At 63.1% G+C, this 228051-nt stretch carries 213 protein-coding genes and 2 pseudogenes (2 of these 215 cut by a window edge); 122 read left to right on the top strand and 93 right to left on the bottom strand.

The annotated features are described in order from the left end of the window. Positions 1-1169: the 5' portion of an ATP-binding protein gene (locus tag M1D44_RS18945; protein ID WP_024977682.1), read on the bottom strand. 319 nt of this gene lie to the left of the window's left edge; 1169 of the gene's 1488 nt are visible here — the first part of the coding sequence; it begins with the start codon at positions 1167-1169; its stop codon lies off the left edge, out of view. Further along, positions 1166-1843, bottom strand: coding sequence for a response regulator (locus M1D44_RS18940; protein ID WP_004631528.1), 678 nt, complete (start codon positions 1841-1843; stop codon positions 1166-1168). The genes M1D44_RS18945 and M1D44_RS18940 overlap by 4 nt, the downstream gene beginning before the upstream one ends. Before the next feature lie 232 nt (positions 1844-2075). On the opposite strand from M1D44_RS18940, the gene M1D44_RS18935 reads away from it, so the two are divergent. From M1D44_RS18935 to M1D44_RS18925, 3 genes are all read left to right on the top strand, one after another. Next, positions 2076-3395: an Nramp family divalent metal transporter gene (locus tag M1D44_RS18935; RefSeq protein WP_024977681.1), complete on the top strand. Its 1320-nt coding sequence runs from the start codon at positions 2076-2078 to the stop codon at positions 3393-3395. 142 nt (positions 3396-3537) lie between these two features. Continuing rightward, complete coding sequence (locus M1D44_RS18930; protein WP_316853621.1) at positions 3538-4638, top strand: GGDEF domain-containing protein; 1101 nt, start codon at positions 3538-3540, stop codon at positions 4636-4638. Positions 4639-4692: 54 nt separating this feature from the next. Beyond that, positions 4693-5826 carry a mechanosensitive ion channel family protein gene (locus M1D44_RS18925; protein WP_316853620.1) on the top strand — a complete coding sequence of 378 codons (1134 nt, stop codon included), beginning with the start codon at positions 4693-4695 and terminating at the stop codon, positions 5824-5826. Here the strand turns inward: M1D44_RS18925 and M1D44_RS18920 are convergent. The 8 genes from M1D44_RS18920 to M1D44_RS18885 all read right to left on the bottom strand — a co-directional run bounded on the left by M1D44_RS18920 (position 5816) and on the right by M1D44_RS18885 (position 17636). After that, entirely contained in the window at positions 5816-6703 is an 888-nt protein-coding gene (locus M1D44_RS18920; protein ID WP_024977678.1) for a hypothetical protein, read from the bottom strand. The two genes, M1D44_RS18925 and M1D44_RS18920, sit on opposite strands and share 11 nt — an antisense overlap. A gap of 2 nt (positions 6704-6705) precedes the next feature. Continuing rightward, positions 6706-8418, bottom strand: coding sequence for a DUF2334 domain-containing protein (locus tag M1D44_RS18915; protein WP_316853619.1), 1713 nt, complete (start codon positions 8416-8418; stop codon positions 6706-6708). A 23-nt stretch (positions 8419-8441) separates the two neighbouring features. Next, positions 8442-8894 (bottom strand): hypothetical protein, encoded by a 453-nt coding sequence (locus M1D44_RS18910; RefSeq protein WP_316853618.1) that lies wholly within the window; start codon positions 8892-8894, stop codon positions 8442-8444. A 9-nt stretch (positions 8895-8903) separates the two neighbouring features. Further along, positions 8904-10163 (bottom strand): non-hydrolyzing UDP-N-acetylglucosamine 2-epimerase, encoded by a 1260-nt coding sequence (wecB, locus tag M1D44_RS18905; RefSeq protein ID WP_024977675.1) that lies wholly within the window; start codon positions 10161-10163, stop codon positions 8904-8906. Between the two features lie 248 nt (positions 10164-10411). Continuing rightward, positions 10412-12145 carry an NfrA family protein gene (locus M1D44_RS18900; RefSeq protein WP_316853617.1) on the bottom strand — a complete coding sequence of 578 codons (1734 nt, stop codon included), beginning with the start codon at positions 12143-12145 and terminating at the stop codon, positions 10412-10414. Continuing rightward, positions 12142-14253, bottom strand: a complete 2112-nt coding sequence (locus M1D44_RS18895; protein ID WP_316853616.1) for a glycosyl transferase family protein — start codon at positions 14251-14253, stop codon at positions 12142-12144. Before M1D44_RS18895 ends, M1D44_RS18900 begins: the two co-directional genes overlap by 4 nt. A 742-nt stretch (positions 14254-14995) precedes the next feature. Continuing rightward, the gene (locus M1D44_RS18890) at positions 14996-16834 is read right to left on the bottom strand and encodes a methyl-accepting chemotaxis protein (protein ID WP_316853615.1); all 1839 of its coding nucleotides are present in this window, start codon (positions 16832-16834) and stop codon (positions 14996-14998) included. 88 nt (positions 16835-16922) lie between these two features. After that, positions 16923-17636 (bottom strand): glycine zipper 2TM domain-containing protein, encoded by a 714-nt coding sequence (locus tag M1D44_RS18885; protein ID WP_024977671.1) that lies wholly within the window; start codon positions 17634-17636, stop codon positions 16923-16925. A 272-nt stretch (positions 17637-17908) separates the two neighbouring features. Here M1D44_RS18885 and M1D44_RS18880 point away from each other — a divergent pair, with 272 nt between their 5' ends. Next, positions 17909-18841, top strand: a complete 933-nt coding sequence (locus tag M1D44_RS18880; RefSeq protein ID WP_024977670.1) for a 2-hydroxyacid dehydrogenase — start codon at positions 17909-17911, stop codon at positions 18839-18841. A gap of 24 nt (positions 18842-18865) precedes the next feature. Here the strand turns inward: M1D44_RS18880 and M1D44_RS18875 are convergent, their stop codons facing one another. Continuing rightward, positions 18866-20122 (bottom strand): branched-chain amino acid ABC transporter substrate-binding protein, encoded by a 1257-nt coding sequence (locus M1D44_RS18875; protein WP_024977669.1) that lies wholly within the window; start codon positions 20120-20122, stop codon positions 18866-18868. Positions 20123-20351: 229 nt separating this feature from the next. Here M1D44_RS18875 and M1D44_RS18870 point away from each other — a divergent pair, with 229 nt between their 5' ends. The 3 genes from M1D44_RS18870 (at position 20352) to M1D44_RS18860 (ending at position 23034) form a co-directional block, all read left to right on the top strand. Then, entirely contained in the window at positions 20352-21017 is a 666-nt protein-coding gene (locus M1D44_RS18870; RefSeq protein WP_316853614.1) for a TetR/AcrR family transcriptional regulator, read from the top strand. Positions 21018-21058: 41 nt separating this feature from the next. Then, positions 21059-22504 carry an MFS transporter gene (locus M1D44_RS18865; RefSeq protein WP_024977667.1) on the top strand — a complete coding sequence of 482 codons (1446 nt, stop codon included), beginning with the start codon at positions 21059-21061 and terminating at the stop codon, positions 22502-22504. 95 nt (positions 22505-22599) lie between these two features. Further along, a complete protein-coding gene (locus M1D44_RS18860; RefSeq protein WP_316853613.1) occupies positions 22600-23034 on the top strand; it encodes an HIT family protein in 435 nt (144 codons plus the stop codon). A gap of 9 nt (positions 23035-23043) precedes the next feature. On the opposite strand, the gene M1D44_RS18855 is transcribed toward M1D44_RS18860, so the two are convergent. Genes M1D44_RS18855 through M1D44_RS18840 form a run of 4 tightly spaced genes read right to left on the bottom strand, consistent with a single transcriptional unit; the run spans position 23044 to position 29074 of the window. After that, complete coding sequence (locus M1D44_RS18855; protein ID WP_316853612.1) at positions 23044-26223, bottom strand: efflux RND transporter permease subunit; 3180 nt, start codon at positions 26221-26223, stop codon at positions 23044-23046. Between the two features lie 11 nt (positions 26224-26234). Next, a complete protein-coding gene (locus tag M1D44_RS18850; RefSeq protein WP_316853611.1) occupies positions 26235-27425 on the bottom strand; it encodes an efflux RND transporter periplasmic adaptor subunit in 1191 nt (396 codons plus the stop codon). A gap of 24 nt (positions 27426-27449) precedes the next feature. Beyond that, positions 27450-28721, bottom strand: coding sequence for a TolC family protein (locus tag M1D44_RS18845; protein ID WP_428984661.1), 1272 nt, complete (start codon positions 28719-28721; stop codon positions 27450-27452). Continuing rightward, on the bottom strand, positions 28721-29074 hold the full coding sequence (locus M1D44_RS18840) for a hypothetical protein (RefSeq protein WP_024977662.1): 354 nt from the start codon (positions 29072-29074) through the stop codon (positions 28721-28723). Before M1D44_RS18840 ends, M1D44_RS18845 begins: the two co-directional genes overlap by 1 nt. 193 nt (positions 29075-29267) lie before the next feature. On the opposite strand from M1D44_RS18840, the gene M1D44_RS18835 reads away from it, so the two are divergent. Then, entirely contained in the window at positions 29268-29942 is a 675-nt protein-coding gene (locus M1D44_RS18835; protein WP_024977661.1) for a heavy metal response regulator transcription factor, read from the top strand. Positions 29943-29950: 8 nt separating this feature from the next. Further along, positions 29951-31360, top strand: a complete 1410-nt coding sequence (locus tag M1D44_RS18830; protein WP_439004689.1) for a heavy metal sensor histidine kinase — start codon at positions 29951-29953, stop codon at positions 31358-31360. Positions 31361-31368: 8 nt separating this feature from the next. Here the strand turns inward: M1D44_RS18830 and M1D44_RS18825 are convergent, their stop codons facing one another. After that, the gene (locus tag M1D44_RS18825; protein ID WP_024977659.1) at positions 31369-31731 is read right to left on the bottom strand and encodes a DUF2917 domain-containing protein; all 363 of its coding nucleotides are present in this window, start codon (positions 31729-31731) and stop codon (positions 31369-31371) included. A 252-nt stretch (positions 31732-31983) separates the two neighbouring features. Between M1D44_RS18825 and M1D44_RS18820 the strand changes: the two genes are divergently transcribed. Next, positions 31984-32940 carry a TauD/TfdA dioxygenase family protein gene (locus tag M1D44_RS18820; RefSeq protein ID WP_316853609.1) on the top strand — a complete coding sequence of 319 codons (957 nt, stop codon included), beginning with the start codon at positions 31984-31986 and terminating at the stop codon, positions 32938-32940. 2 nt (positions 32941-32942) lie between these two features. On the opposite strand, the gene M1D44_RS18815 is transcribed toward M1D44_RS18820, so the two are convergent. Continuing rightward, positions 32943-34457: a M20 family peptidase gene (locus tag M1D44_RS18815; protein WP_024977657.1), complete on the bottom strand. Its 1515-nt coding sequence runs from the start codon at positions 34455-34457 to the stop codon at positions 32943-32945. 302 nt (positions 34458-34759) lie between these two features. On the opposite strand from M1D44_RS18815, the gene M1D44_RS18810 reads away from it, so the two are divergent. After that, on the top strand, positions 34760-36178 hold the full coding sequence (locus M1D44_RS18810; RefSeq protein WP_316853608.1) for an aminotransferase-like domain-containing protein: 1419 nt from the start codon (positions 34760-34762) through the stop codon (positions 36176-36178). Positions 36179-36252: 74 nt separating this feature from the next. Then, positions 36253-36690: a DUF3005 domain-containing protein gene (locus tag M1D44_RS18805; protein ID WP_316853607.1), complete on the top strand. Its 438-nt coding sequence runs from the start codon at positions 36253-36255 to the stop codon at positions 36688-36690. Positions 36691-36732: 42 nt separating this feature from the next. Here M1D44_RS18805 and M1D44_RS18800 read toward each other — a convergent pair whose 3' ends face one another. After that, complete coding sequence (locus M1D44_RS18800; protein ID WP_316853606.1) at positions 36733-37467, bottom strand: NUDIX hydrolase; 735 nt, start codon at positions 37465-37467, stop codon at positions 36733-36735. A gap of 96 nt (positions 37468-37563) precedes the next feature. Between M1D44_RS18800 and M1D44_RS18795 the strand changes: the two genes are divergently transcribed. Next, a complete protein-coding gene (locus M1D44_RS18795; protein ID WP_024977653.1) occupies positions 37564-38613 on the top strand; it encodes an SPFH domain-containing protein in 1050 nt (349 codons plus the stop codon). Further along, positions 38610-39542 (top strand): diacylglycerol kinase catalytic domain-containing protein, encoded by a 933-nt coding sequence (locus tag M1D44_RS18790; protein ID WP_024977652.1) that lies wholly within the window; start codon positions 38610-38612, stop codon positions 39540-39542. Before M1D44_RS18795 ends, M1D44_RS18790 begins: the two co-directional genes overlap by 4 nt. A gap of 49 nt (positions 39543-39591) precedes the next feature. Here the strand turns inward: M1D44_RS18790 and M1D44_RS18785 are convergent, their stop codons facing one another. Genes M1D44_RS18785 through M1D44_RS18775 form a run of 3 tightly spaced genes read right to left on the bottom strand, consistent with a single transcriptional unit; the run spans position 39592 to position 41686 of the window. Continuing rightward, positions 39592-40371: an enoyl-CoA hydratase gene (locus M1D44_RS18785; protein WP_316853605.1), complete on the bottom strand. Its 780-nt coding sequence runs from the start codon at positions 40369-40371 to the stop codon at positions 39592-39594. Then, positions 40368-40802 carry a MarR family winged helix-turn-helix transcriptional regulator gene (locus M1D44_RS18780; protein WP_112187384.1) on the bottom strand — a complete coding sequence of 145 codons (435 nt, stop codon included), beginning with the start codon at positions 40800-40802 and terminating at the stop codon, positions 40368-40370. Before M1D44_RS18780 ends, M1D44_RS18785 begins: the two co-directional genes overlap by 4 nt. After that, positions 40799-41686: an alpha/beta hydrolase family protein gene (locus tag M1D44_RS18775; RefSeq protein WP_024977649.1), complete on the bottom strand. Its 888-nt coding sequence runs from the start codon at positions 41684-41686 to the stop codon at positions 40799-40801. The genes M1D44_RS18780 and M1D44_RS18775 overlap by 4 nt, the downstream gene beginning before the upstream one ends. A 128-nt stretch (positions 41687-41814) precedes the next feature. Between M1D44_RS18775 and M1D44_RS18770 the strand changes: the two genes are divergently transcribed. Together M1D44_RS18770 and M1D44_RS18765 are read left to right on the top strand one after the other, a co-directional pair. Then, on the top strand, positions 41815-42171 hold the full coding sequence (locus M1D44_RS18770) for an ArsR/SmtB family transcription factor (RefSeq protein WP_316853604.1): 357 nt from the start codon (positions 41815-41817) through the stop codon (positions 42169-42171). Further along, entirely contained in the window at positions 42155-43114 is a 960-nt protein-coding gene (locus tag M1D44_RS18765) for an SRPBCC family protein (protein ID WP_024977647.1), read from the top strand. The genes M1D44_RS18770 and M1D44_RS18765 overlap by 17 nt, the downstream gene beginning before the upstream one ends. Before the next feature lie 111 nt (positions 43115-43225). On the opposite strand, the gene M1D44_RS18760 is transcribed toward M1D44_RS18765, so the two are convergent. Further along, entirely contained in the window at positions 43226-43609 is a 384-nt protein-coding gene (locus tag M1D44_RS18760; RefSeq protein WP_024977646.1) for a tautomerase family protein, read from the bottom strand. Positions 43610-43712: 103 nt separating this feature from the next. Between M1D44_RS18760 and M1D44_RS18755 the strand changes: the two genes are divergently transcribed. From M1D44_RS18755 to M1D44_RS18745, 3 genes are all read left to right on the top strand, one after another. After that, on the top strand, positions 43713-44567 hold the full coding sequence (locus M1D44_RS18755) for a LysR family transcriptional regulator (RefSeq protein ID WP_024977645.1): 855 nt from the start codon (positions 43713-43715) through the stop codon (positions 44565-44567). A gap of 66 nt (positions 44568-44633) precedes the next feature. Then, positions 44634-45473 carry an AraC family transcriptional regulator gene (locus tag M1D44_RS18750; RefSeq protein WP_316853603.1) on the top strand — a complete coding sequence of 280 codons (840 nt, stop codon included), beginning with the start codon at positions 44634-44636 and terminating at the stop codon, positions 45471-45473. A 2-nt stretch (positions 45474-45475) separates the two neighbouring features. Continuing rightward, complete coding sequence (locus M1D44_RS18745; RefSeq protein WP_316853602.1) at positions 45476-46588, top strand: alpha/beta hydrolase family protein; 1113 nt, start codon at positions 45476-45478, stop codon at positions 46586-46588. Positions 46589-46622: 34 nt separating this feature from the next. Here M1D44_RS18745 and M1D44_RS18740 read toward each other — a convergent pair whose 3' ends face one another. Then, the gene (locus tag M1D44_RS18740; protein WP_024977642.1) at positions 46623-47744 is read right to left on the bottom strand and encodes a beta-ketoacyl-ACP synthase III; all 1122 of its coding nucleotides are present in this window, start codon (positions 47742-47744) and stop codon (positions 46623-46625) included. A 225-nt stretch (positions 47745-47969) separates the two neighbouring features. Then, positions 47970-49193, bottom strand: coding sequence for a M20/M25/M40 family metallo-hydrolase (locus M1D44_RS18735; RefSeq protein WP_316853601.1), 1224 nt, complete (start codon positions 49191-49193; stop codon positions 47970-47972). 257 nt (positions 49194-49450) lie between these two features. Between M1D44_RS18735 and M1D44_RS18730 the strand changes: the two genes are divergently transcribed. The 4 genes from M1D44_RS18730 (at position 49451) to M1D44_RS18715 (ending at position 52255) form a co-directional block, all read left to right on the top strand. After that, positions 49451-50125: a histidine phosphatase family protein gene (locus M1D44_RS18730; RefSeq protein ID WP_316853600.1), complete on the top strand. Its 675-nt coding sequence runs from the start codon at positions 49451-49453 to the stop codon at positions 50123-50125. A gap of 47 nt (positions 50126-50172) precedes the next feature. Continuing rightward, positions 50173-50937: an SDR family oxidoreductase gene (locus tag M1D44_RS18725; RefSeq protein ID WP_024977639.1), complete on the top strand. Its 765-nt coding sequence runs from the start codon at positions 50173-50175 to the stop codon at positions 50935-50937. A gap of 29 nt (positions 50938-50966) precedes the next feature. Then, positions 50967-51881: an MBL fold metallo-hydrolase gene (locus tag M1D44_RS18720; protein ID WP_316853599.1), complete on the top strand. Its 915-nt coding sequence runs from the start codon at positions 50967-50969 to the stop codon at positions 51879-51881. A 101-nt stretch (positions 51882-51982) separates the two neighbouring features. Further along, positions 51983-52255, top strand: coding sequence for a hypothetical protein (locus tag M1D44_RS18715; protein WP_024977637.1), 273 nt, complete (start codon positions 51983-51985; stop codon positions 52253-52255). 11 nt (positions 52256-52266) lie between these two features. Here the strand turns inward: M1D44_RS18715 and M1D44_RS18710 are convergent, their stop codons facing one another. After that, complete coding sequence (locus M1D44_RS18710) at positions 52267-53133, bottom strand: LysR family transcriptional regulator (RefSeq protein ID WP_316853598.1); 867 nt, start codon at positions 53131-53133, stop codon at positions 52267-52269. 103 nt (positions 53134-53236) lie between these two features. Between M1D44_RS18710 and M1D44_RS18705 the strand changes: the two genes are divergently transcribed. Next, on the top strand, positions 53237-53863 hold the full coding sequence (locus tag M1D44_RS18705; RefSeq protein ID WP_024977635.1) for a LysE family translocator: 627 nt from the start codon (positions 53237-53239) through the stop codon (positions 53861-53863). A gap of 183 nt (positions 53864-54046) precedes the next feature. After that, a complete protein-coding gene (locus M1D44_RS18700) occupies positions 54047-55102 on the top strand; it encodes a hypothetical protein (protein WP_112187364.1) in 1056 nt (351 codons plus the stop codon). A gap of 74 nt (positions 55103-55176) precedes the next feature. Here the strand turns inward: M1D44_RS18700 and M1D44_RS18695 are convergent, their stop codons facing one another. The 5 genes from M1D44_RS18695 to M1D44_RS18675 form a co-directional block, all read right to left on the bottom strand. Continuing rightward, positions 55177-56418, bottom strand: a complete 1242-nt coding sequence (locus tag M1D44_RS18695) for an MFS transporter (RefSeq protein ID WP_316853597.1) — start codon at positions 56416-56418, stop codon at positions 55177-55179. Positions 56419-57160: 742 nt separating this feature from the next. Then, positions 57161-58198: an AI-2E family transporter gene (locus M1D44_RS18690; protein WP_024977632.1), complete on the bottom strand. Its 1038-nt coding sequence runs from the start codon at positions 58196-58198 to the stop codon at positions 57161-57163. Further along, complete coding sequence (locus M1D44_RS18685) at positions 58195-58866, bottom strand: DUF1345 domain-containing protein (protein ID WP_316853689.1); 672 nt, start codon at positions 58864-58866, stop codon at positions 58195-58197. Before M1D44_RS18685 ends, M1D44_RS18690 begins: the two co-directional genes overlap by 4 nt. A gap of 87 nt (positions 58867-58953) precedes the next feature. Further along, positions 58954-59256: a hypothetical protein gene (locus tag M1D44_RS18680; protein ID WP_024977630.1), complete on the bottom strand. Its 303-nt coding sequence runs from the start codon at positions 59254-59256 to the stop codon at positions 58954-58956. A gap of 127 nt (positions 59257-59383) precedes the next feature. Next, a complete protein-coding gene (locus M1D44_RS18675; RefSeq protein ID WP_461241626.1) occupies positions 59384-59851 on the bottom strand; it encodes a hypothetical protein in 468 nt (155 codons plus the stop codon). Positions 59852-60271: 420 nt separating this feature from the next. Between M1D44_RS18675 and M1D44_RS18670 the strand changes: the two genes are divergently transcribed. Then, positions 60272-60439 carry a DUF6726 family protein gene (locus M1D44_RS18670; RefSeq protein WP_200869051.1) on the top strand — a complete coding sequence of 56 codons (168 nt, stop codon included), beginning with the start codon at positions 60272-60274 and terminating at the stop codon, positions 60437-60439. A 129-nt stretch (positions 60440-60568) separates the two neighbouring features. On the opposite strand, the gene M1D44_RS18665 is transcribed toward M1D44_RS18670, so the two are convergent. Then, positions 60569-61117, bottom strand: coding sequence for a GNAT family N-acetyltransferase (locus M1D44_RS18665; RefSeq protein WP_239498044.1), 549 nt, complete (start codon positions 61115-61117; stop codon positions 60569-60571). A gap of 158 nt (positions 61118-61275) precedes the next feature. Here M1D44_RS18665 and M1D44_RS18660 point away from each other — a divergent pair, with 158 nt between their 5' ends. Continuing rightward, complete coding sequence (locus M1D44_RS18660) at positions 61276-62253, top strand: DedA family protein/thiosulfate sulfurtransferase GlpE (RefSeq protein ID WP_316853595.1); 978 nt, start codon at positions 61276-61278, stop codon at positions 62251-62253. Positions 62254-62626: 373 nt separating this feature from the next. Here the strand turns inward: M1D44_RS18660 and M1D44_RS18655 are convergent, their stop codons facing one another. From M1D44_RS18655 to fliF, 6 genes are all read right to left on the bottom strand, one after another. After that, positions 62627-64201 (bottom strand): flagellar hook-length control protein FliK, encoded by a 1575-nt coding sequence (locus M1D44_RS18655; RefSeq protein ID WP_316853688.1) that lies wholly within the window; start codon positions 64199-64201, stop codon positions 62627-62629. 38 nt (positions 64202-64239) lie between these two features. Beyond that, the gene (gene fliJ, locus M1D44_RS18650; RefSeq protein ID WP_024977626.1) at positions 64240-64704 is read right to left on the bottom strand and encodes a flagellar export protein FliJ; all 465 of its coding nucleotides are present in this window, start codon (positions 64702-64704) and stop codon (positions 64240-64242) included. Positions 64705-64812: 108 nt separating this feature from the next. Further along, complete coding sequence (fliI, locus tag M1D44_RS18645) at positions 64813-66261, bottom strand: flagellar protein export ATPase FliI (protein ID WP_316853594.1); 1449 nt, start codon at positions 66259-66261, stop codon at positions 64813-64815. Beyond that, positions 66251-66988, bottom strand: coding sequence for a flagellar assembly protein FliH (gene fliH / locus M1D44_RS18640; protein WP_024977624.1), 738 nt, complete (start codon positions 66986-66988; stop codon positions 66251-66253). The genes fliI and fliH overlap by 11 nt, the downstream gene beginning before the upstream one ends. A 35-nt stretch (positions 66989-67023) precedes the next feature. Beyond that, positions 67024-68016, bottom strand: coding sequence for a flagellar motor switch protein FliG (fliG, locus tag M1D44_RS18635; protein ID WP_024977623.1), 993 nt, complete (start codon positions 68014-68016; stop codon positions 67024-67026). Then, positions 68013-69848, bottom strand: a complete 1836-nt coding sequence (gene fliF, locus M1D44_RS18630) for a flagellar basal-body MS-ring/collar protein FliF (protein ID WP_112187354.1) — start codon at positions 69846-69848, stop codon at positions 68013-68015. Before fliF ends, fliG begins: the two co-directional genes overlap by 4 nt. Positions 69849-70130: 282 nt before the next feature. Here fliF and fliE (M1D44_RS18625) point away from each other — a divergent pair, with 282 nt between their 5' ends. The 15 genes from fliE (M1D44_RS18625) to M1D44_RS18555 all read left to right on the top strand — a co-directional run bounded on the left by fliE (M1D44_RS18625) (position 70131) and on the right by M1D44_RS18555 (position 82252). Beyond that, a complete protein-coding gene (gene fliE, locus M1D44_RS18625; RefSeq protein ID WP_024977621.1) occupies positions 70131-70472 on the top strand; it encodes a flagellar hook-basal body complex protein FliE in 342 nt (113 codons plus the stop codon). 36 nt (positions 70473-70508) lie between these two features. Beyond that, positions 70509-71618, top strand: a complete 1110-nt coding sequence (locus M1D44_RS18620; RefSeq protein WP_316853593.1) for a glycosyltransferase — start codon at positions 70509-70511, stop codon at positions 71616-71618. 10 nt (positions 71619-71628) lie between these two features. Beyond that, positions 71629-72402 carry a glucose-1-phosphate cytidylyltransferase gene (gene rfbF / locus M1D44_RS18615; protein WP_024977619.1) on the top strand — a complete coding sequence of 258 codons (774 nt, stop codon included), beginning with the start codon at positions 71629-71631 and terminating at the stop codon, positions 72400-72402. After that, entirely contained in the window at positions 72387-73493 is a 1107-nt protein-coding gene (rfbG, locus tag M1D44_RS18610; protein ID WP_316853592.1) for a CDP-glucose 4,6-dehydratase, read from the top strand. Before rfbF ends, rfbG begins: the two co-directional genes overlap by 16 nt. Then, positions 73490-74083 carry a dTDP-4-dehydrorhamnose 3,5-epimerase gene (gene rfbC, locus M1D44_RS18605; RefSeq protein ID WP_112187347.1) on the top strand — a complete coding sequence of 198 codons (594 nt, stop codon included), beginning with the start codon at positions 73490-73492 and terminating at the stop codon, positions 74081-74083. Before rfbG ends, rfbC begins: the two co-directional genes overlap by 4 nt. Further along, a complete protein-coding gene (locus M1D44_RS18600) occupies positions 74080-75231 on the top strand; it encodes a DegT/DnrJ/EryC1/StrS family aminotransferase (protein ID WP_316853591.1) in 1152 nt (383 codons plus the stop codon). The genes rfbC and M1D44_RS18600 overlap by 4 nt, the downstream gene beginning before the upstream one ends. Continuing rightward, on the top strand, positions 75216-76058 hold the full coding sequence (locus M1D44_RS18595) for a phytanoyl-CoA dioxygenase family protein (protein WP_316853590.1): 843 nt from the start codon (positions 75216-75218) through the stop codon (positions 76056-76058). The genes M1D44_RS18600 and M1D44_RS18595 overlap by 16 nt, the downstream gene beginning before the upstream one ends. A 2-nt stretch (positions 76059-76060) precedes the next feature. Then, the gene (locus M1D44_RS18590) at positions 76061-77236 is read left to right on the top strand and encodes a class I SAM-dependent methyltransferase (RefSeq protein ID WP_316853589.1); all 1176 of its coding nucleotides are present in this window, start codon (positions 76061-76063) and stop codon (positions 77234-77236) included. After that, the gene (locus tag M1D44_RS18585) at positions 77233-77748 is read left to right on the top strand and encodes a GNAT family N-acetyltransferase (RefSeq protein WP_024977613.1); all 516 of its coding nucleotides are present in this window, start codon (positions 77233-77235) and stop codon (positions 77746-77748) included. Before M1D44_RS18590 ends, M1D44_RS18585 begins: the two co-directional genes overlap by 4 nt. Next, positions 77745-78461 (top strand): WbqC family protein, encoded by a 717-nt coding sequence (locus M1D44_RS18580; protein ID WP_316853588.1) that lies wholly within the window; start codon positions 77745-77747, stop codon positions 78459-78461. Before M1D44_RS18585 ends, M1D44_RS18580 begins: the two co-directional genes overlap by 4 nt. Continuing rightward, positions 78454-79728, top strand: coding sequence for a glycosyltransferase family 2 protein (locus tag M1D44_RS18575; protein WP_024977611.1), 1275 nt, complete (start codon positions 78454-78456; stop codon positions 79726-79728). Before M1D44_RS18580 ends, M1D44_RS18575 begins: the two co-directional genes overlap by 8 nt. An 18-nt stretch (positions 79729-79746) precedes the next feature. Further along, positions 79747-80076 carry a flagellar hook-basal body complex protein FliE gene (gene fliE, locus M1D44_RS18570; RefSeq protein ID WP_316853587.1) on the top strand — a complete coding sequence of 110 codons (330 nt, stop codon included), beginning with the start codon at positions 79747-79749 and terminating at the stop codon, positions 80074-80076. Positions 80077-80232: 156 nt separating this feature from the next. Beyond that, entirely contained in the window at positions 80233-80655 is a 423-nt protein-coding gene (locus tag M1D44_RS18565) for an organic hydroperoxide resistance protein (RefSeq protein ID WP_024977609.1), read from the top strand. Positions 80656-80729: 74 nt separating this feature from the next. Next, positions 80730-81173, top strand: coding sequence for a MarR family winged helix-turn-helix transcriptional regulator (locus M1D44_RS18560; RefSeq protein WP_024977608.1), 444 nt, complete (start codon positions 80730-80732; stop codon positions 81171-81173). Continuing rightward, a complete protein-coding gene (locus tag M1D44_RS18555; protein ID WP_316853586.1) occupies positions 81170-82252 on the top strand; it encodes a glycosyltransferase family 2 protein in 1083 nt (360 codons plus the stop codon). Before M1D44_RS18560 ends, M1D44_RS18555 begins: the two co-directional genes overlap by 4 nt. Here the strand turns inward: M1D44_RS18555 and M1D44_RS18550 are convergent. The 4 genes from M1D44_RS18550 to M1D44_RS18535 form a co-directional block, all read right to left on the bottom strand. Then, on the bottom strand, positions 82246-82602 hold the full coding sequence (locus M1D44_RS18550; protein WP_024977606.1) for a flagellar protein FliT: 357 nt from the start codon (positions 82600-82602) through the stop codon (positions 82246-82248). The two genes, M1D44_RS18555 and M1D44_RS18550, sit on opposite strands and share 7 nt — an antisense overlap. Positions 82603-82660: 58 nt before the next feature. After that, the gene (gene fliS / locus M1D44_RS18545; RefSeq protein WP_024977605.1) at positions 82661-83098 is read right to left on the bottom strand and encodes a flagellar export chaperone FliS; all 438 of its coding nucleotides are present in this window, start codon (positions 83096-83098) and stop codon (positions 82661-82663) included. Positions 83099-83157: 59 nt separating this feature from the next. After that, a complete protein-coding gene (gene fliD / locus M1D44_RS18540) occupies positions 83158-85206 on the bottom strand; it encodes a flagellar filament capping protein FliD (RefSeq protein ID WP_316853585.1) in 2049 nt (682 codons plus the stop codon). 197 nt (positions 85207-85403) lie between these two features. Continuing rightward, a complete protein-coding gene (locus M1D44_RS18535; RefSeq protein ID WP_024977603.1) occupies positions 85404-86225 on the bottom strand; it encodes a flagellin N-terminal helical domain-containing protein in 822 nt (273 codons plus the stop codon). 411 nt (positions 86226-86636) lie between these two features. On the opposite strand from M1D44_RS18535, the gene M1D44_RS18530 reads away from it, so the two are divergent. After that, positions 86637-87272 carry a LuxR C-terminal-related transcriptional regulator gene (locus M1D44_RS18530; protein WP_024977602.1) on the top strand — a complete coding sequence of 212 codons (636 nt, stop codon included), beginning with the start codon at positions 86637-86639 and terminating at the stop codon, positions 87270-87272. Positions 87273-87406: 134 nt separating this feature from the next. Here M1D44_RS18530 and M1D44_RS18525 read toward each other — a convergent pair whose 3' ends face one another. Next, positions 87407-89143: a sensor domain-containing protein gene (locus M1D44_RS18525; RefSeq protein ID WP_316853687.1), complete on the bottom strand. Its 1737-nt coding sequence runs from the start codon at positions 89141-89143 to the stop codon at positions 87407-87409. Between the two features lie 514 nt (positions 89144-89657). Here M1D44_RS18525 and fliL point away from each other — a divergent pair. From fliL to M1D44_RS18400, 25 genes are all read left to right on the top strand, one after another. Beyond that, positions 89658-90155 carry a flagellar basal body-associated protein FliL gene (gene fliL, locus M1D44_RS18520; protein WP_024977600.1) on the top strand — a complete coding sequence of 166 codons (498 nt, stop codon included), beginning with the start codon at positions 89658-89660 and terminating at the stop codon, positions 90153-90155. Position 90156: 1 nt separating this feature from the next. Next, entirely contained in the window at positions 90157-91167 is a 1011-nt protein-coding gene (gene fliM / locus M1D44_RS18515; RefSeq protein WP_112187319.1) for a flagellar motor switch protein FliM, read from the top strand. Beyond that, a complete protein-coding gene (fliN, locus tag M1D44_RS18510; RefSeq protein WP_112187316.1) occupies positions 91157-91609 on the top strand; it encodes a flagellar motor switch protein FliN in 453 nt (150 codons plus the stop codon). The genes fliM and fliN overlap by 11 nt, the downstream gene beginning before the upstream one ends. A 68-nt stretch (positions 91610-91677) precedes the next feature. Beyond that, on the top strand, positions 91678-92079 hold the full coding sequence (fliO, locus tag M1D44_RS18505; protein WP_024977597.1) for a flagellar biosynthetic protein FliO: 402 nt from the start codon (positions 91678-91680) through the stop codon (positions 92077-92079). After that, positions 92076-92825, top strand: coding sequence for a flagellar type III secretion system pore protein FliP (gene fliP, locus M1D44_RS18500; protein ID WP_024977596.1), 750 nt, complete (start codon positions 92076-92078; stop codon positions 92823-92825). Before fliO ends, fliP begins: the two co-directional genes overlap by 4 nt. 19 nt (positions 92826-92844) lie before the next feature. Continuing rightward, entirely contained in the window at positions 92845-93114 is a 270-nt protein-coding gene (gene fliQ, locus M1D44_RS18495) for a flagellar biosynthesis protein FliQ (protein WP_004631435.1), read from the top strand. Positions 93115-93147: 33 nt separating this feature from the next. Then, on the top strand, positions 93148-93960 hold the full coding sequence (gene fliR / locus M1D44_RS18490) for a flagellar biosynthetic protein FliR (protein WP_316853584.1): 813 nt from the start codon (positions 93148-93150) through the stop codon (positions 93958-93960). Between the two features lie 394 nt (positions 93961-94354). Continuing rightward, positions 94355-95065, top strand: a complete 711-nt coding sequence (locus M1D44_RS18485; protein WP_316853583.1) for a beta-ketoacyl synthase chain length factor — start codon at positions 94355-94357, stop codon at positions 95063-95065. After that, on the top strand, positions 95050-95856 hold the full coding sequence (locus M1D44_RS18480; RefSeq protein WP_316853582.1) for a lysophospholipid acyltransferase family protein: 807 nt from the start codon (positions 95050-95052) through the stop codon (positions 95854-95856). The genes M1D44_RS18485 and M1D44_RS18480 overlap by 16 nt, the downstream gene beginning before the upstream one ends. Beyond that, positions 95831-96088, top strand: a complete 258-nt coding sequence (locus tag M1D44_RS18475) for a phosphopantetheine-binding protein (protein WP_004631431.1) — start codon at positions 95831-95833, stop codon at positions 96086-96088. Before M1D44_RS18480 ends, M1D44_RS18475 begins: the two co-directional genes overlap by 26 nt. 44 nt (positions 96089-96132) lie before the next feature. After that, the gene (locus M1D44_RS18470) at positions 96133-96378 is read left to right on the top strand and encodes an acyl carrier protein (protein ID WP_024977592.1); all 246 of its coding nucleotides are present in this window, start codon (positions 96133-96135) and stop codon (positions 96376-96378) included. Between the two features lie 4 nt (positions 96379-96382). Then, positions 96383-97012 (top strand): COG4648 family protein, encoded by a 630-nt coding sequence (locus M1D44_RS18465; RefSeq protein WP_316853581.1) that lies wholly within the window; start codon positions 96383-96385, stop codon positions 97010-97012. Next, positions 97009-98685: an AMP-binding protein gene (locus M1D44_RS18460; protein ID WP_316853580.1), complete on the top strand. Its 1677-nt coding sequence runs from the start codon at positions 97009-97011 to the stop codon at positions 98683-98685. The genes M1D44_RS18465 and M1D44_RS18460 overlap by 4 nt, the downstream gene beginning before the upstream one ends. Further along, entirely contained in the window at positions 98682-100403 is a 1722-nt protein-coding gene (locus tag M1D44_RS18455; RefSeq protein WP_316853579.1) for a glycosyltransferase family 2 protein, read from the top strand. The genes M1D44_RS18460 and M1D44_RS18455 overlap by 4 nt, the downstream gene beginning before the upstream one ends. Next, positions 100396-101994 (top strand): HAL/PAL/TAL family ammonia-lyase, encoded by a 1599-nt coding sequence (locus M1D44_RS18450; protein ID WP_316853578.1) that lies wholly within the window; start codon positions 100396-100398, stop codon positions 101992-101994. Before M1D44_RS18455 ends, M1D44_RS18450 begins: the two co-directional genes overlap by 8 nt. Next, positions 101991-102425, top strand: a complete 435-nt coding sequence (locus tag M1D44_RS18445) for an acyl-CoA thioesterase (RefSeq protein ID WP_316853577.1) — start codon at positions 101991-101993, stop codon at positions 102423-102425. The genes M1D44_RS18450 and M1D44_RS18445 overlap by 4 nt, the downstream gene beginning before the upstream one ends. After that, positions 102413-103060: a LolA family protein gene (locus M1D44_RS18440; protein ID WP_112187301.1), complete on the top strand. Its 648-nt coding sequence runs from the start codon at positions 102413-102415 to the stop codon at positions 103058-103060. The genes M1D44_RS18445 and M1D44_RS18440 overlap by 13 nt, the downstream gene beginning before the upstream one ends. Continuing rightward, positions 103060-105477 carry an MMPL family transporter gene (locus tag M1D44_RS18435; RefSeq protein WP_316853576.1) on the top strand — a complete coding sequence of 806 codons (2418 nt, stop codon included), beginning with the start codon at positions 103060-103062 and terminating at the stop codon, positions 105475-105477. Before M1D44_RS18440 ends, M1D44_RS18435 begins: the two co-directional genes overlap by 1 nt. After that, positions 105474-106655, top strand: coding sequence for a beta-ketoacyl-[acyl-carrier-protein] synthase family protein (locus tag M1D44_RS18430; RefSeq protein ID WP_316853575.1), 1182 nt, complete (start codon positions 105474-105476; stop codon positions 106653-106655). Before M1D44_RS18435 ends, M1D44_RS18430 begins: the two co-directional genes overlap by 4 nt. 2 nt (positions 106656-106657) lie before the next feature. Then, positions 106658-107143 carry a hotdog family protein gene (locus tag M1D44_RS18425; RefSeq protein ID WP_316853574.1) on the top strand — a complete coding sequence of 162 codons (486 nt, stop codon included), beginning with the start codon at positions 106658-106660 and terminating at the stop codon, positions 107141-107143. Continuing rightward, a complete protein-coding gene (locus M1D44_RS18420; RefSeq protein WP_316853573.1) occupies positions 107140-107877 on the top strand; it encodes a 3-ketoacyl-ACP reductase FabG2 in 738 nt (245 codons plus the stop codon). Before M1D44_RS18425 ends, M1D44_RS18420 begins: the two co-directional genes overlap by 4 nt. Then, positions 107877-109103, top strand: a complete 1227-nt coding sequence (locus M1D44_RS18415; protein WP_316853572.1) for a beta-ketoacyl-ACP synthase — start codon at positions 107877-107879, stop codon at positions 109101-109103. Before M1D44_RS18420 ends, M1D44_RS18415 begins: the two co-directional genes overlap by 1 nt. Beyond that, positions 109103-110347, top strand: a complete 1245-nt coding sequence (locus M1D44_RS18410; RefSeq protein ID WP_316853571.1) for a beta-ketoacyl synthase N-terminal-like domain-containing protein — start codon at positions 109103-109105, stop codon at positions 110345-110347. Before M1D44_RS18415 ends, M1D44_RS18410 begins: the two co-directional genes overlap by 1 nt. Positions 110348-110398: 51 nt before the next feature. Continuing rightward, a complete protein-coding gene (locus M1D44_RS18405) occupies positions 110399-110833 on the top strand; it encodes a hypothetical protein (RefSeq protein WP_024977579.1) in 435 nt (144 codons plus the stop codon). A 48-nt stretch (positions 110834-110881) separates the two neighbouring features. Then, positions 110882-111319, top strand: coding sequence for a hypothetical protein (locus tag M1D44_RS18400; RefSeq protein WP_024977578.1), 438 nt, complete (start codon positions 110882-110884; stop codon positions 111317-111319). Positions 111320-111363: 44 nt separating this feature from the next. On the opposite strand, the gene M1D44_RS18395 is transcribed toward M1D44_RS18400, so the two are convergent. Continuing rightward, the gene (locus M1D44_RS18395; protein ID WP_316853570.1) at positions 111364-112092 is read right to left on the bottom strand and encodes a class I SAM-dependent methyltransferase; all 729 of its coding nucleotides are present in this window, start codon (positions 112090-112092) and stop codon (positions 111364-111366) included. A 153-nt stretch (positions 112093-112245) separates the two neighbouring features. Here M1D44_RS18395 and M1D44_RS18390 point away from each other — a divergent pair, with 153 nt between their 5' ends. Next, positions 112246-113505, top strand: a complete 1260-nt coding sequence (locus M1D44_RS18390; protein ID WP_316853569.1) for an NAD(P)/FAD-dependent oxidoreductase — start codon at positions 112246-112248, stop codon at positions 113503-113505. A gap of 46 nt (positions 113506-113551) precedes the next feature. Here M1D44_RS18390 and M1D44_RS18385 read toward each other — a convergent pair whose 3' ends face one another. The 12 genes from M1D44_RS18385 to flgB all read right to left on the bottom strand — a co-directional run bounded on the left by M1D44_RS18385 (position 113552) and on the right by flgB (position 125090). Beyond that, positions 113552-114295: a YoaK family protein gene (locus M1D44_RS18385; protein WP_024977575.1), complete on the bottom strand. Its 744-nt coding sequence runs from the start codon at positions 114293-114295 to the stop codon at positions 113552-113554. 67 nt (positions 114296-114362) lie between these two features. Then, positions 114363-115322, bottom strand: coding sequence for a flagellar hook-associated protein FlgL (gene flgL / locus M1D44_RS18380; protein WP_024977574.1), 960 nt, complete (start codon positions 115320-115322; stop codon positions 114363-114365). Positions 115323-115389: 67 nt separating this feature from the next. Then, positions 115390-117327 (bottom strand): flagellar hook-associated protein FlgK, encoded by a 1938-nt coding sequence (gene flgK / locus M1D44_RS18375; RefSeq protein WP_316853568.1) that lies wholly within the window; start codon positions 117325-117327, stop codon positions 115390-115392. A 115-nt stretch (positions 117328-117442) separates the two neighbouring features. Beyond that, positions 117443-118528 carry a flagellar assembly peptidoglycan hydrolase FlgJ gene (flgJ, locus tag M1D44_RS18370; protein ID WP_316853567.1) on the bottom strand — a complete coding sequence of 362 codons (1086 nt, stop codon included), beginning with the start codon at positions 118526-118528 and terminating at the stop codon, positions 117443-117445. Positions 118529-118544: 16 nt separating this feature from the next. Then, on the bottom strand, positions 118545-119678 hold the full coding sequence (locus M1D44_RS18365) for a flagellar basal body P-ring protein FlgI (RefSeq protein ID WP_024977571.1): 1134 nt from the start codon (positions 119676-119678) through the stop codon (positions 118545-118547). Positions 119679-119688: 10 nt separating this feature from the next. Continuing rightward, on the bottom strand, positions 119689-120441 hold the full coding sequence (locus M1D44_RS18360) for a flagellar basal body L-ring protein FlgH (RefSeq protein WP_024977570.1): 753 nt from the start codon (positions 120439-120441) through the stop codon (positions 119689-119691). A gap of 32 nt (positions 120442-120473) precedes the next feature. Then, the gene (gene flgG, locus M1D44_RS18355) at positions 120474-121256 is read right to left on the bottom strand and encodes a flagellar basal-body rod protein FlgG (protein ID WP_112187279.1); all 783 of its coding nucleotides are present in this window, start codon (positions 121254-121256) and stop codon (positions 120474-120476) included. Positions 121257-121296: 40 nt separating this feature from the next. After that, on the bottom strand, positions 121297-122034 hold the full coding sequence (flgF, locus tag M1D44_RS18350; RefSeq protein ID WP_024977569.1) for a flagellar basal-body rod protein FlgF: 738 nt from the start codon (positions 122032-122034) through the stop codon (positions 121297-121299). 45 nt (positions 122035-122079) lie between these two features. Next, positions 122080-123288, bottom strand: coding sequence for a flagellar hook protein FlgE (flgE, locus tag M1D44_RS18345; RefSeq protein ID WP_024977568.1), 1209 nt, complete (start codon positions 123286-123288; stop codon positions 122080-122082). A 54-nt stretch (positions 123289-123342) separates the two neighbouring features. Then, on the bottom strand, positions 123343-123999 hold the full coding sequence (locus M1D44_RS18340) for a flagellar hook assembly protein FlgD (RefSeq protein ID WP_024977567.1): 657 nt from the start codon (positions 123997-123999) through the stop codon (positions 123343-123345). 28 nt (positions 124000-124027) lie between these two features. Further along, on the bottom strand, positions 124028-124435 hold the full coding sequence (flgC, locus tag M1D44_RS18335; protein ID WP_024977566.1) for a flagellar basal body rod protein FlgC: 408 nt from the start codon (positions 124433-124435) through the stop codon (positions 124028-124030). Between the two features lie 199 nt (positions 124436-124634). Beyond that, entirely contained in the window at positions 124635-125090 is a 456-nt protein-coding gene (flgB, locus tag M1D44_RS18330) for a flagellar basal body rod protein FlgB (RefSeq protein ID WP_024977565.1), read from the bottom strand. Between the two features lie 421 nt (positions 125091-125511). On the opposite strand from flgB, the gene flgA reads away from it, so the two are divergent. From flgA to M1D44_RS18310, 4 genes are all read left to right on the top strand, one after another. Continuing rightward, positions 125512-126369 (top strand): flagellar basal body P-ring formation chaperone FlgA, encoded by an 858-nt coding sequence (flgA, locus tag M1D44_RS18325; RefSeq protein WP_316853566.1) that lies wholly within the window; start codon positions 125512-125514, stop codon positions 126367-126369. A 121-nt stretch (positions 126370-126490) separates the two neighbouring features. Then, the gene (flgM, locus tag M1D44_RS18320) at positions 126491-126811 is read left to right on the top strand and encodes a flagellar biosynthesis anti-sigma factor FlgM (protein ID WP_024977563.1); all 321 of its coding nucleotides are present in this window, start codon (positions 126491-126493) and stop codon (positions 126809-126811) included. Between the two features lie 400 nt (positions 126812-127211). Further along, positions 127212-127673 (top strand): flagella synthesis protein FlgN, encoded by a 462-nt coding sequence (locus M1D44_RS18315; RefSeq protein ID WP_004631399.1) that lies wholly within the window; start codon positions 127212-127214, stop codon positions 127671-127673. A gap of 458 nt (positions 127674-128131) precedes the next feature. Beyond that, positions 128132-128848 (top strand): response regulator transcription factor, encoded by a 717-nt coding sequence (locus M1D44_RS18310; RefSeq protein ID WP_316853565.1) that lies wholly within the window; start codon positions 128132-128134, stop codon positions 128846-128848. A 125-nt stretch (positions 128849-128973) separates the two neighbouring features. On the opposite strand, the gene M1D44_RS18305 is transcribed toward M1D44_RS18310, so the two are convergent. From M1D44_RS18305 to M1D44_RS18295, 3 genes are all read right to left on the bottom strand, one after another. Further along, on the bottom strand, positions 128974-130035 hold the full coding sequence (locus tag M1D44_RS18305; RefSeq protein WP_316853564.1) for a porin: 1062 nt from the start codon (positions 130033-130035) through the stop codon (positions 128974-128976). A gap of 258 nt (positions 130036-130293) precedes the next feature. After that, the gene (locus tag M1D44_RS18300; RefSeq protein ID WP_024977560.1) at positions 130294-131022 is read right to left on the bottom strand and encodes a GntR family transcriptional regulator; all 729 of its coding nucleotides are present in this window, start codon (positions 131020-131022) and stop codon (positions 130294-130296) included. 110 nt (positions 131023-131132) lie between these two features. Next, a complete protein-coding gene (locus M1D44_RS18295) occupies positions 131133-131423 on the bottom strand; it encodes an H-NS histone family protein (RefSeq protein WP_024977559.1) in 291 nt (96 codons plus the stop codon). A 471-nt stretch (positions 131424-131894) separates the two neighbouring features. Between M1D44_RS18295 and M1D44_RS18290 the strand changes: the two genes are divergently transcribed. Continuing rightward, positions 131895-132020, top strand: a complete 126-nt coding sequence (locus tag M1D44_RS18290) for a hypothetical protein (RefSeq protein ID WP_268747346.1) — start codon at positions 131895-131897, stop codon at positions 132018-132020. A 369-nt stretch (positions 132021-132389) separates the two neighbouring features. Next, a complete protein-coding gene (locus M1D44_RS18285; RefSeq protein ID WP_316853563.1) occupies positions 132390-135059 on the top strand; it encodes a putative bifunctional diguanylate cyclase/phosphodiesterase in 2670 nt (889 codons plus the stop codon). 67 nt (positions 135060-135126) lie between these two features. On the opposite strand, the gene M1D44_RS18280 is transcribed toward M1D44_RS18285, so the two are convergent. The 5 genes from M1D44_RS18280 to M1D44_RS18260 form a co-directional block, all read right to left on the bottom strand. Further along, on the bottom strand, positions 135127-135330 hold the full coding sequence (locus M1D44_RS18280; RefSeq protein WP_009277078.1) for a hypothetical protein: 204 nt from the start codon (positions 135328-135330) through the stop codon (positions 135127-135129). 937 nt (positions 135331-136267) lie between these two features. Beyond that, entirely contained in the window at positions 136268-136972 is a 705-nt protein-coding gene (locus M1D44_RS18275; RefSeq protein WP_439004672.1) for a helix-turn-helix transcriptional regulator, read from the bottom strand. Between the two features lie 2 nt (positions 136973-136974). Further along, a complete protein-coding gene (locus M1D44_RS18270; RefSeq protein WP_439013823.1) occupies positions 136975-137865 on the bottom strand; it encodes an NAD(P)-dependent alcohol dehydrogenase in 891 nt (296 codons plus the stop codon). A 62-nt stretch (positions 137866-137927) separates the two neighbouring features. Next, positions 137928-138296 (bottom strand): antibiotic biosynthesis monooxygenase family protein, encoded by a 369-nt coding sequence (locus M1D44_RS18265; protein WP_439004674.1) that lies wholly within the window; start codon positions 138294-138296, stop codon positions 137928-137930. Between the two features lie 148 nt (positions 138297-138444). Beyond that, positions 138445-139455, bottom strand: coding sequence for a LysR family transcriptional regulator (locus M1D44_RS18260; RefSeq protein WP_439004675.1), 1011 nt, complete (start codon positions 139453-139455; stop codon positions 138445-138447). A 217-nt stretch (positions 139456-139672) separates the two neighbouring features. On the opposite strand from M1D44_RS18260, the gene M1D44_RS18255 reads away from it, so the two are divergent. The 9 genes from M1D44_RS18255 to M1D44_RS18215 all read left to right on the top strand — a co-directional run bounded on the left by M1D44_RS18255 (position 139673) and on the right by M1D44_RS18215 (position 145957). Next, complete coding sequence (locus M1D44_RS18255) at positions 139673-140242, top strand: flavodoxin family protein (protein ID WP_439004676.1); 570 nt, start codon at positions 139673-139675, stop codon at positions 140240-140242. A gap of 33 nt (positions 140243-140275) precedes the next feature. Next, complete coding sequence (locus M1D44_RS18250) at positions 140276-140575, top strand: YciI family protein (RefSeq protein WP_439004677.1); 300 nt, start codon at positions 140276-140278, stop codon at positions 140573-140575. Positions 140576-140595: 20 nt separating this feature from the next. Next, a complete protein-coding gene (locus M1D44_RS18245) occupies positions 140596-141660 on the top strand; it encodes an NAD(P)-dependent alcohol dehydrogenase (RefSeq protein WP_439004678.1) in 1065 nt (354 codons plus the stop codon). Further along, entirely contained in the window at positions 141657-142346 is a 690-nt protein-coding gene (locus M1D44_RS18240; RefSeq protein WP_439004679.1) for a type 1 glutamine amidotransferase domain-containing protein, read from the top strand. The genes M1D44_RS18245 and M1D44_RS18240 overlap by 4 nt, the downstream gene beginning before the upstream one ends. Before the next feature lies 1 nt (position 142347). Then, complete coding sequence (locus tag M1D44_RS18235; RefSeq protein WP_439004680.1) at positions 142348-143328, top strand: amidohydrolase family protein; 981 nt, start codon at positions 142348-142350, stop codon at positions 143326-143328. Further along, positions 143325-143822, top strand: a complete 498-nt coding sequence (locus tag M1D44_RS18230) for a putative quinol monooxygenase (RefSeq protein ID WP_439004681.1) — start codon at positions 143325-143327, stop codon at positions 143820-143822. The genes M1D44_RS18235 and M1D44_RS18230 overlap by 4 nt, the downstream gene beginning before the upstream one ends. A 55-nt stretch (positions 143823-143877) precedes the next feature. Next, positions 143878-144579, top strand: coding sequence for a carboxymuconolactone decarboxylase family protein (locus tag M1D44_RS18225; protein WP_439004690.1), 702 nt, complete (start codon positions 143878-143880; stop codon positions 144577-144579). Between the two features lie 51 nt (positions 144580-144630). Beyond that, positions 144631-145038, top strand: coding sequence for a DUF1330 domain-containing protein (locus M1D44_RS18220; RefSeq protein WP_439004682.1), 408 nt, complete (start codon positions 144631-144633; stop codon positions 145036-145038). Positions 145039-145540: 502 nt separating this feature from the next. Next, entirely contained in the window at positions 145541-145957 is a 417-nt protein-coding gene (locus tag M1D44_RS18215) for an isochorismatase family protein (RefSeq protein WP_461241625.1), read from the top strand. Positions 145958-145964: 7 nt separating this feature from the next. Here M1D44_RS18215 and M1D44_RS18210 read toward each other — a convergent pair whose 3' ends face one another. The 3 genes from M1D44_RS18210 to M1D44_RS18200 form a co-directional block, all read right to left on the bottom strand. After that, positions 145965-146861, bottom strand: coding sequence for a LysR family transcriptional regulator (locus tag M1D44_RS18210; protein ID WP_439004684.1), 897 nt, complete (start codon positions 146859-146861; stop codon positions 145965-145967). Positions 146862-147147: 286 nt separating this feature from the next. Next, positions 147148-147777, bottom strand: coding sequence for an MBL fold metallo-hydrolase (locus M1D44_RS18205; protein ID WP_439004685.1), 630 nt, complete (start codon positions 147775-147777; stop codon positions 147148-147150). A gap of 3 nt (positions 147778-147780) precedes the next feature. Continuing rightward, entirely contained in the window at positions 147781-148779 is a 999-nt protein-coding gene (locus M1D44_RS18200; RefSeq protein ID WP_439004686.1) for a zinc-binding dehydrogenase, read from the bottom strand. Positions 148780-148963: 184 nt separating this feature from the next. Here M1D44_RS18200 and M1D44_RS18195 point away from each other — a divergent pair, with 184 nt between their 5' ends. Beyond that, positions 148964-149881 carry an AraC family transcriptional regulator gene (locus M1D44_RS18195; RefSeq protein ID WP_439004687.1) on the top strand — a complete coding sequence of 306 codons (918 nt, stop codon included), beginning with the start codon at positions 148964-148966 and terminating at the stop codon, positions 149879-149881. 377 nt (positions 149882-150258) lie between these two features. Here the strand turns inward: M1D44_RS18195 and M1D44_RS18190 are convergent, their stop codons facing one another. The 5 genes from M1D44_RS18190 to M1D44_RS18170 all read right to left on the bottom strand — a co-directional run bounded on the left by M1D44_RS18190 (position 150259) and on the right by M1D44_RS18170 (position 155356). Beyond that, positions 150259-151260, bottom strand: a complete 1002-nt coding sequence (locus M1D44_RS18190) for a transketolase family protein (RefSeq protein ID WP_461241624.1) — start codon at positions 151258-151260, stop codon at positions 150259-150261. Next, complete coding sequence (locus tag M1D44_RS18185; RefSeq protein ID WP_439004482.1) at positions 151257-152108, bottom strand: transketolase; 852 nt, start codon at positions 152106-152108, stop codon at positions 151257-151259. Before M1D44_RS18185 ends, M1D44_RS18190 begins: the two co-directional genes overlap by 4 nt. Positions 152109-152158: 50 nt before the next feature. Further along, the gene (locus M1D44_RS18180; protein WP_439004483.1) at positions 152159-153469 is read right to left on the bottom strand and encodes an MFS transporter; all 1311 of its coding nucleotides are present in this window, start codon (positions 153467-153469) and stop codon (positions 152159-152161) included. Positions 153470-153563: 94 nt separating this feature from the next. Beyond that, entirely contained in the window at positions 153564-154313 is a 750-nt protein-coding gene (locus M1D44_RS18175) for an SDR family NAD(P)-dependent oxidoreductase (RefSeq protein ID WP_461241623.1), read from the bottom strand. A 149-nt stretch (positions 154314-154462) separates the two neighbouring features. Beyond that, positions 154463-155356: a LysR substrate-binding domain-containing protein gene (locus M1D44_RS18170; RefSeq protein ID WP_461241622.1), complete on the bottom strand. Its 894-nt coding sequence runs from the start codon at positions 155354-155356 to the stop codon at positions 154463-154465. A gap of 600 nt (positions 155357-155956) precedes the next feature. Between M1D44_RS18170 and M1D44_RS18165 the strand changes: the two genes are divergently transcribed. Together M1D44_RS18165 and M1D44_RS18160 are read left to right on the top strand one after the other, a co-directional pair. Next, positions 155957-156739: a COG4705 family protein gene (locus tag M1D44_RS18165; RefSeq protein WP_439004669.1), complete on the top strand. Its 783-nt coding sequence runs from the start codon at positions 155957-155959 to the stop codon at positions 156737-156739. A 29-nt stretch (positions 156740-156768) separates the two neighbouring features. Next, positions 156769-157191, top strand: coding sequence for a hypothetical protein (locus tag M1D44_RS18160; RefSeq protein ID WP_439004666.1), 423 nt, complete (start codon positions 156769-156771; stop codon positions 157189-157191). A 130-nt stretch (positions 157192-157321) separates the two neighbouring features. Here M1D44_RS18160 and M1D44_RS18155 read toward each other — a convergent pair. The 7 genes and pseudogenes from M1D44_RS18155 to M1D44_RS18125 all read right to left on the bottom strand — a co-directional run. Further along, a pseudogene (locus M1D44_RS18155) lies at positions 157322-157666 on the bottom strand (transposase); the annotation flags it as partial. A gap of 26 nt (positions 157667-157692) precedes the next feature. Next, on the bottom strand, positions 157693-158442 hold the full coding sequence (locus M1D44_RS18150; RefSeq protein WP_439004665.1) for a hypothetical protein: 750 nt from the start codon (positions 158440-158442) through the stop codon (positions 157693-157695). A 76-nt stretch (positions 158443-158518) separates the two neighbouring features. Then, on the bottom strand, positions 158519-161599 hold the full coding sequence (locus M1D44_RS18145; protein WP_439004664.1) for an efflux RND transporter permease subunit: 3081 nt from the start codon (positions 161597-161599) through the stop codon (positions 158519-158521). Continuing rightward, positions 161599-162738: an efflux RND transporter periplasmic adaptor subunit gene (locus M1D44_RS18140; protein ID WP_439004663.1), complete on the bottom strand. Its 1140-nt coding sequence runs from the start codon at positions 162736-162738 to the stop codon at positions 161599-161601. The genes M1D44_RS18145 and M1D44_RS18140 overlap by 1 nt, the downstream gene beginning before the upstream one ends. Positions 162739-162748: 10 nt before the next feature. Beyond that, positions 162749-164107 (bottom strand): TolC family outer membrane protein, encoded by a 1359-nt coding sequence (locus M1D44_RS18135; protein WP_439004662.1) that lies wholly within the window; start codon positions 164105-164107, stop codon positions 162749-162751. 95 nt (positions 164108-164202) lie between these two features. After that, positions 164203-165243: a YncE family protein gene (locus tag M1D44_RS18130; RefSeq protein WP_439004661.1), complete on the bottom strand. Its 1041-nt coding sequence runs from the start codon at positions 165241-165243 to the stop codon at positions 164203-164205. 36 nt (positions 165244-165279) lie between these two features. Further along, positions 165280-165810 carry a hypothetical protein gene (locus M1D44_RS18125; protein WP_439004660.1) on the bottom strand — a complete coding sequence of 177 codons (531 nt, stop codon included), beginning with the start codon at positions 165808-165810 and terminating at the stop codon, positions 165280-165282. A 189-nt stretch (positions 165811-165999) separates the two neighbouring features. Between M1D44_RS18125 and M1D44_RS18120 the strand changes: the two genes are divergently transcribed. The 13 genes from M1D44_RS18120 to M1D44_RS18060 all read left to right on the top strand — a co-directional run bounded on the left by M1D44_RS18120 (position 166000) and on the right by M1D44_RS18060 (position 184793). Beyond that, a complete protein-coding gene (locus tag M1D44_RS18120; protein WP_439004659.1) occupies positions 166000-167364 on the top strand; it encodes a sensor histidine kinase in 1365 nt (454 codons plus the stop codon). A gap of 376 nt (positions 167365-167740) precedes the next feature. Then, a complete protein-coding gene (locus tag M1D44_RS18115; protein WP_439004658.1) occupies positions 167741-168745 on the top strand; it encodes an ABC transporter substrate-binding protein in 1005 nt (334 codons plus the stop codon). A 14-nt stretch (positions 168746-168759) separates the two neighbouring features. Further along, positions 168760-169590: an ABC transporter ATP-binding protein gene (locus tag M1D44_RS18110; protein ID WP_439004657.1), complete on the top strand. Its 831-nt coding sequence runs from the start codon at positions 168760-168762 to the stop codon at positions 169588-169590. Further along, entirely contained in the window at positions 169587-170462 is an 876-nt protein-coding gene (locus tag M1D44_RS18105; protein ID WP_439004656.1) for an ABC transporter permease, read from the top strand. Before M1D44_RS18110 ends, M1D44_RS18105 begins: the two co-directional genes overlap by 4 nt. 76 nt (positions 170463-170538) lie before the next feature. Further along, positions 170539-171459, top strand: a complete 921-nt coding sequence (locus tag M1D44_RS18100) for a hypothetical protein (RefSeq protein WP_439004655.1) — start codon at positions 170539-170541, stop codon at positions 171457-171459. After that, the gene (locus tag M1D44_RS18095; RefSeq protein ID WP_439004654.1) at positions 171456-172937 is read left to right on the top strand and encodes a substrate-binding domain-containing protein; all 1482 of its coding nucleotides are present in this window, start codon (positions 171456-171458) and stop codon (positions 172935-172937) included. The genes M1D44_RS18100 and M1D44_RS18095 overlap by 4 nt, the downstream gene beginning before the upstream one ends. 56 nt (positions 172938-172993) lie before the next feature. Then, positions 172994-174166, top strand: coding sequence for a PstS family phosphate ABC transporter substrate-binding protein (locus tag M1D44_RS18090; RefSeq protein WP_439004653.1), 1173 nt, complete (start codon positions 172994-172996; stop codon positions 174164-174166). Positions 174167-174278: 112 nt separating this feature from the next. Next, a complete protein-coding gene (locus tag M1D44_RS18085) occupies positions 174279-177188 on the top strand; it encodes a TonB-dependent receptor (protein ID WP_439004652.1) in 2910 nt (969 codons plus the stop codon). Between the two features lie 156 nt (positions 177189-177344). Beyond that, the gene (locus M1D44_RS18080; protein ID WP_439004651.1) at positions 177345-178403 is read left to right on the top strand and encodes a PstS family phosphate ABC transporter substrate-binding protein; all 1059 of its coding nucleotides are present in this window, start codon (positions 177345-177347) and stop codon (positions 178401-178403) included. Positions 178404-178486: 83 nt separating this feature from the next. Further along, positions 178487-179779 (top strand): ATP citrate lyase citrate-binding domain-containing protein, encoded by a 1293-nt coding sequence (locus tag M1D44_RS18075; RefSeq protein WP_439004650.1) that lies wholly within the window; start codon positions 178487-178489, stop codon positions 179777-179779. Between the two features lie 12 nt (positions 179780-179791). Continuing rightward, positions 179792-182515 carry a CoA-binding protein gene (locus M1D44_RS18070; RefSeq protein WP_439004649.1) on the top strand — a complete coding sequence of 908 codons (2724 nt, stop codon included), beginning with the start codon at positions 179792-179794 and terminating at the stop codon, positions 182513-182515. Between the two features lie 53 nt (positions 182516-182568). Beyond that, positions 182569-183639 (top strand): PstS family phosphate ABC transporter substrate-binding protein, encoded by a 1071-nt coding sequence (locus M1D44_RS18065; protein WP_439004648.1) that lies wholly within the window; start codon positions 182569-182571, stop codon positions 183637-183639. A 5-nt stretch (positions 183640-183644) separates the two neighbouring features. Then, positions 183645-184793 carry a PstS family phosphate ABC transporter substrate-binding protein gene (locus tag M1D44_RS18060; protein WP_439004647.1) on the top strand — a complete coding sequence of 383 codons (1149 nt, stop codon included), beginning with the start codon at positions 183645-183647 and terminating at the stop codon, positions 184791-184793. Positions 184794-184834: 41 nt separating this feature from the next. Here M1D44_RS18060 and M1D44_RS18055 read toward each other — a convergent pair whose 3' ends face one another. Next, a complete protein-coding gene (locus M1D44_RS18055) occupies positions 184835-185497 on the bottom strand; it encodes a winged helix-turn-helix domain-containing protein (protein WP_439004646.1) in 663 nt (220 codons plus the stop codon). A 260-nt stretch (positions 185498-185757) separates the two neighbouring features. Between M1D44_RS18055 and M1D44_RS18050 the strand changes: the two genes are divergently transcribed. From M1D44_RS18050 to M1D44_RS18040, 3 genes are read left to right on the top strand one after another with little or no spacing between them, the layout of a single operon-like run. After that, positions 185758-186531: a COG4705 family protein gene (locus M1D44_RS18050; RefSeq protein WP_439004645.1), complete on the top strand. Its 774-nt coding sequence runs from the start codon at positions 185758-185760 to the stop codon at positions 186529-186531. Positions 186532-186558: 27 nt separating this feature from the next. Beyond that, entirely contained in the window at positions 186559-187224 is a 666-nt protein-coding gene (locus tag M1D44_RS18045) for a response regulator transcription factor (RefSeq protein ID WP_439004644.1), read from the top strand. After that, the gene (locus M1D44_RS18040) at positions 187200-188591 is read left to right on the top strand and encodes a sensor histidine kinase (protein WP_439004643.1); all 1392 of its coding nucleotides are present in this window, start codon (positions 187200-187202) and stop codon (positions 188589-188591) included. Before M1D44_RS18045 ends, M1D44_RS18040 begins: the two co-directional genes overlap by 25 nt. On the opposite strand, the gene M1D44_RS18035 is transcribed toward M1D44_RS18040, so the two are convergent. The 4 genes from M1D44_RS18035 to M1D44_RS18020 all read right to left on the bottom strand — a co-directional run bounded on the left by M1D44_RS18035 (position 188584) and on the right by M1D44_RS18020 (position 193406). Further along, complete coding sequence (locus M1D44_RS18035; RefSeq protein ID WP_439004642.1) at positions 188584-189369, bottom strand: hypothetical protein; 786 nt, start codon at positions 189367-189369, stop codon at positions 188584-188586. The two genes, M1D44_RS18040 and M1D44_RS18035, sit on opposite strands and share 8 nt — an antisense overlap. Before the next feature lie 39 nt (positions 189370-189408). Further along, positions 189409-190452, bottom strand: coding sequence for an ABC transporter substrate-binding protein (locus M1D44_RS18030; protein WP_439004641.1), 1044 nt, complete (start codon positions 190450-190452; stop codon positions 189409-189411). 30 nt (positions 190453-190482) lie between these two features. Continuing rightward, positions 190483-191277, bottom strand: coding sequence for a hypothetical protein (locus tag M1D44_RS18025; protein WP_439004640.1), 795 nt, complete (start codon positions 191275-191277; stop codon positions 190483-190485). Positions 191278-191345: 68 nt separating this feature from the next. After that, on the bottom strand, positions 191346-193406 hold the full coding sequence (locus M1D44_RS18020) for a PepSY domain-containing protein (protein WP_439004638.1): 2061 nt from the start codon (positions 193404-193406) through the stop codon (positions 191346-191348). A 396-nt stretch (positions 193407-193802) separates the two neighbouring features. Between M1D44_RS18020 and M1D44_RS18015 the strand changes: the two genes are divergently transcribed. Both M1D44_RS18015 and M1D44_RS18010 read left to right on the top strand, forming a co-directional pair. Continuing rightward, a complete protein-coding gene (locus M1D44_RS18015; protein WP_461241621.1) occupies positions 193803-194042 on the top strand; it encodes an oxidoreductase in 240 nt (79 codons plus the stop codon). Positions 194043-194284: 242 nt separating this feature from the next. Continuing rightward, positions 194285-194458, top strand: a pseudogene (locus M1D44_RS18010) (transposase); the annotation flags it as partial. Between the two features lie 279 nt (positions 194459-194737). Here the strand turns inward: M1D44_RS18010 and M1D44_RS18005 are convergent. After that, the gene (locus M1D44_RS18005; protein WP_439004637.1) at positions 194738-195685 is read right to left on the bottom strand and encodes a LysR family transcriptional regulator; all 948 of its coding nucleotides are present in this window, start codon (positions 195683-195685) and stop codon (positions 194738-194740) included. A 146-nt stretch (positions 195686-195831) separates the two neighbouring features. Between M1D44_RS18005 and M1D44_RS18000 the strand changes: the two genes are divergently transcribed. The 8 genes from M1D44_RS18000 (at position 195832) to M1D44_RS17965 (ending at position 206338) form a co-directional block, all read left to right on the top strand. Next, entirely contained in the window at positions 195832-196803 is a 972-nt protein-coding gene (locus M1D44_RS18000) for an ABC transporter permease (protein ID WP_439004636.1), read from the top strand. After that, positions 196800-197726 carry an ABC transporter permease gene (locus M1D44_RS17995; protein WP_439004635.1) on the top strand — a complete coding sequence of 309 codons (927 nt, stop codon included), beginning with the start codon at positions 196800-196802 and terminating at the stop codon, positions 197724-197726. Before M1D44_RS18000 ends, M1D44_RS17995 begins: the two co-directional genes overlap by 4 nt. 8 nt (positions 197727-197734) lie before the next feature. After that, positions 197735-198736, top strand: a complete 1002-nt coding sequence (locus M1D44_RS17990) for an ABC transporter ATP-binding protein (protein ID WP_439004634.1) — start codon at positions 197735-197737, stop codon at positions 198734-198736. After that, positions 198733-199773, top strand: a complete 1041-nt coding sequence (locus M1D44_RS17985) for an ABC transporter ATP-binding protein (RefSeq protein ID WP_439004633.1) — start codon at positions 198733-198735, stop codon at positions 199771-199773. Before M1D44_RS17990 ends, M1D44_RS17985 begins: the two co-directional genes overlap by 4 nt. Continuing rightward, positions 199770-201350 (top strand): ABC transporter substrate-binding protein, encoded by a 1581-nt coding sequence (locus M1D44_RS17980; RefSeq protein WP_439004632.1) that lies wholly within the window; start codon positions 199770-199772, stop codon positions 201348-201350. The genes M1D44_RS17985 and M1D44_RS17980 overlap by 4 nt, the downstream gene beginning before the upstream one ends. Further along, on the top strand, positions 201347-203290 hold the full coding sequence (locus M1D44_RS17975; protein WP_439004631.1) for a CocE/NonD family hydrolase: 1944 nt from the start codon (positions 201347-201349) through the stop codon (positions 203288-203290). Before M1D44_RS17980 ends, M1D44_RS17975 begins: the two co-directional genes overlap by 4 nt. 149 nt (positions 203291-203439) lie before the next feature. Further along, on the top strand, positions 203440-204651 hold the full coding sequence (locus M1D44_RS17970) for a porin (protein WP_439004630.1): 1212 nt from the start codon (positions 203440-203442) through the stop codon (positions 204649-204651). 148 nt (positions 204652-204799) lie between these two features. Continuing rightward, a complete protein-coding gene (locus M1D44_RS17965) occupies positions 204800-206338 on the top strand; it encodes a methyl-accepting chemotaxis protein (protein ID WP_439004629.1) in 1539 nt (512 codons plus the stop codon). Between the two features lie 448 nt (positions 206339-206786). Here the strand turns inward: M1D44_RS17965 and M1D44_RS17960 are convergent, their stop codons facing one another. After that, a complete protein-coding gene (locus M1D44_RS17960; RefSeq protein ID WP_439004628.1) occupies positions 206787-207077 on the bottom strand; it encodes an H-NS histone family protein in 291 nt (96 codons plus the stop codon). 1010 nt (positions 207078-208087) lie between these two features. Between M1D44_RS17960 and M1D44_RS17955 the strand changes: the two genes are divergently transcribed. From M1D44_RS17955 to M1D44_RS17920, 8 genes are all read left to right on the top strand, one after another. Next, on the top strand, positions 208088-209389 hold the full coding sequence (locus M1D44_RS17955; RefSeq protein WP_439004627.1) for a hypothetical protein: 1302 nt from the start codon (positions 208088-208090) through the stop codon (positions 209387-209389). Positions 209390-211293: 1904 nt separating this feature from the next. Continuing rightward, positions 211294-211653 carry a hypothetical protein gene (locus M1D44_RS17950; RefSeq protein WP_439004626.1) on the top strand — a complete coding sequence of 120 codons (360 nt, stop codon included), beginning with the start codon at positions 211294-211296 and terminating at the stop codon, positions 211651-211653. Between the two features lie 11 nt (positions 211654-211664). Beyond that, positions 211665-212669, top strand: coding sequence for an SMODS domain-containing nucleotidyltransferase (locus M1D44_RS17945; protein WP_439004625.1), 1005 nt, complete (start codon positions 211665-211667; stop codon positions 212667-212669). 29 nt (positions 212670-212698) lie between these two features. Then, positions 212699-214411: a ThiF family adenylyltransferase gene (locus M1D44_RS17940; protein WP_461241620.1), complete on the top strand. Its 1713-nt coding sequence runs from the start codon at positions 212699-212701 to the stop codon at positions 214409-214411. A 25-nt stretch (positions 214412-214436) separates the two neighbouring features. Beyond that, positions 214437-214853 (top strand): Mov34/MPN/PAD-1 family protein, encoded by a 417-nt coding sequence (locus tag M1D44_RS17935; protein WP_461241619.1) that lies wholly within the window; start codon positions 214437-214439, stop codon positions 214851-214853. Further along, positions 214850-216247, top strand: coding sequence for a CD-NTase-associated endodeoxyribonuclease Cap4 (gene cap4 / locus M1D44_RS17930; protein ID WP_439004622.1), 1398 nt, complete (start codon positions 214850-214852; stop codon positions 216245-216247). The genes M1D44_RS17935 and cap4 overlap by 4 nt, the downstream gene beginning before the upstream one ends. Before the next feature lie 81 nt (positions 216248-216328). Continuing rightward, on the top strand, positions 216329-216856 hold the full coding sequence (locus M1D44_RS17925) for a hypothetical protein (RefSeq protein ID WP_439004621.1): 528 nt from the start codon (positions 216329-216331) through the stop codon (positions 216854-216856). A 98-nt stretch (positions 216857-216954) separates the two neighbouring features. After that, positions 216955-217947: a hypothetical protein gene (locus tag M1D44_RS17920; protein WP_439004620.1), complete on the top strand. Its 993-nt coding sequence runs from the start codon at positions 216955-216957 to the stop codon at positions 217945-217947. A gap of 344 nt (positions 217948-218291) precedes the next feature. Here M1D44_RS17920 and M1D44_RS17915 read toward each other — a convergent pair whose 3' ends face one another. The 4 genes from M1D44_RS17915 to M1D44_RS17900 all read right to left on the bottom strand — a co-directional run bounded on the left by M1D44_RS17915 (position 218292) and on the right by M1D44_RS17900 (position 223954). Beyond that, a complete protein-coding gene (locus M1D44_RS17915; RefSeq protein ID WP_439004619.1) occupies positions 218292-218681 on the bottom strand; it encodes an AbrB/MazE/SpoVT family DNA-binding domain-containing protein in 390 nt (129 codons plus the stop codon). Positions 218682-219078: 397 nt separating this feature from the next. Next, on the bottom strand, positions 219079-219795 hold the full coding sequence (locus M1D44_RS17910) for a TetR/AcrR family transcriptional regulator (RefSeq protein WP_316853562.1): 717 nt from the start codon (positions 219793-219795) through the stop codon (positions 219079-219081). Positions 219796-219801: 6 nt separating this feature from the next. Then, positions 219802-222285, bottom strand: coding sequence for a flavin-containing monooxygenase (locus M1D44_RS17905; RefSeq protein ID WP_316853561.1), 2484 nt, complete (start codon positions 222283-222285; stop codon positions 219802-219804). Then, complete coding sequence (locus M1D44_RS17900) at positions 222272-223954, bottom strand: GMC family oxidoreductase (RefSeq protein ID WP_316853560.1); 1683 nt, start codon at positions 223952-223954, stop codon at positions 222272-222274. Before M1D44_RS17900 ends, M1D44_RS17905 begins: the two co-directional genes overlap by 14 nt. 250 nt (positions 223955-224204) lie before the next feature. Here M1D44_RS17900 and M1D44_RS17895 point away from each other — a divergent pair, with 250 nt between their 5' ends. After that, positions 224205-225257: an AraC family transcriptional regulator gene (locus M1D44_RS17895; protein WP_024977554.1), complete on the top strand. Its 1053-nt coding sequence runs from the start codon at positions 224205-224207 to the stop codon at positions 225255-225257. 62 nt (positions 225258-225319) lie between these two features. Here M1D44_RS17895 and cysC read toward each other — a convergent pair whose 3' ends face one another. The 4 genes in view from cysC to M1D44_RS17875 are tightly spaced (at most 38 nt apart) and all read right to left on the bottom strand, a layout consistent with a single transcriptional unit that may run on beyond the window. Further along, on the bottom strand, positions 225320-225877 hold the full coding sequence (gene cysC / locus M1D44_RS17890) for an adenylyl-sulfate kinase (protein WP_316853559.1): 558 nt from the start codon (positions 225875-225877) through the stop codon (positions 225320-225322). 10 nt (positions 225878-225887) lie between these two features. Then, on the bottom strand, positions 225888-226712 hold the full coding sequence (locus M1D44_RS17885; RefSeq protein WP_316853558.1) for an alpha/beta hydrolase: 825 nt from the start codon (positions 226710-226712) through the stop codon (positions 225888-225890). A gap of 38 nt (positions 226713-226750) precedes the next feature. Continuing rightward, complete coding sequence (locus tag M1D44_RS17880) at positions 226751-227914, bottom strand: glycosyltransferase family 9 protein (RefSeq protein ID WP_316853557.1); 1164 nt, start codon at positions 227912-227914, stop codon at positions 226751-226753. Further along, a protein-coding gene (locus M1D44_RS17875; protein WP_316853556.1) for a tetratricopeptide repeat-containing sulfotransferase family protein crosses the window boundary here: on the bottom strand, positions 227911-228051 show its 3' end. The gene runs 1947 nt beyond the window's last position; the window shows 141 of its 2088 coding nt (coding positions 1948-2088); its start codon lies beyond the right edge, outside the window; its stop codon occupies positions 227911-227913. Before M1D44_RS17875 ends, M1D44_RS17880 begins: the two co-directional genes overlap by 4 nt.

The raw sequence follows: 228051 nt of genomic DNA, 5'->3' as shown, positions 1-228051 counted from the left end.
ATGCGCTTGACGGCCAAGCGCACCTCGCCGCCGTTGGGCGTTTCGCGCACGGCGTTGTCGAGTACGTTTTCCACCAGCGTCGCAGCGTCTTCATGCGAAACCGACACCCACGCCTGGTTGGCGCCGTCGTACGACAGCGTGATGTTGCGACGCTCTGCGCGCGAGGCCTGCTGGATCACGCCGCTGCGTGCACAGCCCGCCAGGTCCGACAACGCGCCCTGGGCAAGCTGCGCCTCCACGCGGCGCGCATCCAGCCGCGCAATGGCAAGCAGCTTGGCGAGTGACTGCGTTGCGCGTGAAATGCCGCGGTCGAACTCACGCAGCGCGGTAGAACGATCGTCTTCGCTATCGGAATGCGACACGACATACGCCTGCGCCTGAATGGCGGCTAGCGGCGTGCGCAGTTCGTGCGCGGCATCGGCAAAGAAACGGCGGTCCGCCTCGATGCCGCGACGCACACGCGCGAACAGTCCGTTCAAGGCATCGACCAGCGGTTTCAGCTCGGCGTGCTCGACGCTCTGCACGGGGTCGAGGTCGGCAGAGTCACGCGCCTCAACCTGGCGCGTGAGCGTGCGCAGCGGCTTGAGACCCTGGTGCGCTGCCCAACCAACCATCACCATCAACGCGCTCGCCAGAATGGCCAGCGCCACCGCCACCTCCTCGAACAGGTCGCGAATGGCACGTTCGTAGGCGGTCAGGGGCTGCGCCACGGTGGCCGAGATCTTGCCGTCGACGCTGTCGACCGTATAGCTGCGCCACGGCTTGCCCTCCAGCATGATCTCGACGACGGTGTCGTGCGCCTTGCCGCACGGCATGGTGGGGGCACCGGGGAAGGCGGTGATGACGTGGCCGGCACGATCGCACAGCACGTAGCGGAATTCGCCCGGCAGGATGTTGGGCAGCGACAGGCCCAGCTTGATGTCGGTGAGCCGGCGCAGGAATTCTTCGCGGCGCGGCACGTCGTCCATGTTGAGCGTGGTGAGGTCCGCATAGGCCTGCGCCGACATGCGCAGGTCGCTCACCACCTGGCGGCTGTTGGTGCGCGAGATTTCCAGATGCGCGATGACGAGCTGCACCAGCAGCATCAACACCAGCGCGAGCAGGATCAGCACATACAGGCGGAACGACAGCGAGCGAACCCGCAGGATGGCTGGAACCGCCAGCTTCATTGGGCGGCCCCGCGGTTGCCGCCGATCATGTAGCCGACACCGCGAATGGTCTGGATGGTTTCGTTGCCGAGCTTGCGGCGCAGGTGGTGGATGACGACTTCCAGCGCGTTGGCGCTCACGCTGTCGCCCTCACGGTAGAGCGCGTCCATGAGCGTTTCGCGCGGCACCCAGCGGTGCGCGCGGCGCACAAGTTCAAGCAGCAGTTGGTATTCGCGCGGGGTCAGTTCGATGACCTGGCCCTCTTGCGTCACGCGCTTCTGCGAGGGCTCCACCACCAGGTTGCCGACGTTCCACTGGTTGGTGCTCTGCCCCGCATGCCGACGCAGCACGGCGCGCAGGCGGGCGATGAGCTCATCCACGGGGAACGGCTTGACGAGAAAGTCATCCGCGCCGGAATCCAGCCCCTTGAGACGTTCGGACAGCGCATCGCGCGCGCTGGCAATGATGACAGGCACGTCGCTGTGCGCGGCCCGCAGTTCTTCCAGGAAGGTATGGCCCTCACCATCGGGCAACCCGAGATCGAGCACGATGGCTTCGAAGGTGTTGGTGGTGATCCATTTCTGCGCGTCGACCAGGCGGCGCACCCAGGTCGCGTTGTAGCCGGCCTGACGCAGCGCGCGGGCCAGCGCCGTGCCCAACGGCAAATCGTCTTCGATAAGGAGGATGGCGTTCATGCGCGGGAGTCTCGGCGGCGGTAATGACGGTAAACGGACAACCGGCGCGTGGAAACAGGCGCCGGCGAAGCTCGAAATCTACCGCAACGGACTGAGCTTTGCCTTAAATGTGTGGAGACACGTGACGAGAAAGTCGCCCCACCAACACATATCGGGCGCGGTTCCAGGCGTGCAGCGTGGCGTTTAGCTATCATTCCGGAATTCCGATTGCGTTTTCCTTAGTCACACGCGCATGTTCCGCCTGCCCACGACCGCCACCGCGCCGTTCTGTCCATCCGAGGTGCGCGGCACCGTCGCCGTGCCGCCCGGCCTGCCGCTGTGGAAGAAGCTGCTGCGCTTTGCGGGGCCGGGGCTGCTGGTGTCGGTCGGCTATATGGACCCGGGCAACTGGGCGACCGACATTGAAGCCGGTTCACGTTACGGCTATGCGTTGCTGTTCGTGGTCGTGCTCTCCAGCCTGGCGGCCATGGTGCTGCAGTGCCTGTCGGCACGACTGGGCATCGTCACCGGCATGGACCTGGCGCGCGCCTCTCGCAACCGCTATCAGCCTGGCGCATTGCGCGTGCAATGGCTGCTGGCAGAGCTGTCCATCATTGCGTGCGACCTGGCTGAGGTACTGGGCTGCGCGCTGGCCTTCCACCTGCTGCTGGGCGTGCCGATCCTTTGGGGCGTGGCGCTCACCGCGCTGGACACGCTGATCGTGCTGGGCCTGAAGGGTAAAAACTTTCGCCAACTGGAAGCCATCGTGCTGGGGCTCATTCTCACGATTGGGCTGTGCTACTTCGTTGAACTCGTGCTCATCAAGCCGCACTGGCCTTCGGTAGCGGCCGGGTTGATGCCCTCGTGGCAGGCCGTGAGCCAGCGCGAGCCGCTGTATCTGGCCATCGGCATCCTCGGCGCCACGGTGATGCCGCACAACCTGTACCTGCACTCGTCCATCGTGCAGACGCGCATGACGGCGAACACCGAGGATGCCAAGCGCGAGGCAATCGGCCTGTCGCGGCTGGACACCATCGCGTCGCTGAGCCTCGCGCTGCTCGTGAACGGCGCGATCCTGATCCTGGCGGCAGCGGCATTCAACGCGCACGGCCATCAGAACGTGGCCGACATCGAAGACGCCTACCACCTGCTGGAGCCCATCGTCGGAACGGCGCTGGCCGGGCTGCTGTTTGGCATCGCGTTGCTGGCGGCGGGGCAAAGCTCGACCTTTACCGGCACCATCGCGGGGCAGGTCCTGATGGAGGGGTTCCTCGACTTGCGCATCCCCTGCTGGCAGCGGCGGTTGATCACGCGGGCACTGGCGCTGATCCCCGCGTTCATCGGCGTGGCGATGCTGGGCGACCACGCCATCGGCAAACTGCTTGTCATCAGCCAGGTGGTGCTCGGCCTGCAACTGCCGTTTGCGATGCTTCCGCTGATCCGCATGACGGGCGATCGCACGCTGATGGGGGTATTTGTTAACAGTCGGTTAACGTCTTGGCTGGCGTGGGGGCTATTCATCGTCATCAGCGTCGCCAATGTGTGGCTGGTGTGGCAAGTGCTGGCAGGCTGAGACACACATTGCGGGATTCCCCCCACTAAAAATCCGCGCACGGGGTTGCCTGCCGCCATTAGAATGCGCGCTTTGTTGCGCAATTCGGCCCCGCCCGCGCCCGCATCATCCCGTCGCGCCAGAGGGTCTCTCTTGCCCTGCCTTGAGCGCGAACCTGCCTACCGCCTCCGACCTGCCCGACGCACGCACACCCTCGCGTGACTATCAGGCGCGCCATTTTGTGCCGATGATCATCGCGCTGAGCAAATGCGGCGTGCTCGGTTACGCCTTCGCAATCGTGCTGGGCTGGTCAGTCGGGCTGCTGCATCGGCCGGGGCCGCTGCTCGCGCTGCTCCTGCTGCTGATGGCGATCGTGGTGGTCGCACAGCGGTATCGGCACACCGGCATGTGGGGGCTGCTGGCGCTAACGCACCTGCTGGCAGAGGAAGTGGCCATCATCGCGTTCGGTCATCAGGCGGGGCTCCAATGGGTCCTGCCGGCGTTCTATCTGATGCCGCTTGCCACCAGCCCCGCGTGGCTCAACCGGCGCGATTTCTGCATTGCCATGGCGCTGTGCACGGCCGGGCCTATCGTTGCCCTGCTGATCGCGCCAGAACCCGCCACAGCAATCCACCACGGCTGGCTGGGGCTGGTGCTCTATCTGCCAATCTGCATTGCTGCGGCCGCCGTCATTCACCACTACCTGCTGCGCGCCATGGCGCGGCACTTTGCGGCCGAACGCAGCCTGGCCGATCGCGCCAACACCGACCACCTGACCGGTATGCTCGCGCGGCAACGCTTCTTCGAACTGGGCACCTTTGCGGTCGAACGTGCGCAGCATCATGCCGAGCCGCTGTGCGCGCTCTACCTCGACGTCGATCACTTCAAATCCATCAACGATACGTGGGGACATGCCGCCGGCGACGAGGCACTCGTCGCGCTGTCTGATGCCTTGGCGGGCGTGCTGCGCCCGGCCGACCTGTTCGGCCGTCTGGGTGGGGATGAGTTTGCCGTGCTGCTGCCGGGCTGCGGGCTGACTGGCGCGCTTGCCGTGGTCGAGCGGCTCAAGACGGCGGTGGCCGGCACGCAAACGCCCGTGGGGCCGCTGACAGTGAGCGTAGGCGCCGCACCGCTGCGCCCCGGGCAAGACCTGGCACGCCTTTTGGCCGATGCCGATCTCGGCCTGATGGAAGCCAAGCGACAGGGTCGCAACCGCGTGTGCGTGCCGACCGACGCCGAGCCGAAGGCAACGCTGCGGCAATAAGGGCAGGCACGCTATGTGCGGCGCAGCATCCGTGTTATCTGCACGGAGATGTCCATGGAGTGGCTCAACGCCCACACCTTCCTGCGCGTGCCGGCCCGCGATTGGGCCGCCGCCGCATTGACAGTAATCGCTGCATATGTGGTGCTGTCCAGCGTCTTGCACCTGATCTGCAACCGGTTTGACGCGCGTGCCCGCCGGACGGGCTACCGCTTCGACATTCTCGTCACGGCGGTGCTACGCGATACGCATCCGGTGTTCATTGCGCTGGCCGCATTGCTCGCAGGTTCGTACTTCATCGATCTGCCAACGCGCATTGCCAACAAGCTCGACCACATCTGGTTCGTCATCATCGGTTTCCAGATTGCCCTGTGGCTCAATCGCGGCGTGAAGCTATGGGCGCGTGATCGGCTGTCGACGCAGACCCACGCCACGCGCAACCCCGTGATCACATCAATGACGGCGTGGGTGCTGCGGTTTACGCTGTGGTCAATGCTGCTGCTGGCCATTCTGGCCAACGTGGGCGTCAACATCACGGCCTTCGTTGCCAGCCTGGGTGTGGGCGGCGTGGCGGTGGCGCTGGCGGTGCAAAGCATCCTGAGTGACCTGTTTGCCTCGCTCGCCATCGGGCTGGATAAGCCGTTCGAGATCGGAGACTTCATCGTCTTCGAATCGATTGCCGGCACGGTGCAGCACGTGGGCCTCAAGACCACACGCATCCGCAGCCTGTCGGGCGAAGAGATCATCGCTTCCAACACGGCGCTGCTCAAGAGCACGATTCACAATTACAAACGGATGTCGGAACGACGCATCGTCTTCACCTTCGGGGTGACCTACGATGCGCGCGCCGCGCAGCTGCAGAAAATTCCGGACATCGTGCGCCGTGCGGTGGAAGCCGCCGGCAACACGCGGTTTGATCGCGCGCACTTCAAGGAGTTTGGCGAGAACGCTCTGAACTTCGAGGTCGTGTATTTCGTGACCGATCCGGACTTCAACCTGTACATGGACATCCAGCAGCGCATCAACCTGACGATCCTGGAAGGGCTGGAGAATCTCGGTACCTCGTTCGCGCTGCCCACGCGCACGATCCAGCTGGTGCGTCGTGACGGCGAGCCGGTTGAACCCGAAGACCTGGCAGACCGCAAATCAACGGCTAACACCCAACGCGTCAGCGCGCGAGCTAGCGGCTGACCGCCACGGGCATGCTCAGGAACGCCGCATCGAGGCTGCGCCATAGCGGCCTTGAGCGCGGCACCATGTCTTGCCGGAAGTACCACCAGAAGTAGCCGCCGACAAAGCGAGGATGCGTGACCGCGAGCCCGTAGTAGTGCGCGACGAGCGCCGGCTTGCGTACGGCATGCCGCGTCCCGACTTCTCCAAACCCCAAAGCGGCGTGCGGAAACAGTCCGCCTAGCCTGGTGAACACTGCGTTCCAATCGGGCGGTGCGATCTTGCAATCGTCTTCATAGAAGCTGATGAAGACGTAGTCGAGCCCATCGCGCAAGCGCAGCGGCACATTACGTTGCACCCACTCGAACATCGCGCGTGACGGCTGCTCGGCGCAGCCCTCGTTGTAGTACAGCGTGAGCGCCGTGCGGCCGCCGCCGGCTCTGATGACTTCATAGGCCGCCATGGTCTTGTCGATCACGTCGCGTGTGGGGCCGGTCCACTCGCCGTTGATCTCGTTGCCGATTTCCCAGACGTCGACATTGCTGCCGAGCGTGTGCAGGTAAGCGGCGGCACGCTCGCGCAGTTGCGGTGTGGTGTATTGCTTGAGTGTGGAGGAATCCACCAGTTCGCCCATCACATACGCGACGTCCCGGATGGCCGCCACCGCCCCAACGTAATGCGGCGCGTCCATGCCTTCATCAAAGACGACGCGCACCGTGGGCGTGCGCGAGAGGTGCGACAGCGCGTCCACCACGGCAGGCACGTTGTCCACAGCGTCAACCGTCACGCCATACAACGGCACAGGGCCGGCGGGCATGGCGCCCACCGACCCTGCGGCCTCAGAGGATGCGCTCAATGCCAGCATGACAGTCGCCAGTAACAAGCGCATCCGGCACATCGTCACTTCACCGTGCTAGCGTCAACCCAGGTGTACCCCATGCTGGTGATACCTGTGATGATGGTCTGGAAGTCGGTATAGCCCGGCGTGCCAAGATCGGGCTCCAGCCAGAACGGATGGAAGAAGAACGAGGCAAAGCCGTCGCGTACCACCTGTGCATACGTCGCGTTGGTCAGGATGTCCTGTGCGGTGTACGTCAGGCATGACGACGGATCGATATTGCAGATGTTGTATTCCACGTTGCCCAGGTTTTCCGGAATGATGCGCTGGTTGTAGTAGTCCTTCTGAATGATGTAGGGGAAGAACTGGCCAACCGAAAAATCATGTCCTGCGGTGGTCGAGTTCAAGGTCTGCGGGTTATCCGACGTGTAATACACCACGCGCTGATAGGTGTTCTTGAAGTACTGCGGCACCGCCTTGATCGACAGCGGAGACGATTGATAGTGCGGCGCCTCCCAGGCGAACGGCGCGTAGCCATTGAGCTGGAACTCCAGCAGCCCGGAAGACAATCGCCCTGCTGCCCATTGCGTTGAATCTTCGTTCACAGGCCGGTTCTGCGTAGCGAGCCAGAACTCGAAGTCGTTCGCGCTGACCGCGTTGATAAGGTTCGGGATGTTGCTGTACTGGTGCGTGTAGCCGTGCATCAGGATCTTCCCCCCACGTGGCAACGCATGGTTGAGCGCTGATTTGAGCCCCGTCGCGTTGACCAGGTGGATCGTCTGCGACACGCCGCCGTTGTAGACGCCGTTCGGGTCCGTGTACAGCGGGATGGTGGCGATCGAGAACGGAATCTTCAAGCTGTACAGATAGTCCGTCAGCGTGTTGATGGACTTCACGGTATTGGTGGCGTTGACATCTTCCAGGCGCACCAGCGCGCGGTGCAGGGTGGGCGCATTGGTACCCAGGATGTCATGCAGCATGTCGCACATCGCCAGGTAGCGGTCGCGTGGGCCGATATACGAGAACGGCATGTCGGCCACGTACCAGAAGTTGCCCGAGTGCATGATGTACGGGGCGGTCTCCTGCGTAACGGAATTGGTGATCGTCACCACACTGCTCGCCTTGGTGGGATCAGCCACCGAGGTCACGCCAATGTCCGGATCAGCGCTGATGGCGCCGGTCGTGGCATTGAAGGCGTAGTACTTGGTCATGGTCTGGCTCTTGTACGACACCGTATCGAAGAACCCCGGATTTGGTGTAGTGGCCGACGGTGCCGAGTTCATGCCGCGCAGACCGACAAAATTGATGCCGTAACGCGAGGTGAACGGATACGCCGTGTTCCAGGCAAGTTCCCACAGGTTGTACTTGAACCAGACCACGGTCTTCTGCGTGGTGGTCACATCCGACAGGAACGCCGCCGGTATGGGGTTGTTGTAGTAACTCCCCATGTAGAAGATGGCGGTGTACTGCTCGGTCATGCCAGCCGTGTAGTTCTGCACGGGCAGCATCGTGATGGTGGTGTTGAAGTGCGCGAGCAGGTTGTACAGCATGATCGCGTACGCCTTGCCCAGGTTGGTGTACTGGTCGTTTGGCGGGGCGTCGTACAGCACCAGCATCGGGGCTGGCGTACTGGTTGTCGTTCCCGCCACCGTCACGCAGATGGACCCGAGCCCGATCGTGCAGGTGGCAGCCTGCGCTGGCGCTGTCAGCGAGATGCCGAGCAGGCCGCCCGCAAAGACGAGCGCGCACAGGAACTTACGTAGCAATGTCTTCATGATGACTCTCCGACTCATGGCAATCATGGGCGATAGAACGAGCCGTCCGCTTGGCGGTAGAGCCCGAGGTTGAAGTTGGGGCCACGATCGTGGCCACGGTCTGTACCTGCCGTCTCGTTTTCCGGCGTGCCGGGGCGGACTTCGGTCATCACTGCCGGGCGTGGCGGTGGAATGACCTGTCCGTTCTCATCCATGACGCCGTAGCCGTAGGCGCGCGCGCCTCCAGTCACGGGCCTGGGTGTGACTGCTGCCACAACGGTGGGCTGCATGGGTGGCGCAGCCGTGGCGGTCGCCCTGGACGACGCGGGCGCTGGGGCTTTCTTGTCTGTGTCGATACTGGGGCTGCCCTGGCCCGTCGCGCCGGTCACGATGGCGGGTACGCCGCCATCACCAGCCCACGGCGGCGTCACGATCAGCCACCCGGCAACAAGTGCGGAGGCAACCAACACGCCGCCCCCGATTTGCTTCGCTTTCATCAAAGCCTCCTAACCGTTCAGGCGGTGCTGCGTTGACGACCCTTGCGCGGTGGCACGCGCCGCTTCCAGATCGATGATTTCGGCCTCGGTGGCCGGTTTGCGAATGAGTTGCGGACCGCGCGCCACCTTCTGCGGCTGCGTGGCAAAGGCCTTCTTCAGCGCATCGACAATGCGCCGGCAGGCCTGGCCGTCGCCATAAGGGTTGTGGGCTTGCGCCATGCGCTCGTATTCGGCGGCGTTGTTGAGCAGCGTTTCTGCTTCATCGACGATGCGTTGCGTATCGGTGCCGACCAGCCGCGCGGTGCCCGATGCCACGGCCTCAGGCCGCTCGGTGGTGTCGCGCGTCACCAGCACCGGTTTGCCCAGCGCGGGCGCCTCTTCCTGAATGCCGCCGGAATCGGTAACGATCAGGTACGCCCGATCCATCAGGTAGACGAACGGCAGGTAGTCCTGCGGCGCAATCAGGTGAACGTTGTCGTGGCCGGAAAGGATGGCGTTGACCGGCTGCTGCACGTTCGGGTTCAGGTGCACCGGATACACAACCTGCACATCCGGATGACGCGCCGCCAGCAGGCGCAGCGCAACGCAGAAGTTCTCGAACGGCTCGCCGAAGTTCTCGCGGCGATGGCCCGTCACCAGGATCATCCGACGCCCGGCCTCCAGGAACGGATAGCGCGCCGCCATCTGGGCTGACAGCGTGGCGTCGTCGTCCAGCCGCTGCTTCACGGCCAGCAGCGCATCGATGACGGTGTTGCCGGTCAGCGTGACCTGCTCCGGGTCGATGCCCTCGTCCAGCAGGTTCTGGCGCGATTCGGCCGTGGGCGCGAAGTGCCAGGTCGTCACGGAATCGGTGACGCGCCGGTTCAGCTCTTCCGGCCATGGCGACCAGATGTTGCCGGTACGCAAGCCTGCTTCCACATGCCCGACCGGAATGCGCCGGTAGAACGCCGCGAGGCTTGCCGCCAGCGTGGTCGTCGTGTCGCCGTGGACGAGCACGGCATCGGGCTTGTAGGCATCGAGCACGCCGTCGATGCCGCCCAACACGTTGGACGTGATGTCGGATAACGTCTGCCCAGGCCGCATCAGGTTGAGGTCAAACTCCGGCACGATGCCGAAGAGTTCCAGCACTTGATCCAGCATCTGCCGGTGCTGCGCGCTCACGCACACCGCCGAGGTAAAGCCTGCCTCGGCCTGCAATGCCTGCACCAGCGGCGCCATCTTGATGGCCTCCGGGCGCGTGCCGAACACGGTCAAAATTTTCCCTGTCATGATTCCCCCCAGTCGTCTGCATCGGCGCATGCAAAAGCGCGACGACGAACGTGTCGCTTCTGACGTCGGCGCAGACTTCGCCATTGAGCGAAGGCCGTGCCAACTGTCCCGCTTTGACTCGCCATGGCGCTGCGACGCCATCCTTCGGATGCCGCTGCAACTCCTCTTTGTTACCCGTTTCCCTCGGCGGTCAAAAACGTTTCATCTGCGACACCTCTGACTGGGGTCTGCTTGAATCCAGGACTGACTTAGAACCAAAGAATGGCTCGCGCGACCACCCCCTTTGCTCGATCCGCGTGCGTCAATGGCAAGCGGTATTGCACGGTCAAATCCAGCCAACTGGCCGGCGCTGCGTAGTGCGACTCGCGAAACCAGTAGCGGAAGTTGATGCCTGGGCCGACACCCAGTGCGAGCCGCTGATCGATCGCCTTGTTGTCGTGATCGCCCGCCAGCACGATATGCGGATAGACCGTCAGGCGATCGCTGATCGAGTTAAGTAACCACGTGTGTCCGTAGCGCATTTCCGTGCTGACGATCATGCGGCCCTGGTTGAGGAAGTACGCGCCCTCGCCAAACACCTGCCACGTCTGCCAGCGCGGCTTGGTGACCTGCAGGTCGAGCCCCTGGTCGGTCGAGAAGCCGATGCGCAGCAAAGTATCGTTGGTGGTCAGTTGCCCGATGCGGAAGAGACGCTCGGCGGTGAACACCAGGTTGATGTCCTTGATCGGCTTGTAGCGTGCGCCCACCGAGCCCTGCGCGGTCGGCAGACCCGTGTTGCCGTTGCGGTCGTACACGCTGTCGTAGCCGCGTACGAAGAGCTGGAAGATGCTGCCGTCGCGGTAGCCGATACCGGGCGGTTGCCAGTACACCTCTGCGCCAGCCTGCCCCGCGCTGACCGTGTTGGGCAAACCGAATGCAGACGTTTGATACGCGCCAGAGAGAACCATGCCGAACGTGCGCTGCATCTGCTCGACTTCACGCCGGTAGCCGAAGCGGCGATCCGGTGGAAGGCGGTCGTCTCCATTGCCACCGCGGTCGCTCTTGGCATCGGCGTCGGCATGGTCGAGGCTCTCTCGGAAGAGCTTGATGGCAGTCGGGTTGTCGCCCAGCCGCTTTGCTGCGTAGGCGGCATCGGCGTAGTGGGTCCAGTTACCCTCGCCCGTGGCGAAGCCGCGCTGGAACGCTGCCAATGCAGCGCGGTCGTCACGCGCACGCAGATGGCTGTAAGCCTCGTTCAACTCACGCTGGCCGATCACGCGCGGATCATTGGCGGACGTGGCGTCGCCCTGCGCTTCGGGCGCCATTGCCTGGGCGAGCAGCGCCTTGGCGTAGCGCTGGCGCGCCGGGTCCGTAGCGTGTTCGGCGGCCAGCGTGGCAGCCTGGGTTGCGCCATCCCGGTCGCCCAATTGCAGGCGTGACTGCGCGAGACGCACTTGCACGTCGGCATCGGGGACGTCCTTCATGCCGCTGAGCGCATCGAGGGCAGCCTGCGGATGCTTGGCGGAATACGCGCTGTCCGACCAGGCCAGATGCAGGTTGCGCTGCTCCTGCGCGGTCCAGTCGGTGCCTTGCACGGCGCGCGCAAAGTCTCGTTCAGCGACGGCGGGGTCGTTGGCCTTCTGCGCCAGGAACCCGTGCTGGGCGTACACGCGTGGCTCGTCGGGATACTTCTGCAGCAACGCATCGGCCTGCGCGCGTGCCGCATCCAACTGGCCCTTGCGGGTGAGCACATCCAGCAGCAGCAGGTTCAGTTGCAGGCTGTCAGGCTGCACGGCCAATGCCGCACGCGTGGCGGCTTCGGCATCGTCGAGCTTGTTGCCATCGATGGCGTGATAAGCGCGATCGGCGCGAAAGTAGGCATCGGGCTGCAACGGCGCAGGTTGCTCTGCCAGTGATACGCCATGACACAACGCCCACACTGCCGCAGCAATCGGCCAGCGCAGATGGCGCACGGTTAAACGGTTGACTCTCTCGTGTGTCATGCCACACCTCCCGCAACAGATGGGTTCGGCCGCGGGTCTGGCCCAGGGGGCAGGTCCGGCGGCACAGGAATCGGGGGGATGGTGGAAGCCTCGGGTGCGGGTGCCGTGCCGGCTGCAACACCTGGGCCGGCGCCCGTCATGGATTCGACGGCCAGCATGGCCGAATGCGCCGCCGGGCCAAACACGACCGTGGTACGGCGGTTGGGGTCGGCCATCTGCGCCAGCTCGGCCGACATTTCGTGATCGCACGCCATGAAGCACGCGACCTTGCGGCCGGCCGCATGGGCCAGCTCTTCCAGCACTGCGCCGTCGGGCAACTCCGACACGGCGATGTTGAGCGAGCCGTCTTCGCCAATCGAGAACGGCACCACGTGATGCCGTACTGCCAAGTCACGCGGCAGGCAATCGGCAAGCGCACCGAGCACGACGTTGGTCAGGCTCACGCGCGGCAGGTCGACCTGCTCGGCCAGTGCATCGGCCAGCGTGTCGGGCGTCACCAGGCCCTGCTCGATCAGCACTTGCCCAAGCCGGCGTCCGGTTTGGCGCTGGATGGCGAGTGCGGCATCCAACTGCTCCTGCGTGAGCACTTCCCACTTGATGAGCGTCTCGCCCAGCTTGCAGCGCGTACGGCCCAGTGCGTCGTTCGACAGATAGGTGTGCTGCGTCTTGTCCCAGGCGATAGGCTTGCCGGTCAGGCAGTAGATCAGGAAGATCTTCCACGCGCGGCATACCGAGAAAAAGTTGATGAAGTTGTTCACCACCAGCCTGGGCAAACACAGCACGCCTTGCAGCGCGCCGTTGAGCCGCCCGACAAAGTACACGCGCTGCGCCAGCCGATTGACGAGCAGCGCTGCATTCACAGCCAGCAGATCCTGCATCCAGATGCTGCCGACCACGAAAGTGCCGTCCGGAATGGTGACCAAGCCTTTTGACATCAACGCTGCCAGCGCCAGATAGTTCAGCGACAGCACGTAGGCCAGGATCGAGAACAGCGCCGTCAGCACGCCCTTGCGGTCCCGGAAGAACATGTAGCGGGTGATGAGGTTGCCGTTCCAGCCCATCTGCAACCAACCCTGAAACGCAATGCCGAGCACCCAGCGCGCGCGCTGGCGGTACGCCGTGCGGAACGTGCTCGGAAAGTACTCGCGCGTGGCCAGCAGTTGCGGGCGTGCGCCCTTGCGCCGCCCAAAGCGCCAGCGTGTGCGCGTCTTGCCCTGGGCGTCTTCAGCCGGTTCTGCGTTCTCGCAGATCGGGAAATGCACGAATGCTTCACGCATGCCGAGTTCCCGCAGTCGGAAACTGAAGTCGTAGTCTTCGGTGAGCGTGCTGGTGTTGAACGGAGAATCGCCGCGCACCTTCATCACCGCTTCGATCGCGCGGCGGCTGTAGCACAGCGCAACACCGGCCCCAGGCACCGTGCCGGTCAGTGCCTGGCGCGCCACCAGGTCTTTCTGGTGCGTCTCGGAAAAGTCATCCATGTACGTACCGGCCACCCACTCGTACCACTTGCGCTCAAGCGATAGCACCGGCAACTGCACGAGATCCTGATCGCGGATGAAGTAGTTGAAGTACTTCAGCTCCAGCGGGTGGATCACGTCTTCACAGTCATGCATGATCACGCCCGCAAAGCGGATGCCGTGGCCTGCCTCGTGCCGGATGATGGTCTGGATGATGGTGTTCAGGCAGTCGGCCTTGCACGTCGGGCCATCGTGCGTGACGGCTGCGCGCACCACGCGGCCGGGATAGCGGCGCACCATGCGCTCGACTTCGGTGGTGGTCTCCGCATCGTTGCGGTACGCGCCGGCAAAGATGATGAAGCGCGTGTACTCCATCGTCGCCAGAGTGTTCTCGACCATCTTGGCGATGACGTCGTACTCCTTCCACGCCGGCACCATGATGGCGAGCCACTGCTCTTCGCGCTCGCGCAGCGATTGCGCCGAGATCGTGACCGGCGTGCGCCCGCGCTGCGGCCAGAGCCACAGCTCCCGCACCCAGTAGAAGGCATCCAGGAAGAAATCGTCGGCGGTGCTGATGAAGATGACGAGCGTGGTCGCCACCGTCAAGGTATTGAGCAATGCCAGGTAAAGCTCCCATGGCAGATCGCTCATGGCTGCTCCCCTGCTCCCACCCTACGGGCGCGTCGCCAGTGTCCGGCGTACCCCCCGCCTTGCGCTGTGGCACTCATGCTTCCCCCAAAGGTCTTCTTCGACGTCCGGCGCAACCGCGTTGCGCCGTGGCATCCGTCCCGCTTACCTGCTGTCGATCGGGTGGATGCGTCGCCCTCTAGCCTGCTTCCCGCGAGGAGGAACGCGAGGACCATACCAACGCCCGCCGAGGCGCGCGGTTATGCGGTGCAACGCACCACATACGCCTTCAGACACGTGCCGGGTGCGCCGGGTTGTTGCATGGGTGAACGCAAGACGCGGGCGGTGGGGGGAGCAATATCAACGCCACGGCATGCAACGCCATCCGATGGGGTGGGACAGTCGTCCGGGCAGCGTACAAGGCCTCCCTACGAATGACGGAGGCGTTGAACGGTCAAGTGCAGGGTGTTTGGGTTAGGCGAGCAGGCAGCCCGTCTGACAGGCACGGTGGGATGTTGCCCCATGCGCGGCGGTGCGCAACATGGGGCGGGTCGCGAAGCCTTATGCGCAAAGGATCGGCATGACGAACGGCAGGCCGCAGGCGTACCGGCCGGGTTGTCTTGCCACGCGCGCGCGACGTTGCTGCGCGAATCGCAGCCCGGGCTGACAACATCGGCCCAAGCAATCCAGCAAATCGGTTACAGCGCTGAAACACAAAGCCGCGCTCAGGGCGCGGCTTGTTGGGAGGAGTGTGTCGGCTTGTGCGTCAGAACTGTTCCCAGTCGTCGGCATCGCTGGAGGCCGCAGCCAAGGCAAGCTTGCCAGGTTTGGGCTCGGCTGCCACGGCAGGCGCTACCTTCGCGCTTTGAACTGGCACAGCGGCCGACTTGACCGGCGCAGCGGGGCGCTTGCCGGCCGCACGCGCCGTCGCCACGGCAGGTCTGCGTGCAACCGGTTTAGCGACCGGGCTGGAAACGGTCAATGCGGCCGATGTAGCCGACGCAGCGGGCGCCGCCTTTGCGGCCACGGGCGCCATCACGGGCTCAGCGTGAGCACCGGCCGCCGGCAAGCGGAACGACGCCACCGCTTCACGCAGCACGCCGGCCTGCTCTTCCAGCGATTGCGCAGCAGCCGCTGCCTCTTCCACCAGCGCGGCGTTCTGCTGGGTCACTTCGTCCATCTGTGTGACGGCCTGGTTGACTTGCTCGATACCGGCGCTTTGTTCGTCCGATGCGGAACTGATTTCGCCCATGATGTCGGTCACGCGCTTGACTGCCACAACCACTTCGTCAATCACCGCGCCAGCTTCGGTCACCAGCGTCGAGCCGTTCTCAACGCGGCCAACCGAATCGCTGATCAACTCCTTGATCTCCTTGGCCGCCGTGGCCGAGCGCTGCGCCAGGCTGCGCACCTCACCCGCCACCACCGCAAAACCGCGCCCCTGTTCGCCTGCGCGAGCGGCTTCCACCGCCGCATTCAACGCGAGGATGTTGGTCTGAAACGCAATGCCTTCAATCACGCCGATGATGTCGGCGATCTTCTTGCTGCTGTCGTTGATGCCCGACATCGTCTCGATCACGCGGCCCACCACCTCACCGCCCTTGACGGCGATGTCCGACGCGTTGCCCGCAAGCTGGCTGGCCTGTCGTGCGTTATCGGCGTTCTGGCGCACGATGCTGGTCAGCTCTTCCATGCTCGACGCGGTTTCTTCCAGCGACGAGGCCTGTTCTTCCGTGCGTTGCGACAGATCCATGTTGCCGGCCGCAATCTGCTTGGTGGCGCTGGCGATGGATTCGCTGCCGCCGCGCATCGTCACGATGGTACGGATCAGCCCGTGCTGCATGTCGATGAGACCTTGCGTGAGCGCGCCCATTTCGTCCTTACTGCTGACGGTAATGCGCTCGGTCAGGTTGCCGTTCGAGATCGCGCTGAAGTGGCCCAGCATCTTCGACAGCGGCACCGAAATCGCGCGGTGCAGACCGAATGCGCAGCCCAGTGCCGCAGCAATGCCCACCACGATGGCGCCAACGATCAGCATCAGAAACGCGTGCGAGCGGGCGACCGCGCCTTCGTAGGCGGTCTTGGCCTGCTCGGCCTGGCTGCGATCCAGTGCGTCCACCGCAGCAGACAGTGCCACGAACTGCGGCGGGATGATGGTCATGACCACTTTATCTGCGGCGGCGGTATCGTGCGCGCGCAGGGCGCTCATCAGCGGTTCGACGCCATCGCGGAACAACGCTGTGCGCTTGGCTTCAACGTCGGCGGCCAGGCGTGCTTCCTCCGCGTTCATGGGCAGCGCCTTGTATTGCTTCCACGCCCCCTCAGACTTGGCGCGGTAAGCGTTGGCCTTTTCGATGATGGCCGGCACGTCGGCCGCATCCGGATGGAAGACCGCCCGATCAAGCGTCGTACGCACGATCGCTGCATTCAGCTGCGCCTTGCCCATCAGCGACGCCGAAGCGAGCTGATTGGTGTAGACCTCATTGATATTCGCGTCGGAGGCGCGCATCCCGATCACGCCAATGGTGCCGGTAATCGCCAGCAGCAAAGCGAGCAGCGCCAGCGCTGCGTTGAGTCGGAAACGGATGGAAAGTCGATTGAGCATGGCAGTCACGGCGGGTTATTGCCTCCGCTATATCGGCCGACCCGCTCCGTTTCTGAAGCCCACGCGGGCGGCCCCATGCAGGATGTGGCTAGTAAGGCACTGCCATGTTGTTTTCGATGCGGGCGCGATCACCCACGCGCAATCCGTTCGGGTTGTTTTGCGTGAGCGTCACGCGCGAGTTGTCGTTCAGCCGCATGGTCACGCGATAAGTCTGGCCGACCACCGTATTGCCTTCCACGGCGTTGCCCGCCATGGCGCCCGCCACCGCGCCGCCGATGGTGGCCACGGTGTTGCCGCGGCCGCCACCAACCTGGTGACCAAGCAAGCCGCCCACCACACCGCCGAGTACCGCACCTACGCCGCTCGACTGGCCGCGCACGGGCACCGCTTCGACGTATTCAACAACGCCGTAACGGTTATCCGCGGGCGCTTGATAAGACTGATCGCCGTTGTTCGGATACGGCGAATAGTTCGGTTGCGAGTAAGTCGGCTGTGGCTGCGAATAGGTCGGCGCCGGCTGCTGCGGATAGGGCTGCGGCGCGTTCGGATCATAGCTGCCGTAGCCGTTGTTATACGTGTTGTCGTACCCGCTGGCATAGCCGCTGCTGTAGGTGGTCGGGCCGGTGCTGTTGCCGTAAGCATTGCTGCCCGCGGCATAACCCGCGCCATAGCCCGCGCCATAACCGGGGTACGCCGGCGCCGTCACGCAGCCTGTCAGCCCCGCTGCCACGGCAGCCAATGTGGCCACTGTCACCCAACGCGCTACGCGCCCTGCACGGTCCGACTTGTTCGTTGCTTGCATGATCAATCCCGTCTTGTGAACAAGGCGTCTGGGCCGGACCAGCAGTCTGCTCTGCGGCCTGCGGCCATGCGCCTCTTGCCGCAAAGTCTATGCCGCAGCCCTACAAACCCGTGCAACCAAACCCGCTCATCGGTAACGGGGTGTAACCGCATGACGGCCGTGGCTTTCAGCAAGGCGGCGGGGCGCACGTTATCATCGTCAAGCGCCGTGCGACGCACCTCCTTGCCGACGGGGCCTTGCCCCATTCATGCGGCCCGCCTCCTCTCCTGACCATGCAACCGACCCTGCTGCTCCTCATTGCGATGACGCCCGATAACGTGGCGCAGATCGCTGAACATTTTCACGTCATCCATGCACCGACCCGCGCCGAACGCGATGCCGCCATCGCGCGCGACGGGCAAGCAGTTCGCATCGTGCTGACCAATGGCTCGACGGGCCTGACCGGAGCGGAAATTGCCGCGATGCCCAAGCTGGAACTGGCCTGCGCGCTGGGCGCTGGCTACGAGAACATCGATGTGGAGGCCGCCCGCGCCCGTGGCGTAGCGGTTGCCAACGGCGCCGGCACCAACGACGCCTGCGTGGCCGACCACGCCTTTGGCTTGCTGCTGGCCACCGTGCGAGGGATTCCCAAGCTGGATCGATCCACACGCAACGGCGTCTGGCGCGACGACATTCCGCTGCAACCGGGTGTTTGCGGCAAGCGCCTGGGCATCGTTGGTCTGGGCACCATCGGGCTGCAGATCGCACGCCGTGCTGCGGGCTTCGACATGCAGATCGGTTATCACAACCGCAAGCCACGCGACGGGGTGTCGTACCGCTACTTCGACGCGCTCAAGGACATGGCCGAGTGGGCCGACTTTCTGATCGTTGCCACGCCGGGCGGCGCGCAGACCAAGCACCTCGTCAACCAGACGATCCTGGAAGCGCTGGGCCCGAACGGCTACGTGGTCAACATCGCGCGCGGCAGCGTGGTGGATACGGCGGCGCTGGAAGCGGCCATCCGCTCAGGCAAGCTGGGGGGCGCGGGGCTGGATGTGTATGAGAGCGAGCCCAAGCCGCCGGCCGGGCTGCTGGATCTAGAGCAGGTCGTGCTGACGCCGCACATTGCCGGCTGGTCGCCGGAATCGGTGCAGGCCACGGTGGATCGCTTTCTAGAGAACGCCCGTGGGCACCTGGCGGGCACGGGGGTGGTGTCCCCGGTCTAGGCCGGGAACACCACCATCACGCGGTTACGACGCCGGACGCTTCATCTGGCACGACGTCGGCTGGGCCGCAAGGTGCGGCTCCAGCGTGACGTCGGTACGCCAGCCATAGCCGGTGTTTTCCTGGTCGTACTTGATCTTTTTGCCGTCGGCCTTCACCCAGGTGGTCACGTACAGCGTCTGCTGCGCCTGGTGGTCGGTCTTGCGCATTTCGATCGGGCCATTGAGGCCATCGACCGTCATGCCTTCCATCACCTTGGCCACCTTGGCAGGCTCGGCTGAACCGCTGGTCTTGATGGCCTTGGCCAGGAAGGCGATGCCGGTGTAGACATCGGCGTTGAAGAAGTCGTCGTTGTACTTCTTCTTGAAGCCGTCGAGCACGGCGCTCGTCTTCGGGTTGCCGTCGTTCGGCGCGAAGTAGCTGATGACCTTCACGCGGTCTGCGCCGGAGGCCCCCATCGCCGTGGGCACACCGGTGGTGCCTGCATAGTACGTATAGAAATTGGTGGTCAGCCCCGCATCCTTCGATGCGCGGATCAGCAGTGCCAGATCGCTCCCCCAGTTGCCGGTGATGACCGTATCGGCGCCGGAAGCACGAATCTTCGCGACATACGGCGAGAAGTCCTTCACCTGCGCGAGCGGGTGCAGATCTTCACCCACCACCTGGATATCCGGACGCTTGCGCTTGAGATATTCCTTGGCCGCGCGCGCCACCTGGTGGCCGAACGAGTAGTTCTGGTTCAGAAGATAGACCTTCTTGATGTTCTGGTCCTTGGCGAGATAGCTCGTCAGGGCCTCCATCTTCATGTCGGAGTTGGCGTCCAGACGGAAGTGCCAGTAGTTGCACTTGTTGTTCGTCATGTCCGGATCGACCGCAGCGTAGTTGAGATAGATGATCTCTTTGCCCGGGTTGCGGTCGTTGTACTTGGCGATGGCGTCCTGCAGCGCCATGCCCACGCTGGAGCCGTCGCCCTGCGCGACGTAGCGGATGCCCTGGTCGGTGATCTGCTTGAGGATCGTCAGGCTTTCTTGCGGCGACACCTTGTTGTCAAAGCCGACGACTTCAAACTTGGTGCCGTTGCCGCTCCAGTTCTGCTGGTTGGCCAGATCGGCCGCGTATTGCCAGCTGCGCAGCTGGTTCTGGCCAAGCGCCCCCATCAGCCCGGATAGCGGATCGATCCACGCGATCTTGACGGTCTCGGCGTGGACGGTGCTCGGGCAAAATGCGCCCGCGAATGTGCCAACTGCTGCCGCCGCGCACAGCGCGAGTCGGAATGCCTTCATGCAAATGTCTCCTGATGTCTTATCGTTTGACGCCGTGCAGAAGGCATCGTCGAGCATGGTTCTTGCACTAAACCGCAAACCAAGGCTTACGGTAGCTCGATCCTTCCATACACAAACGTATGTGCATGGTAGGAGTGCGTTTGTTGCCGTGTCAACCCGCGCAAACCTGGGGGCCTCAGCACGATTTAAGCGCTGGACAGCCTCGTCAGCGGGGCTAGAATCCGCCTTCATGCCAAAGTCATCCCCGCAGATCGACGAACACGACGAAGCCGTCGCAGTCGATGCCGATTCCGCCTCCCCCGCCGCGCCGCGTGCACAGCTCACGCCTGACGACTGGGTGCGCGCCGCCACCGATCTGCTCGTGACAAAGAGCATTGATGCCGTGCGCGTGGACGTGCTCGCCAAGCAGTTGGACGTTACGCGCGGCAGCTTCTACTGGCACTTCAAGAACCGCGACGACCTGCTGCACCAGGTATTGCAGGACTGGAGCGAGCGCACGCGCGTGGGTCCCAAGCTGGAGCGGCAAAATCCGTCGGTGCAGGGGCTCGTGCGCGATCTGCTCGCGCTGCCGTTTCGCGGACGCAGCGCCCGCCGCACGGCCATGATCGAATTTGCTATCCGTGCCTGGGCGAGGCGCGACCCGATGGCGCAAGAAGCCGTCGAAGCCGTCGACGAGCATCGTATGGACTATTACGTCCAGCATTTCCAGGCGATCGGCTTTGCGCGCAAGGATGCCAAGACGCGCGCCTTCATGCTGTACGCCTACCAGCTATCGGAGGCCACGCTCTGGCACCAGGGCAGCAAACCCGACAAGGACGCGCGCCGCCGCTTCTTTGAAGACACACTGCTCGCGGGCGCACCGTCTGAAGGTTCGGCGGCGCCGTCGCGGGAATAATTCGTGCTGCATCGAGCGCATTCGACTTTGAGTGCGCCGCGATGCCCGAATCGCCAGCCTTTCATACATCCGACCTGCCCGGCCGGCTCGATCGCCTGCCGTGGAGCCGCTTTCACACGCGCGTGGTCATTGCGCTGGGCATTACATGGTTGCTCGACGGCCTGGAGGTGACGCTGGCCGGCGCCGTGGCCGGCGCGCTCAAGCAAAGCCCCACGCTGCATCTCACCAACGCGCAGGTAGGCATTGCCAGCAGCGCCTACCTGGTCGGTGCGGTGTTCGGCGCACTGCTGTTCGGCTGGATGACGGATCGACTGGGCCGCCGCAAGCTGTTCTTCATCACGTTGGGCGTCTACATCCTGGCCACGCTGGCCACGGCATTTTCGTGGAGCTTCGCCAGCCTCGTCGTGTTTCGCGTGCTCACAGGTGCAGGCATCGGTGGCGAATACGCGGCCATCAACTCGACCATTCAGGAACTGACGCCGGCACGCGTGCGCGGCTGGACCGACCTCGCCATCAACGGCACGTTCTGGATCGGTGCCGCGTTGGGCGCAGGTGCATCGTTGTGGCTGCTGGACCCAGCGCACATGAGCATCGATACCGGCTGGCGGCTGTGCTTCTTCATCGGCGCCCTGCTGGGGCTCATCATTCTGGTGATGCGTTTCTGGATTCCGGAAAGCCCACGCTGGCTCATCACGCGCGGCCGGCACGAAGAAGCGCAGACCATCGTGCAGAACATCGAAAGCGAAATCGCCACACGCGGCCATCGCTTCGATACCGCTCCGCTGCCCGCATTGCGCATGCGCCGCCGCGGCCATCCACGTTTGATGGAAGTCGCACGCGTGCTGTTCGTGCAGCACCGGCAACGCGCGCTGGTGGGCCTCGCGCTGATGGCGGCGCAGGCGTTTTTCTACAACGCGATTTTCTTCACCTACGCGCTGGTGCTGACGGATTTCTATGACGTGCCCGCAACGAAGGTCGGCACATACCTGCTGCCGTTCGCGCTGGGCAATTTTCTTGGGCCGCTGCTGCTTGGGCGGCTGTTTGACGTGGTCGGCCGGCGCACGATGATTGCCGCGACCTACGCCATCAGCGGGGTGCTCTTGCTAGTCAGTGGCGCGCTGTTCAAGGCGGGTGTGCTGGATGGCACTACACAGACCATCGCGTGGACCGTGGTGTTCTTCTTTGCGTCGGCCGCCGCCAGCTCGGCGTACCTGACGGTGAGCGAAACCTTTCCGCTGGAGGTGCGCGCGCTGGCCATCGCGCTGTTCTATGCCGTGGGCACGGGGCTTGGCGGCGTGGCCGGGCCTGCGCTGTTCGGCTGGCTGATCGATACGCACTCGCGCGGTGCCGTGTTCGGTGGCTACGCGTTCGGCGCGGTGCTGATGCTGCTTGCGGCCGCTGTGCAGGCTTGCTGGGGGACGGCTGCCGAACGCAAGCCGCTAGAACACGTGGCTGCGCCGCTGTCGGTTGACGACAGGCCGGCTTGATCTGTGCCAAACCTGCGCCACGCGCGTCGCCGCCGGTCGCCTATATACTTTCGCGCAGCGCTTTCCCGTGCATTTCCCGCTTACTGGAGACACCCATGCCTGACGCGACTTACGACGACCAGAACATCTTCGCCAAGATCCTGCGCGGCGAACTGCCTTGCATCAAGGTGTACGAAGACGACCACACCATCGCTTTCATGGACATCATGCCGCAAGCCGACGGTCACGTGCTCGTGCTGCCCAAGGAAGGCGCGGCCGAGCTGTTCGACCTGTCGGACGATGCCGCGTCGGCCGCCATCCGCACCACGCGCAAGCTGGCGCGCGCCGTGCGTGCTGCGTTTACGCCGCCGGGTATCGCGGTCTTCCAGCTCAATGGCAGCGCTGCCGGGCAGACGGTGCCGCACGTGCACTTTCACGTGCTGCCGCGCTACAGCGATACCCCGCTGCAACCGCACGCCCGCGTGCAGGCCGAGAGCGACAAGCTCAAGGCCCACGCCGAAAAGATCATCGCCGCACTGCAAGCGGAATAAGCGCCGCCGTCACGGCGCAGCGGACGGCACTGCCGAATCTGCCTGCGCCGTGGCGCCTTCTCGCCCATCCTCCCGCCGATAGGCCAGCCGGTACAGCACCGGCAGCACCAGCAGCGTCAGCGCCGTCGACGACAGAATCCCCCCGATCACCACCGTCGCCAGCGGACGCTGCACCTCCGCGCCCGTGCCGGTTGCCAGCGCCATCGGCACGAAACCGAGCGACGCCACCAGCGCCGTCATCAGCACGGGGCGCAAGCGTGTGAGCGCACCCTCACGCACCGCCTCGTCGACCGACTGGCCACTCTCGCGCAGGCTGCGGATAAAGCTCAGCATCACCAGCCCGTTGAGCACCGCCACGCCCGACAGCGCAATGAAACCCACCGCCGCTGAAATCGACAGCGGAATGCCGCGCAGCGCCAGCGCCAGAATCCCGCCCGACAGTGCGAACGGAATGCCCGAGAACACGAGCAAACCATCCTTCAGGTTGCCGAACATCATGAACAGCAGCGTGAGCACCATGGCCAGCGCCAGCGGCACCACGATCTGCAGACGCTCGGTAGCCGACTGCAACTGCTCGAACTGCCCGCCCCACGCCATCCAGTAACCGGCCGGCAGACGCACCTGCGCATCGAGCACTGCCTGCGCTTCTTCAACGAAGGAGGCAATGTCGCGCCCGCGCACATTGGCACTGACGACGATGCGGCGCTTGCCATCTTCGCGGCTGACCTGGTTGGGGCCCGTGACTTCATTGAGCGTAGCGACATCCGACAGCGGCACGTAGCCCTGACCGTTCGGCAACGCCAACGGCAAGCGGCCCAGCGCAGCGGGGTCGCTGCGTGAGGTTTCCGGCAGGCGCACGACAATGCCGAAACGACGGTCGCCCTGGAATACCGTGCCCGCATCCTTGCCGCCGATGGCCGCGGACACCGTGTCCTGAATCGCCCCGATGGAGAGGCCGTAGCGTGCAGCCTTGTCACGATCGATGTCGACGTTCAGGAAAGGCAGTCCGCCGGTCTGTTCGATCTTCACCTCCGTTGCGCCTGTCAGCTTGCCGAGCTGCGCTGCAATCATCCTGGCCTGCGCTTCCAGCACGCCCATGTCGTCGCCGAAGAGCTTGACCGCCACATCGCTGCGAACGCCGGAGATCAGTTCGTTGAAGCGCAACTGAATCGGCTGCGAGAACTCGTATGCATTGCCGGGCAGTGCTTCCACCGTGGCACGAATGTCGGCCAGCAATTGGTCACGGTTGCGGCGTTTGCCATCGGGGCCGGCGGGCCAGTCACGCTCGGGCTTGAGCATGATGTAGCCGTCGGAGATGCTGGGCGGCATCACGTCGGTCGCGACTTCCGCCGTTCCGGTGCGCGCGAAGACACGCTCGATCTCGGGAAACTTCGCCTTGAGCGCGCGCTCGATCTGCATCTGCATGTCCAGCGATTGCGCGAGGCCCGTGCCCGGCACGCGCATCGCCTGAATGGAAAAATCGCCCTCGTTCAGGTTGGGGACGAACTCCGCGCCCAGGCGGGTGGCAGCCACCAGCGAGACCGATACGGCCACCGCTGCAAACGTCAAAACCACGGCCGGCGCGGCCAAGACGCGTTCGAGCAACGGCGCGTACATGCGGCGCGCCCAGCCCATCAGGCGGTTCTCTTTCTCGGCCACGCGCTCGCCAATGAACAAGGCCACGGCCGCCGGCACAAACGTGATGGAGAGGATCATGGCCGCCGCCAAGGCCAGCACCACCGTGATCGCCATCGGGTGGAACATCTTGCCCTCTACACCCGAGAGCGCAAAGATCGGCAGGTAAACCACCATGATGATGAGCTGGCCATACAGCAGTGGGCGGCGTGCCTCGCGGGCCGCTTCAAACACCTCTTCGAAACGCTCGGCGCGCGTGAGCGGCCGACCGCGCGATTCCTGCGCATGCGCAAGGCGCCGCACGCAGTTCTCGACGATCACCACGGCGCCGTCAACGATGATGCCGAAGTCCAGCGCGCCAAGACTCATCAGGTTGGCGCTCACCTTGGCCGACACCATGCCGCTGAACGTCATCAGCATCGACAGCGGAATCACCAACGCCGTCAACACGGCTGCACGCAGGTTGCCTAGGAAGAGGAACAGCACCGCCATCACCAAAATGGCGCCTTCCAGCAGGTTTTTCTTGACCGTGGCGATGGCCTTGTCGACGAGCACCGTACGGTCGTACACAGACTCCACGCGAACGCCCGCCGGCAGCGTCTTGCGAATTTCCAGCATGCGCTTGTCCACGGCCTGCGAAACGGTGCGGCTGTTCTCACCCATCAACAGAAACGCCGTGCCAAGCACCACCTCGCGCCCGTTGCTGGTGGCGGCGCCCGTGCGCAGCTCACTGCCGCTTTCGATGGTGGCGACGTCACGCAAGCGCACCGGCGTGCCGTTGGGGCTGGCGAGCACCACGTTGCCGATGTCGGCCGCATCGCGCAACTGCCCGGGCGCGCGCACAAGGTATTGCTCACCCTTGCGTTCGATATAACCGGCGCCGATGTTTGCATTGTTGCGCTCAAGCGCGGCCACCACATCGGCCAAGGTGAGCTTGTACGAAGCCAGGCGTTCCGGGCTTGTTGCCACCAGGAATTCCTTTGCGAAGCCACCGATGGTGTTCACTTCCGTCACGCCCGGCACGTTGCGGATCTGCGGACGAATCACCCAGTCCTGCAACTCGCGCAAATCTGCGGGGGTGTAGACAGTGCCGTCGGGCTTGCGTGCGTTGGCATCGGCCTCCACCGTCCACAGGTAGATTTCGCCCAGGCCAGTGGAGACGGGCCCCATGCTGGGCGAGATGCCATCGGGCAACTGCTCCTTCGCAGCCTGCAGGCGCTCGCTCACCAGTTGGCGCGCGAAGTAGATGTCGGTGCCTTCCTTGAAGATCACCGTCACCTGCGACAGGCCGTAGCGCGAGAGCGAGCGCGTCTGCTCCAGCTTCGGCAAGCCGGCCATGGCGGTTTCCAGCGCATAGGTGATGCGCTGCTCGGTCTCCAACGGCGAGTAACCGGGCGCCGGGGTGTTGATCTGCACCTGCACGTTGGTGATGTCAGGCACCGCATCGATGGACAGGCGCGTGTAGCTGTACGCGCCGAACGCGGCGGCGGCCAGCACGGCCAGCAGCACCAGCCAGCGCTGAGCGATGACGGTGCGCAAGAGGCGTTCAAACATGGCGCCTCCTTTTAGTGGCCGTGGTCGGCGGACTTGCCGGCTTCGGCCTTCAGCACGTAGCTGTTGGCTGCGGCGTAGTGCGTGCCGGCGGGCAGGCCCTCCAGGATTTCCGTCCAGGTACCGTCAGTGCGGCCTGTCTTGACGGGACGCACTTCAAAGCCGGTCGGCACGGGCACGAATACCGATGGCTTGTCATCCACAGTCTGCACGGCATCGGCGCGCACCGCCACGGGCACCTGCACACGTCCCGATTCAACCGACACGTTGACGAACATGCCCGGGCGCCATGCCAGCTTGGGGTTGTCGAGCGTCACGCGGGCGGGCGCGGTGCGCGTCTGCTCGCCCAGCAATGCGCCAACGTACGAGACCTTGCCTTGCACGGCGGTGCTGGTGGCCGTGGCGCGCACGGTGGCCAACGCGTTGGCGGTGACCGCCTCCAGATCCTTGGCAGTAACGGAGAAATCCGCCCACACGGTGCGCAGATCAGCCACGGTAAAGACGGCCGTTTCTGCCTGCACCGCTTCGCCCTGCGACAAATGCTTGGCGACCACCACGCCATCAAACGGCGCACGCAGCTCGAAGCGATTCAACGCTGAACCCGCCGGTGCGGCACCAATGGCCGTCAGCTTCTGGCGGGCGTTGTCCGCCGCAATGCGGGCTTCCTGTAGCGATGTACGCGCCTGCTGGTAATCCTGTTCGGCGGCAATGCCTTGCTCCCACAAGCGCTTTTCGCGCGCGTGCGTTTCCTGCGCGAGTGCAAGGCGTTGCTGGGCCGCCTGTAGTTCGCTGCGTTGATCCGACAGCGCGGGGCTGGACAGCACGGCCAGCAGTTGGCCGCGTGCCACCGGTTGGCCCAGCTCCACCGCTACCTTCTCGGCGACGCCCGCCACGCGCGGCACCACGTGCGCGGTGCGATCTTCGTTCAGGCGAATTTCGCCGGGCAGGACAACCTCTGTTCGCAGCTCGGCGGCACCTGCGGTTTCCACGCCGATCTTTGCATTGGCGATGGCGTCGGCCGTCATGGCAAGCGTTTCGGCGTGGGACGCCTCGGCCTGCTCGGTGGCGGCCGGTGCAGGTGCCGCCTCGGCCTCAGACGTCGCAGCCTGGCGCGCACCCATGCCGAACCACAGCCCGGCAGCGGCCAGCGCCCCAAGCACGACGATGAGCGCGATGGCGCGCCGTTGTTGCGGTGGAAGTGTCATGTCAGCAGAAAGAAAGAGGCCGCACTACCGGCCGAGGATGCGATCGATACCGGCGGCCGCCTGATGCGCGCGGGACAGCGCGGCCAGGTATTGCGCGCGCGCCTGGAACAGCGTGCGCTGGGCGTCCAGCACATCGAGGAAATTGAATTTGCCGGCATCAAAGCCAATGCGTGCGGCGTCATACGCGCGCTGCGCACCGGGCAACACGTCTTGCCGCAGCGACTGCACGGCGGCGCGGGCCGCGTCGAGCCGCGCCACGTCCTGCGCGAGCGTGGCGTTCTGCTCAAGCTGCAGGGCGCGATAGTCTTCAAACGCCTTGTCGGCCAAACGCTGTGCTTCGAGCTGGCTGCCCTGGTTGCGGTCGAACAGCGGCAAAGGCACGGCAATGCCGAGCACCGCCATGTTGTTGTTCGCGGCGCTGTCGCGCTTGGCGCCCACCGTGAGCGTCACGTCGGGCACGCGCTTGCTGCGCTCCAAGTTGGCGAGCGCCTGGCGGCGGTCGATCTCCAGACGGGCGCGGATGGCGCGGGGCGTGTTTTCCAGGGTGCCAGTGGCTTGCCGCGCTTCGGGCGGCACGACGGGCAACGTCTCCGCACTACCGTCGGCTTCGGGCGCGATGGAAGCGATGCCCCAGAAGGCCGCCAATGCGCGCTGGGCGACCAGCAACTCAGCTTTCGCGTCACGCAGTTCGATGGCAGCACTGGCACGTGCCACGCCAGCCTTGGTCTGCTCCACCGGCGACACCTTGCCCGCCTGCACGCGCCGCGCGGCTGCGGATTCAGCCTGAGCGGCCAACGCATCCGACGCCTGCGCGAGCGCCAGGCGCTCCTGCGCAATCACCAGGTCGAAAAAGGCCCGCGTAACATCCGCACGCAACTCGGCCTGCAGCACGGCGGCATCTTGCGCCGTGGCGTCTCGGGCGATTTCTGCAGCGCGCGTGCGTGCACCACGCTTGCCCCCCAGTTCCAATGGGATATTCAGTTGTGCCGTCATCGTGGCGCGGTCGCGGCGAACGTCTTCTGTCGTGAAGGCGGCTTCGGGATTGCGCAGCCGGCGGGCCTGATCGAGCGCCCCTTCACTGGCGGCCACTTCATAGCCCGCTGCGGCCAGCGCCGGATGCGACTGCACCGCGCGTTCAACGGCTTGCTGCAGCGTCACGCGTTCGGACGACGCAGCCGCAGGCCCGCCGGGCATAGAAAGCGCCACCGGAGCGACGGGGTCAGTCACCGCTGCGGTGGCCAACGGGGCAGCCAAAAGGCAGATGAGAGCCGCCCCGGCGCGCTGGAAGCGAGGCATTACGCAATCGCGCCGTCGGTGTACGGATCCGGGCTGCGCGGGCTGCTCAGGCTCCCATCGGTGTAAGGGTCGCGAGCGCCGACGCGGGCATCGAGCACCGTTTGCGCTGCACCGTCCGTGTAAGGATCGCGGGCGCCGGTTTTGCCGCCATCGGTGTAGGGGTCACGCGTACCGGACTTGGCGCCATCGGTGTACGGGTCACGCGCGCCGGCCTTGGCCAGCGGTGCGGACATCGATTTGATCTGCGGAGCGCAGCAGGCATCGTGATTGTCTTGCGCGGCCACGGCCGTGCCGGTTGCCAGCATCGCGGCCAGTGCAGCCAGGGGAAGCACACGTTGGAATCGAATCGCCATGAGAATCTCCTTCAAAAGGCCTGACATCAGCAAACAGGAAAGGGGGCGATGTCAGTGGGGCCAGTCTAGGGAGCGGTGCACCACGCGGGCATGACTCGAAGATGACAAACTTGTCATCTTTGTGCCGCCATCTGGGGTTTTGGCATATCGTGGCGGCACTGGCGGATGCATCAAGCGCACGCCACTTTTCATCATGCGACTGCTGATTGTTGAAGACGAGCCCAAAGCGGGCGACTACCTGCTCAAGGGCCTGACGGAATCCGGCTTTGTGGCTGACCTTGCCCGCACGGGCCCCGATGGTCTGTTCCAGGCCATGGAGCATGACTACGACCTGATCGTGCTGGACGTCATGCTGCCGGGCATGGACGGCTGGCAGGTGCTGCAGGAACTGCGCCGCCGCAAGAGCACGCCGGTGCTGTGCCTGACCGCACGCGACGAACTGGCCGACCGCCTGAAAGGCCTCGAACTGGGCGCAGACGATTACCTCGTCAAACCCTTCGCCTTTGCCGAGCTGGTGGCGCGCGTGCGCACCATCCTGCGGCGCGGCCCGCTGCGCGAAAGCGAGATCCTCGAAATTGCCGACCTGACGATCGACACGATCAAGCGCCGCGTGACGCGTGCAGGACAACGCATCGACCTGACCGCCAAGGAATACGCGCTGCTGCATCTGCTGGCGCGCCGCACGGGGGAGGTGCTATCGCGATCGCTGATCGCCTCTCAGGTGTGGGATGTGAATTTCGACAGCAACACCAACGTGGTGGATGTGTCGATCCGGCGGCTGCGCGCCAAGGTGGACGACCCATTCGAGCACAAGCTGATCCACACGTTGCGCGGCATGGGCTACGTGCTGGACGCGGTGGATCGCTGATGAGGCCGCTGATGCGCTGGCCCGCGTCGCTTGCCAGCAGGCTCGTGCTGGCGTTTGTGGTGGTGACATCGGTCACGCTCACGGCAGCCGGCACGTATCTGTACTTCGCGCTCAACGCGCAACTGCGCGTGGCTGACGATGCGATGCTGCTCGGCAAGATCACGCAACTGCGCCACCTGGCCAGCGAGGCGCTCAACGCCGACGATCTGGCGCGCACCGCGCACCGCTACACCGATGTGGTGTCGGGCCACGATGGGTTGATCCTGCGCATTGCCACGCCCGAAGGCCGCACGCTGGTTGAGGTGAACCCCGAGGGCGAACAGGTGACGATGCCGCCCGTGGTTGGGGCTGCGGTATCGCCATCGGAGTCTGCCGTACACACATGGACGTCGATGACGGGCATGGCATCGCGCGCCGTAGCCGCGGAGGCATGGCTGGGGCAGAACTCTGCAAAAGTCATCGTGCTGGTGGCGCAGGATGGCGACAGCCGTGCAGCACTGCTCACCAAGTACCAGCGCCACATCGTGTTTGCAGTGCTTGGCGGTGTGGCTGCGGTGGCGCTGCTGAGCCTGCTGCTCGTGCGCGGCACGCTGCGCGGGTTGGCACGCATCGGCAATCAGGCAGCGGCCGTGGTGCCGAGCCAGCTCGATACGCGTCTCACGCTGCAGGGGGCGCCGCGTGAGTTGGCCGACTTGCTGGCTTCACTCAACGCCATGCTCACGCGCCTGCAGGATGGCTTTGCGCGGCTCTCGCAGTTCTCGGCAGACCTGGCGCATGATTTCCGCACGCCGCTGGCCAACCTGGTAGGCCAGACAGAAGTCACGCTCGCCCACCCGCGCACGGTCGAGGAATACCGCAGCGTGCTCGAATCCAACCTGGAGGAATACGCGCGCCTGTCGCACATGATCGAAGACATGCTGTTCCTGGCACGCGCCGACCATGCCCGTGTGGCGCTGTCCATCGCGCCGCTGGATGCGCGCCACGAGGTGCAAGTGCTGGTCGACTACTTCGAGGCGGTGGCGGCTGATCGTGACATCACCATCGACGTGCGCGGCGATGCGCAACTGCGCGCGGACGCCACGTTGCTGCGCCGGGCGATCAACAACCTGCTCGACAACGCGCTACGTCACACGCCCGCCGGAGCGCGCATCGACGTAGCAATCGAGTTGATGCCGCAGGGCATCGCAATTACCGTGGGCAACCCCGGGGCAGGCATTCCGGCCCCCGCCCTGCCGCTTCTGTTCGAGCGGTTCTATCGGGGCGACCCCTCGCGGGCGCAGTCTGGTGCGCAATCAAGCCAGTCCACTGGCCTGGGATTGGCTATCGTCAAGACCATCATGGACCTGCACGGCGGTAGCGTGCAGGCCAGCAGCCCGCCGGGTGGGCGGACCGAGTTCCGGCTCGTGTTTCCGGCTTGACGCACGGCTTAGGTGCCAATCCGCTGTGCCGACGGCGTACGCGCAGCATCCTGCCCGTCGTCACGCAGAATCTGCCGATACGCAGCCACCACCAGCAGACCGATGAAGCGCAGCAGGCGGCGCGGGGCGTTGATGTCTTCGGTCACGGCAAAGCGCGCCGGCGTACCTTCGACCGGTTCACCGGAGAGCCAGAAGCGCACGCCCGCCGGTACGTCGATCGACTGGCCTGGCTTGAGCCAGATGTCCTGCCGCTGATGCTCTTGCGTGACCCACAACAGCCCGGCTTGTGCGGCGATGGTTTGGGCCCGTGCCGACCGCCAGCTCACCGGCACGCCCGGCCGGTCCAGTTCGAAGATTCTGATTTCGCGCATGATTGAGACTCCTGTGCCGGGGTTCGTGGTGGATTTTTATGGGGACTGCGGATCGGCACGGTTCCATCTTGCGCGGCAGTTCAAGCCGTTGACATGAACAGTTGTGAACAGTTTGGCTGAACTGTTCAGCATCTTTCGCGAACAGTTCAGTGCAATGACGGACAGAACTGCATTTGGATATGTCAAACCGTTCGTTTTCCGTTGGGCGCCGGCTGGCTAGCATGGTCCATCGCCATTCCTGCCGGAGCCGCCATGCCATACGACCACAACGCCGCCATCGACCCCACGTTTGGCGCCCTGCGCATACGCCGGGTGGCCGGCCACATCGGCGGGGAGGTTCTCGACCTCAAGCTTGGCGCGGAACTGACGGAAGACGCGTTCGCGAGCCTGTATGCCGCGCTGCTCAAATACAAGGTGTTGTTCTTTCGCGACCAGCAGCATCTGGACGACGACCGGCACCAGGCCTTCGGCAAGCGCTTCGGCCGCATCGTCGCCCACCCGACCGTGCCGGCGCCCACCGGCACGCAACTGTTTGAACTCGACGCGTCAAAGGGCGGCGGCCGCGCCGATTCCTGGCACACCGACGTGACGTTTCTGGATGCGTTTCCGAAGGTATCGATCCTGCGCGCGGTGACGATTCCCGCTTACGGCGGCGACACCGTCTGGGCCAACACCGCCCGCGCCTACGAGCTGTTGCCCGACCCGCTCAAGCAGCTTGCCGAGCAACTCTGGGCCGTGCACACCAACGATTACGACTACGGCGCCGAGCGCACGCAGATCGACGGTGCGCGCCTGCGGCATCACCACGAGGTATTTACCGCCTCGGTATATGAAGCCTCGCACCCGGTGGTGCACGTGCACCCCGAGACCAGCGAACGCGCCCTGCTGCTCGGCCACTTCGTCAAGCGCTTCACCGGCGTGGCGGGCAGCGAATCGACGCGGCTGTTCGAGTTACTGCAGAATCGCGTGACGCGGCTCGACAACACCGTGCGCTGGCAATGGCGCCAGCACGACGTCGCCATCTGGGACAACCGTGCCACGCAGCACTACGCCATCAACGATTACGGCAACCAGCCGCGCCTGGTACGCCGCGTGACCGTGCACGGCGACACAGCCATCTCAGTAGACGGCAGCCGCAGCACGCAACTGCGCCGCCCCGAAGCCACCAACGACGCGCACATCGACACGCTGCTGGCGGCCTCGCACTGACATCAAGCCCCGGCTGCCTGCTGCACCAACCGGTGGTAGAACCGGATCAGCTCCACCAGGTTGGCCTCGGTGATCCGCTCGTTGGTGCCGTGAAAGCGCGGCAAGTCTTCCGGCTTGGCGCGCACCGGCGAGAACCGATAGACATGGTCGGCAATCTCGATCATGTGGCGCGAATCGGTCGCCCCGATCATCAGCCCGGGCGCCACGACCGTGCCCGGAAACAGCTCGCGCACCGTCTTGTTGATCAACTGATACGACGCCGATTGCGTGGGCGACACCGGCGAGGCCTCGCTCGAACCGGGCAGCCGGCTCAGTTCGAACTTGCCGTTGGGCGCGGCCGCCTTGGCGGCATCTTCGACGTGCGCGGTAACGGAGGCGATGGTGTCGCCGGGTAGCAGACGGAAGTTGACCGTCGCCTCGGCGCGGCCGGGCAGCACGTTGTCCTTGTTGCCGGCCTGCACGATGGTCAGCGCAGTGGTGGTGCGCAGCATGGCGTTGGAACTGGCCGACGCTTCCAGCTGCTTCTGCACCAGCGGCCCGAACAGCCACAGGTTGGACAGCGCCACGCGGCTGAAACCCTGCATCTCTGGCGCTAGCGTTGCAAACATCTCCTGTGCAACACCGCGAATGCCGGCGGGCAATTGATCGTCATCCAGCCGCTTGAGCGTGGCGCTCATCATGGCGATGGCGCTCTGCCCGTGCGGCGGCGGCATCGACGAATGCCCCGGCGTGGCCCCGACCTTGAGTTGCACTGAGAGAAAGCCCTTCTCTGCCACGCCGATCAGCGCCGCTGGTTTGGTGAGCCCCGGCAGCACGCCTTCGGTAATCAACAGGCCTTCGTCGATCACGAAGTCGAGACGCTCACCGCGCGACTTGAGCAGCGCGGCGATCTGCTTGGCACCGCGCTCGCCGCCCACTTCCTCATCGGCGCCAAAGGCCAGGTGGATGGTGCGGCGCGGTTTGAAACCACTCGCGGCCAGCAACTCGATGGCCTCCATCTGCGAGATCAGGTTGCCCTTGTCGTCCCACGCGCCACGGCCCCAGACCATGCCGTCTTTCACCACGCCGTCGAAGGGCGGCTGGGTCCAGTCGCCTTCGGTGCCGGGGGCGATGGGCACGACGTCTTGGTGCGCCATCAGCATGACGGGCTTTAGCGACGGGTCGGAGCCCTTCCAGGTGTAGAGCAACGCAAAGTCGCCCACTTGCTCACGCTGCAGCACGGCATGTGCCTTGGGATAGCGCGCCTCGAGCATGGCGTGCAACTGGCGGAACTGGTCGGCGTTCAGTTGCGCATCGGTCGCGCTCGATACGGTGCGTGCGCGTACGGCTTCGGCCAGGTGCGCCGCAGCGGCCGGCCCGTCCACTGCGACCGGCGTGACAGCGGGCACATCGAGCTGGCGCGAGCTGTGCCGCCACGTGTTGAACGCCACGTAAGCGGCCACCAACACCACAACCGCAATGGCCAGGCGCAACAGCCGCCCGATGACGGCTCCACGACGCTTGAACGACGTACGCATTTGTCTCCTCTCCTTTGAAGGTGCATGGCCTTCGCCCGATTTGTATGCGCCGGGCGTAAGGCGCCAGTATCGCCGCAGTCGCTTGTATTCGGTGGGCTTCCGAATGCGGCCTCAAAACGCGCGAAAGAAAGGGCCGGCTCCCCTTTTTCACGGAGCCAGCCCGGCGCATCGTCCCGCGGAGAATGCGGCCCGCCGCGTGGCGATCCGCACCATCGCGTTCCGGCGCGTTTGGCTACAATGCCTGAACAGTACTGAACAGTTGCTCGCATCTGTTCAGAAGCTTCCAGATCAGCCTTCACGCCATGAAACTTCTCATCGATGCCACCACCCGCGTACCGATTGCCGACCAGATCGTGGCCGGCGTGCAGGCATGGATCCGAGACAACGACGTGCGCCCCGGCGCCAAGCTGCCGTCGATCCGGCAACTGGCGGCCGACTACGGCATCAGCCGCTTCCCCGTGATCGAAGCCTATGATCGATTGGTCTCCCTGGGCCTGCTGGACTCGCGCCACGGCTCCGGCTTCTATGTGGCCGAGAGCAACCTGACCGGCCGCGACGGGCGCGGCTGGTCAGACCCACGCCGCGCAGAGGCTGAGTCCAAACACATCTTCGAGCAGTTCAGTTACCCCGACGGCATGCTCAAGCTCGGCGGCGGCTTTGTGCCGGCCGACTGGCGCGATGTCGACGGCCTGACGCAGGCCATCCGCCAGGTGTCTCGCACCGATACACACGCGGTGATCGACTACTCCTCGCCGCTTGGCAACATGGCGCTGCGCCATCAGGTCATGATGCGAGCACGCCAGCTTGGTATCCAGGCGGAACTGCCCAATGTGTTGATCACCGCCGGCACGAGCCAGGCGATCGACCTTGTGATGCGGCACCTGCTCAAACCCGGCGACACGGTGTTTGTGGAAGACCCGGGCTACTACACCGTGTTCGGCCTACTGCGTTTGCATGGTGTGAAGCTGGTCGGCATTCCGCGCAGGAGCGATGGGCCCGACGTGGAAGTCACGGAAGCGATGCTGCGCGAACACCGGCCCAAGCTGTTCTTCATCAACAGCGTGCTGCAGAATCCGACCGGCTCGGTCGTGTCGCCACCGGTCGCGTTTCGGCTGCTTGAGCTGGCGCGGCGCCACGGCTTCACGTTTCTGGAAGACGACATCTTTGCCGACCTGCAGGCCGACCCCACCGCGCGGCTGGCAACGCTGGACCAGCTCGACCAGGTGATCTACGTGGGCGGATTTTCGAAGACGGTGTCGGCGTCGCTGCCGGTGGGCTACCTGATTGCCAAGCGCGAGCTGGTGCATGACCTGACCAACGTGAAGATGCTCACCAGCGTGGGCGGCTCGCGTTTTGCCGAGGCCGTGGTGAGCACGTTGCTGGAGCGCGGCGCCTATCGCAAATATGTGGAGCGGCTGCGCCAGCGCGCGGGTGACTCCGTCATCGCGTCGCTCGATGTGCTGGCCGATGCGGGCTGGGAAGTGTTTCACCATCCCTCTGGCGGCAACTTCCTGTGGGCACGTGTGCCGCATGTTGAGGACTCGCGCGATCTGGCGGCCACCGCCGAAAAGCACGGCGTGACGTTGGCGCCCGGGCATTACTTCCGCCCGAACCTGGAGGTATCGCCATGGGTGCGCATCAATAGCGCGTACGCAACGGAACCGCGTGCGGTGGCGTTCCTGCAGGAGGCAGGCAAACGGCCCACCCGCAAGCGCGCATAGACGCTGCGCTGGCATGACGGTTGCGGCAGGTTTGCCGTCTGCTCTCACTCAGGAGCCCCACTCAGGAGCACGTCATGCCCTCCGACAAGTTCTGTTCTGCCCGCCCGCCGCTGCAAGAAGCCGGCAAGGCAGGCACCACCTATGTTCAAGGCCCCAGCCCGGCCGACCCCGTGCAGCAGGCATCACAGCGCATCCGCTCTGTAGACGCCGCCGGCACCGAAGCCTCCGGCAGCACGATCGACACGGACGGCAAAAGCCAGGCGGCGGTCAAAGACTCATCGCTGTGGCAAGACAACGTCATCTATTCCAACGCGTCGCTGGCCAACACCAGGCCCGAGCCTGATCCGGAAGCGCCGATTGCCGGCATCGACAGCCGCCGCAGCCACGGACAGCCAACGGTAGCGCCCGACCGCGGACACAAGCTCGTGCACCGCGGAGTGGTTGACGAGACCGTGCGCAACGGCACGCGCGCGGCGCAGCGATTTTCTTTGGAAGACGACGAACAACCTTAGCCTGGTGCGCTGCCCCCTCTGTCACGGCACCCGTTACCCCGCTCAGGTATTTGAATCCCCCGCGCGCGGGCTGAAGGTGCGCGGGAAGACGACCGGCGCGCTGCGGTCAATCAGGCGGTAGCCCTTGGCGGGGCGATACGAATCGCCTTCTGCCAAACCCGCCTCTTCCAAAAAATTGGCCGACAGCATTCGGGTGCGGAAGCCGCTTTTATCGACCGGGCGACCGAGCACGATCTCGTACATGCGCTGCAACTGCGGTAGCGAGAACGGCTCGGCCAGCAAAAACGCCGGCAACGATGTGTATTCGACCTTGCTGCGCAAACGCTCGACGGCAGTGCGCAGGATTGCCGCGTGGTCGAAGGCCAGTTCAGGTGCGCGCAGTACGTCGTCCACCGCATACCACGCCACGTCGGCCGCATTGGCGCCCTTGGCAAGCACGACGCCCTGCGCAGGTATCAACGCAAAGTAGACATGCGTGGCCGACCAGCCGCGCGGGTCACGCGCGGCCCCGCCCCAACTGCCCAACTGCTCCAAATACGGGCTGCCCACGCCGGTTTTCTCCAGCAGCTTGCGGCGCGCGCAGTCTTCCAGCGTGGCATCGACGGCCGTATCGACATATCCGCCGGGCAGCGCCCATGCGCCGGGAAAGGGCTCCCCTTCGGCATTGGGCCGCTGAACGAGCAGCACGCGCAATACGTCATCCAGCACCGTGAAGATGACGACATCCACAGTGGTGAACGGTAGCGGAAAGGTCTTGACGGAAGATCGGGTGGCCATGGCGGGTCACAAATTTCTTGACGGCCTCAATAGTAAGTTGTATTGTCCAACCCATACAAGTTGTACTGTACAACTCACAACACAAAGGGGGTCATCATGTTTGGCATCCGTTTCATCAAGTCGCAGCCCACCGTTCACCTCATGCAGTTCCGTGCCGGCAAGGTTGTGCGCGAAGGCTCGGGCCTGTCGTTCTTCTATTACGGCCCGACGACCACGCTGGTGGCCGTGCCGGTGGCCAGCCAGGACCGCCCGTTCATCCTTGAGCTGGTGACGGCCGATTTCCAGAGCGTGACCGTGCAGGGCCAGGTGACGTACCGCATCAGCGACCCGCGCCGCACCGCCGCGATGATGGATTTCTCGCTCGCCAAGAATGGCCAGAGCTATGTATCGGAAGACCCGAAGCGTTTGGGCGACCGCGTGGCGCAGCAAGTGGAGGTGATCGTGCAGCAGGCCGTGCAGGCGATGGAACTGAAGGCGGCGCTGCGCGCATCGGCGGCCATCGCGCGCACCGCACAAGCTGAACTGGCCGCACAGCCTGAAATTGCAGCGTTGGGGCTGGAGATCCTGGGCGTGTCGGTCATGGCGGTCAAGCCGACGCCCGACATCGCCCGCGCGCTGGAAGCCGAGGCACGCGAGTCCAACCTCAAGGCCGCGGACGACGCCGTCTATTTGCGCCGCATGTCGGCCGTGGAAAACGAACGCGCCATCCGCCAGAACGAGCTGGACACCGACATCGCCGTCGAGCAGAAGAAGCGCCAGATTCGCGAGACGCAGATGGAAGCCAAGGCCACCTTGATGCGCAAGGAGAATGCCCTGCGCAACGAGCAGATGGCCGCCGATGTGGAACTCGAAGGTCAGCGCAAGGCCTTCGTGGCCGGCCAAGCCGAGAACAGCCGCACGCTGGCCGAAGCCGAGGCCTATCGCGTGGCCGCCGTCATGCAGGCGCTGGAAAAGGCCGACCCGCGCATCGTCAACGTGCTTGCTGCGGCCGGCATGCAGCCTGGTCAGCTCATCGCACAGGCCTTTGGCGGCATTGCCGAACGTGCCGAACGCATCGGCCAGCTCAACGTGTCGCCAGAACTGCTGCAAGGGCTGATGAACGCCTCCACCGGCACAATCGGCACCACAGGCAGGGCTGCATCATGAGCACCGATGGCCGCAAGGTCGTGCTGGTGACGCGCCGCACCCGGCTTGAAGAGCTGGTGGCGCGCCACCACACGCTGGCGCAGGCAAAGTTCTATCTCGAACACCTGGGCGCCGATTTTTCCGACTACCTGGCCGAGAACGCCGCCTACGCGCGCAGCCTGGAGATCACGGTGCGCGCGCTGGAAACGTGGGGCCGCTACCAGGTGGTGGACCGCGGCTACCTGCCCAACTTCATCTTTGCGCCGGACGACATCGTGGTGGCACTCGGCCAAGACGGGCTGGTCGCCAACTCGATGAAGTATCTCGACGGCCAGCCGCTGATCGGCCTGAACCCCGAGCCCGGCCGCTGGGACGGCGTGCTACTGCCCTTTGAGCCGAAAGACCTCGGCACCGTGCTGACCGACGTGGCACGCGACAAGCGCCCCACCAAGGCCGTGACGATGGCCGAAGCACGTCTGTCCGACGGGCAGGTGCTGCGTGCCGTCAACGATCTCTTCATCGGGCCACGCACGCATGCGTCTGCGCTGTACGAAATCGAGGTAGGCGACCGGCGCGAAGCGCAATCGTCGTCGGGGATCATCGTCGCCACGGGGTTGGGTTCAACGGCGTGGCTGAAGAGCATCGTGACCGGCTCGATGGGCGTCGCGCGCGCCATGCATGCGGGCGGCGATGACTTCCACTACGCGCCCGAACCGTGGGACGCTCCGCAACTGACGTTCGCCGTGCGCGAGCCGTTTCCGAGCCGTGCATCGCAGGCCACGCTCGTGTTCGGGCATGTGGATGCGGATCAACCGCTCAAGCTGCGCTCGCGCATGCCTGAGAACGGTGTGATCTTTTCCGACGGCATGGAAGCCGATTACCTACGCTTTACCGCCGGTATGGAAGCGACGATTTCCGTGGCGGCCACGCAGGGGCGATTGGCGGTTTGAATGAAAAAAGGCGGCCGGACCAGGGCCGCCGAAGGAGACACCGCCGCGCTCAGTGCGCCACGGCGTTGAAATTGGGCGGCCGTCGATCGACAAACGCCCGGAAGGCTTCATGCGCCTCCGGAGATTTCAAGCGCTGCGCAAAGCAGGCGCTCTCGACATCCATCTGCTGCTTGAGCAGTTCGGCATCGCGCATCAGGCGCTTGGTTTCGGTCAGGGCGCCCAGCGGCTGGCGCGCCAACCGCGCCGCAATGGCCTCCGCCTCCGTGCCGAGCTGATACAACGGCACCACCCGATTCGCCAAGCCCCATGCGAGTGCCGATTCCGCGCTCACCGCATCGCCCAGCGCGAACATCTCGAACGCGCGCACATGGCCCAGGCGCGCGGGCATCAGCAGGCTCGACGCCGCCTCAGGCACCAGCGCCAGATTGACGAACGGCGTGGAAAGCTGCGCGTTGTCCGCCAAGAGCACGAAGTCGCAATGGAGCAGCATGGTTGTGCCGATGCCGACCGCGCGGCCCTGCACAGCTGCCACCAGCGGGCGCGTGGCGCGCGCCAGTGCATGCAGGAAGCGGATGACGTTGCGCTCGCCATCGCCCTTGCCGCCCGACATGGCAATCGATGCGAATTCGCCGATGTCGTTGCCGGCGGAGAACATGTCGCCTTCAGCGCGCAGCAGCACCACGCGCACGGTCTTGTCGCGCTCGGCGGCGTCCAGCGCATCGGCCAGCGCGCCATACATCGCATCGGTCATGGCGTTCTTCTTGTCAGCGCGTGCCAGGGTGAGCGTCAGCACGCCATCGGCGGTGCGGCTCTGGATGTGTTCAGTCATTGCTCGTCTCCGGTGGGGAATTTGCTTTGCAGGCTGGCGAGCCAGCGTGCGACAACATCGATCTCGGCGTCGGTAAAGCCTTCGGTCAGCCGCGCGTTCAGTTCGGCCAGGCCGGTGCGTGTTTGTGCCAAGGCTTCACGGCCGGCGGGCGTAATCCAGAGCTGCCACGCGCGGCCATCCTTGGCATCGGCGCGGCGCTCGATCAGGCCGGCGTCGGCGGTGCGATCGACCAAGCCACTCATGGCGGAGGGGCCGAGATCCAACGCGGCGCCGGCTTCGCGCATCAACGCGCCGTCGTTCTTCTCCAGGAAGAACAGCAGGCCGGATTGCGCTGCGGTCACGCCCTCCGCGGTGCGCGTTTGAATCCAGCGCTGCAAGCGTCGTTGCCCGACGCTGATCAGATAGACAAGGCGACGGTCTGGTGCGGTCATGCAGCCACCGCTTCAGGGCGCGTGGTTGCAGCGCGCTCGCTCAGCCAATCCACCAGACCTGGCCACAGCGTGGCAGCAAACTGCGCGCGGAAGAAGCCCATGTGCCCCACCGCGCCGCCGGCCTGCGCGGGCGCAATCTGCCGGCGCTCGACCCACGTGTTCGTGAAGTGCATCGTCAACGCGTTGATGGCGGCGGGCGTGGCCCACGGGTCGTCGTCAAAACCGTAGACGAGCACGGGATGCGTCACGCGGTTGAAGCGCTCGATGGCGCCGAGCGTCGGGTCATCGAAGAAGTAGCGCTGCATGCCGGCCCATGCGCCCCATTCGATGGCGACGCCGCCGGGCAGGTCTTCGCCCAGACCCAGGCGCTTGCCGGGTACGTAGCCAATCAGCCGCGCCATCAGTGGCCCAACGCCGCGCAGGATCAGCTCCACGCGCCAGCGTTCGCCGCGTTGGCGGATGAAGCGCGAGTTGCCCGTGTGGCAGGCCACCTGAACAACGCCCGCGACATCCCAGTCTGCACAGCACAGGCCGATGGCGTGGCCGCCCACCGAATGCCCGACTGCCAGTTGCGACAGCGCCGGGTAACGTGCCCTTGCCCATCGCATCACGCCTTCGGCGTCGAGCAGCGCCCAATCGCGCATGCGGGCAGCAAAGCGGCGCAGGCTCTTCGGTCGGGATGCACCGATGCCGCGGTAGTCATACGTGATGGCATGAAACCCGCGTTCCGCCAGGAACTTGGCAAAGGCTTGATAGATGCGTTGCGGCACGCCCGTGGCCGGATGCATGACCACCACGCCCTGCGGCGTGCCAGCGGCCGTCCAGAGCATGGCGCCCAGCGGGTAGCCGTCGGTGGCGGGAATGGTTTGGGGTGTGCTGTTCATTGCGCCGATTTAGTTCGCATACGAAGTTTTTACTTTGTATGCGAACTAAATCGGCCTGTCAACCGACGTGTCAACGACGCAAAGATAAAGTACTTGCTTAACTATTCAGGGTCGCTATAGTTAACCACATGCTTAACAATGACACCTCCCTCGATCTCGCCTTCCAGGCGCTGGCAGACGGCAACCGGCGCGCAATGCTGGTGCAGCTTGTGCGCGGGCCTGCGTCTGTGAGCGAACTCGCCCAACCCCTCGATATCTCGTTGCCTGCCGTGATGCAGCACCTCTCAGTGCTGGAGAACTCCGGTCTCGTGCGATCGGAAAAGGTGGGCCGCGTGCGTACGTGCCGTATCGAACCCGAGGCGCTGAGCCTCGCAGAGCAGTGGATCAACCAGCGGCGCCTGGAGTGGGAACAGCACTTCGACCGCCTCGGCGCCTATCTGGACACCCTCAAAACCCAAGGAGACCCGCATGACGACGACCATTGACAGCCCCGCCGGCACGACCCTGCGCCCCCTCGTAATCTCGCGCACCTTCCCCGTATCCCGCGACTGGGTCTTCAAGGCCTGGAGCACCGCCGACCACATCAAACGCTGGTTCTGCCCGACGCATTTCACGGTGCCCGACGCGACGGTGGAGTTTCGCGTGGGCGGCAAGTTCGACGTATGCATGCGCTCGCCCGAGGGGCAAGACCACTGGTCGCGCGGCCACTTTCTTGAGATCGTGCCCAATGCGCGCCTGGTCATCGACATGAACGTCGTGGACGGCGACAACCGCCCGCTGATGAACGCCCACACCGTCGTCACCTTTGCTGAGGAATGCGGTGGCACACGCATGGAAGTCACGCAAACCCACACGCCGCTCGCCCCGATTGCCGAGATGATGATCAAGGGCGCGCCCGAAGGCTGGAAACAGACGCTCGACAAGCTCGAGCGCGAAGCCGCAAGCATCCCGCTGGCCGAGGGCATTCAGCGTTCGGTCGTGCATGCGACCTTTACGGTGGAGCGCACATACGACGCACCACGCTCACGCGTATTCAAGGCGCTGACCGACCCTGCCGCCAAGGCCAAGTGGTTTGCCGGCGGCAACGGCTACACGCTGCTCGTGCGTGAGATGGATGCCACGCCCGGCGGCCGCGAAGTCGTCAAGGGCCGGTGGGACAGCGGTGTCGTGTCCAGCTTTGAAGCGCTGTATCACGACGTCATCCCCAACGAGCGCGTCGTCTATTCGTACGTGATGCACCTCGACGACCGCAAGATTTCCGCCTCGCTGGCCACGCTGGAATTGCGTGAGCCGAAGGACGGTTCGGGCGGCACGCACCTCGTGATGACCGAGCAGGGCGCCTTCCTGGATGGCTACGACGATTCCGGATCGCGTGAGCGCGGCACGCAGTTCCTGCTCGACATGCTCGGCAATTCGCTCAAGGACTGAGCCTCTGCAATACGTCGCGCGTGACGGCCGCCAACGTGACCGCGGCGCCAACGATCAACACTGCCGCCCACAACACGCCGCCCAGGTACGCCAGAAGCGCCTGGCGCGGCGTCATTGCGCGTACTGCGCGAGTCCGTTGCCGAACGACCAGTTCTCGGGCAGCACCTCCACCAGATTGATGAACACATCTTCGGGCCGTATGCCGGGCTTGTCGCCCAGCAGCTCGACGATGCGGCGATAGAGCGCCTGCTTCTGCTCCAGGTTGCGCGTGTTGTTGGCGGTGATCTGGATGATCACAACGTCGTCGCTGCGCGCGATGCCGAAGTAGGTCGGACTGACGCTGAAGGTGCTCGCGTCGTGCTCGGTGAGCATCATGAAGCGATCGTCTTCGGGCACGTTGAACGTCTCGCGCATCGCGCGATAGACGCCATCGAAAATGGCCTGGTGATAAGCGGCAGGCTTGCCGCGCCGCAGCGACACTTGAACGAGAGGCATGGTGGGCTCCGTGGTTTGCAGTGACCACAGAATGCCTCACATTGATCATTGAAAAAAGGCATCCTAAGATATTTCAATCATTCGATTTCAAAATGACTGAGCCATGAAGATGCTGGATCTGGAGGCCGTCCAGGCTTTCGTGCTGACCGCCGATCTAAAGAGCTTCACGCGCGCGGCGGAGGCCATGGACTCCACGCAATCCGCCGTGAGCCTGAAGATCAAACGGCTGGAAGATGCACTCGGCCGCCGGCTTCTGGAACGCACGCCGCGCCTCGTGCGGCTGTCGCAGGATGGCGCAGCCTTTCTGGCAGCGGCGCGCGAGCTGGTGGCCGCGCACGACGGCGCGATCGGCGCGTTTGGCCTGGAACGGCGACGGCTGTCGGTCGGGATCAGCCATCACATTGTTGGGGCCGAGCTGCCACGCCTGCTGCGCCAGATGGGCCTGGCCGAACCCGCGTTGACGCTGGAGATCCGTATCGCCAGTTCGTGGGAGATCCTCGAGATTTTCGAGAGCGGCGCGTTGGATGCGGCCATCGTGCTGCGCCACGACAACCGCCGCACCGACGGCGACGTCCTCATGGAAGAACCGTTCGGCTGGCTGGCCGCGCCCGACTTCGAGCACCGTGCCGGCGAGCCCATTCGCCTGGCGAATCAAGCTGACACGTGCCGCATACGGCAGATGGCAGTCGCCACGCTGGAAGCTGCGGGCATTGCCTGGCAGGAGGTGTTTGTGGGCGGCGGCGTGGCCACCATCGGGGCAGCCGTGGCAGCGGGGTTGGCCGTGGCGGCGCTCAGCCGCCGCGTTGCGCCACCGGGCACGGTGGACATGGGCGAAGCGCTCGGCCTGCCTCGGCTCCCATCGCGCAGCGTGGTGCTGCATTCCCGCTTGACCGATCCTGTGGCGAAGAAGGCGCTGCGCACGTTCGCATCCGCCCTGCGGGCCACGGCCGCGCGATAGCCATACGCGCACATTTGCGCAATCGCTGCACCGCGCGAAGCGTGCCGGGCGACTATGCTTTGCCGCATGAAGCCGCGCACTGAACACGACTACCACCGCCGCATCGCCCACGTGATCGAAGCGATCCTGGCCGACCCAGCCGCCCCGCACACGGTGCAGAGCCTGGCGGCGGTGGCGCACCTGTCGCCGTTTCACTTTCATCGCATCTACCGGGCGCTCACTGGTGAAGGCGTGTTCGAGACCGTCCAGCGCATGCGGCTGGCGCAGGCTGCGCAGCGTTTGAGCGGCGCAGAAGATTCCGTCACCGATGTCGCCCTGAATGTCGGCTATGGCAGCCCGCAGGCATTCGCCCGTGCCTTTCGCGAATTCACCGGCGTAAGCCCGCGCGCGTTCCAGAGCCGGCAGCAGGCGTTGAATGTGCGCAGCGCAGATACCGCAGACCTGCCGCCCATCGAACTGATCGAGCAGCCGCCTCTGCACGCACTCTGCCTGCGCCACGACGGCCCCGTCGCAACCATCCGTCAGACGTTCGTCATGCTGCGGCAACTGCTCGGCATCGATATGGAATCGGCGGATGCGCCCGACCGCATTGGCGTCTGCTATGGCGATCCGGAAACGCCCGGCTCGTTCGAGTACTTCGCGGGCGTCATCCTCGATGCGCCGCGCGCCATGACCGGCCGCTTGCTGCCGATGCGCATCGAAGGCGGCCTCTACGCTTGCCACCAGCTGATCGGCCCTTACGCGCTGATCGCGCCCACCATGCAGGCGCTCTACGGCGGCTGCCTCCCAAGCTACGGCTTCGATCCGGACGACCGGCCGGCGCTTGAGTTGTATCGCAGCCCAGGGCGGCACCATCCGCCGCGCGCCTGCGTGACCGATCTGATGATCCCCATCCGCAAGGAGTAAAGATGCTGCATCGTTGCCTTGCCGCCGCACTAGCGGCCTTCGTCATGGGCGCAGCTTATGCCGGTTCGGCAGACGCGTCCGCTACGCCTTATCACGTGGGCGAAACCACCCGCGCGTTCCACCCTCAGGCTGAACGCCACTGGCGCGGGGCGCTCACGCACGCGCTCATCACCAACGTCTGGTATCCGGCGGACGTTTCTGTGCCGGAGGTTTCGCACAACATCGATGCACTAGGCCGGTCGCCGTTCCGCATGCAACCCTCTGCGGGCGAAGCGCCGGTCGCGTCAACGCATGCGCAATATCCGCTGCTGGTGCTTTCACACGGCACTGGCGGCACGGCCGGAAGCCTCGATTGGATGGCCGCTGCGCTGGCAGCGAACGGCTACATCGTCGCGGGCGTGAACCACCCGGGCAACACGGCGCTGGAACCGCTCACGCACGACGGCTTCATGCTGTGGTGGGAGCGCGCCACCGATGTGAGTGAAGTACTGGATGGCGTTCTCGCCGATCCCGTATTGGGCGCGCATGTCGACCGCACGCGCATCGGCGCAGTGGGCTTTTCGTTGGGCGGGTATACGGTGCTGGAGCTGGCCGGCGCGCGCACGGATGTCCCGGCATTCATGGCGTTCTGCGGCTCGCCGCAGGCCGATGCGATTTGCCATCCGCCAGAGATGGCCCGTGCGCAGGTCAACCCCACAGCTGACACAACAAGGACACCGCAAACGGAAGCATCGCTCGCCCGCTCCGGTGCGTCCTATCGCGATGCACGCATCAAGGCCGTCTTTGCGATGGCGCCTGCAATCGGCATGGCGATGGATGCCACGTCGCTCGGCAACATCACCATCCCGGTCTCTCTGATGGCCGGAGATGCGGATACCACCGTGCCCATCGACACCAACGTGCGCCGTGTCGCCAAACTGCTGCCCAAGGCGGATCTGCTGCTGGTGCCAGGCGCGTCGCATTACACGTTCATGGATACCTGCCTGCCCGGCGGTGCCGCCCATGTGCCGCTGCTGTGCAACGACAACCCCGGCGTGGATCGTGATGCGGTGCATGCCCAAGCCGTGCGCCGGGCGCTGGATTTTTTCGGGGCGACGCTACCCGGTCAAACCTGAGTGTCGCCCGCCGGTTGATGTCGACGCCAGTCGATTACTGCTTCTGTACCGCCACGCTGCCGATCGAATAGCCCGCACCAAACGAGCAGATCATGCCCAGGTCGCCGGACTTCAGGTCGGCACGATGACGGTGGAACGCGATGATGGAACCCGCTGATGCGGTGTTGGCAAACTCATCCAGGATGACCGGCGCCTCGTCCGCCGACGCATCGTGCCCAAGCAGGCGCTTGCCGATCAGCTGATTCATCGCCAGGTTGGCTTGATGCAGCCAGAAGCGGCGCACGTCGGCCGGGACATGGCCCAGTTGCTGCAGATGGCCAGCAATGTGTTCGGCGGCCATCGGGCAGACTTCCTTGAAGACCTTGCGGCCTTCCTGGCGGAAGAGCTGATCGCGGTCCTCCGGGTTGCGGTCTTCGCTGCGCGAGAGATAGCCGGCGTTGTTGCGGATGTTGTTGGAAAAGCTCGTCGCGCATTTGGTGCCGAGCACGCGCCAGGCATCGGCGGAGCGCGTGTCTTCTGCCCGTTCGACCAACACGGCGGTGCACACGTCACCGAAGATGAAGTGGCAGTCGCGGTCTTTCCAATCGAGGTGGCCGGAGGTGATTTCCGGGCTCACCACCAGCGCGGCGCGCGCCGTGCCGCTGCGCACGGCATTGATGGCCTGTTCCAGCCCGAATGTGGCTGACGAGCACGCGACGTTCATGTCGAACGCGTAGCCGCCCGCGCCAATGCCGTTCTGAATCTCTACGCCCAGTGCCGGATACGGACGCTGGAAGTTGGACGTCGCGCACAGCAGCATGTCGACGTCGGCGGCATCGCGGCCGGCAGCGGCCAATGCATCGCGCGCGGCCGCCACGCCAATCTCGGCTTGCAGCGACAGCGCATCATCGGGGCGCCGCGTCAGATGCGGGCGCATACGCGTCGGGTCCAGCACGCCGGCCTTGTCGATCACGTAGCGCTGGCGAATACCCGAAGCCTTCTCGATGAACTCCGCCGACGACTCCGCCAGCGCCGTCAGCTCGCCTGCGGCAATCGCCGTGGCGTGCTGCGCGTTGTAGAGCTGCGCGTAAGCGTTGTAGGAGGCGACCAGCTCCTCGTTGGTGATGACCTCGGGCGCGACCCACAGGCCCGTGCCGCTGATGACGACGTCGTGCATACCCGGAATTTGTTAATTTTTCGTGGCGGCGACGATAGCACATCGGCCGGGCAAGGCGGGGCGCGGGATGTGGTCGTTTACATCTAGTGTGGCCTTGCGCTGCCGCGCGCACATGCGCAGACGCCGCCCCAACTCCGCGCCCAGCACTGGCACTGCCAGCAAAACAAAACGGGTGACAGCACCGCTCTGTCACCCACCCTTTGTTGCGTACCGCCGGCGTGGAGCTTACTTGCTCGCGGCAAGCTCCATGATCATGCGCGACAGCAGATAGAGGCGCGGCACGACGCTCTCTACTTCTGCGTATTCCTCCGGCGTGTGGATGCCGCCGCCAACGATGCCGAAGCCATCGAGCGTGGGCGTGCCGACACCGGCCGACAGGCTGGAATCGGCCGCGCCGCCGCTGCCTTCAAGCGTCAGCTTGCGCCCGATCTCACCGTAGATGGCTTGCGCCTTGGCGGCGAGCTGGTCCGACGCGGCATTGCGCGGCATCGGGGGGAAGCCGCGCACCAGCGAGGTCTTCACTTCCGTATCGGGGATCAGCTTGTTGGCCGACACGCGCGTCATGTCGCGTTCCACGCGGTCGAACTCCTCCGGCACGGCCACGCGCACGTCTGCATAGGCCGTTGCATGGTCGGGAATGACGTTGGTTGCGTCGCCCGCCTTGAGCACGGTCACGTTGAAGGTCGTCTGCTTGGCGCTGTCGCCCAGCTTGCCGAGCTGCAACACCTGGTGCGCCAATTCGTTGGCGGCGTTGCGACCCGACTCGGGTGCCACACCGGCGTGCGCGGCCTTGCCTTTGATGTCGATCTCCGCCGTGCCGCTGCCCTTGCGCCACACGACCAGCCCATCGGCGGGCCGGCCAGGCTCCAGGTTGAGCGTCACGTCATGCTGTTTGGCCTCGCGCTCGATCAACGCGCGCGTGCCCTTTGAGCCGGTTTCCTCGTTGGTGTTGAGCAGCAGCGTGACTTGCCCGTACTGCCTGAAGTCGAGCTGCTGCAGAATCTTCATCGCGTACAAGCCCGCCACCACTCCGCCCTTGTCGTCCATCACGCCGGGGCCGTAGGCGCGCTTGTCCTTGATGGTGAACGGCTTGGCGCGAGCCGTGCCGTCTTTGAAGACGGTGTCCATATGGGCCATCAGCAGAATGCGCGTCTTCCCAGTGCCCTTCCAGGTAGCGAGGATGTTGTTGCCCACTGCCGGCGCGGCGGGCACCGTTTCCACCTGGGCGCCGGCCTTGCGCAGTTCATCGGTGACGATGCTGCCCATCTGGCTAAGCCCCGCCTCGTTGCCCGTTCCCGAATCGATATTCACCAAGCGCTCAAGCAGGTGCAGTGCGTCGCCACGGTAACCCTCTGCGGCGGACAGCACCTTGGGATTGGCATCGGCAGCGGAGGACAAACCTGAGGCACACAGCAGCAGCGCAGCAACGGCAAGGCGGGATGGTTTCATACGGGACCTTTGTAGCGGAGTGGCAAAACGGCCATTACACACAAGATCGGTGCTTGCGGGGGCAGCGATGTTGCGCGAGGCGCACGGGTGTCACCCGCAGCTTGTCCTGGCAGACGAGTCATGCAGTGGCGCCGGGAGGCGCGATCAAGCACCGGCCCAACTATTCATTGCATGCATTACCGGTCATTCAAAGAATAAATTTCACAAATAATGCACGCCCCGCTAATCTGATCCCCCTTTGATTTGGCGAGCAGACGATGGCGGAGCTTTATCTCGTACGGCACGGACAAGCCTCGTTTGGCGCGACAGATTACGATCGGCTCTCCGAACGCGGCGAGCAGCAGAGCGTCTGGCTCGGCGAATATTTCGCGCGGCAGGACATCGTTTTTGATCGCGTCATCTGCGGCACATTGCGCCGCCATGAGCAGACCGTCGGCGGCATCCTGCGGGGCATGGGCATGTCGGGCACAACGTATGAGCAGCACGCCGGGCTGAATGAATACGACTTCCAGGGGCTCTTTGCCGCGCTCGGCGAAGATTTTCCGGAGCTGACAGAGTTGGCGTCGGGCTCGATGCGCGATCACTACCGGGCGCTCAAGCAGGTGCTGCATCTGTGGTCGGACGACAAGATTCGCGGGCCGCTGCCAGAGACCTGGGCCGCCTTCCAGCAGCGCGTGGCCGATGCGCGCGCGGCCATCCAGGCCGGCGGCGGGCAGCGTGTGCTGGCGATCAGTTCCGGCGGCCCCATTGCGGTGACCGCGCAGCAGGTGCTGGCCGCACCGCCCACCAGCGCCATTGCGCTGAACCTGCAGATCCGCAACAGCAGCGTCTCGCAGTATTTCTTCAACGCCGAATCGTTCCAGTTGGCCACCTTCAACGGCGTACCGCATCTGGACGACCCGGCGCGACGCGCATTCCAGACATACGGCTGATCGCCCAGGCGAACGCCCACAACACACAACCATTGGAGGAGCACACCATGAGCACGAACCTGTTCGACCTGACCGGAAAGATCGCCCTGGTCACCGGCGCCAGCCGAGGTATTGGCGAAGAGATTGCCAAGCTGCTTGCAGAACAAGGCGCGCACGTGATCGTGTCGAGCCGCAAGCTGGCCGACTGCGAAGTCGTGGCAGAACGCATCCGCGAAGCCGGCGGTAAAGCAGAAGCCCTCGCCTGCCACGTCGGCCGCATGGAAGACATTGCGGCGGCGTTCGACACCATCCGCCGCAAGCACGGCCGGCTCGACATCCTCATCAACAACGCGGCGGCCAACCCGCACTTCGGCCACATCCTCGACACGGATCTGGCGGCCTATGAGAAGACCGTGGAGGTGAACATCCGCGGCTACTTCTTCATGTCGGTCGAAGCCGGCAAGATGATGAAGGCGCAGGGCGGCGGCGCGATCGTCAATACCGCGTCGGTCAATGCGCTGCACCCGGGCGACAAGCAGGGCATCTACTCCATCACCAAGGCCGCCGTGGCCCACATGACGCGCGCCTTCGCCAAGGAATGCGGGCCGTTCGGCATTCGCGTCAACGCGCTGCTGCCGGGCCTGACGAAGACCAAGTTCGCGGGGGCCCTGTTTGAAGACAAGGCCACGTATGACCGGTGGATCAGCGAGATCCCGATGCGCCGCCACGCCGAGCCGCGCGAGATGGCCGGCACGGTGCTTTACCTCGTGTCGGATGCAGCGAGCTACACCAACGGCGAGTGCATCGTCGTTGATGGCGGCATGACGGTCTGACACCGGCCGAGCCACACGGAGCAAGCGAGATGGCGACCCTGCCCCACGCAACGACGGCGCGCGCCGACTTCGGCCGCGTGTCGGTGTTCTTTGGCGAGAAAAGCGGGAAATATCCCGACGGCAACCAGGTCGTCATCCGCGGCTCCGACACGCTGGCCGCGTTCGACACACCGCTCGTCTCCAACCACATCGGCCCCGAATTCGACGCGACCGAGCTGGTGGTGATGGGCCACGTGCATGAAGACCACATGGCGGGTCTGCACCGGCTGCCCCGCGCGACGGTGTACGTGCATGAAGCCGATCTGGCCGCCGCCCGCAGCTGGGACGGCATGGTCACCACGTACGGCCTGGACGAGGCAACCGCCCCGGCCATGCTGGAGAAACTGCAGCGCGAGTTCTTTTATGCCCCCCGCCCCGATGCGCTGGGCTATGAAGACGGCGCGCAGTGGGACCTGGGCGATACGCACGTCCGCGCGTTTCACATGCCGGGGCACACCGCCGGCCACACCGTTCTGCTGGTCGAGCCCGAAGGCGTGGCGTTCATCAGCGATATCGACCTGACCGGCTTCGGCCCCTACTACGGCGACGCCTGCTCAAGCCTGCGTGATTTCCGCCGCAGTTTGGCGCGCCTGCCAGACATTCCGGCCAAGGTGTGGGTCACGTCGCACCATCGCGGCGTCTACACCGACCGCGAGCACTTTCTGCGCGACCTGGCGGCGTATACGGCCAAGCTCGATGAACGCGAACAGCGCCTGCTGGCCATGCTGCGCGAATCCCCCAAGACACTCGCGCAATTGGTGGAGCAACGCCTGCTGTATCCCCCGGGCTACGAGACGTTGTGGGTCGTCAGCGCGGAAACCCACACGATTTCGCAGCACCTGGCCGAACTGCAGACTGATGGGCGGGTGCAGGTGGACGAATACGGCGTGTACCGGGTCGACTGAGGCGCCCGTCGCGGTGATGCAGCGCGCCCGCAACATCGTCCTTGAAATCTGTGGATACCTGTATATATTTACAGTAACTGTGAATTTATACAGCACTTGCCATGGACGACCTGATCCGCATCGAAAACGAGTACGACCGCCAGACGGTGCTCTGGCTGCGCGAGCGCCTGGGTGAACAGGCGCTGAACGAAGTCGTGTTGCGCATGGACGGCCGCGGGCAGCCATATGCGTCGGAAGTCTGCCGCACGCTGGGCCTGACGCCGCCGCCGCGCAAGCGGGCGACACCGCGCGCGCGACCGCTCAACCGGGCCGTTGGCGAGGCATATCTGGCCGCTATTCGCGGCATCCTGGGTGGCGGGCACGCAGCGGCGTAAGCCGCCGTGCGTTAATCCGCAAGCGTGACGGCCGTCTCTTCGCGCAACCAGGCGAGCCACGCGCCGGCCGCGCTGTCGTCAGCAATAGGCGCATCGGCCAGCAGGTAATAGCCCGAGCCGTCACGCCGGAACCCTTCGGGCGCGATCAGCCGCCCATCTTTCAGGTCATCACCGGCCATCAGCTTTGATGCGATGGCCGTGCCCTGCCCCGCCAGGGCTGCCTGCAAGCTCAGATAGAAATGTTCGTAGCGCGCCTCGGGCAACCGACCACGCGGCCGCACCATGCCGCTGGCCCGCCACCATGCCTGCCATGCATCGGGGCGCGTGGCCGTGTGCAGCAGCCGTCGGCGCACGGCGATATCCGCTTGCGGGGCGTGCACCGGGCCGATCCACTCATCGCAGATGGGCGCCGCATGCACGTGTGCGGGCCATGCAAAGTCATCGCGGCGCAATGCGACGTCCGCACCGGTGCGTGCGAAATCGATGGGGCCACCCGCCGCAAACAGATGCACCTGGATGGCCGGATGCCGCGCCTGAAAGCGCGACAGCCGCGGGATCAGCCACCGCATCGCCAGCGTCGGCTCGCAGGACACCACCAGCGCTGAAGATGTGGCCCGACGGGCAATACGGTCAATGCTATCTGTGAGAATCGCGAACGCATCAGTGGCAGCCGCGTGCAACTGCTCGCCCGCAGGCGTCAAGAAGACCGCGCGGTTGCGCCGCTCAAACAAAGCTACCCCTAACGACACCTCAAGCTGCCGTATCTGCCGGCTCACAGCGCCGTGCGTAACGTGCAACTCTTGCGCCGCGCGCACAAAGCTGCCATGCCGGGCGGCAGCTTCAAACACACGCAGGGTGTTCAGCGGAGGCAGGGTCATCTGTCAGATTTTCTCACCGAAAAACGGCATCATAAATCGATTTTCAGCGATGACGGACCCATCCAGAATCGGCGCTTCCTCACTTTGCGACTGCGCACCTGACATGACCGAACTCCTTGCTGTTGCCGTCATCACTATCCTGGCCGTCATCAGTCCAGGCGCGGACTTTGCCATGGTCACGCGCAACAGCCTGCTGCATGGGCGGCGCGCCGGCGTGCTCTGCGCGTTGGGCATTGCGCTGGGCGTACAGGTGCACGTGTTCTACACGATGTTTGGCGTGGGGCTGCTGATTGCGCATGCTCCGGCGCTTCTGCAGGGCATCAAGCTGGTGGGCGCGGCGTACCTGGTGTGGATTGGCTGGAAGACGCTGTCGGCCAAGGCGTTGCCCAACGGTGAGGCAACCGCCCACGGCACCAGCACGCCGACGCTATCGACCCTCGCCGCGCTGCGCATGGGATTTCTCACCAATGCGCTCAATCCAAAAACGACGTTGTTCGTGGTCAGCACGTACACGCAGGTTGTTCACGCGGGCACGCCGCTGGCCGCGCAGTTCGGCTATGGCGTGTTCATGTCGGCGGCGCACGCGGTGTGGTTTGCGTTGGTGGCGGCGGTGTTTGCGTCAGGTGCGTTGCGACGTTCGCTGCTGGCACGGCAACGCATCGTGGACCGCGTGATCGGCGTGATCCTGATCGGGTTGGGATTGGCGCTAGGGCTCGCGCGGCTTGCGTGATTTCAGGCAGAGCGGCCTGCCCGTGCCTGCGCCCATGCCATCTGCCCCAGGTCTTCTGCTGCATTAACAGGCGCCAGCCCGTTTGAGACAGTGCCCTCGCGCCCTGCCCGTCGCCACGCGGCGATGGAGGCCATCGCGCAACCCCGCTGACTCGCAGCACAACCTCACACCTGGAGTGCAACCATGCAATGGAATCGCGCCTTCACTGACCTCATCCGCAATGGCCGCGCGGCTTACTGGGGCAACTGGACGCTCGCCCCCACCATCAGACCCGGCGCCGTCGGTTTTGTGTCGCCCGACACCGGCGACTTCACACCCGTCAAGCCGGAAACGCCGGGCGTGGCAGTCAACACGCGCACCGTCCCCAATCAATGGAAGCTGTCGACCAACAACGTCCACCGCACGGAGACCAACGTCAAGCTCGATGGCTCGGCCACCGATCCTGAAAGCGGCACCAAGATCAACGCGGGCGTGGAAGTGAAATGGGAGTTCTCGTCGGTCGGATCGATCGCCTCGGAATTCGGCATTGCCTCGGAGTCGTACATCAACGACCTGACGCAGCTCACGCGGCCCGAGACAATCAAGTGGCTGGCCGAGCAGGCACAGTCGGTCAGCATGGGCTCGGGCGGCAACATCGCGCAGGGCTTCGGCGTGGTGACCAGCGTGATCCTGGCCAACAGCGGGCTGAACGTGGGTTCGCAAGACAACAACTCGTCGTTCTCGATCACGGGCTCGGCGGGTGCCGTGCATGACATGCTCGGCAGCGCGACGGGCAAGGGGTCGTTCGTGTCGGTCAACCAGACCAAGAGCGTCGATCAGCACCTGTGGCCGTTCGAGCCGGGCAAGCAGGCGCCGGCGCCCATTCCGGTGGCCTACACGTTTGCTTCGTTCGACGGCAACCTGCTGATCCCGAACTGGATCACGCGCCTGGGCGGCTTCGAGATCTACTTCAACAACAAGCCGGGCTGCACGTACGTCACGCACATCAAGCTGCGCTACAACACGCCGCAAGGCCCGCGCAGCGACGAGTTCTCGCTCAGCGGCGGCATCTCCAAGACGGTCGCGAACATCCCGCTCAACGCCACCAATATCCAGGTGGACGTGAAGTTCCAGGGCGTGGTGAACAGTGACAACTACTCGTTCAACTGGCCCAGCCCGCTAGGCCAATGGCTGACCGGCCGGCGCGAGATCGAGATGACCGGCGTGTGGCCTGGCCAGACCCACGCCATCGAGAAGTAACGCCCAAAGCAAAGCGGCGGAGCGTCCTGGAGGGGACGTCCGCCGCGCTGTGTCTGTATGCCGTATGCGGCGCGTTACGCCGCCTGCCGGCGCTTGCGCTCGATATCCGGCAGGAACACCGTCAGCAGGCCGATGAGCGGCAGGAACGAGCAGAGGTGATAGACGTTGTAGATGTCGGTTGCGTCAGCCAGCTTGCCGAGCACCGCGGCGCCAATGCCGCCCAGCCCGAACGCGAATCCGAAGAACAGGCCCGACACCATCCCGACCTTGCCGGGAATCAGCTCCTGCGCATACACGAGGATGGCCGAGAACGCCGAGGCCAGCACCAGCCCGATGATCACCGTCAGCACGGCGGTCCAGAACAGGTTGGCGTACGGCAGCAGCAGCGTGAACGGCGCCACGCCCAGGATCGACACCCAGATCACGACCTTGCGGCCCACCCGATCACCAATCGGCCCGCCCACGATCGTGCCGACCGCCACCGAGAACAGGAAGAGGAAGAGGAACAGCTGCGACGTCTGCGCCGACAGGTGGAACTTGGTGATCAGGAAAAACGTGTAATAGCTGTTCAGGCTCGCCAGATAGAAGTACTTGGAGAACAGCAGCACGACCAGCAGCGTCATCGCAAACGCCACCTGCTTGCCCGGCAGCCTGACCGCGGCATGCGCCCGGCCGCCCGCCTTGCGGCCATGGCCTGCGGCACGTTCACGCTTGTACCAGCCGCCTACGTGATAAAGCACGAAGATGGCGATCAGGGCCGCGATCGAGAACCACGCCAGGCTGTGCTGCCCATACGGCATGATGATGATTGCCGCGAGCAGCGGACCCATCGCGCTGCCCACATTGCCGCCCACCTGGAACAGCGACTGCGCCAGCCCATGCCGGCCGCCCGACGCCATACGCGCCACGCGCGACGATTCCGGATGGAAGATCGACGAGCCCGTGCCCACCAGCGCCGCCGCCAGCAGCACGGTGCCAAAGTTGGGCGCCACCGACAGCAGCACCAGCCCCACCAGCGTGAAGCCCATGCCCACCGACAGCGAATACGGCTTCGGATGCTTGTCGGTATACAGCCCGACCATCGGCTGCAGCAGCGACGCCGTGATCTGGTACGTGAGCGTGATCAGCCCGATCTGCGAGAAATCGAGGTGGAAGTTGCCCTTGAGCAGCGGATAGATCGCCAGGATCAACGACTGCATCATGTCGTTGAGGAAGTGCGCGAAGCTGATGGCGCCAATCACGCCAAAGCCGGTCTTGTCGGCCTGCGCGGCGGGGGCTGCCGATGCAGCGGCCGTGCCGTTTGCGGTGGTTTGCATGATGGTTTGAGGTAACGAGGATGAGGCGAGGAAGCGCTCAATCTTGCGCCTAAACGGTGCAGGCGTGTTACCGCAAATTCGACAACGATTAACGCAAACCAGACAATTTGCTGTCGGGGCAAAAACGTCAGCCCGCGCGGCGCCATTTCCACCAAAACACCGACCTTCTTCCCGCAAACCCTTGTCCAGCTTGCCCTGGCAGGCAGCTAACGTGTTAGCCATTTTCGCGCGCGGGGCTACTCCGTTCGGAGCATGGCCGCTCAGGAGACGCTTTCTATACTCGCCAGCATGGACTGCAACACGACGCCGGAAGCAAGCGCAAGGCGCCAGTGCCGACAGCCTGACGGAACCCGCTGCGTGAGCAACTTCACACGCACAACGATCCGCAAACTGAACCGATGACCAGCGTCCACGATGCTGCACACCGGCCAACACGGGAGGGGAGCCATGATGATCCTGCTAACGGGAACGCTATGCCGCGCGATGGGAGACCTTTTTTATCAGGCCTTGCTCGACGACCGGGTCGTCTGCTGCTTCGTCACGTCCGAAGCCGTGGATGTCACCGGCAACGCCACGCGCCCGCCGCCCGCTTCGTCCCCGTGTACCGACCCTCGGCTCGCTGACGTCTCTCGGTCAGCGAGTTATTGCGCGCCCCTCGTCCCGTAGGGCGCGCTCTTTTCTGCCGATGCCGTCAGCGCGGGGGCGCTGGCGGGTCACCCCGCACCTCAACCGAAGAGATGTCTCAGCCGATCAGCCCGGCGTCCGTCAACTCACGCTTCATATAGGCGTAGACCACCGGCGCGGCAATCACGCCGCCCACGCCAAACAGCGCTTCCATCACGATCAGCGCGAGGATCAGCTCCCACGCGCGCGCATCGATGCGGCTGCCGATGATGCGCGCGTTCACGAAGTACTCCAGCTTGTGCACTACCACCAGAAAGATGAGCGACGCCACCGCCAGCTCCAATGAGGCGGTCACGCTCATCACCACGATGGCCGTGTTCGAGATGAGGTTGCCCGCCACCGGAATCAGCCCCGCCACGAAGGTCAGCAGGATCAGCGATTTGGAATACGGCACGTGCTGACCGAACAGCGGCAGCGCGCCCAACAGGTAGATGGCGGCGAGCGCCGTGTTGAGCGCGGAGATCTTCACCTGCGCAAAGACCACCGCCTCGAATGCGTCGGTCAGCCGGCTCAGCCGGTTCACCAGTGCTGCGGCCAGCGGCTTGTGGTGCTCGGGATCAAGCGTGTCCGACCACGCCACCATCGTCCCCAGGATCAGCCCGACCAGCATCAGTGCGCTGGCACGCAACCCGTCGATACCGAGGGTCGACACCTGATGGCCGTGCTCCTTGATCATCTGCACGAGCTGGACGCGCAGCTCAGTCACCGACTGCGGAACGTAAGCGACCACCGCCGCCGGCAACGATTCCCGCACGTTGTCGAGCACGTCGGCAATGCGCGTGAGCATGCCTTCGAGCCCATGCCCGTGCTCCACCAGGCGGCCGATCCCGATGCCAAGCCCCGCAAGAATGAGCGCGGCGATCACGGACACGCAGATCACCGCAGTCGCCTTCGCGCGCTGCGACAGCCTGCTGCGCTCGCGCAAGCGCGCCTCCAGCTTGCGCGCCAACGCATAGACGAGGAAGCCGGCAATCGCGGCCGGCAACAGATGCAGCCACAGCACTGCCGCAATCATGGCCGCCACCAGCACGTAGCTGATGGCGTTGATGGAGCGAGTGGGTGCGCTGGGAGAAAGCTCGGGAGGCAGCATCGTCATGAAAACAGGCCGGCAGCAATGTTGATGGAGAGCGCGAGGATGCTCGTATTGAAGAAGAACGACAGCAGCGATTGCCCCAGCACCGCTCGCCGCATTGCACGCGAGCGAATGCCGATATCGGCCGTCTGACTGGCGACCGCGATCGTAAAGGAGAAGTAGAGGAAATCCCAGTAATCGGGGTCAAGCTGCTCGTCGGGAAACTGCAGCGGCGGCTCGTGGGGCGCACGGTAATACAGATGCGCGTAGTGCACCGTGAACATCATCGGCACCATGAGCCACGCGCCCAGCACCGTGATACCGGTGAACACGTAGTGCGACGTCTGCGCATGCCCCGCCGACTTGGCTGTCGCGAGTTCAAACGCAATGGCCACCATGCTGGCCACCACACCGAGGCAGACCACCGCCAGCACGGCCGAGGTACGCTCGTCTTCACGGCGGGCGACGGCGCGGATGCGGTGTGGGTCTGCACGCAGCATCATCACCGTGATCAGGAGGAGGTACGCCCACACGGCGATGTCCCAGCCGAGCAACAGACGCGCAAGCCATCCGTGCGCTGGCACAACAGCGACCGCAACGGCGCCCAGCGCAAACGCAGACAGCAGGCGCGGCCGTGTCGCCGCAAAGCGGGAAACCTGGGAAATCTCGGAGGACTTGTCTTGCTGGTTCACATGCGCCTCAGGTGCGTGCTCGGGATGTTCACACAAGGCCGGCAACGCCAGCCGATGAGGCGACATGGTAGCCGCTTCAGCGCAGCATCAGGACGGCGAGAGCATTGAAGCAAACGAACGCTTGCAGCGTTCCTGCAGGCGCTCGTGCGTTGAGAGCTGCTCTGCGATGACGGTGGCTTCCGGATACACGCGGCACATGCCGATCATGGCGGTCTCCAGCGACCCCTGCGAGCCGGCCTGGAACTGGAATTGCTCCAACACCGTGTCGTCGGCATCGCGCACAGTGATCTGGAATGGGCCCGGCGTTACGGTCGCACAGCCGGCCAGCATGGCGACCGCGGCCAGCGTAAAGCACAGAAGGGAGCGGGGCGGACGACGGAAACGAATCATCATGGCTTCCTGGTTGCGATGACAGTGAGACGCCGCAATGGCAACTCGGTTCGCAATCATCGCGCTTCCCGGTGACACAAACAAAAACGCCCGCAGTGTGCGGGCGTCTTTGCGGGAGGAACCAGGCTCAGGCCACGGCGCCTTCGGTGTAGGTATCGAACTTGCCGGCACGGGCCAGCGCGCCTTCGGTGTACGGATCAAACTTGCTGCCGGCCTTGGCGCCTTCGGTATAGGTATCGAACTTGCCGGCACGGGCCAGTGCGCCTTCGGTGTACGGATCAAACTTGCTGCCGGCCTTGGCGCCTTCGGTATAGGTATCGAACTTGCCGGCACGGGCCAGTGCGCCTTCGGTGTACGGATCAAACTTGCTGCCGGCCTTGGCGCCTTGGGTGTACGGATCGAACTTGTCGCCGGCCTTGGCGCCTTGGGTGTACGGGTCGAACTTGTCGCCAGCCTTGGCGCCGTCCGAGTACACGTCGAAGCGTTGGCTGATTTGCGCAGCACCTTGCGTGTACACGTCAAACTTGGCTGCGGCCAGTGCCGGCACGCTTGCCAGGGCGATCAAGGCAGCGATCAGGGTGCGTTGGGCTTTCATGATGTCTTCTCCAGATGGGCGCAGCGCGTCAGGCAGGTGATCCGGGCATTTCCTGGATCTTCTTTTTCGCTGCGGCGCCGCATTCGATGGAGTCATCGTAGGCGAGGCTGTTCAGACAATAAATGTCGCGACAGACAATTTATTGTTGCGATATGTGAAATTACGGGAAAACCCGCATCAACAGTGGATTTGCGGCCTGGAGAAAAGGCTGGCAGGAAAATTTGCGCAAACAAAGAATGTGACTTTTTCACCCAAAGTCAGCGTTGTACGGCTTTCGAACGGATTTTATTGTTGTGCTCTGATGCATCGCATCATGGTTTTGAGACCCGCACAGATTGTCATTTCCCGATACAAACGCGCACAGGTTGGCGAATGACTCTGTGTCACACTGCCCGGCATTCGCTTTCAAACCCACCCACGATGAAACGCCTTCTGCTCGCTGTGTCCTTGCTTGGTGTTGCTCTCCTTTCGGGCTGCGGCGTAGTGGCCGCGCCGTGCCGCGTGGCATCTGCGGGCCTGAAGATGGTGCCGCTGGTCGGGCATGTGGCGGCCGCGCCCACTGACGCCTGCGCCGACATCATCGATTGAGCGCAGTGACCAATAGCCTCTGAATTGGGCTCAAAACTGTGATGCGTTCCGGAGGAGTCAACGCTGGCCTTCTCGACTAATTTGGTTTTTCGCTGAACCTCTTTGATTGGTTCAGCTAGCGCCCTCACCTCACAAGACTCTCTGCATCAGCAAACAATCCAGCCAGCGTCCAAACTTGTAGCCCACCGCCTCCAGCACGCCCACTTCCCGAAACCCGCAGCGCGCGTGCAACTTGGCTGATCCCGGGTTTTCGCGGCCGCCGCCCACCACCGCCACCATCTGCTTGAAACCGCGCGTCTGGCATTCCCGGATGAGCGCCTCCAGCAGCAACGTCCCAACGCCCCGCCCTTGCGCTGCAGTGTCAAGATAGATGGAGTCTTCCACCGTATGGCGATATGCGGGCCGAGCACGATGCGGGCCGGCATACGCGTAGCCGAGCAGCACACCGCCGGCTTCGGCCACAACGTAGGGCATGCCGGCATCCTGCAGTACGTGAAAGCGGCGCGTCATCTCGGCCAGATCGGGGGCGTCGATCTCAAAGCTGGCGGTGCCGGTCTGCACGTGATGTGCGTAGATGCCGACGATGGTCGGCAAATCCGCCACGGTAGCCGGACGAATGGCGATGGCACCAGATTCATGCACGGAAGGGGCAGCGTCGATGGGCATTGCAGAAGACATGGCGACAGGATTCAGAAGCGGTATGAAGCGTTCATTGTCACGCCAATTCCACACGAACCCCATATCACCGAGCGCATTCCGGTGACATGGCTATCGGGCGGCGCCGGAATGCGGTAACTTGGCGGACGCTTTCGCCCCCCCGCCGCGCCCCTCCTGCCATGCATGACCTGTTTCCCCTGATCGCCGAATACGGCGCGTTTGCCGTGTTCCTCAATGTGCTGCTGACGCAAGCCGGTGCACCGCTGCCGGCCGTGCCGACGCTGCTGGTGGCCGGCGCGCTCACGTTCAATGGACCGCTCCACCTGATGGAGCTGGCGCCCGCCGCCGTGTCAGGCGCACTCCTGGGCGACGGCCTGTGGTACTTCGCAGGCAAGCGCTATGGCCGGCACGTCATGGCACTGCTGTGCCGCGTCTCGCTGTCGCCCGATTCCTGTGTACGGCGCACGCGCACGCAGTTCGAACGCTGGGGCGCGCCGATGCTGCTGATTGCGAAGTTCGTTCCGGGTTTGTCGACGGTGTCGTCTGCGCTGCTGGGCACAATGCGCACGCCGTTCAGCACGTTCGCGCTGTACAACCTCGTGGGCTCGGCAGCTTGGGCAACGCTCTGGCTGATGCTGGGCCGCGTGGCGCATGACAGCATCGACCAGGCGCTGCGCCAGCTCGACCAGCTCGGCACGCGTGCCGTACTGCTGATCGCGTTGCTTGCAGCGGTGTATGTGGCAGCGCGCTGGCTGCAGCGCTGGCGCTTCCGCAAAATGCTGGAGATGGCGCGCATTTCGCCCGATGAGCTGCACGCACTCATCGAATCAGGCGCGGCCCCCGTCATCATCGACGTGCGCGCCGACAGCTCGCGCATGCTGCAGCCGCAACGCATTCCGGGGGCGATGCTGTACGACATGTCCGCCAGCCACCGCGCGATCGAGATCGATGGCCCCGACCGCGAGATCATCATCTACTGCGCCTGCCCCAACGAGGCGTCTGCCGTAATGCTGGCGCGCACGCTGATGGGACGTGGCTTCAAGCGCGTGCGTCCGCTGCATGGCGGTATCGATGCGTGGGTGGCACGCGGCTACGGCGTGGAGCACGTGGTGTCGGTCACGCCCGCCACACTGGCAACGGCCGAGGCGGGCGCCTGAGGCTTCTCCACGTAGCGGCTCAACGACGAAGCCCGCACACAAAAACAAAAAGCGCACCTCGCGGTGCGCTCTCCCGTAAGTACGGCAAACATGCGGTGCGCCAGCCCCCCGGCTCGGACACCCCGCATCGGTCCGTGTGCATCCGCCCGTGGACGGATGTGGCGAAATGATCCCCGTTTGATCCCTTCTTCGCCAGTCGGACTTGACCCCCTTGTTATTCATTTGCAACGCTGCCGCATCAAACGTATGCGCGGCGTGCTCGCGTTGTTATTTCCCGTCCTTCTTTCGTTGCCTTGCGGCTGGCCATTTATGCATGGCACTCCTGCGTACTAACGGCCGGCTGGCATCAAACTTTAGGCACCGCCGGTAATCGTCACGCGAATGTATCGATCGCGCCTTCGTGGCTGGAAACACGGCGCGGCGCCACCGTCGACGTATCGGCGCGGTCTTGCGAGCCGCCGCTGCCATAGCGGCTGCCGCTGCCCCCGTTGCCCGAACCGCTGCCTTGGTTTTGCGCCGACGAGCCTTGCGATGCGCTCTGCTGCTGGCTGAAGTCACCCGTGCTGACGGACGTTTGCGCAAGCTGCATCCCGCCTTGCTGCATGGCGTCGCGCAGGCGCGGCATGGCGTCCTGAACGAGTTCGGCCACGGCCTGGTGCTGGCAGACAAAGCTTGCGTTGACGGCGCCGTTGTCCACTTCCAGCTTGACGTGCATGCCGCCCAGCTCGGCCGGGTTCAACTGCAGCTCGGCTGACGATTGGCGATGCACCTGCATGAACGCGAGCTGGCTGGCCATGCTCTGCGGCCATGCAGCATCGCCAAAGGTGGGCAGCGTATGGACTTGCTGCGGCGTGATCGATGCTCCTGCTGCAGCGGTTGTGTTGGCGCCACCCACCGCAAAGGTCGGTGCGGCCATGCCGACGTCGCCATTGGCACGCGACAGCACGCCCTGGAACTGCATACCGTTGCCCTGCGCATTGGCTTGCGTGCCAGCGTTGTCCGTATTGCCGCTGTTACCGCCATTGCTGGCGTGGCTGGTGGCATCGGTCACGGCGGCGGTTGCCGGTTGCGCGACGGTGCTGTGTGCGTTCAGGTCGGTGCGGCGCGGCAGGCCGCGGTCGGCATTGGTGCCCTGTGCAGACGACGTGCTGCCGAGTTGGCGCACGGTGGCCGGCGTGTTGTCGGCAACGGCGCGCGTGCGGGCCATGGTCTGGGCCAGCGTGCCGCTGTCGGGCAGCGCGGTGGCGGGCGGCGTCGGCGTGTTTGCGGCGTTGGCTTTGGCGTCCTTGGCGGCGGGCAATCCGGCTTGGCCGGCTTGTGCCGTCGTGGCCGGGTCAGCGGCGCCCTGCGTCCCGTTGGCTGCAGCATTTGCGGCGGCCAGTGCGGCGGCGTCATTTGCGGACGATTTGCTCGCGACCGGCGTCGTCGCGTCGGCATCGGCGTTGGTATTCGATTGGGCAGCGGGCTGGGCAACCGGTTGTTGCGCAACTGCGGCCTGCTGCGCGGCCTGGCGTGCGGCCTCGATCTGGGCAGCCAGTTGTGCAGCCGGGTCAACCACGGCCTGCTGTGCCGCGGTATCGAGATCCTTGGCTGCAGACTGCGCCGGCTTGGCGCTGGCCGTATCGGCGGTGCTGCTGGCCGGCGTGGTATTGGCCTGCGCCGGCGTGTTGGCATCGGCCGGATTGGCATCCTGATCGTTGCGCGCGGCGCCGTTGCGTGCGACGTCCTTGCGGGCGATATCGGCACGGCGGCCGGCATCGTCGGCGGCGGATTGCGCATCGGCGCGACGGCGCGCGGCGTCCTGGGCCAGTCGGTCCGACAACAGGTTGCCGAAGGTATCGGTGCCCGACGAGGAGGCCTGTGTCTTATCGGCGGCGGCGGTGTTGCCGGCCGACAGCATGGCGCCCAGGTCCTTGGCGGCGGCATTGGGGGTGGCACTCAAGCCCACGTTGACTCCATCTTGCGACTGCGTGTTCGCGTTGGTCTTCAATTGCCGCCCTGCGCCGCACGCATGCGGATCACCTTGGCGGCGTGTTCATCGTTGTCGCGCTGGGCACGGCGTTCTTCGTCCAGGCGCTGCTCTTCAATATGGCGCTGGCGCAGGATGTCGAACGACTGCTCGCGGCGCTGCTTTTCCAGCCAGTTGGCACGGCTCATTGCAAGCTGCTGCTCCAGCGAGTTGATGGTGCCCTTCTGCTGATGCACGGCATTGCCCAGGCGGTCGATAAAGGCCGCGTAGTTGCGCAGGCGCGTGATGTCCATGCCGCCTTCGGCGGTGCTCAGCATCTGCTGGTGGTAGTTGTTGCGGTAGTCGGACAGCAGCGCCAGCTTTTGCGTGGCAGCCTCGCGCGTGTTCATCAGGCGGCCGACTTCCTGCGTGGCTTTCTCGGTGTCCTTCTGGGCCAGTTCCAGCACAGTTTCGAGGCGGAACGGCTTGTTCATGGTGGTCATCGGTAGACCCTCCAGCTTCCCGTTACATCAACCCATCGGACGCAAACCCGGCGGCTTTAGCCTCCGGCTTGCGCAACGCCTGCGGTTTCACAGTGTTAAGCGAGCACATCACGCGAGCACTCCCTGCATCTTCTCCAGCGTGTGCTCGCGGCTTTCGTTTTCGAACATGCCCTGCTGCAGGAACGCTTCCATGTCGGGGTAGCGCGCGATGGCCTGGTCGGTCACCGGGTCGCTGCCACGCGCGTAAGCGCCCACGGCAATCAGGTCTCGGTTGCGCTGGTAGCGGGCATAGAGCTGCTTGAAGCGGCGGGCCGTGTCGAGCTGCTCGCGCGGCACGATGGCCGACATCACGCGGCTGATCGACTGTTCGATATCGATGGCGGGGTAGTGGCCCTGCTCGGCCAGCTTGCGCGAAAGCACGAAGTGACCGTCCAGAATGGCACGCGCCGCATCGGCAATCGGATCCTGCTGGTCATCGCCTTCGGCCAGCACGGTGTAAAACGCGGTGATGGAGCCGCCGCGCCCGTTGGCATCCACCATGCCGTTACCGGCACGCTCGACCAGCGCGGGCAGCTTGGCAAACGCCGAGGGCGGATAGCCCTTCGTGGCCGGCGGCTCTCCGATGGCCAGGGCGATCTCGCGCTGCGCCATGGCATAGCGCGTGAGTGAATCGACGATCAGCAGCACGTTGCAGCCGCGGTCGCGGAAGTACTCGGCAATGGTGTGGGCGTAAGCGGCGCCCTGCAGGCGCATCAATGGCGAGGTGTCGGCCGGCGCGGCCACCACGGCCGAGCGTGCCATGCCTTCGTCGCCAAGAATCTCGTCAATGAATTCCTTCACTTCGCGGCCGCGCTCGCCGATCAGCCCCACCACCACCACGTCGGCTTCGGTGTAGCGGGCCATCATGCCCAGCAACACGCTCTTACCCACGCCGGAGCCGGCGAACAGACCCAGACGCTGGCCCTGGCCGACGGTCAGCAGACCGTTGATGGCGCGCACGCCCACGTCGAGCACATGCTCGATCGGCTTGCGCTTGAGCGGGTTCAGCGGTGCCGGGTTCAATGTGCCCCAGGCCAGGTCTTCATGCGCCCCCAGCGGCCCCTTGCCGTCGAGTGGCTCGCCGTTGGCGTCCACCACACGGCCCAGCAGGCGCGGACCCACGGGCAGGAACTTGCTGTGTGAAATCGTCGGGTTGGCGCCGTCTTCGCTGGTCACCGGCAGGCGTTGCGGCTCCAGCGGAAACACGCGCGCGCCGGGCACCACGCCCACCAGATCGGTTTGCGGCATCAGGAAGGCGCGCTCTTCGGCAAAGCCCACCACTTCGGCCAGCACGTGCCGGCCGTGCGGCAGTTCCACGCGACAGGCGCTGCCCACCGGTAGCTTCAGGCCCACGGCTTCCATGACCAGGCCGGCCACACGCGTGAGCTTGCCGCATGTCACCACCGGGCGTGCCAGACGCGCACGCAGCGCGGTCTGCTGCAGGTGGGTTTGCCACATGCGCACGTTGGGGTTGTTGGCGGTGTTCTGCGCTGCCGGCTGCATGGTCTCAAGCGACATGGAGTGCGCCCCCTGCCACGCGTTCGGCTTCCGCGCGCTCGCTGGCAAGCCATGCCGTATCGCGGCCCAGCGCGCGGGTCAGTTCGGCCCAGCGGGTTTGCAGCGTGGCATCGGTTTCGCCAAAGCGGGTCTGCACGCGGCAGCCGCCGCGCTCGATGGCCGCATCGACGATGAGCGTCCAGCCGGCGGCGGCCAGCTCAGTGCCCAGCATCTGGCGGATCAGCTCTGCATCATCGGCATGCACGCGCAGCATGGCGGGCGCCGGTGCGGTGGGCGCGTCGCCCAGCACTTCGCGAATCAGCGGCAGGATGCGTTCGGGCTGCGCATGCAGCGCGCCGCGCAGAAACTGCTGCGCCAATTGCAGCGCCAGATCGACCAGCTCTTCGGCAACGCTGCCGTTCAGTTGGTCGATCGCATCGCGCACGGATTGCATCAGCGTGGCGATGTGCTTTGAGTCTTCCTCACCCTGGCGGCGGCCTTGTTCAAAGCCATCCTGAAAGCCTTGCGCAAAGCCATCGCGGCGGCCTTCGTCGCGAGCGGTGGCAAGCTCCGCGTCAAGCGCGGCCTGCCATTCCTCTTCGGAAATCGGCGGCTCTTCAGGCTCGGGCGGCGGCGGGGGCGGCGCGGCTGCAGCGGCGGCCAGCGCTGCCTGTCGCTCGAAGTCGGTCGGCTCCCACGGCTGGCAGTTGACCAGCGTATCGCGCGGGATGATCGGCGGGCGCGGCATCTCAGCGCTCCGTCACAACATGGCAACCAGTGCGGTCAGACATAAGCGTCCTCCGCCTTGCGGCCGATCGTGATCTCGCCTTCGTCGGCCAGGCGGCGCGCAACGACCAGGATTTCCTTTTGTTGCGCTTCGACTTCCGACACCTTGACCGGGCCGAGCACTTCCAGCTCTTCCTTGAGCATCGTGCCGGCACGCTGCGACATGTTGGCGAACACCTTGTCGCGGAACTCCTGCTTGGCGCCCTTGAGGGCCACCACCAGAACGTCCTGGCTGATCTCACGCAGCAGCGTCTGCAGCGCACGGCCGTCCAGATCGATCAGGTTGTCGAACACAAACATCTTCTCGACGATGGCGTCGGCCAGTTCCGGATCGCGCGAGCGCACGCCTTCGATGACGGAGCTTTCCACGGCGCTCGGCACCAGGTTGAGGATTTCCGCTGCCGTGAGCACGCCGCCCATCGCGTTCTTCTTGCGATGGTCGTTGCCTTGCAGCAGCTTGGTCAGCACGTCGTTCAGCTCACGCAGGGCGCTGGGCTGGATGCCGTCGAGCGTGGCGATACGCAGGATGGTGTCGTTGCGCAGGCGCTCGGTGAAATAGGTCAGGATTTCCGATGCCTGATCGCGATCCAGGTGCACCAGGATCGTGGCGATGATCTGCGGGTGTTCGTTGCGGATCAGCTCCGCCACCGACGATGCATCCATCCACTTGAGGCCTTCAATGCCGCTGGTGTCACCGCCCGACAGAATGCGGTCGATGATGTTGGCGGCGCGGTCGTCGCCCAGTGCCTTGCGGAAGACGGTGCGGATGTACTCGTTGGAATCCACGTCCAGCGGCAGGTCTTCGGCTTCGATGAAGAACGCGTCAAAGGCGTCCAGCACACGCTCGCGCGACACGTTCTTCAGCGCGGCCATGGTGGCGCCCAGCTTCTGCACTTCGCGCGGGCCCAGGTGCTTGAGCACTTCGGCGGCTTCGCTTTCGCCCAGCGACATCATGAGGATGGCGCTGCGTTGGAGTCCTTCGGCGCTCATTCGTTACTCACCCATTGTTTGATGACGGCCGCGACTGCGCGCGGATTGCTCTGCGCCACGCGGCGCATGGTCTCGAGCTTCTTCTCGAAGTCGTTGTTCTTGAGTTGCGGCAGCGCGTCCGGCATATCTTCGGAATCGGCGCCGGCAGCCGCCGGGCCTTCCAGCTCAGGCCCGGCCGAAGCCGCGGCACCGGTGATGATCGGAGCGTTCGGATCTTCGCCTTCACGGCCGACGAAGGTGGGCGTGGCTGCCTCGGCCTTCTTGCCCATCGAGCGGATCGCCGGGCGGATCACAGCGAACACCAGGATCAGGAAGCCGATTGCCAGCGCCAGATACTTGGCGGCCTGGATGGCGTACTGGATCATCTCCGGCTGCTTCCACAGCGGCAGGTCGTCCTTGGCCATCGGCAGCGTGCCAGAGAATTGGCTGTTGACCACGTTCACGGAGTCGCCGCGCTTGGCGTCAAAACCCACGGCATCCTTGACCAGCGCGTTGAGATTGGCCATCTCGGCTTGCGACAACGGCTTCCAGGTCTTGCCGTCGCCACGGTAGTTGACCACCACGGCCACCGACAGGCGGCGCACGGTGCCCACTGCGGCGCGGGTGCGGCGCACGGTCTTGTCGACTTCGTAATTGGTCGTGGTGTCGCGGGTGCTCGACGAATTGCCGCTGGTTGCGGTACCGCTCGTGTTGGCAGCCGCCGCTTGTTGCGGTTGACCATTCGGGCCGGTTGCGGCCGGTTGCGACGCCGAGGCCGGAGCCGGTGCGGTCGGCAACATGCGCGGTGCGGTTGGCGGTTGGTTGGACAGCGCACCGGGCACGCCGCCCTGTGCGTCGGCCTTGTTCTGCGTGGCTTCAGCGGTGTGCGTGCTGCGCACGGCTGCGTTGGCCGGGTCCTGGTTCGGACGATACGTCTCGGCCATCTGCTCGGTGTTGTCCAGATCGACGTCGGCCGTCACCTGCGCACGCACGTTGTCTTCGCCCACCACGGGGCCCAGGATGGCTTCGATACGCTTGATATAACCCTGCTCGACGTCGCGCACGTAGCTCAGTTGCGTCGGGTCGAGGCCCGAGGCGGTGTCCTGGAACGACGACGACAGCAGGCGGCCCGATTGGTCGACCACCGTCACGTTGGCCAGCGGCAGGTTCGGCACGCTGCTCGACACCAGGTGGCCAATGGCCTGCACCTGCGAGCGGTCAAGCATGCGGCCCGGATACAGCTTGAGCAGCACCGACGCGCTGGGCTTGGCCTGCTCACGCACGAACACCGACGGCTTGGTCATGGCCAGATGCACGCGGGCGGACTGCACCTCCTGCATGGCCTGGATGGTGCGGGCCAGCTCGCCTTCCAGGGCGCGCTGGTAATTGACTTGCTCGGCAAACTGGCTGGTGCCGAATTTCTGGTTCTCCATCAGCTCGAAACCGGCTTGGCCACCCTTGGGCAGACCTTGCGAAGCGAGCTTCAGACGGGCTTCATGCACGCTCGTCTCGGGCACCATGATGGCGGTGCCGCCTTCGGCAAAGCGATACGGCACGTTCATTTGCTGCAGCGCAGCGATGATCGCCCCACCGTCGCTGTCGGACACATTGCTGTACAGGACGCGGTAGTCCGGCGCACGGCTCCACAGCATCGCGGCGGCAATGACGGCCACCAGCGCGGCACCGCCGATCATCATCAGCAGACGCGGCGACAGACGGCCGAGCGGGCCCAGGGCGCCCAGCGCACCTGCACCTCCCGCTTTCTGACGCGTCATCGCGCCCTGGCCCACCGCCGGCATATCCACCGTACCGAGCGTGTCGGCGACAGCAACCGAATCGGCTGTCGTTGGCATCCCAAATCTCCTGACTGACTACGTTGCTTGAGCGCTCACCCAATGTCTGGGCATGGCTCCGTGGTTGCCATTATCGGCAGTGGGTGCGCAAGCAAATCGGCAAGAAGAGGGCCTTTTCCCGTTCTTTTGGGCGCTTGGGAACCGCGGGCGGGCGGCTACCTTTGCATCACCGTGGCGCCATAGCGACCAACCGGCCGGGGCGGAAAGCCCTCAAGAAAGCCGGCCCAGGCAGCTAAGCAACGGCGCCGCAAGCAAGACAGAGCAAAGAGGAGCTTTCTTCACATGGATATTACAAACGCCAATTCAGTGGTCTCGCTGATGAACAGCGTGCTGGCACCGTCCAGCACGGTGGGCGGCATTGGCGCGGGCGGCGCGGCCTCTGGCGACGGCGCCAAGGTCAGCGTTGACTTCGGCGCGGTGCTCAAGTCGTCGCTGGACCGGGTCGACGCGTCGCAGCAGAAGGCTGAATCCGTTTCGCGCAGCTTCGAAATGGGCAACAACGACGTGGATCTGCACGACGTGATGCTCTCGCTGCAGAAAGCCAACATCGACATGCAGACCGCGGTGCAGGTGCGCAACAAGTTCGTCTCGGCGTACCAGAGCATCATGAGCATGTCGATCTGACGTCACTTTTTCTAGGCTTCTTTTTCTTCGCGCCGCATGTCCAAACACGCTAAACACCGCGCCAAGCCCGCCCGGGGCAGTCTTGCGCTGGTCGTCATCGCCCGCGACGAGGCCGCCTGCATCGAACGCTGCCTGATGAGCGCCAAGCGGCACGTCGATCGCATGATCGTGCTGGATACCGGCTCGACCGACGACACCGTGGCGATTGCCAAGGCGTGCGGTGCCCAGGTGCACCATTTCACGTGGGTGGATGATTTTTCCGCCGCCCGCAATGCCGCGCTGGACGCCGCCAATGCGGACTGGAACCTCGTGCTGGACGCCGACGAATGGATTGAAAGCGGCACGGACGAGCTGCGCGACGCCTGCACCTTCGGCCCGTTGCTGGGCGTGGTGTGCATCCGCAGCGGGTTTGAAGTCTCGGGCAAGGTGGAGCAATCCAACAGCTGGATCGCGCGCCTGCTGCCGCGCGGCGTGCGCTACAAGGGCCGTATCCACGAGCAGCCCGATGCCGACCTGCAACGGGTGCGCCTGCCGCTGGTGATCGGCCACGACGGCTACCTGGACGTCAAGCTCGACAAGAAGCGCGGACGCAACCACACCCTGCTGCAGCTGGAGCTGGCCGCGCGCCCGGACGATCCGTACGTGCTCTACCAGCTCGGCAAGGATTTCCAGATCAACCAGGGCGACGCCGCCCAGGCCGCAACGCATTACCGGCGCGCCGTGGCGACGGCACCCAAGCAGTCGCCCTATCGGCACGACCTGTGTATCTGCCTGCTGGCCTGCCTGAGCCAGACCGGGCAACTGGACGAGGCCATCACCCTTGCCGGTGAGTGGATGGACGAATGGTCCGGCTCGCCAGACTACTTCTACCTGCTCGGCCACCTGATGTTTGAAGCCGCCGCAAAACACCCGGCCGAGGCCGAGAAACAGTGGCTGCCGATGGCGGAAAACGCCTTCCTCAAGTGCCTGGAGATTGGCGAGCAGCCCAAGCTGGACGCCGCCGTGTTCGGGCGCGGCAGCTTTGCCGCCGCAAAGTACCTGGCGCTGACCTACCGCGCCCTGGCCGACACGCTGGCCATCAAGTCGAACCAATATTCCGACCTCGCGCGGCAGATGCAGGAACGCAGCGCAGCCGCCGCCGCATGAGCACGCAATCATGAAGACAGTCATCCTGGCCGGGGGCCTCGGCACGCGCATCAGCGAGGAATCTCACCTGCGGCCCAAGCCGATGATCGAGATTGGTGGCCGCCCGATCCTGTGGCACATCATGAAGATCTATGCCGCCCACGGCATCAACGATTTCATCATCTGCCTCGGCTACAAGGGCTACGTGATCAAGGAGTACTTCGCCAACTACTTCCTGCACATGTCGGACGTGACGTTCGATATGTCGAAGAACGAAGTGACTGTGCACGAACGCCACGCCGAGCCCTGGCGCGTCACGCTGGTCGACACGGGCGAGCAATCGCAGACCGGCGGGCGCCTGAAGCGCGTGGCCGCCTATCTGGACCCGAACGAGCCGTTCTGCTTCACCTACGGCGACGGCGTGTCCGACATCGACATCACCAGCAAGATCGCCTTCCACCGCGAGCACGGCAAGATGGCCACCGTGACGGCCGTGCAGCCGCCTGGCCGCTACGGCATGCTCCAGCGCGACGGCGCACGCGTGACCGGCTTTACTGAAAAGCCGCCCGGCGACGGCGGCAGCTGGATCAACGGCGGCTTCTTCGTGCTCAATCCGTCGGTGATCGAATACATCGCAACCGAAGACACGCCGTGGGAAGGCGCGCCAATGGCACGCCTGGCCGAGATGGGCGAACTGAACACGTTCGAGCACCACGGCTTCTGGCAGCCGATGGACACGCTGCGCGACAAGAACAGTCTGGAAGCCCTTTGGCAAGCGGGGAGTGCACCGTGGAAAAAGTGGTGACGCTCGACCCGCGCGCGTGGGCTGGCAAGCGCGTCTTTCTGACCGGGCATACCGGTTTCAAGGGCAGCTGGCTTGCGCTGTGGCTGCGCCAGCTTGGCGCCGAAGTGTACGGCTACAGCCTGGCCCCGGAAACAACGCCGAATCTGTTCACGGCTGCTGACGTGGAACCTGCATTGGCCGGTCACACGCTGGCGGATATCCGCGATGCGGACGCCCTGCGTACCGCGATGACAGCAGCGCGGCCCGATGTGGTGTTCCATCTCGCGGCGCAACCGCTCGTGCGCGCGTCGTACAACGACCCGGCCGGCACCTATGCCACCAATGTGATGGGTACGGTGAACGTGCTGGAGGCCGCGCGCGGCTGCACGAACCTGGCTGCCATCGTGGTGGCCACCACCGACAAGTGCTACGACAACCGCGAGTGGGCCTGGGGCTATCGCGAGACCGATGCGCTCGGCGGCCATGACCCGTACAGCGCATCGAAGGCCTGCGCCGAACTGGTCGCCGCAAGCTACCGGCGTGCCTTCTTCGCCAACGGCCCGCTGCTGGCCACGGGCCGCGCAGGCAATGTGATCGGCGGCGGCGACTGGTCGGAAGACCGGCTCATCCCCGATGCCGAGCGCGCGATGCGTGCCGGTACCCCGCTGATCATCCGCTCGCCGCACGCTACGCGGCCGTGGCAGCACGTTCTGGATTGCCTGCATGGTTACCTGGTGCTCGCGCAACGGCTGCTGGCCGGTGACGCAGCCTGCGCCACCGCCTGGAATTTCGGCCCGGACAGCGCCGCCACGCGCACGGTCGAACAGGTCTTGCAAGGCTTGCAACATCATTGGCCCGCGCTGATCTGGCAACTGGACGCCAATGCCGCCACCGGCAAGCACGAGGCCGGCATGCTGCATCTCGACGCCAGCCGGGCACGCCAGCAGCTAGGCTGGCAGACGGCGTGGCCGTTCGAGACCGCGCTGGAACAGACCGCCGCGTGGTATCGGCATCTGCATGAAAAGACGGCGAGCGCACGCGCGCTCTGTGACCAGCAGATCGACCGCTTCACCGCCGTCGCGTCTGCTGCCACATCCAGGAGCGCCGCATGAGCCGTTTCACCATCCAACCGACACCTCTGGCCGGCGTGGTTGAAATCACCCGCAAGGTCATGGGTGACCATCGCGGGTACTTCACCCGCTTCTTCTGTGCAGAGGAACTGGCCGCCGCCGGCTTCGACAGCCCGGTCGCGCAAATCAACCATTCCTATTCGGCCAAGCGCGGCACCGTGCGCGGTCTGCACTTTCAATACCCGCCGCATGCCGAGATCAAACTCGTGAGCTGCGTGCGTGGCCGTGTGTTCGATGTGGCCGTTGACCTGCGTGCGGGTTCGCCAACGTTCCTGCAATGGCATGCGGTGGAGTTGTCAGCCGAACGCCACAACAGCCTGCTGGTGCCGCGCGGGTTCGCCCACGGCTTCCAGGCGCTGGAAGACGATTGCGAGTTGCTGTATCTGACCTCGACGCCATACGCGCAAGCCGCCGAAGACGGGCTCAACCCGACCGACAGCCGCTTAGGCATCGCCTGGCCGCTCGACATTACCGAATGCTCCGACCGGGACCGCAACCATCCGCCGCTGACCGACGCGTTTGCGGGCATCACGTTGCGGGCCCTGAATCCTGAACTGCAGGAACAGCCATGACCCAGAAGATTCTGTACTCCAAGCCGTCGATCACCGAGCTGGAAGTCGAATACGCCACCGACGCCGCACGCAACGGCTGGGGCGACCAGTGCTACGCCTACATCAACCGCTTTGAAAAGCAGTTTGCCGAGTTTGTCGGCACGCAATACGCCATTGCCACATCAAGCTGCACGGGTGCCATGCACATGGGCCTGGCAGCCCTCGGCATCGGCGCCGGCGATGAGGTGATCCTGGCCGACACCAACTGGATCGCTACGGCATCGCCCATCACTTACGTGGGCGCCACGCCGGTGTTTGTCGACATCCTGCCGGACACATGGTGCCTGGACCCGGTGCTCGTGGAAGCGGCCATTACGCCGCGCACGAAAGCGATCATCGCCACGCACCTCTACGGCAACCTGTGCGAGATGGACCGCCTGCTGGACATCGGCAAGCGCCACGGCATTCCTGTTATCGAAGACGCAGCCGAAGCCATTGGCTCGCGCTGGCACGGGCATGCAACGGGCGCGCAAGGCATCTTCGGCACGTTCTCGTTTCATGGCACCAAGACCATGACGACGGGCGAAGGCGGCATGTTCGTCACGAACGACCGCGCGCTGTACGACCGCGTGATGACGTTGAACAACCATGGCCGCGTGCCGGGCGGCAAACAATTCTGGTCTGACTTCATCGGTTTCAAGTACCGCATTTCCAACGTGCAGGCCGCCATCGGCTGCGCGCAGCTCGAGCGCATCGATGCACTGGTTGCACGTAAGCGCGAGATCTTTGCCGAGTATCAGGCGCACCTTGGCAGCGTTGCCGGCCTTGCACTGAACCCCGAAGCACCCGGCACGCTCAACAGCTACTGGATGCCCACCGTGGTGTTTGACGAAGCGCTGGGCATTACGCGCGATGGCCTGCTGGCCGCGTTCTCGCGCCGCGGCATCGATGCACGCGTGTTCTTCTATCCGCTGAGCGAGACCGAGTTGTTCGGCACGTCTGCCGCCACTGCACGCCACAACGCGCCCAACAGCTACGCGATTGCCAAGCGCGCCATCAACCTGCCGTCGTATCACGACATGTCGAGCGAGAACATCGAGACGGTGTGCAACGTGGTGCTCGATCTCGTGCGCGAACATCAGGAGAAGCTGGCATGCCTGGCATCCTGAGCCCCGATCAGATCGAGACCTTCCAGCGTGACGGCCTGCTGATCCTGCGCGACTTTTACGCGCCGTCGCAGGTGGAGCCGATTCAGCGAGCGATCTACGACATCATCGGTCTGGTGATCGACAAATACCGTCTCGACATCGAGCGCGCACCGTTTGCGCCGGAACGATTCGACGACGGTTATCAGGCCGTCATCCAAGCCAATCGCAAATACGGCGCCGAGGTGTACGACGCCGTCAAGCAGATCCCCGCGTTTGTCCGCCTGCTGGGCGACGAGCGCCATGAGCAGCTCGTTCGGATCGCGCGTCCCGGCGCACTGCCGGGCATTGCGCACGCTGGCTCCGGCATCCGCATCGACAACCCGCGTGAAGAGAAATTTCGCGCCAACTGGCATCAGGAATATCCCGCCCAGTTGCGCAGCCTTGACGGCGTGGTGTTCTGGAGCCCGCTGGTGGAGATCACGCCCGAGATCGGGCCAGTGGAGTTCTGCCCCGGCTCGCACGTAGAAGGCCCGCTGCCCGTCTTCAGCGCGGACCCGGACAACGCCGGCAAGCAAGGCGCCTATGCATTGCTGATCAAGGACGAGGCGAGCTACCTCGCGCGCTATCCGCATGTGCAACCGCTGACCAAGCCGGGCGATCTGGTGATGGTCGACTTCCTGGTGCTGCACGCCTCCGGCCACAACACGAGCCAGCGCTCGCGCTGGTCGATGCAGTTCCGCTACTTCAATTTCTGCGAGCCGACCGGGCGCTCGCACGGTTGGAAGGGCTCGTACGCCAATGGCGTCGACTTCCGTACCGTTCACCCCGAACTCTCCGTGGAAGCCTGACCATGACCCAAGGTGCACTGCCCTGCAACGTCTGCCAGCAACCGCTGCCAGAACCGATTTACCGCGCAACGCCGCAAAGCTCGCTGTCTTCCCTGCGCCGCGCCATGGACGGCACGCTGGAGGTCTTCTGCTGTGCCGCATGCGGTCACATCCAGACCGTCGAGCTGTGTGACAACGGCAGCTTCTACGACACCGAGTACGACATCCTCGTCAACAGCGAGGAAGAAGACCAGATCTACGCCGTCGAGAACGGCCAGAAGATCTTCCGTGCCGATCACCAGGTCGCCACGCTCCAGCGCAAGGTGGTGCTGGCCGAAGGTGCGCGCGTGGTCGACTTCGGGTGCGCAAAGAGCGCGACCATGCGCCTGCTGAAGCAGCAGCGCCCGGATGTGGACGTCCACCTGTTCGACATCAGCGACCGCTACGTCGGCTTCTGGGAAAAATTCCTGCGCCCCGAGCAATGGGCCACCTACACGATCCCGTCGGCATGGCAGCGTTCGTTCGATGTCGTCACCTCGTTCTTCTCGCTGGAGCACATCCCCGACCTAGCGACTGCGCTGCGCAACATCCACGGCCTGCTGCGCGACGGCGGCCGCCTGTACGCCATCGTGCCGAACACGTTCACCAACTCGGTGGACTTTCTGGTGGCCGATCACGTCAACCACTTCACGCACACGTCGCTGCAGACGCTGCTGGCCAACCACGGGTTTGACCTACTCGAGGCCGATGCGCAAAGCCACCGTGGCGCATTCGTCGTGACCGCCGTGCGCCGTCCTGGCGACAACAAAGTCGCGCCGGCGCTCGATGCGCAAGCGTTGGCCGACACACAGAGCGCAGCCAACAAGCTTGCCCGCTTCTGGCAGCAAGCCTCCAGCCATCTGACGGATTTTGAAACGCAGCACGGCAACGCGCCCGCCGTGATCTATGGCGCCGGTTTCTATGGCGCCTACACCGCAAGCAACCTGCAACAGCCGCACGCCCTGCGCGCGTTTGTTGATCAGAACCCGTACCTGCAAGGGTCCTCCCTGGCGGGCAAGCCGGTTGTGGCGCTGGACAGCATTCCGGACGAGGTTGAGGTGGTGTACCTGGCCGTCAATCCAGTCATTGCCGATGAAGTGCGGCACACGGTGGAAGCCGCGTATCCGAATCGCTTCCGCTATTTCCGCTTCCAGCCATGATCGCGCGCGGCTCACTCGTCCTTCGGGAATGGCGCGAGAGCGACATCGCGCAACTGCTGCCGCTACGCAACGACGTTCCAACGCAGTTGCAGCTCATGACACGCCCACGGCCAAACTCGGCCGCGAGCGTGCGCGACTGGCTGATCGCGAAATCCAAGCAGAGCGACCTGGTGCTCTTTGTCATTGCCAGTCAGGCAGATGACAGCGTGCTGGGCTACCTGCAGTTGAACCACATCGATGCGGTGAACAGGCACGCGTCCCTCGGTATCTGCCTGGCGTCGTCCGCGCAAGGCAAGGGCCACGGGCGCGCTGCATGCGAAGCCGCATTTGCCTACGCCGCCGAAACGCTGTGCCTGCGCAAGATCACGCTGGAAGTGCTGGCCGAAAACACACGCGCCATCGCGCTGTACGAGAAGCTCGACTTCCGGACCATCGGCACGTTGGCCGGCCACTACCTGCAAGACAACCGCTGGCACGACGTTGTTCTCATGGAACGGATGCTGGCGTCATGAAGGTCGTGATCACACAACCGATGCTGTTCCCGTGGGTCGGCCTGCTTGAGCAGATCATGCTGGCCGACGTGCTCGTCAATTACGCCGACGTGCAGTTCTCCAAGGGCAGCTTCACCAACCGCGTACAGATCAAGGAGCCGGCCGGCACGCGCTGGATGACGGTGCCGCTGGAGAAGTTCCACCTCGGCGCGCGCATCGATGAAGTCAAACCCGCGACCAACGTTGACTGGCGCGCGCAGCATCTGCGCATGCTGGAGCAGACCTACGAGGCCGCGCCGCACGCAAGCGACATGCTGACGCTGGTGCGCTCCGTGTACGAAGCCGACTACCCCAACATGGGCGAGCTGGCACTGGCGTCCATGCGCGCGGTATGCCGCTACCTGGGTATCGAGCTGGACCGCAAGTTTGTCGATTCGCCTGAACTGGACATTCCCGGCCGCAATACGGACCGTGTGCTGGCCATCGTGCAGAAGCTGCAAGGCGATACCTACATCACCGGACACGGTGCCAAGAATTACCTGGCCCATGCCGAGTTCGAGCAGCACGGCATCGCCGTCGAATACATGAACTACGCCATGCGGCCGTATCCGCAACTGCATGGCGCGTTCACCCCGTTTGTCAGCAGCCTGGACCTGATTGCCAATCATGGCCCGGCCGGCAAGCAGTACATGTGCCCTCAGACCCTCAACTGGCGCGAGTTCATCCATGAGTGAGATCGAAGCAATCCAACCGGAAGCGCTGCAGGACGTTGCGCCCGTGAAGCACGACGCGGTCATCCAGCAGGTCGCGCTGAGCGTCTGCATCCCGACCTACAACCGTGCGCGCTATCTCGACAACCTGCTCGCAGAACTGGTCTCGCAGATCGGCGAACTGAAGTTCAGCTACGAACTGCTGATCGGCGACAACTGCTCGACCGATGCCACCGAAGAGGTCGTCGGCCGCTATCAGGACAAGCTGAACATCCGGTATTTCCGCCGCCCGTCCAACCTGGGCTCGGCAGAAAACCTGAACCAGCTCTATCGCAGCGCGCAGGGCAAGTACGTGCTCTACCACGCCGATGATGACCTGCCGATCCTGGCCGAGATCAACAACAACATCGACATCTTCGAGCGCAACCCGGGCGTGGATGTCATCTTTGCGCCGTGGTTCATTCACGACCTGCCGACGCGGCAGGATGTCACCGCGTTCTATCGGCAGGACGACAACTACCTGATCGAGCAGCACGACTACGCCAAGCTGCTGGCGCTGGTCTTGTCGCACCACCTGTTTCCGGAGATCTACCTGGCACGCCGCGAGGTGATGGACCGCATCTACTTCAGCGCGCCGGAACACGCGTTCTACGCCTTCGTGCACGCGGCAGAAATGCTCGGCTCCAGCGCGGTGTATTTCAGCAAGACGCCGTTCTACCGGTCGGTCTCACGCTACTTTGCCGACGAGACCCGCGCCCAGGCCGGCAACGAAGAAGTGAAGCATGCGTGGGACCGCTATCGCGGCGGTCTGGAATACCTGTTCGGCAAGTTCGCGCACACGCTGCCGGCAGCCGAGCGCCCGGAGTGGCTGAACGCCATCAACCAGTTCGTGCTGGCACGCATGAAGGTTGCGCTGCGCCTGCGCACGCATGAAGGCGGCAATTGGATCGACAACTATTACATCGCCAACCGCGTTCGCGCGCTGGGTGAAGTGTCCGATCTGCCCGCGCCGTATGACCTGTACCGCGTCAATGCTGCGTTCGAATACTTGACCAAGCTCGACCCGTTCAAGCCCGAGCCGCCCAAGTACGCCACCCTGCGCCGCGCACCGCTTCAGGTCTTCCACCACGCGCACGGCTTTGCCGAAACCGAGTTTCTGGTGCTCGACGACGATGCCGCCATTCCGCATCACACCATCGTCGTCACGCCGATCCCGATGGACATAGCGGTGCCGGCCGGCCGTGAAGTCCGCTTCGTGTCGGAGCTCGAAACGCTCGCCAAATTCCCCTGAGTCACTGATCGCGCCAACATGGACCTCTCCAACGCCAATTCCGTGGTCTCCCTGATGAACAGCGTGCTGGCACCGGCAAGCGCCGTCGGCGGCAGCACCGCCAGCGGCGATGCCGGCAAACCCAGTGTCGACTTCGGCTCCGTGTTCAAGTCGTCGCTGGACCGTGTCGACGCTTCGCAGCAGAAGGCCGAAGCCATTTCGCGCAGCTTTGAGATGGGCAACAACGACGTCGACCTGCACGATGTGATGCTCTCGCTGCAGAAGGCCAACATCGACATGCAGACTGCCGTGCAGGTGCGCAACAAGCTGGTCTCGGCGTACCAAAGCATCATGAGCATGTCGATCTGAGATCACGCTCTTCCGCCCTTTTCCACGTTCCGGAAAAGGGTTTCTGGTTGTCCTTGCTATTTATATTGTGTGCAATATAATTGCGTCATCGATTTTAGGATCGATCTCCCGGCCGACATGTCGCCGACCGGGCTTCCCAAATAAGAGGACCCGACCATGAAGACGCTCTACCAGACCCAAGTCACCGCTGAAGGCGGCCGTGCCGGCCATGTTCGCAGCGCCGATGGCACGCTGGATCTGCCCCTGTCGCTGCCGCGCGAACTCGGCGGTGCAGGTGGTGCCGCCACGAACCCCGAGCAGCTCTTTGCCGCCGGTTATGCCGCCTGCTTTGAAAACGCTGTGCTGCATGTTGCACGTGGCAAGCAGATCAAGCTGGCATCAACCTCGGTGACCGCCACGGTGGGCATCGGCCCGCGCGAGGATGGCGGGTTTGCGTTGACAGTGTCGCTGAATGCCACCCTGGGCGGCGTGGATCAGGCGACGGCGGAGGCGCTTGTGACCGCCGCACACGGTGTATGCCCCTATTCGCATGCCGTCCGTGGCAATATTGACGTCCAATTGAACACGGTCACGCGCTGAGCCTTGCTTAGCCCTTTTCGGGCCGATGCGGCATTCGCCGCTCGGGCGCCAGACCGTCCCCCCGGGAGTTTTCCGTGAACGACGTGCTGGCGCTCGATCAGCAGCTTTGCTTTCCTTTGTATGCCGCCGGCCATCTGCTGACGCGCCTCTACCGCCCGCTGCTGGATGAACTGGGCCTGACCTATCCGCAATACCTCGTGATGCTGGCGTGCTGGCAGCAGGCGCCGTGCGCCGTGGGTGACCTCGGCCGCACGCTGTACCTCGATACGGGCACGCTGACGCCGCTGCTCAAGCGTCTGGAAGAACAGGGCCTCGTCACCCGCACGCGCGATCCCGATGACCAGCGCCGCGTCGTCATCGAGCTGACCGATGCCGGCCGCGCGCTACGCGAGCGCGCTGCCAAGGTGCCCGAAGCCCTTGCCTGCAAGATTCCGCTGGAACTTGATGAAATTGGCGCCACGCGCAACGTGCTGCGCAAGCTGCTCGACGCCCTCGCCACGGCGGATGACCGCGAATGAGCGCCCCGTCCGCTTCCGCCGATGTGGCGTTGGTCGTCATCGCCCGCAATGAAGCCGCCAGCATTGCGCGCTGCCTGCTCAGCGCGAAGCCGTTTGTCGATCGCATGGTGGTGCTGGATACAGGCTCCACGGACGACACCGTGGTCATTGCCCAGTCGTGCGGCGCGCTCGTCAGCCACATGGCCTGGACAAACGATTTTTCAGCTGCGCGCAACACCGCACTGCAGGCAGCCAACGCCGACTGGAACCTGATCCTCGACGCTGACGAATGGCTGGAAAGCGGCGGTGAACATCTGCGCACGCTCAGCGGTGCGGAGCCGGCTGTCGGCGTGGTATGCGTCAAGAACGATACCGACGACGCCGAAGCTGCCAGCCAGCTGATTGCGTGGATCCCGCGAGTGCTGCCCCGTGGCGTGCACTACACGGGGCGCATTCACGAGCAGCCGGTATCGTCATTGCCTGCGGCGCGCGTGCCCATCGTGATCCGCCACGACGGCTATACCGCGGCCAAGATGCAAAAGAAAGGCGAGCGCAACACGCAACTGCTGCTCGATGAACTCGCGCATCGGCCGGACGACCCGTATGTGCTGTATCAGCTCGGCAAGGAAACCGAGCTGCATCACGAAGACTACGCAAAGGCCGTGAATTACTACGCGCGCGCCTTCAGCCTGGCGCCGCCTGATGCGCCGTACCGCCGCAACCTGACGCTGCGCTATGTGTACAGCCTGGGCAAGGCCGATCGCGTTGAAGAAGCGCTCGCGCAAGGCGATGTCGCCATCCAGACGTGGCCAGATTTTCCGGACCTTTGCTTTGCACTGGGATTGGTCTTGCTGGATGCGGCGGCCAAACACCCTGATGAGGCGGCCGCCCGGTGGCTACCGCTGGCAGAACAGGTCTTCAACCGCTGCCTTGAGATCGGCGATCAGCCGGAGATGGACGGCAGCGTCGTCGGGCGGGGCAGCTTCCTCGCTGCCCAGCAACTGGCGATCGTGTACCAGATGCAGAGTCACGCGCTCGCACGCAAGTCCGAGCACTATCTGACGCTGTCAAAACAACTGCAAGACGCTTCGCCTCAATAACGCGCCATGCTGCCGTAAGCGTTGCTTGCGGTGGTGGCACGGCGTGCCGTGTCGATGCGCTTTTGCAGGCGGTCCAGGCGCGGATACACCATGGCGCGCACGCGGGCGTCATCTTCCAGAATGCGTACCAGCAGCGCGCGCTTGCGCTCCACGTCCGCACGCGAGAGCTGCGGATGCGGCTCGGAACGGCGCAGTGCATCCACATAGGTGGCGCTCTCGCGTTCAAGCGTGCTGACGACGTCCCAGTTACCCACTTCGGCCGCGCTGACCATTTCGGCGGTCAGGCGTGCGATGGCTTCGTAGCAGGTGAACAGACTTTCGCTGTCCTTGATCGGGATGTTGCGGTGCATATTGGCTCCAGTTGGGCCGAATTCAGTCAAAGGTCGCTTTACTGCCAACGTCCGGCAATCAGCTCACAACGCTCAGGTGGCTGTTCGCCACGGCGGCGCCAGGCTGGCCCATCTGGCCAATGGCGAGCCACGCATCCTGCAGCGGGACGAGCAAGGCGTCCACTTCAGCGAGGATCGTCAGATCGTTGTTGCCGTTGGCCAGCAGCAAGCGGCGCAGCATGTAGTCGTACAGATTGTTCAGTTGCACGGCGATGTCGCCGCCGCGCTGGTGATCGAGGCTGGCCTGCAGGCCCTGGCCGATGATCGAGATGGCCTTGTCGAACGCCCGCACCTTGGCCAGCACATCACCGCGCTGGATGGCGGCGCCGGCCAGGTTGATGGCGGCGCGCGCGCCTTCAAACAGCATGGCGATCAGGCGGTGCGGATTGGCGTCTACCACGGACGTCTCGATGCCGACTTGCGCATAGGCACCGATGGCACGGCGTGCAGCGTACATGGAAAAGGTCCTCGCTGTAGTCTGTTTGTTTTGGGTTGTGCTCTAAACCTGAACCTGGCTTAGTTGCTGCTCGAGGTCTGCTTCGTGATGGCCGCGAGCTGCGTCGTCAGGTAATTGCTTGTGTTCGTCATGCTCGCCACCGCTGCCGACAACGCGTTGAACTGCGTGTAGTACAGCGCCTGCTTGTTATCCAGCCGCGTCTGCATGGCGGTGATCTGGCTGGCAAGCGAGGTGAGCGAACTGTTGATCGAGTCCGTCTCGTTCTGCACCATGCCGCTGGACGACAGCAGGTTGGTCATCACCGTGTTGAGCTGGGCAGCGTAACCGCGCTGCACCGTGACCGTGCCACGGGCGCCCAGCGGGCCGCCGGCCACCTGCACGGTCAAGCCGTCGGTGGCGGAACCGCTGATGCCATAGAGGTTCTGTCCCGAACCGGTTGCAGCAACGCCGTTGATCGTGCCTTGCACATCCACACCGTTGGTGGCCGTTGGGCTCGCGCCGAAGAGCGATGAAGCGCCATTGCCCGACACCGATACCGCCGACACCGAGCCGAACTGGCTATCGGTTACGCTCAGCACGCCGCCGGCATTGGCCGACACCGAAGCGTTAACCTTCGCGTTCTGCAGCGTCGTCGATGCGTTGATCTGGCTTTGGATCTGCGCAGCCAGCGTCGCCGCGGTGTAACTGCCGGCCGCCAACGTCACGTTGATGGACATGCCGCTGATGTTGAACGCGAGCGTGTCGTTCACACCCGCCGTGATGGTCGTGCTGGCGGCGGCCGAACCCGTGAGCGTGCCCTGCGTGGCCAACCGCGTCACGTTGAGAGCGTAGCTGCCGGCCTGCGTGGAATCCGAGAACGTCGGCACGCTGACCAGTGAATCGGTGGCCGTGCCGGTACCGGCAAACAGACCGGCTACCTGGCTGGGCGACTTTGCAACGGCAGCCGACAGCTTGGTGTTGTCAACCGACAGCGTGCCGTCGGAATTCATCGTCACGCCCACGCTGCCCAGCGACTGGTAATTGCCGTTGCCAACCGCTTGGCCGAGCACGTCGGTAATCTGGTTGATGAGCGTCTTGGTGCTCACATCGCCCGCCAGCGGCCCATTGTTGGCGCTGTTGGCGGTGTCGATGTTGGTGAGCGAATTCAGTTGCGTGCGCAACGCGTTGTAGCCGTTCACAAAGTTGGTGACGGCGGTGGTGGTGGCGGTCGGGTCGTTGGCTACCGTCACGTTGGTGCTGCCCGTCTTGGACAGCGTGAACGATGTGCCGTCCACCACGTTCGACAACGTGTTGGTCGGGCTCTGCACGGCAATGCCGTTGATGGTGGCGAGGGCGTTCTGGCCCGTGGTCACCTCGGTCATGTTCTGCGTGCCTGCCGGGTCTTGCGAGAGCAGCGATTGCAGCGTCGAGTCGCCCGACACCGAAATCTTCATCTCCGAGCTGGAGCCGCCCGCGGTCGACGTCAGCACCAGACGGTACGGGCTGCCGCTGCCGTCGTTCACGATGCTGGCCGACACACCCACGTTGGCCGAGTTGATCGCATCACGGATACCCGCGAGCGTGTTGTTGGACGAATCGATCGTGATCGAGCCACCCGCCAGGTTGCCGTTCTGCGTGAACGTCGAACCGGTGTACTTGCCGCCCGAGAACGAGCCGCCCGACACCGAGCCGAACGAGAACGAAATCGTGGTCGAGGTGCCGCTGCCGATGGCCGTCGTAGTGGACGTCTGCCCCTGCGCCGCCAGAACCTGCGATTGCGCAAGCTGCGTGACATTGACCGCGTAGGAACCTGCAGGCGCCGAGCCCGTCACCGACGCACTCAGCATCGAGGTGTCGTAGCCGCCGGCCTTCATCGCGCTGTAGTTCGACGCGTTGGTCAGGTTCGATAGCGCGGTCTGGAAGGTCGACAGCGCACTCTTGAGCGAGCCCACGGCCGACAGCTGCGTCTGGTACGAGCTTTGCTGCGTCTGCAGTTGCGTCAGCGGCTGGCTCTCCACCTTCATGAGGCTGGTCACCAGCGAATTGACGTCGATGCTCGTCCCGATGCCGGGAATGGAGATCGGCGGAACGTAATTGCTGGTTGAGGAGGTGGTAGTGGTAGTCGCCATGATCGGGTCCGATAAGCATCTGCGCCGGCGGAAGTCTCTCTACACAACGGCACGGGTTGCAGCTTCTTTAGGGCAGGTTATGCAGGCGCCACCCACGAAAAAGGGGGGTATCCGACAAAAGAAAAAAGGCCGACGCCCCGAGGAACGCCGGCCCTTGACCCAATCGCGAAGCGGCTGGGCTGCATCCAACTTACTGATTAACCCTTCAGCAGGCTCAGGATGCTGTTCGGCGCCGAGTTGGCTTGCGCCAGCATCGCCGTACCCGCTTGCTGCAGGATGTTCTGGCGAGTCATGTTCGACGTTTCCGACGCGTAGTCCGTATCGACCATGGCCGACTTGGCAGCCGACAGGGCGGTGTTCGACGAGGTCAGCGTGTTGATGGTCGAGCTCAGACCGCTTTGCTGTGCACCGAGGCTGGCGCGGGCCGACTTCAGGCTGGCCAGATCGGTATCGATGGCCGCCTGAGCTGCCGTTGCGTTGGCAGTCGAGGTCACGCTCGTGCTCGACAGCGTGCCGAAGCTCGCCAGGTTGGCGTTGGTCACGGTAGCGACGTCGGTCGATGCGCTTTGGCCGTACTGGAACGTGGTCGAGGTCACCGAACCATCGAACAGCTTGGCGCCGTTGTAGTTGGCGTTCGTCTCGATGTTCTTGTTGGCCGTGGCCAGCTGTTGGTATTCCTTGTCCAGGTTGGCCTGGTCGGTGGTCGACAGACCGCCGTTGTTGGCTTCCACAGCCAGTTGGCGCATACGTTGCAGGTTGTTTTCAACCTGGCCCAGGTACGAGTCAGCCGTTTGCAGGTACGACTGTGCGTTGTTGGCGTTCTGGATACCTTGGGTTTGCGAGTTCAGCGTGGTCGTCAGGCTGGAAGCCACAGCATATGCAGCGGCATCGTCCTTCGCGCTGTTCACGCGCAGGCCGGTCGACAGACGTTGCAGCGACGTTTGCAGAGCGGACTGCGATTGCGACAGAGCTTGCTGCGTTTGCAGGGACGAGATGTTGGTATTGAGGCTGAGGGACATGACGGCTCCTAAGTTTCCCGATGGTTTGTTGCCCGTGTTTGCTAATTCCGGCTAGGCCGGGCAACGTGACCTGCAACTTGAAGGGGATCAGGTCTGCGTTGTACTCAGGTTATCGGTGGCCTCTGAGGAAAGTTTAGGGTCGCCTTGACAAATTTGTGCGTCGGCGGCGGTTTGGGCTTGCGGGCGCCTGACTTTCGACACCCCCTCCAAAAGAGGCGGCAAGCCTGCTTCTTGGCCTGCAGACCCTCGGCTATACTCGTTCGACCAGTTCATAGGCGCCAGCATCCCTCTATATATAGAGCGCCACACAGTGCACAGATGGGGAGTTGCAAGCCCGCCAGTTCGGCCGGAAGGCCTGCGGGCGGAAAGAAGAGCTCGATGCGAGCCCGCGTTTGACCCGCAACACCCACCATGCTCAATGTCCTGATCGTCGAACCGCACGATATTGCCCGTGTCGGCCTGCGCCAGATCCTCAAGGATTCGCGCCTGGCCCGGCAGATCGAGGCCGTGCCGGACCTGCGCGATGCCAATAACGACCTGCTCGCGCAGCGCGAGTGGGACGTCATGCTCTTCTCGGTGGAATCGGCCACCGGAGACGAATTCCAGACCATCAAGACCGTGCGCCAGCAGCATGCCCGCCTGGCCGTGCTGGCACTGGGCCGCCATCCTGAAGCTCTGCTTGCCGTACGGGCACTCAAGGCGGGCGCCGCCGGCTATCTGCCGATGGACGCCAGCCAGCCGCAGTTGCTGGCCGCCGTCAACGCCATCTCCAAGGGCAAGAAATACCTGCCTTCGGACCTCGTGGAGGTACTTGCCGACAACCTGAATGTCGACTGGGACAAGCCCCGCCACGACATTCTTTCCGACCGCGAATTCCAGACGCTGCGCATGCTCGGCTCCGGCCGCACGTTGGGCGAGATTGCCGAGGCACTGCAGATCAGCGTCAAGACGGTCAGCGTGTATCGGGGGCGCGTGCTCTCGAAGATGAAGCTGCGCAACAACGCCGAGCTGACCATGTACGTGGTCAGCAACGGCCTGCAACTCTAGGGTGTCCCGTAAAGCTACTGCGCGGCCCGATCTTGGCGGTGCGATGCTCGCCGTACACATGTACGGCTGCGCTTCTCCCACCAACCTCAGGCCGCTCGCTACGCTTTCCGGGACACCCTGAATAGACTCAAGACTTATAGAAACCGGGGGACACGCTCGCCGTAGCGGCGCGCGTTCTCGCGTACGAGGTCCTGTACCGCAGCCGGCTCCAGCGGCCGCGTGAGCAGATAGCCCTGAAACTCGTCGCAGCCGACTTCGCGCAGAAATTCGAGTTGCCCGGTGGTCTCCACGCCTTCGGCCACGGTCTTCATGCCCATGGCCTGCGCCATCATGATGATGGCCCGCGTGATGGCCGCGCGCTCTGCCACGTGCGGCAGGTCTTGCACGAACGAACGGTCGATCTTCAACGTATCGATCGGGAAGCGGTGCAGATACGACAGCGATGAATAACCAGTACCGAAATCGTCCAGCGCCAGCGATACGCCCATCGCGCGCAGCTCGGTCAGCAACGCATGCAATGACGGATCGTCGCGAATCAGAATGCCTTCGGTCATCTCCAGTTCCACCGCATTGCCGGGCAAGCCACTGGTCGATAGCGCGCCACGCACCATCCCGCTCAACTGCCCAGAGCTGAATGCCTGGCCCGAGAGGTTGATCGACATGCGCAAGTCCGGCAGCCCGATGCGGCGCCAGCGTGCAAGCTGGTCGCAAGCAGCGCGCAGAATCCAGCGGTCGATCTCGACGATCAGGCCGGTTTCTTCGGCGTCCTGAATGAACTGGCCGGGCATCATGTGGCCGAAATCGGCCGAATTCCAGCGGATGAGCGCTTCCACGCCGACGATACGGCCGCTCTTGACGTCCACACGCGGCTGGTAGTCGGCGTAGAACTCGTTGCGGTCGCTCGCGCGGCGCAAGCCCGATTCAATGCGGAAGCGGCGCGAGACGCGGTCGTCCAGGTCGCTCGTAAAGGTCTGGAAATTGTTGCGGCCGCGCTCTTTTGCCAGGTACATGGCGGCGTCGGCCTTGCGCAGCAGCGTGTTCGGGTCGTCGCCGTCGTGCGGCGCCACGGCAATCCCGATCGACACGCCCAGATACAGCTCCTGCCCCTCAATATGGAACGGCGCGCTGATGGCCGAGAGAATGCGCTCGGCCACGCGCCGCGTGCCCAGCCCGTCGAGCGCTTCGAGCATGACGACAAATTCATCGCCGCCCAGGCGGGCCACGGTGTCGGCTTCGCGCGCACAAGCCTGCAGGCGGGCCGCCACTTCGCGCAACAGCATGTCGCCAAACTGGTGGCCCAGCGTGTCGTTGACGTTCTTGAAACGATCCAGGTCGAGGAACATGACCGAGACGCGCGAGCGGTTGCGGCGCGCGATCGCCAGCGCGTGCTCCAGACGGTCTTCCAGCGCGGAGCGGTTCAGCAGACCCGTCAGCGTATCGTGCGTGGCCAGATGCCGGATGCGCTGCTGGGCTTCGCGGATCTGCGTGATGTCGACCAGCGACACCAGCACCGAATATGGCCTCGCACCGGCTTCCGATGCCCGCGGCGAGGCCGTCATCGAATGACCGCCATCGGCATACAGCGGCGTCCAGTTGCTGGAAACCCACACCGTGCGGCCATCCACGCAGTGCATCCCGAAAATCTGGTTCAACTGCGGCTGCCCTTCGGCGATCACATCCTGATCAGGCCAGTCGGCCTCGTGGATAGACGCATCGAATTCATCCACCGCGGCGTTGACGACCGTGGGCAGCAAGCGCCCCACCAGCGCTTCCACCGGCAAACCCAGCAGCCGTGCGGCACTCGGATTGGCGTAGGTGACGCGGCGGTCTGTTCCGCACACCAGGATGCCCTCCGTCAGCGCGTTGACCATCGACAGCAGGTCCAGCTTCGGGCAGAAGCCCGGCGGCTCGCCGCGCGCAGGACAGTCGGCCGGCAAGCCCTCGGCATCGACGAGCGCAAGGTCAATACGGGTGGAAAAGGGCAAGGAATTCAAGGCGGCTTCCGGCAAGGCAACGCAGGTATGCAAGGCCGGACCGTGCCGGCGCATTCCTTCATTACAACGGCAAGTGCGGGCAAATCTTTCGGGCAACGTCACTTTTGCGGCGGAGCCGGCGAGCGACGCGACGGGTAAAGCGCCCGGCGCAACGTAATCGGCACACAAAAGTGCCTCGATAATCACTTTCAGCGCTCATACCGTCCCACCCTTCACATCGCAAACGCCCGAGATAAGCGGGATTGACCACGTTTCTTGCTGGAATGAGCTGGACAGAGGTGGGGAAGAATGCCATCCGAGAACCCGACTCTGTGCTTTGCGTTGTTTTACGGTGTCTTGCGCGACGCGAGCCGGGAAAGCCCACCCCCCCCCTAGTCCCCGAGTGATCCCCATGGCCGAAGCCGCTGCCGCCACTACCGCCCCCGCCCCAGCAAAGGGCGGCTCCACCAAGCTGCTGCTGATCATCCTGATCGTGCTCCTGCTCGCCGGCATGGGCGGCGGCGCTGCCTGGTTCTTCCTCGGAGGCGGCAATCACGCCGCATCCGGCCCCGCAGCACCACCCAAGCCCAAAGAGCCGGTGTTCGTGGCCATGGAAACCCTGACCGTCAATCTGCAGCCTGAAGAAGGCAACGACCGTTACCTGCAGATCGGCATTACGTTCAAGAGCTTCGACAAGCATGCCGAAGAAGAGATCAAGACCTATACGCCCGAGTTGCGCAGCAAGGTCCTGATGCTGCTGGCCAGCAAGACGCCCACCGAGCTGTATCCGGCGGAGGGCAAGGTCAAGCTGTCCAAGGAAATCGTTGAACTGTGCGAACACGTCTTCAAGGCTGTCGGCAAGGAATCGCCGGTCGCTGATGTCTTGTTCACCAACTTTGTGATCCAGTGACATGCTCAAGGAAGAGTTTCTTTCCCAGGAGGAAATCGACGCGCTCCTGAAGGGCGTGTCCGATGACGCGGACGACGACCCTGTCGAAGCCGCCGACCCCTCAGGCATACGCTCGTACAACCTGGGCTCGCAGGAGCGCATCGTCCGTGGGCGCATGCCCACGCTGGAAATCATCAACGAGCGGTTCGCACGCAACTGGCGCATCGGGCTGTTCAACTTCATGCGGCGCAACGCGGAAATCTCCGTCGGGCCGGTGAAGGTGCAGAAGTACAGCGAGTTCATCCGCAACCTGGTGGTGCCGACCTCGCTCAACCTTGTGCACGTCAAGCCGCTGCGCGGCACGGCGTTGTTCGTGTTCGACCCCAACCTCATCTTCCTGGTGGTCGACAACCTGTTCGGTGGTGACGGGCGCTTCCACATGCGCGTGGAAGGCCGCGACTTTACCGACGTGGAGCAGCGCATCATCCAGCGCATGCTGCAGCTTGTGTTCGAGCACTACGCCAAGGCGTGGCAGCCGGTCTACCCGATCGATTTTGAATTCCTGCGCATGGAAATGCACACCGAGTTCGCCAACGTGGCCACGCCCAATGAAGTGGTGATCACCACCAGCTTCAGCATCGAGCTGGGCAGCAACGGCGGCGACGTGCACATCTGCATGCCGTACACCATGATCGAGCCGATCCGCGACCGGCTCACCTCCGCCATCCAGGGTGAAGCGCTGGAAGTGGACAAGCGCTGGCTGCGGCTGCTGTCGCAACAGGTGCAGACCGCCGAGGTGGAGCTGATTGCCGACCTCGCTACGGCCAAGGTGCAGGTGTCCGACATCCTGAACATGAAGGTGGGCGACGTCATTCCGCTGGAGCTGGATGACTGCGTGACCGCCAAGGTAGACGGCGTGCCCGTCATGGAATGCAACTACGGCACGTTCAACGGCCAATACGCGCTGCGGGTCAACCGCATGCTGAATATGAGCGGCAGCGAGTCTGCCACGGAGTCTGACGATGACAACTGAACCGACCATGAACCCCGAAGCCAACGCCGACGACATCGATGTCGAGATGACGATGGAAGAGGCCATGGCCCTGGAAGCCGCGCAGCGTGCTGCGGCCAACCCGCCGGCTCCCGCGCCCGCCGCCGAATCCAGCACGGTGTTCAAGCCCCTGACGGCCGACGGCCTGGGCGGCGCCCAACGCCAAGACATCGACATGATCCTGGACATCCCCGTGCAGTTGACGGTGGAGCTGGGTCGCACCAAGGTGCCCATCAAGAACCTGCTGCAACTCGCGCAAGGTTCGGTGGTGGAACTCGACGCACTGGCCGGTGAGCCGATGGATGTACTTGTCAACGGCTACCTGATCGCCCAAGGTGAAGTGGTGGTGGTCAACGAGAAGTTCGGTATCCGCCTCACCGACATCATTACGCCGTCGGAACGTATCCGTAAGTTGAACCGATAAGCCACACAAGTGCGCCGTCAATCGGCACCCTGACAGCAACCAGTGCTCCCCCCGGGCAAGGTGTTGAAATGAACCATGCAGTGGATTGGGCCCGCACCCTAGGCGGGCTGTTTGTAGTGTTGGCGATGATCGTGGCGGCCGGCTGGCTGCTGCGCCGTCTGCAGCAGCGCGCGGGCATGGGCCCCGCAGGTTTAGGCCGGCGCCGCAGCCAGGTGATCACCGTGGTTGCACAGCAGATGCTGGGCGCCCGCGAGAAGGTCGTCGTCGTCGATGTGGAAGGCACGTGGCTCGTGTTGGGCGTGACTCAGCAGCACGTGCAGACGCTCCACACGCTGCCGCGCCCCGCAGAAGCTGCTTCCGCGCCGGACGACCAATCCGGAGACGGCTCTTCCAACTCCGGCAAGCCGCCCCGCTTTGCCGACGCGCTGTCCATCCAGCTCAAACGTCATCTGACGGGGAAGTCGGAATGAACGCGGGCACATTCTTCCGTTGCCTGATCGCAATGGCACTGCTGGGCGCCGCGCCCGCCGTGTTCGCACAGGCGCAACCCGGCCTGCCGCTGCTCACGGGCACCGCCGGGGGCCAAAGCTATTCGCTGCCCGTCCAGACGCTGGTCTTCCTGACCTCGCTCGGGTTTCTGCCGGCGATCATCCTGATGATGAGCAGCTTCACGCGCATCATCATCGTGCTGTCATTGCTGCGCCATGCGCTGGGCACGCAAACCACGCCGCCCAACCAGGTGCTGATCGGGCTGGCGCTGTTCCTCACGTTCTTCGTCATGTCGCCGGTGCTCGACAAGGTCTACACCGACGCCTACGTGCCGCTGCGTGACAACAAGATCACCGTCGAACAGGCCATGGACACGGCAGCCACGCCGCTGCGCCAGTTCATGCTCAAGCAGACGCGCGAGCCGGACCTCGCCCTGTTCGTCAAGATGGGCAACATGCCGGCCATTGCCTCGCCCGAGCAAACGCCCATGCGCGCGCTCATCCCCGCCTTCGTCACAAGCGAGCTGAAGAGCGCATTCCAGATCGGGTTTGCCATCTTCATCCCGTTCCTGGTGATCGACATCGTGGTGGCGGCGGTGCTGATGTCGATGGGGATGATGATGGTCACGCCGTCGATCTTCTCGCTGCCGTTCAAGATCATGCTGTTCGTGCTGGTGGATGGCTGGCACCTGCTGCTGGGCTCGCTGGCGCAGAGCTTCGTGCAATAAGCGTCAAGAGGAAACCGACATGACACCCGAGTACGTTCTGGATATGGCCCGCCAGGCCATGCAGGTCGCCATGATGGTGGGCGCGCCGATGTTGCTGGTGTCGCTCGTCGTCGGCCTGCTGGTGGCAGTATTCCAGGCCGCCACGCAGCTCAACGAGCAGACGCTGTCGTTCATCCCCAAGCTGCTGGCCGTCGCGGCCACGATGGTGCTGGCCGGCCCGTGGATCGTCGCCGTAATCGTCGACTACACGCGCGGCGTGCTGACCAATATCCCCAACTACGTGAATTGACGACACCGAGCTGACGCAGCCGCCAAATCAACGATGATCCAATTCACCGCCACGCAGCTCAACGGCTGGATCGCCATGTACTGGTGGCCGCTGGTGCGCGTGCTGGCGTTCATCGCCATTGCGCCCCCGTTTGCCAATACCGAGATCCCGACGTCGATCAAGGTGGCATTTGGCGTGGTCATCACGGTGGCGCTGGCGCCCATGCTGCCGGTGCCCGCAGGCGTGTCGGTGGGCTCATACGAAGGGCTGTGGATCACGCTGGTGCAGGTGTTGATCGGGCTGGCGCTGGGCTTTTGCGTGCAGCTCGTGTTCTCGGCCGTCAGTGGTGCCGGCGAAGTGATGTCGGTGCAGATAGGCCTGGGTTTCGCCTCGCTGCTCGACCCGACGCAAACCGAGAGCAGCATGCTCCTCGGCCGCTTCCTCAGCCTCACGGCCGTTACCGCGTTCATTGCAGGTGACGGCCATCTCGTGCTGCTGCACGCGTTGTTCGACAGCTTCACCGCCCTGCCCGTCTCGGCAGCGCCGCTGGGCAACGCGGGTTGGCAGACGCTGGCCGGCGGCGGCACGATCGTGTTTGCGCTAGCCCTGCGCATCGCCCTGCCCATCATCGCGATCATGATGATCGTCAACCTCGGCTTTGCCGTGCTCTCGCGCACGGCGCAGGCGCTCAACCCGTTTGCCGTGGGCATCGCCGCCACGCTCGTGGTGGGGCTGATGCTGGTCATGGTGATGATGACGTCGTTGGCGCCGGTGGTGGAGCGGTCTGTGATGGATGCACTGGACCTGGGTGGGCGGGCGTTCAGCCAGTTCAGTACACCCCCGTCATCGGGCCAACCTCGCCCATAATCCGAACAAATTAAAACGGCGGTTTCAATACCCCTCTACATGGGGGAATCCATTCAAGCGCCATCACTTCAATAACCGCGCGAACGACGCCGTCCTGTTTTGTCACATTCCTCGCGCATTCTCGCCAGCGTCGCGCATGTGACACGAAGTCAAGCAAGCGGTTGTTTTCCTAGGGGACTTTTCAGTATGATTCGGCCCCAGGGTTGGGGAATAGCAAGCGCTTTGAAAGACAAAATCGGCTGAGAATAACGGCCCGCGCATTCACCCAGATCAATCGAAAACAATGAGAGCGAATCGGGTGAGGCAAGTGTTGCGTTGATGCGCGACAGCCAGCCCCGCGCCGGGCGCCGCACACACTGCGGCCACTGGCAGTGCTCCACATGCGAACACCGATATGCCCGATTTGCACTGGACAATCCCGGTTGCTCGCTGGTCCTGCTGGCCTGCCATTGGTGCTGATTCAATATCGTCTCCGGAAATCGGTTTTATTGAACCGATGGTTCGGCGGCGTCTGAGCACGCTCTCTAAAAGCGCGCTGAAGGTCGCACACGATTGCGCTGCCGATGTCCCACGCGCGCGTGTCGTCTTTGCCTCCCGGCATGGCGAATTGCGCCGCACGGCCGGCATCCTGGCCGACATCGAGAACGCCGCCCCGGTCTCCCCCACCGCATTCAGCCTGTCTGTACTCAACGCCATGAGCGGCGTATTTGGCATTGCGCGCGGCGACACCTCGCCTGCCATCGCCGTGTCGGCCGGCCCGGCTACGCTGGGGCTCGCTCTGCTGGAAGCGCATGCCCAGTACGCATCGGACCCTGCTTCACCGGTGCTGCTGGTCTACGCCGATGAACCCGCCGATGCGCGCTTCGGCTCCGTGGCCGATGAGGTGGATACGTGCGCGCTAGCCGTACTGCTCGACGGTTCGGCCAGTGCCTCGTTGGTGTGTTCGCATGGCCCCGCGACAGCGGGCGGGCAAGCGGCAAATGTCACGACAACGCAAAGCCAGGCCGTTCTGCACTGCCTGTCATCCCGCACCTCCGGCGCCTGGCAACACGCAGACGGCAGCTGGACGTGGCAATGGCGCGAGGGCCCATGGCAAGCACACTGAGCGCCCGCCTCAACTTGGCATGGCGCTTGGTGGCAACGGGGCTGGCCTTTACCGTCTTCGGCGTCTGCGGGGTGCTGTTCTCCGTCGTCGTATTTCCCTTGGCTTGGCTGTGGCCGCACCGGGCATCGCGCCAACGCACTGTCACGTTCGTTATCCATTGGTTCTTCCGTACGCTGGTTCGCGCGCTCCAATGGCTCGGTGTGATGAGGCTGGATGTGCAAGGTGCGGAGGAGCTGCGTGCGCGCCGACCCGCCATCGTGGTGGCCAACCACCCGACCTACCTGGACGTGATGGTGCTCCTGGCGCTGACTCCGTCAGCCTGCTGCGTGGTGAAGAACGCCCACTGGGGTAACCCGTGCTTCTGGGGCATCGTGCGTGCCGCCGAATACATCAGCAACGCAGACCCGACCGAACTGGTAGAGGCGAGCGCGCGCCAGTTGGCCGCGGGGTACACCATGATCATCTTCCCGGAAGGCACGCGCAGTCCGGCCAAGGATCGGTTGCATCCATTCTCACGCGGCTTCGCACATATGGCGCTCAACGTGGGGGTCCCCATCGTGCCCGTGCTGATGGATTGCGACCCGCCCGCCTTTACCAAAACCATGCGTTGGTACGACGTGCCACCACGCGCCTTCTGCATGAAGGTCGCCGTGCTGCCGCCTATCAGCGTCGCGCAATACGTACCCGATGGCTCGCCGCCGGCGCTCGCCGCACGTGCACTTACCACCGGCGTCGAAACCCACATCACCGATCATCTTCTGCAACATGGATTCTTTGAAGCTCGAAATTAAGCAACTTCTTATCGAAGCGCTCGATCTGGAAGATATGACGCCAGCGGACATCGACGACGATGCCCCGCTCTTTGATACGAACGGTATTGGCCTGGATTCCATTGACGCACTGGAAATCGGCATCGTGCTGCGCAAGCGTTACCAATTGACGATTGCCGCCAATGACGAACATACGCGCGAGCATTTCCGCTCGATTAACACACTCGCCGCACTGGTGAAGAGCCAACAATAATCGCCCGGGCATTGGCACCGGCAGGCACAGGGAGAAAAAAAATCATGACGGACACTGAGATCCTCGAGCGCATCCGCGTCATTTTCAAAGAGAACTTCGATATCGATCCGGCGCGCGTCACGCCCGAAGCACATCTATTTGAAGAGCTGGATCTGGACAGCATCGATGCAGTCGATCTGGCAATCAAGCTGCAGGAAATGACAGGACGCCGCATCAAGCCCGAAGAATTCAAGACGGTACGCACGGTGGGCGACGTCATCGGCGCAGTCGAATCGCTGCTCGCGGCATAAGCGGATGCAGGCGCAACCTGCACGCCACCCCCTGGCACTGCCCAAGTGGGCGCGTGGCGCCGCTCAAGCGGCGCTGAAGATTGCGTATCCGCTGGTGCTGATCGGGGCATGGCATTTCGGCACACCGCGCTACGCCGGCATCGCGCTGCTGGCGTTGCTCTGGATGCAGCGGTGGATCGGCGCGGGCAGCGTATCGACGCTGCTGCGCCAGCTCACGCCGCTGGATTGGCTGACTGCGGGAACGCTGACTTGCATGTCCGCCGCCGTCGCCATCACGGATAGCGAATTGCTGCTGCGCCTGTATCCGGCGCTGGTCAATGCTGGGCTGTTGCTGAGCTTTGCAGCTACCCTTCGCTCGGGCCCTTCCATGATCGAAAAGTTTGCGCGCATGCGCCTGCCCGACCTGCAGCCGCGCGCCGTTTGCTATACGCGGCGCGTCACGCAGGCGTGGTGCGTTTTCTTCGCACTCAACGGAGTGACGGCAATGATCGCGGCCCTGTACTGGTCGCGCGGTGCATGGGCGTTGTACAACGGCGTGATCGCTTACGTCTTGGTCGGTGTGTTGGTTGTAGCGGAAATGGCGTTCCGTCATTGGATTGTGCGCCCGCACGCCCTGCCGTCGGAGGCGACATGATTGCCCTCCACGCCCTGCTGTCGGCTGCGCAGCCTGTTGACACTGCCATCTGCGCCGATGGCCGGCAATCCATAACATCCGGCGTCTTTCGTGCCCGTGTAGCGGCCTGCTCAGCGGTGTTCGCTGGCCAGCAGGCGACACGCTACGCGCTGTGCGTCGACGATCCGTTCGATTTCACGTGCGCGCTGTTTGCGTTGTTTGCATGCGGTAAGCATGTCGTGATTCCCGCCAGCGCCGCGCCTGCCTATCTCGGCACGCTGGCAGACGCGTACGACGTGCTCATCACCGATACCGACCTCCCGACCATCGGCGCGCATACCGAAGGCGCGACGCTCAACACAATCCATCCGGATGTACCGATCACGCTGTACACCTCAGGTAGCACCGGCGCACCCAAGCCTATCCGTAAGACGCTCGCGCAATTCGATGCGGAAGTCTTAACACTTGAACAGCAGTGGGGTCCGCAGATGGGCAGCGGCGTGGTGCTGGCCAGCGTGCCCCACCACCATATTTATGGGCTGCTGTTCCGCGTGTTCTGGCCGTTGGCCGCCGGGCGCGCATTCAGTCGGCAGACCGTTACCGAACCCTCCGCATTGCAGCGTGCCCTGATGTTGCAACCCGCTGCCGCGTTGGTCTCCAGCCCGACCCAACTGGCGCGATGGCCGTTGCTTTCGGGTTTCGATACGCTGCCGGCACTCCCAACCGTGTTTTCGTCTGGTGGCCCATTGGATGCGGCTGCAGCAACGGCGTTTGCAGATGCACATGGAAGTGCACCCATCGAAGTGTTCGGCAGCACGGAAACCGGCGGCATCGCCTGGCGCCGTCAGGACCGCTCCCATGCATGGCAGCCGTTCGGCAGCATCGAAGTCCGCCAGGAAGACGACGGCGCGCTTGCCGTACGCTCGCCGCATCTACCCCACCGTGAATGGCACCGCACCGATGACGCGATCGCGTTTGACGACAGTGGCCGCTTCGTCCTGCGCGGCAGATTGGACCGCGTCGTCAAGGTTGACGGCAAGCGTGTCTCGCTGCCAGAAGTCGAAGCGTGGTTGGGTGAGCATCCGTTTGTGGCGCGGGCAGCGGCAACGTTGCTAACGGGGATGTCACGCGACCGATTGGGCGCGCTGGTCGCACTCACGCCGGCTGGAGCGCAGGCGCTGCGCGCGCAGGGCCGCGTGGCGCTGGCCAAGACGCTGCGCCGGCACCTGTCCGCCTACACCGAGCCCACGTTGATCCCGCGCCGCTGGCGCTTCTGCATGGCCATGCCGATAGACGCGCGCGGCAAATTGCCCGCGGCAACCGTGGCCGCTGCGTTCCGGCCGGGCGCCGAGGGCTTCGAAACGCTCTCCCATGTGAGCGATGCCGACAGCGATCACTACGAGCTGCGCGTCAGCCACGATCTCGTGCATTTCGCGGGCCACTTTCCTGGCCTCCCGATCCTGCCCGGCGTGGTGCTCATCGACTGGACCGTGAGCCTGGCCGCTGCCCGTAACAGCGCGGTACGTACGATTACGTCAATCGACCAACTGAAGTTCATGGCGCCGGTACCTCCGGGGGCCGTGGTGTCGCTGCGCCTCGTGCACGAGCCGGATCGCAGCCGCGTACGCTTCACTGCCCGACTCGGCGCCCGTGATTGCGCCTCGGGCGTACTGGTCCATCGGGAGGCTGTGTGAGCCCGAACACGGTCATCGTCATCCCGATCTACAACCACAAGGATGCGATCGGCAACACCGTCGCAAACCTGTTGGTCCACGGGCTGCCGGTCCTCATCGTCGACGACGGCAGCAACGCGGCCACGCAATCCGTGCTGGCCGCGCTCGCACAGCAGTACGCACAACAAGTCACGCTGCTGCGGCTACCGGAAAACGGCGGCAAGGGCGCAGCTGTGATGGCCGGTCTGCGTGCGGCCTACGCTGCCGGCTATACCCACGCCCTGCAGATCGACGCCGACGGCCAGCACGATGCGGGCGACGTACCTCGCTTTCTTGCCGCCGCCATTTCCGCGCCCGACGCCATCATCCTCGGCCGCCCGGTCTACGACGAAAGCGTGCCCAGGTCGCGCCTGTACGGCCGCTACCTCACGCACGTGTGGGTGTGGATCGAAACGCTGTCATTCGACATCCGGGATTCGATGTGTGGCTTCCGCATCTACCCGTTGGCGCTGGCGTGCAAGCTGATGGATGACGTGGCGCTGCCCACCCGCATGGATTTCGATATCGAGATTCTGGTACGCCTGCACTGGCGCCGGGCGCGCATCATCACGCTGCCCACGCGCGTGACGTATGAACGCGGCGGGCTGTCGCACTTTGACGTGCTGTGGGACAACATCCGCATCAGCAAGAGCCACACGCGGCTGGTGGCCGGCATGCTGCTGCGTTTTCCGATGCTGCTGGCCGGAAAATGCTTGCCGCGCTGGCGTCATTCTTCGGCATCAACCACGACACAAGGTTGGTGGCGCGTGGCCGAGCGTGGGAGCCAGTTCGGCATGCAACTTCTTGCGCTGAGCTGCCGCCTGTTCGGCACACGCCTCACTTCGTTGTGGCTATACCCGATCGTCGCGTATTTCCTGATAACCGGGCGTGCGGCGCGAGAGGCATCGCGGCAGTACTTCACCCGCTTGCATTCGGTGTCGCCGGGTACAGGCATGCCGCAACCGGGTTGGCTTAGTGCATACCGCCACATGATCGCGTTTGCGCAGTCGGGGCTGGACAAGCTGGCCGCATGGTCGGGGCAGGTCAAAAATGAACGCGTGCGCTTTGACGACCCGACCGCATTCGAAGCACTCGTTGCCAGCGGTCGTGGCGCACTGGTCATTGGCGCGCACCTGGGCAACCTGGAAATGACGCGCGCGCTGGCTGCCCGCAATGGCCTCGCCAAGGTAACGGCGGTGGTCTACACCGAGCATGCGCAGCGCTTTAACCACGTGCTGGCACAAGCGCATCCGGATGTCGTCTCGCACCTGATGCAAGTGACCGACTTCGGCCCAGCCACAGCCATGCTGATGCAAGAGCGCATCGACGCCGGCGAACTGCTGGTGATCGTGGGCGACCGGGTGCCCGCACACGAATCCGGCCGCACGGTGGAGGCCCGCTTTCTGGGCGCGCCTGCACAATTCGCACAGGGTCCATACGTTCTGGCACACGCGCTGGGCTGCCCGGTGTACCTGTTCTTTTGCCTAAAGACGGGACAGGACCATACCCTGTATTTCGAGCCATTTGCCGAGCACGTTGCGCTACCGCGTGCCGAGCGCGCACGCCACCTTGGCGCATTGGCCCAGCGTTACGCAGAGCGGCTGGAACACTATTGCCGCAAGGCCCCTTTCCAATGGTTCAATTTTTTCGATTTTTGGGCGCGCCCCAACGCCACCAAGAACATGGACGCCCATGGCTGAACACGATTTGAACGTGCCCGCGCAAGTCAATGCGCCCGCCCAACGGCTCGGCGTTGTCATCGGCAACCGTCATCTGACGATTGAAGACGTCGTTGCCATTGCGCGCGACCAGCAGCCGGTTTCGCTCTGCACCGATGCCGCGTGGCGCGATCGCATCGAACGTGGTGCGCAGTTCCTGTGCCAACGGCTGGCCGAAGGCGCAACCATCTACGGCGTCAACACAGGCTACGGCGATGCGTGCCAAGTAAGTGTGCCGATGGCGCTGGTTGAAGCTCTGCCGCTGCAGCTCACGCGCTATCACGGTTGCGGCATGGGCCGCCACCTGGAGCCGGCTGAAACGCTGGCCGTGGTGGCTGCACGACTGAACTCGCTGGCCCACGGCTATTCGGGTGTGCGGTATGTGCTGCTGCAGCGCCTGGCTGACCTGATCAACCACCGCATCCTGCCGCGCATTCCGGCCGAGGGATCGGTGGGCGCCAGCGGTGACCTGACGCCCCTGTCGTACGTGGCTGCCACGCTGGTCGGCGAGCGCGACGTGCTTTTCAACAACCATGTGCAGCCCGCCGCCGGCGTGTGGCACCAGATCGGCCACTCGCCCATCACCCTGGCCCCGAAAGAGGGGCTTGCGCTGATGAACGGCACTGCGGTCATGACTGGTCTGGCGTGTCTGGCCTACGCCCGCGCAGAGCAACTGATTCGCCTGTCTTCTCGACTGACGGCCTTGGCCACGGTGGCACTCGATGGGCGCGCTGCGCACTTCCACCCGACCATCTTCGCGGCCAAGCCACATGCGGGGCAGGCGGAAGTTGCCGGATGGATTCGCGCGGATCTGGCCGACTGGGATGACGCTTCGGCGCACCGCGTGCAAGATCGCTATTCGATCCGCTGCGCTCCGCACGTGATCGGCGTGGCGCGCGACGCGCAGTCGTGGATCCGCCGCGACATCGAGAACGAACTCAACAGCGCCAACGACAATCCGCTGGTCGATCCCGACGCAGAGGAGATCCTGCACGGCGGCAACTTCTATGGTGGGCACATCGCGTTCGCGATGGACGCGCTCAAGACAGCCATTGCCAACCTGGCCGACCTGATGGACCGCCAGTTGGCGCTCCTGGTCGACGACAAATTCAACAACGGCTTGCCGCGCAACCTGTCGGGCGCCACCGCCGAGCGTGCACCGATCAACCACGGTTTCAAAGCCGTGCAGATCTCGTCATCAGCCTGGACGGCCGAAGCGCTCAAGCACACCATGCCGGCCAGCGTCTTCTCGCGATCAACGGAAGCGCATAACCAGGACAAGGTCAGCATGGGCACGATTGCCGCGCGTGATTGCCTGCGCGTGCTGGAGCTAACGGAACAGGTGGCAGCCGCGCATACGCTCGCAGCTGTCCAGGCAGTGCGACTGCGCTGTCAGCTTGACCCGTACACGCAGGTGCCGGCACCCGTGCAGGCGTTCGTGGAGCGTATCAGCGCCATGTCGGCATTCGTGAGCGAAGACCGCCCACTGGAAGCCGATCTGCGCACACTGACGCTCGCCATCGAGCGTGGCCTGCTCACCAACGCAGACAACCAACAGGAAATGCCAGCATGACTTCCCGCGACCTGCCGCCACTGGCCGCCAGCGCCCAGGTTGAGGTGCCGTTTCACGACGTCGACGCCATGGACGTCTGCTGGCATGGTCACTACCTGAAGTACTTCGAGATCGGCCGTGCCGCGCTGCTGCGCCGCTTCGACTACGATTACCGCGAGATGCGCGACTCCGGCTACCTATGGCCCGTTGTCGAAGCACACCTGAAGTACATCAAGCCGGCAACCTACGGCCAACAGATCGAGGTGCGCGCAACGCTGCTGGAGTACGAGAACCGCCTGAAGATCGGCTACGAGATCGTCGATTGCGCATCCGGCACCCGGCTGACCAAGGGAACCACCACGCAGGTAGCTGTATGCGCCGGCACCGGAGAACTGCAGTTCGTCTCGCCGCCCGTGATGATCGAACGTGTGGAGCGCGCATGGTTGGGCTGAACGCTATCGTGCGCGCGTGGATTACCGCGCTGATGCTGGGGACGTGCACACTCGCCAGCGCGACACCGAGCGAAGTATCGCCGGGCAGCACACTCGTCTCGCAAGTCGCTGCGCAATTGGCACAGGCACGTGGCATACGCGCGCAGTTCGTACAAACGCAATCGCTGCAGGCCATGCAGAAGCCGCTGGTAAGCAGCGGCACGCTGCTGTTCTTGCGCGATCTGGGCGCAGTCTGGCGCATCGAGCAGCCGACCCGCATGACGTATGTGATGACCGACTCGGGTGTCACCGTGCTGGATGCCAACGACCGGCCGACGCGTGGCGCGCGCAACGCCGCTGGTGTAGCGCAGGTCTCGCGCATGATGCGCGCGATGCTCACGGGCGACCTGTCCGCGCTCTACTCCCAGTTCAACGTCAATGCACAAGGCAACGTCAGCCGCTGGCATCTGAAGTTGACCCCAGCCCAGCCGCAATTGGCACAGGCACTGCGCGGGCTGGATCTGTCGGGCGACACCTACGTGCGGAGTATCCGCATCCAGTCAGCCAATGGCGATGAAACACGCATCGAGTTCACGGGCAGCACGCGTGTGGAAGCGCCCAGCGCTGCCGAGCGCACGCTGCTGGGAGCGCCCTGATGACGCTGGAGCTGGGGTTGCATCGGCCGGCCCTCTCTGTCCGACGAATGTGGGGCATCCGGCTCGGCTGGCTGGCGGTCGTGCTGGCCGCCCTGCTCTATTGCGGCCTGCGCCTGCACGACGGTACGGCGTTGCAAACGAACCTGCTGTCGTTGCTGCCGGACACCGAGGCCGACCCGGTTGCGGAAAAGGCTGTCGATACGCTGGCGGCATCACTGGGTGACCGCGCGGTCTTCCTGCTCAGTAGCCGCAACGCTGACCATGCAAAAGCGGCTGCCATGCAGTTTGGTTCGCAACTCAAGCGCAGCAAGTCTCTTCGCACCGTGATTGCCCAGTTGCCGCCATTCGATACCGCGCAGATCACCCGCTTCTATCTGCCTTACCGATTCGGCCTGCTGAGCGCCGCAGACCGCGCGGCACTGGATGACACATCCACCGCGCTGCCCACACTGCTCGCGCAAAGGCTGTACGCGCCGGTCGAAGCCGGTCTGAGCGCACCGCTGGCTGACGACCCATTCGGCTGGCTCAGCCACTGGCTGGCGGGCCTGCCGCTGGCCGCCACGCGGCTCGAACTGGAAGACAACCTGCTGATCACCCGGCGCGGTGACACCACCAGCGTCTTGGTCACCAGCACGCTGGCCGCTTCTGCCTACGATGGGCAAACCCAGGCCGACGTCCGCACCGCTGTCGCACAGGCTGAGCAATCATTGGCGCGTACCTTTCCGGACGTCACTCTGGTGCGCACCGGCGCCGTTTTCTATGCCGCCGCTGCGCGCAGCGCTTCGGAACAGGAACTGCATCGCATCGGCATCATCTCGACACTCGGTATCGCTTTGCTGATGTTGTGGGTCTTCCGCTCGCCGCGCTTTCTGCTGCTCGGGTTCCTGTCCACGGGCATTGGGATCGTGTTTGCGTTGGCCGCAACGATGCTGGTCTTTGGAAAGCTGCACCTCCTCACGCTCGTATTCGGTGCCAGCCTGATCGGCGAGGCGGTGGATTACTCCATTCAGTACTTCGTCGGCCACCTCGGTGCCCAGGGGCAAGACGCGCGACGCAGCGCGCGCGAGGTACGGCCGGCACTGCTGGTGGCGCTTGCAACAAGCCTGCTCGGCTACGCGATCCTGGTTGGCGTGCCATTTCCGGCGCTGCGCCAGATTGCGTGCTTTGCCATCGCTGGGATCGGAGCGGCCTTTTTGTCAGTGGCATCGCTGTTGCCTGCACTGCTGACGAATGCGCAGCGACAGCCATACCGCACCTACGATCGCGCCGCGCGTTGGCTGGGCCGCTGGCAGGCAGCACTGACGCGACGGGGTGCTTGGGTTTGCCTGGCACTCATTGCGGCGGCCGCCGTGCCCGGATGGCTACGCCTGACCAGCGACGACGACATCCACCTGCTGATCCAGCGCGACCCCGATCTGGCACGACAAGAGGCCTTCGTGCGCGAAACCATCGGCGTAGAAAACAGCACCCAATTTTTCGTTGTGAAGGGCGACTCCACCGAGCAGGTGTTGCAACGTGCTGAAACACTGCAACACAAGCTGGAGCTGCCGATTGCAGGTGCCTCGCTCAAAGGCGTGCAATCAGTCACCCAGTTCGTGCCTTCCGCTCATCAACAAGCGGAAGACCGCGCCCGCCTGAGCAAACGCGTGTCTGCTGACCCGCAAGCCCTGCGCGCGACCTTGACGGACGCTGGCTTTCGGCCCGAGATCGCCGCCAAGTACGTGACTGCATTTGAAACCCCTCCGAGTGCCCCGCTTACGGTGGATGCATGGCTAGCGATGCCTTGGTCGCAGCCCTATCGCCACCTCTGGTTAGGCCAAGTGTCGAGCGCCGGTGCGCCGCGCATGTTTGCCGCCATCGTCATCCCGACCGGTGTCACGTCGGCGCAGTTGCCCGCGTTGGCGGCACTGGCCGATGCCACCCCTGGTATCCGCTTCGTCGACAAACCCGCCAGCGTCGCGCGCCTGTTCGCCACGTACCGCATCGATAGCGGTTGGTGGCTGGCTGGGGCGCTCAGCCTGATCCTCATGCTGTTCTGCGTGCGCTATGGCGTGGCCGCCGGTGTGCGCGTGACCTTGCCGGTCGTCTGCGCTGTCGGCATCACGTTTGCTGTGTATGGCTACGCGGGCATTCCGCTAAACCTGTTCCATTGGCTAGCCCTGATGCTGGTGCTGGGCGTCGGCGCCAACTACGCTGTGTTCCTGCGCGAAGGTTGTGCGCGGCAGCGCGCGGATATTGGTGGCGTATGGGTTGGCGTGTTGCTGTCGGCGTCCACCACGCTGCTCTCGTTCGGCCTGCTGGGTACAAGTGGCATGCCGGTGCTGCGCAGCTTCGGCATGACACTTGCCCTGGGCATTGTCATTGCGGTTGCGTTGGCGCCGCTCGGAATGCCCAACGTAAGACATCGACCATCATGACCGCTTCTCCTGTTTATCTGCATGCGCTCGGCATGGTCAATGCGCTGGGTGATGACGTGAATTCCATCCGCCGCAACTTGGCAGCCGGGCATGCGCCTGGCATGGGGGCGGTCGACCGGCCGGAAGGTTCAACGGGCATGATCGGACGCGCCTTGGCTGCACTCGAGATCGAACCGCCCGCGCACTTGTCCGCCTACGACTGTCGCAACAACCGGTTGCTGCTTGCCGCGCTCGCGCAGATTCAACCCGTGGTGGACCAGGCCCGCACCCAGTATGGCCCGCACCGGATTGGCATCGTCCTCGGGACCAGCACGTCGGGCATCGACGCTGCCGAGGCGGCGCTGCGCCATGCAAAAGAACACGGCAATCTTCCCCGCGCGTTCGACTATCGCCAAATGGAAATCGGCACGCTGGCACCGTTCGCCGCTGCGGCACTTGGCACCACTGGTCCGGCTTATACGGTATCCACCGCTTGCACATCGAGCGCCAAGGCTTTCGCCTCGGCCCGCCGGTTGCTGCAACTAGGCCTGTGTGACGCAGTGGTCGTGGGGGGTGCGGATTCGCTATGTGAGTTGACGCTGCAGGGCTTTGCCTCGCTGGAATCGACCAGCGCCGCGCGCACCAACCCCATGAGCCGCAACCGTGCCGGTATCAATATCGGCGAAGGGGCGGCCGTATTCCTGATGACACGTGAACGCGGCCCCGTACGGCTGGCGGGTGTGGGGGAGTCGAGCGATGCCCACCACATTTCTGCGCCCGACCCGACCGGCGCCGGCGCTGAGAGCGCCCTGCGCGCCGCCTTGGCGGATGCCGGCATCGATGCCAGCGCCATCGGCTACGTCAACCTGCACGCCACCGCCACCCGCAAGAACGATGAGATGGAAGCGCATCTGATGGCGCACGTCTTTCCAGCGGGCGTGCCAACCAGCGGCACCAAGCCGCTGACGGGGCACACGCTGGGCGCCGCAGGCGCCACCGAACTCGGCTTCGCATGGCTGACGCTCGCCGATGAAGGCATCACCCTGCCGCGCCACCTCTGGGATGGCGAAGCCGACCCCGCTCTGCCCACGCTCGATCTGATCGAAGACACCCGCCGCCTGGGCGCCGGCCGGTACGTAATGAGCAACTCGTTTGCTTTTGGCGGCAGTAACGCCAGCCTGATCCTGGGGCAGGGATGAGCATGACTGATACCGAAGTGAGGGCTGCTTTCCCCTTGGCTCCCATCGAATCGATCCTGCCGCATCGCGGCACGATGTTGCTGCTCGCAGGCGTCGAATCCTGGGATGACGAATTTCTTGCGGCGGTTGCACATGTCGACCCTGCCGCCTGGTATGCCGACACCCGCGGCAACATGCCCGCGTGGATCGGCATTGAGCTGATGGCGCAGGCCATTGCAGCACATGTCGGCCTGCTTTCGACGCGCGCTGGTCAACCAGCGCGGCCCGGCGTGCTGCTTGGTTCGCGCAAGTACGAGGCCAGCGTTCCCGCGTTTGAACAAGGCAAGCCGTTGCGCGTGGAGGCACGCGAGCTGTTGCGCGGTGCCGAGGGTCATGGCGCGTACGAGTGCACAATCAGTGCGGGCGGACAGCCCCTGGCCCACGCCATCATCAAGGTTTACCAGCCGACCGATTTTCAAGCATTCATCGAAGGGAGTCTCACGATATGAGCCGCCGTGTTCTTGTGACGGGCGCAAGCCGTGGCATCGGCCGCGCCATCGCCTATCAGCTCGCATCCGACGGGTTTGACGTCTCGGTGCATTGCCGCAGTGGCCGCAACGAGGCCGATGCCGTTGTCGCCGGTATCCAGGCGCAGGGTGCGAATGCAGGTAAGGCCCGCGTGCTCCAGTTCGATGTACGCGACCGCAACGCCTGCCGTACGCAGCTCGAGGCCGACGTCGAAGCGCACGGTGCCTACTACGGCATCGTTTTGTGCGCGGGTGTCACCCGCGATGCCGCCTTCCCCGCCCTGACGGACGAAGACTGGGACATCGTGCTCGAAACCGGCCTGGACGGTTTCTACAACGTCCTGCACCCACTCACCATGCCAATGGTGCGTGCACGCAAGGGGGGGCGCATCGTCACCATCGCATCGGTCTCGGGCGTGATGGGCAATCGAGGGCAGGTCAATTACAGCGCGGCCAAGGCCGGCCTGATTGGTGCAACGAAGGCCCTGGCAGTGGAACTGGCTTCACGCAACATCACCGTCAACTGCGTAGCCCCGGGTCTGGTCGAAACCGAGATGCTGTCCCACGTCGAACACCTGGACCACGCACTCCAGACGGTACCGATGCAGCGCGTCGGCCAGCCAGCCGAGGTGGCTGCGGTGGTGGGCTTTTTGATGTCGGATGCGGCGTCGTACGTCACGCGCCAGGTCATCGGTGTCAACGGCGGGATGATCTGATGAAACGGGTTGTCGTCACCGGCATGGGCGGTGTTACCGCCCTCGGCTCTGAGTGGAGTGAAATCCAATCGGCCCTCGAACAGGGCCGCAATGCCGTTCGGCGTATGCCGGAGTGGGATTACTTCGACACGCTGCACGCGCGGCTGGCGTGCCCGCTGCCGGCCTTCACCACACCGGCGGAGTACCCACGCAAGAAGACCCGTTCAATGGGACCTGTCTCGGTGTACGCCGTGCGCGCAAGCGAGCTGGCCCTGGCCGATGCAGGCTTGGCGGGAGACACCTCCATCGCCGATGGCCGCATGGGCGTGGCGTATGGCTCGTCGTCAGGCTCGGTGCAGCCCATCCGCGCGTTCGGCAACATGCTGGACACGGGCTCGATGCAGGGCGTCACATCCAACAGCTACGTGCAGATGATGCCGCACACGACGGCGGTCAACGTCGGGCTGTTCTGGGATTTGAAGGGCCGAGTCATTCCCACATCGTGCGCGTGCGCATCGGGCAGCCAGGCGATCGGCTATGCCTATGAAGCCATCGCGACCGGCAAACAGACGATGATGCTGGCCGGCGGCGCCGAGGAACTGTCCGCACCAGCCGTGGCTGTATTCGACACCCTGTACGCCACCAGCACGCGCAATGATGAGCCGCACCTCACGCCTCGCCCGTTCGACAAAGCCCGCGATGGTTTGGTCGTGGGCGAAGGCGCAGCCACGCTGGTGCTGGAAGACTACGACCACGCCCGCGCGCGCGGCGCGCGCATCCATGCCGAGGTCGTCGGTTTCGGCTGCAATTCCGACGGTGCACACATGACGCAACCTACCGCGGCCACCATGAGCCAGGCCATGCGCCTGGCGCTGCAGGATGCACGCCTGCCGCAGGACGCCATCGGCTACGTCAACGCGCACGGCACATCCACAGACCTCGGTGACGTGGCCGAGAGCCTGGCCACGGCCGAGGTCTTCCGCCCCACGATGCCGATCAGTTCGCTCAAGAGCTATATCGGTCATACGCTGGGCGCATGCGGCGCCATTGAAGCGTGGTGGACCATCGAGATGATGAAGCGCAACTGGTACGCGCCCACGCTCAACCTCGAGAACGTCGACCCGGCCTGTGCACCGCTCGACTACATCGCCGGCAGCGCGCGCACCCTTGATACCGAGCACGTGATGAGCAACAACTTCGCGTTTGGCGGCATCAACACGTCGCTGATCTTCAAGCGCGCTGCCTGATGTCGCTTAGCACTTCGCGCCCCTTGGCTGCACCGGAACGCGTGGTCGTGACGGGCCTGGGTATCGTAAGTTGCCTGGGTAACACGCTGGATGGGGTTTCTGCGGCGCTGCGCGACGGCCGCTCGGGCCTCTCGCACGTTCCGGCCTGGCAGGCGCTGGGGCTGTCGAGCCAGATCGCAGGCTTGGCCTCAGTTGAGGGCGCTCCGCCGTTTGCACGCAAGTTCGAACGCTTCATGGGCGAGACCGCGCGCATGGCGTGCCACGCGGCACGCAACGCCATCGGCGATGCTGGACTGGAATCGACGGCTCTGCAGACGCCGCGCGCGGGCTTGGTGGCAGGCTCCGGTAGCGGTGCATTGGCCGCGTATGACATCGCACTGGACGCCGTACGTGCGCGCGGCGTGGAACGGGCATCGCCCTATATCGTGCCGCAGGTGATGAGCAGTACGGTGTCGGCCAACCTTGCGCAGGTGTTCGGGTTTGGCGGCATCAGCTACTCACCGTCATCGGCGTGCACTACGTCGGCGCTGGCGATTGGTCAGGCTGCGCAATGGATCCGCTCAGGGCAGCAAGACATCATGCTGGCCGGCGGTGCTGAAGAACTACACGACAGCTATGCCATGTTCTTCGATGCCATGGGCGCGCTGTCGCGTGCACCGGCGCACGCGCCCGAGCGCGCATCACGCCCGTACGATGTGGCACGCGACGGCTTCGTGCTGGCTTCCGGCGCCGGCATGCTGGTGCTGGAATCGCTTACGCACGCACGCGCCCGTGGCGCCCGGATCTATGCGGAACTGACCGGCTTCGGGCAGAGCACCGACGTCGGCTCGATGGTATCGCCGCGTGCACCGGGCATTGCGCGTGCAATCCAGAGCGCAGTGGATGATGCCGGCACCCGCCCTGACTACATCAATACGCACGGCCCATCCACACCCTCTGGCGACGTGGAAGAGCTGCTTGCCCTGCAAACCGTATTTGGTACCGCCATGCCGCCGTTCTCATCCACCAAGGCCCTCACCGGACATCCCCCGGGGGCGGCGGGCGCGCAGGAAGCCATCTATACCTTGTTGATGATGCGAGACGGCTTCATTGCGGGTTCGGCCGGTATCGAAACACTCGACCCCGCGGTTGTCGGCCTGCCGTTGGTGCGCCAATCGCGTGCCGCTCGCATCGAGCGTGCGCTATCGATTTCCTTTGGGTTCGGCGGCAGTTGCGCCGGGCTGATGTTCGACGCCGTGATCTGACACCATCCTCGGCGATTTTCTCAACGCAATAAGAAGACAGGAGTGCTCTCAATGAAGAAACAACTACTGCTGGCCGCCAGCGCGCTTGCCATGCTCACGCAGGTTGCACACGCGCGCACAGAAGTCATGACGTACCCGATCCAGCCCGTGCTGCAATCGCAGCAATTCGCCCCCGGCGTGGCGCTCTACTTCGGCAACCAGGCGCACCCGGCAGTGGTGTCCAGCCTGGGTGAAGTCACGAAGTCGTCCCACCCGGCACGCAAGACCGCCACGGAGGTCGAAATCTGCAACGCCACGCTGGCCGATGCCCTGCGCCAGCTCGCAAGCGCCGCGCACGACCGTGGCGCCAATGCCGTCATCAACATCAAGACGTGGTTCCACTCGACCGAGAGCAACGACGTGAACAACTACACCTGCGGTGTCAGTGGCGTATCGGCGGCATTGCGCGTGAGCGGCGAGTTGGTCACGGTCGAGGCGGCCAAGTAATCGGCGTTCGTCGTCCGCACCCACTCACACTCGTTACAGGAGTCTGGAATGAAGCGTCACCTGATGCTGGCCGTGCTGTGCGTTGCCACGGTGAGCACCGCCGCGTTTGCCCGCAACGATGTCGAGGCGTACTCGCTCGATGCGGCCCTTAAGAGCGAAGGTTCCGACAAGGTGGGCAGCGATATCGCGCTCGTCTTCGCCGGCCAGAAGCACGCGGCGGTCGAGAAATCGATGGGCGAGATTGCCACCAACAAGAAGACCAATGGCGTCGGCCGCAGCGATGAAGCGGCGTGCCAGTATGTGTTCCTGTCTGCCGTGCTGGCGCTGCAGGAACGTGCGCGCCAGTTGGGTGGCAACGCGGTCATCAATATCAAGAGCAACTATAAGAACAAGCTGACCGAGAGCGCCACGGAGTTCACCTGCGGTTCGGGCGCGCTCATGTCGGGCGTTGCACTGAAGGGCGAGGTTGTAACCCTGAAGAAGTAGTGGCCAGCGGGCGCCGCCGGCCAGAGAGATCGGTCGGCGACCCCTCAGGCAGCCAACTTGGTGGCGGCGACATTGACGAGCGTCTCGCGCCGCTTGCCCGGCTTCGGATGGTGCAAGCCCAGGCGTTCAAACAAGCCGAAATCCGCCGCCCTGCTCCACCAGAGATACGGTAGCGACACGTTACGTTGGTCAAAATCGAAACCGCCCGCACGCAGCATTTGCAGATACCCGTCCGCGCTCTTTTGCACATGCATCGGATGACGGAACAGCAACCGGATGACCCACGACTTGATATACGCGTCGGTCGATTCAGCGAACAGCAGCACGCCGCCTGGCTTCAATACGCGGCGGAACTCCGCCAATGCGCGCTCCTGTTCGACAAGATGATGAAACGTCTGGTGGCAGAACACGATATCTGCGCAGGCATCAGGCAAGGGCAGCGCCGCGCAATCGGCATGCAGGATGTCGACCGGCGTGCCGATGGCACGGGCCGCCCTACGGGACGCCTCCAGCGAAGGCGCATGGCAGTCCACCCCGACAATCCGTTGCGGGGCAAACGCTTGCTCCAACAACCGAAAGGAAATGCCCTGTCCGCACCCCACATCCACCAGGACCGGCGCGGCAGGCAGCGGTTTGGTGATCAGACGTTTGAGGTCATTGATTGCAACACGCAGCACATGGTGCTCCCACGTATACGTGCGCAGAAACCAGATGCCGAAGGCGGTTTCCGGAACAAACGATCCGATATGCGCAGGCGTTGAAGTGGTATCCATGGATGAATGGTGTTGGTCTGAAAATCAAAACGGGTTTTCAAGGCTGGCGCATTGTACCGACATCGATCGCCGGTTTTCAAAGCGTTTGGGAAGACGTAATCTCGTGCGTTATCTCGGCCGGCCGCGAAAAGACAACGAAAATCACAACCGATAATGCACACAACTACCCAAGCAATCGAAAAGCACGAACATGTTGACGTCGCCATCATTGGCGCGGGCCCTTCAGGCGCGGTAGCAGCAGCCTTGCTGCAGCGCGCCGGGCGCAATGTGCTGGTGCTCGAACGCCAGCACTTCCCGCGCTTCTCCATTGGCGAAAGCCTGCTGCCCCAAAGCATGGCCTACCTTGAAGCGGCGGGCATGCTGCAAGCGGTTGTGGAAGCAGGATTCCAGTACAAGAACGGGGCGTATTTCGTACATCAGGACAAGCACGCCTCCTTCGATTTCCGAGACAAGCATTCCACTGGCTGGGGCACCACGTATCAGGTTGAACGCGCGGTGTTTGATCAAACACTGATCAAAAGCGCCGCCGAACAAGGCGCCGACGTTCGCTTCGGCCACACCGTGCGCGCGATGCAGCCGGGCGATGCGCCTGTGCTGGAAGTTGAAGACGAAGCCGGGAACGCTTATGCCGTTCATGCCCGCTTCGTGCTAGACGCAAGCGGCTTTGGCCGCGTGCTACCGCGCCTGCTGAATCTTGAAGCGCCGACCCGCATGCCAACCCGTGCGGCGCTGTTCACGCACGTGCGCGACGCCTTGCCCGCCGGCAGCACCGATCGCGACAAGATCTGCATCGCCGTTCACCCCGAGCGGCGCGATGTCTGGTACTGGATGATCCCGCTGGCCAACGGTCGCTCGTCAGTCGGCTGCGTAGCCGAAGCGAGTTTCCTCGACGTGCCGGAGGCAGAGCGCGAAGCGACCTTGCGCAAGCTGATCCAGGCCGAACCGAATATCGCAGCGCTGATTGGCGACGCGCCGTTCCTCATGCCCGTGCGACAGATCGGTGGCTACGCGGCCAATGTAGAGCGCCTCTATGGGCCAGGCTATGCGTTGCTGGGCAATGCGGGCGAGTTCCTGGACCCGGTGTTCTCGTCAGGCGTAACGATCGCATTGCGCTCGGCGGACCTGGCGACGCGCGTCCTCGTACGCCAACTCAACGGCGAAACCGTCGATTGGCTTGCCGATTACGACAAGCCGCTACGCAAAGGCGTCGATACGTTCCGCGCCTTCGTCGACCGGTGGTACTCGGGCGAGCTACAGGACATCATCTTCCACCCACGACATTCTCCAGGCATCCGCCGCATGATCAGCGCCATCCTGGCGGGCTACGCCTGGGACGAAACGAATCCGTTCGTGGTCAATCCGGTGCGGCGCCTGAATACACTGCACGAGGTATGCCGGCGGGAAATAGGCTGAGGGGAGCGCCGCTGCGCACGCCCGGGCCGATGCAGCCCGGGCCCGTTTACCGACGACGCGCCAGCAAATCATCCACCACTGGCACAACGGCCAGCAGCATCAGGATGGACGCCAGCGGAATCGTGGCGGCATAACCCAGATACTTGAAGCCCAACGCGCCCGCCACGCCGCCCACGAAGAACATCCCCAGCAACGACGCCAACAATCGCAGCTTGGGCCGATTGGCTACGACGGCCGGCAGGTTGCGGTGCCCGTGGTTCCAGTAGAGCGCCTTGCCCACTTCGATGCCGATATCGGTGGCCAGGCCGGTCACGTGCGTGGTGCGGATTTCCGCTTTCGAAATCTTGGTGATGATGGCGTTCTGCAGCCCCATCAGGAAACACAGCAGTGCCACGGTGGCCGGCACGAACACGACACGGTATTGCCCCAGCGATGTCCCCATCAGGCCGAACAGCAACAACAGCGCGGCTTCGAGCATGAGCGGCAACGCGAATTCGCTCTGCGTGCTGCGCCGGCGGCCCCAGTTGACGAGCACCGCCGTGCAGGCGGCACCGCAAAGGAATGCCAGCAGCGAGGCGAAGCCGGCGAGCACAAGGACAATATCGCCCAGCACGAGCGAGTCGGCCATCGCCGAGACGATGCCGGACATGTGGGAGGTGTATTGCTTGACGGCGAGGAATCCGCCTGCGTTGGCGGCGCCCGCCACGAAGGCCAGCGACTGACCGAGGCGCCGGTTGGCATCCTCTGAGCGTTCCGGGCTGGTCAGGCGGCGAAGATACTGGATAGGCATGACCAGTCCTGACGGTAGGTTAGCCGACATGATACGCCGCGCCACCCCACCGTCTGCCCGCGACAGATCACGGATTGATGTACTGGAACAGCGACATGCCCTGCATTGCCGTGAACGTCTTCTGCGCGGCCTGCAGCGACACCTGCTGCTGAGAAAACTGCGAAATGGCGGTGGTGTAGTCCACCGATTGCAGCTTCGAGATCTGCTCCTTCAACTGCTCGCCGTAGTTCGAGCCGCTGCTGTTGAGCGTGGTGATCTGCGCTTGCTGAGTGCCCACCGTCACCTGCGCTTGCAGGGCGACCTGATAGGCGTTGTCCAGATTGCCCTGCGCCGTCTGCACGGCCTTTTGCAGGTTCGCGACGTCGGTGGCCTGGGTGGCCGCGCTGATCGGGGTCGACAGCGCCGAGATCAGGTTCTCGTACGTCTTGAAGATGCTCTGGTTGGTGTTCGGGTTGGACGTATCCGAGTTGGGGATGCGCACGAACACCGAATCGCCCGACACCGAATTCGGCATCGAAATGTTCTGTGACACCTGCACCGTGGGCGGCTGGCCGCTACCAACGTACTGCACGGAACCGCTGGTATTCGTGAAAGGATCGGTCGTGCCGTTGGCGCCGCCAAACAGGGCCACGCCTGCGGCATCGCGCTGGTTGGCCGTCGACAGCAACTGCTGGTACTGCTGCTTGACCTGCGCCAGCACACCAATGCGCTGCGAATCCGTCATCAGCGAGGTGTTGGCCCCCACCAATGTCTGCTTGCCCTGCTGCAGCGTGGTCACCAGGTTGGTCAGCGCCGAAGACACGTTGGTCAGACGCGCGTCGGTGGCGTCGCGATTGGCTTGGTATTGATCGTTGGCGTCCTGCGTTTGCTGCAGTTGCGCCATCTGACCAAACGCGCTGGGGTTGTCGCCCGCGCTGTTGAGCGCGATGCCGCTCGCAATCTGCTGCTGCAACGTGAGCAGGTTCGATTGCGTGTTCTGCATCGAAGCGGAAGACGCTGCAAAGAATTGGGCGGTACTGACTCGCATGATCGGTCCGGACGGTAGGGCTTTAGGACGTTATCGGCAGGCGGGGCGATTTCTTCAGCCGCCCCGATCAGCCGCCGGCAATCGACAGCAAGCTGGCAAACAGCGAATTGGCCGTCTGCATCACCTTGGCCGAGGCCTGGTAGGCCTGCTGATACTTCATCAGGTTCATCGCCTCGTCATCGAGGTTCACCCCGGAAACCGACTGCTGCTGTTGCGTGGAGCTGGCCAGCAGCGCCTTCTGCGAGGTCAGGTTGGTGCTGGCCCGGTTGGCCTGCACACCCACCTGGGTGACGAGGTTGTTCCACGCCGTGCCGATCGACGTCGTGCCGCCGTCAAGCAGGTTGCTGTTGCGCAGCTTGGCCAGCGCGCTGGCGTTGCCGTTGTCGGTGCTGTTGGCGGTGTTGGCCGAAATGGTGAACGTGTCGCCATTGCCGGGCGAGCCCGAAAGCGTCATCTGCACGCCGTTGAACGCATACGTCGCGCCCTGCGTGTACGGCGCCGTGCCGCCCGTGTACGTGGTGGACGTGCCGCCCGCCGTGACCGTCACACTGCCCGGGAACCCCGACAGCGAGCCGCCGACGGCCGAGCTGTACGTCAGGTTGATTGGCGAGGTGAGCGGCGAACCGGCATACGTGCTGTCCACGCCCAACGACGACACCGTGGTACTGCCCGTGTTGTTGCTGCCCTGGTTGAGCACCACGGGCGAGGCCGCGGCCACGTTGTGGTAGTCGGTGGTGAGCGTCTGCATGGTGGCGGCCGCGTTGGCGGTCGGACGCACCAGGAAGGAATCGCCGCTGTTCATCGTGCCCGACAGGTTCAGCGTGACGCCGTCAATCGTGGTCGGCCAGCTCGACACCGTTACAGAGGCGGAGCCGTCCGGATAGTGCGAAACGGTGTAGGCGCCGCCCTGGTACTTGACCTGATAGTCGTAGCCTTGCCCCGCATTGGCGTTGGTGATGCTGGCAGTGAGCGTGCCGCTGCCGGTGTTGTTGGTGCTGGGTGCAACGCTCGGGCTGGCCACGGAGAAGAGGTCCGTGCCCATCTTGCCGTTGGCGTCCATGCCGAGCTTGTTCTGCGCATTCACGTCGGCCGTCACGGCCGTGGCCAGGCGGCCCAGGCTGTTCTGCGCCGGAATGAGCGTGTTGCTGCGGAAGTCCATCAGGCCGCCCAGCGCACCGCCGCCGAGCTGGCTGTCGTCGATGTTGACCGTGCCGCCCGGGCTCTTGTACCCCACCGACAGTTGCGTCGGATCGTACTGCGACGGCACCGCCGTCAACTGGTAGCTCTGATTGCCCTGCACCAGCGCCTGGCCGTTGCCCACGTAGATGTTGAACTGGCCGTCGCCGGTCTGCACCACGCTCGCCTTGATCGACTGGTTGAGCGTCTGCACGAGCTGGTCGCGCTGGTCACGCAGATCATTGGCCGGCTGGCCGGTCGACGCTTCCGCCTTGGAAATCTGATCATTCAACGAAGCGATCTGCTGCGCGGTGCCATTGACCGAGCTGATCTGCGTCTGCACCTGCGTATTGACCTGGTTGCTGAGCGAACTCAGCTGCCCGGCAATCGAATTGAAGCGGCTTTGCAGGCCCGCGGCCGCGTTCAGGAAAACCTGGCGAGCGGTGGTATCCGACGGCTTGGAGGCCAGGCCATCGGCGGCATTGAAGAAACTGGTGAGCGACGAAGTCAGGCCGCTGTTGCTGTCCGACATGTACTTGCTCAGGCCCGACACCAGGCTGTTGAGCTGGTCGGCCGCGCTGGTCGAAGCCTGGCCGCTTTGTACCTGCGCAGTCAGGAACTGGTCGTAGATGCGCTTGACTGTCGTGACATTGGCGCCCTGGCCGAGATAGCCCACGCCGGCGTACAGCGGAATGTTTTCCGTCTGCACGGCTTCCTGGCGTGAATAGCCGGGGGTGCTGGCGTTGGCAATGTTGTTGCCGGTCACTTGCAGGTTGATATCGGCAACCCGCAGGCCGGACGCGCCAATATTCAGAAGGGAGCTGCTCATAGTTGTCTCGGTGCGGGCAGCATGACGCCGCCGAAATAAGCTCTAGAAACAACATCGGCCGGACAAGCGCAAACTTGAGCCGGCCGTCGTCGCCAAAATATGCTTCTTGGATCACTCAAACGATCTGCTTGAGCACCGCCATGATCTTGTGGGCGTAGTTCGGATCGGTGGCGTAGCCCGCGCGCTGCAAGCCCTTGGCGAACGATGCCGCGTCGTTGCCGTTGCCGGCCGCCACAACGTTGCTGTAGCGCGGGTTGTTGGCCAGCAGGTTGGCGTAGTCCTTGAACGCCTCGGCATATGAGCTGTAGGCGCGGAATTTCTCCTGGACCTTATGGGCGACGCCGCCAATGTATTCGGTGGTCGTCACCGTGGCGGTCTTGCCGGCCCACGAGCCACCGGCCTTGATGCCGAACAGGTTGTGCGTGTTCGTGCCGTCCTTTGCCTTGATCTCGCGACGGCCCCAGCCGGATTCCAGCGCGGCATGGCCGATCATGAAGTTGGCCGGAATGCCGGTTTCCTGCGCGGCCTGCGATGCGTGGCCGATCAGCTTGTTGTAGAAGCTGGTCATGCGCTCGCCGCGCGGCTCAGACGCCACCGTCGACAGGTCAACGTCGGGCGGCGCGCTCGGGGTCTGCGCCTGCGCATCCGCCTGCTTGCGCAGGGCGGCCAGTGCACGTTGCACGCGTTCTTCCAAGCCCGGGCGCGGCACAGTGCTGATGCCCGAACCGTCGTCTTCCGTGCCTGGCGCGACGGCCGCGGCCATGCTGTTGAGCGACGAGCGGGCGATGGCCTTGGCGGCATCGCTCGTGGAGCCGGCAGCACCTGGCAGCGCGGTATTGGTGGCCGTCGTGTTGGACAGGGCGGTGTTCACCTTGCCGCCCGCATCCGGGTTCACATGCGTGGCCTGACGCAGCATCTGCTTCAGAAGCTGGTCTGCCACGCCCACGCCGCGCGAGGCCATGGTCTGCGAAAGCTGCTGATCGAGCATCGACGTGTACATCTTGCTCGACGACGAATCGAGCGGCCCGTTCTGCGGCGTTGCATCGCGCATCTGCTTGAGCATCATGTTCACGAAGATCGCGTCGAACTGCTTGGCGACGGTCTTGGCGGCGCCGGTCGGGTCGGTACGCGCCGTTTGCTTGAGCGACTCGAAACCCTTGGAATCGAGCGCCAGGCGGCTGGTGAGGTCGGTTTGGTTCATCGTGGCCTCCCCAGCGTCAGATGATTTCCAGATCGGCGCGCAGCGCATTGGCCGCCTTCATCGCCTGCAGGATCGAGATCAGGTCTTGCGGGTTGGCGCCAATCGCGTTGATGGCCTTGACCACGTCCGCCAGATTGGTGCCGCCCTTCACGTTGATAAGGCTGCCGCCTTGCTGCTTGACCTCGATGTTCGAGCGCGCTGCGGCCACCGTCTGCCCTTGCGAGAACGGCGCCGGCTGGCTCACGACCGGATCTGTGCTGATGGTGACCGACAGGCTGCCGTGCGCCACCGCGCAGGGCTCGAGCTTGACGAGCTGGTTCATGACCACCGAGCCCGTGCGGGCGTTGATCACCACACGTGCGGCGGCCAGCGCCGGCGTCACGTCAATGTTCTGGAGCTTGGCCAGGAAACCGACGCGGTCCGACGCCAGGGCCGGTGCGCGCACGTTGACCGTGCGGCCGTCCGCGGCTTGCGCCGTATCCGAGCCGAACTGCTTGTTGATGGCCGTGACGATGTTCTGCACGGTGCCGAAATCCGTCGTGCCGGTATCGAGCTGGATACTGCCCGCCTCGCCCACCGTGGCCTGCACGGCGCGCTCCACCGTGGCGCCATTGGCGATTCGGCCAGCGCCGAGCTGGTTGATCTGCACCTTGCTGCCATTGGCAGATGCGCCCGCGCCGCCAATCACCACGTTGCCTTGTGCCAATGCGTAAAGTTGGCCATCCACGCCCTTGAGCGGCGTGAGCAGCAGCGTGCCACCACGCAGGCTCTTGGCGTTACCGATGGACGACACCGTCACGTCGATGGTCTGGCCTGGCCGCACAAAGGCAGGCAGCGTGGCCGTCACCACCACGGCGGCGGTGTTCTTGAGCTGGATGCTCGCGCCGGCCGGCACATTGATGCCGAACTGCGTGAGCATGTTGTTGAAGCTCTGGACCGTGAACGGGGTTTGTGTGGTCTGGTCGCCGCTGCCGTCCAGGCCGACGACAAGGCCGTAGCCGATCAGCGCGTTGTCGCGCACGCCGGCAACGGTGGTCAGATCCTTGATGCGATCCGCGTGTGCCGTTGTCGGAACAACCGCCGAGATTGCGCTCAGTGCCACCAGGGCCGCGCCAAGGGTTCGATACAACCTCGTTCGATGCAAAGTCATGGCAGATCCCTTAGAACGGTGACACGGTCAGGAAGAACCGCGACAGCCAGCCCATCTGCTGCGACTCGGCCACATAGCCCGTGCCGCGGTATTCCATGCGTGCGTCCGCCACCTGGGTGGACAGCACGGTGTTTTGATTGTTGACGGTGGTCGGGTTGACCACGCCGGAGAACTTGATCGACTCGGTGCCCTGGCCCACGGCCATCTGCTTCTCGCCGCTGACCACCAGGTTGCCGTTGCCCAGCACTTCCACCACGGTCACGGTAATCGTGGCCGTGAAGTTGTTCTGCGCACCGTTGGCGCCCTTGCTGTCGAACTTGTTGGCGTCGCTGGCCGACACACCCAGCAGCGAGAGCACGCCAGCGTTCATGCCGGCGAAGGTCGGCACCGAAGCGCTCATGCTGCCCGTGCGGTTGACGCTGCCGGAGGTCTGCTTGCTGGCCGCCGTGTTCTCGGTGATCACGATCGTGATCGTGTCGCCCACCATGTGGGCGCGGCGGTCTTCAAACATCCCGCGGAAACCACCACTGCCCGATGCCACTTCCTGGTAGATCGCCCCGTTCTGGCGCGGCGCCATCACCGGCATCGGTGGGCGCGCGGTTGTCGGACCCTGCACGATCGGGGCCGGCGGCGGCAGCATGCCGCACGCCGTAGCGAGCAAGGCGGCCGTGCCAAGCACGGCCAATCGAACGACTCGAACAGCAGACACAGCGCGGCCGCTGTGCTTGCCATTCTGGAGCGAGTAAACCGGGGGGGTATGCATCGCACTACATCCTCAAAAACTGCGCCGTCAGCTCAAAGCTGAGACAGCTTCTCCAGCATCTGGTCCGACGTCTGGACCGACTTGCTGTTGATCTCATACGCACGCTGCGTCTGGATCATGTTGACCATTTCTTCCACCACGTTCACGTTGGACGTTTCAACGTAGTTCTGATTGAGCGCGCCCACGCCATTCGAGCCCGGGTTGGCCAGGTTGGCCGTGCCCGACGCTTCGGTTTCGGCGTACAGGTTTTCGCCCATGCTGCGCAGGCCGGCCGGGTTGATGAAGTTGGCCAACTGGAACGTGCCCACCTGCGTGTTGTTGACCGCGCCCGGCGTGGTGACCGTCACAACGCCGTCCTTGCCGATGGTCAGGCTGGTGGCGTTCTGCGGCACCGTCACGGCCGGCTGGACCGGGTAACCGCTCGAGGTCACGAGCTGCCCCTGCGCGTTGATCTGAAAGCTACCGTCACGCGTGTAGGCCAGCGTGCCGTCGGGCATCTGCACCTGGAAGAAGCCGTTGCCGTTGATGGCCACGTCAGTCGAGTTGCCCGTCTGCTGCAGGTTGCCCTGCGTGTGCAGACGCTCGGTGGCGACGATGCGCGTACCCGTACCGATCTGCATGCCCGAAGGCAGCGTGGTCTGCTGCGACGACTGCGCACCCGGCTCGCGCACGTTCTGATACAGCAAGTCTTCGAACACGGCGCGCGAGCGCTTGAAGCCCGTCGTGTTGACGTTCGCCAGGTTGTTCGAGATGACATCCAGCTGCGATTGCTGGGCGTCCATCCCGGTTTTGGAAATCCACAGGGAGCGAATCATGTTCGAGTCCTTGGTTGATTCAATTCATTGCGCCGGCCGTTCAGGCGTGGCGCAGCAGTTCATTGGCCGACTGGGCGTTCGTGTCGCTCGTGTGCAGCGACTTCATCTGCATTTCCAGTTGGCGCGAGATTTCGATCATGTTGACCAGCGAGTCGGTCAGGTTGACGTTGCTGCCCTCCAGCGCCCCGCCTGTCACACGAACTTTTTCATCCACATCGGCGTCCTGGCCGTCGCGCTGGCGGAACAGGCCGTCGGCGCCGCGGTCGATGTTCGACGGGTCGATGCTCACCAGCTTCAGACGGCCCAGCGACACGGGCGGCGTACGGCTGTCCGCGCTGATCGCGTTGACCGTGCCGTCCTTGGCAAACTGCACCGTGGTGTCGGGCGGCAGCGTGATCGGGCCGCCGTCGCCCAGCACCGGCTGGCCGGAGAGCGTCTGGATCGTGCCGTCAGGACCGAGCTGGAACGTACCGGCGCGGGTGTAAGCCTCGCCGCCATCGGGCGTCTGCACGGCAAAGAAGCCTTGCCCGTCGATGGCCACGTCCAGGCTGCGGCCCGTGGTCTCGATCGGGCCAGGCGCGAGGTCCGTACCGATAGCCGATGCCATCACATAGCTGCGCGTGGGCGAGCCATCGCCTTGCACACCCACCGTATGGAACGCGTCGATCTGCGCCTTGAAGCCGGTGGTGCTGGCGTTGGCGAGATTGTTGGCGCTGGCAGCCTGTTGATCGAACAGGTGCTTTACGCCAGTCATCGACACGTAGATCGAGCGGTCCATACGAGTGTCCTTGGTGTGCGGTCAGTCAGCTTCGGGCAACGACGATTACATCGTCACCAGGGTCTGCAGGATGGTGTCCTGCGTCTTGATGGTCTGCGCGTTGGCTTGATACGAGCGCTGGGCAATGATCATGTTGACCAGCTCGGCAGACAGGTCCACGTTGGATTGCTCCACCGCCGACGACTGCAGCAGGCCGAACGAACCCATGCCCGGCGTACCCAGGTTGGGGGCGCCCGAGTTGGACGTTTCCACCCACTGGTTGCCACCGATGTTCTGCAGACCTTCCGGCGACTTGAAGTTGGCCATGGCAACCTGGCCCAGCGTTGCCGTGCGGCCGTTGGAGTAGCGCGCGGTGACGGTGCCATCGGTACCGACCGCATAGCTGGCCAGGCGGCCGGTGGCGTAACCGTCTTGCGTCACGCCCGGGGCGGTGTCGTTGTAGCCGCCGCCGTACTGCGTGGTGCCCGTGAAATCCATGCTGGCGATGCTCATGCCGGGGAAGGCCGTGGCGATCTTGCTCGGCGTGGAAGTCAGCTGGCCGCTGCTGTTGAACGTGAGCGACGTCACCGGGTTGCCGCCGGTCGGGTTGTTGCCGTCCACTTGCGAGTACACATCCCAGCCTGCGGCGGTGCGCACGTAGTAGTTGGTCAGCATGTGGGCCGTGCCCGTGCCGTCGTACACCTGTTCCGAAACGGAGTGGTTGAACGTGGCCGAGTTGGTGGGCGAGAACGGCGTGGTGGTCGGCACCGTGGCGGCGGCATCCAGGTTCACGCCGAACGCGGTGTTGGTGGTGGCCAGCGGCGCCAGGTCGTTGACGGGAATCTTCAGGTTGGTCAGCACGGCCGTGTTGACCTTGCCGGTGGAGTCCACACCGTAGCCGGTCAGATTCTGGCCGGTGGCCGAGATGATGAAGCCGTTCTTGTCGGTCTGGAACTGGCCGTTACGCGTGTACGACACCTGGCCGCTGGACGGGTCGACCATGCGGTAGAAGCCCGTGCCGTTGATGGCGATGTCCAGCGGGTTGCCGGTGTTTGTCACGTTGCCCTGCGTGAACGACTGCGACACCTTGGTCACGCTCACGCCCTGGCCGATCTGGTTGTCGGACGCCCCCACCAGCGAGCGTGCGTACACGTCGCCAAACTCGGCGGTCGATTTCTTGTAGCCGACAGTGTTGGCGTTTGCCACGTTGCTGCCGATCACGTCGAGGTTTGCAGAGGCGGCGTCGAGACCGCTCAGGCCTTGCTGGAATCCCATAGTGTTCTCCCGTAGAAGATAAAAGCGCGGGGTCTGCCCGCAGTTGACCCGTAATTACTGAATCGATGCAACGTCGGACAGCTTGGCGGTTCCGCCAGACGCCAACACCAGTTGCATCGTGCCGTTGTTGATAGTGACGCCGGCCACCTTGTCGATGCCCAGCGCGTTACCCGTGACCACCTTCCCACCCTGCGTGGCCGACACCTTGATGGAATAGGCACCGTCGGCGAGCTGGTTGCCCTTGTCGTCCTTGCCGTTCCACGTGTAGTTGCCACTGCCGGCCGCCATCTGGCCGAGGTCGACGGTGCGCACCGCCACGCCCGCGGCGTTCGTGATCGTGACGACGACATCGTCGGCGCCGTTGGGCACCGAGACGCCGAAGTTGGCAGCGCCCGAGGCCAGCGTCAGATTGTTGGTCGGCACCTGCACGGTGCGGCCGATCATCGACGACGCCTGCGTTGTCGCGTTCTGCGTGAGCATGCTCGACATCGTGGTGTTCAACTGCTGGATACCGTTCACAGTGTTGATCTGCGCAAGCTGCGAGGTCATCTGCGAGTTGTCCATCGGGTTGAGCGGATCCTGGTTCTGCAACTGCGCAACGAGCAGCTTCATGAACGTGTTCTGCAGGTCGCCGCCGTTGGTGATGGCAAGCTGGTTGCCGGAGGTCGTGCTCGCGGCGCTGGTCGTGTTGGTTGTTGAGCTGACGGTCATGTTCGTGTCTCGCGATGAATAGAGCCGCTTACTGGCCCAGGGTCAGAGCCTTGGAGGCCATCGTCTTGGTGGTGTTGGCGACTTCCACGTTGGCCTGGTACGAGCGCGACGCAGAAATCATGTTGACCATTTCGTCCACCACATCGACGTTCGGCATGGTCACGTAGCCGTCGGCATCGGCCAGCGGGTTGCCCGGCTGGTGCATGCGCTTCATGGGGGTGACGGTGTCTTCGACCACGCGGTCGACCGACACGCCGGTGGCGTAATCGTCAGACTCCTGCACGGGCGAGAACACCACTTGCTTGGCGCGGTACGCCTTGCCGTCCGGGCCCGTCACGCTTTCGGCGTTGGCCAGGTTGGAGGCGACCACGTTCATGCGCTTGGACTGCGCGGTGAGCGCGCTGCCCGCTACATCCATCACCTTGAATAGCGACATGTTGATTCCGATGTCTTCAAACACTGTTGCCGGCACTGCTGCCGGACCGTTCCGGTTGTTCTGTATGGCGGCTTGCTCCGGACCGATATTTCCCGGCCCGGAGCGCCACACAGTTCCCGCCCCTCTTTCGCCGCGCGTGATTGCTGCGCGGTCGTCTTAATGCCTGTCTGCTGCTCTTGCTGCTCTTGCTACGTCCGCGCTAGCTGTTCTGAATCGCTGCCAGCATCGACTTGATCTTCTGCGTCACGATGCTCAGATCGGCCTCGTAGCGCACGGTGTTATCGGCAAAGCGCATGCGCTCGCCATCCATGTCCACCGTGTTGCCATCGATGGACGGCTGCTGCGACGTGCGGTACTGCACTTCGCCCTGCAGCGCCTTGGTCTGCTGCGACAGCGACGCCTGCATCAGCGACACATCGCCGGCCGGTGCGCCATCCACTGTCAGGTGGCCTGAAGCCGTTGCCGTCATCGGCAGGCTGTTACCGCTTTGCTGGCCGACCGCTTTCTGCAGCGCCGACTGAAAATCGAAGTCGCGCGCCTTGTAGTTGGGTGTATCGGCGTTGGCAATGTTCGAGGCCAGGATCTGGTGACGCTGCGAGCGCAAGTGCAGCGCCTGCTCCTGAAAACCGAACAACTGATCCAGCTTGTCGACCATGTCTGTCATTCCTTGCGCGTGGCGCCCTGGTTACTGCTGCCACCCGCCGGGGTTGCGTTCTGTATTGCGTGTTCCCTTCGGCCGGAGAACTCGGCATCAGCGGCCCCTTCAAAACCGCCGATGCCGTCTCCAAAACCGCTGAACCGCTTGTCTTGCTGAGTTGCCGTCATGCGACCTCAGTGGAAAAGACCTGTCTGCGAATCCGATATCTGGCCGAAGAACGAGCAACCTCGCCACCTACCGGGACAGGCTGTACGGCCAGGAACCGCACAACGCCAGGGACTTCACCACGTTGCAAAGTCTAGGGGCCGGTGTGCAAGACCATTCGTCCGAATAAGGGGGGGATTGGCCGACATTTCCGCATTTGGCGCTCGCGCACGCGTGGCTAAACTTCACCGGACTTTTGATGAAGGGGCTCTCCATGTCCACGCGGTTTGCACGCAGCGCGCACCACCCGACCCGACCTGCCGCCACGGCCATGCCGCTGGCTGGGCGCCAGCGCAAGCTGTTGTTGATCCTGGCGCTGGGCCTGCTGGCCAGCGTCGTGCACCCGATCCTGGCGCACGCACAGGGCGTGGTGCGCGTCGGCTATCCGCCGGCCCAAGCCGTGCAACAGCCCGTGCAGCCCACCACCATCCAGGGGCCGAACGCCATCCAGATGCAGATTCAGCAACAACTGCAGTCGCAACTGGACATCCTTGGCGGCACGAATGAGACGGGAGCGCCACGTGCGTCGGTGGAAGTCGGCCCGGTGGATGCCCGCGTGGCCAACCAGCCCTGTGACCAGATCGACCTGATGCTCCCGGCGGCGAACCGACTGCGCGGCCGGATACAAGTGGGCGTGCGCTGCCGTTCGCCGCATGCCTGGGCGGCCTGGGTGCCGGCCACGATCCAGATCACTGGGACGTATTACGTCGCCTCGCACCAGCTCCCGCCGGGCAAGACGCTCGACATGGGCGATCTGGAAGCCCGGACGGGCGATCTTTCGATGCTGCCGGCCTCGGTCGTGCAGCAGCCGGCCGATGTGGTGGGGCGTGTACTGCTCACCAGCGTGGCCGCCAACCAGCCGCTGCGCGCCGAAAGCCTGCGCCTGCCGGTTGCCGTACAGGCAGGCCAGACCGTCAAGCTCATCGCCGAGGGCGGGGGCTTCCAGGTCAGCAGCGACGGTCGCGCCTTGAACCAGGCGGCCGTGGGCCAGGTGGCGCAGGTGCGCACCGCCAACGGCAATGTCGTTTCCGGCATTGCACAGTCTGCTGGCGTCGTGGCGATCCAGTTTTAAGACAAAATTGATAACGACTGATCACTTTTAACCGTGATGCGTTATCGATACCTGCCGCTAAAGTTTGAGCCGGGGTTGGCCGTTATGGGTGATAGGATGAACGCGCTCTTCGGAGACACCCGTGAAAATCAACCATATCGTGAACAACACGCCGGCCGTTGCGCCGACCAAGGACGCTGCGTCCGGGTCGACGCGCGCGACCGGCTCGTCCCCGGCCGCTACGACGGCTTCGGGCACCACGCGCCACACCGGCGATTCGCCGTCGCTGTCGGTCCAACAAGTCTCGCGCCAAGTGGGCAGCGGCGACTTCGACGCGGCACGCGTCGAGCAGATCCGCAGTGCCATTCAGAACGGCACGCTCAAGATGGACGCCGGCAAAATCGCCGATGCGGCGCTTTCCGACGCGCAATCGCTGCTCTCCACGCGATCCAAGAAGGTCTGACGGGGCTTTCCCGTCGTCCGTCCCCTGTATTTTCTGACGCCGCCGGTCCGAGGGTTTCCGACCCTCGACTGATCGCGGCGGGGCGGCGTGCCGGCCGGCGGCTGCCCAAGCTTCCCAGCCTGAGGTTCAGGGCCTATTCCCGTATGAAACGTGTGCGCGCAATGTCGATACGGGCTGTAGGGCTAGGCGCGACCGGCGCCGCTTGGCCAGCCAAGCAAGTCGGTCGCAACGACGCCATGCGGCCCGTATCGTCATTGCCCTCCGGGTTGGCCCAAGCGGGGGCCATCTGCTTTGTCGGCGCGTCTTGCAAAGGGAATCACCCTTTGCGGCGACGCCCTTCGCGCATCTGGCCCCCGCTTGGGCCAACGCGCGCACGTTTCATACGGGAATAGGCCCTACCATGGACAACACACTGCTGATCCGCACCCTTGCCGACGAGCAGGAACTGCTGCGCGCAGCCACCCTCACCCTGGATGCCGAAGCGCAGGCGTTGCGCGACGGCGACATGGTCGAGCTCGAACGCATCACCCAGACCAAGCAGAAGCAACTCGCCGCGTTGGGCGAAGCCGACCGTGACCGCCGCCTGTGGTGGGCCCAGCACGGCGGCGCCGATCCGTACGGGCTGGTCAAATACCTGCGCACCGATGAAACCGCCAGCCGCCTGTTCGACGAAAACCTGGCCCTGGCCCGCCTGCTGCGCCAGCGCAACATCGACAACGGCACCCTGATCGACCTGCGCCTGCGCGCCACGCAAAACGCGCTGTCCGTCCTGCATGCTGCCAACAACGGCGGCGGCACACCCTACGGCCGCGACGGCAAGCAACCGCTGTCGATGCCACGCTTCTCGGTCGTCGCGCAATAAGCCACTACAACACGTTTTTTGGGTACAAAAGCCCCGCTTTACGCTTACGTCAATGGGCGTGAAGTGGGGCTAGCTGCTGCTGTCTGATCCTGCTATCTATAGGGGGGTCTAGCACACCACCGATCGGGGTAAACAAAAAGGTTTACATCCCATTGATGGGTGCAACAAGCATGCTGGGGATTTATTCTGCGATTTTGGCGGGGTTAATCCTCCGCGCCTGGCGACATAAACAAGAAAAACCGGAAGGAAATTGCGCCTGAATGGCGTGCCAAGGTTTCGGCCCGGCGGCACCGCACTGCGGTGACTGCCGGTTGAACGGGGAATATACCGAGACCGCACGCCAGAAGCATTTTCCACAAGCACGGCTGCATTGATTTTGGACCCAGTGGTCCAAAAAGGCGCGGCAACAAGCTGATTCCGGAAATGGGCAAACAAACCATAACCAGACAGGCGGCGCAGTGAAATCAATCGTAGTGGAGGCACACCCTTTGGTGCGTGCCGGCGCGACCCACGTGTTGCAATCCTTGCCGGCCATTACCGAAGTGGTCAGCGTCGAGCCGGACGAAGCCCTCTTTGAAAATCTCGCGGCGCATGCGGACGCCGAACTGGCCCTGATCGGCCTGCCCTTACCCGGCATCGACGATCTGCCGGCCCTCTCCCGGCTATTGCAACAGCCGCATCCCCGGCATGTCGCCGTACTCGGCGAAACCGATTCCGCTGCGCACGTGCGTACGCTGATGCAATTGAATGTCTCGGCATATCTGCTGAAAAGCTATTCCGGCAAATTGATTGCAGCGGCATTGGAACTGGTGCTCGCCGGCGGCCGTTATGTGCCGGCGTCGATCGTGCTGACACGGCCTGAAGCCATTGCGGCAGGTTCTGCCAACGGTAATGACGATGGCGCGTTGCTCGGCCTGACGCAGCGGCAATATGAGATTCTCGTCTTGCTCTCGCGCGGGCATCCGGTCAAAACCATCAGCCGCATGCTGAGTATTTCCGAGGCGACAACCAAGGCGCATATCAACGCGCTGTATCGCCGGCTGGAAGTGCGCAGCCGTACCGAGGCCGTCTTCGTTGCCACGCAGCGCGGCGCCATGCTGCTGAATCATCCGAACATTGGAGCGGAGGCCCCATCGCCGCTCTCGCCGCCGTTGCGCCTGGCCCGCACAGGCTGACGCCGCCGCCCTTTCGGCTTTTCCGCACAACAAAAAACGGCGCCCGGACTCCGGACGCCGTTGCAAATGCCCGCCCACGCTGTCGAGACGGGGGCGGTGACAAGGAAAAGCAGAACGCGAAAGGCTTAGAACTTTGCGCGGATGCCTACACCAAAGGTGTCGGCCGTCGACAGGTCCGACACCTTGTCACGGAAGTACGCCGCATACACATCGGTGCGCTTGGACAGCGAATAGTCGTAGCCCACCGCCCAGGTGTTGCGCTTCACGTCAGCCGCACCCGAGGTCTTCGTGTAGGCATACGATGCCAGCACGGCGCCCGGGCCCACCGGAATCGACACGCCCAGCTGGCCGCCGTTGCTCTTCGCGTCGCCGGTGCTGATCGTGTTCTTGATGTACTGGTATTGGCCGTACAGCTTGACCACGCCAAAGTCATACGTGGCGCCCAACTGCCCCGCCGTCTGGCGCGAGAAGCCGGCCACCAGGCTGTTCAGATCGCCAGGCGCGCCGTCGTAGCGCACCTGCTGGAATGCCGCCGTGGCCGCAAAATTGCCGCGGAAGTACAGCAGGCTACCGCCCCACTTGTTCTGACCGTTGTGGCCGGCTTGCTCGCCCGCGCCGTAGATCAGGTTGGCCGTCAGGCCGCCCATGTCCGGCGTGGAATACATGATCGAGTTGTCCCAACCCGAATCCCCGACCAGACCCGAGATGCCCGCGGCGCCCGAACGGCCGTTGCCGAGGTAGGTGTGGAACACCATCGGCGAGAACGTGTACGAATCGATGAACGGGTTAAACAGGATCGTCGAAACGAAGTACGGCGGGGTGTTACGGCCGAGCTTGATCGAGCCCCAGCTGTTCGACTGCAGACCGACAAACGAATTACGTGCGAAGAAGTGGTCGCCATCAAAGCGGCCGGACTTGCCCGTATCGGGGCGGAAGAACGCTTCCAGGGTGAAGATCGCCTTCAGGCCATTGCCCAGATCTTCGCTGCCCTTCATGCCCCAGTACGACGTCGACATGCCGCCCGAATTGACACCCCAGGCGCGGTCCTGGCCCAGGTTCTTGGTGGCGCCCGCCCAGGCATCCACCTGGCCGTACAGCGTCACAGACGATTGGGCCTGCGCCGCGCCTGCGGTCAGGCCTGCGGCGGCGGCCAGCACGGCCAGCGCAAAACGTCGCTTGAGTTGCATTGTTGATTTCTCCCTCTTGGTTCCGATGTGTTGAATCGACTGAATCAGCGTTGAGGCGGCAGGTGGCTCAACCCGCTGCTGCTGAGATGGCGCGGTGAATGCAACAGCCGTGCCAATACGCTGTCGGCAAAGCGTCGCTTCACAAATAAATATGTTTTCTGGGGAAGGGGCGCAGACTAGCTTGAATACTTTAGGCGGACAAGTCCCCATCGCGGGGTGTGTGGCGCCGTTTCTGCACCGGTCTGGCGCAGTGCGCTTTCAGTCGTTTTGGAGCACGCGGATGTCGACTTCGCGCGTGTAGCGCTCAGGGGAAAAATCGCAGTAGGTGAGGGAGATCGGCACATCAGCCACGCTGTAGCCGATGCGTCGCACACGGACCAGCGGCACGCCGGCTTCCACGCCGAGCTGCGCGGCCTGGTGGGCATCGGCCACACAGGCCAGTGGCGCCTCGCGCGAGCGCGCGATGGTCAGATTGGCGCGCTGGAAGACCTGCACGAACAGGCGATCTTCAAAGTCGCGCGCCTCAAGCATCGCGGCCAACCGCGACGTCAGCCAAGTACGCAGCAGCATGATGGGTTGCCCCTCCACCTGGGCTCGGCGCTCGACAAACGCCACTTGCGCCCCCACCGCCAGGTCGAGCGCGGCGGCCACGGTCTCGTCGGCCAACTCCAATCGAAATGCGCTGACCGTATAGACGGCCCCCGGCACGTATTCCAGCGCAGCGTCGGACTGGCCTGGCGCGTACAGCACTGGCCGATGCGGCCCCACACGATCGAGCACCACGCTACGCTGCCCCCGCGAGCGCCGAAGCAGCCCGCGCGCCGCGAGTTCGTTCAGAGTCCGGCGCGCCGTCAAACGGGATACGCCGTAGCGCTGGGCGACTTCGTTCTCGCTGGGCGCGATGCTGCCCGCCGGCAAGGTTCCGTGCAGGATGTCGAGCCGAATGCGGTCGGCCAGTTCGAGGTATTTGGGCAGGCGGGGCGTCATGCCATTGTTATACAGGAACGATCATCACGCGCAGCAACGCAAATGGCCCACCGGGCGGGTGGGCCATTTGCGTTGCACGCTTGCGCGCGCGCCAGGCAGGGCCTGGAAGATCAGGCGATCAGGAATTTATCGCGGTTCTTGCCGATCCAGGCCGGGGCACGGCCGCGGCCGGACCACGTCGCGCCCGTCTTCGGGTCACGGTACTTGGCCGGCACCGGCGCCTTCGCACCAGCACGGCGGCCGCGACGCTGAGCCAAGCCCAGGTCTTCAGCCGTCAGGCCATATTCGACAACCGTCTGGCGCACTTGCTGGATAACCGCTTCCAGTTCCTTGGCACGCGCAGTTTCGATCTGCTCTTCGAGTTTGGCCTTTTGTGCAACCAATTCCTTGTATGTCGCCATATGCGCTCCCAATAAAGTCTGGTGTGAAATCTGGTGTGGACCAGATATTAGATCAATTGTATTCATAACTGAAATCAAATTTCAACGTTTTTGATCATGCCCCTTCAAACGCGCCACTAGGCCAAAAATCAACTCGTGGCACACCAGATGCCCAGGTTTCAACCCGAAAGCCAGATTGGCGCATCGGATTCGCGTGCGCGATCATGCAAGGCCGCAAGCCGGTATCGCGCTGCATTTCAGTGCCACCACCATAGCAAGCGCTGCCGGGTCCCGCAATTCCGGTTCTTGCTCCAAGCGGCAATCTGCGGCATCGCAGCAGTACAGCAAACGCAATATCAATTCATACGCAAGCTGCTGGATGCCGGGCATGCCGTTGCACCGCGATTGCAACCGCACTGGCATGTTCATTTGAGCGCCCGGTAAAACGATTCAATGCGCCACCTTTCTTGGTTGCAGCTGGATGAGACAACGATGAATTCGCCCTTGCCATGCCATTTTTACTATCTGCTTTTGGCCTTTGGCGCACTGATCGGCACCCTGTTTTTCGACGCCTCCCGTTTTCTTTCCGCAACGTTCAGTCGAACGGATCAGCGCTGATTTCAGCCTGACAATGGGAACATGCGTTTTGATGTGTGCAATCGGATTGGCACTGATGCATCGCTGGACCGATCGGTATTTCGCCGCGCACGAAGATGGGGATGGCTCGGATACTGAAATAGAACCGACTGCGGCCGAACCGGAGCAAACCGTTTTGAAACCCGCGCCGCAAACAAACTGGAGCGCGACCGGCAAGGCGAATTCTCGTGTGTTGTATCAGCCACAAACTAGGCTTTGCGCCGCGCACGACTTTTGCGCATCATGAAGAGCATTGCCCCGACTTCCGGAGCCGGCGCGTTCTCGCGGTCAGCCTGGCCAGAAGTTCATGCTGAGTGAGATGTCGGGCAATACCTCAGGTTGGAGCGTGGGATGCCAGACGAAATTTCCTACCCGTTGTCGGCGCAAAGCCTTCCGGTTCCGCTCTATGTGGTGCTCGAAGGCCGCATCGTCTTTGCCAATGCAGCCGGCGTTTGCATGGTGCGGGCGCTTTCGTCCGATCAACTGCTCGGCGAGCCCTTCTCGCGCTTCTTCCAGGACGTGCCCGCGTGGCTGGAGACGCATACCAGCGCAGACGCCGATGTCAGCCAGCCCGATGCCGGGGTCATTTCGGCAGCACAACTTGTCTCGGCCCTTTCCGCAGGCGATGCCAACGAGGTGATCAGCGTTCGGCTGACGGTTACGCCAACCCGCTTTGATGGGCTGCCGGCGCGGCAGGTTGTCGTGCACGGATTGCCGCTGCCGCTCGATGCGCAGCTGCCGGGCAAGGCTGGCGAACGCGTGCTGAGCGCCGAGGCCATTGGTGCAGCGCTGCCGCACGAGCATCTCGACCATCTGCTTTCCACGCTGCCGTCCGCCGCCTCGCTGGGCGAGCGGCTGCATGCGGCGCTGCGGGCGCTGGAAGCGGCGTTGCCGTCGGCGCTGTGCGTGGTAGTGCGTGTCGTCTCCGGGCGCGCGAGGCTCTATGGCACGCAGCGCGCCCGTGCGAAGCTGGCATTGCGCGACGATCATGCGGCGCACCTGCCCACCGCAGCACAGGGTGAGTTCGATATCGAACTGGCCCGCATCGCGCCGCTGCTCAATGAGCTGGCGCCCATCGAACTGGTTCGCGAGGCGAACGCACCCACGGCTTTGCGCGAAGCGCTCGTCCGCGTGTTGGATACCGCGCAGCCGACATGGCTGTGCCGCATCCCGGCCCAGCATGGCGGCATGGCCGTCGCCGATGATCTGCTCTGCCTCTTCTTCCCAACGGCCAACCCGCCCGACGACTCAACGCTGCGCGCGGAGTGCGGCCGCTACATCGCCGCGTTGGTCAAGCTGCTGCGCCTGGAGAACGAATATCGCCAGTCCCGCGAGCTGCGCGATCAGTACCGGCTGGTCGTCAATCATTTGAGCGAGGGCGTGCTGACGCTGTCCACCGATGGCCGCGTGCTGTCGTACAACCGCAGCGCGGCCGAGATCCTGCGCATGTCGGGCCCGTCATGGAAAGGCCGCCCGCGTGTGGCACTGAACGACATGATGTTGGGCGAAGACGGCGCCATCCTGCCGCGCGCCGCGTGGCCCTCCACGCTGGCCGCCCGCACGGGGCGCGCGATCAGCAACGTCGTGGTGGGCGTACCGGCCGGCAATGGGCAGATCGTGTGGCTGCGTGAATCTGTGCTGCCGATGTTCTCCCCAGACAGCGCGTCACCGCACGCGGTGCTGGTCATCTTTACCGACATCACGGCCGAGCGCTCCGCCTACGAGCAACTTCGCCTGCTGGAGACCAAGGATTCGCTCACGGGCCTACCCAATCGGGCGGCGTTCATCGAGCGGCTCGATGCGCGGCTGACGCTGCCGTCCACTGGCGAATCCGCGCTGCTGTATATCGGGCTGGACCACTTCAAAACCGTGAACGAGGCGATGGGGCACCACGTGGGCAACCAGGTGCTGAACATGGCGGCGCAGCGCATCCGCGGCCAGGCGGGCCAGCGCGCGCTGCTGGCCCGCCTGGGAGGCGACCAGTTCTGCGTGGCCATCGATGACCCGACCGCCGCCGACACGCTCGCACAACAGGTGCTCGAAGCGCTGGCCCGCCCCTTTACCGGCGGCGAACGCGAGGTGCATCTGTCCGCCAGCATTGGCGTGGCGGCCTACCCGGAAGACGGCGCCGATGCGGCCTCGCTGGTCAGCCATGCAGAAGCCGCCATGTACCGCGCCAAGGAAAACGGCCGTAACCGCATCACCCGGTATTCGCGCGCGCTGGAAACACAGATGCTGCGTCGCTTCACCCTCAACGAGCGCATGCGGCGTGCGCTGGGGCGCGGGCAGGTGCGGCTGGTGTATCAGCCCAAGTACGCGCTGGACTCGGGCGAACTGGTGGCAGTTGAAGCGCTGATGCGGTGGTCCGACCCCGAGCTGGGCGCGGTGTCGCCCACCGAGTTCATCGACGTGGCCGAGGAGTCGGGCTACATCCTCGAACTCGGCCGCTGGGCGCTCATGCAAGCCTGCGCGCAGGGCGAGGCATGGGCGCGCAAGTTCGGCTTCACGGGGCGCATGGCGGTGAATGTGTCCGCGCGGCAGTGCGATGCCGGCGTGATCGAGCGTGACGTCGATGAAGCGCTCAAGGCCTCAGGCATGGCGCCGGGCCGGCTGGAGCTGGAATTGACGGAAAGCGTGCTGCTGGCCGACCGGCAATCGACACAGCGTTTGCTGATGAGTCTGGCCGCGCGGGGCGTGCGTATCTCGCTCGATGATTTCGGCATCGGGTTCTCGTCGCTGTCGTATCTGCGCAGCTTGCCGATCCACAACATCAAGATCGATCGATCATTCATCAGCGGCGTACCCGGGGTGGCCGACTGCGTGGCGCTCACCAAGACCATCATCGCGATGGCCCGCGCACTGAACATGACCGTCACGGCCGAGGGTGTGGAAACCCCCGAGCAATCGGCTTTCTTGTCCGCGCATGCATGCGACGAGGTGCAAGGCTTCCTGTTTGGGCGACCGCTGGAAGTGTCGGCACTGGAAGATTTGCTGCGCAGTCGAAGCCGCGCACAGGCATAAAAAAACGGACCCAAGGGTTCAACCCCGGGTCCGTTTCTTTTAGGGCGACGCTCAGGTCGAATCGAAATCAACGCGTCGATACGTTGCCCACCAGGCCGCCCAGTGCGGCGCCGCCCAGCGTGGCACCCGGGCCGCCAATCAAAGCAGCGCCGGCCAAGCCGCCCACACCCGCACCAATGGCGGTATTGCGTTGACGTGCCGTCATGTCGGCACAGCCGGTTGCCGTCAGCAGCGTGGCACCGGCCAGCAGAATCGTCAGTACCCGAACCATGTTCTTCTCCTCGAATGCGTCGGTCGCGATCAAGCCATCGCGTACCGGCAGTCTGGCTAACGGGCGCTCAACTTGCTGTTTCAAGTTGTAATCAATCGTTGCAATGTGCAGACCGACCTCTCCCGACAATCCCCTGCCACATTCGCAAGCAGCGCCGATCAAAACCCGTCGCCACGCGGGCCGGATGGTGTTTCCCACAGAGTTATCCACATGTTCTGTGCATAACCGGCGCAAACGGCGGAGACCCAAGTCACAAAAGGGCTTGACGGGTTTGTGCAAACGTGCAGATCACGTAAAACGTGTGCGTGCCGTTGGAGTTATCCACATCGGCTGGGGCTGTTACATCGTGCAACAAACCCTTGCGCGTCAACCGCTTGCGGTGGGTTCTGCAAGCGGTGTGCGCATTGCTGTGGACAAGTTGTGTCGACCGGAGTTGAAGTGATGAAGCGTTCGATTAGTTGCGGATACGATGGTCGATTAGTTTGGGATACAGCGTGCGCGTGTGAGCTGCAAAGCCTGACGGGGCGAGGCGTATCCGAAACTAATCAGAGATCGTGAGCATGCGCGCCTACAACTGTCATATCGAGCGATGCTGCGTCGCAGCATGCGTGAAACCTATTTCGAGCCCGTGCCAAGGAAAAAATTGCCCTCGGATCAGTTCGAGCGACGCTATCCCACCCCGCTTGGATCATGCTGGCGAGAACGTGTCCTACTGTGCATCGGGCACGTTCCAACTCTGCGCCATAGGCGTCGTTCAGCGCTGTCGTCTGAAACGCTTGCCGCAAGTATTGGTGCATGGACTTGGGGAGCAGGATGACATCACTACCCTGGTGCACGCACCGGACCGACAGATCAAAGCGTCGCCTTGGTCGGTACGTGCCCGACCGCCCGGCAATACCCTCGAAACGCCCTAGCTGAGTTTCAAAACGTTAAACCCTCAGCAAACTTCACCCTGGCTGTTACACGGCCGAATCTCCCGGCTGCGCCACTCCTTCACGAGTTGGTGCCGACTTTGCGTGTAGCGATCGACGAGAACTTCTGCCGTGACGATATCGTCCAAGCCGATCACACGATATTCACCATCCGATTCGCACCAGGCCGCAATGAATCGTCTTCCATCGACAAAGCCAAGCATGATCGGCCAGATAATTTGCTCTGGAATCCGAGCGAGTGCATCGCTCAAGTTGATGCGGACCTTGCGCTGTTCCCGGAGCGCGCGCCTGAGCGCACTCAGGTCCACCGGCCCGACGAGCCTTTGCGGGTGTCCAACGTATACCGTGTCGTCATCAAAGGCCACCCACATCTCCTGTGGCAGAACGGCATAGATCTTGGCAAGCACGTTCTTGATCGCACGGGCGAGGGCGTCATCTGTCTGACGGCTGACCCACTGCGCGCCGATCACTAAGGCCTGTATCTCTTCTTCAGTGAACGACAGGGGCGGCAGAACAAAGCCCGGCCGCAGGAGGTACCCCACCCCGGGCTCGGCGTCGATATGGGCCCCCATACCCTGGAGCGTCGCCACATCGCGGCGGATTGTGCGAAGCGACACGCCCAGCTCGCGCGCGAGCGTTTGCCCAGACACCGTGCGTCGGTGCCAGCGTAACACTTGCATCAGATCAAACAGCCGATGGCTTCTCGACACATTCACTCCATGGCCACGAGACCTTTGCCGCCGAGCTTCCGCCCGGCCTCGAGTTCGGTGATCAGCTGAATGGCGCCGCTTAGCGGAACAGTGTTTCCCACCGGGATCTGGAATCGCTGCTCCGCCGCAGCCGCAGAGATTCGGTCGAGAATGTCTGCCCGAGGCGAGCCAATCACCGGCTTCAAGCGCCAGTCGACAAGCGCACGCATCAGCTTGGCCGGGCTCGGGTTCAGATCGAGAAACACGCCGCCGGGCCGCACCAGCGCAACGCCTTCGGACACGGGCATTGTGGCGGACGTGTCGTACACAACATCGAAACGCTCGCCGATGTCCGACAGCCTCGTGGCCCGATAGTCGTAGACACGGTGCACACCGAGCGCCCTGGCGCGGTCCATATCGCGCGCGCTGCAACGGCCCCAGACTTCCGCGCCAAAAAGCCTAGCGATCTGCACTGCCGCCTCGCCCACGGCGCCGGCGCAACCGTTGATGAAAACGCGTTGCCCCGCCTTCAGCTTGGCCTTGTCATTCAGGCCATTCCACGCGGTGACCCCTGGTGTACCAAGACACGCGGCTTGCTCGAAGGAAACGTTGTCCGGTTTCCTTGCAATAAAGCCTTCCTTCGTAACCACTGCCTGCGCCAACGCGCCGCTTTCCTTGAAGCGGGCGAGCCCGAACACCGGGTCGCCTAACCGAAAGCGTGTCACGCCCTGGCCGACAGCCATGACAGCTCCGGAAAAGTCCATCCCCATGCCCCGCGGAAACACGCGGCCCGTCACGATCTTCATCTGCCCATTGCGCAGCTTCCAATCGATGGGGTTGATCGCAGCGAACTTGACACGGACGGCCACCTCCCCTGGCCCTGGAGGGAAAAGCTCGAACGCGCCGATCGCCATGCATTCCGGCCCGCCGTATCTGTTGTATTGAATACGTTGCATACGTGTCGCCCCCCCGAGCGTTACGCCGTGCAAAGGTCTGGCACGGCGACCTTTTCAAACAGGTGCGGCCGCGCGATCACAGAGGCAGGATGCGCTCGGAGGCGCTCGCGGAATTCGGGATGGTTGAAGGCGTCGCGCCACGCTGCCACGCTGTCGAAAACCGCGTAATTGAAATACGTCGGGTTGGCGCCGAGGGCGCGGTGCAGCTGCGTGGAAATGAAGCCGGGCTGAAGCTTCATGAAACGGGCATCACTGGTCCACGCAGCCAGAAATGCGTCCTCATCCTCGGGCGCCATCGTGCATAGGTTGACCATAACAATAGGGCCTGCGTCGATTTCCACCTGCCGGGCAACCGGAAAATCAGGATCAAGCGGTTCAAATGTGGGCATGTTCAATTCCTCATCGAGATCATCACGCGAGGCGCCCTTCGACGCTCCCAGCGTGGTGGAGCCCACTCTAACTACCCGTGAGGACAGTTTCTGTCACCATCATTCGCGCATGAGTGCAGCGAGCAAGCGTGCCCTGAACTTACCCATCTCAACGGGTACGGCGCCTCCCCCGTCCTGAGGATAATGCTGGACCTGCCGTGACACGTTGTTGCGCCTGCCAACCCGGATGCACGATGGGCGCTTGCACACCCTTTGCGTGCGGCAGGTTCTCCACCAGGGTGTCGATGGACAGGCGTACGCGCAGCGGCATGTAATCCGTTGCCGGCCAAATGGCATGAGTGTCCATGGACGCGGCCGGTCGATCCTCCCACAGCACTGTCAGTGCGCCCGCGTCAATGCGATGGCACACCAGCCAATGCGGCAGCCACGTGATGCCCATGGCGGCTACCGCCGCGTCGGCGGTGACCTCCAGGTCATCGAACCGCAACCGCGAGGCAAGCCGAACTTCAGTCAGGCGGCCATCGGTATCGGGCAGCAGCCACGGATACGGGTGGCCGGTGCGCCAGTGAATCAGCACGTCGTGGTTGGCCAGCGCCTCAATCGTGTCCGGCTGGCCACGCTTCTCGAGGTAGGCGGGCGCCGCGCACAAGACTTTTGGCTGGGTGGCGAGCGGGCGTGCACACAATCCCGTGGCCTCGCCCAGCGCGCCGTTGCGGATGCCCAGATCAAAACCTTCGGCGATCATGTCGACGGGCCTGTCGCTGAAGCTCAGTTCCAGCTCCAGCTTGGGATGCTGACGGGCAAACTCGAGCAGGATCGGCGCAACACAGTAGCGGCCGAACAGCACCGGCATCGTCACGCGCAGACGCCCGGCCACTTCCTGCTTGCCGGAGTCAAGTAATGATTCGGCCGCGCGCAACTCCTCGATGGCGCGCAAGCAACGCTCGTAGTAGATCTGGCCGTCCTCGGTCAGGTTTTGGGTGCGGGTCGTGCGGTGGAAAAGCCGCACGCCAAGGCGCGTCTCCAACCGGGCAATCGCTTTGCCCACCGCCGAGCGTGAAAGTGCAAGCCGTTCGGCAGCACGCGCAAAACCGCCAGCCTCCACCGCTTCCACGAAGACGGCAACGCCGTCCAGCCGGCCGCGCATGTCGGTTTTCATGACCACACCCCCTTCAAAGATTGCATGCGCGCCTTTGGCATACGCGTGCCAACCATAACCGTTCAAAGCGCTCGTTTGGTAGCACTCAGTTCTACAAAGGTGGGAAAAACCGTCGCCACTAGAGCATGCCCCTCCACAGTAGCATCGTCTCACCACCCGAAGCGGGGCACCTGCAGGCGCCTCTCTTCATGTCCTCTTCGTCCTCAACAACATGCCGATGCAGATTTCGATCGTGTATGACAGCGGCTACGGCCACACCGCGCGGCAAGCCAACAGCGTGGCGGATGGTGTGCGCCGTGTCACTGGCGCCGTGGCGCAGTTGATCCCCGTCGCGGAAAGCAATATCCCCTGGGACACGCTAGAAGCAAGCGACGCCATCATCTTTGGCGCGCCCACCTACAACGGCGCCCCCAGCGCGCGCTTCAAGCAGTTCTGCGAAGACTCGACCAAGCGCGCCTGGATCGACATGAAGTGGCGCAACAAGGTCGCAGCCGGCTTCACCAATTCGGGGGCGCAGAACGGTGACAAGCTGCACTCGCTGATCTCAATGGCGCTGTTTGCTGCACAGCACGGCATGTTGTGGGTGGGGCTGGACCTGAAGCCTGGCAACGACAGCAGCCGGGGCACGGTGCATGACCTCAACCGCCTGGGAAGTTGGCTCGGCGCGATGGCGCAATCCAATGGCGACCAGGGTCCCGACGACACCCCCATCCAGAGCGATCTCAACACCGCCGCCTACCTCGGGCAGCGCGTGGCCGAGACGCTGCGCCGGCTACAGCCGGCCTGATACCAATTCGCATATCCACAGGAACCTCTTCCCATGAAATTCCTCTGCCTCGACATTCCGCAACCCGGCGCCACCCTGGAGCAATACCAACCGCACATGCACGACGAAACCCGCCATGCCTGGAAGCTGTACACCGGCGGCATCGTGCGCGACTTCTACTTCCGTCAGGACCGCCCGGGCGTTGCCCTGATTGCCGAGGCCGACTCGGTTGAAGCCGTACGCGCCGCGCTGAATGAATTTCCGCTCGCCAAGGCCGGCCTCATCGGCTGGGACGTGATCCCGCTCGGCCCCTTCACGGGCTGGCAACTGCTCTTCGCACCGGGCAATTCCTGACCTTTTCTTCGGAGCCCCCCATGAACGTTTCAGGCTACGCTGCATCATCGGCCACCAGCGGGCTCGCGCCCTTCGCCTTCGAGCGCCGAGCGCCCCGCGCGGATGATGTTGTTATCGACATCCTGTTCTGCGGGGTGTGCCATACCGATCTGCACCTGGCGCGAAACCACGGCGGCTTCACAACGTATCCAATCGTACCGGGCCACGAGATCATCGGCAGGGTCCGGCAGGTGGGTAGCGAGGTGACCCGCTTCAAGGCCGGAGACATGGTTGGCGTCGGCTGCATGGTGGATTCGTGCCAGCATTGCCAGCCTTGCCTGAAAGGCTGGGAGCAGGACTGCGCAGAGGGCCCCACCTTCACCTACAACGGCATCGACCGGCATGACGGTTCCGTCACCTTTGGCGGCTATTCGGATTCGATCGTCGTCCGCGACAAGTTTGTGCTCTCTGTTCCGAATGGACTGGACCCGACCGGTGCGGCGCCGCTCCTGTGCGCCGGCATCACCACATGGTCGCCCCTGCATCGCTGGAATGTGGGCCTAGGCAGCAAGGTTGCGGTGATCGGTCTGGGCGGGCTGGGTCACATGGCGTTGAAGCTCGCCAAGGCGCTCGGCGCCGATGTGTCGCTGTTCACGCGTTCGCCGGGCAAGGAAGAGGACGCCTTCCGGCTTGGCGCCGATCACGTCGTGCTATCGACCGATCCCCCCCAGATGGCCGCCGTGGCAAACCGGTTCGACGTGATCATCGACACAGTGCCCTACGACCACGACGTCAACCCCTATATGCCGACGCTGGCGCTCGAAGGCGTGCTCGTGCTGGTGGGCTACCTGGGCCCGCTCGGCACACCGGTGAATGCCGGAGGCGTTGTGCGTGGCCGCCGTGCCATCTCCGGCTCCTTCATTGGCGGCGTGCCGGAAACCCAACAGATGCTCGACTTCTGCGGGCAGCACGGCATCGTCTCCGACGTTGAAGTCATTGCCATCCAACAGATCGACGAAGCGTATGAGCGCCTGCTGAAGAGTGACGTGAAATATCGCTTCGTAATCGACATGGCCTCTCTCAAACATTCAGGAGCCGCTGCATGAGCGCGACCATCAAGCCCATTCTGTGCGTTGTCACCAGCCACCCGATCCGCGGCGACAGTGGTGAGCCCACCGGCTTTGCCATGGTTGAGCTGACGCACCCGCTGGAAGTCTTTCGCGAGGCCGGCATTGCAACCGAAATCGCATCGATCCGTGGCGGACACCCTCCGATCGACTTCTTCGATCTCAGCGATCCGGTCAACGATCGTTTCTGGCATGACGCCACGTTCCGGGAGGCGCTCGCGCATTCGCTCGTGCTCAGCGAGGTGGACCCATCGCGCTACTCGGCCGTGTTCTTCGCAGGCGGCCACGGCACCATGTGGGACTTTGCCGATAGCGCCGCTGTGCAGCACGTCATTCGCACCATCTACGAAGCGGGCGGCATCGTGTCGGCCGTCTGCCATGGCCCCGCCGCGCTCGTGAATGCGACGCTTTCGGACGGCGGCCATCTCGTTGCGGGCAAGAAGGTCGCCGCGTTTACTGACGAGGAAGAAGCCGAGGTCAAGTACACCCACGTCGTGCCCTACCTGCTGGCGACGACACTCAAGCAGCGCGGCGCGCTGCATCAGCCCGCCCCCAACTGGACGGCCAACGTGGTCGTGGACGGCCGCTTGATCACCGGGCAGAACCCCGCATCGGCGCACGGCGTTGGTGAGGCGCTGGTCAAGCAACTGACAGGCACGGCCTGACATGAAAATCACCGCCATCGAAGAACATGTGTTGCCCGAAGCCGTACGGAAGGCGTGGAGCACGCTTCCCGGTGGCGACGATGGCACGCTCGCCCTGAATGCTGGCCAGATTGGCGAACGGCTGGCCGACCTGGCCGAGCAGCGGTTGGCGCTGATGGACGAAACCGGCGTCGACGTGCAAGTGCTCTCGCTCACCACGCCGGGGCTGAACAATCTCGGGCATCACGGCATCGAGCTAGCGCGACGCGTGAACGATCTCCTGGCGGAGACTGTTACGGCCAATCCTTCGCGCTTTCAGGCTCTGGCCGTCTTGCCGTTTGCCGACGGCGAAGACACTGCGCAAGAGTTGCAGCGCTGCGTCGAACAACTCGGTTGCAAGGGTGCCATCGTCTACGGCCGTGTCGGTGAGAAGAACCTCGACCACGCGATGTTCGAACCGATGTTTGCCTGCGCGGCAGCACTCGGCCTGCCATTGCTGATTCATCCGCAGATTCCGCAAGCCGGCGTACGCGACGCTTACTACGCTGGCCTCGGCGCGCCTATAGATCTCGCCCTATCGACCTTCGGTATCGGGTGGCACTACGAAGCGGGCATGCAGTTCGTGCGCATGGTTGTCTCCGGTGTGTTCGACCGGCATCCGGGTCTTCAGGTGATCCTCGGCCATTGGGGCGAACTCGTGATGTTCTATCTGGAGCGCCTGACCATGCTCGATCGGGTATCGACAGTGAACCGCCCATTTGTCGAATACGTCCGCGACCACCTCTACCTAACCGCCAGCGGCATGTTCAGCACGGCGTACCTGCGCCAGGCGATCGAACTGGTGGGCCCCGACCGGATTCTGTTTTCGACCGATTTCCCATACCAGTACCGCCCCGGTGCGGATGCTCGGCGCTTTGTCGAAACGCTGCCGCTTGGCGACGAAGACAAGCGGAAATTTGCGTATGCCAACTGGGACAAACTCACACAACGAGGCCAGCCTTGAAGCCGGTATTGTCCGTCGCTGGCGCATGGCTGCGCGCCGCTTTGATCTTGCTGGGGTGCTCTGCCATGCAGATCGCCGCCGCACAGACACCCCACCCACACTCGGGAGACGCCGCCATGCAAAATCCGGGTCTTTGGACCGCGACTGACCACCCCCAAAGCGCCGGCGCGCCGTACGTGCGCATCGCGCAGCTCGAAGTCGATCCGCAGCGTTTGACCGAATTCAAAACCGTGCTTGAACGGAGCGTGTCCGCTTCCGTGCGCCTGGAACCGGGCGTCTATACCCTCTACGCGGTCGCGATGAAGGCGCACCCGAACCGGTTTCTCGTCTTCGAAATGTACAAGGACGAGGCGACGTACGCCGCGCACCGAGAGACGCCGCATTTCCGCGCGTTCTTCGAAGCCACACAGATCATGGTGACCTCTCGCACCTTCCTGGACGTCGATCCTGTTGTACTCGGCGCGAAGGCGTACTGGCAGCCACCTGGCGAGTGACAACGTGGCGCATACCAGCATCCTGACATTGGCACTAGCGCTCGGCGTGAAGAGCATGGGCGCTGATGCAGCAACGCTCCCTCATCCCCCCGACGATCCCCTCATCCCCATGACGACCGGAACCAACGCAACCGCCCTGCAGCCTAGACAACAGGCCATCGTCCCGATCGCGGCTCACGCCGCCATTGGCAATATGCCCGGCCTGAATGCTGCCTTGATCCGTGGGCTGGATGCCGGCTTGACTGTGAGCGACTGCAAGGAAATTCTGGTGCAGATGTACGCCTACGCGGGGTTCCCGCGCAGCCTCAATGCGCTCTCCGAGCTCATGCGTGTGCTTCAGACCCGCAAGGACCGGGGCATCGAAGATGCTCCCGGCCGGGACGCTGGCCCGGTCCCCCAGGGCGCGGCTCTTCTGGCCGCTGGCACCGCCAACCAGACCAAGCTCGCCGGCGCGCCAGTCAAAGGTGCCTTGTTCGACTTTGCCCCGGCCATCGACCAGTATTTGAAAACCCATCTGTTCGGCGACATCTTTGCCCGCGACAACCTCGACTGGAAAGATCGTGAGATCGCCACGGTCGCCGCACTGGCAGCCATGTCAGGCGTGGAGCCCCAATTGCAGGCCCACATGCGCCTAAGCATGAATGTAGGCGTCTCCGCCCGGCAGTTGCGGCACGTAGCACAGATCCTCGCGGACACGGTCAGCGCCGATGCCAGCCAGCGCGCGCAAGCCGCGCTACAGGCGCATTTGCCACAGTAAGGTCGTTGTTGATGCGCCCGGCACATCGCCAACCGACACGGAGAACCGACGGTGAGATCCCTAGCCATTCCTGTGGGCGTACGTACGCTCGGTGCGCTGGCCATTCTGCTTGCCGCGCCATTGCACGGCCAAACGCGGGCCGAGAAGCCAGACATGCCTCGCGCCTACTACGTTGCCGAGTTTGAGCCGACTGTGCCAGGGGCCATCAGGCCGTATAGCGAGCGTGTGGAATCCACGCTGAAACCGTTCGGTGGCCGTTTCATTGCCCGCGGGGGCACATTGGAGGCGTTGGAGGGGCCGGCTCCCAAAGGCGTGGTCGTCATCATCGAGTTCGATAGTCTGGAGCGCGCGCAGGCGTGGTATCGATCGCCGGCTTACGAGGCGCTCAAACCGATTCGCCAGCGCGCGGGGAAGTCGCGCGTCTACATCATGGAAGGCGTTCCCGCAGTCAACGGCTGACGCGTTGAACGGCGCAGCTCTCTGAAATGCCTGCCGCTTGGCCAGACGGGAAATCAACGTATAGCGCGGAATACGGCTGCCCCCCACGTCAGCCGACCGACTGTTTAGCACAGCTTACAGGGCCATCCGTTGGCGGTGCCTTTTACGCCGGGACACGAGAGACTATGGTCAAGCTTTTGCCACGGACAAAGTCATGAATAACCAAACTGCCCTCGTCGAAAGTCAAGGCAGGCGCCTTTGCCTAACAACGGGCATCGGGGCGCTCGCCCTTGCCGCTGGCGGAGCCAGAGCTATTGCGAGCCCGCAGAGTGACCAAGTTGGGTCGTCAAGTCCATCTGCCTCCGTTTTCCTGCTCGCAGCGCGTCCGCAGGTTGGGGAAGTCCAGATGGTGTTCGCTGATCTGGTGCCTGAGTTGGTAGCGAGTTCAGAGACCGTAAGTCCGACGTCACTCTCCTCATCCGCGGGCGTTCTGGCCACCGCTGCCTCAAAGCTGGGAATCCCCATGACATTCTGCGTCGTTCCGGTTGGAGGCAAAGCAGGACGTGTGATCCCTGAGTTCGCCGACTATGCGAACGAGGACAACACATTCTCACGTATCTTCACGAATCCATTCATGGACGCCAGCTTCGTCCAGAGATTGAAGGACAACGCTCGGCCAACGCTCATTGTCTCGGGCTTCACAGTGGAGACGGTTGTCCTCCTGACAGCTCTCGATGCACTGGCCGCCGGTTACAAGGTACATGTGCCCATGGATGCCGTTGGAAGCCGCTCGGCCCGCACGGAAGCTGCAGCCATCCGACAGATCGAGCTCGCTGGCGGAGTGGTCACCTCGGTACGCAGCCTGCTCATGCGGCTGGCGCCAAACATCTCCAAGGGACGGGACGCCGAGGTCTTCAAGGCGCTTTCGGGCCAGAAGTAGCCAGGCACTACGGCGTCCGGTGCTTTAGCGCGTCGACCAGCAGTTGGAAGGCGCGGCTGGGTTGCCGGCGGCTTGGATAGTAGAGGTAGTACCCATCGAGCGGCTTGCACCAGTCCTCAAGAATCCGCACGAGGTGCCCAGCGCGAACGTGCTCTTCTGCGATGTCCTCAGGCACACACCCGATGCCAGCGCCGCTGAGCACTGCCTGAAGCACGAGGCCGCTGCCGTTGAATATGTATTGGCCCGCCACTGGCACGCTGAGCACTACACCGTCTCGTTCGAAAGACCACGGCAGCAAGGCTCCCGTAGAAGGAAGTCGAAGGTTGATGCAGGTATGCGAGCCGAGTTCAGAAGGGTGCCTCGGAACCTCGTGATCGCAGAAGTAGTCGGTCGTTGCGACAACCGCCATTCGCTTGTCCGGGCTAATCCGGATCGCAACCATATCCTTGTCGATGAGTCCGCCAAGCCGCACGCCGGCGTCGAAGCGCTCAGCCACAATGTCGACCAGGCGGTAGTCTACCGAGATCTCGACCTGAATCTCCGGGTATGCCTTGATCAAAGGCAGGAGCTTGGGCCAGAGGACAGTCTCGGCAGCGTGGCCCACGGTAGTAAGGCGGACGGCGCCCGCAGGCCGGTCACGGAGTTCCTGGAGCGCTTCCAGTTCGTTCTCGATGGAACCGAAGCCTGAGGAGAGCTTCTGCAGCAACCGTTCGCCTGCTGTAGTCGGCGCGACGCTGCGAGTGGTTCGAGAAAGCAGGCGGACGCCAAGTCTTGCCTCAAGCGCCGAGATCCTTTGGCTAAGGGCTGACGATGTCATCCCCATCTCATTTGCGGCCTTCGTAAAGCTGCTTTCCCGCGCGACGACAAGGAAGGCGTACAAGTCGTTGAAGTTCTCTGGCCTCATGTGCTATCGGCTTCTGTGTCGGCTCTCCAGGAAGAATGTGCTTACTCGCGATGCGGCAGACTCATCACGGTTAATCGGAGAATCATCATACGCAAGATTCGCAACTTGCTGCGGCTTGTCAATGAAGGTGCGAGCGTGCGCAGCACTCCCTTAGCCATCCAAGTCTCGTGCTCTGCCATCGTGACCTACCTTATCCGGGGCCCCTGAGTGGTCGACCCGCATGATTGGTATCGTCAACGAAATTCGCGACGGTACCAAATACCATCGGATCCAGGCGGCCGTATGGCTATAGCCGTTCAATAGCCCCGTCCACGATGGCGTGCCATTGATCCGCGAAGGTCATCGGGACGGGCGTTGGCCCCTGGCATGCGCTGGCAATCACCACGTCGGGATCGAGTTCGCGCAACAGGCCAAGACTGGCTCTGAGACTGGATTTTCGTCCTCCCGAGAAGGGCCAGATCAGCGTTCCCCAAGACTGCCCCTTGGGGAAGAGCGAATCACCGGTGAAGAGATAGGTCTTGCCGTGCGGCGAGCGGTACATGAAGCAGGTGCTGCCCGAGGTGTGCCCAGGCGTCGGAATGACCTCGATGTTGCCCAGGTGCGTCTCGCGCGCGTCGAAGGTCACGTCGATTGGGCAGTACGACTTGATGGCCTCGACCTCCAGCTTGTGGCAGCACAGGGCCGACCCGAACGTCTGCTTGATCGTTGCCAGTGCCGGCCCGGCCTCGTCCCGGTGGGACAGGTACTGGCGGACGATCCCGCCCAGATCCTTGATCGGCTGCAGCTCCTCCAAGACACCGGTGCCGTAAAACAGGATGTTGCCTTCCGGCCGCGTCAGCAGATAGGCGTGCGAGGTGACGCCTTGGAACGGGTGTTCTGTTTGCGTCTGCCAGAGGTCAGGGAAGAGCTGCTGCATGATTCAAGTTCCCGAGGTCAAGATCGTCGCCCCGCGTCGCGGCGTCGCGTGGGCCGCAGCAAGCGCTTCAGTCGCTTGCGTGAAAGCGAACTCGCGGTATTCAGCAAAGTTCTGCGGTGCTCGGCGCGCCAGTTCGAACAGGTCGACGATGTCGGACGCACGTTGCGCCGGCGTGCTCGCAAGCCAGCCATAGGCGTTCAGACCCCTCAACGTCTGTTGCCGAAACGTCACGGAGATCGTAGAGATCGTCGAAGGGCGCGGGTCGAGGCCACCATATGTCAGTAAGGTGCCACCATCGGCGAGCACGTTCAGGAGCTGGGCGCTCATCTCCCCGCCGATCGGATCGATCGCCACGGCCGGGGCCTGCCCGCCTGCGGCGGTCACCTTGGCTGCCCATCCGTCGTGCTCCGAGCTGACGACGGAAACGCCGGGAACGCTGGGCGCCAGGATCGCTGCACCCGCATCGCTGCGCACCAGCGCGATGGCCTTGGCACCGCGCATCTGTGCCAGCGCGATCAGGTTGCGGCCGACACCGGAGCCGGCGGCCGTGACTAGCAACGGCGCGCCGCCGGAGGCAGCCAGTGCCGCACGCATGAGCACGATCGCGGTGATGCCATTGATGGCAATCTGGCACGCGATCGCATCGCTGACATCATCCGGGACCGGAATGACGGCCATGGCGGGTGCGACCACGCGCTCCGACCACGTACCCTGCGCCGGGAAGAGCATCACTCGCTGACCCGCCTTGATGCCGGTGGCGGGATCGACGTCCGCACCCACCTGTTCAACGACACCGACACCGTCGCCGCCGGGGACAATTCCCTCGGCAGGGATCGGCGAGGGAATGTAGCCGCGCACCATCAAGTCGTCGATCGGATGCACCATGCGCTTGGTGATGCGGACTGTGACTTCATTGGGACCGGGTTGCGGCGGGACGGCGATGTCTTCGAGACGAAGCACTTCGGTCGGTTCGCCATTTCGGCGGTACACATGGGCTTTCATCAGAATTCCTTTGCAGCATTCAGAACGGCGATCACGCTTGGCACGACACCCGTCGTGCATGTAATGCAGTTTGGCCCGACGCCATCGGTCGCGGAAGGTGGATGCTCCCGAAAAATTGCCTAATCCTCCTGGCATCAGACCAACCTTGTTGATGGAGCCGGAGCGTACGCTTAGAGTTGGGCCCATGGACGACGACTTCGAGACAAATCGACGCCGCTTGGCAGCGCGAATCGCGCGTTGGACTGGCGACGCCGAGCAGTACAGGCCTGCGATTGCAGGCCTGACGTTGCACCGGCACACACACGCTGATTCGCCCTTCGATTGCCTGATGGAACCCGCCATCGCGGTGCCGGTTCAGGGCGTGAAGCAAACGTGGCTGGGCTCCGAGGTCTACGCGTACGACAGGCATCGCTTTTTGCTCACGTCGTTGGACTTGCCAGTGGCGATGAATGTGGCGCAGGCGTCGCTCGACTTGCCGTTCCTAAGCGTGGTGTTACGACTCGACACGCGTGCGATCAGTGACATAGTCGTGGAGACCGGCCTGCAGCATCCTCGAGAGCGGACGGCCAACGGTCCGGGCATCGTGTTGGGCAAGACGACAGCAGGGCTACTGTCTGCGTTGGATCGACTGGTCGGGCTGTTGGACGAGCCCGAGTTATTGCCGGTCCTTGCTCCACTGCTACAGCGCGAGATCTTTTATCGCTTACTTTGCAGCGACGTTAAGAGCCACGTGTGGCAGATGGCTTCCATTGCCGATCAGAACCAGAGCATCGCGCTGGCCATCGACTGGCTAAAAAACCATTTTCGTGAGCCCCTGCGCATCGTTGAACTCGCCGCCCGAGTGGGCATGAGCGTGTCCCGCTTCCACCACCACTTCAAGCGCCTCACATCGATGAGTCCGCTGCAGTTCCAGAAGTGGCTGCGGCTGACCGAGGCTCGAAGGTTGATGTTGGTCAAGGGCTTGAATGCGTCGACAGTTGCCTACGAGGTGGGCTATGAAAGTCCCTCCCAATTCAACCGGGAATATGCGAGGCAGTTCGGCACGCCACCGCACCGCGATGTAACCGAACTGGTGCCGCACGCAGCGGCCCCGGTCCGTTAGTCGTAACGGCATCAGCTCTCGTCACGCATCCGCTCCTTCGTCGCGTTTTTGACGAAGAGACTGAATGGATAGGTGCAAAGCGATCGCTTCACTGAGCCGCTGGCGACGGAAGCGAGCCTGGTCATGCGTGAGGCTTCAGCTATGGGACTGTGTCGAGTCCCTGGGGTATCTACAGAACTCTTATTTGCAAATCCGCAAGAGAGCACGTTCGCGTGCCGGCGTTACATCCGCCGAGCGGCCGTCAGTGTGATGCACGTGGGCATCGCACCGGTGTGTCCGCGCGGATGAACGCCTCGGTTTCTCCAGGATTAGCCGCGGCGTAGAGTCCCAGAGAAGCCTTTCCTTAGTGCCTGCTATACCGCACGCTCACCGCGCTTTTAGCCTATCCAACCGCGAATGGTCGATGCCATGACGTTCGTGGAAATCCCATAGCGATCATGCAGGGTGGGAAGTGCACCGGCATCGAGAAATGCGTCCGGCAGCCCGACTTGGCGGAACGGCACACTCACGCCAGCCCGCATCAACGTGCCGGCAACCGCTTCGCCCAAGCCGCCGATCACGGTGTGGTTCTCTGCTACCACCACGAGCCGGCCAGAGCGCCGTGCCTCACGTAGGATCGTCTCGGTATCGAGCGGTTTGATCGTCGGTACGTGCAGCACGCCCACGCCAATGCCGTCGCCCTGCAGCGCCTTGGCCACTTCCAGCGCACGCATCGTCATGATGCCCGACGAAATGACGAGCACTTCGGCGCCGTCGCGCAGCAGCTTGGCCTTGCCCAGCTCGAACTGATAGCCGTATTCGTCGAGCACCACGGGCACGTTGCCGCGCAGCAGGCGCGCATAGACGGGGCCGGCATGGGCGGCAATAGCCGGCACCATCTGCTCGATCTCCAGCGCGTCGCACGGATCGATGACGGTCATGTTCGGCATGGCACGCATCAGTGCGAGATCTTCGGCGGCCTGGTGGCTGGGGCCATAGCCCGTCGTCAGGCCTGGCAGCGCGCAGACAATCTTCACGTCGAGATTGTCTTCAGCAATCGTCTGATGCATGAAGTCGTATGCACGACGCGTCGCGAAGACAGCGTAGGTCGTCACAAACGGCTGGGCGCCTTCGTTGGCCAGCCCGGCGGCGGCACCCATGAGTAGCTGCTCGGCCATGCCCATCTGGTAATAACGGTCCGGAAATTCCTTCGCGAAGATGTGCAGATCGGTGTACTTGCCCAGGTCTGCCGTCATGCCGACGACGTTCTGCTTCACGCGTGCCAGCTCGGCCAGCGCATGGCCGAACGGCGCCGGGCGTGTCGCCTGGCCCTCGCCCGCAATGGAGGCGATCATGGCCGAGGTCTTCAGCTTGGGCTTGTTGATGACGGTGCTGCTCATGCGGTCCTCCCGGCTTCCAGTGCTTGCAGCGCGAGCTGCCATTCGTGCGCGTCAACGCGGATGAAGTGATTCTTTTCGCGCTGCTCCAGGAACGGAACACCGCAACCCATGCGGGTATCGCAGATGATCATGCGCGGCTGAGCACCCTTGTGCGTGCGTGCAGCATCGAACGCCACCTTAACTGCATCGATGTCGTTGCCGTCCACGCGCTGCGTGAACCAGCCAAACGCCTCCAGCTTGGGCAACAGGGGCTCGAACGCCATGATCTGCGTCGATGGGCCGTCGGCCTGCTGGTTGTTCACGTCAACCACGGCGATGAGGTTGTCCAGCTTCCAGTGCGCGGCCGACAGCAGGCCTTCCCATACGGCGCCTTCATCCAGCTCGCCATCTGAGAACAGCGTGTAGACAAACGCGTCGGAGCCCTTGCGTTTGAGCCCGAGGCAGCGGCCGACGGCAATCGTGAGCCCCTGGCCGAGCGAGCCGCCGGACATCTCCATACCGGGCGTATAGCTGGCCATGCCGGACATTGGCAGGCGGCTGTCGTCACTGCCGTACGTCTCCAGTTCCTCGGCGGGCAGGATTCCGGCTTCGAGCAATGCGGCGTAGAGCGCGATCGCATAGTGGCCGTTGGAGAGCAGGAAGCGGTCGCGGCCTTCCCAGTCGGGGTCTTCTGGCCGATAGCGCATGGCGCCGAAGTAAGCGACGGCCAGCACGTCGGCGATGTCGAGCGCCTGCCCGATATAGCCCTGGCCCTGCACTTCGCCCATCAGCAGGGCGTTGCGGCGGATTCGGTAAGCGCGCTCGGCCAGGGGCACGGCGTCAGTTGGGGGCAATGATGTGGAAGTCATGATGGTTCCTGTGATGAAGCGGGAAGCACGAGGCAGAGACAGTCACCGACTCAACGGTTGACGACCTTGGCCGGCACGAAGAACACCAGCACAGCGCCAAGCACGATGGCCGAGGAAATGAAGATCAGCCCAGCCGTTGATTTACCCGTCAGGTCGTTAAGCCACCCGACGATGGCCGGCGAGAAGAATCCGGCAAGATTGGCGAAGCAGTTGACCGCAGCGATGCCCGCAGCGGCCGACATGCCGCCCAGCATGGCCGTGGGCAACGACCAGAACTGCGACGACGAAGACAGGATCCCGGCGGCAGCAATGCTCAGGCACACCAGTGCTGCGCCCACGTTGCCAATTAACGGCAGCGCAGCGAACCCGGCGGCAGCCACCAGCATCGGCACGGCAAGATGCAGGCGGCGCTCGCGGCGGCGGTCTGCGCTCATGCCGACCAGGGGCAGCGCGACGATGGCGCAGATGTACGGCACCGCGGTGAACACGCCCACCCACAGCGGATCGGCCACGCCAGCCTTGCGGATCAGGGTCGGCAGCCAGAACGTCAGCCCGTATTGCCCCAGCACCACGCAGAAGTAGATGGCGGCCAGCAGCCACAGGCGGCGGTCTGCGATGAAGGCGCCCACCGACCCATGCGCGGTCTTCTGCGCGTTGTCACCGGCGACGTTGCGCTCAAGCAGCGCCTTTTCTGCGTCGGTCAGCCACTTGGCCTGGGCGATGCCGTTGTCCAGATAGAGCAGGATGGCCACGCCCAGCAGCAGCGACGGCAAAGCCTCGATCAGAAACAGCCACTTCCACCCAGCCAACCCCGCCACATCGTGAAAGGTGTGCAGGATGTAGCCAGACAGCGGCCCCCCGACGATGCCAGCCAGTGGAATGGCCATGAAGAACATCGACAGTGCCTTGGCCCGGCGCTGTGACGGAAACCAGTACGTCATGTACAGGATGACGCCGGGTGCGAAACCGGCTTCGGCCACCCCGAGCAGAAAGCGCAGCACGTAGAACGACGTCGGCGTGCTCACGAAGGCAAAGCCTGCCGAGATGGCGGCCCACGTCAGCATGTTGCGCGCGCCGACCTTGTGCAGGATCACATTGCTCGGCACTTCAAACAGGAAGTAGCCGAGAAAGAAGATGCCAGCTCCCAGGCCATACACCGTCTCGCTGAAACGCAGGTCGTTGAGCATCTGCAGCTTGGCGAACCCCACGTTGACGCGATCAAGGTAGGCACCCAGATAACAGATCATCAGGAACGGAATGAGCCGGCGCGCGACCTTGGCGTAGGTGCGGGACTCGAACGTGGCCGCATCGGTGCGCGCCAACTCATCGCCCGGCAGGGGCGAAGCAAGCTTCGTGGTCATGGTGTCTCCTACCATGTGCCCCGGGTGGACCCGGGTGCATGTGTCTCGAAGAAGGCCACGGATATGCGAGCCGTGGCGATGAAGGTTGCGTCGTTTAGTGAATCAGCATGCCGCCGTTCACGTCGAGCGTGATGCCTGTCATGTAAGCAGACAGATCACTGATGAGGAACAAGCACGCATTGGCAACGTCCGCAGCATCACCGAGCCGGCCAAGGGGGATACCCTTGATGATCTCGGTGCGCATCTCGGGCGTGAGCTTGTCACCGGTGATGTCGGTCTGGATGAGCCCTGGTGTGATGGAATTGACGCGGACATTGTCGCCGCCGAATTCCCGGGCCATGGCCTTGGCAAGGCCCAGTACGCCGGCCTTTGCAGCGCTGTAGTGCGGACCGCCGAAGATGCCGCCGCCGCGCTGCGCAGATACCGACGACATGCAGACGATGCTGCCGCGCTTGTGCGCCTTCATGTGCGGCAACACGGCTTGCGACATGTACAGCGTGCCGCGCAGGTTCACGTCCAGCACCGCATCGAAATTGCCCGCTTGAATGTCGAGCGTGCGAAGCGGCTGCGTGATACCGGCGTTATTGATGAGACCGTCAATTCGGTCATATTTAGTGAGAACTGCCTGTACAGCGGCATCGCACGCGCTGCGATCGGTCACATCGCAAGCGAAGCCGAGGTGTCCTTCACCCAGATCACGTGCAGCTTGCTCCGCATCTTCAAGCCGCAGATCCAGCACCACGACCCGGGCACCGTGTGCGGCAAGCGCCTTTGCCGTCGCCTTGCCAATACCGCGCGGCGAAGCCGCACCGGTCACGATCACCACCTTGTTCTCGAGCAACATCGTTGTCTCCTGGCTGTTGGAATCTTGTTGGCTGCAGTGTTGTGCCAGCAGGCGATTCGATCAACGCAGTTGGATTCAACTATGGCTGAGAAATTTTCAGATGAAGCCGGGCATGCCACTGGTGCGGCGCACCATCGCGCCCCGGCAAGCTAGGCGCCCGGTGCTGTTTTGACCTGCCGGTCGACCCAGGCGAGAAAGCGCGCCACGCGCGGCAGTTCGGCATTCTGGGGTGGGAAGACGATATGGTGGCCCGCCACCTCCAGCGCGTGGTCCTTGCCAAATACCGGCACGAGCCGGCCCTGGTCGATCAGGACCGATGCGAGCAACGTGCTTTCCAGCGCCACGCCCAGGCCGAGCGCCGCAGTCTCGAGCGACATGTACGAACGGTCGAAGGCGAAGTCGAACGACACGTGCATGTGCTCGACGCCAACGCGTGCAAACCACTGCTGCCACTGCACGATCGGCGTCTCCGACCGAATGAGCCGATGCGCGAGCAAGTCTTGCGGCGACTGCACGGGGTGCCGTTCGAGGTATGCCGGTGAGGCCAGCGGAGCGATGTGCTCGGTGCGCAGCGTCCTGATCTGCACGTCGCGCCAATGCGCGTGTCCGTAGCGGATGTCGAGGTCGTAGAACCCGCTGGTGAACGAGACGTCTTCATACGAACACGACACGTTCAACCGAATGTCGCTGTGATCCTCCTGGAATGCCGCGAGCCGGGGCAATAGCCACATCAGGCCGAAGCTGGGGCTGGAGTGCACGCGCAAGATCTCAACTTCGGCGCGGTTGGAGGCGCGCTCAGTGGCGCGGCCCAAGTCGGCAAGCGCCCCCGTGATGTCACGCAAGTACTGCTCACCTACGGGCGTCAGTACTAAGCCGCGCCCTTGCCGGAAGAACAATGGCTGGCCAATCGCCGCCTCCAGATTGCTGATCTGGTGGCTGACAGCCGAGGCTGTCAGGCCAAGCTCTTCGGACGCGCGATTCACGCTCTTCGTCCGCGCGACGGATTCGAATGCGATGATCGCCTTCATTGGGGGAATACGCATGTTTCGCATCGCGGGCCGCAGCGAGCAGTTGACGAAATACGAAGCCTAGCCTCTTTTGCTGTGCGGCATGGACAGTTCCACACTCAGTTGTCGGCTAATCCCTGCTCTCTTCCACTGTTTCGATCCCGAGAGCGTGCCAGACAGCTTGGGACTTGCGCTCGCCTAGTGCGTCGGATTTCCGGAGAGGTTGTATCAGGATGTCCGGGGCCGACGGGCATCCGCGAAAACTCAGAGTTACGTGAACCAAAACGCGGATAGTTCAAAGTTAAGCGAACCACGAGTTCAACGTTGACCGAGCAACTCGGCCGGGAAGGCCTGCAAATCCTGACCTACCGGTTCAGCGTTGATTGAATCTCGACAGCATCGTCGAACTACATGCTTCCCATCGGATCATCCTCCCGCTGCAATTCAATGCCGCAAACCGTTTCATGATCTGCGACTACAGAACCAACAGCTTCGATGTTCATTGTCGTTGGCCTCCAGCCATCGATTTGAAGCCGTCTGGCTGCATGTTAGTTGCAGAGCGGAGCCCTATGCCTCATCTATGTTTTGCCATTCAGACTACCCGCAATGGATACAAACCAGCGGGAGAAACGTACCGTGAATGCGCTGAAAACGCCCCAATCCAAGCATTGGCTCAGCAAGGTTCCTGAGGTCACTCTCTCATTCTGGGTGATCAAGATCCTGTCCACCACCGTCGGAGAAACGACCGCCGACTTCCTCGCGGTCAACGCCGGTCTGGGCCAAGGCGTGACCCGCTTGGTGATGGGGACACTGCTGGCTGCAGCCCTGATGGCGCAGTTGCGCACGAAGCGCTACACCCCGTGGATCTATTGGTTATCCGTCGTCTTGGTAAGCGTGGTCGGCACCCAGATCACGGATCTACTGACCGACGGCCTGGGGGTCAGCCTCTATCTCAGCACCCCGGTCTTCGCCACCTTGCTTATCGCCATTTTTGGAGCCTGGTACCGGTCGGAACACACTCTGTCCATCCAGGACATCGTCACGCGCAGGCGGGAGCTCTTTTACTGGAGCGCCATTCTTTGCACATTCGCGCTCGGGACCGCCGCTGGCGATCTGGCAACCGAAGCGCTAGGACTCGGCTTTGCCTGGGGTGCTGTGTCGTTCGGCGCAATGATTGCCATCACCTATGTCGCATGGCTCAGCGGGGGCAACGTCGTGCTGACTTTTTGGGTCGCTTATGTACTGACACGTCCCTTCGGTGCAGCACTCGGTGACCTGCTGACCCAAGCAAAAACCTACGGCGGCCTCGGCATGGGAGCGCCCAGGACTAGCGCCCTCTTTCTAACCGTGATCGTCATGCTGGTCGCCGTCGCTCAGTTCAACGTGAACCGTATCAGAAACGCTCAAGCCACCGAATAACCCGCACTGCCACTTTCAAGGAAAAGCTCATGCGCCATATTCATTGTTCAATCGCCCGCTCCGCCGCCGCTGCGACGACCTTGGTTTTTCTGTTGCTTGGGACAGGATGCTCGAAGTCGACCGACGCGAACGCAGCGGGCGCGGGCACACCGTCCGCAGTGCACACGGCATCCAAGCTAGGGGATTTAACCTCGTTCCGCATCATCGCCGCTGATGTGGCCAACTTCGTGGACGAGGGAAACTTGGCAGCGGCCAAGACCCGCATCAAGGATCTCGAGGTCGCCTGGGACTCGGCTGAAGCCGGCTTGAAACCCCGTGCCCCCGACGACTGGCACCTTCTGGATAAAGCCATCGACCGGGCATTGGAGGCGCTACGGGCCAATCCGCAAAATTCCACAGAGTGCAACGCGGCCGTGGCGGCATTGCTCAAGACCTTCAATTCGCTGAGCTGACCTTGACCATCGGGCCACGGCAAGGCGCACATCGATTTCCGTGAAGCCCTCGGCGAGAGCACGCGCTCTCGCCGAACGCGTTCTGGTATTCCGTAGCGCGCCGTCTGGGCAGCAACCGCATGTTTCAGAGCGATCCGGCGCCCCGAGCCACAAAGGTGTCGGAAGCCACCCGCGAAAAATCAATCCGCTCAGCAACACCCACATGCGCCAACAAGGCCGCGTGCAGTCGGTCCCACACGCCGGCCCGCTGCAACTCGCGCAGCCGACGCCAGCAACTGACCCCCGATCCGCAACCCATTTCCATTGGCAGCTGGTTCCAACGAATACCGGTCTTGAGCACCAACAGGATTCCCGTCAAAACGATCCGGTCTGCAAGCGGTCTGCGCCCTGGATAGCGGAAACGCCGTGGTTTCGCGGGCGGCAGAAGCGATTCGATCGACGCCCATAGCTGGTCGTCGATCAGCAATTTATCCATTCATCCAATGCACAACGTTGAACACCCTATCGGGTAATCTGCACGCCCAGATAAACCAGGACTTGCCGCTTGTCATCGGAGGAAGTGCCGAACTCGCGCCCGACTGCGCCCAGCAGCGTGTAGGTGTCATTGATCTTCCAATGCATGCCGAGGTTCAAGAGCGTGAGGTGTGTGCCGGGCGCCTGTGTCCTACGCACCTCGGCAATGCACTCGCGCCCTTCGCCGCAGGCGTGGCCGGCCACGATGCCTGCAACCCACTGGTTGTCTCCGCCACCGGAAACGAAGTTGCGGCCTACCTCGGTCGAGACCCCGAAACCACCGACATCAGTAGCAACCTCAAGCGGCAGGAAGAACTCATGCCCGCTGCCAGTAATGCCGCGCCGCGTAGATGAATCCAGCATGCTGCGGGTGTACTGCGGATAGGTCGACATCGAGAAGCCCGCCTGTTCCTGATCGATGAAGCGCCATTTCACGCCGAAGTTGCCGCTGCCAAGCCCCGACTTCCAGCGCTGGCCATCGTCGCGGGCAAAGACCCATGGCACGTCGGCCTTGAGTTGGATGTGGTCACCCCAACCGTAATTGATGTCCGCATCGGGCGCCGCGATTTCCAGGCGCCCGTGTGTGCGGGTTGCGATCGCGCCGAGGTTGATCTCCCAATGGCCGTCGCCAGGCGTTTCCGGATCGTCGGTCACCATGGGTGGCCCGCCCTGCGCCAACACAGGTCCTGCGATTGTGGCTGCCGCAATCAGCGCCAACCAGCGCACGGTACGGCGCATGCGCGCCCTCGCGCTGCTCGGAAATGGCTTGTGCATAAACGTCTCTTGTTTGGTTGAAAGAATGGGGTGAGTCCGCTCAGGATTGGGGAGCAATCGCAGACATCGGCTTCGGTCGCGCGCGCGATGCGCCAAGCGCGTCGAACCAGAGGTACAGCACCGGGGTGATGAACAGCGTGATCAGTTGAGAGAGCAGCAGCCCCCCCACGATCGAGACGCCGAGTGGTTGGCGCAGTTCAGCCCCTGCACCGATGCCGAGGGCGATGGGCAGCACGCCCATCAACGCGCACAGCGTCGTCATCATGATCGGGCGGAAGCGCAGCATGCAGGCCTTGCGGATGGCGTCTTCCGCGCCCAGGCCCTCATCGCGGCGGACCCCGATCGCAAAGTCGATCATCATGATGGCGTTCTTCTTCACGATCCCGATCAACAGCAGGATGCCGATCATGGCGATGAAGCTGACCTCCATCCCCGCGAATCGCAGCGCAAGCAGCGCGCCAAGCGCGGCAGAGGGAATCCCGAGCAGAATCGTCACCGGGTGAATCCAGCTCTCGTACAGCATGCCGAGGATCACATAGATGACAGCAACGGCAATCACGATCAGCCAAAGCTGCGTCGTCTGTGATTGCTGGAACAGTGCTGCCTGCCCGCCGAACGCACCGAAGACGGTGGCCGGCATCTTCAACGCCTGCTGCGCGGAAGCAATCGCGACAGCGGCGTCCGACAGCGACTTGCCGGCAGCCAACTCGAATGACAGCGTCACCGCCGGCAACTGCGCTTGGTGATTGACGGCAATCACGCCCTTGCTGCGCGTGACGGTGGCGAATGCGCTCAGCGGCACGGTCTTGCCGGTTGCGCTGCGCACCTCGATCGCCAGGAGGTCGTTCTCGTCCCGCCGCTTCGCATCAACGACTTCGAGAATCACCTGGTAGCTGTCTTCCGGCGCATAGATGGTCGAGACCTGTCGACTGCCGAACGCGCCATACAGCGTGTTGCGCAGCGTCGCCATGTCGATCCCAAGCTGCGACGCCTTTTCCCGATCCACCTGCAGTTGCGCTTCGAGGCCGTTCTTCTGGTAGTCGCTGTTCACGCCGACCAGCACATTGGAGTGACGTAACGCTTCGACCAGTTTGCTGGCCCAAACGTCCAGCTCATTGGCACCGACCGACTGTAGTGTGTATTGATAGGTGCTCTTGGACGTGCGCCCGCCTACACGCAGGTTCTGCACCGGGCTGAAGTACACCCGGATACTGGGCAGGAACGATGTGGACTGACGCAGCTGCGCGAGCACCTCGTCCAGCGGTAGCCGCTGGTTGCGGTCTTTCAGATCGATCACCAGCTGCGTCGTGTCGTGATCCACCTTGGTCGTCACGGCGGCCACACTGGCGTCGTTGAGGATGGCCTTTTCGATCTGTTTCATCACGGCCAGCCGGCCTGCGAACGACATGTCTTCCGGTGCGTCGACGTTCGCGATCACTTGCCCGATATCTTCGCGGGGGAAGAACCCCTTCGGCGCGTCAACGTACAGCCAGGCGGTGACAGCAAAGGTTGCCGCACCAATGGCCAGCACGATGGCACGGTGCCGCAACGCGACGTCGAGCACACGCGCATACCCCGCGGCGCTGCGATCGAACGCGGCTTCGAAGAAGCGGCTCCAGCGTCCCGCTTCGCCATGCGTGCCCGGCATACGCATCACCAGCGGCACCAGCAAGGGGATCAACGTCAACGCCACCGCTGCCGACACCAGGATCGCCAGCGACACGACAATCGCGAACTCGTGAAACAGCCGGCCGATCGTGCCGGGCATGAAGAAGATCGGAATGAAGACCGCCACCAGCGAGATCGAGATCGACATCACCGTGAAGCCCACTTCCTTCACGCCGGCCGCCGCGGCTTCGCGTGGCGTCATGCCCTCTTCGATCTGGCGGATGATCGCTTCGAGCACGACGATCGCATCGTCGACGACGAGGCCGACCGCAATCGTCAGCCCCATCAGCGAGATGTTGTCCAGACTCAGGCCGCACGCCGCCATCAGCCCGAAGGTGGCGAACAGCGACAGCGGCACGCTCACGGCAGGCACCAGCGTGATCGCAACCCGACGCAGGAAGAGCAGCATCACCATCACGACCAGCGCGATCGCCAGCAGCATCGTGAGGTTGACGTCGTGGATGGCCTCGCGGATCGAGGTCGAGCGGTCGCCACGCGTCTCGATCGAGATGGACGCCGGTAGCGCAGCCTGCAGCTTTGGCAGCAGCAAGTGCACGGCGTCGACCACCGCGACCGTGTTGGCATCCGGTTGCCGCTGCACCGACAGCAGGATCGATGGCTTGCCGTCGAGCGTGCTGACGTTCTGCACGTTCTCGATGCTGTCGCGCACGTCAGCCACATCGCTCAAGCGCAAGACACGACCCTGCCGGTTCGCGACCACAATCTGGGCGAAATCGGCAGCGTGCCGTAGGTTGCCGCTGATCTGCACGGTCAGCATCTGACGCTGGTTGTCGAGCTGGCCGATGGGCGCGTTGGAGTTGGCGTTCTTCAGCGCGGCCGCCAGTTCCGCCAGCGTCAGGTCCAGCGCAGACAGCCGCGCCGGATCGGCCTGAATGCGCACGGCGTAGCGCTTCTGCCCGGTCACCTGCACTTGCGCCACGCCCTTGATTGCAGACAACGCCGGCACCACGACGTTGTCGCTGTAGGCGTTGAGGTCGGACAACGACAGCGCCGGTGAACTCAGGCCGACGAGCAGGATCGGCATATCGGCCGGATTCACCTTCTTGTATGAAGGCGGCGCCGGCAGCTCGCTCGGCAGCGAGCGCGTGGCTCGGAACAGCGCGGCTTGCACATCGGCGGCGGCCGAGTCGATGTCGCGGCTGGCGTCGAACTCCAGCTGGATCTTGGTTTCGCCCTGGATGCTCGATGATGTGGTCATCACGAGGCCGGGGATCGCCGAGAACTGTTTCTCCAGCGGAGTCGCTATCGAACTGGCCATGTTCTGCGGACTCGCTCCGGGCAGCTTGGCGCTAACTTCCAGCGTTGGCGTGTCGTACTGCGGCAAAGCCGAGATCGGCAGCTGCATCCAGCAGACCACGCCCGCGACTAGCACGCTGATCCAGAACAGCATCGTCGCGATGGGGCGCCTCAGGCAAGCCTCGGATAGCCGCATCACGCATCCTTGCCCGTACGGACCGCAATGCGAACCGGGGCGCCCGGCTTGAGGCCAGTCTGCCCCTCGGCAACCACGCGCTCCCCGCCTCTGAGGCCGTCGACCACGGCCATCTGGTCCTGCAGGCGGAGCAACCCCACCGGCCGCACCTGCGCCTTGTTGTCCTGATCGAGCACATAGACGAAGCGGCCCTGCGGCCCTTCAAGCAGCGCCTGCGGCGGCAGCACGATCGCGCCACGGCTGACACCGGCGTCGATGACAAGCTCCACGTAGGCGCCCGGCCAGAGCGAGCGCGTTCCATTCGGGAACGACGCCTTGAGCGTGATCGTGCCGCTGTCGGTATTGACGGTGTTGTTGACGAAAACAAGCGAGCCGGGCAGCCGTTTGCCATCCGGCGTCTGCAATTCGATACGGACGGTGCCGGCGGCGCGCGCATCCAGCAGCCGCGCCAGTTGCGATTCCGGCAGCGAAAACTCCACGCCGATCGGGTCGATCTGCACAACCGTAACCAGCGGCACCGCAGCCGCCGTCTGCGCGAGGCTCCCCGGGTGCACCGCAAGCGCGCCGGTCAGCCCAGTCATGGGGGCCGCAATGCGCGTGCGCTCCACCTGCAGCCTGGAGCTTGCAACTTCCGCCTGGACGGCCTTGTGCTGCGCCTTCAATGATTCGAGCTTGCTGGCGCTGGTGTCGACCGCACTGGTCGAGTAGTACCGAAGCTTTGCCAGTTGCTTAATGCGGGCCAGATCACGTTCCGCCTCATCCACCTGCGCCTCGATCTGCGCCGCGCTGGCTTGGGAACGCTCCAGTTGCGCGGTGACGTCGCTCGCGTCGATTGTGAACAGCAACTGCCCCGCCTTGACTTCATCCCCCTCTCGAAAATGGATGCCGCGCACCGTTCCGCCCACCTGCGGGCGCACATCGACCTGATTGAGCGGCACCACGTGCCCATGCGCGGACAGTTTGACGGGAAGGTCGCGCGCCTCGGCCTGTACCACACTGACCAGTGGCGGCGGCTTGGAGGACGCTTGCGCCGCATCGGACTTTCTGCCGAAGACGGCGACCTGCATCAACACGGTCACCAGCCCTATGGCTCCCAGAGCGAACGCGCCGCGTAACATCCAGGGCTTGTTTAGCGTCATGGTTCGCTTCTCATTGGGCTGGATTGAGCGCGGCATTGACCTGCGCCAGCACCGCGTCGTCCAACGCGCCGGCTGAGGCGGCCAGTTGCAGGCGCGCAAACAGGTAGTCGGAGCGGGCGGCGGTCAGGTTGTAGAGCGTCTGGTAGTAGTTCTGCTCGGCGTTGAGCACGTCGATGATGGTGCGCACGCCTACCTCCTGCCCCACCTTGCTCGACCGCACCGACGACTCGCCGGAGACCCGGGCGCGGTCCAGCGCCCGAATGCGCTGAGCACCATCCCGGAGGCTGGCAAAGAACTGGCGCGTGGCACGTTGCGCTTCGCGCAATCCCGCTTCCAGCGCGTAGCGTTGCTGATCCTTGAACGCCATCGATTGGCGCAACAAGGACTGCCTGGTGCCGCCATCGACGAGCGGGATCGTCAGGCGCAGACCGATACTTCCGGCCGTGAGGGCATCACGGCCACCAGACGTCGAAATGCTGCCCGCCTCGTATTGCCGTCCCACACTGGCTACCGCAGCGATGACCGGCGCACCGCGCCAGGTGTACTGGTCGCTGGACAGCTCGGCGATCTCCACGCCCAGCTCAAGCTGGCGAACATTGGGATTGCTGCGCCGAGTCTGGTCAAGCCAGAGATCCAGCGTGCCCGGCGGCAACTCGGTCGCTGAGAACCCCCGCGAGATCGGTGCAAGGTGCTGCGAATCCACCCCGGTCAACACGGCAAACGCATCCGACTTGTTGGTGAGATCGTTCGTGTTGGCAATCTGTGCCGCCTCAACACTGTCTTGCCGCGCCTGGGCATCATCGGTATCGCTGGCCGTGCCTAAGCCCAGCGCATACGATTGTTTGGCCAGCTCCAGTTGCTCACGGATGGCTTGCGCCTGGGTGTCCGCCAGCGCAACGTTCTCACGGGCGACCAGCACGTCGAAGTAGCTGCGCGCAACCCGGAGCATGAGGTCCTGTTCGATCTGCTGATATTGAATCCGCGCCTGTTCAGCTTCGCGATACAAGCGTTCTCGTGCAAAGTTCGCGCTTGCGTCGTACAACGGCTTGCTCCAGACAACACTCGTTCCGTAGCTTTGGCCGCTCGTATAGGACGCCGGATGCGAGGCGGTTTGCACGCCCGGCCGATAGTCTTGACCCGCCTGCCCCGCGTTGGCTGTCAGGTCAACATGCGAAGCCATCAGCGCATCGCCCTGCGCCACCTTTTCTTGGGCGGCACGCAGCGCAGCCTGCGACGCCATCAGCGCGGCATCGTTCGCGCGCGCGGCCTGCCAGGATTCGACCAAGTCGATGGCGTGCGCCGGGGCGGCTGTGACGCCCAGAAACAGGAAGACGATCTGCGCCAACAGACGGGGAGGACGTCGCAGCATTGCGGATGTTTGAGAGCGTGCACGAAGGGCATGCAGTGGGCGCAGCGCTCCCGACCACGGAGGCCTACAGCGATGCGCCCGACACGACCCGTGCGTTACTTCACATCGCCGGGCATCACTTCGTATCGCAGCAAGCCGGCCTTGGTCTGCGCGGAGCCGCCAACGGCCACGTACAGCCGTTGCAGTTCGGGCACCAGGAACGCCGTCTTTGCACCCTTTTCCGACGGCACACGCGCGATCTCTTCGTAGTGATCGGCATCGCGCTGCTGGAACACGGCAACGTAGTCATCACCGGCGGCGTAGATGCGATGGTTCTTCGCGTCAAACATCATGCCGTTGGTACGGCCCGGCGCATCGAAGCTCGCTACCGACTGACCGGTTTCCGTGTTGATCACCACGAGCTTGAACGGCTTGCGCGTGATGACGAACAATCGCTTGTTCTTCTCGTCGAGGTCGATCTGGGAGTTGTCCTTACCTTCCTTGACTTGCCAGGTCGCCAGCGGCTGGCCGGTTTTCTTGTCGAGCACGGCAATCTCGCCCTTTCCAGCCACGTTGATGAAGACACGCGATCCGGCCTGCTCCACCACGATGCCTTCGGTGAAGTCGGTATCGAACGTGGTTTCGCCCAGCGTCTTGCCCGAGTCCACGTCCACCTGCGTTACCAGGGTCTTGGTCATCTTGGTGGGCGCGTTCTTTCCGCCGGTGACAAACCACAGGCGCCGCGACGAGGCGTCATAACTCATGACGTCCGCACCCGGCGTCAGCTTGACGGTGCCCGTCACGGCGTAGCTCTTGCCGTCCAACACCTTACTCAGGCTCGCGCCGCTGTTGCTGACAAACAGCCGGTTGGACTTCGGTTCGTAGTGGATGGCGTGCGGCGTCTCCATGCCCTTGACGGTCTTCAGGTGTGCGCCGCTGCGCAGGTCGAAGACCTCCAATGTCCCGCCATCCTCGCCGGCCAGAAACAGCCGGTTGCCCTTGATGTCGGCACCGAAGTGGTCGAAATCGCCGTCGTACCCGGGCAGATCGGTGCGGCTGAGCAGGCGCAGCGGTTCGCCCGCCACGGCAACGTTGGACAGCAACGTCGATGCTGCGAGCGCCAGGACGGTGGCGACCGTGCGAATGTTCGCTTTCATAGGGGTCTTCTACCTTCGCAAGTGCGGTGCGCCGCTTTATTTGGCCTGGTCGAACAGGGCGTCGTAGCTCGGGATCTTCTTGGCCAGTGCGTCCCGCAGTGCGTTCGACTTCTTCAGGAAGGCCATTTCCTGGCTGCTGGTGTTCGGGTTGGCCGGCGGGTTCTTGAACGCGTAGACGACCAGGCCGATGTTGTTGCCCTTGGCATCGCGCATGGGCATGAGCACGACGAACTTCTTGGGGTTGTCCTTGGTGCGGTTCCAGCGCGGGTCGACGATGGTGATGCCCTTCTTGATCACGTCGATGTCATCCGGATCGTCGGCGTTGCCGATACGCTCAGGGTAGGAGCCCGCAAACATCGTAAAGATATCGGTCTGGCCCGGCGGCGTGCCGTGCAGCGTAATGCTCAGCAACTCCGGATGCTTGGACATCGTCTCGTCGGACAGTTGCTGGCCGTAGATCTTGTTAGCCGGCGGTGTCCAGTTCTTGTCTGCCCAGGAAGGCATGCTGCTCAAAGCGGCCATGCCGGTAAGTGCTGTTGCCAGCGCCAACTTGAAGAACTTGCTCATGGGTGTCTCCGTTCTTGAGATGTCATTGATCGCATCCGATCGGTGGAAGCGTGAGCCGAGTCTAGGGGGGGACTCTGTACGCTTCCTGTAGTGATCCTTAAAATTCATTCAGCAAGCGCGGCGCGGGATCGAATAGCATCACCAGACAACGCGATGCTTGCGCTATCGCTATGAGCCTGGAGCACCCGCATGAAGTCGATCGGCAGCCGCATCACCCTCTGGTATGCCATTACCGTCACGGCAACGCTCGCCTGCCTCTTCATTGCCGGCCACTTCCTGCTCGACCGCTACCTCATCAAGCAGCTCGATGAGCTCAACGAGGCGCAGTTCAAGCATCTCAAGGCCACCCTGGGCAGGGACTACGCCAAGCTGACGCCGCCGGAAATCGACGACCGCATCCGCCAGGCCACGGAATCTGCGTCGTCGCTGTTCTACATCGACATGCATGGCCCGATGACCAACCGGTTCTTCAAGTCGAGCAACCTGCACGGACAGTCCATTCCCGACATTGCGGGGGAGCGCGCGTACTCGATCGGCATCGATACGATCGGCGAAGTGCGAGTGAGCGAGTTCCAGCTCGCGCCGTTCGATGTCATCGTGGCGACGCCGCTGGCGCCCGTGAAAGACCTGATGGCGGGCTATCGGCTGGTCTTCTTCGGCTTGCTTGGCACGGCGCTGGTGATCAGCGTGGCGGTGGGCTACGGCTTGAGTCGGCTGATACTGCGCCCCGTACGCATGATCCAGGCCACCGCAAACCGCATCCGCTCAGACGATCTCAGCCAACGCATTCCCGTGGGAGACGTGAAGGACGAGATTGCGCAGTTGTCGACGTTCCTGAATCAGATGTTCGATCGGCTGGAGATGTCGTTTGCCGAGATCCGGCGTTTTGCAGCGGAGGCATCGCACGAGCTCAAGACGCCCATGTCACTGGTGGCGCTCCACGCCGAGCGATTGATTGTCAGTGAGGGCTTGACGCTGCAGCAGCGGGATTCGGTGGCCGTCATCCTGGAAGAGCTCGGCCGCGTCAACCGCATCATCGATGAGCTGCTGTTCCTCTCTCGCGCAGATGCCGGTGCAGTCCTTGTCGAGCTGCGGGCGCAGTCTCCGGCCGCGCTGCTGAACACATTCGGACAGGACGCTTCGGCGTTGGCCGAACACGGCGGCAAAGTCTTCGCCTGGTCGCACCGCGGCGATGGCGAGGTCAACATCGACGGACCGCGTATTCGGCAGGTCCTGCTGAACCTGCTGACCAACGCCCTGAGAGTCAGCCCCCAGGGCGGCGTGGTCTACGTCGACTCGACACTGACGGCTGGCACCTGGCGCATCAGCATGGTTGACGAAGGCCCCGGCCTCACTCCCGAGGAGTGTGAGCGCATTTTTGAACGGTTCGTCCGCCTACCCTCACCCGAGCAGGATCAGCGCGGCAGCGGCCTGGGCCTGGCCATCTGCCGCAGCATTGTGGCGATGCACAAAGGAAAGATCTGGGCGACCAGCCGAGACGTCGGCCGCGGCCTGCGTGTCGTGATCGAGATCCCCGCCGCGCCTGCGGCGTGATACAGCCCGCGTGGGTCAGGTTCGGTAAGTCGATCTCCCTCGCAACGCAAACCTTTGCTGCACGCATCGATCGACTCAGCTTGAGCGACGCTCCGCCATCAGCGTCCTTGCACGCGACCGCCCCTTAGCTGCCTCTGAGCGACGTTCATTCCAAAACAATCCAACACGCGGTTGATGCTCGTCCGCCTATACGGTTGCGCTGGCAGCCTTCGCGCGGCATCGGCCTCTAGGGAAAACCCACCCCCAAATCCAACGTGACCTGAACGCGCTTTCAGAATCGGTTCACGTTCGAGACAGGCTGGCTGTCTAGTGTATGGGCACGGTTGGAATACACCGACCACCACGAGACCCCTTGCAACCTAAGGACCCATAAGTCATGAAAATCCGAGACAAACTCTTGCTGTCCGCCGCTGCAGCTGCTGCCATGCTGGCAGTAGCCCCCGCCGCGCAGGCGGCCGACAAGATCACGCTGATGGTTGGCGGCTACGAAAAGATCATCTACCTGCCCGCCAAGCTGGCGGAAGGCCTGGGTTACTTCAAGGAAGAAGGCCTGAACGTCGAGTTGCTCAATGAAGGCGCCGGCGTCGATGCCGAGAACGAGATGCTGGCCGGTGCCGTGCAGGGCGTGGTCGGCTTCTACGACCACTGCGTCGACCTGCAGGCCAAGGGCAAATACATTGAGTCGGTCGTGCAGATGGCCCACGCGCCTGGCGAGGTTGAGCTGGTGTCGAACAAGCACCCACAGGTCAAGAGCATGGCCGACCTGAAAGGCAAGACGATGGGCGTGACGGGCCTCGGTTCGTCCACCAACTTCCTGACCCAGTACCTGATGGTCAAGGCTGGCGTGCCGCTCGGTCAGTTCACCTCGCTGCCGGTGGGCGCCGGCACGACATTCATCATGGCCATGCAGCAGGACAAGATTCAGGCCGGCATGACGACCGAGCCCACCATTACGCGCCTGCTCAAGACCGGTGAAGCACGTGTCCTGGTCGACCTGCGCACGGCCGAGAAGACCAAGGAAGCGCTGGGCGGCACGTACCCGGCCGCCTCGCTGTACATGCCGACGGACTGGGTCGAGAAGAACAAGCCCATCGTGCAGAAGCTCGCCAACGCCTTTGTGAAGACGCTGCGCTTCATCAATACCCACAGTGCGGCAGAGATTGCCGAGAAGATGCCCAAGGACTTCTACGTGGGTGACAAAGAGGGCTACATCAAAGCGCTGGAAGGCGGCAAGGCCATGTTTACGGCTGACGGCGTGATGCCAAAGGGCGGTCCGGAAACGGTGTTGTCTGTGCTGAGCACCTTCGCTCCAAACGTGAAGGGCAAGAAGATCGACCTGTCGAAGACCTACACGACCGAGTTTGTCGCGAAGGTGAAGTGATCATGGGTGCAGCAATGGCAACGACCACCTCCAATCCAGCCATCGAGCTGATCAACGTCAGCCGTCGCTTCCTGACGCCCGACGGCAAGTCGATGACGGCCATCCGGGATTTCACGATGACCGTCGAACGCGGCGAGTTCGTTGCCGTTGTCGGCCCGACCGGCTGCGGCAAGTCCACCACGCTGAACCTCATCACCGGCCTGGCCAAACCCTCCGCCGGCGAGGTACGCCTGTTCGGCGGCCCGATCGACGGCATCGACAACCGCATCGGGTTCGCCTTCCAAACCGACGCGCTCTTTCCGTGGCGCAGCGTGATCGACAACGTCGTCGCCGGGCCGCTGTTTCGCGGTGTGTCGAAGGAAGAAGCGTACGCCAGCGCCCGTCAATGGCTGGCGCGCGTGAACCTAACCGGGCACGAGACCAAGTTCCCGCACCAGCTCTCGGGCGGCATGCGCAAGCGGGTTTCGCTGGCGCAGACCTTCATCAACGGCCCGCAGATCTTGCTGATGGACGAGCCGTTCTCCGCGCTGGACGTGCAGACCCGCGTGCTGATGCATGACGAGTTGCTGCGCCTGTGGTCGCAATCGAAGGCCTCCGTGGTGTTCGTCACGCATGACCTGGAGGAAGCCATCACCCTGGCAGACAAGGTGTATGTGCTGACGTCGGGCCCGGCCACCGTCAAGTCGGTCTACCCGATCGACATCCCGCGCCCGCGCGTCGCAAGCGAAATCCGCTACGACGAACAATTCATCGATATCTCGCGCACGATCTGGAATGACCTGCGTGAAGAAGTACAACGTGGTGCCTCGCAGGAAGAAGCGCGCGTGGCGAAGGAGGCCGCATGAACAGTCAAGCAACTCTCAAGCCCCCGGTCGGGGTCTCCGTCCCATCCTCAGCGGAGATTGAAGCTGCAGCCGCGCGCAGCGCCAAGCGCCGCAAGCAAACCGTCTACTTCTGGCGCTACTTCATTCTCATCGTCTTCCTGGGCGGCTGGGAAGTGCTGGTCCGCATGAAGCTGATCGACGAGTTCTTCTTCTCCAAGCCATCGGAAATCGTGTCGCGCCTCTATACCTGGCTGACCGAAGGCACCTCTGACGGTCCGCTGTGGTACCACCTGTGGGTGACCATGGAAGAGTCGATGCTGGGCTTCATCACTGGCGCGGTGGCAGGCATCATCGCGGGCATTGCGCTGGGGCGCAACCGCATGCTGTCCGACATTTTCTCGGTCTACATCAAGGTGATCAACTCGGTGCCGCGCGTGGTGCTCGCACCGATCTTCATCATGATTTTCGGGCTGGGTCTGACCTCCAAGGTGGCGCTGTCGTTCGTGATGGTGTTCTTCGTGGTGTTTGCCAACGCCTTCCAGGGCGTGCGTGAAGCCGACCGCAACCTGCTGGCCAATGCGCAGATCCTGGGCGCACGCGGCTGGCAACTGACGCGCTCGGTGGTCATTCCGTCGGCCATGAGCTGGATCTTCGCCTCGCTGCACGTCAGCTTCGGCTTTGCCATCGTCGGCGCCATCGTGGGCGAGTTCGTGGGCGCGCGTTACGGCATCGGCCTGCTGATCAACATCGCGAAAGGCTCGTTCGACGCGGCCGGCATGTACGCGGCGATCGTCATCATCATGGTCGTCGCGCTGGCGGCGGAATACCTGATGACGATGGTGGAAACGCGCCTGGCCAAGTGGCGCCCGGCGCCTCTGCAGGACACGCACTGAGTCCGGTGGGGTTCGCTGAAGACCGGCGAACCTCGCCCCCACGTTTCCGGCTGGCGCCCAACCAACAGACCTCATCATGAAGATCGACACAACAAGAGCCCGAGTCCTGGCCGCGAGGGTCCCGAAATGCGCCGTTGCTGCCCTGGCGCTCGTTGGCGCATCGGCAGCGCTTGCACAGCTGCCGGCATCGTTCCCGGTGAAAAGCTACGCACAGGAACTCGTCGACCGCACCGTCGCCCAGCATCCCGATCTCCGGGCCGTGGTGATGCACGTGACCCCACCCAATGCAGCCGACAACGTCGTCATTGCCTCCAACATCGGACGCATCGGCAAGCCCGCTGATGCGGATGACCTCGATGTGATCGCCACTGGCAATCCACACGTCGCCATGGATCAGGGCAACAAGCGCATCGAAATCGAGCTGCCATTGCGCGATGTCGGCGGCCAGACCGTGGGCAGTCTCGGCCTGGTGTGGCGGTATCCGGTCGGCGGCAACCATGCCGAATTCGAGCGTATTGCCGGCGTCATCCGCGACGCCCTGTCGCGGCGCATCCTCAGCCTCGCCAATCTGATGGACCCCTACCCGTTCGCGCCGCTGGTGACCACCAAGTCCCGCGCGCAGACCCTGGTCGAAGAAGCCCTTCAACGTCACCCGGAAGTGACGGTGCTGGCCTTGCGCGCACGGGTCCAGCCCAAGGGCGACCTGGTCCTGCTGGGCTCCACCTTCGGGCGCCATGGCAAAAAGGCGGACGCAGACGACATGAAGGTGCTGGATGCCACCGCGCCCATCACCGGCGTGTACTCGAACGGCAAGCGCTTTGGCGTCGACCTGCCGATCCGCAACCGCAGCGGCATCGCAATCGGGACACTGAACGTCGGCTACGCCTACGGTAGCGGTCAGGACGCAAAGGCCCTGACCACCCACGCCGTTGCACTGCGCGACGAACTGCAGACCCGCATTGCAGCCACGCCGGCGCTTGAGGAGATCGACCCATGATGCCGAGGTTCAAAAGCGCGTTCGGCCCGCTGCTGGTAGCCACATTGCTGACCGGCACCGCCAGCGCGACCGCTGCCGTCTCCGCACAGCCCGGCACCGGCACCAACATCACGACGGTCTCCAGCATCGGCAGCCACGAGATGGGCCCGTTGATGAACGCTTGGCTGCAGGCCTTGCACCAGCAACAGCCCGGCATCTCCCGAGGCCCGCGTTGGCAGCATGTGGGTGATGCCGCCGCCATCGGCGCGCTGATGTTCGAACTCGCAGACGTCGCGCCGATGACGCGCCCACCCCTGCCAGCCGAGCTCGCGCCCTACGCGCACCAGTTTGCCGGCGACATGATGAAGACGCCGGTGCTCTTGCGCGTGGCGCAGCACGACGGTAAACCCGTTTTCCTGGCATTCAACAAGCGGCCGGATTCGCCGCTGCCTCCGGCGGTGCTGGAATTCGTCAGCTTTGCGTTGAGCCCTGCGGGGCAGCAGATCGCAGCGCGCCAGCCCGGCTTTGCGCCGCTGCCCGCCGACGCCATCGCGCAGGAGCTGCCCAAGCTGGACGGCTACCGCGCCACGCTAGACCCAGCGCTGCCCCGCTACGTTGCCGGCGCACCGCTCAAGGGTGAGATTCGCAGCATCGGCAGCGATGGCATGAAATCGCTGATGGAGCGATGGATGCACGACTTCCACACGCTGCAGCCCGGCGTTCGCAAGGGCGACCGCTGGGAGCACCTCGGCACGCTGAACGGCTTCCATGCCTTGATGGCCGGGGAAACGGATCTGGCACCCATGGGCCGCGAGCTCTGGCCCGAAGAGAAGGCATCGTTCGGCCAACTGAATGCCGGACGCGAGCCGTTCGAGATCCGCGTCGCACGCGGCGGGTTCGATACCCAGCAGCGCACCACTGCCCAGGCGGTCTTCGTGAATGCCAGCAATCCGATCGAGCACCTCACGATGCAGCAGTTGGCCGGCATCTTCGGCAACTCGCCCACCATCACGCGCTGGGGCCAGCTTGGCCTGACGGGTGAATGGGCCGATCGCCCAATCAAACTCGATGTACCGCCTCTGGCGACGCCGAACGCCATGTCGATGCAGATCATGGCGCTCAAGGGCGGCGCCTGGAGCAACACCGTGCACGAAGCCTCCGTGGCCGACACCGCGAAAGCCATCGCAGCCGACACGGCCGCCATGGGCTTTGGCGGCTTCGAGGATGGCGGCCCGGGGCTCAAGACAGTACCGGTGGCGCGCGACGCAGGCAGCCAAGCCGTGGCCGGGACGCACGAAACGGCGTCGACGGGCCGCTACCCGCTCACGCGCTACATGTACATCCGCCTGCGGCATAACCTGGGCGAGCCGCTGCCTGCAGCCACCAAAGAATTCTTGCGCTACGTGCTCAGCCGGCAGGGGCAGGAGCCCATCCTGTACTCCGGCTACTACCCCCTGACCGCGCAAGAGGTGAAGGAAGAGCTTGCCAAGCTGCGGTGAGCTGGAAGGCGGACACAAACACCGATAGAACGACAACACGAGAGGAGACCAAGACCATGAAGACATCCATCAAGCTCGCCGCCACAGCGCTGGCTGCAGCCGCATCGCTGGCGGCGCTCTTGCCGGCCCACGCCCAGGCGCAACAGGGCGCGACCCCCATGCTGATGTGGGTGACGCCGACCACCCCGACGAACAAGCCGCAGACCGAAGCGCAGGCCAAGGCGGGGGTGGAACACGGACGCGATCTACCGGCACCGGAAGTGCTGCAGCCGACGCTGGATGCACAACTGCCGTCCTATCAGCCGCGCCGCGACATCAAGATCAGCGGTACCTTCAAGGGCGCGGCCTCCGACGTGATGGTGGTCCTAGCCCAGAAGTGGATGGAGAAGTTCAAGAGCTACTACCCCGACGTCAACCTGTCGATCTCGCCACCGTATGCCGGCAGCCTGGGGGCCATCGAGCTGATCAAGGGCGACCTGGACTTCGTCTTCGTCTCGCGCGAGCTCAAGCCGGATGACATCAGCAAGTTCAAGGCGAAGTTCAACTACGACCCGCTGAGCGTGCCGATCTCGGGCGGCTCGTACCGGCACTTTGGCGCGCTCGACACCGTCGCCTTCTTCGTCAACAAGGACAACCCGATCGAGCAGATCACCTTCAAGCAGCTCGACCAGATGTACTCGTCCACGCATGCCCGTGGCGGTGCCGCCATCACCAAGTGGGGCGATCTGGGACTGACCGGCGAATGGGCCGACAAGCCGATCAACCTGTACGGCATCCGCCCCTGGAACGGCTTTGAAGAGTTCGTGCGGCAGCGTGTGCTGAGCGCCGACGGCAAGCGCGGCGAATGGCGCGATGGCGTCAAGTTCGAGAAGCTCGTGTTCCCCATGGCCAAGGACGTCGCCGCAGACAAATACGCCATCGGGTATTCGGGCATGGCCTACATGGATGCGCCCGTCAAGCTCGTGCCGCTGGTCGAGAAAGCGGGTGACACCCCGCAAGCCCCGACCTACGAGAACGTCGCCCTGGCCACCTATCCGCTCAGCCGCCTGACCTACTTCAACACCAACAAGGCACCGGGCAAGCCACTGCCCCCGGCGCTGGAGGAGTTCCTGAAGTTTGTGCTCAGCCGCGAGGGGCAACAGGTGGTGCTCGACCACGCGCGTTACGTCCCGCTGCGTGCATCGCAGGTGACCGCGGCACGTGCCTTGGTGGAGGGGCGCGGCAACTGACCAAGCCACGGATCTGCTGAAACAGGCCGGTGCCCGCGGTGGCATCGGTCAGGCAGTACCAACACGCACCAGGCCGACACGACAGGCCGGGCAAAATAAAGGTGGAGACAATATGAAGCTGGCCAAGACAACCCTGGCCCTGGCCATCCTGTTGGCGATCCCGCAAATGCGGGCGCTGGCCGCAGACGCACAAGCGTCCAGCGCGCAGGACAGCCGGGTCGATCGCAAAGACGGTGCGCAATCCTATGCGCAGTATCTCGTCGACAGTTATGCACGCCTGCATCCGGAGCTGATCGGTATCGAGCTGCACGCTACGATGCCCGATGCATCGCGGAGCACCATCGTGGCATCGAAAACGCCCGCGCTCGTGGGCACGCCGTCCAGCCCCGAAGATGTGACCGTGTTCCGCACCGGACGGGCCATGGTCGAGATCAACCGCAAGGGAGACCAGAACGTCGAGGTGACACTACCTCTGTTCGACATCAGCCGGCGGCCCATTGGCATTGCGGAACTGACATTCCCCTATGCCCCCGGCACCGATGAAGACGCCCTGCTGCGTCAGGCCGCGCAATACCGCAATGACCTCAGCCGTCGCATTCTGGATCCTGAAAGCCTGACGGCGCCGATGCAGCTCGACGAGCGCATCCCCACCGAGTCCTACGCGCAGTTCCTGATTGACGACGCGCTTGAAAAATACCCGGGGGTGGAGGTTCTGGCACTGCACGCGCGTACAGCGAAGGTCTCAGGCTACCCCATCACCGCCTCCAATATTGGCCGATATGGCAAGCCAGCGGAGCCCGGTGATCTTGCCGTCATCGAAAGCGGCACACCACACGGGGCTGTCGATGCACGTGGCTCCCGCTATGAATGGAAGGTGCCAGTCAAGGACGCGGTGGGAACCACGATCGGCGTACTGGCTGTCGTGTTTCCGTATTCGTCCCGCACCGACCCCGAGGCGTTGCGCAAGCAGGCCGAGCGCATCGCCAGCGGTTTGCGCGAACGCATTTCGATCGCGTCCGGGCTGGATGCCCCGTACGCTGCCGCGGGCGTGACCCCGCGCAACGACGCCATCAAGGAATACAACAAGCCCGAGCTAGCCAACGAGCAAAGCCTGCCGATGACCAAGGAGGTATCGTCCGGCCACGCGCTGAGCCAGACGCAGGAAGGGTATTCAGAGGCGATCAAGAACGTGGCCGGTGTGGTGTCGACCAACTCGTCTGGCAGCGCCAACGATGCGTTCGCCATTCGCGGCATCAAGCTCAACCTGTTCTCGAACTACCGGCTCGACGGCGGCCTGCCGGTGACCGGCGTCATCACCAACCCGACCGAGAACAAGGAGCGCGTCGAAACGCTCAAGGGCGCCAACGCGCTCATGTTCGGGATCGCCAGCCCGGCCGGCATCATCAACTTCGTCACCAAGCGCGCGGGCGACCAGGATGTCACAACGTTTGGCCTTGCCGGCAACACGTTCGGGCAGTACGGCGGCAGCATCGACATCGGCCGGCGCTACGGCCCGGAAAAACAGCTTGGCGTGCGGCTGAACGCATCGGCCACGCACTACGAGAACGGCGTCCACGACCTGGGCGGCGATGGCGAGTTCGTCAGCCTCGGCCTAGACCTGAAGGCCACGTCGCGGCTCACCTTCCAGAGCGACTTCGAGTACTACCGCCGCCAGGTGCCCGAGCAGGCGGGCATCTCCCTCAAGCCGGCCGTCAACGGCGTCGTGCCGATCACGCCCGTGCCGGACCCGCGCAACCTGCTCTCCGGCCGGTGGGATCTGTACACCCCCGAGACCTTCAACTGGCAGGGCCGCGCCGACTACCAGATCAGCGACGACTGGAAGGTCTTCACCCAGCTCGGCTATTCGGGCTCGCACCGCCATCGCACCACCGTGCGTATCTCGGGCTACGACCTGAACACCGGCGCCAACGGCCTGGTGAACGTGCAGCCGGTTACCAACGAGTATCGCAACACCTTCATCCGCACCGAGGTGCTGGGCCATTTTGCGACCGGGCCCATCACGCACGACCTCACCCTGGGCGTCTCGCGCACGTCGCGCTATTCGCTGGCGGCGGACGTGCAGAACATGACGCTGCCGCAGCGCCAGAACATCTTTGACCCAATCGTGCTCAACCCGCCGGTCTACACCAAGCCTGGGGTGACCAGCCCGTCGCAGACAAGTACCGACGCGGCCGTGTATGCCTACGACACGATCGCGCTCACCAAGCGGCTGAAGCTGCTGGTGGGAGCACGCCAGGTGCTCGACACGGAGGAATCCGGCTCCGTCACGTCGCAAAACCATGTGTTCTCGCCGGCGTATGGCGTGCTGTTTGACGTGCTGCCGACCACCACGCTGTTTGCCAGCTACATGCAGGGTCTGGAAGCTGGCGGCACAGCGCCCGCGAATGCCGCAAATGCGAACGTGATCCTGGCGCCGGCCATCTCGAAGCAGAAGGAATTCGGCATCCGCGATTCCTACTTCAAGGGACTGTCGGTCAGCGCATCGTACTTCGAGATCACGCGCGGCAACGCCGTCACCGACCCGGTCACCAACATCTTTGGCTACAGCGGTGACCTCTCGTACAAGGGTGTCGAGGCAACAGCAACCTACGAAATCAACCGCGCCTGGCGCATCCACGCGGCAGTGCTGCGTCTGAAGGCTCGGCAGGAGGCGCCTAACCAGCCGCTGATCAACGGTATGGCGCCCGAGAACACGCCCGACTGGACCGGCAACGTCGGCGTGTCGTACAGCCCAGCCGCAGTACCGGGCTTGACGCTGCGCGGCGGCGTTGCGCTGATCTCGAAACGGCCGGTCAACGCGCAGGACCAGGGCTACATCCCGGGCTACAGCCTGTACAACATCGGCGCCAGCTACACCACCCGCATCCAGGGGCGCCGGACGACGTTCCAGCTCGCGATCGACAACCTCGCCAACAAGCGCTACTGGAACTCCGTGACGACCGGCACCTACGGCATCGGCATGGACCGCACCATCAAGTTCAACGTCAAGTTCGACTTGTAATCAGACCGCGGTGGCAGACGTGCGCACATTGCACGTTTGCCCCGTCCGATCCTGAACGAATCTTCAGGTCACATTCATCCTGCATTCGGGTGCGTCTCATAAGGTAGAGACGATCACGCCCGACTGAGCGCTGACACCCACACTTAGGAGACATCCATGACAAGGACAGCCACATTGGCCGTCAGCATCGCAGCGGCCATCTGCGCACTGAGCGCGGTACCCGCCCATGCACTGAAGTACGCCGCACCGGAACATTCGCTCAAGGCCGACCCATCGATTCCGAAGTGGAACCCGGGCCCGGTCGAAAGCAAGCCGGAAGAGGAGCTGAATATCGTCGGCGCCGACATCATGGATGAGATGGTGATGGAGTGGACCAAGATCTATCGCAAGCAGTACCCGCGCCTGTCGCTGACGATGGATCTGCGCGCTTCCGGTGCGGGTGCACCGGGCCTGGTCTCGGGCAAGGGCGAGCTGGCACCCGTCGGCCGTGAGATGTTCCCTGCCGAGCGCAAAGCCTTCGTCGACAAATTCGGCTATGAGCCGCTTGAGATCAAGGTCGCGACGGGCAGCGTCGGCTCGCTGGGCAAGACCGCAGCCAGCATCATCTTGGTCGACAAGGACAACCCGATCGACTGCCTGAGCCTGCCGCAACTCGATGCCATCTATTCGAAGACCCGCAAGCTCGGCTACAAGGAAGTCAACACCTGGGGCGACCTGGGCGCCACGGGTGAATGGGCGTCCCGCCCCATTCATCTCTATGGCCTGAAACCCGTCAACGGGATCGAGCAGTACTTCAAGGAAGTCGCCATGAAGGGTGGCGAGTACAAAGACAACATCCAGTTCGTCAAAGGCAAGGGCTTCACGCATGCCTTTACCGTGGCAGCGGAAGACATGGCCACGCACCCGGGCGGCCTGACCTACGCGCTGATGGCGAACGTCACGCCCAACGTGAAGGTCCTGAAGCTCTCTTCCACGCAAGGCGGCACCTGCTATGCGCCGACGGTGGAGAGCGTCTATGCGCACAAGTACCCGTTCAGCCGCTACGTCTACATCTACGTCAACAAGGCCCCCGGCAAGCCGCTGGAGCCCAAGGTCAAGGAATTCCTGAAGCTGGTGCTGAGCCAGGAAGGCCAGCAGGCGGTGGCCAACGAGCGCGTGTTCATTCCGTTGCAACCTGAAGTCGTGAAGGAGGAGTTGAAGAAGCTGGATCAGTAAGCGGCAGCCACGAAAGCCTGCGGCGTCACCAACGATGCCCGCTAACACGCCGCAGGCTCTCCGACACGAAAAGAGGTTTCCTGATGCAAATCACTGGCATGTTGCATGGCGCACGCCTGCTCGAGTTCGCGGGCTTTCCCGCAACCGAGGTCCTCGGCCCCGATGCCAGCGAGGAAGCCATCCGGTCTCTGCTCGATCGCCACGGTCTCATCTTCATCAAACCGGTGTTCAAGGGCGGGATCGGCAAGAAAGGAAAAGCGGGACTGTTGGGGCGTGCCGCCGACCTGCGCACGGCGCTCGCCGAAAAGGAGCGTTTGTACTTTGCCGAGCACGCTGTCGGCAATGTGCGAGCGAAGGCCAACGGTGTGACCTTCGAGGCCGGCGTCCCGGCTGAGTACGAGGTCTACTTCTCGATCACCGATTCAACGCATTTCCGGGCGCCGACCATGACCCTCTCGCACATGGGCGGCATGGACATCGAGGAGATCGACAGGCGACACGTCGCCATGGTGCCGTTTGACCCGCTGACAGGGCTGAAGTCGTTTGTCGTTGCAAACGCGTTGGCCGAGATTGGCGCCCCCACCGAGATCATCTCGCCGCTGGTCCAGCAGTTGCCCAAGCTGTGGGAGCTCTTCCACAACTTCGGCATGACCACGCTGGAACTCAATCCGATCCGCATGCGCGCCGACGCAGGCGGCCGTCTCACGCCCATCGCCTGCGACTTCAAGTGCGGATTCGATCGCGATGATCCGCGCTGGCTGCGCCTGCAACTGCCCACGCATCTATTCGCGGCGGATTACTCCGACTTCGAGCAGGAGATCAACCTGCTGCGCACCCATCAGGGGCAAAGCGATGTCTATGTCATCAACGACAAGGGCACGGTGCTCGCGCCAACCTTTGGCGGCGGAGCCAATTCGCTGGTCACCGAGATGCTGGGCGATAGCGCCATCATCAGTTCCGACTTCGGTGGCAATCCACCCTACGAGAAGATGAAAGAGGTGGCACGCATCTGCTTCAAGCACTGGCTCAGCCAGAGCAACGTGCTATTCATCATCGGCGGAAAAAGCAACAACACCGACATCTTCGAGACCCTGCGCGCGATGGCAGACGCGCTGCGCGAACACTTCAGCACGCAAGGGGCGACCCCGCTCTATGTGGTCCTGGGGCGGGGTGGACCGAATCTGGTGCGCGGCATGGGCGCGCTGCGCGATACCTGCGATGCGCTCGGCCTGCCCTACCGCCTGTTTGGCTACGACTCCGACATCAGCGAGGTGATCCAGTACGCCAAACAGGTCGACCAATGGATGCGCGCCGGCGGGCGGGGACAGATCGCGCAGCGCCTTGGCATTCGCGCCCCAAACATGACGCCGGCCTGATCGGAACCGACCATGCATAGCAGCCTCCATCGACCGGGCATCGGCCCCTTCAAGTACTACGTTGGCATCAGCTCCCTGGCGGAGATCGCCTCTCGTGAAGACCGGGTTTGCGTGCTCAATATCCTGGGTGGCGAATCGAAGGCGGTGACGCCCATCAGCCACGCATTCTCGGGCGGCAATGTGGTGTGCGGCACGGCCCCCGGCAAGGGCGGTGCCGTGTTGCCAACACCCATCGGTGACATCCCCGTCTACAACAACGTGCGTGACGCGCTGGCCGACGGCCATCGCTTCAACTGCGGCGTCGTCTATCTGCCGCCCTCGGCCGCACGCGATGGCGTGGCCGAGCTGGTCCGCGTGAACCCCGACCTCCGCAAGATTTTCATCATCACCGAGAAGATCGCCGTACGCGACGCGCGGGAAATCCGCGCCATGGGCCAGCAAAACGGCATCGACATCTTCGGTGCCAACGGCCTGGGCGTGGCCGATTCGTGGAACCAGGTTCGCATCGGCGGTGCACTCGGCGGTGACCAGCCCGGCCATTCGCTGCGGCCAGGCTCGATCGCGATCTTCTCCAACTCGGGCGGCTTTTCCACGACGATCGCGCAATACCTGCGCATGAGCGGGTGGGGCACCACGACCGTCGTTTCCAGCGGGAAGGACGTCTACATCCACTATGCCGCGCCCGAGTTTGCGTTCGCACTGGCCAACGATGCACGCAGCAAGGCGGCGGTGCTCTACTGCGAGCCCGGCGGCTACTATGAACTGGACGCGACCTTCACGAAACCGGTGGTCGCGTGCGTCGTGGGCCGATGGAAGAGCAAGCTCACCCGCGCCGTTGGGCACGCAGGTGCCATGGCCGGCGGCAATGACGATGCCCAGGCAAAGGAACGCTGGTTCATGGACAAGTTCGGTGTGGATGCGATCTTCACGCCGGATCATCCAGTCGTCTCGGCCAAGGGTGCGGTGGTGACCAACATCGCCCACATTCCCGCCGCGCTGACAGCGGTCATGCGCGCCAACGCGACGTTGCCGGACTTCCCGGCCGAAGGAAACTTGGCGCTCAAACCGTGGTTCGGCTCTGACGAGGGGCTGGACCTGCCCGACGCGCTGCGCCCGCCGGCGGTGCAGGCCCCCGCCCCCTACAACGAAGAGATTGCCCGGCTCAATACGCAGATCGGCTGCGTCACGCCACGCCAGTCGATGAAAGATGCCTCCGGGGCGTCGCAAATGGATCCGAAAACGCAGGTCAGCAGCCTGCACGGCACGAGCATGCTCGATGCCGCGACGCATCCCCTGGAATCCAACGTCGCACTGGCACTGGTGCATGACGTCGGCGGAGAGAACGACCTGAAGTTGATCGCCGCATCGATCGCCGCCTACGTCAACCTGCATGGCTCGCCGGCGCTTGCCGCAGCGCAAGCCAGCCGGGAAGCCGGCAACCCGCCGAACACAGTGCTTGCAGCGGCGGCCACCATCATCGGTCCAAGGTCCCAGCAAGCCGCTCGCCATGCGCTCGCGCTCATGCTGGAACGGTTCCACGCTGCAGGCCTGGGGATGGAATTCGGCGCCTCGCTCAGCGAAAGCTTCGATGTCGCAAGCATCGACGCCGGCAACCAAGCCGGGTTGACAGGCGATGCGCCGGACGCCAAAGCAGAAGCCCTAATTGCAGGCATTGAGGCACGCGGTGGCCGCTCGGTCTTCCTCCGCTGGCTCAAGAGCATGCCAGGGCATCCAACCGAGGCCGCCGTGTTGGCGGCGGTATCCGCGACGCTCGCCTGGGGCCCGCTTTCTCGCAAGCGCATCTCGCGAACAACGGCCCTGAGCTTCCCCTGGTGGCTGCAACTGTTCGGCACCTTGATCGGCGCCTCTGCCGACGCGGCGATGCACGCTCTGTTTCGCTTTGCCGGCATCGACGAGGCGACCTTGATCGGTTCACTGAGCCTCGGCGAAATCGCCTTCGCGGCACTGCTTGGCGAACAACCCACCGCAGAGGACCTGTTTTCCTTCGAGACACTGGTCGGGTTGTTGCTTACCAACGGACCGGGTGCCATCTCGGCACAGGGTGCAAAGGGCGCAGTATCCGCCGATGGACCAGAACAACCTGAACGGGTGCAATTGAACAAGGCACTCATCGGATTTCTCACGCATACAGGCTATGCACACGGCGGCAACGGCTATGAAGGCATTGCCTACTTGGTCGAGCAATTCAAGGACAGCGGCCTGCAAGACCCTGGCCGGCCCGACCATGGCGTCGACCTGCAAGCGCTGGCCGTCAAGGCAGTGAATCGCTATGCGGACTACAAGCATCAGAAGAAGGCACAAGGCAGCCTGGACATCGCCAAACTGCCCGGGGTCAACCATCCGGTGTTCAAGGACAAGCCAGTCAATCACGATCCACGCGAAGTCTTCATCGCCCAGTTGCTTGAGGTCCGCGATGAGACCAACGTGTTCCACCAGTTCTATCGACAACTCGTGCAGCAACTGTATGCGGCTGGCCTGTCGCGCAACGTCTACTGCGTCAATGTCGATGCGGTCATTGCGGCCTTGTTGCTGAAGATGCTCTGGAAACCGCTGCAGGCCGGAACCATCGGGGCGCAAGAACTGGAGACAGCGGCATTCACGATCTTCCTCTACCCCCGGATGCTGGGCTGCGCGGCGGAAATTGACGACCACTTGAATCGCGGCCGCAATATGGATACCCGGACACCGGCATCGGCTTGCGCTTTCGTAGCGTAGTGGGCCCAGCCAACCGCCCGCACGCTGCGCGACAGCGTTAAGAGGCAGCAAGGATGACCATGCAACCTGTATTCGCAATCCGGCGAACGGTTCACCGCGCTCGATTCGCGATTGCTCTTGGCGCCGCACTGATCGCGTCAGTCGCATCTGCCATGGCGATCGAGGCACAATCGGCGGTCGACACGCCATTGCCGCACTTCGCGCCCACCCCACTACAGGCCCCCGCAGGCGCGTCTTACCAGAATGCCGACGGTGTCATCCGGATCATCGGGTACAACGACATGCAAGGCATGCTTGCCAGGATCAATGCGCTCTTTCAGAGCTTCCATCCTGAGTTCAAGTTCGAGCTGATCCTCAAGGGGACCCGCACGGCGCCGGGCGCACTGGCACGCGGTGCATCCCTGCTTGCCCCCATGGGCGCCGAGTTCTCCGATGCGGAGCTGGCGGACTACGAGAAGCAGACCGGAACCACACCGGTCATGTTCAAGGTTGCCCATGATTCGCTCAATCCCGCTGCGTTGTCGGCGCCGTTGGCCATTTTCGTGGGCGCGCAGAATCCATTGCCCCGCATCAGCATGGAGCAGCTGCCCCGTGTGTTCGCGGTCTCGCAGCATGGCGTTGCTACGTGGGGTCAGTTGGGGTTGAGCGGCGAATGGGCTTCCCACCCCATCCATCTGTGCGGGCTTGCACCATCGACGGCGCTTGGCACGCTCATGCTGCATCGCCTGGGCGGCGGACCGTTCGCCGGCGGTTTTGTGGCCTTCCCGCAGTCCCGAGACGTTGTTGCATGCGTCGCTGCAGACCCGCTGGCCATCGGCTTTGCCGCCATCAACCGTGGTGTCTCCGGCGTCAGGGTGGTACCGCTGTCGGAACGTGAGGGGGATGCGCCATCCAGCGGAACGCGGGAGGACGTCATCGCCAACCGCTATCCGTTGGATCGCCATCTCTTGATCTACCTGCGCACCGATGCGCAGCAGAAAGTCGACCCCGTCGCCCGAGAATATCTACGCTTGATGCTGTCGTACGAGGGGCAGCAGGAGATCGCGAACGAGGGGCTCGGCTACCTGCCGCTGAATGCGCGCGAGTGCGCGGAAGAACTACAGCGCCTATCGGCCCTCGAGTGACATGCATGATGGCAAGCGATCAGCGCGTCACGCTGCGTAGAACCCCCGGGCTTCGCTACCTCGGCGCACTTCTCTTCGTGTTGTTCGGCTTCGCAGCCGAGGCGGCGTCGGGTCAAACCGGCAACGCAGTGCCATTGCCGGCGAAAGAGGCATTTCAGCCGCCCCTGGACGACGCACTGCCAACGTACCAGCCGTGTCTCCCTCAACCTCTGCAGGGCACCTTCGACGGAAGTGTGCCCGCCATCCTGCCGGATCTGACGAACCGCTGGATCGCGGCCTTCCAGGAGCGGCACCCGGGTGTGCACCTTCGCACGCCACCACCCTATCTGGCGCCACAAGGGCGGTTGAACCCGTCCCTACAGCGGTTCCTCGATGCGCAGAGCGACTTTGCCTTCGTCTCACGAGACCTCAGCCCTGCAGACACCTCCGCATACCTGCGCTCACACGGCATGGATGCCGTACCCATACCGGTCGTAGGCGGCTCCTGGCGCCACTTTGGTTTCATCGATGCGGTCGGCGTGATCGTCAATGCATCCAATCCTGTTCAAGCTCTGACGCTTGCCCAGCTGGACGCCGTGTTTTCCCAACGCCGATTGCGTGGCCACGATGCGGTTCACACCTGGGGCGATCTTGGCGTAGCAGGTTGGTCAGACAAGCCGGTGCACGTGGTAGGTGCTGCGGCATGGCTTGGCAAAGAGCCATCTGCACGGGCCATCTTTATGCAGGACGCCGTGCTCAGCGTCGGTCCCCTGAACGGCCAATGGCGGGACGACCTCCGCGCTGACGGCAAAGAGACCGATGTGCCGAATCAGGTCGCCGCAGATCCCTATGCAGTTGGCTTTACAGGACTGGGGCATCTCGCAGCCGGCGTGAAAGCGATCGCCATTGCGGAAGGCGGTGAAGCCATCGCGCCCTCTGATGAAAACGTGTCGCTTGGCCGATACCCGTTGGCCAGGGTTGGAACCATCCTGCTGTCGCGCAAGCCGGGGCAGCCGATTGCGCCTGCGCTGCGGGAGTTCGTGCGATTCATGTTGAGTCGTGAGGGACAGCAGATCGTTCTGGATCAGGGGATCATGCTGCCGCTGCGCGCCCGGCAAGTCGACATGACCAGACGGCAGCTGAGTGCATCCGGTGATGCACGTGGCTGCGAATAACCGGGGCGCTGGCTTAGACCGGTTTCGCACGCCACCAGGCGTCAAAGGAGCTGGTACCCCACACCACGCACCGTCTTGAAAAGCGGCTTGCCCGGTACTTCCAGCTTGGCACGCAGTCGGCTCATGTAGACGTCAAGCAGATTCGTATCCACATCGTAGTGTGCTGACCAGATCTTCTCCGAGATCAACGTGCGCGGCAGTATGCGCCCCTGGTTCTGCATGAACACTTCGAGCAGAGCGTACTCCCGGCTGGTCAGATCCACCGCCTTGCCGTTGAGTGTGACGGTATGACTGAGCAGATCCAGGCAGATGCCACCATGTTCAAGCACCACTTGTTTCACGGCGGAATGGCGACGGACCAACGAACGCACGCGCGCCAGCAACTCTTCGAGGCTGAACGGCTTAGCGAGGTAATCGTCAGCGCCAATGTCCAGACCCTTCACGCGATCTTGTACGCCGTCACGCGCGCTCAGAATCAACACCGGCTCCTGGAAGCCACCCTTGCGCCAGGTGCGAAGCAGATCGAGACCATCCCCATCCGGCAGCCCCAAATCGAGGATCACTACGTCGTAAGAGGACTCCACGATGGCATCGGTGGCAGCGGCGCACGTCCGGACCAACATGACGGTGTATGAGCACTCCGTCAGTCCTTGCTGAAGGAATCGGCCCAAGCGATCTTGATCCTCAACAATCAATGCCTTCATACGACGCCCCTGACACAAGACCATCCTTGCGATTCACACGCCGCACAAGCGTACGCAAAGCCACTCTTCAGGATGATGATTGCTTGGCGGGCAATTGCAATCCGGTTTGGTACTTAGAGAACGATTTGCACGCGGTTTTTTGGGGTCGCGCATGCACAAGGCACGGAACCTGCCTATGAAAGAGCTAAGTCTGGCAGCGCAAGCTTGCCAACTGGAATCAATCACACCATCAATCACCTGAACTTGCGGAGACCAGAACGATGCCCGTCAGCAGACCCCTCAACAAAACAGGTACCGCCCTGGCCAAGGTCCCCGAGGTCACGCTTGGGTTTTGGATCATCAAGATCGCAGCAACGACCCTTGGAGAAACCGGCGGCGATGCAGTCTCGATGTCCATGAACTTGGGCTACCTGCTCAGCACGGGCATCTTTGCGGTGATCTTCCTGGCACTGGTAATCGCGCAGATCAAGGCCAAGGCGTTCCACCCTTTCATCTACTGGACCACCATCATCGCCACCACCACGGTCGGCACCACGCTAGCCGATTTTGCGGACCGGTCGCTCGGCATCGGATACGCTGGTGGTTCGACCCTGCTGCTGCTTCTACTGCTGGGCTCACTCATGCTCTGGCATCGCACCCTCGGCTCCATCTCGGTCAGCACCGTCAGCACGCCAAAGGCGGAGGCGTTCTACTGGGTGACGATCATGTTCTCGCAGACGTTGGGGACAGCGCTGGGCGACTGGACCGCCGACTCGGCAGGCCTGGGGTACACGGGTGCCGCCATCGTATTCGGTGCGCTGCTGGCGTTGGTCGTGGTGGCCTACTACCGGACGAGCGTATCGCGCACGCTGCTGTTCTGGGCGGCGTTTATCCTGACCCGCCCGCTAGGCGCCGTGGTGGGTGACTTCCTGGATAAACCGCTGAGCGCGGGCGGCTTGGCACTCAGCCGCTATTCGGCTTCGGCCGCCCTTGTCGGATTTATCCTGGCCGCCGTCTTTCTGCTGCGGCAGAAGGCTGCCAGCACTGCACACTGAGCGGCGCTGCAATCGCACGGAGAATCGATGCGGGTAATGCTGGTGGAAGACGACCCCATGATCGGCGAGGCAGTTCAGGAGGCGTTAAAAGACGCCTCTTACGCTGTCGATTGGGTCAAGAACGGACAGACTGCGCTCACAACGCTGAGCTATCAACATTACGACCTCGTATTGCTCGATCTCGGCCTGCCGGGCAAGGATGGACTGCAGGTGCTCGCGGCCATTCGCAACGGCGGCAACCCCATTCCCCTGCTCGTCATCACTGCTCGCGACGGCCTGGATGACCGGCTTCGCGGTCTAGACGGCGGCGCGGACGACTACGTGCTCAAGCCGTTCGAGATGGCTGAACTCCTTGCCAGAATGCGCGCCGTGCAGCGACGCAAGAGCGGCAATGCGAGCCCCGTCCTGAGCAATGGCACATTGTCGCTCGACCCCAGCACGCGAGAAGCCGTGGTCAGCGGAGGCTCTCCGGTACAGCTTTCCAATCGCGAGTTTGCACTCTTGCAAGCCTTGCTCGTACGGCCGGGAGCGATTCTCTCCCGTAGTGAACTAGAGGATCGCATTTACGGCTGGGGAGAAGAAGTCGAAAGCAATGCAATCGAGTTTCTCATCCACACGCTACGGCGCAAGCTGGGAAAAGAGGTCATCAAGAACGTGAGGGGGGTGGGATGGATGGTCTCCAAAGGCGGCTGAACGAATCGGTTCAGCTCAAACTCTCCTTTGCGCTCGCTCTCGCAATCTTCGTCGTCGCACTCATTGCGGGGGGCTTCTCGTTTTGGTCCGCGCTGGACGAGGCGCACGAACTCCAAGACGATATGCTGCGCCAGGTTGCGGCGTTGATGGATCACCAACGGCTCTCGCCGGACTTCCTCAGCAACGAGACAACCACAAAGGGCGTCGATGAAGAGTCACGCGTCATCGTCCAACGATTGGGCGACGGCAATCAGGCATCGATCGCCGTAGATGAAGGCGGCGCCCTTCCCTTGGCGACATCCCTGCCGGAAGGCCTTCAAACGCTGAACGCGGGCGGAGAAATGTTTCGCGTGTTGGTGAAAACTACGTCCCGCAGCGAGCGAATCGCAGTCGCCCAGGAAGTCGGCTTCCGAGATGAAATCGCGCGAGGCAGTGCATTTCGTACCGTGATGCCGTTCCTTGTCCTGGTACCTGTCTTGCTGCTGGTTGTCGCTAACCTCGTGCGCCAGATGTTCCGACCGATTGCGGGGCTATCGAGCGAGATTGACCAGCGCGGCGAAAGGGATCTGCACCCCGTGGACGAAGAACATCTGCCAACCGAAGTGCGTCCGTTTGTGGTCGCAATCAACCGCATGCTCGCTCGCGTGTCGCAGTCGATGGAGGCACAACGGCGCTTCGTCGCGGACGCCGCGCACGAACTGCGATCACCTTTGACGGCCTTGTCACTACAGGCCGAACGACTTGCAGAAGCAGACATGTCCGCTGTCGGACGCGAACGGTTAGGGACTTTGCGCCAGGGCATCGAGCGAAGCCGGAATTTGCTGGGGCAACTGCTAAGTATGGCCAAAGCGCAATCGTCCGTGGAGCAGTTAAAGGCTCCCGTTTCCGTTCAGGCCGTCTATCGCCGGGTTCTGGAAGATCTCATACCGCTTGCCGAAGCCAAGCAGATCGATATTGGCGTCGAAGGCGCCCAGGACGCTCAGGTCTGGGCGAGTGAGGTGGACATGATCACCATGATCAGAAATCTGGTGGACAACGCCATCCGATTTACACCGGTGGGTGGCCGGGTCAACCTCTCGGTCAATCTGGAAGATCAGCGCGCCGTGCTATGTGTAGAGGACACGGGCCCAGGCATTCCGTTGAGCGAGCGCGAACTGGTCTTTTCGCCCTTCTATCGCACGTTAGGCAACAACCCGATGGGCTCTGGTCTGGGACTCGCCATCGTAAAGGCAGTAACGGATCGCATTGGTGCAGAGGTGCAGCTATCGTTCTCTGACCAAGTGAACCAGTCTGGTTTGAAGATTCTTGTCTTCATTCCGACCAGCGACTTCAACCGCGCGATATCGGATGCGGCTTCGATCAGATGAATGGAATTTCGAGAATCCATTTGATCGTCCAGCGGTCGGTCGCGCGGGTCAAGCCTCGGCCGACGCCGACGTTGAAGACAAACGGTTTGCGATCCACGTCGAATGCCAGAAAGACAGTGTGCTGCTGCTCGTGCAATGGGGCCATATGATTGATGCGGCCCAGCCCGGCGTAGTACTCCACCCCGGCACGCACGCCGGTCGCCACCGTACGGGCAATCTTGAACGCAGGCGCCACCTCAGGTGCGCCGCTGCGATCCGGCCCGCTCAGATTCCAATCGAGTACCGGGTTGACGGCCCATAGCCACTGCTCGTTCTGATACCCATAGATCGGACGCAGTTCCACCGCCTGCTGAGACTGTTCGAACCGCGAGGCCACATGGGCCAGCTCCACATTGAGGCCAGCAAACCGGCCAACGCCATTTTCCGGGCGCACGGGCATCCATTTCATGCGCAGCTTGGGGCCGGTGACGTAGTACGTGTTGTCCCGCGTGAGCGCGGTCGGGAGATACACCCCGAGTTCGAGCGACGGCGTCAATCCATAGGAGAACTCAGCGGTGGCACGCCAACCATGGGGTGTCGTGACCTCGCCGGGGTAAGACGGCTCCCCAATGCCGCTGGGGGTGGTGTTCAGATGCATCTCCAGGCCAAATTCGCCCGGCGCATTGATATCGCCGGTATACACCTGGATTTCGTCGGGAAGCGCGGCGCAGGCCGGCACAGCGACCAGCCCCAGCGCGACAGAAAGCCCAACGGTACGCACAACGCGTGACAACGGCATCGACCATGTCCTCGCTTTCTTTGCAGGGTGCATCAATCGTCAACGCAATGCTTTCAGCGCTTCGTCGACGAATACGTTGGTATAGGTCCGATCGACCTTCACGGGCGCGTAGGCGGCATTGGCCGCCGTCAGCACCTGCCACTCCTTGGTCGCGCCGTCTTCCGGCATGCGCCCATTGTTAGCGAACATCGGGATTTCCTCCTTTAACACCTTCAGATACGCGGCCCGGTCCTTGCCGCTGATCTCCGGCGGAATGACCGCCAGAATCTGCTCCGGCGTGTGCGTGTTGATGTACAGCAGCGTGCGCACAAACGCGCTGGCGAGATGCCGGGCAATCTCCGGATGCGCCTGCACGCGCGCGCTCGACATATAGATCGTGCTCGAAGGGAACAGCGCACCAAAATTCCGACGCGTTCCTTCAACGGTCGTCAAATCCGCAAACACGGTCGCTACACCTTTCGACTCATAGACGTCTCCGTCCGGCGTCGGCGCAACAACGAACTCTGCCCGCCCATCGCGCAGCGCCTCGATGTTTTTCTCTTTCCCGTCCGTTCCGAGCCGCGTGTAGTCATCAACGCCGTGTCCCCCCGCCAGCACCAGTGCGTTCGCCAGCGTGCTCTTCGATGAACCAGCGCCACCGGCAATAAAGCGTGCGCCCTTGAGATCGACTAGGCTCCGGTACTTCTCTTTCGCCTGATTCGCTACCAGCACCTTCGCGCCCGGCGTGACTCCCAACGTGACCACAGCCTCGGTATCGATGCCACGCGACTGATTGACCACGTTGTGGTGGTAGTAGGCCATCACCGCATCGATGCGGCCATCCTTCAGCATCTCGGCGGTCGATACGTCGTCACGGATGTTCATGACAGTCACGGTGGTTTTACCGTCGTTCAGATACCCAAGCCGCTCTGCCAGAACCACCGGAAAATTGCGGATGGCCTTGATCTCGTCAACAAGCAGAACAATCCGCTGCGACGCAGCCGGCGCGCCGGACTCAGCGGCAATGGTTTCGGCTCCCACGTGGGCAGCCGCTAGGCCCATAAGCAGACCAGTGGACACCAGGGCAAAGGCGAGCGCTTTCATTTGATGCTCCGTATGGGTCAGGTCAGTTGCCTATTGATGCGTCCCGATGCAATCAGCCACCACCACTTGCTGCTCGGTGCGTACGCTCTTCTTGCTGTCGCTGATGGCTTTCCATTCCGCGTTGCTCTTCAGGCGCTCTCGGACCTTGGTGACAACAGCCTCACGCGCACTCAACGCCGTTTCGTCCTTGTACTGCAGCACGACCATCGCGTTCCATGGTCGACCGGCCGGAAATCGACTCGTGTAGAGCGAGTATCCCGTCAGCACACCCTCTTCCATCCAGCCCTGGAACTGTGGAATGACATAGCCGTCTGCATATTTCTCGTATTCATCGGGAGAAACCAGGGTCTTGTATGGAATGACCACATACACAGCATGGGGCAACTTCGTGTCCAGTGCCCGCATTCGCTTAGTGTCGACGACCGTCGTCTGGATCGAGGTCGTTAATGCCACTGTCTTCTCAGAAAGGGCTGCGGGATGCGTGCGTTCAACCTCGCGCCAGCGATACAGGTCATCCGGCGTCGCAAACGTAAGCAGCACCATGGCATCCCAGTTTTCTGAATCGGCGTAGCGGTTGAATAGCACGTTGTACTGACTGATCCGCCGTTCGCGCCTCAATCGTTCCAACTCGTGTGCTGTCGACTGCTCCATCTCGTGACGCAATGCGGATCGATTCGCGGGCGTCGCTTGGTACGTAATGACCAGCGAAGCGCGCCCGGTGTCGGGCGGCTCGGCAGCGCTGGCAATACCTGCATAAAGTGATGTCGTTAGCGCGACAGCCATGGCGAACAGGCGGCCAAATGTTAGGAGCGTATGGGAGGGCATAGGCGTCTCGTCAAGATTGCGTCAGGGGATGATTCAAACGGCGCACCGAACCGGAATCGGCCGTTCAATTAAATGTCCAAAATCAGGAGATCGCTCTTCGCCCGAGAGCAGCACGGCGTGAAATGTTCGTTGCGCTCTCGCTGCACATCCGTCAACACGCAATCGCGATGTTCAACGTCACCGGCAAGCACGCGTGTCACGCAGGTACCGCAGATGCCGCTCTCGCACGATGTCGGAATCTTGATGCCGTGTTCGGCCAGGAGCGCGGTCACCGTCCTGTCTTGCGGAATCCGGTAGATCTCGCCGGTGCTCGCAAGCTGGACGTTGAATGCGCGGGCTTCCGCCAGTTGGTCCGTGTCCGACGCAAAGCGCTCGCAGTGCAGTTGCTGCTCAGGCCACCCGCGTCGACGCGCTGCAGACAGCACTGCGTGGATGAATCCGCTGGGGCCGCATACATACAGGTGCGTTCCCGCCGGTTGACTATCGAGCACGCATTCGATGTCGATACGCTGATCCACGGGTCCGTCGCTGAAATAGCATGTCACGCGCTGAGCGAAAGATGCCTGCGAAAGGCGCTGAAGGAACGCGGCACGCGATCGTGAACGCGCGCAGTAGTGCATTTCAAGGTCGGCACCACGTTGCGCGAGGCGTTCCGCCATGCTGAGAATCGGCGTAATGCCGATACCGCCCGCGAACAGCAATGATCGGGGCGCCGATTCATTGAGCGCAAATCGGTTGACCGGCATTCCGATCTCGAGCACGTCGCCCTCCTTTATGCGATCGTGCATGGCCATCGACCCACCGCGCGATGGGTCGGTGCGCAGCACCGCAATCAGGTAACGGTGCCTCTCCCACGGGTTGTTGCACAGAGAATACTGGCGCACCAAACTTTCATTGAGGTGCACGTCGATGTGCGCACCGGCTGAGAAGCGCGGCAGGTTCCTGCCCGTCGGGTGATTCAGTTCGAACGCGCACACCCCTTCAGTCTCGGTCGTCTTCCTCGCTACGCGCACCAGCAGACGCCCCTGGTTGGATGCCGACCGTCTCAGCCGGCGCAGATAATTGTGGGTGCCCGTGTAGGCCAGTATCGGAACACAAAGCGCACCAAACATCAGTAGGAGTTTCCCGAGCACGCCACCGACCAGACCGGTGTGCCATGACAACATCCAGAAATAGAGCTTGTGCCCAAGACTGCTCTGCGCGTATGGGGTAAACCGCAACACTTTCCCTGTGTACGCGTCCAAGAACAGCATCGTGCGCGCATTCGGATGGGGAGCATCTCGAGCGATCAGGTACATGTCCACCGGAGCGCTAGCCTGCTGCGGAATATGCAGCAGGGCGTCCTGCGGTTGTGGCGAGAGCCTCTGTGCGGTACGCCAGAAGCTTTCGAGCGGCAAGCGTGTAGCGCCGCTCGTGGGCACAGCCGATCTCGGAGGTTTTGCGGGTGCAGGCGACCCAACGATCGCATACACACCGTGTGCGTACCAATCGAACGCCTGTGGCAGACCGCTCAGCACCATTGACAGCAGAATCGTACTTGCACACACACCCGCAACCCGATGCAGGTGAAACGAAGACACGGTGCGCCCAGCGCCGGACCGAAGCGTGAATGCATGCCGCCAGCCGCTGCGCGTGCGCGGCCACCAGAGTACGAGGCCGCCTCCAATGAGTAGCAGGCAGAACAGGAGCGCGCTCGTGCCAGTAATAAGGCTGCCATTCTTCATGAATCGAAAGCGATGAATCTGCTCGATGGTGCCAAGCAGGCCACCATAGCGCGCGCGATCGCCCAACACCGCGCCGGTGCACGGATTCAGGTAGACAAAATGTTGGTCGGTGAAGCGAACCATCGCGGAAGGCATGCGAGGTGCTTCGGGGTTACCGGCAATCAGCCTGATGTAGTCGAACGTTGCGGATGGGCGTGAGGTCCCCGCATTGGCCACCAGCGTGTCCAGCGGCACGCGGTCCGTGCAGGTCGGCACCGTCAGCAGATCGCGACTAAGCATTGGCTCTAGCTCGGGTCGGTACACAATCGACACGCCCGTCACCGCGATCAGAAGGATCACGAACCCGATTGTTAAACCGGAGTAGCGATGGACTTGCAGAAGAAGAGAGCGGAAAGCGGGTTTCATGCGGCGGCTCAACCACGACCTGTCATTGCCGCTATTGTTTGAAGGCAAACCTGAACGGAAGCTGAATCCTGGCTGAAAGGCAGGGTAAGTCCTTGGGCGGCCGCACGTGTCTCGTGCTGCGCAAGCCCTAAGTTTGCAGATTCCGTAGCATCTTATCGCCAGGTAGAGCGATTCCTTGCCTCGGCGGCAACCCGATACGACGGGCTTGAACGAATCGCTAAACCGATAGACCTAATGCGCTTCCAGACAGAAGCGACGTCCGGCGGAACGCATCAAGCCGCAATCTAAACCTTGCCACAGATCACTTTCGTGGTGCAGAAAGTTTGCTCGGCCTAAGCGGAGCGACGGCCAGGGGATCAAAGCTCCGCGCCCCCCGGCAGCGAGGAGATTGTCGATGTGGTCAACCAATTCCGCAGGGCCGCCCAAAACGCCGATGCGGCGGGCTTCGACAGCGTAGAAATTCATGGCAGTTCGGGATACTTGCTTGACCAATTCCTTCGGGATGGCTCGAACATCCGTACCGATCAATATGGTGGGTCAATTGCCAATCGCGCTCGCTTCCCGCTGGAGGTAGCGGCTGCGGTGGTCGACCTTCCGGGTGGCAACGCGTGGGCTATTGCATGGACCCAAGCATGACGCTTCATGCCATGGGCGATTCGACACCGGTCGAGACCTTTTCCTATCTCGCAGTGGAGCTCGACCGACTCGGAATAGCCGATCTCCATGTGACCAAAGGTGTTGCGCGACCCGATGCGCGGCCACCGGGCGTCGAGCGGGTGGCACCACATTTGCGCAAGGCGTTTTCACGCAGCTTGATCTTGAACGGCAGCTTTGATGCGGACAATGGAGACGCCGCCATCGCGAAAGGGGAAGCAGACCTAATTGCTTACTGGCATGGCATTCTGGCCCGCTGCCGCCACCCGCTCAACACCAGCGTCGTCGAAGGCGTCAACAACACCATCAAGGTCATCAAACGTCGGGCTTACGGGTACCGCGACGAGGAATACTTCTTCCTCAAGATCCGCGCCGCGTTCCCCGGTATTCCTCGATGAACCAATAAAAAGCCCACGAACTGGCGATGAACGCAAGTTCGGCGGCTGCATAGCCTTCCATATGTAGCACGGCAATGTTGCCGTGGGTTGCCAAAAAACCGATGACGGAAATTTAAGATTTGCTTGTCAAGTCGTCAAGTCGTCAAGTCGTCAAGAACATTGCTTTCGCTTAAGGGTAAAACCCTACAAGCCAATCATGAATCCCACACCGCCGCATCAATGGTTGTCATGACCAGAATCTCTTGCTAGAGATCGGCGACATCCATGTTTTCGCTCGATCTATTGGGAAGCGAGCACGGCTTCCCCACCGGCGGATGGACCGCCCACCTTTTGCGAAAGCGGATGTTGCAGTGCTTCCGCCAACTCCTCTGCCAAGGCGACGCAGGTCGGGCTAAGCGGTTCGGCATCCAAAGAGGCAATGCCAGAACGGAAGCGAATGACCGGATGGAAAGGCCGCATCGTGAACGACTCGGTATCGCAGCAGTTGGCAAGCAGCCGGTTGACGATCGTCACCCCAATCCCGCGCGAGGCCATTGAGCATGCCACGCCGATCGAATGCACCTCCGCCACGATCTGGGGCGTGATATGGGCGCGCCGGAACACCATATCCACCTCGTGACGTAGCTGGCTACGGCCCCACAGCAGCACCAGCGGCACGCCGTCGAGATCGCGCGTGCTGACCGACTCCAAGGTGGCCAACGGATGATTCTTCGCCATGACGCAGACGGACTCGCCCTCGAATTCGTGGCGCACCCGGAAGCCGGGCAACCCCATCGGCAAGCGCACTAGAGCCAGGTCAACCTCGCGGCTCAGCAGTGCGCGCTCCGACTGATCGTACGTGCCGGAGAACACCTCCAGCACCGCATCATCGTGCTTGGCGTAGAACCGTTCGATCACCGTGGGCAGCAGATGCTGTGCGATCGTATTCGGCACCATGATGCGCACCAGCTTGCGCCGCATACCCCCAAGCTGCAATTGCCGCGCATGGCGCTCCAGGCATTTAGCCGCCTGGACGATCGTCTCCGCCTCCTGCACCAGTGCGGTGCCTTCGCGCGTTGGCGTCAGGCGCCCTTGCTCGCGTACGAAAAGATTCAGCCCCAGATGCGCCTCCAACTGGGCCAGCAGGCGGCTGACTGCCGATTGAGAGATGCCCAAGCGCTGCGCCGCTGCGGTCGTTGTACTCAGGGTGGCAATGGCGACAAAAGCTTCCAGTTGCTTCAGGTTCATGGCAATCCTCGCATAACGCTATCTCAGATCTGCATAAGGTTGCAGGTTGCTTTTATCAGCCCAATGATTACGCACGTCCGGCAGTCGGGGAATCAGGGGCCCGTCGGTGCGGGTGGACATTCTCATCAGTTGAGGTCAGAGAGGCAATGATCGCATTCACCATACGGCGGCTCGTGCAGAGCATTGGCGTGCTGCTGTTCACATCGGTGCTGGTGTTCTTTGGGGTGTTTGCCATCGGAGATCCGATTCAGATCCTCGTGCCGGCAGACGCCAGCCCCGCCGAGATTGCCCAGGCAACCCACTCGCTCGGACTCGACCTACCGATGTGGCAGCAGTACCTCCACTTCATCGGCCACGCGTTGCATGGCGATCTTGGGCACTCGTTTGTGTTCAACCAGCCGTCGATCCAATTGATTCTCGAACGGCTGCCCGCCACGCTGGAACTGGCGCTCATCGCCCTAGTGCTGTCGCTGCTGGTCGGCGTGCCGCTCGGTCTGCTGGCCGGGCTCAAAGCGAATTCAGCGCTGGACCGCACCGTGATGACCGGATCCATCCTCGGCTTCAGCCTGCCGAATTTCTGGCAGGGCACGATGCTGGTGCTGATCTTCTCCGTCGCGCTCGGCTGGCTGCCTTCGGCGGGCCGCGGCGAACTCGGCACGGTGCTGGGCATCCACACCAGCCTGGCGACATGGGACGGCGTCACCCACCTGCTTCTGCCCGCGCTCAATCTCTCGCTGTTCAAGATGTCGCTCGTGACGCGACTGACCCGCGCCGGCGTGCGTGAAACGCTGCCGCTCGACTACGTGAAGTTCGCCCGCGCCAAAGGGCTGCGAGAGCACCGCGTGATCTTCGTGCATGTGCTCAAGAACATCATGATCCCGATCGTGACCGTGGTCGGAATGGAGTTCGGCTCATTGATCGCCTTCGCCACGGTGACCGAATCGATCTTTGCCTGGCCAGGCGTCGGCAAGCTGATCATCGACAGCATCATGAAGCTCGACCGGCCGGTCGTGGTCGCCTACCTGCTGATCGTCGTCACGATGTTTACCGTGCTCAACCTCCTGGTCGACATCATCTACTCGGTGCTGGATCCGCGCGTTCGCCTGGAGGCCGCATGAAAGCCACCTTCCCGTTTGTCCGATCGGCCACGCCATCCTGGTGGCCCGAGGGCAACAGTACGTTGGGCATCGTGCTGCGCAGCATGTTCGGGCGGCCCATGGTCGCCCTGGCGACGCTAATCTGCCTCGCACTCGTTGCCGTCGCGGTCTTCGCTCCATGGCTTGCGCAACAGAATCCCTATGACCTAGCGGCGCTGAACATCGTCGACGGCCGGCTCGCCCCCGGCATGCGCGGCGCAACCGGGCACCTGTACCTGCTCGGCAGCGACGCCCTGGGACGCGACATGCTCGCCGCCATGATGTACGGCTTGCGCACAAGCCTGGGCGTTGGCCTGACAAGCGGGCTGTTCGCGATGGCGCTGGGCACGACGCTGGGGCTGATCGCCGCATACTTCGGCGGCCATATCGACTCGCTCATCATGCGCGCCGTCGACGTCATGCTGGGCTTTCCCACCATTCTCGTCGCGCTGATGATGCTCGCCATTCTCGGACAGGGCGTCGATAAGGTTGTCCTGGCGCTCGTGGTCGTGCAATGGGCCTACTTCGCGCGGACAGTGCGTGCCGTGGCCAGCGTCGAACGCCGCAAGGAATATATGGAGGCCGCGCTGTGCCTGGGCTTCAGCCACCGGCGCGCACTCTTCAGCCAACTGCTGCCGAATTGCTTGCCGCCGGTCATTGTCATCGGGCTAGTGCAGGTCGCGGCGGCCATCTCTGCCGAAGCGACGCTCAGCTTCCTTGGCATTGGCTTGCCGGCCACGCAACCTTCGTTGGGGCTGCTGATTGCAAACGGCTATCAGCAACTCATCGCGGGTTACTACTGGATCAGCGTCTTTCCGGGGCTTCTACTGCTGTCGCTGGTGTTCAGCATGAACATCGTCGGTGACAGCGTGCGCGAAGCGCTCAACCCTCGTCTGCAGAAGTAGGACACGCCATGCTTACGCCAACCCTGTCCGTGCAGCATCTACGCACGCACTTCTTTACCGATGCCGGTGTCGCCAAAGCGGTCGACGACGTCAGCTTCGACATCCGCCCCGGCGAGATCGTCGGCCTGGTCGGCGAATCCGGTTCCGGCAAATCAATCACCGGGTTCTCGATCCTGGGACTGATCGATGCGCCGGGCCGCATCGTCGGCGGGCGCGTGCTGTTCAAGGGCACCGACCTGACCCAGCTCACCCCCGAAGCTCTACGTCAACTACGGGGCAACCGGATCGCCATGATCTTTCAGGATCCGATGATGACCCTGAATCCGGTACTGCGTATCGACACCCAGATGATCGAAGCGGTACGTGCACACGCCAACGTGTCACGGGCAGCGGCGCGCGAACGCGCCCGCCATGCGCTCACGGCGGTGGGCATCCCCTCGCCTGATGAGCGGCTGTCGGTCTACCCACATCAGTTGTCGGGGGGCATGCGGCAGCGCGTGGCCATTGCCATTGCCATGCTGCATGAGCCGGAGCTGATCATCGCCGACGAACCCACCACGGCGCTCGACGTAACGATCCAGGCGCAGATCCTGGCTGAGATGCAGAAACTCTGCGCACGCTCCAATACCGCGATGGTGTGGGTGAGCCACGATCTGGCCGTCGTGGCGGGACTGGCTGACCGCATCTGCGTGATGTACGCAGGCCGCGTGGTCGAGACGGGCGACATCGACACGATTCTCACGCGCGCGCGCCACCCTTACACGATCGGGCTGCTCGGCTCGGTGCCGGAAAACGTACGGCGCGGCGAGCCATTGCATCAGATTCCCGGCATCGCACCGTCCGCGCTGAAACTGCCCGCAGGCTGCGCCTTCGCGCCCCGGTGCCGCCATGCCACCGACATCTGCCTGACCCAGGAACCCACTGTGCAAGGCAGCGAGACCCACGCGTTCCGCTGCTTCCATCCGCGCAGCGTTCATCCGCATAACCCGCGCGCAGGAGCCCAAGCATGAACGCGCCCCGCATGGACGCCCTCCTCATGGACGCCCCCCAGGCCGCGCCGCTGATCGTCGCCGAACATGTTTCACGCCGATTCGTCCGTCGCCTCAATTACGCCGAGAAGATAGCCGGTTGGTTGGGCGCGAAGGTCTCGGAACAAACCGTGCATGCCGTGGATCAGGTGAGCCTGACCATCCGCCGCGGCGAAGTCGTCGGCCTGGTGGGCGAGTCCGGCTGTGGGAAGTCGACGCTCGGTCGCATGCTGGCCGGCATCGTGCCGCCGTCCGAAGGACGGATTCAGACGTATGAAGCCGATTCGACACCGTCGACAAACCAGCCAATGCTTCACCGGCTCGCGACACAGATGGTGTTCCAGGACCCACTGTCGTCGCTGAACCCGCGCAAGCGCGTGCGCGACATCATTGGCGAAGCACCGCTCGTGCACGGCATCGTTGCACGCCGGCATCTCGACGACTACGTCGTGGAAGTGATGCAGCGCGTCGGCCTCAATCCGGACTTTCGTCAGCGCTTTCCACACCAGTTCTCCGGTGGTCAGCGGCAGCGCATCGGCATTGGCCGGGCGCTCGCGGTCAAGCCCGATTTTCTGATCTGCGACGAGTCGATCGCCGCCCTCGATGTTTCGATTCAAGCGCAGATCATCAACCTCTTCATGCAACTGCGGAAGGACTTGGGGCTGACCTATCTGTTCATCAGCCACGATCTTGGTGTCGTCGAACACATCAGCGACCGCGTCGCTGTCATGTACCTCGGCCGCATCGTGGAGACGGCACCGACGGAAACGCTGTTTGGGAACCCGGAGCATCCGTACACCATCGCGCTGCTCGATCAGGTGCCGCGCCTGTCGAACCGCAAACGGCGTTTTGAATCGATCAAGGGCGAGATTCCCTCACCGCTTTCGCCGCCGGAGGGGTGTCACTTCCATCCGCGCTGCCCGCATGCCATGCCGCGCTGCCGGGTGGAACGTCCGGTACTGCGCGCGACCGGCAAGGCGCATCTGACGGCCTGTCACTTGGTGCAGGAGGCGCAATGAAGCGAATCGCTTTCCTGCTGTGCACATGGGCGTGCTTGACTGCACTCGGCGGCAATGCGGCGCAGGCCCGCACGCTCACGATGGCCGTCACGTCCGAGCCGTCGTCTATGGATCCGCTGTTCTCGCGCACAGCCAACAACATCCAATCGGCAGAGAACGTCTTCGAGCGGCTGGTTTCGCAGGACGACAACCTGCAGATCCATCCCGGCCTGGCGGTGTCGTGGCGGGCAATCGACCCCATGACGTGGGAGTTCGCGCTACGCCCAGGCGTCCGGTTCCAGGACGGTTCGCCGTTCACCTCGGCAGACGTCGCCTTCTCGCTGCAGCGTGCTCGCAATGTGCCGAACAGCCCCGCGCCGTTCAGCGGCGCGGTGGCCAACATCGTGCGCATTGAGACGCCGACACCGCTCACCGTGCGCATCCGCACGGTCACACCATCACCGGCACTCGTCGAGCAGGTCGGCATGGTCTACATCGTGTCGCAACATGCGGCAACCGGCCATTCAAGCAGCGACTACAGCTCACCGGCCGTCGCAGTCGGTACGGGCCCGTACCGCTTGAAGCGCTGGATTCCCGGCGATCGCGTGGAGTTGATACGCAACGACTTCTACTGGGGTGCGCGACCACCGTTCGACACCTGCACGATCCGCTATGTCTCAAACGATGCGTCTCGGCTGTCGTTGTTGCTCTCGGGTGCGGTGGACCTGATCGACAACGTGCCGCCCATCACACTGGACCGGCTGCGCCGCGCACCTGGCGTCACACTTGTATCGTCGGCATCGGCACGCCTCATCTATCTGGCGCTCGATTCGTCGCGGGAGAACTCGCCCTTCATCAGCGACGCGCATGGCGACCCGATCGCCTCGAACCCATTGCGCGACAGGCGCGTGCGACTGGCCATCTCGATGATGATTGACCGCGGGGCCATCACACAGCATCTGCTGCCTGGTGCCGGCATGCCCGCCGGTCAGCTCGTGCCCGAAGGCCTCGGCGGTTACGACCCGCGCCTGCACCCGCAACGCTACGATCCGGCGGGTGCACGCAAGCTGCTCGCTCAGGCAGGCTACCCCGGCGGATTCGGGTTGACTTTGCATTCGTCCAATGACCGCTTTGCCGGCGACAGCGACCTCGGGCAGGCGCTCGGCTCAATGCTTGCGCGTGGCGGCATCACGATCAGGAACGTCGTGACACAGCCCTACAACGTCTATGCGGGCGCCGCGGCCAAACGCAGCTACAGCGCATTCATCTTCAGTTTCGGCAATAGCACGAGCGACTCGGCCAACGGCCTCACCAATGTCATCGCGAGCTATGACCGGGACTTGGGTACGGGTGCTTTCAACCGCACGCGTTACTCGAACCCGGTGGTCGACAGACTCCTTGCGCAGGCTGCGCAGAGCTTCGATGCCCAGCAGCGCGACCGGCTGCTGCGGGAAGCCGCCTATGCGGGCTTCCAGGACGTCGCCATCGTGCCGCTCTACTTCCCCATCAACTACTGGGCCACCCGCAACGGCGTGGTGTTTCGGCCGAACAAGATGGAACGTACCTCCCTGCTCTTCACCGAACTCCAACGACCATGAAAGAACCCTCCAATTCCGGCGCCTGCACAGCAGCGTCGGAAGCCACTCCGACACTCGGCAACGTGATGGTGGCGATGCGCGACGGTGTGCGCCTTGCGACCGACGTGTACCTGCCGGACGGTTACCACATCGGCACCGATGCTCCGCTGCCCATCATTCTCGAACGTACGCCCTATGGCAAACGGGAAGTCTCGCGTTCCGAAGTGCATCACGGCCGTCCGCCTGCAAACCGGGCCGACATCGCCCGCTACTTCGCAGCGCGCGGTTACGCGGTCGTGATGCAAGACTGCCGGGGCCGCTACGACTCCGAAGGCGTCTTCACCAAATACATCTCCGAAGGGGAAGACGGCTTCGACGCGATGGCCTGGATGACACAGCAACCGTGGTCGAACGGCAAGATCGGCACCATGGGGCTCTCATACGCGGCGCACACCCAGTTGGCCGCCGCCTGCCTGAACCCGCCGGGACTCGCCTGCATGGTGATGGATTCCGGCGGCTTCTCGAATGGCTATCACTGCGGCATCCGCCAGGGCGGCGCGTTCGAGTTGAAGCAAGCCACTTGGGCATTCAATCGTGCACATACGAGCGGGCCCGCATTGCGCAGTCCCGTCGTGGCTGCCGCACTCGATGCGCAGGACCTGCGCGAATGGTTTGGCCGCATGCCGTGGCGTCCGGGGCATTCGCCACTCGCCGCCGTACCGGAATACGAAGCCTATCTGTTCGAGCAGTGGACCAAGGATGCCTTCGACGACTACTGGAAGCAGTCAGGTATCTACGCGCAAGGCTATTACGACACGATGACGCGCGTGCCGACCGTGATGATGTCGAGCTGGTACGACGCCTATGTCCGCAGCACGCTGGACAACTTCGCCGCGCTGTCCGACACGCCTGCGGCGCCGGCGTACCTGATCATGGGGCCGTGGCTGCACGGAGATCGCAACACGCCTTTCAGCGGCGACGTGGACTTCGGCCCCTCGGCGGTGATCGAAGGACAGATCGACAGCGATTGGCTCGCCTTCCGTGCGCGCTGGTTCGATCGGTGGTTGAAGCCGCAGTCGCCAGCCACCACGGTGGACCTGGCGGACCCGGTGGTGCGCATCTTTCTTATGGGTGGGGGTAGTGGCAGGCGCAACACCCAGGGACGCATGCAACACGGCGGCCGCTGGATCGAATCGCCTCAGTGGCCATTGCCGCAAACGCAGCGCACGCCGTACTACTGCCACGCAGACGGCACGCTGTCGACCGAGCGACCCGCAGAAACCGGCGCCGTCATTTCATACGCCTTCGACCCGTCGAACCCCGTGCCGACCATCGGTGGCGCACTCACATCGGGTGCGCCGGTATTCGAGGGCGGCGCGTTCGATCAACGGGAGACAGCACGGTTTTTTGGTGCAGACGACACCGGCATGCCGCTGGCCGCACGGCCCGACGTACTGGTATTCCAGACCCCGGTCCTGGAAGAAGACGTTGCCGTCATCGGGCCGATCGAGGTGAAGCTCTGGGTCGCCTCCGATGCACCGGATACAGACTTCACCGCCAAGCTGATCGATGTCTGCCCGCCCAATGACGACTATCCGCAGGGCTATGCGATGAACATCACCGACGGCATCTTCCGCTGCCGCTTCCACCGGTCGTGGTCCGAACCGGAAATGCTGGAACGGCACCGCATTTTCTCAATCACGATCGAGCCATTTGCGACGGCCAATCTGTTCAAGCAAGGGCACCGCATCCGGCTCGACATCTCGAGCAGCAACTTCCCGCATTTCGACGTCAACCCGAATAGCGGCGAGCCGCCTGCGCTCGCACGTGCGCCCCGCATCGCGCTCAACACAGTCCATGTGGGGGCGGACTTTGCGTCGCACGTCGTATTGCCGATTGTTCCAAACGCGTCGCTCGTCAGCTTGAGACCGCCCCCCACAACACAAGCCGCGACGAACTAGCGCGCCTTTCACATTTCCGTTTTGCCGATTTATGGGGCGCTTCGCCAGGCGAAGCACCCAGGGAGACGCTTTGTCTTCACGCTGACAGGTCGCTTGCGATCAACCGATTTTTCAATGGGATGTACGACACAAAAAGGGGAGCAATCACCATGCACTATCGAACCATTCGGACGGCACTTCTAGTGGCCAGCGGACTTGGCCTTTGCACCACAGGCGCCCGCGCACAATCCAGCGTCACGCTGTACGGCTTGCTGGACAGCGGTGTGACCTATGCCAGCAAGGTCGCCGGCACAAACGGCACAGGCGCCCGCATCGGTGTGGACAGCGGCAACCTGCAGCAATCCCGCTGGGGCATGCGCGGCACAGAGGACCTGGGCGGCGGCATGAAGGCCATATTCATTCTGGAGGGCGGTATCACGCTGGACAACGGCGCGTCCACCCAGGGCGGACTGCCGCTCGGACGCACGTCGGTCGTCGGGCTGTCGGGCAACTTCGGCACAGTCCAACTGGGTCGCCGCAAAGACTACATTGATGAGATCGCCACGTGGTATGCGAGCGTCTACAACTTCGGCACGTTCATCAATGGCGTGCACGACAACAACCTCGACCGCGTCGGCGGCAATCGTTCGAACAATTCGGTGCGTTACGACACCCCTAACTGGGGTGGATTCACGGCCAACGTGACCTACGCGTTCGGCGAGACCGCCGGCTCGATGGCCGCCGGGCAGTCGTTTGGTTTTGGGGCGAACTACACCGCCGGCGGATTCGGCTTGGGTTTCGGCTACTGGCAATCGGGCCTGGGAACGGGTACGGCAGCAACAAACACTTCCAGCGACGCAGGGGCCGCGTCAGCAGCCGGATGCAACCCCGCATTCGGTAACGCAGGAAACGTCTGTGTCCGTACGTGGATGGTGGGCACAAGCTATCGATTCGACAAGACACGCGTCTACTTCTCGTGGTCTCGCACGCTGCAACCGCTGGCCCGCTTTGCAGGTACGGCCGCGCCGTTTGCCACCACGTTGACGAGTGCGGCCAGTTCCGGCGCATTTTCCGCCGCGGGTTCCAACAACAACGCCACCAATGTCTTCGACCTGGGGGTGAACTACTGGGTGCTGCCGAACCTGGAACTGATCGGCGCAGTGCTGCAGTCGCGCTACGCATTCGTGGGTGCCGGGGCACAGGGCCGACTCACGCAGTTCAATGCTGGCGTTGACTACTTCCTGTCCAAACGTACCGACCTGTACGCGTACGTAGCCAACCTTCGTGCGTCGAACATGTATAACCCCGGCATCATCGGCGGCGCACCGGGTCGCAATGCAACGCAGACTGCGGTAACGGCAGGGATTCGCCACACGTTCTAACCTCAAGCGGGCGGCCAGGCGATGCATTGCGCCGCCCATCAGCACGTCGGCCTGTGACCTCGCAGCGAGAGGTTTCCCTAAGAACAAGCATTCCGATCGGGCTGCACAGCCCGCATCCAATGCCCGCGAACGCCTTGTCAGCGCTTCCATGAAAATGGCTTCTCGAAACATCCGCTCCAGAATCGTCATCGCACTTGGGTCGTGCGCAATCCTGATCGTGATCGTCGGTTTGATCGGGGCGCGAGGGATGTGGGTCCTGAGCAGCGACATGCGCAACATGTACGTGGAAGACACGGCACCCATCGCCGATCTGGCCGTGGTCGAAAGCTCCGCACTCCGCATCCGTCTGGGGCTCATGCGCATGCCAGGGCTGCCGAATGCCGGCGAGAAGACAGCGATGATTTCACGGTTGGCCGAGACCGGAAAAGCGCTAACGGCGGCATGGCAGCGCTACTTTCCTGCGCAGGCCGTATCGGCGGAGGAGCGCGATATCGCTCGACGCGTCGACGCTGCAATCAGCGAGTTCATCCCCCTGTCCGTCAAGGCAAGTGAGGCGCTCGAGAAAGGGGATATCGAGCGCTCCCGCCAACTGCTCGATGCACTTGCAGGTGCTAGTCAGGTGATTTACTCAGGCGTAGATCGCATCGCGACGGTCAAGACCGAGCATGTGCGGCAGACAGCGGAAGCGGGTGCAAACACCTCTCGAAGCATGATGCGGATGTGCGCCGTCGGCGTCGCGCTTGCGCTTCTAACCGCCTTGCTGATCGGCATCTCGCTGGTTCGTGCGATTTCCCGGCCGCTCGATGCCTGCATTGCGGTGGCTCGTCGCATTGCCGACGGCTACCTTGAGAACGACATCGTCGCCACCACAGACGACGAGTTTAGCGAGCTACTGCAGGCCCTGGCACAAATGGACGCTCAGCTCGCCAGCGTTGCACGCGGCATACATGCGTCGAGCGATTCGATCATTTCGGCTGCAGCGCAGATTGCCAAAGGTAATAGCGATCTTTCTGTGCGGACAGAGGAACAGGCTGCATCCCTGGAAGAAACCGCCAGCACGATGGAAGCGCTGGCCGCGTTGAACCGTCAGAACGCAGGCCACGCACAGGAAGCGGTCAACCTGGCTGGCGGCGCGGCAAAAGCCGTTGCCGAGGGAGACACCGCCACAGCGCAGATGCTCGCCACCGTGCAGGAAATCATCGACTGCGCGGGAAAAATATCGGATATCACAACGCTCATCGACGACATTGCATTCCAGACCAATATCCTTGCCTTGAACGCGGCGATTGAAGCCGCCAGGGCTGGCGGGGCCGGGCGAGGCTTTGCTGTCGTCGCCGGCGAAGTCCGCAGCCTCGCGCAACGCGCGTCGGAAGCAGCCAAGGACATCCGCAAGCTGACCCACCACTCGACTGCCACCGCGCAGTTGGGTGCAAAGCACATGGATGTCGTCGGGCGCGCTATGCGGGGCATTTCCGAAGCAATGACCCATGTCGCAAAGACGAATGCCGCGATGTCGGCGGCATGGACGGAACAGACAGGCGACATTGAAGAGATCCATCGCGCGATCAGCCGGTTGGATGAAGTCACTCAACGCAATGCCGCGTTGGGAGAGGAAGCCGCAGCGGCGGCCGAGGCGCTGCATGAGCAGGCTGGCGTCCAGCATCAATGTTGGCCAAGCTGCGTCTGAGACAGGCAGCTTGAGCGTTCAAATTCGGTTCACGCTCGCTGCCGTGTCGCGTTTATCAACGACACGGCTTCGAGCAGATAGAGACGAATTAACGCTCGTGGTCGTACCCTTCTTGATATTGCAGCTTCAAAGGCTGCTTGCCACATTGAACGTGGCCCCAATCCAGTTCTCGACCGAGAACGATCCACTCAGCAAGCCAGTGTCCAGTGTATGCAAGGGCGTGCCGGTGCAAAAAGGCATCACATGTCACTAATCTGATTTGCACGCCATCACAAGACTATGAAAGGTGGCTTGGATCAAAGCGATCCTCTCACGGTTGCGTGGTTGGCGCGCTATCAATGATCGTGCCCCTTTCAGGGGTCAGGCTATATCCGAGGGGTAGGTCAATGCATCTCAGCACCAACCCACACTGTTCGGCCACTTCGTTGACAAGTTGCTAGTCGCGAGGTCAGGCAATCAAGAACCTATCCCGATTCTTGCCGATCCATGCTGGAGCGCGACCGCGTCCCGACCAAGTAGCGCCCGTCTTCGGATCGCGATACTTCGGTGCAACGGTTGCCTTCTTCGCTGCAACCCGACCGCGTCGAGAAGCAAGACCGAGATCCTCTGCGGTCAGTCCATACTCAGCCACGACCTGACGGACTTGTTCAATCACAGTCTGGAGCTCCTTGACACGCGCGCTCTCGAGCTGCTCTTCCAACTTTGCCTTCTGAGCCAACAACTCTTTGTATGTCGCCATGACCGATCCTCATGAGGGTTTTTGAAATCGAATCATAGCGGATTGCATCCTGAAGCCAAGAAGATGCTGAGCGCGGACTACTATGCCATCCCATTCCTCGGCAGAAAATTTCCGCTAACTTTGACTTATCTTCGGCGCGAGTGACCTTACAGCGGAATTAGTACCGTCCAGAAGCTGAGTTTTCCATTCCAGCCGCTCCACCTGCTGTTCACTTCGGGACGCGAGGAACGCATCGGATGCGAACCTCCCTTCTGGCTGGCCTAAACATCGACAGTGGAAGTAATGGCAGCCGCGCAAGTAGCTTGCCCGCGACTTGTTGCGAAGGCGCCCCAGCGAATAGAGCGGCGACTTGCTCCAGACCGAGAACGACAAAAGACTCCCCTCGCTGCATCCGAATCCTGAACTCGGTGCCGCCCGCCCGGACCCACCGAAGTACTGCGGCGCTCGGCTTGCCGAACACCCACACCGATGTTCCGGAAATTCTTACCGGCGGAGCAGCAAGGTACGTAGAGAGCTCACTGACGGCGACGCGAAAACGCCTTCGCCCCCGTTTCGCCGTCGCCGAACTGCGCGTTTTGATGGCACCCAATAGATTACGCACGGCACGACACCTTTAATTTCACGCGGGGAAATAAACTCATATAAATCAATGTCTTGATAAGCATATCGACGTCCGATTATTGGAACATACATTTGCAAACATTAGGCACATGTGCCCATTTTTCGGATATGGGTGTCGCAGCTCCAATGATATGAGTTTAGTACACCGTTCGGGACTTTATTTGTCTCATTTTGAAAATGAGACTCTGAGTCACGCTTTTTATTTTTTTCTGAACATATACTCGCCTCGACGATTTAAGCAGTCGTCGGCGCACTCTGCTGAAGCCTTGGTACGACAGGGATTCCTGCCCAGACACGGTCGCAGGCAACGTTGCGTATGCAATAAAAAAGCGCGCACAAATCCACTCAACAGGCCAATCACGGACAGTCACCTTAAATAAGGCTCTGGCATGAAAGGAACATCCTCGCTGGCAAATCTAGATGTTGGTGGTTCAGATGGCTTGGTGGCCCCGGGCAACCCTCTGCTGGACAACATGCCAGCGGTCCCAAAGCTATCTCAGGCCATGCGGCTCATGGATCAAAAAGCCACAAGCAGCTACAGCCGCTCCTCGCGCGAAGAGACCATCATGCGCCAAGCATCCAACATCTACGTTCCTAGCGCCAACTCTGCGGGCATTGTGAGCGCCGTTGTTGCTCAAGTGCGTGCCTCCTATATGGATAGGGATCTACGCATGCCCGACTATCGGGACCACACCATTGCGGCAAACCTCTTCTTGCATGATCGACCAACAAGAAATAGCGCCACACCCCCGTCTCGATTTGGGCTGGGACCGCGAGCACGTCCGCGCGGCATAGCAGTTGCCGCGCCGGTTCGCATGGGGCGACGCCGCCTTGCCGATATCGTCGAATCAGTTGTGGGGCGGGGCTGCGTAATGAATCGCTTGCAAACGAACAACGGCTTTTGCGAGTACGCTCAACTTCGATCCCTGCGCATGCAGTGGCCAATCGAAGGTAAGTTGTCGGGGTTTGCGCAGGGATTCTTAGGCGCATTCGACACAGTTCTCAATACAGCATATGCCAACCGTATTCGAAGCCCGCAGTTTCGGGACACCGACGCTGTGGCAGTGGTCACCGCGCTCGGCGTAGTGTCTAACCTTGGTTTGCTTATCGTCGAGGGAATTGGCACCGAAACCTCCACCGGCAAAGCCGCCCACGCAACGTGGGAAGCACTTGCTCAATTCACGCGAACCACGGGCATCCCTGTGTTATGCCTTGCAACCCCGGGAGCCGTGATATGTGGCTTATCTCAGCTCCCAAGTGTCGCCGGAGCCTTGGCACCGCAGGGCCTATTCGAGATCACACGCTCGGGACGGGCTGAGGAAGACCACTGGAAGGCGGTTTGCAAAGCTCAGTTCGATGCCACGCTCCGGGTCGCCGGCATTGCCACGATGCCTGAATGGCTGCCTGCCGCCGCTTACGACTTGACGTTTGGGTATCCCGGCCTCCTTGCAACGGCGCTAAGCAGCATCTCGCTGCAACTCTTGTCACTCGACGTAAAAAAGCTCAACGCCGACACATTCCATACGTACGGCAAGAAAGCGCTCGCTCTGCACGAAGGCGATATCAACGCAATTCGGCAGATCGGAATGGGGGGTCAGTACCGGGGATCTAGTCTAGTTCGATACGGTGACTGGCTCGGTGTTCGGCAGTTGGCGTCAACGCACCCCGCGCCACTGTTGGCTCCTAGGTAGGCACCCTATGCTCCGAACCCTGTATACCGCCGCCGCCCTCGAGACGCCATTCAGCCTTCTCATGACACTGGCTGCCACCACAACAGATTCCGGAGTGCGGCAACTTCGTAGCCAAGTGTTGCTACGCGGGGCACCTCTTCTACAAACAGCACCCTGTCGACTGCAGTTGTTCTGTGACTTGACCAACCGGTGCTATGGCGAGGCGGCCCAAGTTTTAGCTGAGCGCACTCTTTTCCCGTTCTATGCGGGTTGCCTCTCTGCCTCTTCGGCTGCAACGCTTGCAGAGCAAGTTTGTAATGGCAAGCGCTGTCGAGTGAGTTGCCCCTTACCACCAATCCATTTACAGGTCGGGAATCGCTACGGATTGGAATGCCCGGAATGTTCGAGATTGAATCGCGAGCTTACTGGTAGGCGTTGCTCCCTCACTCTGCATTGCATCCCGTTCCTGACAAGGTGCCCAGTACATCAATGTCAATTGAGACTCGTTGCGAATTGCAGCGCTAGCGAGCTGATGTTCCTCGCAGCCGCCAATCGGGGGCGGAAGCGCAATAGTCTAAGCCTCGCCGAGACGTGCCTAGAGCTCCTGCAGGGCACGTCCTGTCACAGTGCATTGGATACAACGGCTAAAACGTTGCACGAGCGAGGCTATGTGTCTGAGACCCGCAAGCTCAGGATGGCAGCTCTGATAAGAGATTGCACGGCGGCGCTTTCCAACGGATTTGAAGACGTAAGACTTGACATGTGGCTTCGCTCAGAAGCTCTACTACTTCGCCTGTTACGTTACTTTGAGCGCCCGATGGCCGCCCCGCACCCGACGGCCGTTGCTGTTCTGCAAGTCGCTCTGTCTCGGATCGAGTATGCGCCCACACTGACTTCACCCGTTGCCGCAAATTGCAACACGGAGGCTCCTGCTTCAGAGCAGAAGCTACAAAGAGTTCAAGAGAATCGGGACTTGTGGATTGGTGTGGTTGCATGTACCAGCATGACTTCGATGGCTACCGCCAGGAGCGGTTGAGGGGCGTCTACCGCAAGTGGCATGGCAAAGCTCCATGGGAGCTATCGCACTATCAGCCGCCGGCGAATGACAACCACAGTTAAGAGACTGGCGGACCGGCCTTGCCCGTCGAGTGTCGTCATTGCTGTTTTTTGGCTTGGCCCCTGCCCCTGCCCCTGCCCCTGCCCCTGCCCCTGCCCCTGCCCCTGCCGGCGAGCGTGCACCCACTCCCATCACCATGATCGCCTAGCGGCGCCGGGGTTTATGCTGCATAGCAGCAAACTATCATCTTCGCGACAACATGATTGGCTATCGGAAAACAAAACTGATAGAAATTTTTATTTTAATAACAGAGTTAATAACAATTAACACCTGATTACTTAGGAAAAACCCTTGTGAATTATGGATTCGCGGGGTTTAACGCCTATCACTCGGTGTAAAAAAAGGGGCGTTGCCGCCTTCTGTCAAGTCTGGTCAAGGTCGATTGATCCACTATACTTAGTGGCAACCCTGCCCTGACACCCTGCATCTAGGGGTCGCGACTGTACTGGAGGTAGCAGATGAAGTTACCTGCGCATGGCGCCCGGTAATCGCCGATACCGGTGCCGCCAGTGAAAAAGAGAAGGCCCAAGCAGTGCACACTCCCCTAGACAAGGACGCGCTGCTTGGGCCCGAGGCACAGCTTGAAGCAGCAGTAGAAGGTGTTGATTGCGTCAACAATCGACGCCTTCTCGCGAACTTTATTCCCTTCTGGGAAGGGTTTCTTTCGCCATCACCTTTTTGATGCACTGCACTCTTCAAGCTCGATTCTACGTTTCGATCGCAGGAAATTCCAGCACTTTCTATGTGACGTGCACCCTGCGTTCGCTCTGTGACTTTTGAACTTCATTTCGAACAGAAGAGTAGATTCATGGGCAAATTTCTAGTACGCGTGACGATTCACGATGGCTCTCGTGAAGACTACGAGCGCCTCCACGAAGCGCTTGCACGGATCGAGTTTTATCGCTGCATTGTGGGAGATGATCTGCGAGCACACTGGCTCCTCGATGCCACATACATGGGGTTCTCTGCGTTCCACGTCCTTGTCCTGCGTGATTTGGTAGTTGACGTCACGCAGCGTGCAGTGCCCCGCACAACCGCCCCACAAGTTTTGGTTGTGCGGTACGAAGAGGCGGCATGGGTTCTGGATGAAATAAGCGCAAGCCGAAGCCTTGTGTCGGACAACGGACTTTTCCGCAAGGACGGTCCGCATGCAATTCGCCAAGTCTAAGGAGGCGAAGCATGACGACCCAGCAGCAGTTTCTCGACATGCTCAAAGACATTGAGCCATCGTCCTCAACCGTTGCAGCATGCTCGAGTGCACACAATACGCTACGCACAGCTTTGGCAGAGCACGAAGAGTTCGGCGACGTCCATGTCGAAACCTTCCTCTCTGGCTCCTATAAACGCGACACAGCAATCCGCCCAACAACTGTTGGCGGCGAACTTCAACGACCCGATGTCGACATCATTGCTGTCACGGACCACACCGAAGACGACGAACCGCAGGTTGTGTTGGACGCGGTATACAACGCGTTGCGAGATGCGGGCTACACGAACCTGACGGTCAATCGGCGATCGATCAACGTAAAGCTGACTGCCGTGGACATGGACGTTGTGCCGGTGATCGAGGACGGCGACGCCTACCTCATTCCGGACATTCATCTGAAGACATGGCTACCCACTAACCCACCAGCGCATACGCAATGGACGGTCGACGCTAACGCGCGAGCAGATGGGCGCTTCAAGCCCCTCGTGAAGCTGTTCAAGTGGTGGCGACGTGTGCATCTTGCTGACCTGAAACGCCCCAAGGGCTTCATTCTGGAATGCTTGGTCGAAAAGCACATGAGCTGCACTGACACGAGCTACGAGTCACTGTTTGTCACGCTCTTGGAGGCCATTCGCGACTCCTACGGTTACTACGCCATTTTGGGTGCCGTGCCGCACCTTGAGGACCCAGGCGTACCAGGCAACAACGTCTTCTCGGCTGTCACTGCAGAAGAGTTCAAGACGTTCTACGACAAGGTCAAAGAGCAAGCGTCCCTTGCTCGCCAAGCAAAGGACCAGGCTGACGACGACGCAGCGCTGAAACTATGGCGCCAAGTGCTTGGAGCGCGCTTCCCAGCATCCGCTGCAAAGAAATCGGCCACGGGTCTAGCCAATTCGTTGCTGCGCCCTGCCGCGGGGGTTGGGCTGAGCTTCCCGCCCACTCCGGTCTACCCTAACAAACCAGCGGGCTTCGCCTGATGGCGCTACTCCAGGACCAACCCAAACGCATGGCGCGCGAGCAGCGCCTGCTGACTGACCATGGTCGCTCCACGCCCGGGTTTACCTTGCACGGCTGGGGTAAAACCGTCGCCGGCGAACTGTGCGCTAACTTCAATTTGCAGTTGGCCGTCGGCAGTTTCAATGGCACGCTGGTGTACCCGGATATGTTCCCAGACGTACCTGCCTTCATTCGACCTCAGAAGGCGGGGGAACACTGGAGCCGACATCAATATGGGGGCTCCGGCGTACTCTGCCTGCAATACGGCCCCGACAACTGGCACACTGATATTACCGGCGTCGATCTGGTGCGCAGTGCCAACACTCTCCTGTGGGGCGAAGTAATGGCAATACTTCAACCGAGGTATGGCGCTCCACCATCGCGCCATACCTCAACGCGGGGGCAAGACCTACGAGGAGTAGACCGTCGACTCCTCGTCACGCAAGGCATGCGACATGCACTTGCAGGCTCCCCGCCTGGTGAGCCGCAGCAGCTAAAGGTCGTCATAACGTACTGCCGTGAGGGCGCTGTCGCTGTGCCGACTGCCTTTGGTTCTCCCCCCAAGCCCATCCCCGACGTACCACAAGCTTTCGCCGCCGAGCGCTTCGAGTGGTCTGGTTGGGTTGTGCCGGTGACATCTATCGAAGAAGTTAGACAGGTCAAAGACCTCAACTCGTTGAAAACGATCCTGGGGCCAGCGTGGCCCTGGAGCACGCCCCTGAGCGATCAACTTCGGCCGCTGCTCCTGCACGACACCACGGGCGAGATGCGTGCGTTCGTTTTGACAGGCGGGGACGAGCCTACCCTTATCAAATATACGCCCGTGGATCTCGCCAGCGATGCAGTCGAGAGACTTCCCGAGGCGTACGGCAGGCTCGCTGACCTGAGCGTTGCCGTTGTTGGTCTGGGGTCGCTGGGCAGCAAGATTGCGGTGTCACTGGCCCGTGCCGGCGTGCGACGCTTCCTCCTGGTTGACGATGACGTCTTGGCCCCGGATAACTTGGTGCGCAACGAGCTCAACTGGTTCGACGTTGGCTTCTCGAAGGTCGAAGCGACCGAACGTGAGTTGAAGCGAATCGCAGTTGGTGTCGACGTCGCGACCCGCAACTTCCGGGTTGCAGGTCAGGAGAATCCGCAACTTCTATCGCAACTGGCATCGGATTTGGCCACATGCAACATGCTGGTCGATGCTACCGCCGACCCTCGGGCGTTTGTGACACTCGCAGCAATTGCTAAGCGCTGCAAACTCCCCATGGTCTGGGGCGAGATATTCGGCGGGGGTGGGGGTGCCTTGATGGCCCGCAGTAGGCCAGGATTGGATGCTGACCCGCTGAGTGTTCGATCGCATATCCACGGTGTCATGGGAACCATGGCGCCAGTTCCAGAAGGCTCAGCCAAAGACTACGGCCTCGAGGCCGAGGGCAGGACATATGTCGCATCCGATGCGGATGTGATGGCACTAGCAGCAGCGATGACGCAGTTTGCATTGGACATCCAGTGTGCCAATGAAGTGACCGCCTATCCCGTAGCGGCTTACCTCATGGGATTTCGAAAGTACTGGGAGTTTCGGTGCCCGTTCGACACGATTCCGATTGACTCTTCGGGAGCTCTTCAACCGGTCCCCGAGTCCCAGCAGCTAACAGCAGATGAGGCGGCAGACCTGGCCGAGCTCACTAAGGCTATGGAGACACCCGGCGGTGCTGCGGATAACAGTTCCTATTGACGTGCAGGCCGAGTTGCATCACGCCATGAGCAAAGCAGGCGATCGAGAGTGCGGTGGCGTGCTGATGGGGGAACACGTTGGCGTGAATCACTTTGTCGTGAGAGCGGTGACAGTACAGAAACCTGGGGCCATCGCATCTTTCGTGCGGAGTGTGACTGGTGCGTTGAAGGCAATCAAGGAATTCTGCCGTATCAACGGCAACGACTTCACTCGATTCAACTACTTGGGCGAGTGGCACACCCACCCGCTGTTCAGCGTGCAGCCGAGTATGCGAGACCACACCACCATGAGAGAGCTGGCTACGAACGCAGCCGTCGGAGCCAACTTTGTTGTGCTGCTCATTTTTCGCATCAATCGAGGTGAACTGGAAGGCAGCGCCCATACCTACTTGCCGGACGGTAGCGTGCATCGGTCCAAACTGGATATGGAGAACCAAGCATGAGTGCAGGACTGCTGGAGAAGGAATCGACGGGCGGTGCGACTGCGCGCGTGGGCTTCGAATACCAAGATGCGTTTGTGTTGCAACACCTGCCCTCTTGGCTAGCGCAAGGCGCGTTCAGCCACGTGGTGAGCGAAGCCATCGGCGACGTGGAGGTTTGCTACTTCGCGCCGGCTGGTGGCATTCATCGGGTGATGTACGAAGCAAAAAACTACGCGCTCACCGCGTCCGAGTTCTGGAAAGAGATCGAGCGGTTCAAGAACGTCTTCGAAACCTCCCCCAGCGAATACGTGCGCTTTGCATTGGTCTGCCGGGACTACAACTCTGTAACGGCGCCCTTGTTGTCAAAGATCTCTCGGCTGCGGGGCGTTGGGTCCTCTTATCCGCCTGACTCTGTCATCTTGGCGAACGGGCGGCAGGAGGTGCTCGACTGGTGCATGGAAAAGAAAGTCCGCGCTGATCTCGCTGCTTTCGCTCTTGACCGCGTTGACTTCATATCGTTCGCCGCCGAGCACGCTGACTCCGCGTTTTCGGGAGAGTTGGAAAAGCACTTGCCGCACACAGATCTGAGTGGAAAGCAGGTAGGGCGGCTCCGCGACAACTGCAAAGCACACATCGCGCGCTCGTCGTCTGGACCTGTATATCGGAGGGCGATCGAAGCAGACATCTGCGATGTGCTCGGCGGTGACAGCACAAGATGGACCTCGACTCCGTGTAAGGTCTACCTTCCCAACGGTTCGACGGCGTTCCAAGAACTTGGTCTCGACATCAGCAACTTCGATGGCCCCGCCCGGGGCACCCTTTCCGCGGTCGATTGGCATGCGCTGTCAACTGCAGCGACAACAATCGGGGACTTCGTCAAGGACAGCACTCTACGCAGAGGCGTCGCACTTGACGGTAAGCATCGAATGTCTACGGCCTGTGCGCTGGGGTATGCCTTCAGCGCGACGCGCGGGTTCACACTAGTGATTGATCACAATGGCTTTCAGTACCGCACGGATCTGCACAAACGCTCTGATGGCACGTTCTTCAATGTGACGCTATCAGGTCCACACGAAGACCATCAAGAGCGTATCGTCTGCATCGGTTTCCCCACCCCCGTCGGGGCGGACATCGGTTCTATTTCCGCCGTAGATCCGACTCGCTCACCAAGGCTGGTATTGGAGAGCACCAAGACCATTGACGAGATGGCGGTATTGAACCTCGCCGTGGCTGAGGCCAAATCCGCCTTGACTCAGTTCCGATCCGAGCATGCGCTATCGAAGCTGCACCTCTTGGTAAAAGCCCCATCAGTGTTTGCGATGGTACTAGGACATCGTCTAAACGGTCTTGGCACCATTCAACTCTACGATTGGATAGACGGGAGGTATGTTCCCACGGTCTTGTTGAATACGTAGCAGCGGCAGACGGTTACGGCCCGCAAGTAAAGCGTTGTCTGAGCCTGATCTCCGGACCAGCGTGCTAGACAATATCGAAGCATGTTTTTTCGACATCGCAACACAATTCGTTTTTGCAAGCCAATGCAGCTCTTTCATCACACCGGGTTGACGCAAGCCTTAAACATCATTCGGAGCGGTAGATTCGTTCCTGCTTCCACTTTTCCCCGGAACGCCGACAATGGCTTGAATTGCTATGACGCACGCGGCGGCTACCGGCGCAATATCCATGAGGATGACGGCGTGATCTTGGTGCTTGAATGGCGTGGAGATCCGCAACAATCAGTTGGAGCAAACTTCCCGCCGCCGTACGAGGCAGGAGTCCTGCTAGACATGCACCCCTGGCGGATGTTCGTCACCGCGCCGCTACGTGACCAAAAATCGCTGCGTGTATCGCACCTGGTGTTTCCCTCCGAAGAGGTACGCAGTCTGCTCTTCTGTCGAGGGAACCGGCGCAAGCTTCCAGTTGCTCTAAAAAAGCTTTCAAGGGAAAGAAGGCTGCGCCTCAATTTTCTGCGCGAACTTCGTTCGGCCTATCGATCGAAGGATTGCTGGCTATCGATTTATTAGGCTGCGACCGATGCATCATCCCGTCGCTGCAAGTTTACTGACAGGAAGAAACTCGACTTGATGGACTGTGCCTAACCGGTTCTCTACGCAACTTATCTATGGCGAACGACAGCGATAAGAAGTGCCTCGCGTTAGAGGTTTCCGAGGCAATGGAGCGAGCGTCTGCGGCGTTGTGCAAGCTGAAGCTTGAGATGGATCGGCATGCGCGTGGCTACGTCGGCCAGCCATATCTCGACGACTGGATGGGGGACCATGGCACTTGCGCCTATTGGGGCGATGAGCTGCTGCGCTTAGCAGTTCCTTTTCTGGATTGGGAAGGACGCAACGGGCAACCGTTTCAAGCCTACGTCGACCCTCGGTTTGTTCTAGGCGCGAGTATTAAAGGGTACCCTGAGGATGTGCCGGCACATAGAGTCGCGGAGCGCATAGCCTTGTATGCGCAGGACTTCGGCTCAACGAGCAATGCACTCTATGTCTGGCACAGACCGCTCGGAATTTTTACCGCTCACGAAGGCAAGCATCGAGTTGCATTCATGCGAGCTCATGAGCAACCCGCGATAGCTGCGTGGGTTTCGGAGGCGAGTTATCCAGCTGCGGAGCGCATCATCATCATCGAGCCCGATGAGAAGCGCGACGAATGGCTCGCACTCCTCGACGGGCGCTACATGCAGGTTCTGCGTCGGCCTCGCATTTCTTGCTTGATGCTCCGAGCGTACGGTGTCGAGATGAAGCGCTGGCACAACCTATCTGGTATTCCGTCTAGGAGACTAGTCATGGATGCCATCTATCAGCGCGGGCTGCACAAATCTTCCGTAACAATAGCGGAAGGAGATAGAACGCTTGATCTTGAGATGATCCTTCGTCACGAGAGGGAGAATATTGAGCAGGTGGAGCGAACCATTCATGATCTTGATCCCTATCGCTTTCAATGGAAGCGTTACGGCATCGCTATCGCTGCATGCCTGTTGCTCTCGCTGGTGTTAACCTACTCAGGCATACAGGTTGTACAGCAGGCCTCCTTGCTGTTAATGGGCGCCGCCAGCGGACTGATTGGCGGCCTAACCTTGTTGAGGTTTGTGGGCCCCCGCTGACCCGATCGCCTGGCCTGCTGCGATAGGTATCCAAGCAGTTAGTACTGGCTCGCTAGTGCCAGCGGTACTCCCGAGTTTCGATAGTGTCTTCTTGACGGCAAGATGGATCACGTAGGCGTCTACAGTTGCCCTCGGGCGCGGTCAGTGGTTCGAGACCATTGCCCCAGTCTCAACATTTAACCCACTCATGCTGACAAGAACCGCGACGCCTCGTCAGCGGGCTAGCAAGCCACGACTCGCCAAACACGGAATCGAAGCCGCAGCGGACCGCATTCACTTCCGCGTGATCAGTTTGTTGCGGTACATACTTCCTTGTGCCTACGGGATCCGGTACGACGCTCGAGCTACGCTCGCCGCAGCAGCAAAGTGTCCGGATCAACCCTTTCAATCGACAACTCGTCACCGATCTTCCAACCCAACCGTTCAAACAGTTCGGACGGCAGCCGGACGATAAGATCATCACCGCCGTCGGTTGCTTTGCTCCCAATGACGCGCCAAACGGCTCGTGATTTGGCACTCAGCAAGTGCTTAAGCAGAATCTCACGTAGTGGCGCATCGTCCTCTGGAAGCGCCAGCCAACCAGCACAGTTGTCGTCGGAATACTCCGACCAAGCTCGAACAGTGTCGTCGTCGGATGCCTCGAAACCGGCTTCCTGCAGGCATAGCAGCATCCTGTCAACGTCGTCGGCGAACTCCTTCCTGAGTTCCTGTCGTTCCTTGAAAGTCGGCTTCATGGCACTTGCACTCCGCTGTTCATGTTGTCCGCGAAGGGGCACGGCCCACGAGCTGGACGGCGCCTTTCATCTCGGTTTTAGCAGAAACCGTACTGCTCCGTGTTCGAAGAAACCGCTGTATCCGAAACTAATCAATGATCCCTCTTCCCACGCTGCAAGCGTGAGGGGTCGGTTTTCTAGCATTGCTCACGTGGCATTGCACGGCCTCCAAACCCACTAGGCAAGCCAGTATCCGGAACTAATCAACTACGTGTATCCGGAACTAATCAAGTCCCTCAGTGATCGATTGGTTCGAGATACGGGGCGCTGAGGCCACCCGTAGAGCCTTACCGGGTCCGGCGTATCCGAACCGAAACGAATCGACGAGATGGAGAATGCGTCAGCAATGACGTCCATATCAAGCAATGCCGTTACGTAGCATAGAGGGCGCCTCTTTCAAGCCCGCACCGCAGGCGCCGTCCAGCTTTGTCGGCAGAAACGGCCGCAGCAATGCCAATATTTGGTCACGTGCCGCGTGAAACGAGCGCGTCATGACGCTCCGGTCATTGAATTGCCTGGCGTTTTGCAAGAACTGGAATGACAGCCAATACGTCGCCACGATGACCGCGCAGCGGCAAGCAGTTTCCAGTTGAGCCAGGCGCGGCCCACCCTGATGCTCAGATCGGTCTACGCAAAGCGCGCCGCTCAGAGCGTGCACGCTTTGGTCAACCAGTTCCTTGAATCCTCGCTCAAGCGTCCGGCTTGATGCAATCAGCCCGTTCATGTCCCGGTAAAGAAAACGATATTCCCAGACGCAATCGAGAACCTTGAGAAGGCGTTTGGCTAAGTACGCGCCCGACAACGGGCCACCTGGACGAACAAACAGCTGCGCCTGCATATCGCGCTTGAAGCGACCGAAGAGATGCAGCACGACCGCTTCCTTACCGCGAAAGTAGTAGTAAAAATGGCCGGGGCTCATGCCGAGCCCCGCACAGAGGCCCGTTGTTGTAACGCCCGCCACGCCGACCTCGTTAAAGGCTTTCAAGGCGTAAGCCACGATCCGCTCGCGTGTCTGGCTTGCCTGGTCGCCGGAAATCAGTGCGCCGTGTCGCGGCTTCGGTGTGATACGCCCCATGCCTGGTCATCCAAGCGGCGGCACATCGGCACGTGCGACGCTTGCCCCGCTCGCTATCCGCTCGCGGGCAAAATCTGCGAGCGTGCGCAGTGCCTCAACTGCGGAGCGCAGATAAAACGATTGAAGGTGAAAGACATGCCAGCGCGCAGCGTGGACCTCGATGCGGCACGGCACACCGCAGCCCGCAGCGTGGTCTGCCAGCCGGGTGGCATCCGAGCGCAGCACTTCGTGTTCGCCAACTTGAATCAGCATGGGCGGGAGGCCACGCAAATCCACCTTGAGCGGCGTGTGCTCAGCCGCTCCGGCGGGTGCCTGGTACCAGCGCAATCCTTGTTCGAGCCAACCGCGGCGGATCATTGGATCGCGGGTCCGCTGAGACACCAGCGTGTCGCCGCTCAACGTGGCATCGGTCACGGGTGAGATCAGCAGCAGGCCTGCAGGAGCGGCATCGCCACGCTCCCGCAGTGCAAGCGCCAGTGCCAGGGCCAGTGCGCCACCGGCAGAATCGCCCGCGACGACGATCTTCTCTGCGGCATAGCCCTGGCTGCGCAGCGCGTCGTAGCACGCGAGCGCATCGTGCAGCGCGGCAGGGTACGGGTGCTCGGGCGCAAGCCGGTAGTTGGGCACGCAGACCGGCATGCCCGATTCGACCGCCAGGAGGGTCGTGATGCTGCGGTGCGTGCCCGGGCTTCCCAGGCAAAAAGCGCCGCCATGCAGGTAGAGCATGGCGCCTTCGGTTTCACCGCGCTTGGGCGCAACAACTTCTACCGGCACGTTGCTGACCAAGTTCCGGTAGCGGATCACCCCGCTCGCACCGGGCATGAGCGGGGAAAGCAGGCGCACGAAGCTGCGCTGCACGGTGACACCAAAAGGCGGGCCGATGAGCGAGCGAAAACCGATGCGCAGGAAGTTACGCAGGAACCATGCGTTGGCCGCTTCCCACCACCCTGGTGGTTCGGCTACGGCAACGCCAGCGGTCAGGCCCATCGGTCCCGGCAGTGCTCGTGTCAGGCGGTATGCCTGCAGGCTGGAAAACCGGGTCAGCCAGCGATAGGTCAACGTGAAGCCGGGCCAATTGGTGCTGTTGTGCCCGCTGGCATCCACGTACCAGCTCTTGCACCCGCTCCAGACGGATTTGGCCAGGCGCTGCTGAATGTGTGTATTGAAACGCCGGTAGCGGCGCGCATCCGTTTCGATGCTGGTCGTATGGGTGGCCGTCATCGCCTTGCAGCAGCGGATGACGTGAGCGATCTGGCTCTCCAGCATGTAGACGATGGAGTTGTGCCCAAGATTCGTGTTCGGGCCGTACAGCATGAAGAAGTTTGGAAAGCCCGGCACGGTCAAGCCGAGGTACGCCTCTGCCCCGCGTCGCCAGGCATCGTTCAGGTCCAGACCGGCGCGTCCGGTGATTCGCATGGGCGAGAGGAATTCGGTGGCGGCAAAGCCTGTGCCGTAGATGATGGCATCGACTTGGTGGTGCGTGCCGTCAACGGTTTCGATGCCCTCTGGGGTGACCCTGCGGATGCCGTCGGTCACCAGGTGAACGTTCGGCTTGCTCATGGCCGCGAGGTATTCGCTTGAGAGCAGGATGCGCTTGCAGCCGATCGGATAGTCGGGCTTGAGCTTGGCGCGCAGCGCAGCGTCGGGAACCTGTTTTGAGAGCAGCCGCCGGAACGGCACGCCCACCGCCAGTCGCATAAGCCCCTTGAAGCGCGTGAACGCCAGGGCGCGAGATTCATAGCGCGTGTAGATCATGGCGCGGTGCAGCTTCATCGCCCATGGCAGCGCCCGGAACACTGCTTTCTCCCAAGGCCGATAAGCGCGATCGGGGCGGGGCATGATGTAGGCCGGCGAGCGCTGGAAGACCGCGAGTTGCTGCACGGCATCTGCGATGGCCGGCACGAACTGGATAGCCGAAGCGCCCGTTCCCACCACCGCGACGCGCTTGCCTGACAGCGCATAGCCGTGATCCCAGTGCGCGGAGTGGAAGGTGTGCCCCTTGAAGGTTTCCATGCCCGGCAATTGCGGGAAGGCGGGACGGCTCAACTGCCCAGTGCCGCTGACGAGGAGGTTCGCGCTGAGCGTTGTCCCATCCCGTAGCGTGACCCGCCAGAACGAATGCTGTTCGTCATATTCCGCACACGCGACTTCGGCGCCAAATCTGATGTGCGGTTCGACGGCGTATTTGCGCGCGCAATGCTGCAGGTACGCATGGATTTCCGCTTGAGGCGCAAAGGTGCGCGACCAGTTCGGGTTGGGCTCGAAAGAGAAGGAATACAGGTGTGAGGGCACGTCGCACGCCGCCCCCGGATAACTGTTGTCGCGCCAGACGCCGCCAACGTCATGCGCCCGCTCAAGGATGACGAAGTCGTGCAGCCCTGCCTGCTTGAACGCCACGGCCATGCCAATGCCGGCAAAGCCCGATCCGATGATGATGGCTGCATGCGGTGTTGCCGCGTCGGAAGGGCGGGTGGGGTTAGCTGAACGCATGGCTGGCTTCCTTCGAGGCATCGAATTGGAACTGCGCGGGCATGGAGACCGCTTCGCGGGGCGTCGACTGCACCCGGCTGCGGCCCCGCATCATGTCGACCGCCTTCTCGGCAATCATGATCGTCGGCGCGTTGGTGTTGCCGCCGATGAGCGTGGGCATGACGGAGGCATCAACGATGCGCAGGCCCTCCACACCGCGCACGCGTAGTTGAGGGTCCACGACGGCGTGCGGGTCGTTGCCCATCCGGCATGTGCCGACCGGGTGGTAGACGGTGTCAGTGCGCTGCCGCAGGACCTCGCGAATCTCATCGTCGGTGTTCACGTTGGCGGTGAACACATCCTTCGTGATCCATTCAGCCAGCGCGGGTGCCTGCATCAGCCTGCGCGTGAGCTTGAAGCCCGCCACCATGTCTTCGAGATCCTGCGGATCCTGAAAGAACGCGGGGTCGATCAGCGGCGCGTCCTGGGGGTTGTTGCTCTGCAGGGTGACGGAGCCGCGGCTGCGCGGACGCAGCAGGCAGACATGGCAAGACAGCCCATGACCCAGATGAAACGACCGCGCATGGTCGTCCACCAGCGCGACGACAAAATGGAGCTGGACGTCGGGCATCGCGAGCCCGGCACGGGTCTTGAGAAAGCCACCACCTTCGGCAAAGTTTGACGTGAGCGCGCCTCGCCGTTCCTGGCGGAATCGTCGGATCTCTTTCAGCATGCGCAGGCCGCCACCGAGCGACACGCCCATCGTGTCGAGGCTGCGCGCCCGGTAACCGAAGATGAAGTCCGGATGGTCTTGCAAGTTCTTGCCCACCCCCGGCAGATGCGCGCGCGTCTGAATGCCGAGACGATCCAGTTCATCACAAGGGCCGATGCCGGAGAGCATCAGCAACTGGGGGGTCTGGAATGCGCCGGCGGCCAGCACCACTTCGCGGCGTGCCCGCACGGTGTGAAGCTGGCCGCCTTGCAGGATTTCAACGCCCACGGCCCGCTTGCCCTCGAACAGGATGCGCTGGACTTGGGCGTGCGTCTTGACGCTCAGGTTGTCTCGCCGCCCGAGGTGCGGCAACAGGTAGGCGCGTGCTGCGCTCCACCGCTCACCGTGCTTTTGCGTCACCTGGTAAATGCCGACGCCTTCCTGTTCTGCACCGTTGAAGTCATCCGTCAGCGGCAGCCCTGCTTGGCGTGCGGCTTCCAGGTAGCGTGCTTGGAAGGGGTTGTCGGAGCGCAGGTCGCTGACCCAGAGCGGGCCGTCCCGGCCATGCCATGCGTTGTCGAGCCGCTCGTTGTGCTCGCTGAGCCGGAAATACGGCAGCACGTCTTCATAAGACCAGCCGACATTGCCGCGCGCGGCCCAGTCGTCGTAGTCATTGCGATGCCCGCGTATGTAGACCATCGCGTTGATCGCCGATGAGCCACCCAATGCCTTACCTCGCGGTTGATATCCCCTGCGCCCGCCCAGTCCGGGCTGGGGCACGGTCTCGAATGCCCAGTTGTTGAGCTTGGTCGGCAGCATCGCAACGGCGCCGGTCGGGACGTTGATGACGAGTTCGCTGCCGCCACCGCCCGCCTCCAAAACGCAGACCGTCACCTGCGGGTCTTCAGTAAGTCGCCCTGCCACGACGCTGCCGGCGGACCCGCCGCCCACAATGACGTAGTCGAAGATGTTGCCCATGTTGTTGTCTCCACAATGTCTTTTGAGCCAAGCGCTGTGAGCCGCCAGCCGCTTGGCGATCCGACGTGCAAGGCTGGCGCCCGCGGGCTCGGGAAGATCCGGGTCTTCCTGGGAGCGGGTGTTGCAACGCCACCGGGGCGGCATATCGGATGCGCTTGATGTTGCTTCCGGCATGGGAAAACACCAATGGCGCGCGGGGACAACTGTTTTAGTATTTGGGCCAAATGACACGTCCCAAGGGTTTCTCCGTATGCGTTTCTGGGAGTTCACTCGGAGCCCAGCCAGCGCACGCTTACTGGTCGATTTCGGGCAGGAGCGCGGGCTTTCGCCGGCAAAGCTGCTGGCCGGCACGCAGCTGTCGCTGGCCCAACTGTCCGACCCGAATGTGGAGCTGACCGCTGCGCAGGAGCTGCGCGTGGTCGGCAACCTGCTGCGCCTGTTGAAGCATCCGCCAGGGCTCGGACTGGAGCTGGGGCTGCGCTACCACTTTTCGGCGTATGGGGTGTGGGGCTACGGCCTGATCAGCAGCGCCACGGCAGGCGATGCCATGGCGTTGGCGTTGCGTTTCCTGCCGCTCACCTACGCATTTACCGTGATCACGTATCACGAAGAAGGCCGTCTCGCCGTGCTGAGTTTTGGCGAGCCGGAACTTGCCGATGAGGTGAAGCGTTTTGTTGTGGAGCGCGACATGGCCGCCGCCGCGGTCTTGCTGCAGGAAATCGGGGGAGATGACTTCGCACTGTCTCGCTTTACGCTCAGGGCCAGGCCCCCGCTCGCGCGTGGGCCTTCTCCGGTGCGCAGGACGCTCTTCGCCGCGGAGCCGGAATATTCAGCGCACGTCAACAGTCTTGCGTTCGACCGATCATTTCTGAGCCGGCCGCTGCCACACGCCAACCCCATCACGGCTTCGATGTGCGAGCAGATGTGCAGTCGTCTCATTGAAGAGCGGCGCTTACGTGTGGGCACGGCGGCGATGATCCGCCATTACTTGGGCGCCGCGCCCGGCACCACGCTCTCCACGCTAAGCAGCATGGCCCGCCTGATGAACACCAGCGAACGCACGCTCAAGCGTCGGCTGCACGATGAAGGCACAACCTTCAGAGCGTTACTGGCCGAATCACGCGGTGCGATGGCCGAGGCGCTGCTCAGGGAGGGTGAACTGGCGCTCGGTGAGATCGCGGAGCGGCTTGGCTTCGCCGACTTGTCCACCTTCTCGCAGGCCTTCAAGCGCTGGTATGGCGTGGCGCCCAGTACGATGCGCCGCCAGGGCTTGTCTATCGACGACGAGACGGACCAAGTTTGACCCTACACCGGAATCAGTTCCTCACGGCATGGGCAACTCGTCCGCCAAACAAGGTTGCGCCCCTACGCGAGGCGCGCCGCGGGCCTGGCGCTTGCGATGGTCATCCCAAGCAACGCCAGTGTGGCTGCGACACATGCCTCCATCGACTGCCGACCGGTATCAATCGACAACGCCGGAGCCTGGGGCGGCTCATAGATATCGCTGATGCCGGTAAAGTTGGAGATCGCTCCAGCGCGCGCACTCCTGTATAGCCCTTTCGGGTCACGCGCTTCGCACACGGACAGCGGTGTCGCGACATGCACCTCATGAAAGCGCGATGCGCCGACAATCTGTCGGGCACGCTCGCGGTCATCGCGGTAGGGCGAGATCAGGGCGGCAATTGCCCACGTGCCGGTGTTGTTGATCTGCGCACACCATTGCGCCACACGGCGCACGTTTTCGCTGCGATCGGCCCGGGAGAATCCAAGATCCGAGCAGAGCTGCTTACGCACGGCATCACCGTCGAGCACGCGGCACGGCACGCCTCGTGCTGTGAGCGACTCGGCCACGGCCAGGGCCACTGTGGTCTTGCCGGCGGCGCTGAGCCCCGTCAGCCAGAGCGTGGATGGAACCGGTTGCATGCATTGCTCCTTAGCGTGCTTTGCAGACGGGTGCCAACGGCAGCATCGCCGGCCATTGCCCGGCCCAGTCGCCGCTGTGGTCCAGGCCCGGCACGATGTTGGCCTGTGCACATCGGCCGCCGGTCGCCCGCACAAAACGCTGCGCCACTTCCGGTGGCACCACGGTGTCGTCCGCGCCGCTGAAATGCAGTTGCGGAACCATTGCCACACGCGACGCCGCATCGATCGGGTTCAGCGATTCCGGCATCGCCGAGACGTCGTGCAGGCGGTTGACGAACTCTGTATCGAGGTTGCCTGCCACAGTGCGGATGGATGCGATGTCCGCGCGCCGTGCCGCAACCAGCACAGCCACCGCGCCGCCACCCGAATAGCCGACGAGGTGAACGGGCTGGCCAGGCACCTTCGCTGCGAACCGGCTCACGGCCTCGTCCATGGATGCCACGACTTCCGGTGCGAACCGCTTGCTGGTCCAGTACGGCACAGCACACAGCGGGTTCAACGCCATCGGGGTGAACTGGCAGGGGCGGGCGAGATACACGACGTTCGGTGTCGGGTCTGCTGCTGCCAGCGCAAGAGCAGTGGCCATGCGCGGAGTCGGATCGGCCGATGGCTCCGTGCGGGAAATCCAGGCTAGGCCATCGCCCTCGATGTAGACAGTGAGCGGCTGGTCTGCGCGCGTCATGCGCACGAAAGCAGTCAATACGAAGTGCTCCGTCTTCACTTGCTCACGATGCAGTTGGAACGGAGCCGCCAGCGCATCGGCGTGGGCATCGCGGTCCAGCGTCGTGCAGTCGGACAGCAGGCTGCAAAGCACAACCAGAAGCACAGCGAACATCGCCGTCAAAACCTTTGATGTGAGAGGCGACAGAGCAGTCATGCGTGTACGCCCGCGAGTTGTGCCAGCGCCTGCGCCATGGTGCCCATGACGCTGCCCCAATCGCCGAGAGACGGCTGGCGGAACAGGCGCACGCTCGGGTACCACGGCGTGTCGTTGCGTTCGAGCAGCCAGCGCCAGTCCGGCACGAGCGGCAGCATCACCCATGCGGGGCGACCGAGGGCGCCTGCCAGATGCACCGGCGACGAATCCACCGAGATCAGCAGATCGGCCACGGCGAGAATGGCGGCAGTGTCTTCAAAGTCCTGGATCTCGTCGCTGAGCGACACCATCGACATACCGGGCGGTGGCGACGCGGCCTGTTGTGCGGCCGGACCTTTCTGGATGGCAAGGAACGTGACATCGGGCCTGCCCAACGGTGCGAGGTCCGCCAGCTTCATCGAGCGATTCGCATCGTTGACGTGCGTGGGGCGCCCCGCCCAGACCAGCGCCACCAGCGGGCGCGGCAACCCGGCCAGGCGCGCCTGCCACTTGGCAACGCGTTGCGGGTCCGCCGACAGATACGGGGTGGCACCGGGCAAATCAGACAGCTTCAGGCCCATCACCATCGGCAGGCTCATCAGCTCGCAATGCACGTCGAATGCGGGCGGCAATTGGCCGCGCGCCGTCAGTGCATCAAAGCCTTCGTAACGGCTGGCCAGCGATGCGCTTTCCGCGTTCACCTCCAGGATGACGCGCGCGCCGCTGCGCTCCTTTGCCCAGCGCACCATGCGCAGGAACTGGAACGTATCGCCGTAGCCCTGCTCGTCATGGATCAGCAGCGTCTTGCCGGGAATGGGGCGACCGTCCCAGCGCGGACGTTGGACTTTGCGCTCGATGGCCGCGGTGTGCGGCATGCCGTAGCGATGGTGGTACTCGCGCCAGCCGCGCTCAAAGTCGCCTTGCAGCAGCAGCGTTTCGGCCAGATTGAAGCGCGCGGTGAGATTGCCTGGCATGTTGGCCACCAGCATCTCTTGAATGGCCTGCGTCTCGGCAATCTTGCCTTGCGGGCGAATCGTGTCGGCCAGCACCTGCCACAAGATCAACGGCCCGGTGCCGGATGCCAGCCATGGCCGCACCAGCGCCTCGGCCTCGTTCAGGCGTCCGTCGGCCAGCAGGGCGCGGCCTTGGCGTTCCACCGTGGCGACATCGACGTCATTCACGGCGCGCTCATCCCGAGTGCGGCGAGCAACGGGCCAAGATGATCGGCGTACTTCTGCCAGCGTCCCTTGGATGTGGTGTAGATCGGTTGGCGCACCTGGTTGACGCTGGCGGTGCGCACTACGCGGTCATTTGCGTG

The organism is Ralstonia sp. SA306, from assembly GCF_054792405.1.
The sequence above is the reverse complement of the archived record's forward strand: the minus strand, read 5'-3'. Positions and strand labels throughout refer to the sequence as shown.

Excerpts from the sequence above, each read along its gene's own strand:
- M1D44_RS18940 (WP_004631528.1), bottom strand. The coding sequence starts at position 1,843 with ATGAACGCCATCCTCCTTATCGAAGACGATTTGCCGTTGGGCACGGCG.
- M1D44_RS18935 (WP_024977681.1), top strand. The coding sequence starts at position 2,076 with ATGTTCCGCCTGCCCACGACCGCCACCGCGCCGTTCTGTCCATCCGAG.
- M1D44_RS18925 (WP_316853620.1), top strand. The coding sequence starts at position 4,693 with ATGGAGTGGCTCAACGCCCACACCTTCCTGCGCGTGCCGGCCCGCGAT.
- M1D44_RS18920 (WP_024977678.1), bottom strand. The coding sequence starts at position 6,703 with ATGTGCCGGATGCGCTTGTTACTGGCGACTGTCATGCTGGCATTGAGC.
- M1D44_RS18915 (WP_316853619.1), bottom strand. The coding sequence starts at position 8,418 with ATGAAGACATTGCTACGTAAGTTCCTGTGCGCGCTCGTCTTTGCGGGC.
- M1D44_RS18910 (WP_316853618.1), bottom strand. The coding sequence starts at position 8,894 with ATGAAAGCGAAGCAAATCGGGGGCGGCGTGTTGGTTGCCTCCGCACTT.
- wecB (WP_024977675.1), bottom strand. The coding sequence starts at position 10,163 with ATGACAGGGAAAATTTTGACCGTGTTCGGCACGCGCCCGGAGGCCATC.
- M1D44_RS18900 (WP_316853617.1), bottom strand. The coding sequence starts at position 12,145 with ATGACACACGAGAGAGTCAACCGTTTAACCGTGCGCCATCTGCGCTGG.
- M1D44_RS18895 (WP_316853616.1), bottom strand. The coding sequence starts at position 14,253 with ATGAGCGATCTGCCATGGGAGCTTTACCTGGCATTGCTCAATACCTTG.
- M1D44_RS18890 (WP_316853615.1), bottom strand. The coding sequence starts at position 16,834 with ATGCTCAATCGACTTTCCATCCGTTTCCGACTCAACGCAGCGCTGGCG.
- M1D44_RS18885 (WP_024977671.1), bottom strand. The coding sequence starts at position 17,636 with ATGCAAGCAACGAACAAGTCGGACCGTGCAGGGCGCGTAGCGCGTTGG.
- M1D44_RS18880 (WP_024977670.1), top strand. The coding sequence starts at position 17,909 with ATGCAACCGACCCTGCTGCTCCTCATTGCGATGACGCCCGATAACGTG.
- M1D44_RS18875 (WP_024977669.1), bottom strand. The coding sequence starts at position 20,122 with ATGAAGGCATTCCGACTCGCGCTGTGCGCGGCGGCAGCAGTTGGCACA.
- M1D44_RS18870 (WP_316853614.1), top strand. The coding sequence starts at position 20,352 with ATGCCAAAGTCATCCCCGCAGATCGACGAACACGACGAAGCCGTCGCA.
- M1D44_RS18865 (WP_024977667.1), top strand. The coding sequence starts at position 21,059 with ATGCCCGAATCGCCAGCCTTTCATACATCCGACCTGCCCGGCCGGCTC.
- M1D44_RS18860 (WP_316853613.1), top strand. The coding sequence starts at position 22,600 with ATGCCTGACGCGACTTACGACGACCAGAACATCTTCGCCAAGATCCTG.
- M1D44_RS18855 (WP_316853612.1), bottom strand. The coding sequence starts at position 26,223 with ATGTTTGAACGCCTCTTGCGCACCGTCATCGCTCAGCGCTGGCTGGTG.
- M1D44_RS18850 (WP_316853611.1), bottom strand. The coding sequence starts at position 27,425 with ATGACACTTCCACCGCAACAACGGCGCGCCATCGCGCTCATCGTCGTG.
- M1D44_RS18845 (WP_428984661.1), bottom strand. The coding sequence starts at position 28,721 with ATGCCTCGCTTCCAGCGCGCCGGGGCGGCTCTCATCTGCCTTTTGGCT.
- M1D44_RS18840 (WP_024977662.1), bottom strand. The coding sequence starts at position 29,074 with ATGGCGATTCGATTCCAACGTGTGCTTCCCCTGGCTGCACTGGCCGCG.
- M1D44_RS18835 (WP_024977661.1), top strand. The coding sequence starts at position 29,268 with ATGCGACTGCTGATTGTTGAAGACGAGCCCAAAGCGGGCGACTACCTG.
- M1D44_RS18825 (WP_024977659.1), bottom strand. The coding sequence starts at position 31,731 with ATGCGCGAAATCAGAATCTTCGAACTGGACCGGCCGGGCGTGCCGGTG.
- M1D44_RS18820 (WP_316853609.1), top strand. The coding sequence starts at position 31,984 with ATGCCATACGACCACAACGCCGCCATCGACCCCACGTTTGGCGCCCTG.
- M1D44_RS18815 (WP_024977657.1), bottom strand. The coding sequence starts at position 34,457 with ATGCGTACGTCGTTCAAGCGTCGTGGAGCCGTCATCGGGCGGCTGTTG.
- M1D44_RS18810 (WP_316853608.1), top strand. The coding sequence starts at position 34,760 with ATGAAACTTCTCATCGATGCCACCACCCGCGTACCGATTGCCGACCAG.
- M1D44_RS18805 (WP_316853607.1), top strand. The coding sequence starts at position 36,253 with ATGCCCTCCGACAAGTTCTGTTCTGCCCGCCCGCCGCTGCAAGAAGCC.
- M1D44_RS18800 (WP_316853606.1), bottom strand. The coding sequence starts at position 37,467 with ATGGCCACCCGATCTTCCGTCAAGACCTTTCCGCTACCGTTCACCACT.
- M1D44_RS18795 (WP_024977653.1), top strand. The coding sequence starts at position 37,564 with ATGTTTGGCATCCGTTTCATCAAGTCGCAGCCCACCGTTCACCTCATG.
- M1D44_RS18790 (WP_024977652.1), top strand. The coding sequence starts at position 38,610 with ATGAGCACCGATGGCCGCAAGGTCGTGCTGGTGACGCGCCGCACCCGG.
- M1D44_RS18785 (WP_316853605.1), bottom strand. The coding sequence starts at position 40,371 with ATGACTGAACACATCCAGAGCCGCACCGCCGATGGCGTGCTGACGCTC.
- M1D44_RS18780 (WP_112187384.1), bottom strand. The coding sequence starts at position 40,802 with ATGACCGCACCAGACCGTCGCCTTGTCTATCTGATCAGCGTCGGGCAA.
- M1D44_RS18775 (WP_024977649.1), bottom strand. The coding sequence starts at position 41,686 with ATGAACAGCACACCCCAAACCATTCCCGCCACCGACGGCTACCCGCTG.
- M1D44_RS18770 (WP_316853604.1), top strand. The coding sequence starts at position 41,815 with ATGCTTAACAATGACACCTCCCTCGATCTCGCCTTCCAGGCGCTGGCA.
- M1D44_RS18765 (WP_024977647.1), top strand. The coding sequence starts at position 42,155 with ATGACGACGACCATTGACAGCCCCGCCGGCACGACCCTGCGCCCCCTC.
- M1D44_RS18760 (WP_024977646.1), bottom strand. The coding sequence starts at position 43,609 with ATGCCTCTCGTTCAAGTGTCGCTGCGGCGCGGCAAGCCTGCCGCTTAT.
- M1D44_RS18755 (WP_024977645.1), top strand. The coding sequence starts at position 43,713 with ATGAAGATGCTGGATCTGGAGGCCGTCCAGGCTTTCGTGCTGACCGCC.
- M1D44_RS18750 (WP_316853603.1), top strand. The coding sequence starts at position 44,634 with ATGAAGCCGCGCACTGAACACGACTACCACCGCCGCATCGCCCACGTG.
- M1D44_RS18745 (WP_316853602.1), top strand. The coding sequence starts at position 45,476 with ATGCTGCATCGTTGCCTTGCCGCCGCACTAGCGGCCTTCGTCATGGGC.
- M1D44_RS18740 (WP_024977642.1), bottom strand. The coding sequence starts at position 47,744 with ATGCACGACGTCGTCATCAGCGGCACGGGCCTGTGGGTCGCGCCCGAG.
- M1D44_RS18735 (WP_316853601.1), bottom strand. The coding sequence starts at position 49,193 with ATGAAACCATCCCGCCTTGCCGTTGCTGCGCTGCTGCTGTGTGCCTCA.
- M1D44_RS18730 (WP_316853600.1), top strand. The coding sequence starts at position 49,451 with ATGGCGGAGCTTTATCTCGTACGGCACGGACAAGCCTCGTTTGGCGCG.
- M1D44_RS18725 (WP_024977639.1), top strand. The coding sequence starts at position 50,173 with ATGAGCACGAACCTGTTCGACCTGACCGGAAAGATCGCCCTGGTCACC.
- M1D44_RS18720 (WP_316853599.1), top strand. The coding sequence starts at position 50,967 with ATGGCGACCCTGCCCCACGCAACGACGGCGCGCGCCGACTTCGGCCGC.
- M1D44_RS18715 (WP_024977637.1), top strand. The coding sequence starts at position 51,983 with ATGGACGACCTGATCCGCATCGAAAACGAGTACGACCGCCAGACGGTG.
- M1D44_RS18710 (WP_316853598.1), bottom strand. The coding sequence starts at position 53,133 with ATGACCCTGCCTCCGCTGAACACCCTGCGTGTGTTTGAAGCTGCCGCC.
- M1D44_RS18705 (WP_024977635.1), top strand. The coding sequence starts at position 53,237 with ATGACCGAACTCCTTGCTGTTGCCGTCATCACTATCCTGGCCGTCATC.
- M1D44_RS18700 (WP_112187364.1), top strand. The coding sequence starts at position 54,047 with ATGCAATGGAATCGCGCCTTCACTGACCTCATCCGCAATGGCCGCGCG.
- M1D44_RS18695 (WP_316853597.1), bottom strand. The coding sequence starts at position 56,418 with ATGCAAACCACCGCAAACGGCACGGCCGCTGCATCGGCAGCCCCCGCC.
- M1D44_RS18690 (WP_024977632.1), bottom strand. The coding sequence starts at position 58,198 with ATGACGATGCTGCCTCCCGAGCTTTCTCCCAGCGCACCCACTCGCTCC.
- M1D44_RS18680 (WP_024977630.1), bottom strand. The coding sequence starts at position 59,256 with ATGATTCGTTTCCGTCGTCCGCCCCGCTCCCTTCTGTGCTTTACGCTG.
- M1D44_RS18675 (WP_461241626.1), bottom strand. The coding sequence starts at position 59,851 with ATGAAAGCCCAACGCACCCTGATCGCTGCCTTGATCGCCCTGGCAAGC.
- M1D44_RS18670 (WP_200869051.1), top strand. The coding sequence starts at position 60,272 with ATGAAACGCCTTCTGCTCGCTGTGTCCTTGCTTGGTGTTGCTCTCCTT.
- M1D44_RS18665 (WP_239498044.1), bottom strand. The coding sequence starts at position 61,117 with ATGTCTTCTGCAATGCCCATCGACGCTGCCCCTTCCGTGCATGAATCT.
- M1D44_RS18660 (WP_316853595.1), top strand. The coding sequence starts at position 61,276 with ATGCATGACCTGTTTCCCCTGATCGCCGAATACGGCGCGTTTGCCGTG.
- fliJ (WP_024977626.1), bottom strand. The coding sequence starts at position 64,704 with ATGACCACCATGAACAAGCCGTTCCGCCTCGAAACTGTGCTGGAACTG.
- fliI (WP_316853594.1), bottom strand. The coding sequence starts at position 66,261 with ATGTCGCTTGAGACCATGCAGCCGGCAGCGCAGAACACCGCCAACAAC.
- fliH (WP_024977624.1), bottom strand. The coding sequence starts at position 66,988 with ATGCCGCGCCCGCCGATCATCCCGCGCGATACGCTGGTCAACTGCCAG.
- fliG (WP_024977623.1), bottom strand. The coding sequence starts at position 68,016 with ATGAGCGCCGAAGGACTCCAACGCAGCGCCATCCTCATGATGTCGCTG.
- fliF (WP_112187354.1), bottom strand. The coding sequence starts at position 69,848 with ATGCCAACGACAGCCGATTCGGTTGCTGTCGCCGACACGCTCGGTACG.
- fliE (WP_024977621.1), top strand. The coding sequence starts at position 70,131 with ATGGATATTACAAACGCCAATTCAGTGGTCTCGCTGATGAACAGCGTG.
- M1D44_RS18620 (WP_316853593.1), top strand. The coding sequence starts at position 70,509 with ATGTCCAAACACGCTAAACACCGCGCCAAGCCCGCCCGGGGCAGTCTT.
- rfbF (WP_024977619.1), top strand. The coding sequence starts at position 71,629 with ATGAAGACAGTCATCCTGGCCGGGGGCCTCGGCACGCGCATCAGCGAG.
- rfbC (WP_112187347.1), top strand. The coding sequence starts at position 73,490 with ATGAGCCGTTTCACCATCCAACCGACACCTCTGGCCGGCGTGGTTGAA.
- M1D44_RS18600 (WP_316853591.1), top strand. The coding sequence starts at position 74,080 with ATGACCCAGAAGATTCTGTACTCCAAGCCGTCGATCACCGAGCTGGAA.
- M1D44_RS18595 (WP_316853590.1), top strand. The coding sequence starts at position 75,216 with ATGCCTGGCATCCTGAGCCCCGATCAGATCGAGACCTTCCAGCGTGAC.
- M1D44_RS18590 (WP_316853589.1), top strand. The coding sequence starts at position 76,061 with ATGACCCAAGGTGCACTGCCCTGCAACGTCTGCCAGCAACCGCTGCCA.
- M1D44_RS18585 (WP_024977613.1), top strand. The coding sequence starts at position 77,233 with ATGATCGCGCGCGGCTCACTCGTCCTTCGGGAATGGCGCGAGAGCGAC.
- M1D44_RS18580 (WP_316853588.1), top strand. The coding sequence starts at position 77,745 with ATGAAGGTCGTGATCACACAACCGATGCTGTTCCCGTGGGTCGGCCTG.
- M1D44_RS18575 (WP_024977611.1), top strand. The coding sequence starts at position 78,454 with ATGAGTGAGATCGAAGCAATCCAACCGGAAGCGCTGCAGGACGTTGCG.
- fliE (WP_316853587.1), top strand. The coding sequence starts at position 79,747 with ATGGACCTCTCCAACGCCAATTCCGTGGTCTCCCTGATGAACAGCGTG.
- M1D44_RS18565 (WP_024977609.1), top strand. The coding sequence starts at position 80,233 with ATGAAGACGCTCTACCAGACCCAAGTCACCGCTGAAGGCGGCCGTGCC.
- M1D44_RS18555 (WP_316853586.1), top strand. The coding sequence starts at position 81,170 with ATGAGCGCCCCGTCCGCTTCCGCCGATGTGGCGTTGGTCGTCATCGCC.
- M1D44_RS18550 (WP_024977606.1), bottom strand. The coding sequence starts at position 82,602 with ATGCACCGCAACATCCCGATCAAGGACAGCGAAAGTCTGTTCACCTGC.
- fliS (WP_024977605.1), bottom strand. The coding sequence starts at position 83,098 with ATGTACGCTGCACGCCGTGCCATCGGTGCCTATGCGCAAGTCGGCATC.
- fliD (WP_316853585.1), bottom strand. The coding sequence starts at position 85,206 with ATGGCGACTACCACTACCACCTCCTCAACCAGCAATTACGTTCCGCCG.
- M1D44_RS18535 (WP_024977603.1), bottom strand. The coding sequence starts at position 86,225 with ATGTCCCTCAGCCTCAATACCAACATCTCGTCCCTGCAAACGCAGCAA.
- M1D44_RS18530 (WP_024977602.1), top strand. The coding sequence starts at position 86,637 with ATGCTCAATGTCCTGATCGTCGAACCGCACGATATTGCCCGTGTCGGC.
- M1D44_RS18525 (WP_316853687.1), bottom strand. The coding sequence starts at position 89,143 with ATGGTCAACGCGCTGACGGAGGGCATCCTGGTGTGCGGAACAGACCGC.
- fliL (WP_024977600.1), top strand. The coding sequence starts at position 89,658 with ATGGCCGAAGCCGCTGCCGCCACTACCGCCCCCGCCCCAGCAAAGGGC.
- fliM (WP_112187319.1), top strand. The coding sequence starts at position 90,157 with ATGCTCAAGGAAGAGTTTCTTTCCCAGGAGGAAATCGACGCGCTCCTG.
- fliN (WP_112187316.1), top strand. The coding sequence starts at position 91,157 with ATGACAACTGAACCGACCATGAACCCCGAAGCCAACGCCGACGACATC.
- fliO (WP_024977597.1), top strand. The coding sequence starts at position 91,678 with ATGAACCATGCAGTGGATTGGGCCCGCACCCTAGGCGGGCTGTTTGTA.
- fliP (WP_024977596.1), top strand. The coding sequence starts at position 92,076 with ATGAACGCGGGCACATTCTTCCGTTGCCTGATCGCAATGGCACTGCTG.
- fliQ (WP_004631435.1), top strand. The coding sequence starts at position 92,845 with ATGACACCCGAGTACGTTCTGGATATGGCCCGCCAGGCCATGCAGGTC.
- fliR (WP_316853584.1), top strand. The coding sequence starts at position 93,148 with ATGATCCAATTCACCGCCACGCAGCTCAACGGCTGGATCGCCATGTAC.
- M1D44_RS18485 (WP_316853583.1), top strand. The coding sequence starts at position 94,355 with ATGCCCGATTTGCACTGGACAATCCCGGTTGCTCGCTGGTCCTGCTGG.
- M1D44_RS18480 (WP_316853582.1), top strand. The coding sequence starts at position 95,050 with ATGGCAAGCACACTGAGCGCCCGCCTCAACTTGGCATGGCGCTTGGTG.
- M1D44_RS18475 (WP_004631431.1), top strand. The coding sequence starts at position 95,831 with ATGGATTCTTTGAAGCTCGAAATTAAGCAACTTCTTATCGAAGCGCTC.
- M1D44_RS18470 (WP_024977592.1), top strand. The coding sequence starts at position 96,133 with ATGACGGACACTGAGATCCTCGAGCGCATCCGCGTCATTTTCAAAGAG.
- M1D44_RS18465 (WP_316853581.1), top strand. The coding sequence starts at position 96,383 with ATGCAGGCGCAACCTGCACGCCACCCCCTGGCACTGCCCAAGTGGGCG.
- M1D44_RS18460 (WP_316853580.1), top strand. The coding sequence starts at position 97,009 with ATGATTGCCCTCCACGCCCTGCTGTCGGCTGCGCAGCCTGTTGACACT.
- M1D44_RS18450 (WP_316853578.1), top strand. The coding sequence starts at position 100,396 with ATGGCTGAACACGATTTGAACGTGCCCGCGCAAGTCAATGCGCCCGCC.
- M1D44_RS18445 (WP_316853577.1), top strand. The coding sequence starts at position 101,991 with ATGACTTCCCGCGACCTGCCGCCACTGGCCGCCAGCGCCCAGGTTGAG.
- M1D44_RS18440 (WP_112187301.1), top strand. The coding sequence starts at position 102,413 with ATGGTTGGGCTGAACGCTATCGTGCGCGCGTGGATTACCGCGCTGATG.
- M1D44_RS18435 (WP_316853576.1), top strand. The coding sequence starts at position 103,060 with ATGACGCTGGAGCTGGGGTTGCATCGGCCGGCCCTCTCTGTCCGACGA.
- M1D44_RS18430 (WP_316853575.1), top strand. The coding sequence starts at position 105,474 with ATGACCGCTTCTCCTGTTTATCTGCATGCGCTCGGCATGGTCAATGCG.
- M1D44_RS18425 (WP_316853574.1), top strand. The coding sequence starts at position 106,658 with ATGACTGATACCGAAGTGAGGGCTGCTTTCCCCTTGGCTCCCATCGAA.
- M1D44_RS18420 (WP_316853573.1), top strand. The coding sequence starts at position 107,140 with ATGAGCCGCCGTGTTCTTGTGACGGGCGCAAGCCGTGGCATCGGCCGC.
- M1D44_RS18415 (WP_316853572.1), top strand. The coding sequence starts at position 107,877 with ATGAAACGGGTTGTCGTCACCGGCATGGGCGGTGTTACCGCCCTCGGC.
- M1D44_RS18410 (WP_316853571.1), top strand. The coding sequence starts at position 109,103 with ATGTCGCTTAGCACTTCGCGCCCCTTGGCTGCACCGGAACGCGTGGTC.
- M1D44_RS18405 (WP_024977579.1), top strand. The coding sequence starts at position 110,399 with ATGAAGAAACAACTACTGCTGGCCGCCAGCGCGCTTGCCATGCTCACG.
- M1D44_RS18400 (WP_024977578.1), top strand. The coding sequence starts at position 110,882 with ATGAAGCGTCACCTGATGCTGGCCGTGCTGTGCGTTGCCACGGTGAGC.
- M1D44_RS18395 (WP_316853570.1), bottom strand. The coding sequence starts at position 112,092 with ATGGATACCACTTCAACGCCTGCGCATATCGGATCGTTTGTTCCGGAA.
- M1D44_RS18390 (WP_316853569.1), top strand. The coding sequence starts at position 112,246 with ATGCACACAACTACCCAAGCAATCGAAAAGCACGAACATGTTGACGTC.
- M1D44_RS18385 (WP_024977575.1), bottom strand. The coding sequence starts at position 114,295 with ATGCCTATCCAGTATCTTCGCCGCCTGACCAGCCCGGAACGCTCAGAG.
- flgL (WP_024977574.1), bottom strand. The coding sequence starts at position 115,322 with ATGCGAGTCAGTACCGCCCAATTCTTTGCAGCGTCTTCCGCTTCGATG.
- flgK (WP_316853568.1), bottom strand. The coding sequence starts at position 117,327 with ATGAGCAGCTCCCTTCTGAATATTGGCGCGTCCGGCCTGCGGGTTGCC.
- flgJ (WP_316853567.1), bottom strand. The coding sequence starts at position 118,528 with ATGAACCAAACCGACCTCACCAGCCGCCTGGCGCTCGATTCCAAGGGT.
- M1D44_RS18365 (WP_024977571.1), bottom strand. The coding sequence starts at position 119,678 with ATGACTTTGCATCGAACGAGGTTGTATCGAACCCTTGGCGCGGCCCTG.
- M1D44_RS18360 (WP_024977570.1), bottom strand. The coding sequence starts at position 120,441 with ATGCATACCCCCCCGGTTTACTCGCTCCAGAATGGCAAGCACAGCGGC.
- flgG (WP_112187279.1), bottom strand. The coding sequence starts at position 121,256 with ATGATTCGCTCCCTGTGGATTTCCAAAACCGGGATGGACGCCCAGCAA.
- flgF (WP_024977569.1), bottom strand. The coding sequence starts at position 122,034 with ATGGACCGCTCGATCTACGTGTCGATGACTGGCGTAAAGCACCTGTTC.
- flgE (WP_024977568.1), bottom strand. The coding sequence starts at position 123,288 with ATGGGATTCCAGCAAGGCCTGAGCGGTCTCGACGCCGCCTCTGCAAAC.
- M1D44_RS18340 (WP_024977567.1), bottom strand. The coding sequence starts at position 123,999 with ATGACCGTCAGCTCAACAACCAACACGACCAGCGCCGCGAGCACGACC.
- flgC (WP_024977566.1), bottom strand. The coding sequence starts at position 124,435 with ATGTCGCTATTCAAGGTGATGGATGTAGCGGGCAGCGCGCTCACCGCG.
- flgB (WP_024977565.1), bottom strand. The coding sequence starts at position 125,090 with ATGGTCGACAAGCTGGATCAGTTGTTCGGTTTTCAGGAGCAGGCGCTG.
- flgA (WP_316853566.1), top strand. The coding sequence starts at position 125,512 with ATGTCCACGCGGTTTGCACGCAGCGCGCACCACCCGACCCGACCTGCC.
- M1D44_RS18315 (WP_004631399.1), top strand. The coding sequence starts at position 127,212 with ATGGACAACACACTGCTGATCCGCACCCTTGCCGACGAGCAGGAACTG.
- M1D44_RS18305 (WP_316853564.1), bottom strand. The coding sequence starts at position 130,035 with ATGCAACTCAAGCGACGTTTTGCGCTGGCCGTGCTGGCCGCCGCCGCA.
- M1D44_RS18300 (WP_024977560.1), bottom strand. The coding sequence starts at position 131,022 with ATGACGCCCCGCCTGCCCAAATACCTCGAACTGGCCGACCGCATTCGG.
- M1D44_RS18295 (WP_024977559.1), bottom strand. The coding sequence starts at position 131,423 with ATGGCGACATACAAGGAATTGGTTGCACAAAAGGCCAAACTCGAAGAG.
- M1D44_RS18290 (WP_268747346.1), top strand. The coding sequence starts at position 131,895 with ATGAATTCGCCCTTGCCATGCCATTTTTACTATCTGCTTTTGGCCTTT.
- M1D44_RS18285 (WP_316853563.1), top strand. The coding sequence starts at position 132,390 with ATGCCAGACGAAATTTCCTACCCGTTGTCGGCGCAAAGCCTTCCGGTT.
- M1D44_RS18280 (WP_009277078.1), bottom strand. The coding sequence starts at position 135,330 with ATGGTTCGGGTACTGACGATTCTGCTGGCCGGTGCCACGCTGCTGACG.
- M1D44_RS18270 (WP_439013823.1), bottom strand. The coding sequence starts at position 137,865 with ATGGCGATCGGCGCGTTCGAGCTTTTCCCTCCAGGGCCAGGGGAGGTG.
- M1D44_RS18265 (WP_439004674.1), bottom strand. The coding sequence starts at position 138,296 with ATGCCCACATTTGAACCGCTTGATCCTGATTTTCCGGTTGCCCGGCAG.
- M1D44_RS18260 (WP_439004675.1), bottom strand. The coding sequence starts at position 139,455 with ATGAAAACCGACATGCGCGGCCGGCTGGACGGCGTTGCCGTCTTCGTG.
- M1D44_RS18255 (WP_439004676.1), top strand. The coding sequence starts at position 139,673 with ATGCAGATTTCGATCGTGTATGACAGCGGCTACGGCCACACCGCGCGG.
- M1D44_RS18250 (WP_439004677.1), top strand. The coding sequence starts at position 140,276 with ATGAAATTCCTCTGCCTCGACATTCCGCAACCCGGCGCCACCCTGGAG.
- M1D44_RS18245 (WP_439004678.1), top strand. The coding sequence starts at position 140,596 with ATGAACGTTTCAGGCTACGCTGCATCATCGGCCACCAGCGGGCTCGCG.
- M1D44_RS18240 (WP_439004679.1), top strand. The coding sequence starts at position 141,657 with ATGAGCGCGACCATCAAGCCCATTCTGTGCGTTGTCACCAGCCACCCG.
- M1D44_RS18235 (WP_439004680.1), top strand. The coding sequence starts at position 142,348 with ATGAAAATCACCGCCATCGAAGAACATGTGTTGCCCGAAGCCGTACGG.
- M1D44_RS18225 (WP_439004690.1), top strand. The coding sequence starts at position 143,878 with ATGGGCGCTGATGCAGCAACGCTCCCTCATCCCCCCGACGATCCCCTC.
- M1D44_RS18215 (WP_461241625.1), top strand. The coding sequence starts at position 145,541 with ATGACATTCTGCGTCGTTCCGGTTGGAGGCAAAGCAGGACGTGTGATC.
- M1D44_RS18210 (WP_439004684.1), bottom strand. The coding sequence starts at position 146,861 with ATGAGGCCAGAGAACTTCAACGACTTGTACGCCTTCCTTGTCGTCGCG.
- M1D44_RS18205 (WP_439004685.1), bottom strand. The coding sequence starts at position 147,777 with ATGCAGCAGCTCTTCCCTGACCTCTGGCAGACGCAAACAGAACACCCG.
- M1D44_RS18200 (WP_439004686.1), bottom strand. The coding sequence starts at position 148,779 with ATGAAAGCCCATGTGTACCGCCGAAATGGCGAACCGACCGAAGTGCTT.
- M1D44_RS18195 (WP_439004687.1), top strand. The coding sequence starts at position 148,964 with ATGGACGACGACTTCGAGACAAATCGACGCCGCTTGGCAGCGCGAATC.
- M1D44_RS18190 (WP_461241624.1), bottom strand. The coding sequence starts at position 151,260 with ATGAGCAGCACCGTCATCAACAAGCCCAAGCTGAAGACCTCGGCCATG.
- M1D44_RS18185 (WP_439004482.1), bottom strand. The coding sequence starts at position 152,108 with ATGACTTCCACATCATTGCCCCCAACTGACGCCGTGCCCCTGGCCGAG.
- M1D44_RS18180 (WP_439004483.1), bottom strand. The coding sequence starts at position 153,469 with ATGACCACGAAGCTTGCTTCGCCCCTGCCGGGCGATGAGTTGGCGCGC.
- M1D44_RS18175 (WP_461241623.1), bottom strand. The coding sequence starts at position 154,313 with ATGTTGCTCGAGAACAAGGTGGTGATCGTGACCGGTGCGGCTTCGCCG.
- M1D44_RS18170 (WP_461241622.1), bottom strand. The coding sequence starts at position 155,356 with ATGCGTATTCCCCCAATGAAGGCGATCATCGCATTCGAATCCGTCGCG.
- M1D44_RS18160 (WP_439004666.1), top strand. The coding sequence starts at position 156,769 with ATGCGCCATATTCATTGTTCAATCGCCCGCTCCGCCGCCGCTGCGACG.
- M1D44_RS18150 (WP_439004665.1), bottom strand. The coding sequence starts at position 158,442 with ATGCGCCGTACCGTGCGCTGGTTGGCGCTGATTGCGGCAGCCACAATC.
- M1D44_RS18145 (WP_439004664.1), bottom strand. The coding sequence starts at position 161,599 with ATGCGGCTATCCGAGGCTTGCCTGAGGCGCCCCATCGCGACGATGCTG.
- M1D44_RS18140 (WP_439004663.1), bottom strand. The coding sequence starts at position 162,738 with ATGACGCTAAACAAGCCCTGGATGTTACGCGGCGCGTTCGCTCTGGGA.
- M1D44_RS18135 (WP_439004662.1), bottom strand. The coding sequence starts at position 164,107 with ATGCTGCGACGTCCTCCCCGTCTGTTGGCGCAGATCGTCTTCCTGTTT.
- M1D44_RS18130 (WP_439004661.1), bottom strand. The coding sequence starts at position 165,243 with ATGAAAGCGAACATTCGCACGGTCGCCACCGTCCTGGCGCTCGCAGCA.
- M1D44_RS18125 (WP_439004660.1), bottom strand. The coding sequence starts at position 165,810 with ATGAGCAAGTTCTTCAAGTTGGCGCTGGCAACAGCACTTACCGGCATG.
- M1D44_RS18120 (WP_439004659.1), top strand. The coding sequence starts at position 166,000 with ATGAAGTCGATCGGCAGCCGCATCACCCTCTGGTATGCCATTACCGTC.
- M1D44_RS18115 (WP_439004658.1), top strand. The coding sequence starts at position 167,741 with ATGAAAATCCGAGACAAACTCTTGCTGTCCGCCGCTGCAGCTGCTGCC.
- M1D44_RS18110 (WP_439004657.1), top strand. The coding sequence starts at position 168,760 with ATGGCAACGACCACCTCCAATCCAGCCATCGAGCTGATCAACGTCAGC.
- M1D44_RS18105 (WP_439004656.1), top strand. The coding sequence starts at position 169,587 with ATGAACAGTCAAGCAACTCTCAAGCCCCCGGTCGGGGTCTCCGTCCCA.
- M1D44_RS18100 (WP_439004655.1), top strand. The coding sequence starts at position 170,539 with ATGAAGATCGACACAACAAGAGCCCGAGTCCTGGCCGCGAGGGTCCCG.
- M1D44_RS18095 (WP_439004654.1), top strand. The coding sequence starts at position 171,456 with ATGATGCCGAGGTTCAAAAGCGCGTTCGGCCCGCTGCTGGTAGCCACA.
- M1D44_RS18090 (WP_439004653.1), top strand. The coding sequence starts at position 172,994 with ATGAAGACATCCATCAAGCTCGCCGCCACAGCGCTGGCTGCAGCCGCA.
- M1D44_RS18085 (WP_439004652.1), top strand. The coding sequence starts at position 174,279 with ATGAAGCTGGCCAAGACAACCCTGGCCCTGGCCATCCTGTTGGCGATC.
- M1D44_RS18080 (WP_439004651.1), top strand. The coding sequence starts at position 177,345 with ATGACAAGGACAGCCACATTGGCCGTCAGCATCGCAGCGGCCATCTGC.
- M1D44_RS18075 (WP_439004650.1), top strand. The coding sequence starts at position 178,487 with ATGCAAATCACTGGCATGTTGCATGGCGCACGCCTGCTCGAGTTCGCG.
- M1D44_RS18070 (WP_439004649.1), top strand. The coding sequence starts at position 179,792 with ATGCATAGCAGCCTCCATCGACCGGGCATCGGCCCCTTCAAGTACTAC.
- M1D44_RS18065 (WP_439004648.1), top strand. The coding sequence starts at position 182,569 with ATGACCATGCAACCTGTATTCGCAATCCGGCGAACGGTTCACCGCGCT.
- M1D44_RS18060 (WP_439004647.1), top strand. The coding sequence starts at position 183,645 with ATGATGGCAAGCGATCAGCGCGTCACGCTGCGTAGAACCCCCGGGCTT.
- M1D44_RS18055 (WP_439004646.1), bottom strand. The coding sequence starts at position 185,497 with ATGAAGGCATTGATTGTTGAGGATCAAGATCGCTTGGGCCGATTCCTT.
- M1D44_RS18050 (WP_439004645.1), top strand. The coding sequence starts at position 185,758 with ATGCCCGTCAGCAGACCCCTCAACAAAACAGGTACCGCCCTGGCCAAG.
- M1D44_RS18045 (WP_439004644.1), top strand. The coding sequence starts at position 186,559 with ATGCGGGTAATGCTGGTGGAAGACGACCCCATGATCGGCGAGGCAGTT.
- M1D44_RS18040 (WP_439004643.1), top strand. The coding sequence starts at position 187,200 with ATGGATGGTCTCCAAAGGCGGCTGAACGAATCGGTTCAGCTCAAACTC.
- M1D44_RS18035 (WP_439004642.1), bottom strand. The coding sequence starts at position 189,369 with ATGCCGTTGTCACGCGTTGTGCGTACCGTTGGGCTTTCTGTCGCGCTG.
- M1D44_RS18030 (WP_439004641.1), bottom strand. The coding sequence starts at position 190,452 with ATGAAAGCGCTCGCCTTTGCCCTGGTGTCCACTGGTCTGCTTATGGGC.
- M1D44_RS18025 (WP_439004640.1), bottom strand. The coding sequence starts at position 191,277 with ATGCCCTCCCATACGCTCCTAACATTTGGCCGCCTGTTCGCCATGGCT.
- M1D44_RS18020 (WP_439004638.1), bottom strand. The coding sequence starts at position 193,406 with ATGAAACCCGCTTTCCGCTCTCTTCTTCTGCAAGTCCATCGCTACTCC.
- M1D44_RS18005 (WP_439004637.1), bottom strand. The coding sequence starts at position 195,685 with ATGAACCTGAAGCAACTGGAAGCTTTTGTCGCCATTGCCACCCTGAGT.
- M1D44_RS18000 (WP_439004636.1), top strand. The coding sequence starts at position 195,832 with ATGATCGCATTCACCATACGGCGGCTCGTGCAGAGCATTGGCGTGCTG.
- M1D44_RS17995 (WP_439004635.1), top strand. The coding sequence starts at position 196,800 with ATGAAAGCCACCTTCCCGTTTGTCCGATCGGCCACGCCATCCTGGTGG.
- M1D44_RS17990 (WP_439004634.1), top strand. The coding sequence starts at position 197,735 with ATGCTTACGCCAACCCTGTCCGTGCAGCATCTACGCACGCACTTCTTT.
- M1D44_RS17985 (WP_439004633.1), top strand. The coding sequence starts at position 198,733 with ATGAACGCGCCCCGCATGGACGCCCTCCTCATGGACGCCCCCCAGGCC.
- M1D44_RS17980 (WP_439004632.1), top strand. The coding sequence starts at position 199,770 with ATGAAGCGAATCGCTTTCCTGCTGTGCACATGGGCGTGCTTGACTGCA.
- M1D44_RS17975 (WP_439004631.1), top strand. The coding sequence starts at position 201,347 with ATGAAAGAACCCTCCAATTCCGGCGCCTGCACAGCAGCGTCGGAAGCC.
- M1D44_RS17970 (WP_439004630.1), top strand. The coding sequence starts at position 203,440 with ATGCACTATCGAACCATTCGGACGGCACTTCTAGTGGCCAGCGGACTT.
- M1D44_RS17965 (WP_439004629.1), top strand. The coding sequence starts at position 204,800 with ATGAAAATGGCTTCTCGAAACATCCGCTCCAGAATCGTCATCGCACTT.
- M1D44_RS17960 (WP_439004628.1), bottom strand. The coding sequence starts at position 207,077 with ATGGCGACATACAAAGAGTTGTTGGCTCAGAAGGCAAAGTTGGAAGAG.
- M1D44_RS17955 (WP_439004627.1), top strand. The coding sequence starts at position 208,088 with ATGAAAGGAACATCCTCGCTGGCAAATCTAGATGTTGGTGGTTCAGAT.
- M1D44_RS17950 (WP_439004626.1), top strand. The coding sequence starts at position 211,294 with ATGGGCAAATTTCTAGTACGCGTGACGATTCACGATGGCTCTCGTGAA.
- M1D44_RS17945 (WP_439004625.1), top strand. The coding sequence starts at position 211,665 with ATGACGACCCAGCAGCAGTTTCTCGACATGCTCAAAGACATTGAGCCA.
- M1D44_RS17940 (WP_461241620.1), top strand. The coding sequence starts at position 212,699 with ATGGCGCGCGAGCAGCGCCTGCTGACTGACCATGGTCGCTCCACGCCC.
- M1D44_RS17935 (WP_461241619.1), top strand. The coding sequence starts at position 214,437 with ATGAGCAAAGCAGGCGATCGAGAGTGCGGTGGCGTGCTGATGGGGGAA.
- cap4 (WP_439004622.1), top strand. The coding sequence starts at position 214,850 with ATGAGTGCAGGACTGCTGGAGAAGGAATCGACGGGCGGTGCGACTGCG.
- M1D44_RS17925 (WP_439004621.1), top strand. The coding sequence starts at position 216,329 with ATGTTTTTTCGACATCGCAACACAATTCGTTTTTGCAAGCCAATGCAG.
- M1D44_RS17920 (WP_439004620.1), top strand. The coding sequence starts at position 216,955 with ATGGCGAACGACAGCGATAAGAAGTGCCTCGCGTTAGAGGTTTCCGAG.
- M1D44_RS17915 (WP_439004619.1), bottom strand. The coding sequence starts at position 218,681 with ATGAAGCCGACTTTCAAGGAACGACAGGAACTCAGGAAGGAGTTCGCC.
- M1D44_RS17910 (WP_316853562.1), bottom strand. The coding sequence starts at position 219,795 with ATGGGGCGTATCACACCGAAGCCGCGACACGGCGCACTGATTTCCGGC.
- M1D44_RS17905 (WP_316853561.1), bottom strand. The coding sequence starts at position 222,285 with ATGCGTTCAGCTAACCCCACCCGCCCTTCCGACGCGGCAACACCGCAT.
- M1D44_RS17900 (WP_316853560.1), bottom strand. The coding sequence starts at position 223,954 with ATGGGCAACATCTTCGACTACGTCATTGTGGGCGGCGGGTCCGCCGGC.
- M1D44_RS17895 (WP_024977554.1), top strand. The coding sequence starts at position 224,205 with ATGCGTTTCTGGGAGTTCACTCGGAGCCCAGCCAGCGCACGCTTACTG.
- cysC (WP_316853559.1), bottom strand. The coding sequence starts at position 225,877 with ATGCAACCGGTTCCATCCACGCTCTGGCTGACGGGGCTCAGCGCCGCC.
- M1D44_RS17885 (WP_316853558.1), bottom strand. The coding sequence starts at position 226,712 with ATGTTCGCTGTGCTTCTGGTTGTGCTTTGCAGCCTGCTGTCCGACTGC.